General features: G+C 69.0%; 203 protein-coding genes, 3 tRNA genes and 1 pseudogene (1 of these 207 running past the window's edge). 86 read left to right on the forward strand and 121 right to left on the reverse strand.

All coding sequences use genetic code 11. The features are described 5' to 3' along the window. The 5 genes in view from AC07PU_RS09515 to AC07PU_RS09535 are tightly spaced (at most 11 nt apart) and all read left to right on the forward strand, a layout consistent with a single transcriptional unit that may run on beyond the window. A protein-coding gene (locus AC07PU_RS09515) for an ABC transporter permease (protein ID WP_093349229.1) crosses the window boundary here: on the forward strand, positions 1-132 show its end. It extends 684 nt beyond the left edge of the window; only the last 132 of its 816 coding nucleotides appear in the window; its start codon lies beyond the left edge, outside the window; its stop codon occupies positions 130-132. After that, entirely contained in the window at positions 129-1,181 is a 1,053-nt protein-coding gene (locus AC07PU_RS09520) for an NAD-dependent epimerase/dehydratase family protein (protein ID WP_495316973.1), read from the forward strand. The genes AC07PU_RS09515 and AC07PU_RS09520 overlap by 4 nt, the downstream gene beginning before the upstream one ends. Before the next feature lie 11 nt (positions 1,182-1,192). Next, entirely contained in the window at positions 1,193-2,062 is an 870-nt protein-coding gene (locus AC07PU_RS09525) for a GNAT family N-acetyltransferase (protein WP_495316975.1), read from the forward strand. A gap of 11 nt (positions 2,063-2,073) precedes the next feature. Beyond that, complete coding sequence (locus AC07PU_RS09530) at positions 2,074-3,141, forward strand: dihydrodipicolinate synthase family protein (protein WP_495316977.1); 1,068 nt, start codon at positions 2,074-2,076, stop codon at positions 3,139-3,141. Then, complete coding sequence (locus AC07PU_RS09535) at positions 3,138-3,938, forward strand: ABC transporter ATP-binding protein (protein WP_495316979.1); 801 nt, start codon at positions 3,138-3,140, stop codon at positions 3,936-3,938. The genes AC07PU_RS09530 and AC07PU_RS09535 overlap by 4 nt, the downstream gene beginning before the upstream one ends. Positions 3,939-3,949: 11 nt before the next feature. Here the strand turns inward: AC07PU_RS09535 and AC07PU_RS09540 are convergent, their stop codons facing one another. The 7 genes from AC07PU_RS09540 to AC07PU_RS09570 form a co-directional block, all read right to left on the reverse strand. Then, positions 3,950-4,966: an XdhC family protein gene (locus AC07PU_RS09540; RefSeq protein ID WP_395348299.1), complete on the reverse strand. Its 1,017-nt coding sequence runs from the start codon at positions 4,964-4,966 to the stop codon at positions 3,950-3,952. A 39-nt stretch (positions 4,967-5,005) separates the two neighbouring features. Further along, positions 5,006-5,674 (reverse strand): SRPBCC family protein, encoded by a 669-nt coding sequence (locus AC07PU_RS09545; RefSeq protein ID WP_495316982.1) that lies wholly within the window; start codon positions 5,672-5,674, stop codon positions 5,006-5,008. A 48-nt stretch (positions 5,675-5,722) separates the two neighbouring features. Next, positions 5,723-6,925: a vWA domain-containing protein gene (locus AC07PU_RS09550; protein WP_495316984.1), complete on the reverse strand. Its 1,203-nt coding sequence runs from the start codon at positions 6,923-6,925 to the stop codon at positions 5,723-5,725. Between the two features lie 12 nt (positions 6,926-6,937). Further along, on the reverse strand, positions 6,938-7,843 hold the full coding sequence (locus AC07PU_RS09555; protein ID WP_495316986.1) for an AAA family ATPase: 906 nt from the start codon (positions 7,841-7,843) through the stop codon (positions 6,938-6,940). A 111-nt stretch (positions 7,844-7,954) separates the two neighbouring features. Next, the gene (locus AC07PU_RS09560; RefSeq protein ID WP_495316988.1) at positions 7,955-8,746 is read right to left on the reverse strand and encodes an FAD binding domain-containing protein; all 792 of its coding nucleotides are present in this window, start codon (positions 8,744-8,746) and stop codon (positions 7,955-7,957) included. A 35-nt stretch (positions 8,747-8,781) separates the two neighbouring features. Then, a complete protein-coding gene (locus AC07PU_RS09565; protein ID WP_495316990.1) occupies positions 8,782-11,232 on the reverse strand; it encodes a xanthine dehydrogenase family protein molybdopterin-binding subunit in 2,451 nt (816 codons plus the stop codon). 10 nt (positions 11,233-11,242) lie between these two features. Next, positions 11,243-11,746, reverse strand: a complete 504-nt coding sequence (locus tag AC07PU_RS09570) for a (2Fe-2S)-binding protein (protein WP_093349201.1) — start codon at positions 11,744-11,746, stop codon at positions 11,243-11,245. Between the two features lie 208 nt (positions 11,747-11,954). Between AC07PU_RS09570 and AC07PU_RS09575 the strand changes: the two genes are divergently transcribed. Next, the gene (locus tag AC07PU_RS09575) at positions 11,955-13,100 is read left to right on the forward strand and encodes a helix-turn-helix domain-containing protein (RefSeq protein ID WP_495316992.1); all 1,146 of its coding nucleotides are present in this window, start codon (positions 11,955-11,957) and stop codon (positions 13,098-13,100) included. 1 nt (position 13,101) lies between these two features. Here AC07PU_RS09575 and AC07PU_RS09580 read toward each other — a convergent pair whose 3' ends face one another. From AC07PU_RS09580 to AC07PU_RS09620, 9 genes are all read right to left on the reverse strand, one after another. Then, positions 13,102-13,479, reverse strand: a complete 378-nt coding sequence (locus tag AC07PU_RS09580; RefSeq protein ID WP_093349196.1) for a nuclear transport factor 2 family protein — start codon at positions 13,477-13,479, stop codon at positions 13,102-13,104. 100 nt (positions 13,480-13,579) lie between these two features. Then, a complete protein-coding gene (locus AC07PU_RS09585) occupies positions 13,580-15,055 on the reverse strand; it encodes a M81 family metallopeptidase (RefSeq protein ID WP_495316995.1) in 1,476 nt (491 codons plus the stop codon). Continuing rightward, complete coding sequence (locus AC07PU_RS09590) at positions 15,052-16,185, reverse strand: ABC transporter substrate-binding protein (protein ID WP_495316997.1); 1,134 nt, start codon at positions 16,183-16,185, stop codon at positions 15,052-15,054. Before AC07PU_RS09590 ends, AC07PU_RS09585 begins: the two co-directional genes overlap by 4 nt. Next, positions 16,182-17,462 (reverse strand): Zn-dependent hydrolase, encoded by a 1,281-nt coding sequence (locus tag AC07PU_RS09595; RefSeq protein WP_495316999.1) that lies wholly within the window; start codon positions 17,460-17,462, stop codon positions 16,182-16,184. The genes AC07PU_RS09590 and AC07PU_RS09595 overlap by 4 nt, the downstream gene beginning before the upstream one ends. A 34-nt stretch (positions 17,463-17,496) precedes the next feature. Then, a complete protein-coding gene (locus tag AC07PU_RS09600; RefSeq protein WP_495317001.1) occupies positions 17,497-18,210 on the reverse strand; it encodes an ABC transporter ATP-binding protein in 714 nt (237 codons plus the stop codon). Continuing rightward, entirely contained in the window at positions 18,207-18,974 is a 768-nt protein-coding gene (locus AC07PU_RS09605) for an ABC transporter ATP-binding protein (protein WP_398500432.1), read from the reverse strand. Before AC07PU_RS09605 ends, AC07PU_RS09600 begins: the two co-directional genes overlap by 4 nt. After that, the gene (locus tag AC07PU_RS09610) at positions 18,971-19,930 is read right to left on the reverse strand and encodes a branched-chain amino acid ABC transporter permease (RefSeq protein ID WP_495317004.1); all 960 of its coding nucleotides are present in this window, start codon (positions 19,928-19,930) and stop codon (positions 18,971-18,973) included. The genes AC07PU_RS09605 and AC07PU_RS09610 overlap by 4 nt, the downstream gene beginning before the upstream one ends. Positions 19,931-19,935: 5 nt before the next feature. After that, complete coding sequence (locus tag AC07PU_RS09615) at positions 19,936-20,796, reverse strand: branched-chain amino acid ABC transporter permease (protein ID WP_057589571.1); 861 nt, start codon at positions 20,794-20,796, stop codon at positions 19,936-19,938. A gap of 85 nt (positions 20,797-20,881) precedes the next feature. Continuing rightward, positions 20,882-22,087 carry an ABC transporter substrate-binding protein gene (locus AC07PU_RS09620; protein WP_495317007.1) on the reverse strand — a complete coding sequence of 402 codons (1,206 nt, stop codon included), beginning with the start codon at positions 22,085-22,087 and terminating at the stop codon, positions 20,882-20,884. Between the two features lie 243 nt (positions 22,088-22,330). Between AC07PU_RS09620 and AC07PU_RS09625 the strand changes: the two genes are divergently transcribed. Then, the gene (locus tag AC07PU_RS09625) at positions 22,331-23,095 is read left to right on the forward strand and encodes a FadR/GntR family transcriptional regulator (RefSeq protein ID WP_296781662.1); all 765 of its coding nucleotides are present in this window, start codon (positions 22,331-22,333) and stop codon (positions 23,093-23,095) included. A gap of 9 nt (positions 23,096-23,104) precedes the next feature. Here the strand turns inward: AC07PU_RS09625 and AC07PU_RS09630 are convergent, their stop codons facing one another. After that, positions 23,105-24,055, reverse strand: a complete 951-nt coding sequence (locus AC07PU_RS09630; protein WP_208512027.1) for a LysR family transcriptional regulator — start codon at positions 24,053-24,055, stop codon at positions 23,105-23,107. A 97-nt stretch (positions 24,056-24,152) separates the two neighbouring features. Between AC07PU_RS09630 and aptA the strand changes: the two genes are divergently transcribed. After that, a complete protein-coding gene (aptA, locus tag AC07PU_RS09635; protein ID WP_208512026.1) occupies positions 24,153-25,505 on the forward strand; it encodes an omega-aminotransferase AptA in 1,353 nt (450 codons plus the stop codon). Between the two features lie 15 nt (positions 25,506-25,520). On the opposite strand, the gene AC07PU_RS09640 is transcribed toward aptA, so the two are convergent. From AC07PU_RS09640 to AC07PU_RS09665, 6 genes are read right to left on the reverse strand one after another with little or no spacing between them, the layout of a single operon-like run. Further along, positions 25,521-26,909, reverse strand: coding sequence for an FAD-dependent oxidoreductase (locus AC07PU_RS09640; RefSeq protein WP_495317010.1), 1,389 nt, complete (start codon positions 26,907-26,909; stop codon positions 25,521-25,523). A 17-nt stretch (positions 26,910-26,926) separates the two neighbouring features. Next, positions 26,927-27,376, reverse strand: coding sequence for a GNAT family N-acetyltransferase (locus tag AC07PU_RS09645; protein WP_495317012.1), 450 nt, complete (start codon positions 27,374-27,376; stop codon positions 26,927-26,929). Continuing rightward, entirely contained in the window at positions 27,373-27,936 is a 564-nt protein-coding gene (locus AC07PU_RS09650) for a phosphonate degradation HD-domain oxygenase (RefSeq protein WP_495317014.1), read from the reverse strand. Before AC07PU_RS09650 ends, AC07PU_RS09645 begins: the two co-directional genes overlap by 4 nt. A 2-nt stretch (positions 27,937-27,938) precedes the next feature. Then, positions 27,939-29,387, reverse strand: coding sequence for a phosphonoacetaldehyde dehydrogenase (gene phnY / locus AC07PU_RS09655; RefSeq protein WP_495317017.1), 1,449 nt, complete (start codon positions 29,385-29,387; stop codon positions 27,939-27,941). 18 nt (positions 29,388-29,405) lie between these two features. Then, on the reverse strand, positions 29,406-30,632 hold the full coding sequence (gene phnA, locus AC07PU_RS09660; protein ID WP_495317019.1) for a phosphonoacetate hydrolase: 1,227 nt from the start codon (positions 30,630-30,632) through the stop codon (positions 29,406-29,408). Position 30,633: 1 nt separating this feature from the next. After that, positions 30,634-31,359 carry a phosphonate utilization associated transcriptional regulator gene (locus AC07PU_RS09665; RefSeq protein WP_490875781.1) on the reverse strand — a complete coding sequence of 242 codons (726 nt, stop codon included), beginning with the start codon at positions 31,357-31,359 and terminating at the stop codon, positions 30,634-30,636. Positions 31,360-31,517: 158 nt separating this feature from the next. Between AC07PU_RS09665 and AC07PU_RS09670 the strand changes: the two genes are divergently transcribed. The 6 genes from AC07PU_RS09670 (at position 31,518) to AC07PU_RS09695 (ending at position 40,909) form a co-directional block, all read left to right on the forward strand. Next, positions 31,518-32,558, forward strand: coding sequence for a putative 2-aminoethylphosphonate ABC transporter substrate-binding protein (locus AC07PU_RS09670; RefSeq protein ID WP_495317022.1), 1,041 nt, complete (start codon positions 31,518-31,520; stop codon positions 32,556-32,558). Between the two features lie 187 nt (positions 32,559-32,745). Further along, positions 32,746-33,885, forward strand: coding sequence for a putative 2-aminoethylphosphonate ABC transporter ATP-binding protein (locus tag AC07PU_RS09675; RefSeq protein ID WP_495317024.1), 1,140 nt, complete (start codon positions 32,746-32,748; stop codon positions 33,883-33,885). After that, on the forward strand, positions 33,882-35,615 hold the full coding sequence (locus tag AC07PU_RS09680; protein ID WP_203205031.1) for a putative 2-aminoethylphosphonate ABC transporter permease subunit: 1,734 nt from the start codon (positions 33,882-33,884) through the stop codon (positions 35,613-35,615). Before AC07PU_RS09675 ends, AC07PU_RS09680 begins: the two co-directional genes overlap by 4 nt. 46 nt (positions 35,616-35,661) lie before the next feature. Continuing rightward, a complete protein-coding gene (locus AC07PU_RS09685; protein ID WP_495317027.1) occupies positions 35,662-36,792 on the forward strand; it encodes a 2-aminoethylphosphonate--pyruvate transaminase in 1,131 nt (376 codons plus the stop codon). A gap of 79 nt (positions 36,793-36,871) precedes the next feature. Next, positions 36,872-38,311, forward strand: a complete 1,440-nt coding sequence (locus tag AC07PU_RS09690) for an MFS transporter (RefSeq protein WP_495317029.1) — start codon at positions 36,872-36,874, stop codon at positions 38,309-38,311. A gap of 240 nt (positions 38,312-38,551) precedes the next feature. Beyond that, complete coding sequence (locus tag AC07PU_RS09695; protein ID WP_495317031.1) at positions 38,552-40,909, forward strand: alpha/beta hydrolase; 2,358 nt, start codon at positions 38,552-38,554, stop codon at positions 40,907-40,909. Positions 40,910-40,921: 12 nt separating this feature from the next. Here the strand turns inward: AC07PU_RS09695 and AC07PU_RS09700 are convergent, their stop codons facing one another. Continuing rightward, positions 40,922-42,226 carry an SUMF1/EgtB/PvdO family nonheme iron enzyme gene (locus AC07PU_RS09700; RefSeq protein ID WP_495317033.1) on the reverse strand — a complete coding sequence of 435 codons (1,305 nt, stop codon included), beginning with the start codon at positions 42,224-42,226 and terminating at the stop codon, positions 40,922-40,924. 177 nt (positions 42,227-42,403) lie between these two features. Between AC07PU_RS09700 and AC07PU_RS09705 the strand changes: the two genes are divergently transcribed. The 4 genes from AC07PU_RS09705 to AC07PU_RS09720 all read left to right on the forward strand — a co-directional run bounded on the left by AC07PU_RS09705 (position 42,404) and on the right by AC07PU_RS09720 (position 46,117). After that, positions 42,404-42,943, forward strand: coding sequence for a TRAP transporter small permease subunit (locus tag AC07PU_RS09705; protein ID WP_296798901.1), 540 nt, complete (start codon positions 42,404-42,406; stop codon positions 42,941-42,943). A 65-nt stretch (positions 42,944-43,008) separates the two neighbouring features. Then, complete coding sequence (locus AC07PU_RS09710) at positions 43,009-44,550, forward strand: TRAP transporter large permease (RefSeq protein ID WP_495317035.1); 1,542 nt, start codon at positions 43,009-43,011, stop codon at positions 44,548-44,550. Further along, positions 44,547-45,029 (forward strand): hypothetical protein, encoded by a 483-nt coding sequence (locus AC07PU_RS09715; RefSeq protein ID WP_495317038.1) that lies wholly within the window; start codon positions 44,547-44,549, stop codon positions 45,027-45,029. Before AC07PU_RS09710 ends, AC07PU_RS09715 begins: the two co-directional genes overlap by 4 nt. A gap of 38 nt (positions 45,030-45,067) precedes the next feature. Then, entirely contained in the window at positions 45,068-46,117 is a 1,050-nt protein-coding gene (locus tag AC07PU_RS09720) for a hypothetical protein (RefSeq protein ID WP_495317040.1), read from the forward strand. A gap of 55 nt (positions 46,118-46,172) precedes the next feature. Here AC07PU_RS09720 and AC07PU_RS09725 read toward each other — a convergent pair whose 3' ends face one another. Beyond that, positions 46,173-47,252 carry a TRAP transporter substrate-binding protein gene (locus tag AC07PU_RS09725; RefSeq protein WP_208508799.1) on the reverse strand — a complete coding sequence of 360 codons (1,080 nt, stop codon included), beginning with the start codon at positions 47,250-47,252 and terminating at the stop codon, positions 46,173-46,175. Between the two features lie 270 nt (positions 47,253-47,522). On the opposite strand from AC07PU_RS09725, the gene AC07PU_RS09730 reads away from it, so the two are divergent. The 5 genes from AC07PU_RS09730 to AC07PU_RS09750 all read left to right on the forward strand — a co-directional run bounded on the left by AC07PU_RS09730 (position 47,523) and on the right by AC07PU_RS09750 (position 52,098). Next, positions 47,523-48,677 (forward strand): ABC transporter substrate-binding protein, encoded by a 1,155-nt coding sequence (locus tag AC07PU_RS09730; RefSeq protein WP_203205021.1) that lies wholly within the window; start codon positions 47,523-47,525, stop codon positions 48,675-48,677. 148 nt (positions 48,678-48,825) lie between these two features. After that, positions 48,826-49,707 carry a branched-chain amino acid ABC transporter permease gene (locus AC07PU_RS09735; RefSeq protein ID WP_208508800.1) on the forward strand — a complete coding sequence of 294 codons (882 nt, stop codon included), beginning with the start codon at positions 48,826-48,828 and terminating at the stop codon, positions 49,705-49,707. A gap of 2 nt (positions 49,708-49,709) precedes the next feature. Beyond that, positions 49,710-50,573 (forward strand): branched-chain amino acid ABC transporter permease, encoded by an 864-nt coding sequence (locus AC07PU_RS09740; protein ID WP_398501285.1) that lies wholly within the window; start codon positions 49,710-49,712, stop codon positions 50,571-50,573. Then, positions 50,570-51,370 (forward strand): ABC transporter ATP-binding protein, encoded by an 801-nt coding sequence (locus AC07PU_RS09745; protein ID WP_495317043.1) that lies wholly within the window; start codon positions 50,570-50,572, stop codon positions 51,368-51,370. The genes AC07PU_RS09740 and AC07PU_RS09745 overlap by 4 nt, the downstream gene beginning before the upstream one ends. Continuing rightward, positions 51,367-52,098, forward strand: a complete 732-nt coding sequence (locus AC07PU_RS09750) for an ABC transporter ATP-binding protein (protein ID WP_495317045.1) — start codon at positions 51,367-51,369, stop codon at positions 52,096-52,098. The genes AC07PU_RS09745 and AC07PU_RS09750 overlap by 4 nt, the downstream gene beginning before the upstream one ends. Before the next feature lie 142 nt (positions 52,099-52,240). Here the strand turns inward: AC07PU_RS09750 and dxs are convergent, their stop codons facing one another. From dxs to xseB, 3 genes are read right to left on the reverse strand one after another with little or no spacing between them, the layout of a single operon-like run. Then, complete coding sequence (dxs, locus tag AC07PU_RS09755; protein ID WP_495317047.1) at positions 52,241-54,097, reverse strand: 1-deoxy-D-xylulose-5-phosphate synthase; 1,857 nt, start codon at positions 54,095-54,097, stop codon at positions 52,241-52,243. 22 nt (positions 54,098-54,119) lie between these two features. Beyond that, a complete protein-coding gene (locus tag AC07PU_RS09760; RefSeq protein WP_495317050.1) occupies positions 54,120-55,040 on the reverse strand; it encodes a polyprenyl synthetase family protein in 921 nt (306 codons plus the stop codon). Beyond that, a complete protein-coding gene (xseB, locus tag AC07PU_RS09765; protein ID WP_093349123.1) occupies positions 55,037-55,303 on the reverse strand; it encodes an exodeoxyribonuclease VII small subunit in 267 nt (88 codons plus the stop codon). Before xseB ends, AC07PU_RS09760 begins: the two co-directional genes overlap by 4 nt. 280 nt (positions 55,304-55,583) lie before the next feature. Between xseB and AC07PU_RS09770 the strand changes: the two genes are divergently transcribed. The 9 genes from AC07PU_RS09770 (at position 55,584) to AC07PU_RS09810 (ending at position 64,873) form a co-directional block, all read left to right on the forward strand. Next, positions 55,584-56,714 (forward strand): aromatic ring-hydroxylating oxygenase subunit alpha, encoded by a 1,131-nt coding sequence (locus AC07PU_RS09770; protein WP_057589543.1) that lies wholly within the window; start codon positions 55,584-55,586, stop codon positions 56,712-56,714. 108 nt (positions 56,715-56,822) lie between these two features. Continuing rightward, positions 56,823-57,746: a DMT family transporter gene (locus tag AC07PU_RS09775; RefSeq protein WP_177239455.1), complete on the forward strand. Its 924-nt coding sequence runs from the start codon at positions 56,823-56,825 to the stop codon at positions 57,744-57,746. Positions 57,747-57,816: 70 nt separating this feature from the next. Next, positions 57,817-58,728 (forward strand): sulfurtransferase, encoded by a 912-nt coding sequence (locus tag AC07PU_RS09780; protein ID WP_296781646.1) that lies wholly within the window; start codon positions 57,817-57,819, stop codon positions 58,726-58,728. Beyond that, on the forward strand, positions 58,725-59,321 hold the full coding sequence (locus AC07PU_RS09785; protein ID WP_208508805.1) for a DUF2796 domain-containing protein: 597 nt from the start codon (positions 58,725-58,727) through the stop codon (positions 59,319-59,321). The genes AC07PU_RS09780 and AC07PU_RS09785 overlap by 4 nt, the downstream gene beginning before the upstream one ends. A 4-nt stretch (positions 59,322-59,325) precedes the next feature. Continuing rightward, a complete protein-coding gene (locus AC07PU_RS09790) occupies positions 59,326-60,072 on the forward strand; it encodes an ABC transporter ATP-binding protein (protein WP_208508806.1) in 747 nt (248 codons plus the stop codon). Further along, the gene (locus tag AC07PU_RS09795; RefSeq protein WP_490875883.1) at positions 60,069-61,331 is read left to right on the forward strand and encodes an ABC transporter permease; all 1,263 of its coding nucleotides are present in this window, start codon (positions 60,069-60,071) and stop codon (positions 61,329-61,331) included. Before AC07PU_RS09790 ends, AC07PU_RS09795 begins: the two co-directional genes overlap by 4 nt. Positions 61,332-61,335: 4 nt before the next feature. Continuing rightward, positions 61,336-61,977: a DUF3299 domain-containing protein gene (locus AC07PU_RS09800; protein ID WP_495317055.1), complete on the forward strand. Its 642-nt coding sequence runs from the start codon at positions 61,336-61,338 to the stop codon at positions 61,975-61,977. Positions 61,978-62,196: 219 nt separating this feature from the next. Then, positions 62,197-64,395, forward strand: a complete 2,199-nt coding sequence (locus AC07PU_RS09805; RefSeq protein ID WP_495317057.1) for a DUF3300 domain-containing protein — start codon at positions 62,197-62,199, stop codon at positions 64,393-64,395. A 268-nt stretch (positions 64,396-64,663) separates the two neighbouring features. After that, entirely contained in the window at positions 64,664-64,873 is a 210-nt protein-coding gene (locus AC07PU_RS09810) for a hypothetical protein (protein ID WP_495317059.1), read from the forward strand. Between the two features lie 151 nt (positions 64,874-65,024). On the opposite strand, the gene AC07PU_RS09815 is transcribed toward AC07PU_RS09810, so the two are convergent. Continuing rightward, entirely contained in the window at positions 65,025-66,299 is a 1,275-nt protein-coding gene (locus tag AC07PU_RS09815) for a M20/M25/M40 family metallo-hydrolase (RefSeq protein ID WP_495317062.1), read from the reverse strand. 395 nt (positions 66,300-66,694) lie between these two features. Between AC07PU_RS09815 and AC07PU_RS09820 the strand changes: the two genes are divergently transcribed. The 5 genes from AC07PU_RS09820 (at position 66,695) to AC07PU_RS09840 (ending at position 72,751) form a co-directional block, all read left to right on the forward strand. Continuing rightward, positions 66,695-67,075 (forward strand): hypothetical protein, encoded by a 381-nt coding sequence (locus AC07PU_RS09820; protein WP_495317065.1) that lies wholly within the window; start codon positions 66,695-66,697, stop codon positions 67,073-67,075. A 394-nt stretch (positions 67,076-67,469) separates the two neighbouring features. Then, entirely contained in the window at positions 67,470-68,807 is a 1,338-nt protein-coding gene (locus AC07PU_RS09825; protein WP_495317068.1) for a DNA adenine methylase, read from the forward strand. Positions 68,808-68,810: 3 nt separating this feature from the next. Beyond that, positions 68,811-69,788 (forward strand): phosphoribosyltransferase-like protein, encoded by a 978-nt coding sequence (locus AC07PU_RS09830; protein WP_495317069.1) that lies wholly within the window; start codon positions 68,811-68,813, stop codon positions 69,786-69,788. 1 nt (position 69,789) lies between these two features. Continuing rightward, a complete protein-coding gene (locus tag AC07PU_RS09835; protein WP_495317071.1) occupies positions 69,790-71,784 on the forward strand; it encodes an ORC-CDC6 family AAA ATPase in 1,995 nt (664 codons plus the stop codon). Between the two features lies 1 nt (position 71,785). Beyond that, complete coding sequence (locus AC07PU_RS09840; protein WP_495317073.1) at positions 71,786-72,751, forward strand: hypothetical protein; 966 nt, start codon at positions 71,786-71,788, stop codon at positions 72,749-72,751. Between the two features lie 11 nt (positions 72,752-72,762). On the opposite strand, the gene AC07PU_RS09845 is transcribed toward AC07PU_RS09840, so the two are convergent. The 3 genes from AC07PU_RS09845 to AC07PU_RS09855 are packed head-to-tail and all read right to left on the reverse strand — an operon-like array spanning position 72,763 to position 76,855. After that, entirely contained in the window at positions 72,763-75,057 is a 2,295-nt protein-coding gene (locus AC07PU_RS09845) for a xanthine dehydrogenase family protein molybdopterin-binding subunit (protein ID WP_495317075.1), read from the reverse strand. After that, positions 75,054-75,539 carry a (2Fe-2S)-binding protein gene (locus AC07PU_RS09850; protein ID WP_208508813.1) on the reverse strand — a complete coding sequence of 162 codons (486 nt, stop codon included), beginning with the start codon at positions 75,537-75,539 and terminating at the stop codon, positions 75,054-75,056. Before AC07PU_RS09850 ends, AC07PU_RS09845 begins: the two co-directional genes overlap by 4 nt. Beyond that, positions 75,536-76,855 (reverse strand): c-type cytochrome, encoded by a 1,320-nt coding sequence (locus AC07PU_RS09855; protein ID WP_495317077.1) that lies wholly within the window; start codon positions 76,853-76,855, stop codon positions 75,536-75,538. Before AC07PU_RS09855 ends, AC07PU_RS09850 begins: the two co-directional genes overlap by 4 nt. Positions 76,856-77,139: 284 nt before the next feature. On the opposite strand from AC07PU_RS09855, the gene AC07PU_RS09860 reads away from it, so the two are divergent. Continuing rightward, complete coding sequence (locus tag AC07PU_RS09860; RefSeq protein ID WP_495317079.1) at positions 77,140-77,622, forward strand: hypothetical protein; 483 nt, start codon at positions 77,140-77,142, stop codon at positions 77,620-77,622. A gap of 57 nt (positions 77,623-77,679) precedes the next feature. Here the strand turns inward: AC07PU_RS09860 and AC07PU_RS09865 are convergent, their stop codons facing one another. Further along, complete coding sequence (locus tag AC07PU_RS09865) at positions 77,680-78,381, reverse strand: helix-turn-helix domain-containing protein (RefSeq protein ID WP_495317081.1); 702 nt, start codon at positions 78,379-78,381, stop codon at positions 77,680-77,682. Positions 78,382-78,628: 247 nt separating this feature from the next. Here AC07PU_RS09865 and AC07PU_RS09870 point away from each other — a divergent pair, with 247 nt between their 5' ends. From AC07PU_RS09870 to AC07PU_RS09935, 14 genes are all read left to right on the forward strand, one after another. Next, positions 78,629-79,795: an NAD(P)/FAD-dependent oxidoreductase gene (locus AC07PU_RS09870; RefSeq protein ID WP_495317083.1), complete on the forward strand. Its 1,167-nt coding sequence runs from the start codon at positions 78,629-78,631 to the stop codon at positions 79,793-79,795. Positions 79,796-79,852: 57 nt separating this feature from the next. Further along, positions 79,853-81,304: a M81 family metallopeptidase gene (locus AC07PU_RS09875; RefSeq protein ID WP_203204995.1), complete on the forward strand. Its 1,452-nt coding sequence runs from the start codon at positions 79,853-79,855 to the stop codon at positions 81,302-81,304. A 62-nt stretch (positions 81,305-81,366) separates the two neighbouring features. Further along, positions 81,367-82,953: an ABC transporter substrate-binding protein gene (locus AC07PU_RS09880; protein ID WP_093349074.1), complete on the forward strand. Its 1,587-nt coding sequence runs from the start codon at positions 81,367-81,369 to the stop codon at positions 82,951-82,953. A 33-nt stretch (positions 82,954-82,986) separates the two neighbouring features. Further along, complete coding sequence (locus tag AC07PU_RS09885; protein WP_296730357.1) at positions 82,987-83,922, forward strand: ABC transporter permease; 936 nt, start codon at positions 82,987-82,989, stop codon at positions 83,920-83,922. Between the two features lie 26 nt (positions 83,923-83,948). Beyond that, positions 83,949-84,854 carry an ABC transporter permease gene (locus AC07PU_RS09890; protein WP_495317267.1) on the forward strand — a complete coding sequence of 302 codons (906 nt, stop codon included), beginning with the start codon at positions 83,949-83,951 and terminating at the stop codon, positions 84,852-84,854. 13 nt (positions 84,855-84,867) lie between these two features. Then, positions 84,868-85,926 carry an ABC transporter ATP-binding protein gene (locus AC07PU_RS09895; RefSeq protein WP_495317087.1) on the forward strand — a complete coding sequence of 353 codons (1,059 nt, stop codon included), beginning with the start codon at positions 84,868-84,870 and terminating at the stop codon, positions 85,924-85,926. Beyond that, entirely contained in the window at positions 85,923-86,909 is a 987-nt protein-coding gene (locus tag AC07PU_RS09900; protein ID WP_495317089.1) for an ABC transporter ATP-binding protein, read from the forward strand. Before AC07PU_RS09895 ends, AC07PU_RS09900 begins: the two co-directional genes overlap by 4 nt. A 34-nt stretch (positions 86,910-86,943) precedes the next feature. After that, positions 86,944-88,398: an N-acyl-D-amino-acid deacylase family protein gene (locus tag AC07PU_RS09905; protein ID WP_296781629.1), complete on the forward strand. Its 1,455-nt coding sequence runs from the start codon at positions 86,944-86,946 to the stop codon at positions 88,396-88,398. 222 nt (positions 88,399-88,620) lie between these two features. Further along, on the forward strand, positions 88,621-89,160 hold the full coding sequence (locus AC07PU_RS09910; protein WP_495317092.1) for a MarR family winged helix-turn-helix transcriptional regulator: 540 nt from the start codon (positions 88,621-88,623) through the stop codon (positions 89,158-89,160). 6 nt (positions 89,161-89,166) lie between these two features. Beyond that, positions 89,167-90,762 (forward strand): ABC transporter substrate-binding protein, encoded by a 1,596-nt coding sequence (locus tag AC07PU_RS09915; RefSeq protein ID WP_296781627.1) that lies wholly within the window; start codon positions 89,167-89,169, stop codon positions 90,760-90,762. A gap of 112 nt (positions 90,763-90,874) precedes the next feature. Next, positions 90,875-91,816, forward strand: coding sequence for an ABC transporter permease (locus tag AC07PU_RS09920; protein ID WP_093349056.1), 942 nt, complete (start codon positions 90,875-90,877; stop codon positions 91,814-91,816). A gap of 32 nt (positions 91,817-91,848) precedes the next feature. After that, positions 91,849-92,796, forward strand: coding sequence for an ABC transporter permease (locus tag AC07PU_RS09925; RefSeq protein ID WP_093349054.1), 948 nt, complete (start codon positions 91,849-91,851; stop codon positions 92,794-92,796). Further along, positions 92,793-94,427, forward strand: a complete 1,635-nt coding sequence (locus AC07PU_RS09930; RefSeq protein ID WP_296781626.1) for a dipeptide ABC transporter ATP-binding protein — start codon at positions 92,793-92,795, stop codon at positions 94,425-94,427. The genes AC07PU_RS09925 and AC07PU_RS09930 overlap by 4 nt, the downstream gene beginning before the upstream one ends. Positions 94,428-94,484: 57 nt before the next feature. Further along, positions 94,485-95,870 carry an amidase gene (locus tag AC07PU_RS09935; protein WP_495317096.1) on the forward strand — a complete coding sequence of 462 codons (1,386 nt, stop codon included), beginning with the start codon at positions 94,485-94,487 and terminating at the stop codon, positions 95,868-95,870. 12 nt (positions 95,871-95,882) lie between these two features. On the opposite strand, the gene AC07PU_RS09940 is transcribed toward AC07PU_RS09935, so the two are convergent. The 5 genes from AC07PU_RS09940 to AC07PU_RS09960 form a co-directional block, all read right to left on the reverse strand. Continuing rightward, positions 95,883-96,116 carry a hypothetical protein gene (locus AC07PU_RS09940; protein WP_203204985.1) on the reverse strand — a complete coding sequence of 78 codons (234 nt, stop codon included), beginning with the start codon at positions 96,114-96,116 and terminating at the stop codon, positions 95,883-95,885. A gap of 117 nt (positions 96,117-96,233) precedes the next feature. Further along, entirely contained in the window at positions 96,234-97,205 is a 972-nt protein-coding gene (locus AC07PU_RS09945) for a ZIP family metal transporter (RefSeq protein WP_495317098.1), read from the reverse strand. Positions 97,206-97,329: 124 nt separating this feature from the next. Beyond that, complete coding sequence (locus tag AC07PU_RS09950; RefSeq protein ID WP_495317100.1) at positions 97,330-98,241, reverse strand: dienelactone hydrolase family protein; 912 nt, start codon at positions 98,239-98,241, stop codon at positions 97,330-97,332. Positions 98,242-98,383: 142 nt separating this feature from the next. Continuing rightward, positions 98,384-99,127, reverse strand: coding sequence for an aspartate/glutamate racemase family protein (locus tag AC07PU_RS09955; RefSeq protein ID WP_495317102.1), 744 nt, complete (start codon positions 99,125-99,127; stop codon positions 98,384-98,386). A 26-nt stretch (positions 99,128-99,153) separates the two neighbouring features. Next, positions 99,154-100,041, reverse strand: coding sequence for a transporter substrate-binding domain-containing protein (locus AC07PU_RS09960; protein WP_093349038.1), 888 nt, complete (start codon positions 100,039-100,041; stop codon positions 99,154-99,156). Positions 100,042-100,299: 258 nt separating this feature from the next. Between AC07PU_RS09960 and AC07PU_RS09965 the strand changes: the two genes are divergently transcribed. Next, a complete protein-coding gene (locus AC07PU_RS09965) occupies positions 100,300-101,511 on the forward strand; it encodes a D-amino acid dehydrogenase (RefSeq protein WP_495317103.1) in 1,212 nt (403 codons plus the stop codon). A 4-nt stretch (positions 101,512-101,515) separates the two neighbouring features. Here the strand turns inward: AC07PU_RS09965 and AC07PU_RS09970 are convergent, their stop codons facing one another. The 4 genes from AC07PU_RS09970 to polA all read right to left on the reverse strand — a co-directional run bounded on the left by AC07PU_RS09970 (position 101,516) and on the right by polA (position 107,722). Further along, positions 101,516-102,421 (reverse strand): LysR family transcriptional regulator, encoded by a 906-nt coding sequence (locus tag AC07PU_RS09970; RefSeq protein WP_208508831.1) that lies wholly within the window; start codon positions 102,419-102,421, stop codon positions 101,516-101,518. Positions 102,422-102,428: 7 nt separating this feature from the next. Continuing rightward, positions 102,429-103,727 (reverse strand): M20/M25/M40 family metallo-hydrolase, encoded by a 1,299-nt coding sequence (locus tag AC07PU_RS09975; RefSeq protein WP_495317105.1) that lies wholly within the window; start codon positions 103,725-103,727, stop codon positions 102,429-102,431. Between the two features lie 72 nt (positions 103,728-103,799). Further along, positions 103,800-104,891, reverse strand: coding sequence for an Lcl C-terminal domain-containing protein (locus AC07PU_RS09980; protein WP_495317270.1), 1,092 nt, complete (start codon positions 104,889-104,891; stop codon positions 103,800-103,802). Between the two features lie 5 nt (positions 104,892-104,896). Then, positions 104,897-107,722, reverse strand: a complete 2,826-nt coding sequence (gene polA, locus AC07PU_RS09985) for a DNA polymerase I (protein WP_495317107.1) — start codon at positions 107,720-107,722, stop codon at positions 104,897-104,899. A gap of 107 nt (positions 107,723-107,829) precedes the next feature. Between polA and AC07PU_RS09990 the strand changes: the two genes are divergently transcribed. The 3 genes from AC07PU_RS09990 to AC07PU_RS10000 are packed head-to-tail and all read left to right on the forward strand — an operon-like array spanning position 107,830 to position 110,153. Further along, positions 107,830-108,201 carry a hypothetical protein gene (locus AC07PU_RS09990; protein ID WP_093349026.1) on the forward strand — a complete coding sequence of 124 codons (372 nt, stop codon included), beginning with the start codon at positions 107,830-107,832 and terminating at the stop codon, positions 108,199-108,201. Positions 108,202-108,256: 55 nt separating this feature from the next. Next, positions 108,257-109,312, forward strand: coding sequence for a homoserine kinase (locus AC07PU_RS09995; RefSeq protein ID WP_398498418.1), 1,056 nt, complete (start codon positions 108,257-108,259; stop codon positions 109,310-109,312). Positions 109,313-109,322: 10 nt separating this feature from the next. After that, positions 109,323-110,153 (forward strand): BPSS1780 family membrane protein, encoded by an 831-nt coding sequence (locus AC07PU_RS10000; RefSeq protein WP_093349021.1) that lies wholly within the window; start codon positions 109,323-109,325, stop codon positions 110,151-110,153. 30 nt (positions 110,154-110,183) lie between these two features. Here the strand turns inward: AC07PU_RS10000 and AC07PU_RS10005 are convergent, their stop codons facing one another. Further along, on the reverse strand, positions 110,184-112,604 hold the full coding sequence (locus AC07PU_RS10005) for a UvrD-helicase domain-containing protein (RefSeq protein WP_495317110.1): 2,421 nt from the start codon (positions 112,602-112,604) through the stop codon (positions 110,184-110,186). Positions 112,605-112,823: 219 nt separating this feature from the next. Here AC07PU_RS10005 and AC07PU_RS10010 point away from each other — a divergent pair, with 219 nt between their 5' ends. Continuing rightward, a complete protein-coding gene (locus tag AC07PU_RS10010; protein ID WP_093349288.1) occupies positions 112,824-113,801 on the forward strand; it encodes a GMP reductase in 978 nt (325 codons plus the stop codon). Between the two features lie 4 nt (positions 113,802-113,805). Here AC07PU_RS10010 and AC07PU_RS10015 read toward each other — a convergent pair whose 3' ends face one another. Further along, positions 113,806-114,675: an alpha/beta hydrolase gene (locus tag AC07PU_RS10015; protein ID WP_495317113.1), complete on the reverse strand. Its 870-nt coding sequence runs from the start codon at positions 114,673-114,675 to the stop codon at positions 113,806-113,808. A 96-nt stretch (positions 114,676-114,771) separates the two neighbouring features. On the opposite strand from AC07PU_RS10015, the gene AC07PU_RS10020 reads away from it, so the two are divergent. After that, a tRNA-Ala gene (locus AC07PU_RS10020) sits at positions 114,772-114,847 on the forward strand. Positions 114,848-114,914: 67 nt separating this feature from the next. On the opposite strand, the gene AC07PU_RS10025 is transcribed toward AC07PU_RS10020, so the two are convergent. After that, complete coding sequence (locus tag AC07PU_RS10025; protein ID WP_208508841.1) at positions 114,915-115,619, reverse strand: SDR family oxidoreductase; 705 nt, start codon at positions 115,617-115,619, stop codon at positions 114,915-114,917. A gap of 155 nt (positions 115,620-115,774) precedes the next feature. Between AC07PU_RS10025 and AC07PU_RS10030 the strand changes: the two genes are divergently transcribed. Further along, positions 115,775-115,850, forward strand: a tRNA-Lys gene (locus tag AC07PU_RS10030). Positions 115,851-115,977: 127 nt separating this feature from the next. Here the strand turns inward: AC07PU_RS10030 and AC07PU_RS10035 are convergent. Both AC07PU_RS10035 and AC07PU_RS10040 read right to left on the reverse strand, forming a co-directional pair. Next, on the reverse strand, positions 115,978-116,838 hold the full coding sequence (locus AC07PU_RS10035; RefSeq protein ID WP_495317116.1) for a hypothetical protein: 861 nt from the start codon (positions 116,836-116,838) through the stop codon (positions 115,978-115,980). Positions 116,839-117,055: 217 nt separating this feature from the next. Further along, entirely contained in the window at positions 117,056-117,469 is a 414-nt protein-coding gene (locus AC07PU_RS10040; protein ID WP_495317118.1) for a hypothetical protein, read from the reverse strand. Positions 117,470-117,734: 265 nt separating this feature from the next. On the opposite strand from AC07PU_RS10040, the gene AC07PU_RS10045 reads away from it, so the two are divergent. After that, positions 117,735-117,911 carry a hypothetical protein gene (locus AC07PU_RS10045; RefSeq protein WP_296781609.1) on the forward strand — a complete coding sequence of 59 codons (177 nt, stop codon included), beginning with the start codon at positions 117,735-117,737 and terminating at the stop codon, positions 117,909-117,911. Positions 117,912-117,973: 62 nt separating this feature from the next. Here the strand turns inward: AC07PU_RS10045 and AC07PU_RS10050 are convergent, their stop codons facing one another. From AC07PU_RS10050 to AC07PU_RS10060, 3 genes are all read right to left on the reverse strand, one after another. Further along, complete coding sequence (locus AC07PU_RS10050) at positions 117,974-118,537, reverse strand: HNH endonuclease (RefSeq protein ID WP_495317120.1); 564 nt, start codon at positions 118,535-118,537, stop codon at positions 117,974-117,976. A gap of 45 nt (positions 118,538-118,582) precedes the next feature. Further along, positions 118,583-118,656, reverse strand: a tRNA-His gene (locus AC07PU_RS10055). Between the two features lie 29 nt (positions 118,657-118,685). Then, positions 118,686-118,883 carry a hypothetical protein gene (locus AC07PU_RS10060; protein ID WP_057590604.1) on the reverse strand — a complete coding sequence of 66 codons (198 nt, stop codon included), beginning with the start codon at positions 118,881-118,883 and terminating at the stop codon, positions 118,686-118,688. A gap of 1,118 nt (positions 118,884-120,001) precedes the next feature. On the opposite strand from AC07PU_RS10060, the gene AC07PU_RS10065 reads away from it, so the two are divergent. Further along, positions 120,002-120,400 (forward strand): hypothetical protein, encoded by a 399-nt coding sequence (locus AC07PU_RS10065; protein WP_093349002.1) that lies wholly within the window; start codon positions 120,002-120,004, stop codon positions 120,398-120,400. Positions 120,401-120,410: 10 nt separating this feature from the next. Here the strand turns inward: AC07PU_RS10065 and AC07PU_RS10070 are convergent, their stop codons facing one another. The 26 genes from AC07PU_RS10070 to AC07PU_RS10195 form a co-directional block, all read right to left on the reverse strand. Beyond that, positions 120,411-121,148: a hypothetical protein gene (locus AC07PU_RS10070; RefSeq protein ID WP_296781606.1), complete on the reverse strand. Its 738-nt coding sequence runs from the start codon at positions 121,146-121,148 to the stop codon at positions 120,411-120,413. Between the two features lie 132 nt (positions 121,149-121,280). Beyond that, entirely contained in the window at positions 121,281-127,367 is a 6,087-nt protein-coding gene (locus AC07PU_RS10075; protein WP_495317123.1) for an FAD-dependent oxidoreductase, read from the reverse strand. A gap of 63 nt (positions 127,368-127,430) precedes the next feature. Next, the gene (locus AC07PU_RS10080) at positions 127,431-129,188 is read right to left on the reverse strand and encodes an ATP-binding response regulator (protein WP_093348994.1); all 1,758 of its coding nucleotides are present in this window, start codon (positions 129,186-129,188) and stop codon (positions 127,431-127,433) included. Next, entirely contained in the window at positions 129,185-129,829 is a 645-nt protein-coding gene (locus AC07PU_RS10085; protein ID WP_064262281.1) for a response regulator, read from the reverse strand. Before AC07PU_RS10085 ends, AC07PU_RS10080 begins: the two co-directional genes overlap by 4 nt. A gap of 116 nt (positions 129,830-129,945) precedes the next feature. Continuing rightward, positions 129,946-130,389, reverse strand: coding sequence for an acyl-CoA thioesterase (locus AC07PU_RS10090; protein ID WP_490878973.1), 444 nt, complete (start codon positions 130,387-130,389; stop codon positions 129,946-129,948). Positions 130,390-130,392: 3 nt separating this feature from the next. Further along, positions 130,393-130,923, reverse strand: coding sequence for a MarR family winged helix-turn-helix transcriptional regulator (locus AC07PU_RS10095; RefSeq protein ID WP_093348989.1), 531 nt, complete (start codon positions 130,921-130,923; stop codon positions 130,393-130,395). Then, positions 130,920-131,699: an SDR family NAD(P)-dependent oxidoreductase gene (locus AC07PU_RS10100; RefSeq protein WP_057590612.1), complete on the reverse strand. Its 780-nt coding sequence runs from the start codon at positions 131,697-131,699 to the stop codon at positions 130,920-130,922. The genes AC07PU_RS10095 and AC07PU_RS10100 overlap by 4 nt, the downstream gene beginning before the upstream one ends. Before the next feature lie 62 nt (positions 131,700-131,761). Next, positions 131,762-133,342 carry an ATP-dependent acyl-CoA ligase gene (locus AC07PU_RS10105; protein ID WP_495317127.1) on the reverse strand — a complete coding sequence of 527 codons (1,581 nt, stop codon included), beginning with the start codon at positions 133,340-133,342 and terminating at the stop codon, positions 131,762-131,764. Next, positions 133,332-134,072: an ABC transporter ATP-binding protein gene (locus AC07PU_RS10110; protein ID WP_296781600.1), complete on the reverse strand. Its 741-nt coding sequence runs from the start codon at positions 134,070-134,072 to the stop codon at positions 133,332-133,334. Before AC07PU_RS10110 ends, AC07PU_RS10105 begins: the two co-directional genes overlap by 11 nt. Next, positions 134,069-135,853 carry a branched-chain amino acid ABC transporter ATP-binding protein/permease gene (locus AC07PU_RS10115; protein WP_495317129.1) on the reverse strand — a complete coding sequence of 595 codons (1,785 nt, stop codon included), beginning with the start codon at positions 135,851-135,853 and terminating at the stop codon, positions 134,069-134,071. The genes AC07PU_RS10110 and AC07PU_RS10115 overlap by 4 nt, the downstream gene beginning before the upstream one ends. Further along, on the reverse strand, positions 135,850-136,905 hold the full coding sequence (locus tag AC07PU_RS10120; RefSeq protein WP_057590616.1) for a branched-chain amino acid ABC transporter permease: 1,056 nt from the start codon (positions 136,903-136,905) through the stop codon (positions 135,850-135,852). Before AC07PU_RS10120 ends, AC07PU_RS10115 begins: the two co-directional genes overlap by 4 nt. A 75-nt stretch (positions 136,906-136,980) precedes the next feature. Beyond that, entirely contained in the window at positions 136,981-138,141 is a 1,161-nt protein-coding gene (locus AC07PU_RS10125; RefSeq protein ID WP_398497455.1) for an ABC transporter substrate-binding protein, read from the reverse strand. A 46-nt stretch (positions 138,142-138,187) separates the two neighbouring features. Further along, positions 138,188-138,652, reverse strand: a complete 465-nt coding sequence (locus AC07PU_RS10130) for an aromatic-ring-hydroxylating dioxygenase subunit beta (protein WP_495317132.1) — start codon at positions 138,650-138,652, stop codon at positions 138,188-138,190. Further along, positions 138,649-139,980, reverse strand: a complete 1,332-nt coding sequence (locus tag AC07PU_RS10135; protein ID WP_495317134.1) for an aromatic ring-hydroxylating dioxygenase subunit alpha — start codon at positions 139,978-139,980, stop codon at positions 138,649-138,651. Before AC07PU_RS10135 ends, AC07PU_RS10130 begins: the two co-directional genes overlap by 4 nt. Positions 139,981-140,002: 22 nt before the next feature. Next, a complete protein-coding gene (locus AC07PU_RS10140) occupies positions 140,003-141,142 on the reverse strand; it encodes an ABC transporter substrate-binding protein (RefSeq protein WP_209541225.1) in 1,140 nt (379 codons plus the stop codon). Between the two features lie 54 nt (positions 141,143-141,196). Beyond that, a complete protein-coding gene (locus tag AC07PU_RS10145) occupies positions 141,197-142,363 on the reverse strand; it encodes an ABC transporter substrate-binding protein (protein WP_093348963.1) in 1,167 nt (388 codons plus the stop codon). A gap of 54 nt (positions 142,364-142,417) precedes the next feature. Beyond that, entirely contained in the window at positions 142,418-143,149 is a 732-nt protein-coding gene (locus AC07PU_RS10150; protein ID WP_495317137.1) for an SDR family NAD(P)-dependent oxidoreductase, read from the reverse strand. Further along, the gene (locus tag AC07PU_RS10155) at positions 143,146-143,958 is read right to left on the reverse strand and encodes a cyclase family protein (protein ID WP_093348958.1); all 813 of its coding nucleotides are present in this window, start codon (positions 143,956-143,958) and stop codon (positions 143,146-143,148) included. The genes AC07PU_RS10150 and AC07PU_RS10155 overlap by 4 nt, the downstream gene beginning before the upstream one ends. A 28-nt stretch (positions 143,959-143,986) precedes the next feature. Continuing rightward, on the reverse strand, positions 143,987-145,243 hold the full coding sequence (locus tag AC07PU_RS10160) for an SDR family NAD(P)-dependent oxidoreductase (protein ID WP_495317140.1): 1,257 nt from the start codon (positions 145,241-145,243) through the stop codon (positions 143,987-143,989). Next, positions 145,240-146,409: a thiolase family protein gene (locus AC07PU_RS10165; protein WP_093348952.1), complete on the reverse strand. Its 1,170-nt coding sequence runs from the start codon at positions 146,407-146,409 to the stop codon at positions 145,240-145,242. The genes AC07PU_RS10160 and AC07PU_RS10165 overlap by 4 nt, the downstream gene beginning before the upstream one ends. A 301-nt stretch (positions 146,410-146,710) precedes the next feature. Next, positions 146,711-148,339 carry an AMP-binding protein gene (locus tag AC07PU_RS10170; protein ID WP_495317143.1) on the reverse strand — a complete coding sequence of 543 codons (1,629 nt, stop codon included), beginning with the start codon at positions 148,337-148,339 and terminating at the stop codon, positions 146,711-146,713. Between the two features lie 13 nt (positions 148,340-148,352). Further along, on the reverse strand, positions 148,353-148,838 hold the full coding sequence (locus AC07PU_RS10175; protein WP_093348946.1) for an aromatic-ring-hydroxylating dioxygenase subunit beta: 486 nt from the start codon (positions 148,836-148,838) through the stop codon (positions 148,353-148,355). Then, entirely contained in the window at positions 148,838-150,154 is a 1,317-nt protein-coding gene (locus tag AC07PU_RS10180; RefSeq protein ID WP_057590628.1) for an aromatic ring-hydroxylating dioxygenase subunit alpha, read from the reverse strand. The genes AC07PU_RS10175 and AC07PU_RS10180 overlap by 1 nt, the downstream gene beginning before the upstream one ends. Before the next feature lie 17 nt (positions 150,155-150,171). Beyond that, entirely contained in the window at positions 150,172-151,158 is a 987-nt protein-coding gene (locus AC07PU_RS10185) for a PDR/VanB family oxidoreductase (protein ID WP_495317146.1), read from the reverse strand. 22 nt (positions 151,159-151,180) lie between these two features. Further along, positions 151,181-152,674, reverse strand: a complete 1,494-nt coding sequence (locus AC07PU_RS10190; RefSeq protein WP_495317148.1) for an indolepyruvate oxidoreductase subunit beta family protein — start codon at positions 152,672-152,674, stop codon at positions 151,181-151,183. A gap of 8 nt (positions 152,675-152,682) precedes the next feature. Further along, positions 152,683-154,854: a thiamine pyrophosphate-dependent enzyme gene (locus AC07PU_RS10195; RefSeq protein WP_495317150.1), complete on the reverse strand. Its 2,172-nt coding sequence runs from the start codon at positions 154,852-154,854 to the stop codon at positions 152,683-152,685. 198 nt (positions 154,855-155,052) lie between these two features. On the opposite strand from AC07PU_RS10195, the gene AC07PU_RS10200 reads away from it, so the two are divergent. After that, the gene (locus tag AC07PU_RS10200) at positions 155,053-155,538 is read left to right on the forward strand and encodes a MarR family winged helix-turn-helix transcriptional regulator (protein ID WP_203204941.1); all 486 of its coding nucleotides are present in this window, start codon (positions 155,053-155,055) and stop codon (positions 155,536-155,538) included. A gap of 9 nt (positions 155,539-155,547) precedes the next feature. Here AC07PU_RS10200 and AC07PU_RS10205 read toward each other — a convergent pair whose 3' ends face one another. The 6 genes from AC07PU_RS10205 to orn form a co-directional block, all read right to left on the reverse strand. Next, a complete protein-coding gene (locus AC07PU_RS10205) occupies positions 155,548-156,483 on the reverse strand; it encodes a quinone oxidoreductase family protein (protein ID WP_495317153.1) in 936 nt (311 codons plus the stop codon). Further along, on the reverse strand, positions 156,480-157,295 hold the full coding sequence (locus AC07PU_RS10210) for an alpha/beta fold hydrolase (RefSeq protein ID WP_495317155.1): 816 nt from the start codon (positions 157,293-157,295) through the stop codon (positions 156,480-156,482). Before AC07PU_RS10210 ends, AC07PU_RS10205 begins: the two co-directional genes overlap by 4 nt. Beyond that, positions 157,292-158,290 (reverse strand): 3-hydroxybutyryl-CoA dehydrogenase, encoded by a 999-nt coding sequence (locus tag AC07PU_RS10215; RefSeq protein ID WP_495317157.1) that lies wholly within the window; start codon positions 158,288-158,290, stop codon positions 157,292-157,294. The genes AC07PU_RS10210 and AC07PU_RS10215 overlap by 4 nt, the downstream gene beginning before the upstream one ends. Beyond that, on the reverse strand, positions 158,280-159,353 hold the full coding sequence (locus tag AC07PU_RS10220) for an NAD/NADP-dependent octopine/nopaline dehydrogenase family protein (protein WP_261208543.1): 1,074 nt from the start codon (positions 159,351-159,353) through the stop codon (positions 158,280-158,282). The genes AC07PU_RS10215 and AC07PU_RS10220 overlap by 11 nt, the downstream gene beginning before the upstream one ends. 200 nt (positions 159,354-159,553) lie before the next feature. Further along, on the reverse strand, positions 159,554-161,494 hold the full coding sequence (locus tag AC07PU_RS10225) for a DEAD/DEAH box helicase (protein ID WP_495317160.1): 1,941 nt from the start codon (positions 161,492-161,494) through the stop codon (positions 159,554-159,556). Between the two features lie 330 nt (positions 161,495-161,824). Continuing rightward, positions 161,825-162,421 carry an oligoribonuclease gene (gene orn, locus AC07PU_RS10230; RefSeq protein WP_093348918.1) on the reverse strand — a complete coding sequence of 199 codons (597 nt, stop codon included), beginning with the start codon at positions 162,419-162,421 and terminating at the stop codon, positions 161,825-161,827. A gap of 59 nt (positions 162,422-162,480) precedes the next feature. On the opposite strand from orn, the gene AC07PU_RS10235 reads away from it, so the two are divergent. The 3 genes from AC07PU_RS10235 to rsgA are packed head-to-tail and all read left to right on the forward strand — an operon-like array spanning position 162,481 to position 165,122. Next, on the forward strand, positions 162,481-163,749 hold the full coding sequence (locus AC07PU_RS10235; RefSeq protein WP_490878351.1) for a M48 family metallopeptidase: 1,269 nt from the start codon (positions 162,481-162,483) through the stop codon (positions 163,747-163,749). Positions 163,750-163,796: 47 nt separating this feature from the next. Continuing rightward, complete coding sequence (locus AC07PU_RS10240; RefSeq protein WP_281081184.1) at positions 163,797-164,153, forward strand: 4a-hydroxytetrahydrobiopterin dehydratase; 357 nt, start codon at positions 163,797-163,799, stop codon at positions 164,151-164,153. A 15-nt stretch (positions 164,154-164,168) separates the two neighbouring features. Then, on the forward strand, positions 164,169-165,122 hold the full coding sequence (gene rsgA / locus AC07PU_RS10245; protein WP_495317163.1) for a ribosome small subunit-dependent GTPase A: 954 nt from the start codon (positions 164,169-164,171) through the stop codon (positions 165,120-165,122). Here the strand turns inward: rsgA and hisC are convergent. The 7 genes from hisC to rpsP form a co-directional block, all read right to left on the reverse strand. Further along, positions 165,116-166,225 (reverse strand): histidinol-phosphate transaminase, encoded by a 1,110-nt coding sequence (gene hisC, locus AC07PU_RS10250; protein WP_495317165.1) that lies wholly within the window; start codon positions 166,223-166,225, stop codon positions 165,116-165,118. The two genes, rsgA and hisC, sit on opposite strands and share 7 nt — an antisense overlap. 4 nt (positions 166,226-166,229) lie before the next feature. Next, positions 166,230-167,231, reverse strand: a complete 1,002-nt coding sequence (locus AC07PU_RS10255) for a CobD/CbiB family protein (RefSeq protein WP_398499612.1) — start codon at positions 167,229-167,231, stop codon at positions 166,230-166,232. A gap of 83 nt (positions 167,232-167,314) precedes the next feature. Next, positions 167,315-168,040 carry a CoA pyrophosphatase gene (locus AC07PU_RS10260; RefSeq protein ID WP_261208588.1) on the reverse strand — a complete coding sequence of 242 codons (726 nt, stop codon included), beginning with the start codon at positions 168,038-168,040 and terminating at the stop codon, positions 167,315-167,317. Positions 168,041-168,176: 136 nt separating this feature from the next. Continuing rightward, positions 168,177-168,560 (reverse strand): 50S ribosomal protein L19, encoded by a 384-nt coding sequence (gene rplS / locus AC07PU_RS10265; protein WP_495317168.1) that lies wholly within the window; start codon positions 168,558-168,560, stop codon positions 168,177-168,179. A gap of 122 nt (positions 168,561-168,682) precedes the next feature. Then, positions 168,683-169,429: a tRNA (guanosine(37)-N1)-methyltransferase TrmD gene (trmD, locus tag AC07PU_RS10270; RefSeq protein ID WP_495317170.1), complete on the reverse strand. Its 747-nt coding sequence runs from the start codon at positions 169,427-169,429 to the stop codon at positions 168,683-168,685. A 29-nt stretch (positions 169,430-169,458) separates the two neighbouring features. Then, a complete protein-coding gene (gene rimM, locus AC07PU_RS10275; RefSeq protein WP_495317172.1) occupies positions 169,459-170,013 on the reverse strand; it encodes a ribosome maturation factor RimM in 555 nt (184 codons plus the stop codon). 18 nt (positions 170,014-170,031) lie between these two features. Continuing rightward, on the reverse strand, positions 170,032-170,295 hold the full coding sequence (rpsP, locus tag AC07PU_RS10280) for a 30S ribosomal protein S16 (RefSeq protein ID WP_057590647.1): 264 nt from the start codon (positions 170,293-170,295) through the stop codon (positions 170,032-170,034). Positions 170,296-170,501: 206 nt separating this feature from the next. On the opposite strand from rpsP, the gene AC07PU_RS10285 reads away from it, so the two are divergent. The 3 genes from AC07PU_RS10285 to AC07PU_RS10295 all read left to right on the forward strand — a co-directional run bounded on the left by AC07PU_RS10285 (position 170,502) and on the right by AC07PU_RS10295 (position 172,723). Next, positions 170,502-171,023, forward strand: a complete 522-nt coding sequence (locus tag AC07PU_RS10285; protein ID WP_296781572.1) for a GNAT family N-acetyltransferase — start codon at positions 170,502-170,504, stop codon at positions 171,021-171,023. Between the two features lie 31 nt (positions 171,024-171,054). Then, a complete protein-coding gene (locus AC07PU_RS10290) occupies positions 171,055-171,501 on the forward strand; it encodes a TM2 domain-containing protein (protein WP_093348893.1) in 447 nt (148 codons plus the stop codon). A gap of 130 nt (positions 171,502-171,631) precedes the next feature. Continuing rightward, the gene (locus tag AC07PU_RS10295; RefSeq protein WP_495317175.1) at positions 171,632-172,723 is read left to right on the forward strand and encodes a helix-turn-helix transcriptional regulator; all 1,092 of its coding nucleotides are present in this window, start codon (positions 171,632-171,634) and stop codon (positions 172,721-172,723) included. A 209-nt stretch (positions 172,724-172,932) separates the two neighbouring features. Here AC07PU_RS10295 and AC07PU_RS10300 read toward each other — a convergent pair whose 3' ends face one another. Then, complete coding sequence (locus tag AC07PU_RS10300) at positions 172,933-174,225, reverse strand: porin (protein WP_093348891.1); 1,293 nt, start codon at positions 174,223-174,225, stop codon at positions 172,933-172,935. A gap of 295 nt (positions 174,226-174,520) precedes the next feature. Here AC07PU_RS10300 and AC07PU_RS10305 point away from each other — a divergent pair, with 295 nt between their 5' ends. Further along, entirely contained in the window at positions 174,521-174,997 is a 477-nt protein-coding gene (locus tag AC07PU_RS10305) for a hypothetical protein (RefSeq protein ID WP_495317177.1), read from the forward strand. A gap of 6 nt (positions 174,998-175,003) precedes the next feature. Here the strand turns inward: AC07PU_RS10305 and AC07PU_RS10310 are convergent, their stop codons facing one another. From AC07PU_RS10310 to hda, 6 genes are all read right to left on the reverse strand, one after another. Next, positions 175,004-176,014, reverse strand: coding sequence for an inorganic phosphate transporter (locus AC07PU_RS10310; protein WP_490878655.1), 1,011 nt, complete (start codon positions 176,012-176,014; stop codon positions 175,004-175,006). Between the two features lie 13 nt (positions 176,015-176,027). Further along, positions 176,028-176,672: a DUF47 domain-containing protein gene (locus tag AC07PU_RS10315; protein ID WP_057590652.1), complete on the reverse strand. Its 645-nt coding sequence runs from the start codon at positions 176,670-176,672 to the stop codon at positions 176,028-176,030. 165 nt (positions 176,673-176,837) lie between these two features. After that, entirely contained in the window at positions 176,838-177,446 is a 609-nt protein-coding gene (locus AC07PU_RS10320) for a trimeric intracellular cation channel family protein (protein WP_093348886.1), read from the reverse strand. Between the two features lie 29 nt (positions 177,447-177,475). Continuing rightward, the gene (folK, locus tag AC07PU_RS10325) at positions 177,476-178,204 is read right to left on the reverse strand and encodes a 2-amino-4-hydroxy-6-hydroxymethyldihydropteridine diphosphokinase (protein WP_495317180.1); all 729 of its coding nucleotides are present in this window, start codon (positions 178,202-178,204) and stop codon (positions 177,476-177,478) included. After that, positions 178,201-179,817 carry a polynucleotide adenylyltransferase PcnB gene (pcnB, locus tag AC07PU_RS10330; protein WP_495317182.1) on the reverse strand — a complete coding sequence of 539 codons (1,617 nt, stop codon included), beginning with the start codon at positions 179,815-179,817 and terminating at the stop codon, positions 178,201-178,203. Before pcnB ends, folK begins: the two co-directional genes overlap by 4 nt. A gap of 19 nt (positions 179,818-179,836) precedes the next feature. Beyond that, the gene (gene hda / locus AC07PU_RS10335; protein ID WP_281077707.1) at positions 179,837-180,523 is read right to left on the reverse strand and encodes a DnaA regulatory inactivator Hda; all 687 of its coding nucleotides are present in this window, start codon (positions 180,521-180,523) and stop codon (positions 179,837-179,839) included. A 143-nt stretch (positions 180,524-180,666) separates the two neighbouring features. On the opposite strand from hda, the gene purM reads away from it, so the two are divergent. From purM to AC07PU_RS10360, 5 genes are all read left to right on the forward strand, one after another. Then, the gene (gene purM, locus AC07PU_RS10340) at positions 180,667-181,707 is read left to right on the forward strand and encodes a phosphoribosylformylglycinamidine cyclo-ligase (protein ID WP_495317184.1); all 1,041 of its coding nucleotides are present in this window, start codon (positions 180,667-180,669) and stop codon (positions 181,705-181,707) included. 35 nt (positions 181,708-181,742) lie between these two features. Then, a complete protein-coding gene (locus tag AC07PU_RS10345) occupies positions 181,743-182,813 on the forward strand; it encodes an AI-2E family transporter (protein WP_203204922.1) in 1,071 nt (356 codons plus the stop codon). A 128-nt stretch (positions 182,814-182,941) separates the two neighbouring features. Next, a complete protein-coding gene (locus AC07PU_RS10350) occupies positions 182,942-183,499 on the forward strand; it encodes an isochorismatase family protein (RefSeq protein ID WP_495317186.1) in 558 nt (185 codons plus the stop codon). Beyond that, entirely contained in the window at positions 183,496-184,128 is a 633-nt protein-coding gene (locus tag AC07PU_RS10355; protein WP_495317188.1) for a DJ-1/PfpI family protein, read from the forward strand. Before AC07PU_RS10350 ends, AC07PU_RS10355 begins: the two co-directional genes overlap by 4 nt. Further along, the gene (locus AC07PU_RS10360) at positions 184,107-185,117 is read left to right on the forward strand and encodes a GlxA family transcriptional regulator (RefSeq protein WP_495317190.1); all 1,011 of its coding nucleotides are present in this window, start codon (positions 184,107-184,109) and stop codon (positions 185,115-185,117) included. Before AC07PU_RS10355 ends, AC07PU_RS10360 begins: the two co-directional genes overlap by 22 nt. Before the next feature lies 1 nt (position 185,118). Here AC07PU_RS10360 and AC07PU_RS10365 read toward each other — a convergent pair whose 3' ends face one another. The 6 genes from AC07PU_RS10365 to murJ form a co-directional block, all read right to left on the reverse strand. Continuing rightward, positions 185,119-186,348, reverse strand: a complete 1,230-nt coding sequence (locus tag AC07PU_RS10365; protein WP_495317273.1) for an RNA polymerase sigma factor — start codon at positions 186,346-186,348, stop codon at positions 185,119-185,121. Between the two features lie 61 nt (positions 186,349-186,409). After that, entirely contained in the window at positions 186,410-186,838 is a 429-nt protein-coding gene (locus tag AC07PU_RS10370) for a YciI family protein (protein WP_057590661.1), read from the reverse strand. A 31-nt stretch (positions 186,839-186,869) separates the two neighbouring features. Next, positions 186,870-187,301: a YciI family protein gene (locus AC07PU_RS10375; protein ID WP_495317193.1), complete on the reverse strand. Its 432-nt coding sequence runs from the start codon at positions 187,299-187,301 to the stop codon at positions 186,870-186,872. A 156-nt stretch (positions 187,302-187,457) separates the two neighbouring features. After that, a complete protein-coding gene (locus tag AC07PU_RS10380; RefSeq protein ID WP_057590663.1) occupies positions 187,458-187,883 on the reverse strand; it encodes a bleomycin resistance protein in 426 nt (141 codons plus the stop codon). Beyond that, the gene (locus AC07PU_RS10385) at positions 187,883-188,737 is read right to left on the reverse strand and encodes a SirB1 family protein (RefSeq protein WP_057590664.1); all 855 of its coding nucleotides are present in this window, start codon (positions 188,735-188,737) and stop codon (positions 187,883-187,885) included. The genes AC07PU_RS10380 and AC07PU_RS10385 overlap by 1 nt, the downstream gene beginning before the upstream one ends. 88 nt (positions 188,738-188,825) lie before the next feature. Continuing rightward, positions 188,826-190,379: a murein biosynthesis integral membrane protein MurJ gene (gene murJ / locus AC07PU_RS10390; RefSeq protein ID WP_490877905.1), complete on the reverse strand. Its 1,554-nt coding sequence runs from the start codon at positions 190,377-190,379 to the stop codon at positions 188,826-188,828. Positions 190,380-190,495: 116 nt separating this feature from the next. Between murJ and rpsT the strand changes: the two genes are divergently transcribed. Next, positions 190,496-190,810: a 30S ribosomal protein S20 gene (gene rpsT, locus AC07PU_RS10395; RefSeq protein WP_057590666.1), complete on the forward strand. Its 315-nt coding sequence runs from the start codon at positions 190,496-190,498 to the stop codon at positions 190,808-190,810. A gap of 156 nt (positions 190,811-190,966) precedes the next feature. On the opposite strand, the gene AC07PU_RS10400 is transcribed toward rpsT, so the two are convergent. Both AC07PU_RS10400 and AC07PU_RS10405 read right to left on the reverse strand, forming a co-directional pair. Further along, positions 190,967-192,922, reverse strand: coding sequence for a YaaW family protein (locus AC07PU_RS10400; protein WP_495317196.1), 1,956 nt, complete (start codon positions 192,920-192,922; stop codon positions 190,967-190,969). Positions 192,923-193,033: 111 nt separating this feature from the next. After that, the gene (locus AC07PU_RS10405) at positions 193,034-193,399 is read right to left on the reverse strand and encodes a DUF3579 domain-containing protein (protein WP_057590667.1); all 366 of its coding nucleotides are present in this window, start codon (positions 193,397-193,399) and stop codon (positions 193,034-193,036) included. Positions 193,400-193,569: 170 nt separating this feature from the next. Here AC07PU_RS10405 and AC07PU_RS10410 point away from each other — a divergent pair, with 170 nt between their 5' ends. From AC07PU_RS10410 to AC07PU_RS10420, 3 genes are read left to right on the forward strand one after another with little or no spacing between them, the layout of a single operon-like run. Further along, positions 193,570-194,778, forward strand: coding sequence for an aspartate aminotransferase family protein (locus tag AC07PU_RS10410; RefSeq protein ID WP_495317198.1), 1,209 nt, complete (start codon positions 193,570-193,572; stop codon positions 194,776-194,778). Further along, positions 194,775-195,710, forward strand: a complete 936-nt coding sequence (gene argF, locus AC07PU_RS10415) for an ornithine carbamoyltransferase (RefSeq protein ID WP_208510212.1) — start codon at positions 194,775-194,777, stop codon at positions 195,708-195,710. Before AC07PU_RS10410 ends, argF begins: the two co-directional genes overlap by 4 nt. A 37-nt stretch (positions 195,711-195,747) precedes the next feature. Beyond that, complete coding sequence (locus AC07PU_RS10420) at positions 195,748-196,065, forward strand: YkgJ family cysteine cluster protein (RefSeq protein WP_495317201.1); 318 nt, start codon at positions 195,748-195,750, stop codon at positions 196,063-196,065. On the opposite strand, the gene AC07PU_RS10425 is transcribed toward AC07PU_RS10420, so the two are convergent. Beyond that, positions 196,066-196,542 carry an Lrp/AsnC family transcriptional regulator gene (locus tag AC07PU_RS10425; protein ID WP_208510211.1) on the reverse strand — a complete coding sequence of 159 codons (477 nt, stop codon included), beginning with the start codon at positions 196,540-196,542 and terminating at the stop codon, positions 196,066-196,068. A 211-nt stretch (positions 196,543-196,753) separates the two neighbouring features. On the opposite strand from AC07PU_RS10425, the gene kynB reads away from it, so the two are divergent. The 5 genes from kynB to AC07PU_RS10450 all read left to right on the forward strand — a co-directional run bounded on the left by kynB (position 196,754) and on the right by AC07PU_RS10450 (position 202,526). Next, positions 196,754-197,392, forward strand: coding sequence for an arylformamidase (gene kynB / locus AC07PU_RS10430; protein ID WP_093348842.1), 639 nt, complete (start codon positions 196,754-196,756; stop codon positions 197,390-197,392). A gap of 13 nt (positions 197,393-197,405) precedes the next feature. Beyond that, positions 197,406-198,686 (forward strand): kynureninase, encoded by a 1,281-nt coding sequence (gene kynU / locus AC07PU_RS10435; protein WP_495317204.1) that lies wholly within the window; start codon positions 197,406-197,408, stop codon positions 198,684-198,686. A 61-nt stretch (positions 198,687-198,747) separates the two neighbouring features. Next, the gene (kynA, locus tag AC07PU_RS10440; RefSeq protein ID WP_296798607.1) at positions 198,748-199,596 is read left to right on the forward strand and encodes a tryptophan 2,3-dioxygenase; all 849 of its coding nucleotides are present in this window, start codon (positions 198,748-198,750) and stop codon (positions 199,594-199,596) included. A 228-nt stretch (positions 199,597-199,824) separates the two neighbouring features. After that, positions 199,825-201,210 carry a reverse transcriptase family protein gene (locus AC07PU_RS10445; protein WP_495317207.1) on the forward strand — a complete coding sequence of 462 codons (1,386 nt, stop codon included), beginning with the start codon at positions 199,825-199,827 and terminating at the stop codon, positions 201,208-201,210. A 65-nt stretch (positions 201,211-201,275) separates the two neighbouring features. Then, entirely contained in the window at positions 201,276-202,526 is a 1,251-nt protein-coding gene (locus AC07PU_RS10450) for an SMI1/KNR4 family protein (RefSeq protein ID WP_093348832.1), read from the forward strand. 15 nt (positions 202,527-202,541) lie between these two features. Here the strand turns inward: AC07PU_RS10450 and AC07PU_RS10455 are convergent, their stop codons facing one another. The 11 genes from AC07PU_RS10455 to AC07PU_RS10505 all read right to left on the reverse strand — a co-directional run bounded on the left by AC07PU_RS10455 (position 202,542) and on the right by AC07PU_RS10505 (position 214,785). Next, a complete protein-coding gene (locus AC07PU_RS10455; protein WP_495317209.1) occupies positions 202,542-203,726 on the reverse strand; it encodes an FAD-dependent monooxygenase in 1,185 nt (394 codons plus the stop codon). A gap of 5 nt (positions 203,727-203,731) precedes the next feature. Continuing rightward, a complete protein-coding gene (locus AC07PU_RS10460) occupies positions 203,732-204,016 on the reverse strand; it encodes a DUF6587 family protein (protein ID WP_296780230.1) in 285 nt (94 codons plus the stop codon). Between the two features lie 25 nt (positions 204,017-204,041). Then, the gene (gene feoB, locus AC07PU_RS10465) at positions 204,042-205,937 is read right to left on the reverse strand and encodes a ferrous iron transporter B (RefSeq protein ID WP_093349278.1); all 1,896 of its coding nucleotides are present in this window, start codon (positions 205,935-205,937) and stop codon (positions 204,042-204,044) included. Further along, positions 205,930-206,244, reverse strand: coding sequence for a FeoA family protein (locus AC07PU_RS10470; protein WP_431511971.1), 315 nt, complete (start codon positions 206,242-206,244; stop codon positions 205,930-205,932). Before AC07PU_RS10470 ends, feoB begins: the two co-directional genes overlap by 8 nt. Positions 206,245-206,397: 153 nt before the next feature. Beyond that, positions 206,398-207,234: an iron uptake system protein EfeO gene (gene efeO / locus AC07PU_RS10475; RefSeq protein ID WP_093348822.1), complete on the reverse strand. Its 837-nt coding sequence runs from the start codon at positions 207,232-207,234 to the stop codon at positions 206,398-206,400. 51 nt (positions 207,235-207,285) lie between these two features. After that, positions 207,286-208,602 (reverse strand): iron uptake transporter deferrochelatase/peroxidase subunit, encoded by a 1,317-nt coding sequence (efeB, locus tag AC07PU_RS10480; RefSeq protein ID WP_495317213.1) that lies wholly within the window; start codon positions 208,600-208,602, stop codon positions 207,286-207,288. Between the two features lie 22 nt (positions 208,603-208,624). Further along, complete coding sequence (gene efeO, locus AC07PU_RS10485; RefSeq protein ID WP_495317215.1) at positions 208,625-209,815, reverse strand: iron uptake system protein EfeO; 1,191 nt, start codon at positions 209,813-209,815, stop codon at positions 208,625-208,627. Positions 209,816-209,824: 9 nt separating this feature from the next. Then, a complete protein-coding gene (gene efeU / locus AC07PU_RS10490) occupies positions 209,825-210,658 on the reverse strand; it encodes an iron uptake transporter permease EfeU (RefSeq protein WP_495317217.1) in 834 nt (277 codons plus the stop codon). Between the two features lie 167 nt (positions 210,659-210,825). Continuing rightward, on the reverse strand, positions 210,826-211,287 hold the full coding sequence (locus AC07PU_RS10495; protein ID WP_296798627.1) for a metallophosphoesterase family protein: 462 nt from the start codon (positions 211,285-211,287) through the stop codon (positions 210,826-210,828). A 4-nt stretch (positions 211,288-211,291) separates the two neighbouring features. Next, entirely contained in the window at positions 211,292-214,168 is a 2,877-nt protein-coding gene (locus AC07PU_RS10500; protein ID WP_495317220.1) for an aconitate hydratase, read from the reverse strand. 191 nt (positions 214,169-214,359) lie between these two features. Further along, a complete protein-coding gene (locus AC07PU_RS10505; protein WP_208507755.1) occupies positions 214,360-214,785 on the reverse strand; it encodes a hypothetical protein in 426 nt (141 codons plus the stop codon). Positions 214,786-214,924: 139 nt separating this feature from the next. Between AC07PU_RS10505 and AC07PU_RS10510 the strand changes: the two genes are divergently transcribed. Next, complete coding sequence (locus tag AC07PU_RS10510; RefSeq protein WP_209541271.1) at positions 214,925-215,788, forward strand: helix-turn-helix domain-containing protein; 864 nt, start codon at positions 214,925-214,927, stop codon at positions 215,786-215,788. Here AC07PU_RS10510 and AC07PU_RS10515 read toward each other — a convergent pair. Beyond that, a complete protein-coding gene (locus AC07PU_RS10515; RefSeq protein ID WP_495317223.1) occupies positions 215,676-217,961 on the reverse strand; it encodes an acyl-CoA dehydrogenase in 2,286 nt (761 codons plus the stop codon). The genes AC07PU_RS10510 and AC07PU_RS10515 overlap by 113 nt on opposite strands. A gap of 169 nt (positions 217,962-218,130) precedes the next feature. Between AC07PU_RS10515 and AC07PU_RS10520 the strand changes: the two genes are divergently transcribed. Then, complete coding sequence (locus AC07PU_RS10520) at positions 218,131-219,078, forward strand: MerR family transcriptional regulator (protein ID WP_495317225.1); 948 nt, start codon at positions 218,131-218,133, stop codon at positions 219,076-219,078. A 16-nt stretch (positions 219,079-219,094) separates the two neighbouring features. On the opposite strand, the gene AC07PU_RS10525 is transcribed toward AC07PU_RS10520, so the two are convergent. From AC07PU_RS10525 to AC07PU_RS10540, 4 genes and pseudogenes are all read right to left on the reverse strand, one after another. Continuing rightward, entirely contained in the window at positions 219,095-219,730 is a 636-nt protein-coding gene (locus AC07PU_RS10525) for a hypothetical protein (protein ID WP_495317227.1), read from the reverse strand. A gap of 29 nt (positions 219,731-219,759) precedes the next feature. Further along, positions 219,760-220,890 carry a DUF2827 domain-containing protein gene (locus AC07PU_RS10530; RefSeq protein ID WP_495317229.1) on the reverse strand — a complete coding sequence of 377 codons (1,131 nt, stop codon included), beginning with the start codon at positions 220,888-220,890 and terminating at the stop codon, positions 219,760-219,762. Beyond that, a complete protein-coding gene (locus AC07PU_RS10535; RefSeq protein ID WP_495317231.1) occupies positions 220,887-222,032 on the reverse strand; it encodes a DUF2827 domain-containing protein in 1,146 nt (381 codons plus the stop codon). Before AC07PU_RS10535 ends, AC07PU_RS10530 begins: the two co-directional genes overlap by 4 nt. 83 nt (positions 222,033-222,115) lie before the next feature. Beyond that, positions 222,116-224,881: pseudogene (locus AC07PU_RS10540) on the reverse strand (YadA family autotransporter adhesin); the annotation flags it as partial. A gap of 166 nt (positions 224,882-225,047) precedes the next feature. Between AC07PU_RS10540 and AC07PU_RS10545 the strand changes: the two are divergent. After that, on the forward strand, positions 225,048-225,763 hold a 716-nt coding region (locus tag AC07PU_RS10545; RefSeq protein WP_495317233.1), incomplete at its 3' end, for a hypothetical protein.

The following is a 225,763-nucleotide window of genomic DNA, read 5'->3' on the forward strand; positions in this document are numbered from 1 at the left end:
GTGCAGGCCTCGCTCGACACCCCCGCGGTCTTCATGGCCGTGCTCCTCATCACCGGCCTAGGCGTGCTGCTCTACCTGCTGGTGCTGCTGCTGGAGCGCCTCTTCATCACCCAGGACGCCCGAATCCAATGAACAACACCACGCCCGTGCTCGACGACCTCCCCTTCCCCGAACGCTTCGACACCGAGGCCGCGCTCGAGGACTACCTCGCCACGCCCTCGCGCGACCTGCTGCGCGACATGGCGCGCATCGACGGCGACCTGATGGTGCTCGGCGTCGGCGGCAAGATGGGCCCGACGCTCGCGCGGCTGGCGAAGAACGCGATGCCGGGCCGGCGCGTGATCGCGGTGGCACGCTTCAGCGAGGCCGGCGTGCGCGAGGCGCTCGAGGCGCACGGCATCGAGACCCTGGCCTGCGACCTGCTCGACGCCGAGGCGATCGCGAAGCTGCCGCGCACGCCCAACGTGGTCTTCATGGCCGGGCGCAAGTTCGGCGCCGATGCCGACAACCCGCTGACCTGGGCCATGAACGCGCACGTGCCGGCGCTCGTGGCGCAGCACTTCCGCGGCTCGCGCATCGTGGCCTTCTCCACCGCCTGCGTCTATCCCTTCGTGCCGGTGATCGGCCAGGGCGCGCACGAGCGCGAGGCGCCCAATCCGCCCGGCGAATACGCCAACTCCTGCGTGGGCCGCGAGCGCATGTTCGAGTACTTCTCGCAGCGCCACGGCACGCCGGGCCGGCTGTTCCGCCTAAGCTACGCCATCGACCTGCGCTACGGCGTGCTGGCCGACGTGGCCGGCAAGGTCTGGCGCGGCGAGCCGGTGGACGTGACCATGGGCCACGTCAACGTGATCTGGCAGGGCGACGCCAACGCGCAGGCGCTGCGCTGCCTCGCGGCCGCGACGGTGCCGACCTCGCCGCTCAACGTGAGCGGCCCCGAGACCACCTCGATCCGCTGGCTGGCCGAGGAGTTCGGCCGCCGCTTCGGCAAGCCGGTGCAGATCGCGGGCAGCGAGGCGCCCACCGCCTGGCTCATGAACACCGGCGAGGCCGAGCGCCTGTTCGGCTATCCGCGCGTGCCGCTGTCGCAGCTCGTGGGCTGGGTCGCCGACTGGATCGCGCGCGAGCAGCGCCAGTACGGCAAGCCGACCAAGTTCGAATCGCGCGACGGCAAGTACTGAAGGAAGACACCGTGCCCGCCACCACCCTCGTCGAAACGCTGGACGCGCTCTCGCCGCGCGACCTGCCGCAGCTGGACGCGCTGGTCGCGGCCAGCGGCTGGAACCAGCTCGCGGCGGACTGGCGGCTGTTCGAGCGGCTCGGCAGCGTGCACGCGATACGCGACGGTGAAGGAGCGATCGTCGCGAGCGGCGCGGTGCTGCCGCTCGAGCGCGCGGCCGACGCGCCGCGCGGCCAGCCCGGTGCCGCCTGGATCAGCATGATCCTCGTGACCCCCGCCGCGCGCGGACAGGGCCTGGGCCGCGCGGTGTTCGCGCACTGCCTCGAGCGCGTGCGCGCGCAGGGCCTCGTCGCGATGCTCGATGCCACGCCGCAGGGCGAACCGCTCTATGCGAGCTTCGGTTTCGCGCCGCTGTGGCGGCTCACGCGCTGGCGCCGCGAGGCGCTCGCGCATGCGGCCGATCCCGCGCCGGTCGACCGGCCCGATGCCGCACCGCTTGCCGCGCTCGACACCGAGGCCCTGGGCCTCGCCCGCCCCCAGGTGCTCGCCGACCTGCTCGCGCGCCCGGGCAGCCGCTGCGTGCGCGATGGCCTGGCCTTCGCCGTCGTGCGCGAGGGCCGCGTCGCCCATCACATCGGCCCGCTGCTCGCGGCCGACGAAGCCCATGCCCGCGCGCTGCTGCCGCGCGCGCTCGCCGGTATCGCCGGCCCGGTGCTGATCGACGTGCCCGACGGCCGCGCACAGCTCGCGCAGGCACTGCGCGCGGCCGGCTTCGAACCCCAGCGCGGCTTCGCGCGCATGGCGCTGCCGCCCGCGGGCGTGGCGGCGCCAGCCGGTCATCCCTCGTTCATCCACGCCATTGCCGGCCCCGAGTTCGGCTGAGGACTTCGCACATGCCACTGAACCGCTCCGACCTGCCCGCCGACGTGCTCGCGCTGCTCGCCAAGGGCACCGTGATCCCTGCCCATCCGCTCGCGCTCGACGCCGAACGCCGCTTCGACCGCCGGCGCCAGCGCGCGCTCACGCGCTACTACGTCGATGCCGGCGCGGGCGGGCTCGCGGTCGGCGTGCACACCACGCAGTTCGCGATCCGCGAGCGCGGCCTCTATGCCGAGGTGCTCGAGGCCGCAATGACCGACCGCCTGGCCTGGAGCGACCGGCCGATGGCGATGATCGCCGGCCTCTGCGGCCCGACCGCGCAAGCGAGCGCCGAGGCCCGCACCGCCGTCTCGCTCGGCTACCACGCGGGCCTGCTGAGCCTGGCCGCGCTGGCCGGCGCCTCGGAAGACGCGCTGATCGCCCACTGCGAGGCGGTCGCGCAAGAGATCCCGCTGATCGGCTTCTACCTGCAGACCGTGGTCGGCGGCCCGGTGCTGTCGAGCGACTTCTGGCGCCGCTTCGCCTCGATCCCGAACGTGCTCGCGATCAAGGTCGCGCCCTTCAACCGCTACCGCACCATCGACGTGGTGCGCGGCGTGGTCGAGGCGCGCGCCGAGGAGCGCGTGTTCCTCTACACCGGCAACGACGACCACATCGTGCTCGACCTCGCCCTGCCCTTCGCGGCCATGCGCGACGGCGCGCCGGTGCAGGTGCGCTTTCGCGGCGGGCTGCTGGGCCACTGGTCGGTGTGGACCGCGGGCGCGGTGCAGCTGCTCGCGCGCATCCAGGCCGAGCTGGCGGCCGGCCACGGCACGCTGGGCCCCGAGCTGCTCGCGCTCGATGCGCGCGTGACCGACTGCAACGCCGCCTTCTTCGACGTGGCGAACAATTTCCACGGCTGCATCGCGGGCTGCCACGAGGTGCTGCGGCGCCAGGGCCTGCTCGAGGGCATCTGGTGCCTCGACCCGGCCGAGGGCCTGGGCGCGGGCCAGTCGGCCGAGATCGACCGCGTGTACGCCGCGCACGGCGACCTCGCCGACGATGCCTTCGTGCGCGACAACCTCGCACGGTGGCTCGCATGACCCAGGCCCCCGTTCGCGCGCAGGCCCGCACTGAGGCAGAGCTGCCGCTGATCCGCATGCGCGGCCTGCGCAAGGTCTATCGCCGCCGCGACCAGGAATTCCTCGCGGTCTCCGACGTCACGATGGACATCCATGCGGGCGACATGGTGTCGCTGGTCGGCCCCTCGGGCTGCGGCAAGTCGACGCTGCTGAAGATCCTCGCGGGCCTGCACGGCCACGACGGCGGCACGCTGGAGATCGGCGGCGGCCAGGCCTTCGAGCCGGGCCGCGACGTGGGCATGGTGTTCCAGCAGCCGCTGCTGCTGAAGTGGCGCACCATCCTCGAGAACGTGCTGCTGCCGGCCGACATCCTCGGCCTCGACCGCAAGGCCGCCACGCAACGCGCGCACGAGCTGCTCGAGATGGTCGGCCTCGCGGGCTTCGCCGACAAGCGGCCCTACGAACTCTCGGGCGGCATGCAGCAGCGCGCCGCGATCGCGCGCGCGCTGATCCACGAACCCAAGCTGGTGCTGATGGACGAGCCCTTCGGCGCGCTCGATGCGCTCACGCGCGAGAAGATGAACCTCGAGATGCTGCGGATCTGGGAGCGCAGCCGCACCACCTTCGTGGTGGTCACGCACAGCATCCAGGAGGCGGTGTTCCTCGGCTCGCACTGCGCGGTGCTCACCGCGGGGCCGGCGCGCATGGCCGACTTCTTTCCGATCGAGCTGCCCGCGCCGCGCACGCTGCACATCAAGACCAGCGCCGAGTTCGGCCTCTACGTGCGGCGCATCTACGACCTGCTCGGCGTCGAATAGACCCCTGCGGCTCAGGCCGGCAGCAGCCGTTCCTTGGCGCGCGCCACTTCCATTTCGCGCGGCAGCGGCACGGCGTTCTTCACCGCGAGAATTTCCGCCATCACGCTGACCGCGATCTCGGGCGGCGTCTTGCTGCCGATGTAGATGCCGATCGGCCCGCGCAGCCGCGCCAGCGATTCGGTGGTCTGGTCGAAGTGCTCGATCATGCGGTCGCGCCGCGCGTCGGCATTGCGGCGCGAACCGATGGCGCCGACGTAGAAGGCGTCGCTCTGCAGCGCCTCGAGCAGCGCGAGGTCGTCGAGCTTGGGGTCGTGCGTGAGCGCCACCACGCAGCTGCGGCGGTCGGGCCGGAAGGCCAGCACCGCGTCGTCGGGCATCTCGGTGGTGATCTGCACGCCCGGCAGCGACCAGGCGGTGCGGTACTCGGCGCGCGGATCGCACAGCGTGACCGCGAAGCCGCTGAACTTGGCCATGGTCGCGAGGTATTCGGCGAGCTGGCCGGCGCCGATCAGCAGCATGCGGTACTCGGGGCCGAAGGTGTTGGCGAGCTCGGTGTCGTTCACCGTGAGTTCGTCGGGCGCCTTGGCCTCCTCGAGCCGCACCACGCCCGTGGCCAGCTCGACGGTGCGCCGCATCAGCCGGCCCTGCTCGAGCTGCGACACCAGCGTGTCGAGCGCCCCCGCGTCGGGCGCGTACTCGAGCAGCAGCTCGAGCGTGCCGCCGCAGGGCAGGCCGAAGCGGTGCGCCTCGTCGGCCGTGATGCCGTACTTCACCAGCGCGGGCGGCGCGCCCAGCGGCACCTCCTCGGCTTGGCCGTGGGCGTGGCTGTAGCGCGCGATCAGGTCGTCCTCGATGCAGCCGCCCGAGACCGAGCCGACCACCGCGCCGTCCTCGGCCAGCGCCATGATCGAGCCCACGGGCCGCGGCGACGAGCCCCAGGTGCGCACCACCGTGGTCAGCAGCGCGCGCTTGCCGGCGCGCCGCCAGTCGCGCAGCGTGCGCAGCACCATCACGTCGAGGTTTTCCATCGCGTCTTCTTTCGTGGGAGCCGGAGCCTGGCGGCGGTCTCAGCCGCCGCTGGAGTCGCCGCCCGTGCCGGGCTCGGCGTCCTTGTCCGATTTCTTGCCGAGGCCGATCTTCTTCATGAAGCCGGCCACCGCGCCGGTCTTCTCGGCCGGCGCTTCCGCATTCTCGGACGCGGCGGCCGGCGGCGGGCCGTAGCGGCTTTGCATTTCGGCTTCGAAGCGCTTGAAGAAATCGTCGGCCGTGGACTTGGCCGCGCCGTCGATCAGGCGCTGGCCGAGCTGGGCGATCTTGCCGCCGACCTGGGCCTGCACGGTGTAGTCGAGCTCGCAGCCGACCGGGGCGGCGGCGGGCGCGCTTTCCGCGCCCTCGGCCACGGGGGCGTCCACGGGCGCCGCCGCCGGCGCGGCATCGGCCAGCGGCCGCAAGGTCACGCTCGACGCGCCCTTGGCGAAGCCGGCCACGCCGCCCTGCCCTTCGAAGGTGAGCTTGTAGCCGTCGGGCGCGACGATGTCCGAGAGCATCACCTTGCCGCTGAACTTGGCCGACACCGGGCCGATCTTGACCGCGAGGCCCACGCTGTAGGTGTTCTCGCCGGTCAGCTCGAACTTGTCGCAGCCGGGAATGCACTTCTTGAGCGTTTCCGGGTCGTTGAGCGCCTCCCAGGCCTGCTGCTGGGTGATGGCGAGCCGGCGGTTACCGAGCATTTCCATGGTGGTCTTTCCTTCTTGTGATCCTGTCCCGTCGCGGCCGGGAGAACGCTAGCGTCCCGACCGCATCAGCGCCGCGAGACTCGCGGCCAGCTGTTCGAGTGCGCTGAGATTGTGAACCGCGAGCATCGCGTCCGCATGGCGGTGCAGGACGCCGGCCCCACGCGCCAAAGGGGCGTAGCCCTCGAAGCGCAGCAGCGGGTTGAGCCACAGCAGCCGGCGCGAATGGCGTTTCAGCCACTGCAACTCCTGCGCGAGCTGGGCCGGCTCGCCGGTGTCGAGCCCGTCGCTGATCACCAGCACCAGCGTGCGGCGGCCGGTCAGCCGGCGCGCGTGGCGCTGGCGCAGCTCGGCCAGCGAGCTGCCGAGCCGCGTGCCACCCGCGAAATCGTCGATCGCGAGGCTGGCCGCGCCAAGCATGTCGTCGGTGTCGGCCAGCCGGAAGGCCGGCGTGAGGTCGGTCAGCCCGGTACCGAAGGCGAACACGTCGCGCCGACCCGCGCGCCGCGTGGCCGCGTGCAGGAAGGCCAGCAGCAGCCGCGCATAGCGCTCCATCGAGCCCGAGACGTCGACCAGCACCAAGAGCGGCAGCGGCTGTTCGCGCCGCGCCAGCCGCGGCAGCCGCAGCATCTCGCCGCCGGTGCGCGCCGCCTCGTGCAGCACGCCGGGCCAGTGCATGCGCGCATGGCGGCCGCTCTCGCCGGCCGGGCGCAGGCGCCGCGTCGGCAGCCGCGGCACCGGCAGCGAGATGTCGCGCGCGAGCCGCTCGACCAGCCGGTACTCGGCCGCGCCCAGCGCGTTGAAGTCGGCATGGTGCAGCCGCTGGCGATCGCTCGCGGTCATGGCGGCGTCGAACTCGACCTCCTTGTCGGGCAGCGCGGCCAACGCCGGCTTGTGCGGATCGCGCGGCGCGGCCAGCGCCTCGCGCACGCGCGGCCGGCGCTTCGACGGCTCGGCCTTGCCCTCGGCGCTCGGCAGCATCTGCGCGAGCAGCTTGTTGGCGAGCTCGGGGTCGCGGAACCAGGCGTCGAACAGCTCGCGGAACACCAGCCGGTCCTGCTCGCGGCTGACCATCACGGCCTCGAGCGCGGCGCTCAGGTCGAGCCTGCGCTCCACGCCGACCAGCGTGGCGGCCTCCTCGGCCAGCGCGATGCGCGCGGCGTCGGTGCGCACGCCCGCGCGGCGCAGCGCCCGGCCGAAGGCGGCGATGTTGCCGGCCAGCTTGCCGGTGCGGGCGTCGCCTAGTTGCTGCATCGCGCCCTCATCTCACGCGCCGGCCTGCTCCGGTTCCGGCTTCAGCAGCTCGCTCGCCAGCTCGCGCGTCAGCGCCGCCACGTCGTCGCGCTGCTTGAACAGGATGCCGGCGGTGTCGGAGACCACCTCGGGATCGAGCTCGATCGTGTCGAGCGCGATCAGCGCGCGCGCCCACTCCACGCTCTCGGCAATGCCGGGCGCGCGCTGGAAGGCGTTGACGAAGGGCGCGCTGCGCAGGCGGGCCGCGAAGTTGGCCACCTGCGCCGACAGCTTCTCGCCCACGCCCGGCACCTGGGCACGCACGATGGCCAGTTCGCGTTCGCGCTCGGGATAGTCGAGCCAGTGGTAGAGGCAGCGCCGCTTCACGGCGTCGTTGAGTTCGCGCGTGCGGTTGCTCGTGAGGATGGTGACCGGTGCCACCTCGGCGCGGATGGTGCCGAGCTCGGGAATGCTGACCTGGTACTCGCCGAGGTACTCGAGCAGGAAGGCCTCGAAGGGCTCGTCGGCGCGATCGACCTCGTCGATCAGCAGCACCGCGCCCGGGGCCGGCGCCTGCAGCGCCTGCAGCAGCGGGCGACGGATCAGGTAGTGCGGCTGGTAGACCTCGGCCTCGACGTCGCGCACCGCGCCCGAGGCCTCGACCGCGCGCATGTGCAGCAGCTGCGCCGCGTAGTTCCACTCGTAGAGCGCCTCGCGCTGCTCGAGGCCGTCGTAGCACTGCAGCCGCAGCAGCTCGCGCTGCAGCGCCTTGGCCAGCGCCTTCGCGAGCTCGGTCTTGCCCACGCCGGGCTCGCCCTCGAGCAGCAGCGGGCGCTGCAGCTTCAGCGCGAGGAACACGGCGGTCGCGAGCCGGCGGTCGGCGTAGTAGCCGGCGCGCAGCAGGCCGTCGGTGAGGGAGTCGATGGTCTCGAAGGTCATGGCCTAGGGTAATGCACGGCCGGCGCCGCGGACATCGCAACGCAAGAAGGACGCGAAAGCCGCGCGAAGGCGTGCTTCGCGCCGCTCTCGCGATCGGTCAACCCGTCCGCGTCAGCCCAGCGCCTTCGTCACCGCGCGCTGCGTCAGCACGTTGATCAGGTTGGCGCGGTAGGCCGCCGTGGCGTGCAGGTCGGTGTTGAGCTCGCTGGCGTCGATCTTCACGCCGGCCGCGGCGGCGGCGGTGAAGCTCTTGTTGAGCGCATCCTCGAGCCCCGCGTGCCGGAACACGCCGTTGCCCGCGCCGGTGATGGCCACGCGCACGCCGCTGTCGTACTGCGCGAGGAACACGCCGACCAGCGGGAAATGCGAGGCCTTCTGGCGCAGCTTCTCGTAGACCGCGCGCTTCGGGATCGGGAAGCGGATCGCGGTGATCAGCTCTCCGTCCTCGAGCGCGGTGGTGAACAGGCCCTGGAAGAAGTCGTCGGCCGCGATCTCGCGCTTCGTGGTGACCACGGTCGCGCCCGTTGCCAGCACCGCGCTCGGATAGCAGGCGGCCGGATCGTTGTTGGCCACCGAGCCGCCGATGGTGCCCATCGCCCGCACCTGCCGGTCGCCGATGCGCGAGGCCAGGTCGGCCAGCGCCGGGAAAGCGGCCTTCACCTCGGCGTTGTTGGCCACGTCGAGGTGGCGCGACATGGCACCGATGACGATGGCATCGCCATCCTTCCTGATGCCGGTGAGTTCCTTGATGCCGCCGAGGTCGACGAGCTGTTCGGGCGCCGACAGGCGCAGCTTCATCGAGGCCAGCAGGGTCTGGCCGCCCGCCAGGGGCTTGCCGCCGGCTTCTGCCAGCTTGACGGCGTCGGCCAGGGCCGCGGGCCGTTCGAACGTGAAGGCGTACATGGGGTGGTTCCTTCTTTATTTGTATGTGGGGTTGGTCAAACGGCCGGACGGCCCTGCGTGCTGGCGGCCAGCGCGGGCTGCTGCGCCACCGGGTCGCTGGCGGCGCTGCCGCTGCCCTTCTGCATCGCTTCCCAGACGCGGCTCGACGAGGCCGGCATGTCGAAGTCCTTCACGCCCAGCGGCGCCAGCGCATCGAGCACGGCGTTGATGACCGCCGGCGGCGAGCCGATCGCGCCCGCCTCGCCGCAGCCCTTGGTGCCCAGCGGGTTGTGGGTGCAGGGCGTGCAGACGGTGTCGAGCTTGAACTGCGGGAACTCGGCGGCGCGCGGCATGGCGTAGTCCATGAAGCTGCCGGTGAGCAGCTGGCCGGTCTCGTTGTCGTAGACGCAGTTCTCGAGCAGCGCCTGGCCGATGCCCTGCACCAGCCCGCCGTGCACCTGGCCCTCGACGATCATCGGATTGATGATGGTGCCGAAGTCGTCGACCGCGGTGAAGCGGTCCACGCGCACCTCGCCGGTCTGCCGGTCGATCTCGACCTCGCAGATGTAGGTGCCGCCCGGGAAGGTGAAGTTGGTCGGGTCGTAGAAGGCGGTTTCGTTGAGACCCGGCTCGAGCTTGTCGAGCGGATAGTTGTGCGGCACGTAGGCCGTCAGCGCCACCTGGCCGAACGGGATCTTCTTGTCGGTGCCCTTGACCGTGAACTCGCCGTTGGCGAACTCGATGTCGGCGTCGCTCGCCTCCATCAGGTGGGCCGCGATCTTCTTGGCCTTGGCCTCGATCTTGTCGAGTGCCTTCATGATGGCCGCGCCGCCGACCGAGATCGAGCGCGAGCCGTAGGTGCCCATGCCGAAGGGCACGCGGCCGGTGTCGCCGTGCACCACGTCGACCGCCTCGACCGCGATGCCCAGGCGCGCCGCCACCACCTGCGCGAAGGTGGTCTCGTGGCCCTGGCCATGGCTGTGCGAGCCGGTGAACACGGTCACGCTGCCGGTCGGATGGACGCGGATCTCGCCGCACTCGAACAGGCCCGCGCGCGCGCCGAGCGCGCCCGCGATGTTCGACGGCGCGATGCCGCAGGCCTCGATGTAGCTCGAGTAGCCGATGCCGCGCAGCTTGCCGGCCGCCTCGCTGGCCGACTTGCGCTGGGCATAGCCCTCGACCTCGGCCAGCTTGCGCGCCTTGTCCATGCAGGCATGGAAGTCGCCGGTGTCGTACTGCAGCGCCACCGGCGTCTGGTACGGGAAGGCGGTGATGAAGTTGCGCTGGCGGATCTCGTCCTGACCCAGGTTCATCTCCCAGGCGCAACGCGAGACCAGCCGCTCGAGCAGGTAGGTGGCCTCGGGCCGGCCGGCACCGCGGTAGGCGTCGACCGGTGCCGTGTTGGTGAACCAGGCATCGACCTCGACGTAGATCTGCGGCGTGGTGTACTGGCCCGCGAGCAAGGTGGCGTAGAGGATGGTCGGCACCGCGGTCGAGAAGGTCGACAGGTAGGCGCCGAGGTTGGCGTCGGTGTGCACGCGCATCGCGAGGAACTTGCCTTGACTGTCCATCGCCATCTCGGCATGGCTCACGTGGTCGCGGCCGTGCGCGTCCGACAGGAAGCATTCCGAGCGCTCGGCAGTCCACTTGATGTTGCGGTTGAGCTGCTTGGCGGCCCAGGTCAGGCACACGTCCTCGGCGTAGAGGAAGATCTTCGAGCCGAAGCCGCCGCCCACGTCGGGCGCGATCACGCGCACCTTGTGCTCGGGCAGGCCCAGCACGAAGGCCGTCATCAGCAGCCGCTCGACGTGCGGGTTCTGGTTCGAGACGTAGAGCGTGTAGTCGTCGGTGCCGCGGCTGTAGCTGCCGATGGCCACGCGCGGCTCGATCGGGTTGGGGATCAGCCGGTTGTTGACCAGGTCGAGCTTGGTGACGTGCGCGGCGCCCGCGAAGGCGGCATCGACCGCCGCCTTGTCGCCCAGCGCCCACTTGTAGCACTGGTTGTCGGGCGCCTCGTCGTGGATCGTGACGCCGCCGGCCTTCTTCGCCGCGTCGGCCACGCCGACCAGCGCGGGCAGCACCTCGTACTCGACCACCACGGCCTCGGCGGCGTTCTTCGCCTGCTCGACCGTCTCGGCCACCACCATCGCGACGTGGTCGCCGACATAGCGCACCTTGTTGATCGCGAGGATCGGGTGCATCGGCTCCTTCATCGGCGTGCCGTCGGGGTTGTTGATCAGCCAGCCGCAGGGCAGCCCGCCCATCTTGCCCTCGATGTCCTTGCCGCTGAAGATGCCGACCACGCCGGGCATCGTGAGCGCGTCGGCGATGTCGACCGAGACGACACGCGCATGCGCGTGCGGAGAACGGACGAACACCGCGTGCGACTGGTTGGCCAGCGTGATGTCGTCGGTGTAGTTGCCCGCACCGGTCAGGAACCGGTAGTCTTCCTTGCGCCGGAGCGCGTCGCCGATGTGCGGCAGATTCGCGAAGTCGGAGGCACCCATGTCGTGCTCCTCAGGCCGCGGCCGTGGCCTGGACCGGAACCGGGTTGCCCGAGGCCATGGCCTCGCCGCCCATCACCACGGCCTTGACGATGTTCTGGTAGCCGGTGCAGCGGCACAGGTTGCCGTCGAGCAGCTCGCGGATCTCGGATTCGCTCGACTTCGGGTGGTGGGTGCAAAGGTCGATGGCACTCATGACCATCCCCGGCGTACAGAAGCCGCATTGCAGGCCGTGGCATTCCTTGAACGCGGCCTGCATCGGGTGCATGGTGCCGTCGGGCTGGGCCACGCCTTCGATGGTGGTGATTTCGGCGCCGGCCACCTGGGCCGCCAGGATGTTGCACGACTTGACGGCCCGGCCGTCGACGTGGACGGTGCAGGCGCCGCACTGGGCGGTGTCGCAGCCGACGTGGGTGCCGGTGAGGTGGAGGTGCTCGCGGATCGCGTGCACGAGGAGGGTGTTGGGTGGCGCGTCGACGGTGACCGAGCGGCCGTTGACCTTGAGGGCTACCTGCATGTGGCTGTCTCCGTGAAGGGTGATGGCTGACAGGCCCGCACCTCGCAGCGGCATGGGCGGGCCCCGAGGGCATCTTGGATGCCGACCCCCTGCACTATCCTAGGCAAAACCCTCGACGCTTGCGCCGGGGGCCTGAAATTCTCAAAATGAAACAGCTTGCCGTTCGGCAGGTCCACAAAACGGGCGCCCCACGCGCCCCCGCAAACAGATGCTCGCTTCCAACGCCCTGCCGACACCCGAGCGCTCGCTGGCCATCGCCCAGGCCCGGCAGGCCCTGATCCATGGCGATGCCGTCGATCTGCGCGCCCCGCCCGGCAGCCGCATCGAACCCTGGATCGCCCGCTCCTGGCAGCGCTGCATCGAGGCCGGCCAGCAGCCGCAGCAGCGCGTGAGCTTCGAGCCGGTGGGCCGCAGCGCCCAGCGCGCGGTGGCGGAACGCAACCGCGCCCTGGTGTCGGCCGCGCGTCCGGTGATCGAACGCTTGTCGCGCGCCATCGCCGACACCCGCTATTTCGCCGTGCTGACCGATGCCGAGGGCATCGTGGTCGACGTGGGCCTGCTGCCCGACGGCACCGACGACGCCAGCCGCTATGCGCGCAACATCGCGCGCATCGGCGTCGACCTGTCGGAACGCGCGATCGGCACCAGCGCGATCGGCACCGCGCTGGCCGAGCAGGAATCGGTCTGGCTGCACGGCGGCGAGCATTTCTTCGACGACACCAGCGTCTACAGCTGCGCCGGCGCGCCGCTGTTCGGTCCCCAGGGCGACTGCATCGGCATGCTCGACCTGACCGGCGTGCAGGTGGCCGAGCGGCCCGAGCTGCGCCACCTCGCGACCCTGTCGGCGCGCAGCATCGAGAACGCGCTGGTGCTGCGCTCGCCCTGCGAGATGCTGCTGCGCCTGGCCTGGCCCGGCTGCCCCACCAGCGAGGCGGCCGAGGGCCTGCTGTGCATCGACGGCGGCGGCAACGTCACGGGCGCCAATGCTGCGGCGCGGCAAATGCTGCACCAGCCGCTGGCGCGCAGCCAGGGCAGCCTGCATTGCAACGACCTGTTCGCGCTGCCGCTCGACATGCTGTTCGATGCCGCGCGGCGCGGCGATGCGGTGCTCGAGGTGCCGCTGTGGTCGGGCCTGCGGGTGCAGGTGCGGCCCCAGCGCGGCGACGGCAGCCGTGCCAGTGCCGCCGCGCCCGAGGCCCGCCCGCGGCTGCGCGACGTGGAAACCGCGCTGATCCGCAAGGCCGTGGCCGATGCCCGCGGCAACGTGGCCGAGGCGGCACGCGCGCTGGGCATCAGCCGCGCCACGGTCTACCGCAAGCTCTGGCGCGGCCGCGGCACCGGCACCACGGACTGACTCAGGCGCCGACCGGCACCTTGTCGAGAAAGCCGGTCACCGAGCGCAGCTTGCCCGCGTCCAGCCGCACGAAGTCGGTACCCTGGATCAGGTCCTCGGCGCCGCTCGGCCCGAGCGTCCAAGAGAAGCGCACGTGGTCGCCGTGCGCGTCGGCCTTGCCCAGCAGGTTGAAGCGGAAGCCCGGGTAGCGCTGGTGCACGGCGCCGACCAGCGCGCTGATCTGCGCATGGCCGCTGCCCTGCATGATCGGGTCGACGTACTGCGCGTCGGCCGACCAGCCGGCTTCGAGCAGCGCGGCGCGGCGCGCGGGATCGGTCTCGTTCCAGACGGCGATATAGCCTTGGGCGATGGCAACGGGGTCGTGGGCGGCGGTGTTCATGGTGACGATTCCTTCGGTGGATGCCCGCGACGTTGCGGGGTGAAGGAATGGTCGTTTCAGCGGCGCTTCGGGTCCATGACGCGGGAGGTCATGAAAGCCTTCAGATCGGGTCGAGCGGAAACACCGGCCGCCGCACCTTGCCGAACGGGAACAGCCCGTAGTCCGAACTGGTCACGCCACGGCTGTCGCACTCCACCAGCGCGGCCGCGAGCGGCTCGAACACCGGCCGGCAGTACATGCGCGACTTCAGCAGCAGGAAGCGCTCCTGGCGCGGATCGAGTCCCGTGCATGCGAACACGCCGATGTCCCACGGCTCCTGCGTGCGCTCGGTGACCACGATGCGCGCGGCGCCGATGTCGAACAGCACGGTGCGGCCCATGCTGGCGCGCTGGCCGGTGTAGGTCGGGCCGGTGATGACGTACTCGCCATCGCAGATGCTGCGCACCGTGCCCGTGAGCCGCACCGGAGCGTTCTCGCGGCCGATGCCGGCCAGCGAGACCTTGTTGCCCAGCGCCACCGTCACGCGCGCGCCCTCGCCCGCCGCGATCAGTTCGGCCACCGCCTCGGGATCGCACAGCGGCCCGACGCCGATGCCCTCGAGCCCCTGGGCCAACGCTTCCTGCAGCACGTCCATGGTGTCGCAGCTGCCGCCCGACATGCAGTTGTCGCCGTGGTCGAGCAGCAGCACCGGCCGTTCGGCGCCTGCGGCCAGCTGCTTCGCGCGCGCGATCGAGTCGGCCAGCGGCTCGCTGTCGTAGACGAAGGCCTCGCGCTCGCGCCACATCTGCGCCGCGATGCGATCGGCCGTGGCCTGCGCGCGCTCGCCCGACTGCGCGTCGACCACGATCACGCTCATGCACGGCGCCTCGATGTCCGACAGCGAGAAGCCCGCGAGGATCGACACCGCGAGCGACTCGCCCGAGGCCTCGGCCGCGCGCGCGGCATCGATCGCGCGCTGCATCGCGCCGGTGTAGGAGGCGCTGCGCAGCGTGTGGGCCATCAGCGGCAGCGAATGCCAGCGCATCGCGGGCCGCCCGCGCCCCGCGAGCAGGTCGAACAGCAGCCGGCCCGCGTGTTCGCCGGTCTCGTACATGTCGACGTGCGGATAGGTCTTGAAGCCCACGATCACGTCGGCGTTCTCCACCATCGCGGGCGTGACGTTGGCATGCAGGTCGAGCGCCACGCCGATCGGCACGCCGGGTGCGGCCGCGCGCAGCCGCAGCAGCAGGTCGCCCTCGCCGTCCGCGCTGTTGTGGGCCACCATCGCGCCATGCAGGTCGAGCAGGATCGCGTCGCAGCCCGGCGCCGCGTCGACGATGCGTTGCGTGAGCGCGTCGTAGGCGCTCGCATCGACCGGCCCGCTCGGGTTGGCCGAGGCCGACACCGGCGTGACCAGCTCCGCGCCGGCCGCCTCGGCCAGGTCGATGAAGGCCGACATCGCGGTGCGCATGCCCTTGTTGTCGCGGTACGCCTGCGCGCCGAAGGTCGGGCCGTCGGGCCCGAAGGCCGCGAGCGGCGTGGGCACGGGCGAGAAGGTGTTGGTCTCGTGGTTGAGACGTGCGATCAGTACTTTCATTGGGCAAACTTTCCGGCGCTTCCCAGCATCGTGATGTCGCCGAAGCTGGAGCCGTTGCGGTTGTCGGGCCGGAACGCGAGCTGGAAGCCGTTCAGGTTCATGGGCAGCGAGTTCTCGATGCTGCGTCGCAGCGATTCGGTGGTGATCGGCCCCTTCACGCGCTGCAGCGCTTCGGCAAAGGCCTTGGCCGTGATGTAGCCCTCCAGCCCGAGGTAGGAGCCCTCGCCTTCGCTGCTGGCGGCCTTGCGCGCGCGCTGGTACTCGTCGACGATGGGGAAGCGCGTCTTCCAGAACGGCGGCACCACTTGCGACAGCACGATGCCGCGGCTCTTCTCGCCCAGCTCCTTGTAGAGGAGGAACGAGCTCGCCACCGAGTTCGTGTAGATCTGCGGATGAACGGGCGCCGCCACCAGCGAGCGGATGATGTTGATCGCCGGCATGCCGGCCGCGATGACGTACACCGCCTGCGCCCCGCTCGCGATCACCTGCTGCGCGATGGCGGGATGGTCCTTTTCCTTCGGGTCGAAACGCAACGACAGCAAGGCCGGCAGCTTGTTCTTCTCGAGCGCGGCCAGCGCGTCTTTCTCGATGCCCTTGCCATAGGCGTCGTCGCTGGAGACGATCGCGATGCGCGTCACGCCGATGGTGTTCAGGTGGTTCATCACGCGCGCGACTTCGTCGGCATACGACTCCCGCACGTGATAGATCGGCACCTTCGGCCCGCGCAGCACCGCCGCGCCGGTCAATCCGCCGAAGATGAAGCTGTCGTACTTCGCGGCCACTGGAACCATGGCCGCACCGATGCCCGTGCCCATGGTGCCGAACAGGCAGACGACGCGTTCGGTGCCGAGCAGTTTCTCGGCATTGGCCGCGGCCTTCTCGCCGATGTAGGCGTCGTCGTAGGTGATCATCCTGACGGGCCGGCCACCGATGCCGCCCGCCTTGTTCAACTGGTCGAAGAACAGCGTCTGCCCCTCCATGAACGCGAGGCTGTTGGGCGTGAACGGGCCGGTGAGCACGGCGGATTGGCCGACCAGGATCGGCTCCCCGGCCGCCAGGGCGGCCGTCGATGCCGCGACCATGCCCATCGCGACGACGCGCAGGCCGATGCGGCGCAAGAGCGCATTCACGCCGCCACTCCCGCGCTCTGCACCATCGCCTGCAGCAGCACGTTGCAGCCGGCTTCGAGGTGCTCGGGTTCGGCGTCCTCGATCTCGTTGTGGCTGATGCCGTCGAGGCACGGCACGAAGATCATCGCCGTGGGGCACACGCGGGCGAGGTACACCGCATCGTGGCCCGCGCCGCTGATCACGTTCATCCACGTCAGGCCCTGCGCCTGCGCGGCGTCGCGCACCGCGGACACGAGCCCGGGCGTGAAAGGCTGGGGCGGGAAGTACACGACCTGCTCCACCGTCGCCTCCACCTTGCCGGCGGAGGCGAGGCGCAGCACGGCGTCCTTCAGTGCCGCGTCCATGGCCGACAGCACCGTGTCGTCCGCCGCGCGCAGATCCACGCTGAGCTTGACCCGGCCCGGAATCACGTTGCGCGAGTTCGGGTAGTTGTCGATCCAGCCGACCGTGCCGCGCGCATGCGGTGCGTGCGCGAGCGCGATGCGGTTGACCTCGATCACGAGTTCGGCGGCGGCGAGCAGCGCGTCCTTGCGCAGTTCCATCGGGGTGGGGCCGGCATGCGCTTCCATGCCCTGCACCACGACGTCGTACCAGCGCTGGCCGAGGGCACCTTCGACCACGCCGATCACGCGCGCATTGGCCTCGAGCACCGGGCCCTGCTCGATATGCGCTTCGAAGTACGCGCCCACGGGCGATGCGGCCGCCGAGGCGGGCACCGTGCCCGCATAGCCGATCGCATCGAGCGCCTGCGCCACGCTCACGCCCTCGGTGTCGCGCTGCGCGAGCGCGTGTTCCAGCGTGAAGGCATCGACGAACACACCCGAGCCCATCATCACCGGCACGAAGCGCGAGCCTTCTTCATTGGTCCACACCGCCACTTCGAGCGGCGCTTCGGTCAGCACCTTCGCGTCGTTGAGCGCGCGGATCACCTCCAGCCCCGCGAGCACGCCGTAGTTGCCGTCGAACTTGCCGCCCGTGGGCTGCGTGTCGATGTGGCTGCCGGTGGTGACGGGCGGCAGCGCGTTGTTGCGGCCGGCACGGCGCGCAAAGATGTTGCCGATGGCATCCACCCGCACCTCGCAGCCCGCCTCGCGCGCCCAGCGCACGAACAGGTCGCGGCCCTGGCGATCGAGGTCGGTCAGGGCGAGGCGGCACACGCCGCCCTTCTCGGTGGCGCCGACCTGGGCCAGCTGCATCAGCGAATCCCAGAGGCGCTGGCCGTCGATGCGGAGGGCGCGCACATCGGGTGCGGAAGAAGTTTCGATGGTTGTCGTCATGGTTCTGCGAATGAGGTCTGGAAGACGGGAGGCTTCAGGCGAGGCCGACGCCGAGGTAGCGGTCCTTCACGTCGTGGTCGGCCATGAAGGCGGCGTTGCCGGCCTCATGCACGATCACGCCCTGCTCCACAATGTAGTGGCGATCCGCGAGCTGCACGCACACCTCGAGGTTCTGCTCGACCAGCAGGATGGCGACACCCGCGGCCTTGATGGTTTTCAGCTGCGCGACGATCTCCTCCACGATCACCGGCGCCAGGCCTTCGACGGGCTCGTCGAGGATCAGCAGGCGCGGGTGGTTCATCAGCGCGCGGCCGATCGCCAGCATCTGCTGCTCGCCGCCCGAGAGCTGGCCGCCGCCATTGCGGCGCCGCTCCTTCAGGCGCGGAAAGATGCGGTAGATGTCGTCGAGCTGCCACGGCGACTCGCGCCGCTGACCGAGCAGCAGGTTCTCCTCGACCGTCAGCAGCTTGAAGATGCCGCGATGTTCGGGCACCAGGCAGACGCCGCGCGCGGCGATGCGGTGCGCGGGCTGGCCCGCGATGTCGGCGCCCTGGAAGCGCACGCGCCCGGCCGTGGGCGTGACCGCGCCCGCGATGCTCTTGAGCGTGGTCGACTTGCCCGCGCCGTTGCGGCCCAGCAGCGTCACCAGCTCGGCCTCGCCCACGCGCAGCGACACGCCCTGCAGCACGTGGCTCTTGCCGTAGTGCGCATGCAGGCCCTCGACCTCGAGGATGTTCCCGCCGCTCATGCCTTGCCTCCCGTGATCATGTTGCCGAGGTAGGCGCTGCGCACGCGCGCATCGGCACGGATGTCGCCCGGCAGCCCCTCGGCCAGCACACGGCCCAGCTGCATCACGGTCACGGTGTCGGAGATGTCCATCACGATGTTCATGTTGTGTTCGATCAGCACCACGGTGTGCTCCTCGCGCAGTCCGCGGATCAGCTGCTTCATGTCGTCGAGGTCGTCGATGCCCATGCCCGAGGTCGGCTCGTCGAGGAAGATCGCCTTCGGCCGCGCGGCCAGCGCCATGCCGACCTCGAGCCGCCGCTGCTGGCCGTGCGAGAGCTCGGCCGCCGGCACGTTGGCGAAACGCTCGAGGCCCACGCGCTGCAGCACCTCGTCCACGATCGCCTTGCAGGCCAGCTCGCCGACCGGCGCGCGCCAGCAGTTCATGGCCTGGCGCGGCGCGATGCCCTGCGCCGCCACGCGCAGGTTCTCGCGCACCGCGAGGCTGCCGAACAGGCTCGTGACCTGGAACGAGCGCGCCATGCCGCGCTGCACGCGGCGGTGGTCGGGCTCGCGCGTCACGTCGTGGCCGTCGAACAGGATGCGCCCGCCGGTGGTGGTGCCGGTGCCCGTGAGCATGTGGAACAGCGTGGTCTTGCCCGCGCCGTTCGGACCGATCACCGAGTGCACGGTGTTGCGGCGGATTCGGAGGTCGACGCCGCCGAGCGCGGCGAACTTGCCGTAGTGCTTGGTGACGCCGACGGCTTCGATGAGGACGTCGCTCATGCTTTTTCTCCCTGCGCGGCGGAGGCGCCGGCGCCTTGCGCGCCCTTCCCGAAGATGCGTCGCCAGGCGCTCTCGCCCAGCCCCCAGAGGCCGCGCTGCATGCCGATGCTCACGCCGATCAGCAGCAGCCCCAGCAGCAGCAGCCAGCGCGGCCACAGCGTGGAGAGCCAGTCGGCCAGCAGCACGTAGAAGGCCGAACCGAGCACCGAGGCGAACAGGTTGCCGGTGCCGCCGATCACGGTGATGACCAGGATCATCTCGCTCGTGTGGTACTCGGCGTTCGACAGCGGCGCGATGCCGGTCATCATGGCGTGCAGCCCGCCCGCGAGGCCGGTGACGGCGCCCGAGATCACGAAGGCCAGCAGCTTGAAGCGCCGCAGGTCGTAGCCCACCGCGGCGGCGCGGTCGCCGTTGTCGCGGATCGCCAGCAGCGTGCGGCCGAACACCGAGTCGGTCACGCGCAGCAGCAGGCCGAAGGCGATCAGGAACATCACGGCCACGAAGGCGTAGTACTTCCACGGCGTGTCCATGAAGCCCGGGCGCGGCACGTCGAGCAGGCCGTTGTCGCCACCGGTCAGGCCCGAGGCCGTGTAGGCCACGAAATAGAACATCTGCGCGAAGGCCAGCGTGAGCATCACGAAGTAGGTGCCGCGCTGGCGGATCGCGACCCAGCCGACCAGCGCAGCGCCGAGCGCGCCCATGCCGATGGCCGCGAGCAGGGCCAGCGGCATCGGCAGCGCGAGCCGCGTGAGCAGGATCGCGATGGTGTAGCTGCCGAGGCCGAAGAAGATGCCCTGGCCGAAGGACAGCAGGCCCGTGTAGCCCAAGAGCAGGTTGCAGCCGAGCGCGGCGAGCGCGTAGATCAGCACCTCGCTCGCGAGCGAACCCGAGCGCATGAAGAGCGGCAGCGCCAGCGTGACGGCCAGGGCCAGCAGGAAAGTGATTTTTCTGGGCATGGCGTTCATCCTCTGCGGCCGAGCAGGCCATGCGGGCGCAGCAGCAGCACGGCCGCCATCGCGATGTAGATCATCAGGCTCGCACCGGGCGGCCACAGGGTGCTCATCAGGCTCTGCACGATGCCGATCAGCAGGCCGCCGACCAGCGCGCCGCCGAAGCTGCCGAGCCCGCCGATCACCACCACCACGAAGGCCACGCCGAGCGCCTCCACGCCCATGAAGGGCTCGGCGCCGCGGATCGGCGCGGCCAGCACGCCGGCCAGCGCCGCCGTGGCCGCGCCGAGCGCAAACACCAGGCTGAAGACGCGGAACACGTTGATGCCGAGCAGCGAGACCATCTCGGTCGACTCGCTGCCCGCGCGCACCGCGCTGCCCAGGCGCGTGCCCTCGAGCACCCACCACAGCAGCACCGCGAGCACGGCGGTGAAGCCGATCACGAACAGCCGGTACTTCGGATAGATGAAGCTGCCCCACATCACCACGCCCTGCAGCAGGTCGGGCGTGGGCACGCTGTTGCCCAGCGGGCCCCAGAAGACGATCACGATCTCCTGCACCGCGAGCGCCAGGCCCACGGTGACGAGGATGTGGAATTCATGCGCCTTCGCGTACACGCGGCGCAGCAGCAGCTTCTCAGCCAGCCAGCCGAGCGCGCCGACGGCCAGCGGCACCAGCACCAGCGCGGCCCAGAAGTTCAGGCCCCACTGCAGCGCCTGGAAGCACAGGTAGGCGCCCAGCAGGTAGAAGGCGCCATGCGCGAAGTTCACGAAGCGCAGCAGGCCGAACACGATCGACAGGCCGACGGCCAGCAGGAAATACAGCATGCCGATGCCGATGCCGTTGATGGTCTGGAGCAGGTAGACGGACATGGGTGTGGGGAATGGAGCGTGCGGGCGGACCGCGCCCCGCCGCGCCACCGCGGTGGCGCGGACGAGATCGCGGAACCGGCGTGACTCAGGCCAGCTTGCAGCCCGTCTTGTCGACCGGCAGGAAGGACTTGCCGGCGCTTACGACGTCGACGTAGTCGGCCGCGTCCTTCATCTTCGACTTGGCCTTGCCCTTGAGCAGGTAGTAGTCCTTCACCACCTGGTGGTCGGCCTTGCGGATCTCCTCGCCGCCCGTGAGGCCGTCGAACTTCATGCCCTCGAGCGCGGCGATCACGGCCTTCTGGTCGACCGTGCCGGCCTTCACGATGCCGTCGATCAGGATCTTGGTGCAGATGTACGAGCCCGCGAGGCTGTAGTTGGGCACGATCTTGAGCTTGTCGGCGGTGCGCTTGACCAGCTCCTTGTTGAGCGGCGCATCCACCGTGTGCCAGTACTGCGCACCGAAGTACACGCCATCGCAGAGGTCGGCGCCGAGCTCGTCGAACTGTTCGAGCCCCGAGGCCCAGGCCATCAGGATCGTCATGTTCTTGTGCATGCCGAAGCTCACCGCCTGGCGCAGCGCGGCCGAGGACTGCGCGCCGAAGTTCAGCAGCAGCAGCACGTCGGGCTTGGCGGCCATCGCATTGGTGAGGTAGCCGCTGAACTCCTTCTCGTTGAGCGAGTGGTAGCTGTTGCCCACGTGCTCGATGCCCTTCTCCTGGAAGATGGTCTTGGCCGCGCTCAAGAGGCCGTCGCCGAACACGTACTGCGGCGTGATCGTGTACCAGCGCTTGGCCTTGGGCATCTGCGCGACCAGCGGGCGCACCGTCTGCTCGATGGCGCCGAAGGTGGGCACCGACCAGCGGAAGGTGGCGGGGTTACAGTCCTTGCCGGTGATCTCGTCGGCGCCCGCGGTGGTGATGAACAGGCCGCCGGCCTTCTCGGCCTCCTTGCCCATGGCCAGCGCTTCCGACGACAGGATGCCGCCCGCGAAGAACTTCGCGCCCTGCTGCTGCGAGGCTTCCTGCACCTTGCGCACCGCGGTCGCGGGCTTGCCCTCGGTGTCGAGCACCGTGTAGGCCAGCGGGCGCTTGAGCACGCTGCCGTACTGCTCGGTCGCCAGCTTCATGCCGAGGTCGGCGAACTTGCCGTTGGCCGCGAAGGCGCCCGACATCGGCACCGGGCAGCCGAAGCGGATCGCCTCGGCCGATTGCGCAAAGGCCGAGCGGCCGGCCAGCAGGGAAGCGGGAGCGGCCGACAGGGCGGCCAGTTGGAGAAGGTGTCTGCGTTGCAAGAGGAACTCCGTCGTGGTGAGGGTGTAGAGGGATGGGCGTCCGCGGTCGCGGCGAATTTAAGCGGATAAATAGGATTAATATGCTGGTAAAAACCCGCTAGCAATCCCCGTGCCCAAAAACCACCGACTTCGCGGCCCCCTCGCCCCGCCCGCGCGCACCACGCCGATGCATCCAGTACCGCTGGGTAAGATCGCGCGCTGTTGCGCATTCCGCGCATCTCCCGAGGGATATCGAGCGTGGGCATGACAGTGGGGCAACACCGCCCGAAGCGACAAAAGCTCTCGGACGTCATCGTCGAGGACGTGAAGCGCTGGATCGTGGCCGAGCGCAAGCAGCCCGGCGACCGGCTGCCGAACGAGAAGGAACTGATCGAGCTGTTCGGCTATTCGAAGAGCACGGTGCGCGAGGCGCTCAAGGCGCTCGAGGTCAGCGGCCTGATCTCGATCCGCACCGGGCCCGGCGGCGGCGCCTACCTGCAGCAGGTGTCGGTCGAGCATGCGTCGGAGCCGCTGCGCAACTTCCTGCACTTCCACCACCTCGACGGCCACCACATCTACCAGCTGCGCAAGGCGCTCGAGCCCGAGCTCGCGGTCAGCGTGGTGGGGCGGCTCACGCCCGAGATGTTCGAGCGGCTCGAGGAGAACGTGCGCCTGTGCACGAAGGAGCCGACCTCCGAGGACGAGCAGCGCATCCAGCGCGAGGCCGAGCTGGCCTTCCACACCATCCTGGCCGAGGCCTGCCCCAACCCGGTGCTGTCCTTCATGTGCCGCTTCCTCAACGACCTGCTGCGCGACCTCGTGGTCTACAAGAAGGCGCTCGACCACCATCACTTCGGCGAGGCCAACGTCGACTACCACACGCAGCTGCTGGCGGCCTACCGCAAGGAGGACGCCGCGACGGTGCAGCGGCTGATGAGCGAGCACATGGTCGACGCCGAGCAGCACATGCACGAGATGGAGGCGCACATCGGCGCCAAGCATCTGCTGGTGCCCAACGCCCAGCGCTGAGCGCGTCTCCTATTTGCCGCGGTGCGCCGCCGTGAGGCAGGCCTGAAACGCCAGCACCGCGCGCGAAGGCTTCGGCGAACGCCGCAGCAAACTCACGAAGCGGCATTCGTAATGGAAGCGCTCGGGCAGCACCGGGCGCATCAGCCCGCGCTGCTCGAACACCTGCGCATAGTGGTCGGGCAGGAAGCCCAGGAAGCGCCCTGAAAGGATCAGCGTGGCGATCGCCTCCTGGTCGAAGCCCGTGGCCTTGCGCGAAAGCTGCGCGCGGTGGCTGAGCTCCATGTTGGGCGAGTGGTAGCCCAGGCCCGCGAAATGGTGCTCGCGCAGCTTGGGCCAGGTGAGCTTCGCATGGCTGGCCTCGAACAGCGGATGGCCGCGGCCGCAATACAGCAGCATGGTCTCGCCGAACAGCTCCTCGTAGACCAGGCTCTTCGAGCTGCGGTGCGCCGGGATGATGCCGATCTGGAAGTGGCCCTCGAGCACGCCCTGCTCGATCGCGTTGATCGAACCCACGTGCACCGCCAGACTGACCTCGGGCGCCACCTCGGCAAAACGCGCGATCGCCTCGCCGATGCGCGCCTGCGGATTGGTCGCGGTCTTGTCGAACAGCGCCACCTCGAGCTGGCCGCCCATGCGGTTGTGGATGTCGTCGATGCTGCCGCGGAAGGCATCGACCGAGGCGAGCAGCCGCAGCGTCTCGTCGTAGACGCGCTGGCCCTCGGCCGTGAGCGCGAAGCCGGCCCGGCCGCGCCGGCACAGCACCAGGCCGAGCCGGGTCTCGAGGTCCTTCACGTGGCGGCTCACGGTCGAGGTGCCGATGTTGAGCTCGAGCTCGGCCGCCGCCATGCCGCCGCAATCGACCACGCTCTTGAACACCTTGAGCAGGCGCAGGTCCATGTCGCTGAGCTGGCCCAGGACGGCACGGCTGCGGGCCGTGGAAGCGCCTTCTTTTACTTGCATGGATCGTCAAGTGAACATTGATATTGCGCCATTCTCCACACTGAACGGCTTGCCAACAATAGTCGCGTCACCTTTCCCACCCCACCTGGACGCACCCATGACCCTCGCCACGCCCGATCTCGCCAACCCGGCCCCGCGCACCGATGCCGCCTGGCTCGAGGCGCACTGGATGCCCTACACCGCCAACCGCCAGTTCAAGGCCGACCCGCGCCTGATCGTCGAGGCCAAGGGCGCCTACTTCACCGACCACGAAGGCCGCAAGATCTTCGACGGCCTCTCGGGCCTGTGGTGCTCGGGCCTGGGCCACGGCCGCCCCGAGATCACCGAGGCGGTGAGCCGCCAGATCGCCAGGCTCGACTATTCGCCGGCCTTCCAGTTCGGCCATCCGCTGTCCTTCGAGCTCGCCAACAAGCTCAAGGAACTGACGCCCGCGGGCCTCGACTACGTCTTCTTCACCGGCTCGGGCTCCGAGGCCGCCGACACTTCGCTCAAGATGGCGCGCGCCTACTGGCGCGCCAAGGGCCAAGCGAGCAAGACCCGGCTGATCGGCCGCGAGAAGGGCTACCACGGCGTCAACTTCGGCGGCATCTCGGTCGGCGGCATCGGCGCCAACCGCAAGCTGTTCGGCCAGGGCGTCGAGGCCGACCACCTGCCCCACACCCAGCTCGCGGCCAATGCCTTCACGCGCGGCATGCCCGAGAACGGTGCCGAGCTGGCCGACCGCCTGCTCGACCTGATCGCGCTGCACGACGCCTCGAACATCGCGGCCGTCATCGTCGAGCCTTTCGCCGGTTCGGCCGGCGTGGTGATCCCGCCGCAGGGCTACCTCAAGCGCCTGCGCGACATCTGCACCGCGCACAACATCCTGCTGATCTTCGACGAGGTCATCACCGGCTTCGGCCGCTGCGGCACGCTCACCGGCGCCGATGCCTTCGGCGTGGTGCCCGACATCATGAACGCCGCCAAGCAGATCACCAACGGTGCACAGCCGCTGGGCGCCGTGATCGCCAGCAAGGAGATCTACGACACCTTCATGGCCGCGGGCGGCCCCGACTACATGCTCGAGTTCCCGCACGGCTACACCTACTCGGCCCACCCGGTGGCCTGCGCCGCCGGCATCGCCGCGCTCGACGTGCTGCAGAAGGAAGACATGCCCGCGCGCGTGAAGGCGCTGGCGCCGCATTTCGAGAACGCCGTGCACAGCCTCAAGGGCAGCAAGCACGTCACCGACATCCGCAACTTCGGCCTCGCGGCCGGCCTCACGATCGCCGCACTGCCGGGCGAACCGGCGCGCCGTCCCTACGAGATCGCGATGAACTGCTGGAAGAAGGGCTTCTACGTGCGCTACGGCGGCGACACCATCCAGCTCGCGCCGCCGTTCATCTCGGAGAAGGCCGAGATCGATCGCATGATCAATGCGCTGGGCGACGCGCTGGCCGAGACGGCCTGAACGACGGAACGCGGGTCAGGCCTTGTCGGCCTTGCCCGCGGCATTCGCGAGCTTGCTGAGCATGCGGTCCACCAGCCACGGCTGCCGGTTCTCGTCCTCGGCGAGCTCCTTGCGGCGGATCGCATTGCGCACCACGATCGATCCCACGTAGCGCACCGGCTCGGGCGGGAAGTAGCCCAGCGGCCCCTTCGTGATCGGGCTGCGCGTCCAGGCGTTGTCCTGGTCGAGCACCAGCGACGACAGGATCTGCCCGCCCATGTAGGTCGGCCCGACGCCGTTGCCCGAGTAGCCGAAGCCGTAGTAGATGTGCGGCGCGCCATCGAGCCGGCCGAAGAACGGGAAGCCCGTGACCGAGCGGTCGGACGGGCCGTTCCAGCTCGCGGTGATCGGCGTTTCGCTCAGGGCCGGGAAGAAGGAACGCAGCGCCTGCGTGAGCTCGGCCTCGTAGGGCGAGCGCTCGTCGAACACCTTGGCCATGCGCCCGCCCCAGGCGAAGGTGTTGCCGCCCTTGCCCAGCATGAGGCGGCCATCGGCGGTGCTGCGGTAGTAGTAGACGAAGGTGCGCGAATCGAGCACCGACACGCCGTCGACCAGGCCGCTGCGCGCGAGCAGCTCGGGGCAGCGCTCGGTGATCACCATGTCGCTCGACACGATGGCGATGGTGCGCTCGAACTGCGCGAAGCGGCTGGCCATCCAGGCATTCATCGCGAGCACCAGCTTGTTCGCGCGCACGCTGCCGGCTGGCGTGCGCACCACGACCGGATGACCGGTGGAGAAATCGAGCATCGGCGTGCGCTCGTGGATGCGGATGCCCATCGCCAGCGCCACGCGCCGCAGCCCGCGCACCAGCTTGCCCGGATGCACGGTGGCCGCGATCGGCGAATACACGCCCGCGAGGTTGCGCGCCGAGCCCGAGCGCCGCGCCACTTCCTCGGGCGGCAGCGTGCGATAGGAATGGATGTCGCGTGCCTCGAGCGCGCGCATCATCGGATCGAGCGTGCCGACCTGGGCCGGCGAGGTGGCGGTGTAGAGCGTGCCGTCCTGGCGCAGCTCGGCGTCGATGCCGTGGGCGGCGCAGAAGTCGGCGATGTGCTGCACCGCCGCCTCCGAGGCCTTGACCAGGCGCACCGCCTCGTCCTCGCCGAACAGCCGGCGCAGGGTCAGGAACTTGGCCGACCAGGTGAGCAGGCAGCCGCCGTTGCGGCCGCTCGCGCCGGCGCCGCAGAGGTCGCTCTCGAGGATGACGATGTCGAGCGTGGGCGCCTGCTGCTTGGCCTGGATCGCGGTCCACAGGCCGGTGAAGCCGCCACCGACGATGCAGAGGTCGGCCTCGCATTCGCCCTGCAGCGCGGGTGCGAGGTCGCCATCGTTGAAGAGAGCCTGTTCGATCCAGAAGGGGCGCATGGCGGCTCCGTAGGTGGTCAGGGCTTGCGCCGCGTCTCGTAGGAAAACTCGGACTCGCGCTCGACGACGAAGCCGAAGCGCGCATAGAGCGCGCGGGCCGGATTCGCCTTGAGCACGCTGAGCGTGAGGTCCACGCCGGCGCGCCCGGCCTCGGCGACGACTTCGGCCAGCAGCCGGGTGCCGATGCCGCCGCCCTGATAGCCGGGCGCGAGCTGGATCTGGATCAGCACCCACTCGTGCGGATCGCGCGACACCTTGAGCAGGCCGACCGGCTCGCCCTCGTGCAGCAGCACCTCGGCGCATTCGAAGCGGTGCATCAGCCGCGCCATGTGGTGTGCATCGCTGACCTCGGCGCCCGAGGCCACCACGTGGCCGTTCATCGTGCGCTGCCGCAGCGCGAGCAGGAAGGGCACGTCTTCCTGCGTGGCCGGGCGGCGCGCCAGCACGACCGGTGGCGCGGCGCTCATATCGCGATGGCAGCGGGCTTCAACGCGGCCTCCAGGTGCCGCACGTAATGCGCGAGGTCCGGCGTCTTCGCGTCGGCGCACTTGGCCGTGTCGTCCCAGCGCCGCAGCCGCACCGCGTCCTTCGCGTAGGGCAGCGCCTCGAAGGCACTGGCCTGCGCCGAGTCGAACACGCCGCCCTGCAGCTGCAGGCTGCGCTGCGAATCGGGCGACAGTGCCTCGAAGTAACCGGGCTCGCGCGCGCACAGGAAGCGCTTGGCATCGACGTGCAGCCGGATCGGCTCCAGCGTGGCCGGGCCGAACAGCGCGCGCAGGAACGGCAGGCAGCGGTACTGGTGCAGGTCGTCGAGCCCCTGCTGCGTCGGTGTGCCGCCGAAGTCGTGCAGCAGGTGGCCCAGGTCGTGCAGCAGCGAGGCGGCGATCAGCGCGCTGTCCGCCCCCTCCTGCTCGGCCAGGTGCGCGGATTGCAGCGCATGCTCGAGCTGGGTGACGGGCTCGCCGTCGTACTGGGCATGGCCCTTGGTTTCGAACAGGCCGACGATGTCGGGAAGGCTCAGGCTCATGGTTACCAGGGCAGCGAGTAGGTCTTGGTGTTGGTGAAGCTCTTCATCGCCTCGAGCACGCCTTCCTTGTAGCCCAGGCCGGAGTCCTTGATGCCGCCGAAGGGCGTGAGTTCGAGCCGGTAGCCCGGCACCTCGCGCACGTTGACGCTGCCGACGTTGAGCTCGCGGATGAAGCGCGTGATGTGGTCGAGCCGGTTGGTGCAGATCGACGACGACAGGCCGTAGGCCGTGCCGTTCGAGATGCGGATCGCCTCATCGATGGTCTTGAAGCGGATCACCGGCGACACGGGTCCGAAGGTCTCGTGCTTGGCCACCGTCATCCCGGGATCGACGCGGTCGAGCACCGTCGGCGAATACAGCGCGCCGCGGCGCTCGTTGCCGTACAGCAGCTTCGCGCCGGCCGCGATGGCCTCGTTGACCACGCCCTCGAACTGCTTCGCGGCGGCCTCGTCGATCACCGTGCCCATGTCGGTGTCGGGATCCATCGGATCGCCGTACTTCAACGCACGGGTCTTGGCCACCAGCAGCTCGACGAACTGGTCGGCCACCGATTCGTGCACCAGCATGCGCTTGATCGCGGTGCAGCGCTGGCCCGAGTTCTTGTACGAGCCGCTGGCCGCGAGCGTGGCCGCCTCCTCGATGTCGGCATCGTCCATCACGATGATCGGGTCGTTGCCGCCGAGCTCGAGGATCTGGCGCTTGTAGACCGCCTTGGCCGCGATGTACTTGCCGATCGGCACGCCGCCGGTGAAGGTGACGAGGTCGACATCGGCGTTGGTCAGCAGCTCGTCGGCGATCTCGCGCGGGTCGCCCGTGAGCACCGACAGCATCGGCGGCGGCAGGCCGGCCTCGTAGAGGATGTCGGCCAGCAGGAAGGCCGCCAGCGGCGTCTTCTCGCTGGGCTTGAGCACGATGCGGTTGTTGGTGGCGATGGCCGGCGCCACCTTGTGGATCACCTGGTTGAGCGGATGGTTGAACGGCGTGATGGCCGTGATCGCGCCCTGCAGCGGCTCGCGCAGCGTGTAGACCTTGCGGCTCTTGCCGTGGTGCGTGAGGTCGCACGAGAACACCTGGCCGTCGTCGACCAACGCCTGGTTGGCGGCGAACAGCAGCACGTCGGAGGCGCGGCCCACCTCGTAGAGCGAGTCCTTGCGCGACAGGCCCGATTCGAGCGTGATGGTGCGCGAGATCTCGTCGAGGCGCGAGGCGATGATCTCGCCCGCGCGCATCAGGATCTTGTAGCGCTCGTAGCGCGTGAGCGTGGGCTTGTAGTGGCGCGCGATGCGCAGCGCGTTGCGCACGTCGTCGAGCGTGGCCTTGGGCACGGTGGCGATCACCTCGCCGGTGTAGGGATAGGTGACCTCGATCGTGCGGTCGCGGTAGACGCGCTCGCCGGCGATGCGCAGGGCTTCGCGGTGGATGGTGCCTGGCTTCAGCGTGGCTTGGCTCATGGGTGCTCCGGCGGTCGGTTACTGGGCGTGGTTCAGCGCGATGTCGAGCGCATCGAAGTTGCGCAGGCGGCGGCCGGCGGCGATGCCCGCCACCGGGCGGTTGCAGATCAGCGGCACGCGCTGCTCCGACACGCCGCCGTGCGAGCGCAGCGGCACCTCGAGCGCCGACAGGTCGTGGCGGCTGGCCGCGGTGCCGATCACGGTGTTCTTCTCGCTCACGACCACGATGTCGCCGATGCGGTCGGGCGGCAGCTCGAAGCGCTGCGCCGCCTCCTTGCGCGACAGCACCGACTCCATGCCCGGCACCTGGCGGATGCGCTCGATCCAGCCCGGCACGCTGGCCTCGTCGGGCGCGTAGACGGTGGCGAAGGAGCCGAGCGCGCCGTGGTGCACCACGTAGGGATCGGTGATCGGCAGGATCACGCGCGCGATGCCGGCGCCGTACCAGCCGTCGAGCACGTCCTGCAGGTAGATGACGTTGGGCGAGCCGTCGGCGCCGTGCTTGTCGTTCATGCCGTGGTCGGCGGTTAGCACGATGGTGGCGCCGAGCGCATCGAGCTGCGCGAGGTAGCGGTCCATCATCGCGTAGAAGGCATTGGCCTGTTCGCTGCCGGGCGCGGCCTTGTGCTGCACGTAGTCGGTGGTCGACAGGTACATGAGGTCGGGGCGGCGCGACTCCATGAGCTTCACGCCGGCCGCGAACACGAACTCGGAGAGCTCGGCGCTGTAGACCGAGGGCACCGGCATGCCGACCATGCCGAGCACGTCGTCGATGCCGTTCTCCTCCATCGTCACCTGGTCCGACTTCTCGGACGAGAAGCAGATGCCCTTCATGCGGTGGCCCAGCAGCTTGCGCAGCTTGTCCTTGGCCGTGACCACGGCCAGCTTGGCGCCCGCGTCGGCGAAGGCGGCCAGCACGGTGCCCGCGCGCAGGTACTTGGGGTCGTTCATCATCACTTCCTGGCCCAGCTCGCGGTCGAAGAAGTAGTTGCCGCAGATGCCGTGCACCGCGGGCGGCGCGCCGGTCACGATCGACAGGTTGTTCGGATTGGTGAAGGACGGCACGACGCAGTCGGCCAGCAGGTCGGCGCCCTCCTTGCGCATGCGGCCGAGGTACGGCGCCACGCCGGCGGCGATGGCCGCGTCGAGATAGGCCGGCTCGCAGCCGTCCACGCACACGACCACGATCGGGCGCGCCATCCAGCGATAGCTCCTGGCATTGACTTCGAGGGTCTCCGGTGTCATTTCAGACTTCCTTTTGGGGTGGGTTGTTCGTGGTGGCGGCTTCGGCATCGGCGCGGCCGAAGGCCTTGTGCATGCGGGCGCGGCTGCCCGCGACATGCTGGCGCAGCGCGCGGCCCGCGACGTCGGGGTCGCCGCTGGCGATGGCCTCGACGATGTCGCGGTGCTCGTCGGCCGAGACCCGCAGGCCGCCGCCGCTGTCGAGCGCGCGCATGCGGAACAGGTGCAGCTCCTTCACGAGGCGCTTGTAGGTCTCGGTCAGCTTCTTGCTGCCCGCGGTGTCGAGCAGGATCTCGTGGAACTGCAGGTTGAGTTGCGCGTACTGCTCCACGTCCTGCGCCTGGGCCGCCGAGCGCATGGCATCGAGCATGGCGCGCAGCCGCTCGACGGCATCGGGCTTGATCGCCAGCGCCACGCGGCGGCCGATGATTTCCTCCAGCGCCTCGCGCAGTTCGTAGATCTCGTCGGCCTCCTCGAACGCGATCTCGCGCACGAAGACGCCACGGTTCTTCTCGTTGCGCACCAGGCCCGCCTCCTCCAGCGCGCGCAGCGCCTCGCGGATCGGGCCGCGGCTGGTGTTGAAGCGCTGCGAGAGCTCGCTCTCGTTGATGCGGCTGCCCACCGGGAGCTCGCCCGTCATGATCAATCGCTCGATCTCCTCCTGCATCAGCATCGGCAGCGAACTGGACTGGAGGAATGCGAGGGCGGAGGAGGGATTGCTGGTGACCATGGAACGCATTCTCCAACCTCAGATTGAAAACTGTCAACAATTTTTTATTGACAGTCTTCAGTCTGCAATCTACATTGCCTCCACCGGATCCGGCCGACCAGGCCCCGGACGCCCGCCACTCACCCTTTCGTGACAGCAAGCCCTCTCAGGAGAAACAGATGACGATGAAACCAAGCTCGCGCCGTCTCGCGGCCGTCCTGTGCGCCGCGGCGCTCGGCCTCGCGGCCAGCGGCGCCGCCTGGGCGCAGAAGACCTCGCTCCTGGTCTACACCGCGCTCGAGACCGATGCCATGAAGCTCTACAAGGACGCCTTCGAGAAGGCCAATCCCGACATCGAGGTGAAGTGGGTGCGCGACTCCACCGGCATCGTCACCGCCAAGCTGCTGGCCGAGAAAGCCAATCCGCAGGCCGACGTGGTGGCCGGCCTGGCCGCCAGCAGCCTTGCGCTTCTGCAGCAGGAAGGCATGCTGCTGCCCTACGAGCCCAAGGGCTTCAAGGAACTGAACCCCGCCTATTCGGATGCCGCGCGCCCGCCGGCCTGGGTCGGCATGGACGTCTGGGCCGCCACCATCTGCTTCAACCGGGTCGAGGCCCAGAAGCTGGGCCTGCCCAAGCCCGAGAGCTGGAAGGACCTGGCCAAGCCGGTCTACAAGGGGGCCATCTCGATGCCGCACCCGGCCTCCAGCGGCACCGGCTACCTCGACGTCTCCTCATGGCTGCAGATGTGGGGCGATGCCGAGGGCTGGAAGTACATGGACGCGCTGCACCAGAACATCGCGCAGTACGTGCACTCGGGCTCCAAGCCCTGCAAGCAGGCCGGCGCGGGCGAGTTCCCGATCGGCATCTCGTTCGAGTTCCGCGCCCACCAGGTCAAGAAGTCGGGCGCGCCGGTCGACCTGATCTTCCCGAAGGAAGGCCTGGGCTGGGACATCGAGGCCACCAGCCTCATGAAGACCAGCACCAAGATCGAGCAGGCCAAGCGCTTCGCCGACTGGATGGCGAGCAAGGAGGCCAACCAGATCAGCGCGCGCTGGTGGGCCGTGGTGGCCTACCCCGGCGTGGTCTCGAAGCTCGAGGGCATTCCCGACAACTACGAAAAGCTGCTCGCGAAGAACGACCTGAACTGGGCCGCCAAGAATCGCGAACGCATCCTGGCCGAGTGGAGCAAGCGCTACGAAGGCAAGGCCGAAGCTAAATAGGCTCGCCCCCAGGCTGCGCGCACTTCGTGTCGCTTCGCCAACCCCCTGCCGGGGGCGACACCGGCGGCCCGGCGGAGCCGGTTCCGCGGTATCCCGCGAACAAGTCCGATCCGGCCGCTGTCCTTCCCTGTCCTTCTTCAACCCGCGGAGGCGCGTCCCGCGCGTCCGCCAACGACGAGTGCGAACAATGGATACGACCGACACCCCGTTCATGGCCGGCCGGCGGCCCGCGAGCGGCGCCGCGGCGCTCGAGGTCATCGGGGTCCGCAAGGACTTCGAGACCTTCAGCGCGCTGCGCGACGTGCACCTGCGCGTCAACCCCGGCGAGATGCTGTGCTTCCTCGGCCCCTCGGGCTGCGGCAAGACCACGCTGCTGCGCATCATCGCGGGGCTGGAGACGCAGACCTCCGGCCAGATCCTGCAGAACGGCAAGGACGTCTCGTGGCTGCCGCCCGACCGGCGCGACTACGGCATCGTGTTCCAGTCCTATGCCCTGTTCCCCAACCTCACGATCGCCGAGAACATCGGCTACGGCCTGGTCAACGGCCGGGCCCGGCGCGCCGAGGTCAAGGCGCGCGTCGACGAGCTGCTGGCCCTGGTCGGCCTGCCGACCTCGGGCGCCAAGTACCCGAGCCAGCTCTCGGGCGGCCAGCAGCAGCGCGTGGCGCTGGCGCGCGCGCTTGCCACCCGGCCTGGGCTGCTGCTGCTCGACGAGCCGCTGTCGGCGCTCGACGCGCTCGAGCGCATCCGCCTGCGCGGCGAGATCCGCCGGCTGCAGAAGCAGGTCGGCATCACCACCATCATGGTCACGCACGACCAGGAGGAGGCGCTGTCGATGGCCGACCGCATCGTGGTCATGAACCACGGCGTGATCGAGCAGGTCGGCACGCCGATGGAGGTCTACGAGCAGCCGGCCACGCCCTTCGTGGCGGACTTCGTCGGCAAGGTCAACGTGCTGCGCTCGGTGGCGCTGGGCAACCACCGCTTCCAGGTCGGCGACATGGAGCTGCAGTGCGACGCCTGCGACGGCGCCTTCGAGCCCGGCGAGGCGGTCAACCTCTACCTGCGGCCCGAGGACCGCGCGGTCGAGCACCTGCGCGAGGACACGGCCAACCGGCTGCAGGCCATGGTCACCAAGGTCGAGTTCCTCGGCGGCCTGTGCATCGCCGAGGTGACGGCCGACGCGCTGCACGGCCAGACGCTCGGCCTGCACTTCTCGCTCAACCAGCTGCACGACCTCGGCATCCGCGAGGGCCACACGGTCGACATCGCGCTGCGCGCCAACCGCATCCGCGCCTTCTCCGCCGCGCGCGCCCCGCAATCATGAACACGCTGGCCCACCCGCTCGCCGCCAAGCCGGCCATCAGCACGCGGCCCGCCCTGCGCTGGAGCCGCGACGAGACCATCGCGCGCGCGGTGCTGTGCGTCGTGATGGCGATGCTGTTCGTGTTCCTGGTCGCGCCGCTGCTCACCATCCTCGCGCACGCGGTGCAGGACAAGGACGGCCGCTTCGTCGGCCTGGCCCACTTCATCACCTACTTCCAGACGCCGAGCCTGCTGCGCGCCGCCTGGAACTCGGTCTGGGTCGCGGCCGCGGTGGTGGCGATCTCGGTGCCCACGGCCTTCGTGTTCGCCTATGCGCTCACGCGCAGCCGCATGCCGGCGCCGCTCAAGGCCGTGTTCCGGCTCATCGCGCTGATCCCGCTGCTCGCGCCCTCGCTGCTGTCGGCGATCTCCTTCGTGCAGTGGTTCGGCAACCAGGGCGCGCTCAAGTTCCTGCTCGGCGGCACCTCGATCTACGGCGCGCCCGGGATCATCCTGGCCGAGGTCTACAACACCTTCCCGCATGCGCTGATGATTCTGGTCACTGCCCTGTCGCTGGCCGATGGCCGGCTCTACGAAGCCGCCACCGCGCTGCGCACGCGGCCGCTGCGGCAGTTCATGACCATCACCCTGCCCTCGTGCAAGTACGGCCTGATCAGCGCGGCCACGGTGGTCTTCACCTACGTGGTCAGCGACTTCGGCGCGCCCAAGGTGATCGGCGGCAACTTCAACGTGCTGTCGGTCGACGTCTTCAAGCAGGTGGTCGGGCAGCACAACTTCTCGATCGGCGCGGTGGTCGGCATGCTGCTGCTGCTGCCGTCGATCGTCTCCTTCGTCATCGACTACGTGGTGCGGCGCAAGCTCAAGGCGCAGCTCACGGCACGCTCGGTGCCCTACAGCCCGAAGCGCCGGCGCGTGGCCGACACGCTGCTCACGCTGTTCTGCACCGTGGTCTGCGCCTTCCTGCTGGCCACCATCGGCATGGCGGTCTACACCTCGCTGATCGCGCTGTGGCCCTACGACCAGTCCTTCACGCTCAAGCACTACCACTTCGTGCTGGTCGAGAGCGACATGGCCGCGGCCTACGGCAACAGCCTGCTGGTGGCCATGGCCACCGCGGTGGCGGGTTCGCTGATCGTGTTCACGGGCGCCTACCTGATCGAGAAGACGCGCGGCCTCGGCCTGATGCGCAAGGGCATGCACCTGATGGCCGTGCTGTCGATGGCGGTGCCGGGCCTGGTGCTGGGCCTGGGCTACGTGATGTTCTTCAACCATCCGGCCAACCCGCTGAACTTCCTCTACCAGACGATGGCGATCCTGATCGTGTCGATGGTGGTGCACTACTACACCTCGAGCCACCTCACGGCCGTCACCGCGCTCAAGCAGATCGACAACGAGTTCGAGGCCGTCTCGGCCTCGCTCAAGGTGCCGTTCTTCAAGACCTTCCTGCGCGTCACGGTGCCGGTGTGTCTGCCGGCCATCCTCGACATCGGGCGCTACTTCTTCGTGGTGTCGATGGCCAGCCTGTCGTGCGCCATCTTCCTCTACACGCCCGAGACCATCCTCGCCTCGGTCGCGATCATGCACATGGACGACGCCGGCGACATCGGCCCGGCCGCCGCGCTGGCCAGCCTGATCGTGGTCACCTCGACGCTGGTGTGCATCGCCTATGCGCTGCTCACGCGCGTGCTGCTCGCGCGCACGCAGGCCTGGCGCAACCTGGGCCGCGGCTGAGAACCTGCTCCGCCTTCCTCATTCCCCTTCCCTGCCTGGAGACACCATGAGTCAAGCCCCGCATCCGATCCTGCTCACCCCCGGCCCCCTGACCACCTCCGAGCGCACGCGCCAGGCGATGCTGCGCGACTGGGGTTCATGGGACGGCGACTTCAACCAGATCACCGCGCGCATCCGCCGCCAGGTGCTGGAGATCGTGCACGGCACGGGCACGCACGAATGCGTGCCGCTGCAGGGCAGCGGCACCTTCTCGGTCGAGGCCGCCATCGGTACCGTGGTGCCGCGCGACGGCCACGTGCTGGTGCCGAGCAACGGCGCCTACTGCCAGCGCCTCGCGAAGATCTGCAAGGTGCTGGGCCGCAAGCTGACCACCATCGACTACACGGAAGAGAAGCAGATCTCGCCCGCCGACGTGGACCGCGCGCTCGCGGCCGATCCCGGCATCACCCATGTCGCGGTGGTGCACTGCGAGACCGGGGCCGGCGTGCTCAACCCGCTGCACGAGATCGCATTGGTCGTTGCCAGGCACGGGCGCGGCCTGATCGTCGATGCCATGAGCTCCTTCGGCGCGCTCGAGATCGACGCGCGCAAGACGCCGTTCGATGCCGTGGTCGCGGCCTCGGGCAAGTGCCTCGAGGGCGTGCCGGGCATGGGCTTCGTGATCGTCAGGCGCAGCACGCTCGAGCAATGCGAAGGCCACAGCCCCTCGCTGAGCCTGGACCTGTACGACCAATGGGTCTACATGGAGAAGACCACGCAATGGCGCTTCACGCCACCCACCCACGTGGTGGCCGCGCTCGACACCGCGATCGCGCAGTACGTGGAGGAAGGCGGCCTGGCCGCGCGCGGCGGCCGCTATGCGCGCAACTGCAAGGCGCTGGTGAGCGGGCTGGCCGCGCTGGGCCTGCGCGCCTTCCTCGACCCTGCCATCCAGGCACCGATCATCGTCACCTTCCATGCGCCCGACGATCCGCGCTACGACTTCAAGACCTTCTACAACGAGGTCAAGAAGCGCGGCTACATCCTCTACCCCGGCAAGCTCACGCAGGTGGAGACCTTCCGCGTGGGCTGCATGGGGCACTTCGGCGACGCGGGCATCCCGGGCGCGGTCGCCGCCATCGCCGAGACGCTCGAGGCCATGGGCATCCGGCAGGCATCGGCCGCCGTCGCGGCCTGAACAGGCAACCGATGGCACCGGCGCATTGCAGCGCCGGTCCTACAACGCGGGGCACGGCGCGCTTCCCATAATCGTGCGCATGACGGTGCTGCGCAGCGACATCCCCGCCCGCCTCGACCGCCTGCCCTGGTCGCGCTGGCACTGGCGCGTGGTGATCGCCCTCGGCGTGGCCTGGGTGCTCGACGGCCTCGAGGTCACCCTGGTGGGCTCGATCGGCGCCGTGCTCGAGCGGCCCGACACGCTCGGGCTCACGGCCGGCGAGATCGGCCTCTCGGGCTCGATCTACGTGGCCGGCGCCGTGCTCGGCGCGCTGCTGTTCGGCCGGCTCACCGACCGGCTCGGGCGCAAGAAGCTGTTCCTGGTCACGCTGGTGGTCTACACGCTGGGCACGCTGGCCACGGCCTTCTCGCCCGACTTCGCCTTCTTCGCGCTGTGCCGCTTCGTCACCGGGCTGGGCATCGGCGGCGAGTACGCGGCCATCAACTCGGCCATCGACGAGCTGATCCCCGCGCGCGTGCGCGGCCGCGTCAACCTCGCGATCAACGGCAGCTTCTGGATCGGCGCCGCGCTCGGCGCCGGGCTGAGCCTGGTGCTGCTCGACGCGCGCGTGATCGGCCCGGTGTGGGGCTGGCGCGCCGGCTTCGGCCTGGGCGCGGTGCTCGCGGTGGCGATCCTGCTGGTGCGGCGCCATGTGCCCGAGAGCCCGCGCTGGCTGATCGCGCACGGCCGCGCCGACGAAGCCAAACGCATCGTCGACGAGATCGAGGCCGAGGTCTCGGCGCAGCACGGCCCGCTGCCCGCGCCGCGCAGTTACGTCGACTACACGGCCGCGCGCCGCGAAAGCCCGCCGATGCGGCAGGTGGCGCGCGTGCTGCTCCAGCACTACCGACAACGCAGCGTGGTCGCGCTCGCGCTGATGATCGCGCAGGCCTTCTTCTACAACGCGATCTTCTTCACCTATGCGCTGGTGCTGACGCGCTTCTACGCCGTGCCCGAGGCCAGCGTGGCGCTCTACATCTTCCCGTTCGCGCTCGGCAACGTGCTGGGGCCGCTGCTGCTGGGCCCGCTGTTCGACAGCGTGGGCCGGCGCCGCATGATCGCGCTGACCTATGTGCTCGCGGGCGTGGGCCTGGCCTTCACCGGCTGGGCCTTCATGCAAGGCTGGCTCGATGCGCGCAGCCAGGCGCTGTGCTGGTCCGCCGTGTTCTTCCTGGCCTCGGCCGCCGCGAGCTCGGCCTATCTCACGGTCAGTGAGGTGTTCCCGCTCGAGATGCGCGCGATGGCGATCGCGATCTTCTATGCCATCGGCATGGGCGCGGGCGGCTTCGCGGCGCCGGTGCTGTTCGGCCTGCTGATCGAGACCGGCAGCCGCGGCGCGGTGATGGTGGGCTACTGCTTCGCCGCGGTGCTGGTGGTGGTGGCCGGGCTGCTGGCCTTGCGCTACGCGGCCGACGCCGAACGCAAGCCGCTCGAGGAAGTGGCGCCGCCGCTGGCCTCCGGGCACGGCGGCGAACGCTGAGGCGCGCCAACCGCAGCGCCACACGGTTGCACTAGGAAGGTGCCACGCGGGGGCACGTGAATTGCTTGCGCCCCACGGTCCGCAGCGCGAGACGCAGGACTCTCACAAACGTCGACACCCCGTCTTCGATTCATTGGCTATCGCGATGCCGACATCGCCAGAGGCGAGTTGCGGCCCCGCCGCCCATCGCCTCGATCCTTAAGAAATCTTGGGAGAAAGCAAATGAAAAGAAGGCGTTCCATGCGCATGGCGGCAGCCTGCGCGATCGTTCTTGCACTCGCGCTCGCGAGCGGATGCGGAGGCGGCGACGGCGGCGGCAGCGCGCTGTCGCTCACGGCCCCGCCCACTACACCCACCGCGACCGCCGACCCCGCGCCGACGATTCCCGTGACCACCCCACCCGATCCGCAGGACCCGACGGCGATCACGCGCTTCACGGCGACGGTGCCGTTCGGCGAGAAGGGCGACTACCAGTCCTCGGCGCAGGTGGTCTATGGCTTCGGCATCACGGCGGTGGCCGATGCGCAATACAAGGACGTGATCTACACGGTGCCGCTGCAGGGCACGGTGCGCTATCCGGCGGGGCCCGCCGGCACGCCGGGCCGTTCCAAGGTCCAGCCCTCGGCCAGCGGCGGCCATCCGGTGGTGGTGTTCCTGCATGGCATGCACGACTCCTCCGATCTCAACAATGCCAAGGGCTACGACTACCTGCAGAAGGACCTGGCCGAGCACGGCTATGTCGCCTTCTCCATCGACGCCGGAAAGATCAACGGGCTCAGCAGCTGGAACGCCTCGGACGCCGGAGCGTTCGCGCGCGGCCAGTTGCTCATGACGACGCTCGACCTGCTGCGCGCGGGCAATGCAACGGGCCTCTTCAACGGTGTCGCGATGCCCGAGCTCAAGGGCAAGCTGGACCTCGAGCGCGTGGGCATCGTCGGCCACTCGCGCGGCGCGGAAGCGGTCGCCTACGCGGTGGAACTGAACAAGCAGCGCATCGGCATCAGCTACCAGGACGTCGAGACGGCACGCCGCAGCCGCGAGCTCGTTGCGCTGGCCAAGGCCGAGCAGGAGAAAGCCGAGAAGCGGGTCGATGAAGCCACTGCCGCCGCCACCGACATCACCGTGAAGCTGTTCATGGCCCAGGCGGCGCTGCTGGCCGCGCGAATCCAGTCGCCGCCCGCCTCGCCCGAAAAGATCGACGCTCTGACGCAGGCCCTGCAGCAGTTGCAGCAGCAGGCGGCGCAGGCGAAGGAACGGGTCGCCGCCGAGCAGGCCGCGCTCGAGGAAGTCAACGCCAGGTTCCGGGATGTGAGCACGTTCTCGTACGCGATCAACGCGGACAGCGAGAAGTGGCTCGCGCAGATGACCTCGCTCGAGGCCCTGCTGCAATCGGGCGTCGTCTTGCCTTCGGCCACCGAGCCGCCGCACCGCGTCCGCGCCGTGTTCTCGCTGGCGCCGATCAATGCCAGGCAGCTGTCGCGCGTGACCCAGGTGCCGTTCGCCACCCTGCTGCCCACTTGCGACGGCGATGTCTACACGCTCAACGGCGCGCAGATCTTCGACGACAGCCGCAACACGGCGAGCGACGAGAGCGCGCCCAAGTACCAGGTGGTCGTCAGGGGCGCCAACCACAACTTCTACAACGACCATTGGTCCGAGGACGACGATGCCGAGAAGTTCGCCCCGCTCTATTGCCAATCGGGAAAGATCGACACGCTGCGCCTGAGCCCCGACGACCAGCGCCGCAACGGCGCGTTCCTGATGGCCTCGTTCCTGCGCTACTTCGTCGGCGACGAGTTCCAGTTCGCGCCCTACTGGAAAGGCCAGGCCCCGATTCCATCGGCCGGCTGCCCGGCCGGTGAAAGCAGTTGCGACGAACGCGTCGTGCTGACGGTCCATCAGCCCGCCGCCCAGCGCAAGCTGCTGCAGGACTTCCGCAACGCGGATGCCAGTGCGAAGAACGCAAGCGGGCTGTCGACCACCTACGAGCGCTTCAAGACCACCGTTCAATGCCGCTTCCTGGCCATCATCGCCCAGCCGAACGATCGAAAGGCGTCCTGCACCGACCCCGTGAGCCAGCTTCCGGCCGAAGCCCTGTTCAAGGAAGGCGAGCTCTACAACCCCTCCTCGTACGACAAGAAGACCCTGCTGCTCTGGTCGATCACCGACCAGGCCCAACTGCAGTGGGACACGGCCGGCCCCGTGGTGGCGATCGACACCGGCGATCTGTCGGCCCAGGGCTTCGACACGCTGAGCGTGCGCGTCGCCGTGCTGGCGCCGATCGGCCAGGAGGTCGAGATCGCGCTGACCGACACGCAGGGCCGCAAGGCGGCGCTCAAGGGCAGCGACTTCAGCGATGCGCTCTATGGCATCGCGCGCAAGCCCGACGGCGCGATCCCGCTGGTCGACGCGCCCGGGGACGCGATCTATGCCGACACCGGCACCACGCGGCCGCTGCTGAACATGGTGGCGGTTCCGCTGAAGGCCTTCGCGCTGCATGGCGTGGACCTCGCGCACATCCGGCAGGTCACGCTGCGCTTTCCGAAGGCCTCGGGCAGCGTGGCCGTCACCGACGTGCAGCTGCAGCGGATGAACTGAACGCCGCGCCGGCTACAGCGCGCAGGTCCTGAACCCCAGGAAGCCGTCGTCGCGCTGCGGCAGCGCGAAGCCGCGCCGCCGCATCGAACGCAACCGCGCGCGCGTGGCGAAAGAGGCCCCACGCAGCACGCGCGCGCGGCCGAAGCCCGCGGCGGGATCGAATTCGCCGCCGCCGCTCCACGGATCGGCGCGGTAGCCGGGCCAGGGCTGCAGCGTGCCCGCGGTCCATTCGTGCACGTCGCCCCAGCGGAAGCCGCGGCGCGCCGCGGTGTGGGCCGCGATCTCCCACTCGACCTCGGTCGCGATGCGGCGGCCGGCCCAGCGGGCCCAGGCATCGGCCTCCCACCAGCTCAGGTGCACCGCGCTGTGGTGGCCGGCGGCGCGCACGGTGGCACCGAAGCGCTGCTGCAGCACCGAGCCGCCGGTGGCGCTGCGCGCCGCGCCGATCTGCTCCACATGGCGCGGCCCGCGCCGGCCCTCGGCCTGCGCGGCCAGCCAGCGCCAGCCCTCGCCGTGCCACAGCTCCTCGCGGTCGTAGCCGCCGTCGTCGACGAATTCGGTGAACTGGTTCCAGGTGACCGGCTGGGCATCGATCTCGAACTCGGGCACGTCGACGCGGTGCGCACCGCGCTCCTGCGCGAAGGCGAAGCCGGCCTCGTCGCGGCCCAGGCTCCAGCGCGTGGCCGGCAGCGCCAGCGGCTCGCGCACCACGCTCACGGGCGCCTGCTCGATGCCCAGCGGCAGCCCGAGGGTCTGCGCCATCACCACGAACTGCTCGCCGCGCAAGTCCTCGTGGAACAGCGCGAGGCGGTAGAAGTACAGGCCGGCATCGGTCTCGGCCGCATGCTCGAGCAGCTCGAGCGTGCTCTCGAGCGTCTCGAGCAGGTAGGCCTTGGTCTGGGCCAGGTCCGGCAGCTCGGGCGACCAGCGGCGCTCGGGCGCGACCTGGGCCGGGTTCCACCAGTCGTCGGCGCCGGGGTCGATGGCCGCGAGCCGCGTCGGCCGCACCGGGCAGTCGACGCCGAAGGCACGCTGCGTGTTGCGCCCGATCCACCATTCGGCGAACCAGCCGATATGGCCGGCCAGCCAGACCGGCGGCTGCATGCCCTCCTGCGCCTGCAGCTCGCGCGGCACCGGCAACGCGGCCGAGCCGAGCGCCTGCTCGTAGAGCGCCAGCAGGTGCAGCGTGTGGTTGCGCGCATCGATCAGCGCCAGCGACAGCAGTTCGCGGCCGGCACGGTGCATGTCGGGCGAGTCGATCGAATGCGGCAGGCCCAGGGCGCCTGAGGGAGTCGAGGGCTGCGGGCTGGAAGACATCGGGCGATTATGGGCACCCGCCGGCGGGCGTCGTGGGCGCCGACTCCCGGGTAAACCCGGGCGTCGCGGCCTGGGTGGACGGGGCAATACAAAGGTACACCGCGTTACCATTGCGGGCTTTGCGTCGACCCCACCAGGGCCGGTCGCTATCACCCTGGGCTTTGTGGGAGACACCCCTTGTCTGCATTCCTCAAATTCGCGGCCGGCATGGACTGGATCAGCGAAAAGTTCGGCAAGTTCGCCGGCTACACCGTCCTGGCGGCCTCGCTCATTTCCGCCGCCAACGCACTGGTGCGCTACGGCCTCGACTTCAGCAGCAACGCCTTCCTCGAGATCCAGTGGTACCTGTTCGCGGCCACCGTGATGCTCGGCGCGCCCGTGGTGCTGCGCTTCAACGAGCACGTGCGCGTGGACATCATCTACGGCAAGCTCAAGGGCAACGGCCCGGTCTACGTCGACCTGTTCGGCCTGATCTTCTTCCTGCTGCCGGTGATGGGCATGTTCACCTACCTCACCTGGCCCTACTTCTGGAACACCTGGGTCACGGGCGAGATGTCGGGCAACATCGGCGGCCTGGTTCGCTGGCCCGCCGCGCTGCTGATGCCGGTGGGTTTCGCCGCCATGTTCCTGCAGGGCGTGGCGGAAATCATCAAGCGCATTGCCTACCTGCGTGGGCTCATCGAGATGAACACGCACTACGAGAAGCCGGTGCAGTGAGCGCGCAGCGCCCTCGCCCCGCCACCGTCTCCCTTCTCTGTGTCCCAACGGCAGGATAAGTAGAAATGCACATGGAAAACTTCGCCCCGATCATGTTCGCGGGGCTCGTCGTGATCATGCTGATCGGGTTCCCGGTCGCGTTCTCGCTCTCGGCACTCGGCCTGATCTGCGGCTTCTTCGCGATCGAGATGGGCTGGTTCCCGGCCGGCTTCATGGCCAACCTGCCGCTCAACGTCTTCGGCATCCTGTCGAACGAGACGCTGCTGGCGATCCCCTTCTTCACGCTGATGGGAGCGGTACTGGAGAAATGCGGGCTGGCCGAGGACATGCTCGACTCCATGGGCCAGCTGTTCGGCCCGGTGCGCGGCGGCCTCGGCTACTCGGTGATCATCGTGGGCTTCATCCTCGGCGCCATCACCGGCACGGTGGCGGGCCAGGTGATCGCGATGGCGATGATCTCGCTGCCGGTGATGATGCGCTACGGCTACAACATGCGCTACTCGACCGGCGTGCTCGCCGCCTCGGGGACCATCACGCAGCTGGTGCCGCCCTCGCTGGTGCTGATCGTCATGGCCGACCAGCTCGGCACCGACGTCGGCCAGATGTACAAGGGCGCCTGGGGTCCGTCGATCCTGCAGGTGATCATCTTCGCGATCTACACCTTCCTGATCGGGCGCATCTACCCGAGCTACGTGCCGGGCCTGCCGGCCAGCGCGCGCACGCTGCACGGCTGGGCGCTGTGGGGCAAGTGCCTGCGCGGCATCATTCCCTCGGCGATCCTGATCTTCGCGGTGCTGGGCTCGATGGGCGGCCTGCCGTTCATGGACAAGGCCATCGCCACCCCGACCGAAGCCGGCGCCATGGGCGCGGTCGGCGCGCTGATCCTCGCGCTGATCCACCGCCGCCTGAACTGGGAACTGCTCAAGGGCGCGATGGAAGGCACGATGCGCCTGACGGCCATGGTGGTGTTCATCCTGATCGGCTCGCGCGTGTTCTCGCTGGTGTTCCAGGGCGTGGACGGCGCCAAGTGGATCGAGCACATGCTCTCGGGCCTGCCGGGCGGCCAGGTCGGCTTCCTGATCGCGGTCAACATCTTCGTCTTCTTCCTCGCGTTCTTCCTCGACTTCTTCGAGATCGCGTTCATCATCCTGCCGCTTTTGGGCCCCGTGGCCCACAAGCTCGGCATCGACATGGTGTGGTTCGGCGTGCTGCTGTGCGTGAACATGCAGACCTCGTTCATGCATCCGCCGTTCGGCTTCGCGCTGTTCTACTTGCGAGGGATCGCCGACACCCTGTTCAAGAACGGGGCGCTGCCCAAGAAGGTGGAGTCGCGCGACATCTACCTGGGCGCCGTGCCCTGGGTCATCATGCAGCTGCTGCTGGTGGCCATCGTGATCTTCTTCCCGCAGACGGTGACCGTGTTCCTCGACAAGGAGAAGGTGGTCGACATCGACAAGGTGATCCTCGAGATGCCGGTGGACGAGCAGTCGAACGCACCCGACGCCAACGGCGTGAACATGGAAGACCCGTTCGGCAACGAGAAGAAGGACGAGCCGGCCCCGGCGGCCGAGCCCGCGCCGGCGCCCGCCGACGGCGCCAAGCAGTGACGCAGGCCGGCGCCGACGAAGGCGCTGCGCTCGAGAGCGCCGCCTTCCCGCCGCTGCTGCGCACGCTCGCGGTCGTGATCGTCGTCGACCTCTTCGCCATCGCGCTCTGGAGCCTGCCCTCGCTGCGCGAGACCAGCTGGTCGACCTCGAGCCTGGTGGTCTTCGGCCTCGCGGGCCTGTGCGTGGTGTGGGTCGGCTACTGGATCGTCTACAGCCGCACCCGGCTCGAAGGCGACGAGCTGGTCCAGACCTGGCTGTGGACCAAGCGCGTGCGCGCGCAGGACGCCTCGCAGCTCAAGCTGGTCCATATCCGCATGCTCGAGCGCGTCATCGCGCCACGCCTGCTGGTGCGCCGTCGCAATGGCGGCATCACCTGGTTCCATGCCTACGACCCGAAGGTGCTGGTCGCCTTCGGCGAGCAGGTGGCGCTGCGCGCGGTGCCGGCGCGGCCCCCGGCTTCCGACGACAACGGCGCCTGAGTCAGCCTCGCGGCACCCGATGCGGCGAAGATAGCCGCATGCATCCCAGATCCCTTCTCCTGTCGAACGGTGCGCGTGCCTTCGTGGCGGCCCTGTGCCTCGCCGCATCGGCGACCGGCGCCGCGGCCGCCACCGCCGCCGACTGCACGGCATCGGCCGCGCCCGACTGCTACCGCGCCTTCGAGCCCCCGCAAGCGGGCGGCTCGCTGCACTACTACGCCTCACTCGCCCCCGGCGCGGGCCCCACGCAGGCGCTCATCGCCATGCACGGCCATCCGCGCGATGCCGGCAAGACCTTCGACGCGGCCCTGCGCACCGTGCGCCAGGCCGGCGCGCTCGAGCGCACGCTGGTGGTCGCGCCGCTGTTCCAGGTCGCGGCCGACAAGGCCGGCAAATGCAGCAGCGCGGGCGTGCCGGCCGCGCAGGACGGCGACCTGCTGTGGACCTGCGCCTCCTGGCTCGAAGGCGGCCGCGCGGAGAACGGCAATGGCCTGTCCTCGTTCACGGCCATGGACGCGCTCGTGGCCGAGCTGCACCGGCGCTGGCCGAGCCTGCGCACGGTCACCCTCGCGGGCTTCTCGGCCGGCGCGCAGATGGTGCAGCACTACATCGGCTTCGCGGCCGATCCGCCCGCGGCCTCGCTCGCGCTGCGCTACGTGGTGGCCGACCCCGGCACCTGGCTCTACTTCGACGCGTACCGCCCGTTTCCTCCGGGCGACGCCGCCGCCTGCCCCGCGCTCAACCGCTGGAAGTACGGCACCGAGGGCCTGCCCGCGCACCTGGGCCGCGACGCCGCGCAGGCCCGCGCGCGCTATGCGGCCGCCGACATCCACTACCTGCAGGGCGAGCTCGACACCGGCGAGGGCAAGGGCACGGCCTACCGGGTGCTCGACAAGTCCTGCGCGGCCACCGCGCAAGGCCCCTACCGGCTGCAGCGCGGCCTGGCCTACGCGCAGTACGACCGCACGCTGCTCGCGCCGGCCAAGCGCCGCGAGGTCACGGTGGTGCCGGGCTGCGCGCACGACGTGGCCTGCGTGTTCCCGTCCGAGGCCGCGCGCGCCGCGCTGCTCGGCACGCCCTCCAAATGAAAAAAGCCCCGCCGCTGCCGGCGGGGCTTCTGCATGGGCGCGAAGGTGTCGCCGCTTACAGCTTCTGCTGCTGCATGAAGCGGTCGAAGGTGCCTTCGGTGTAGCGGAACCAGGCGTTCTGGTCGGCCAGGAATTTGGACCAGTCGCCGTAGATCTTCTTCCACTCGGGGTTGGAGTTGTTGAGGTCCGAGTAGACCTGCTGGGCCGACTTGAAGGCCGCGTTCATCACGTCCTGCGAGAACGGGCGCAGCTTGGTGCCCGAGCCCACGAGCTGCTTGAGCGCGATCGGGTTCTTGGCGTCGTACTTGGCCGTCATCGTGATGTTGGCGTGCGCGGCGGCCGCCTCGACGATCGCCTTGTAGTCGGCCGACAGGCCTTCCCAGGCCTTGGTGTTGATGTAGAAGTCGAGCTCGGGGCCGCCTTCCCACCAGCCGGGGTAGTAGTAGAACGGGGCGATCTTGTTGAAGCCCAGCTTCTGGTCGTCGTACGGGCCGACCCATTCGAGGCCGTCCAGCGTGCCCTTTTCGAGCGCGGGGTACAGGTCGGCGCCGGGGATCGATTGCGGGATCACGCCGAAGGGCTCGAGCACCTTGCCCGCGAACGGGTTGGTGCGGAACTTCAGGCCCTTGAGGTCGGCGACCGACTTGATTTCCTTGCGGAACCAGCCGCCCATCTGCGCGCCGGTGTTGCCGCCGGGCAGGTTGATGATGTTGTACTTGGCGTAGAAGGCGCGCATCAGCTTCAGGCCGTTGCCTTCGTACATCCAGGCGTTCTGCTGGCGGGTGTTCATGCCGAAGGGCACCGAGCAGCCGAGGCAGAAGGTCGGGTCCTTGCCGTAGAAGTAGTACGGCGCCGTGTGGGCCATTTCGACCGAGGCGTTCTGCACGCCGTCGACCACGCCGAACGCGGGCATCAGCTCGCCGCCGGCATGCACCGAGATCTGGAACTTGCCGCCCGTCATGTCGCTGACGCTCTTCGCGAACACCTCGGCGGTGCCGAAGATGGTGTCCAGCGACTTGGGAAAGCTCGACGCCAGGCGCCAGCGGACGGTGGCCTGCGCATGAACGGCAGGCGCGATGCCGGCAGCCAGGACGCCAGCGATGCCGGCGTTTTTGATGAGGGAACGACGATCCATGGATAGCTCTCCGAATACTTGGAAAAAACGACGCACGGCTTGTGACCGCTGGGGACTCTTGTAGAAGCCCGGGCGATTGTAAAAACGCGCTTACAGCGACCGGCGGGGGTTTACCCTGCGCTGCAGCAATACGGCGGATGCGCGCCACGCCATCGCCACGGCCCGCGAGCAGGCCTGCGACGAGCCCGGCAAGCCCCCCGGCAAGCCCGAATTCGGACGAGGCATAAAATGTTAATCCGCCTTACACACACCTCCGATACGGCATCCGACATGAGACTCTCCCATTCCTTCAAGCCCGCGCTGCTCGCCTTCGCCGCAGCCACCGCCTTCGGCGCCCAAGCCGCCGACATCAAGATCGGCGTCGCCGCCGCGCTGTCCGGCGGTGCCGCCCAGTACGGCGCCGCGATCCGCAACGGCTTCCAGCTCGCGGCCGACGAGATCAATGCCGCCGGCGGCATCAACGGCGACAAGATCGTCCTCGCCATCGAGGACGAGCAAGGCAAGAAGGAAGACGCCATCAACGTCTTCAAGAAATTGATCTTCCAGGACAAGGTCCTGATGACCTTCGGCCCCACGCTGTCGAACTCGGCCCAGGCCGCCGACCCGATCGCCCAGGCCGCCAAGACCGTGGCCTTCGGCACCTCGAACACCGCCGACGGCATCACCTCGATCGGCGACTACGTGTTCCGCAACTCGGTGACCGAGGCCGACGTGCTGCCCGAGACCCTGCGCGTGGCGATCAAGCACGCCAACGTCAAGAAGGTCGCCGTGCTCTACGGCAACGACGACGTGTTCACCAAGAGCGGCTACGACAACTTCAAGAAGGCCCTCGAGGACCTGAAGCTGCCCGTGACCACCACCGAGACCTTCGCCAAGGGCGACGTGGACTTCAAGGCCCAGCTGACCAAGATCAAGGCCAGCAACCCCGACGCCATCGTGCTGTCGGCCCTGCTGGCCGAGGGCGCGCCGATCATGGTGCAGGCCCGCCAGCTCGGCCTGAACGTGCCGGTCATCGGCGGCAACGGCATGAACTCGACCAAGATCTTCGACCTGGCCAAGGGCAGCTCGGACAACCTCTACGTCGGCAGCCCCTGGTCGGCCAGCAACGCCACGCCCGAGAACACCAAGTTCCAGAAGGCCTACAACGACAAGTTCAAGGTCGCGCCCGACCAGTTCGCCGCCCAGGCCTACGACGGGCTGTACGTGGTGGCGCAGGCGCTCAAGGGCGTGAAGCTGTCGGGCAACCTGCCGGCCGACCGCACCGCCCTGCGCGACGCGCTGCCCAACGTGAAGTGGACCGGCGCCACCGGCGCCTTCACCTTCGCGCGCGCCAAGGACAAGGCCGGCAAGCCCGCCGGCTACGACGCGCAACAGACGGCCATCGTGAGCGTGACGCGCGGCACGCAGTTCGTGATCGAGAAGTAAGCAAGGGGCGGCACCCTCGCCGCTCGCGGCGGGCCGCGCGGCCCGCCTTGCCTTTTGCACCCGGCGCAGGACGACCCACTGCGCCCTTCGTTCTTCCTGTTTTGATTCGCCGCGACGCCCTTCGGCCGCGGCCCGACGAAAGCCCATCGTGCTCGATCAGCAGCTTGTCAACGCCCTGTCGCTGGGGTGCGTCTACGCACTCTTCGCGCTGGGCTTCACACTCATCTTCGGCGTGCTCGGCGTCATCAACCTCTCGCACGGCGCGGTGTTCATGGTGGGCGCCTACGCGGCCGCCGAGTTCATGCGCCTGACCAACCTGCCCCTGTGGGCCGGCCTGCCCTTCGCGTTCGTGCTGTGCGGCGTGCTGGGCCTGCTGATCGACGTGCTGGTGCTCAAGCCGCTGCGCAAGCGCGACGCGCCCCACCTGATCCCGATGATCGCCACCATCGGCGTGGCCATCATCCTGAACAACGGCGTGCAGGGCATCTTCGGCGCGGAGAACCTGCGCTTCCCGTCCGGCACCATCCCCGACGACGCGCTGGTGCTCGCGGGCATCCACGTCACGGCGCTCGAGCTCGGCATCATCATCGCGTCCTTCGCGCTGATGGCCGTGCTGCTGCTGTCGCTGCAGCGCACGCAGCTCGGCCGCGCGCTGCGCGCCATCGCCGAATCGCCCAAGGCCGCCTACCTCGTGGGCGTGAACGTCGAGGGCCTGTTCTACCTGACCTCCTTCGTGGCGGCGGGCCTGGGCGGCGTGGCCGGCGTGCTGATCGGCCTGTACTCGAACGCGCTGTTCCCGCTGATGGGCCAGCCGATGCTCGAGAAGGGCATCGCCGTGATCATCCTCGGCGGCATGGGCGACATCCGCGGCGCGCTGCTCGGCGGCCTGTTCCTCGGCTTCGCCGAGGTGCTGTCGGTGGCCTACGTGGGCTCCACCATGCGCGACGCGGTGGCCTTCGGCCTTCTGTTCCTGGTGCTGCTGGTGCGTCCCAAGGGCCTGTTCGGCTCGCTCAAGGAGCGCAAGGTCTGACCATGGAAGCGCTCGACAACTTCTGGTCGGTCTACAGCAACCTGGTGCTCTCGCTGGGCATCAACGGCCTGCTGGCGCTCTCGATCTGGCTCACCCTGGCCTGCGGCATGCTGGCCCTGGCCAACGCGGCCTTCATGGGCATCGGCGCCTACGCGGCCTCGATCCTCACGCTCAACTACGGCGTGCCGTTCCCGGTCGCCATCGCGGCCGGCATGGCCGCGCCCGCGCTGGTGGCCTTCGCCATCGGCAAGCCCACGCTGCGCCTGTCGGGCGTGTACCTGGCGATGGCCACGCTGGCCTTCGGCGAGGTGGTGCGCATCGCCGTGCTCAACGCCGAGTCGCTCACGGGCGGCGCGCTGGGCCTCAATGGCATCCCGCAGTCGACCGAGTGGTGGCACGTCGCGCTCGCGCTGGTGCTGGTGCTGCTGGTGCTGTGGCGCATCCGCCGCTCGAAGGTGGGCCGCGCCTTCGAGGCCATCAAGGAGGACGAGACCGCCGCCGGCCTGATGGGCATCGACGTGGCGGGCCACAAGATGCTGGCCTTCGTGCTCGGCGGCGCGATCGCCGGCCTGGCCGGCACGCTGAACGCGCACCTGACCTTCTTCATCGGCCCGTCCGAGTACGGCTTCAACCGCGCGGTCGACATCCTCACGATGGCGATCCTCGGCGGCATCGGCGGCCTCACCGGCCCGGTGCTCGGCGGCACCATCCTCACGCTGCTGCCCGAGATGCTGCGCGGCCTGGGCGCCTTCCGCCTCGTGGTCAACGGCTTCATCCTGGTGCTGATCGTGCTGTTCCTGCCCAAGGGCATCTGGGACCCGGCGCGCATCCGCCAGTGGTTCGGCCGCAAGGGGAGCGCCGCATGAGCCAGACCCTGCTGACATTGAAGAACGTGTCGCGCCATTTCGGCGGACTCAAGGTGCTGCAGGACGTGAACCTCGAGATTCCGCAAGGCGGCATCTTCGGGCTCATCGGACCGAACGGCGCCGGCAAGACCACGGTGTTCAACCTGATCACCGGCCTCTTGCCGACCACCAGCGGCAGCATCCATTTCGAGGGCCGCGACCTCGCGGGCCGCAAGCCCTTCCAGATCACGCGCGGCGGCATCGCGCGCACCTTCCAGAACATCCGCGTCTTCAAGGAGATGTCGCTGCTGGAGAACGTGATCGTGGGCATGGATTCGAAGCTGCGCTACGGCCCGCTGGGCCTGCTCGCGAGCTCGGGCCTGTTCCGCGGCGAGGAGAAGCGCGCCCGCGAGCGCGCGCACGAGCTGCTGGGCTGGGTGCGCCTGGACCACAAGGCGCACGACATCGCCGACAACCTCTCGTACGGCGAGCAGCGCAAGCTGGAGCTCGCGCGCGCGCTGGCCACCGAGCCCAAGCTGCTGCTGCTCGACGAACCGGTCGCCGGCATGAACAGCACCGAGAAGAGCGAGCTGATGGTCGAGATCGAGAACATCGCGGCGCGCGGTTTCACGGTCTTCATGATCGAGCACGACATGCGCTTCGTGATGGGCCTGTGCCAGCAGATCGCGGTGCTGAACTTCGGCCGCATCATCGCGCGCGGAGGCCCCGAGCAGATCCGCAACGACCCGCAGGTGATCGAGGCCTACCTCGGCCGCGAGGACGACGAAGCCACCAACGAACCGGAGGCCGCGGCATGAGCGCAGGCACCAAGCAACCCTTGCTGCAGGTCCAGGGCCTGAAGGTTTCCTTCGGCCATGTGCAGGCCGTCAAGGGCATCGACTTCGAACTGCACGAAGGACAGATCACCACGCTGGTCGGCGCCAACGGCGCCGGCAAGTCGACCACGCTGCTGGCGCTGTCGGGCCTGGTGAAGAAGACCGCCGGGCGCGTCGTGTTCGCGGGCCAGGACATCTCCGCCCTCGCGCCGCACAGGATCGTGGCCGGCGGCGTGGTGCAGGTGGCCGAGGGCCGCGCCACGCTGACCACGCTGACGGTGCGCGAGAACCTCGAGCTCGGCGCCTACACGCGGCGCGACGGCGCGGCCGCGCGCACGGCCGACCTGGAGCGCATCTACGCCCTGTTCCCGGTGCTCAAGGACCGCGCCGACGGCCTGGCCGGCAACCTCTCGGGCGGCGAGCAGCAGATGCTGGCGATCGGCCGCGCCCTGATGGCGAAGCCGCGCGTGCTGCTGCTGGACGAGCCCTCGATGGGCCTGGCGCCGATCATCGTGCAGGACATCTTCCGCACGCTGCGCGAGATCAACCGCCAGGGCCTGACGATCTTCCTGGTGGAGCAGAACGTGCGCCAGGCGCTGAAGATCGCGGACCGGGCCTACGTGATCGAGACCGGCAGCATCGTGCTGTCGGGCAGCGGGCGCGACCTGCTCGGCGATCCGAAGGTGCAGGAAGCGTACCTGGGCAGCTGATCGTTTCGGCTGTTCCTCCCTCCCCCGCTGGGGGAGGGTCGGGGTGGGGGCACGCGGCCTTGCGCAAGACCGCGGCGCTTTTCGAGGCCGCATGCCCCCATCCCGGCCTTCCCCCAGAGGGGGAAGGAGCAAGACAGAAGATTCAGCCTTCGCGGCCGAAGCGCTGCGCGATCGACTGCTCGATGCCCGCGGCATCGAGCCCGATCGAGGCCAGCAGCTTGGCCGGGTCGCCGTGCTCGATGAAGCGGTCGGGCAGGCCCAGCTGCAGCACCGGCACCTGCACGCCCGCGGCCTGCAGCGCCTCAAGCACCGCGCTGCCCGCGCCGCCCATCAACGCGCCTTCCTCGAGCGTGACCAGCGCCTCGTGCGAACGCGCCACCTCGAGCAGCAGTTCCACGTCGAGCGGCTTGGCCCAGCGCATGTTGGCCACCGTGGCATCGAGCGCCTCGGCGGCCGTGAGCGCTGGATACAGCAGCGTGCCGAAGGCCAGGATGGCGATGCGCTTGCCCTGCCGGCGCAGCTCGCCCTTGCCGAAGGGCAGGCCGTCGAGCGCGAGGTGCGGCTCGACGCCGGCACCCGCGCCGCGCGGATAGCGCACGGCCACCGGGTGGTCCTGCTCGTAGGCCGTGGTCAGCAGTTGCCGCGTCTCGCGCTCGTCGGCGGGACAGGCGATGCTCATGTTCGGGATGCAGCGCAGGAACGGGATGTCGTAGGCACCTGCGTGCGTGGCGCCGTCGGCGCCCACCAGGCCCGCGCGGTCGAGCGCGAACACCACCGGCAGGTTCTGGATCGCGACGTCGTGCACCAATTGGTCGTAGCCGCGCTGCAGGAAGGTCGAGTAGATCGCCACCACCGGCTTCAGGCCCTCGCAGGCCAGGCCCGCGGCGAAGGTCACGGCATGCTGCTCGGCGATGCCGACGTCGTAGTAGCGGTCGGGAAAGCGCTGCTCGAACTCGACCAGCCCCGAGCCTTCGCGCATCGCGGGCGTGATGCCGACCAGCCGACCGTCCTTGGCCGCGGTGTCGCACAGCCACTGGCCGAAGATCTGGGTGAAGGTCTTCTTGGGCGCCGACGCGGGCTTGACCAGGCCGACCTGCGGATCGAACTTGCCGGGGCCGTGGTAGGCCACGGGATCGGCCTCGGCCAGCTTGTAGCCCTGGCCCTTCTTGGTCACCACGTGCAGGAACTGCGGGCCCTCGAGGTGCTTGAGGTTCTCGAGCGTGGGCACCAGCGAATCGATGTCGTGGCCGTCGATCGGGCCCACGTAGTTGAAGCCGAACTGCTCGAACAGCGTGGCCGGCACCACCATGCCCTTGGCATGCTGCTCGAAGCGCTTGGCCAGTTCGAACAGCGGCGGCGCGGCGCGCAGCACGCTCTTGCCCACGTTCTTGGCGGCGGCGTAGAAGTTGCCGCTCATCAGCTGCGCCAGGTAGCGGTTGAGCGCGCCCACCGGCGGGCTGATCGACATGTCGTTGTCGTTGAGGATCACGATCAGCCGGCAGTCGCACACGCCCGCGTTGTTGAGCGCCTCGAAGGCCATGCCGGCCGTGAGCGCGCCGTCGCCGATGATGGCCACGGTGAAGCGGTCCTCGCCCTTCTGCTTGGCGGCCATGGCCATGCCGAGCGCGGCCGAGATGCTGGTCGACGAGTGCGCGGTGCCGAAGGTGTCGTATTCGCTCTCGCTGCGCTGCGGGAAGCCCGAGATGCCGCCGAGCTGGCGCAGGGTGGGCATGCGCTCGCGCCGGCCCGTGAGGATCTTGTGCGGATAGGTCTGGTGGCCCACGTCCCACACCAGCCGGTCGTGCGGCGTGTTGAACACGTGGTGCAGCGCGACCGTGAGCTCCACCGTGCCGAGGTTCGAGCTCAGGTGGCCGCCGGTGCGCGAGACGTTGTCGAGCACGCAGGCGCGCACCTCGTCGGACAGCTGCTTGAGCTGGGCCCGGTCGTACTGGCGGATGGGGGACGGATCGTGGAGCGTGGGGAGCAGCGGAGCGGCCATGGATCGTGGTGTTCGTTCTTGTCTAGCGGTCGCGGTCTACGACCATGTGGGCCAGCGCGCGCAGCGCTGCAGTGTCCTGCAGGCCGCTCGCATCGAGCGCGGCGAGCGCGTCGTCGAGCAGTTGCGAGGCCTGGGCCCGGGCGCCCTCGAGCCCCAGCAGCGACACATAGGTGGGCTTGTCGGCCGCGGCATCCTTGCCCGCGGTCTTGCCCAGGGTCTGCGAATCGGCCGTGACGTCGAGGATGTCGTCGACCACCTGGAAAGCCAGGCCGATCGCCGCGCCGTAGCCGCGCAGCGCGGTCAGCGCCGCCGCCGAAACGCCGGTGCCGCAGGCCGCGCCCATCTCGACGCTGCCCTGCAGCAGCGCGCCGGTCTTCAGCCGGTGCATCTCGCGCAACTGCGCTTCGTTCAAGGCCACGCCCACGCTCGCGAGGTCGATCGCCTGGCCGCCGGCCATGCCCTGGCTGCCGGCGGCGCGCGCCAGCATGCGGCACAGCGTGGCCTGCATCGCGGGCGGCACCTCGTCGCCATCGGGCGTGAGCAGTTCGAAGGCCAGCGCCTGCAGCGCGTCGCCCGCGAGCAGCGCGTCGGCCTCGCCGAACTTCACGTGCACCGTGGGCTTGCCCCGGCGCAGCACGTCGTTGTCCATGCACGGCAGGTCGTCGTGCACCAGCGAATAGGCGTGGATCAGTTCGGTGGCGCAGGCCGCGCGCAGCGCCGCGGCCGCATTGCCGCCGACCGCCTCGCTGGCCGCGAGCACCAGCAGCGGCCGCAGCCGCTTGCCGCCGTCGAGCACCGCATAGCGCATGGCCTCGCCGAGCAGCACCGGCGAATCGACGCCGACCCAGCCCGACAGCGCCTGTTCGACGCGCTCGAGGTGCGGACGGCTCCAGAGCGCAAGGCGGGCCTGGTCCCAGGTGGGGGACGTGGTGGCCGCGGTCATTCGGCGGCCCAGGGCTTGAGGCTGCCCGCGTCGAGCACCTTGATCTGGTCTTCCACCGCCTGCAGCCGGTCGCGGCAGAAGGCCAGCAGCGCGGCGCCGCGCTGGTAGCTGCCCAGCAGCTGGTCGAGCGGCAACTGGCCCGATTCGAGTTCCGCGACCAGTTGCTCCAGTTCCTGGAGTCCCGCTTCGTAGCTGACGGGCATCGGGCCCGTGTCGGGCGTGGGCGCCGGACTGGACGCGGGAGAGGAAGGCACCTTGGGCATGCGGGGGCAACGAGGATGAAACCGCGCATTTTAGGTCGCGGCCGATGGCACATCGGCGGCTTGCGCGACACTGCGACGCACCGTCGTGCACGGCCGGACAGGGCGCCGGCCCGACCAGGGTGAAAGCCCCAGGGGCCACAAGGAAGGCCCCCCGGGTACAATCCCCCTCCCCCAGCCGGTCACGCCGGCGCAACTCTCGGGCCGACACGCCTCTCCTGTCGTCGGTACCTTCCGTTTCAATTTTGTTTTCCTCCCTGTGGGGAGCTTGGTCAGGTCCTCCATGTCTGATTTAAGTCTTCAACTGCAGCAGGCCACGAGCCAACTTCCGGTTTCCGCGTATTTCGACGAGGCGCTCTTCGCCCGCGAGATGGAAACGCTCTTTGCCCGTGGCCCACGCTATGTCGGCCACCGCCTTGCCGTGCCGGAGGCCGGCAACTTCCACACGCTGCCCCACGAGCACCAGGGCCGCGCGCTGGTCCACACGCCCAAGGGCGTGGAACTGATCTCCAACGTCTGCCGCCACCGCCAGGCCGTGATCCTGCAGGGCCGCGGCGAACTCGACGCGCGCACCGGCGGCAACATCGTCTGCCCGCTGCACCGCTGGACCTATGCCGCGGCCGACGCGCGCACCACCGGCACGCTGATCGGCGCCCCGCATTTCGCGCAGGACCCCTGCCTGAACCTGCACAACTACCCGCTCACCGAATGGAACGGCCTGCTGTTCGAGGCCAACGGCCGCGACATCGCGGCCGACATGGCCGGCCTGGGCCCGCGCGCCGACCTCTCGTTCGAGGGCTTCGCGCTCGACCACGTCGAACTGCACGAGTGCAACTACAACTGGAAGACCTTCATCGAGGTCTACCTCGAGGACTACCACGTCGGCCCGTTCCACCCGGGCCTGGGCAGCTTCGTCACCTGCGACGACCTGCGCTGGGAGTTCAACCGCAACTACTCGGTGCAGACCGTGGGCGTGGCCAACCGCCTGGGCCGCGCGGGCAGCCCGGTCTACCAGAAATGGCAGGAACAGCTGCTGCAGTACCGCGAGGGCAAGCCGCCCAAGTACGGCGCGATCTGGCTCACCTACTACCCGCACGTGATGATCGAGTGGTATCCGCACGTGCTCACGGTCTCGACCCTGCACCCGGTCAGCCCCACCAAGACGCTCAACATGGTGGAGTTCTTCTACCCCGAGGAAATCGTCGCCTTCGAGCGCGAGTTCGTCGAGGCCCAGCGTGCCGCCTACATGGAGACCTGCGTGGAAGACGACGAGATCGCCGAGCGCATGGACGCCGGCCGCCGCGCGCTGATGCTGCGCGGCGACAACGAGACCGGTCCCTACCAGAGCCCGATGGAAGACGGCATGCAGCAGTTCCACGAGTGGTACCGGCGCGAGCTGCAGGCCGCCGGCTGAGGCGCCGAAGCCGCTGCTTCGGTTCCGTTTCCTGCTATTCTCTTGATAGCTGAATGCGCCCGGTTGGCGGGCGTTTCAGCTATTTTTCTTTTGTAAGAAGTCAAGACGATGCAAGCGCTCTGGATGGTGCTCGGCGCCTTTTTGTTCGCCTCCATGGGCGTGGCCGTGAAGATCGCCTCGGCCTGGTTCACCAGCGGCGAGATGGTGCTCTGGCGCGGCGTCATCGGCATCGTCTTCCTGTGGCTGCTCGCGCGCAGCCGCGGCGTCTCGCTCGCCACCCAATACCCCGGCATGCATGCCTGGCGCAGCCTGATCGGCGTGGTCTCGCTGGGCGCGTGGTTCTATGCCATCGCCCACATGCCGCTGGCCACGGCCGTCACCCTCAACTACATGAGCAGCGTCTGGATCGCCGCCTTCCTGGTCGGCGGCGCGCTGTTGGCCTGGATGCCGGTGCCGGGCCGCGACGGCCGCGTCTCGCGTCCGCCGCTGCAGGCGCCGCTGGTGCTGACCGTGCTCACCGGCTTCGCCGGCGTGGTGCTGATGCTCAAGCCCAGCGTGGATTCGAGCCAGGGCTTCGCCGGCCTGCTGGGCCTGCTGTCGGGCCTGACCGCCGCCTTCGCCTACATGCAGGTGGTGGCGCTCTCGCGCATCGGCGAGCCCGAGATGCGCACGGTGTTCTATTTCGCGCTCGGCTCGGCCGTGGCCGGGGCGCTGGCCACGGCCTTCACGGGCTTTTCGGAATGGAACTGGCGCCACGGCCTGTGGCTGCTGCCGATCGGCCTGCTGGCGGCCCTCGGACAGCTTTGCATGACCCGCGCCTACGCCACCGCCAAGACCGAGAGCGGCACCCTGGTGGTGGCCAACCTGCAGTACTCGGGCATCATCTTCGCGGCCTTCTACAGCGTGGTGCTGTTCGACGACCGCATCGACGCCGCCGGCTGGACCGGCATGGCGCTCATCATCGCGAGCGGCGTTGCCGCAACCGTGTTGCGTCAGCGTACAGTGCCACAGGCGCCGGCCGAGGAACATTGAGGCCGGCTCGCAGTCCCCTTCACATCCGCCGCAACTATTGCGCGGCCCATGCGTCCAGGAGTTCTTCGCCATGACCTTCACCACCCTCGTTTCCGCCGATGAGCTGCGCGCCCTGCAGGCCGCCGGCACGCCGCTCATGGTGTTCGACTGCAGCTTCGACCTCATGAAGCCCGAGTCGGGCGCCCAGCAGTACGCGGCCTCGCACATCCCGGGCGCGCTGCATGCCGACCTCGACACCGACCTCAGCGCCAAGCATGGCGTGCCCGGCGCGCATGGCGAGGTGGTGGTGGCGCAGGAAGACGGCGTGCCGGCCTCGGGCGGGCGCCATCCGCTGCCCAGCCGCGAGCGCTTCGCGGCCTGGCTCAGCGGCATCGGCTTCTCGAACGACATGCAGGCCGTGGTCTACGACCGCAACGGCGCCAACTACTGCGGGCGCCTGTGGTGGATGCTCAAGTGGATGGGCCACGACGCCGTGGCCGTGCTCGACGGCGGCCTGCAGGGCTGGCAGGCCACGGGCGGCGAGGTCACCGACCGCGAGGAGCCCGCGCGCTTCCAGTCGAACTTCGTCATGGGCGAACCGCTGGTGCGCCTCGTCACCACCGACACCGTGGTGCGCCGGCTGGGCCAGCCTGACCAGAACCTGATCGACGCGCGGGCCGGTGCACGCTATCGCGGCGAGGTGGAACCTCTGGACCCGATCGCCGGTCACATCCCCGGGGCACTCAACCGCCCCTTCGCCGAGAACCTCGGTCCCGACGGCAAGTTCAAGCCCGCCGCGCAACTGCGCGCCGAGTTCGAAACGCTGCTCGAAGGCCGCGATCCGGCGACGGTCGTCCACCAGTGCGGCAGCGGCGTGAGCGCCGTTCCCAATCTGCTCGCGATGCGCATCGCGGGGCTCGGAACGGCCGCGCTCTATGCCGGCAGCTGGAGCGAATGGAGCAACACCCCGGGGCTGCCGACCCGGCAAGGCGCCCAACCATGACCCTGACCCGATCCAGCACCGACCGACGCGCTCTCCGACGCATCCTCGCTTCCGCCGCCCTCGCGCTGCTTGCCTCGGCCCCGTTCGCCGCCGCGCAGGCCCAGCAGCAGCACGCCCACGTGCACGGCCAGATCAAGCTCGACGTCGCCATCGACGGCCCCACGGTCGTGATCGATATGGAGTCGCCGCTCGACAACATCGTCGGCTTCGAGCGCGCACCCAAGACCGATGCCGAGAAGAAGACCGTCGAGGATGCCGTGGCCCAGCTGCGCGCGGCCGACAAGCTGTTCGCCATCGATCCCGCCGCAAGCTGCAAGCTCGGCCCGGTCGACCTGCGCTCCAGCGCGCTCGGCCTCGGCAAGCCCGATGCCAGCGAGCCCGAGGGCCATGCCGACCTCGACGCCACCTTCTCGTTCAACTGCGCCAACGCGGCCGCCGCCAAGTACATCGACATCGGCCTGTTCGCCGCCTTCAAGGGCACGCGTCAGATCGATGCGCAGATCGCTTCCGCGCAAGGCCAGTTCAAGCGCCAGCTCAAACGCCCCGCCGGAGCGCAAGCCGCGCAGCCGGCCCGCCTGACCTGGGGCAAGTGAGGTCGTGAGCCTTCCTTCGCAGGCCGAATCCACGCCGCTGCGCGTGGTGCTCTCGGCCGAATCGCTGCGCTTCTCCTGGCCCGGCAGCGCCACGCCCTGCATCGACATCGAGGCCTTCCGCATCACGGCCGGCGAATCGGTGTTCCTGCATGGCCCCAGCGGCTGCGGCAAGAGCACCCTGCTGTCGCTGCTGGCCGGCGTGCTGGTGGCCGACGAGGGCCGCGTGTGCCTGCTGGGCCACGACTGGTCCAAGCTCTCGGGCGCCGCGCGCGACCGCTGCCGCGTGGCGCACGTGGGCTACATCTTCCAGCAGTTCAACCTGCTGCCCTATCTGAGCGTGGTCGACAACGTGCTGCTGCCCTGCCGCTTCTCGGCACGGCGCCGCGAGCAGGCCTCGCGCCAGCGCGGCGCGCGCGAGGAAGCCGAGCACCTGCTCGACCAGATGGGCCTGGACCGCAAGCTCTGGCAGCGCCAGGCCATGCAGCTCTCGGTGGGCCAGCAGCAGCGCGTGGCAGCGGCGCGCGCGCTCATCGGCCAGCCCGAGGTGGTGATCGCCGACGAGCCCACCTCCGCGCTCGACGAAGACCGGCGCGAAGCCTTCCTCGACGTGCTGCTCACCGCCTGCGCCGAGAACGACAGCGCGCTGGTGTTCGTGAGCCATGACCAGCGCATCGCGCAGCGCTTCGCGCGCCATGTGCTGCTGCCCGAGATCAACCGCGCCTCGAGCGCGACGATGGCGACCGACGCATGAAGGCCCTGTTCTCCATCGCCTGGCGCAGCGCCTGGAACCGCCGCTTCACGCTCGCGCTCACCGTGTTCTCGATCGCGCTGTCGACCTTCCTCCTGCTGGGCGTCGAGCGCATCCGCACCGAGCTGCGCGAAAACTTCGCGTCCTCGGTCTCGGGCACCGACCTGATCGTGGGCGCGCGCACCGGCTCCACGCAACTGCTGCTGTACTCCGTGTTCCGCATCGGCGCGGCCACCAACAACATTGCGTGGAAGAGCGTGCAGGCGCTGCAGGCGCACCCCGGCGTCGACTGGGTGGTGCCACTGTCGCTCGGCGATTCGCACCGCGGCTTCGCCGTGCTCGCGACCTCGCCCGAGTACTTCACGCGCTTTCGCTACGGCGACCGCCAGTCGCTCGCGCTGCGCGAGGGCAAGCCCTTCAGCGAGCTGTTCGACGCCGTGGTCGGCGCCGAGGTGGCCGACAAGCTCGGCTACCACGTGGGCCAGAAGATCACGCTGGCGCACGGCAGCGGCGAGCTCAACGTGGCCGAGCATGCCGACAAGCCCTTCACCGTGGTGGGCGTGCTCGCGCGCACCGGCACGCCGGTCGACCGCACGGTGCACATCGGTCTCGCGGCCATGGAGGCGATCCACCTCGAATGGGTGGGCGGCGCGCCCATGCCCGGCGTGAAGATCCCGGCCGACCAGGTGCGCAAGTTCGACCTCACGCCCAAGAACGTGACGGCCGCGCTCGTGGGCCTGAAGAACCGCGCCGCCGTGTTCTCGGTGCAGCGCTGGATCTCCACCTACACCGGCGAGCCGCTGATGGCGATCCTGCCCGGCGTGGCGCTCGACGAACTCTGGAGCGTGATCGGCGTGGGCGAGAACGCGCTGCTGCTGATGTCGGGCCTGGTCGCGCTCGTGAGCCTCGCGGGCCTGGTGTCGGTGGTGATGGCCGGCCTCAACGAAAGGCGGCGCGAACTCGCCGTGCTGCGCGCCGTGGGCGCGGGCCTGCGCCACGTGCTGGCGCTGCTCGCGCTCGAGGGCGCGCTGGTCACCGTGCTCGGCGTGGTCGTGGGCGTGCTGATGGCGGTGCTGGGCATCGCCGGGCTCGCGCCCTGGCTGCAGTCGCAGTTCGGGCTGACATTGCGGCTTTCCGAACCTACACTGAACGAATGGCTGCTGCTCGCGAGCCTGCTGGCCGCCGGCTGGCTGGCGAGCCTGCTGCCCGGCATTCGCGCCTACCGGCTCTCGCTCGCCGACGGGCTTTCACCGAGGATCTGATCCCATGCGCCACGCAAAGACTCCCCATTCCGCCGTCCAGGCCTCGAAGCGCTTCGCCCTGCTGATGGCCGGCGCCAGCCTCGCGGCCGCCGCCTGGGCCGCCGAGCCCGCGCCCAAGGACACCACCGCCACCAACCCGCTCGGCGGCAAGGCCGCGCCCGCGGCCACCGCCAAGGCCCCGGCCGGCCAGCCGCGCCAGATCACCTGGGAAGAACTCGTGCCCAAGGACTGGGACCCGTCGAAGGAGTTCAAGGGCATGGACCTGAGCGCCCTCGACGATGGCGACCCGCGCGCCAACGAGCTGCTGATGAAGATGCAGGAGGTGTCGAACAACGCGCCGACCAATCCCGCGATGAACGGCGTGGAGGTGAAGATCCCCGGCTTCATCGTGCCGCTCGAGGAAGCCAAGGGCGAGGTCACCGAGTTCCTGCTCGTGCCCTACTTCGGCGCCTGCATCCACACCCCGCCGCCGCCGGCCAACCAGATCCTGCACGTGGTGCCGCAGAAGGGCGCCAAGTTCCGCGCCATGGACACCGTGTGGGTCACGGGCAAGCTGCAGACCCTGCGCAACGATTCGATGATGGGCGTGAGCGGCTACCACGTGAGCGCGAGCAGCGTCACCAAGTACACCGGCGGCGCGAAGTAGCCGACAGCCGCACGCCGCGGCACTGACCGCGAGCTGACTGGGAGCAAGGGGCCGGTATTCACCGGCCCTTCACCTTTCTTGACAGGCCTGTTCCTACCCGGCCAGCGCCCGGCAGACGACACAGCCCGTTGCATCCTCGGGCCATGCTTCGTCATCGCTCGAGTTGCGGCACCCGTTCTGTACGAGCGGGTGCTCCAACAGCGCCCCAGGAAGGCCAGGATGATCCCCTCCAATCACACCCCCCTCGCGCGTGCACTCACGCTGTCGCTGTGCACCGCAGCATTGGTGCTCGCGGGCTGCGACAAGTCCGAGACCCCCGCCGCGCAGAACGCCGCCGCACCCGCGCCCCAGGCAGCGGCCTCCGTGCCCGCCGCCGCAGCACCGGCACCCGCGGCCCCTATGCCGGTGGCCTACGTGCCACCCGCGGCCGAGGAGCTCTACCAGATGGTCGCCCCCATCGCGCTGTACCCCGACAAGCTCGTGGCGCAGGTGCTGGCCGGTGCCACTTATCCCGAGCAGATCACCGCCGCGCAGGACTGGCTCAAGCAGAACCCCACGCTCAAGGCCGGCGCCCTCGCCGATGCCGTCAACCAGCAGCCCTGGGACCCGAGCGTCAAGTCGCTGACCGCCTTCCGCAACGTGATGGACCAGATGGCCGGCAACCTGCCCTGGACCGAGGCACTGGGCAAGGCCTACTACAACGACCCGGCCGACGTGATGAACGCCATCCAGGTCATGCGTCAGCGCGCCTCCAAGGCCGGCCGGCTCAAGAACAACGACAAGCTCAAGGTCGCCACCGCCGCGGCGCCGGCCAACTACACGCCCGCGCCCGATCCGCAGGGCGCCTATGCGGGCCCGCTCATCGTCGAACCGCCGCAGCAGCTCATCACCATCCAGCAGGCGCAGCCCGACGTGGTCTACGTGCCCAGCTACAACCCGCAGCAGATCTACGGCGAGCCCGTGGCCGCCTACCCCGGCTATGCCTACACGCCCCCGCCGCAGCCCGTGTACGTCGACCGCGGCTACAGCGGTGCCCAGGTCGCCACGGCCGGCGTGCTGGCCTTCGGTGCCGGCGTGGTCGTGGCCTCGGCGCTCGAGCGCCATGGCTGGGGTTGGAACTCCTGGAACGTGAACTGGGGCCGTCCGCGCGACCGCGACTATCAGCGCGCCGCGCCGCCGCCGCCGGCCTATCGCCCGGCCGTGGTCTACAACAACAACACCTACGTCTCGCGCTCGACCACCGTCGTCAACAACGTCTACAACAACAACGGTGGCGGCCGCGACCGTGACCGCCCGCGCGGCGACGCGGGCGTGGCAGCCTGGCAGGCCGCGCATCCGGGGCAGTCGCCCAACTTCGCGATGCAGCAGCAGCAGGCCCAGCAACAGCAGGCCGCCGCGCTGCTCGCGCAGCAGCAACAGGCGCGTCAGCTGCAGATGCAGCAACAGCAGCAGCAACACGCGCAGCAGTTGCAGAGCCAGCAACAGGCGCAGCAACAAGCCCAGCAGCAGGCCCTGGCGCGCCAGCAGCAGATGCAGCAGCAGGCGCATCAACAACAGGCGCAACAACAGGCTCAGCAGGACCAGGCGCGGCGCCAGCAGTTGATGACGCAACAGCAGACGCGCGAGCAGCAAGCCCAGCAGGCCCAGGCCGCGCGCCAGCAGGCGCAGCAGCAGCAAGCGCAGCAGGAGCAGGCTCGTCGCCAGCAGCAGCTGGCCCAGAACCAGGCCGGCCAGCAGCAGGCGCAGCAGGAACAGGCGCGACGCCAACAACAACAACAGCAACAACAGGCGCAGGAACAGGCGCGACGCCAGCAACAGCAGGCTCAGCAAGACCAGGGCCGCAGGCAGCAGCAGCAACAGCAGGCGCAGCAGGAACAGGTCCGTCGCCAGCAGGAGCAGCAACAGCAAGCCCAGCAGAACCAGGCCCGCCAACAGCAGCAGGTCGCGCAGAACCAGGCACGGCAGCAACAGCAGCAGGCCGCCCAGCAGACCCAGCAGCAGGAACAGGCGCGGCGCCAGCAGATGCAGCAACAACAGCAGCAGCAACAACAGGCCGCGCAACGCCAGCAACAGCAGGCCCAGCAGCAACAGGAGCAGATCCGTCGCCAGCAGCAGCAAGCGCAACAGGCCCAGCAACAAGCCCAGCAGCAGGCCATGCAGCGGCAACAGCAGCAGGCTCAACAGGCGCAGCAGCAAGCCATGCAACGCCAGCAGCAACAGGCCCAGCAAGCCCAGCAGCAGGCGATGCAGCGCCAACAACAGCAGGCCCAACAGGCTCAGCAGCAGGCCGCGCAGCGCCAGCAGCAACAGGCCCAGCAGATGCAGCAACGGCAGGCGCAGGCTCAAGCGCAGGCCCAGGCACAAGCCCAGGCCGCCGCGCACCGCAACCGCCCGCCGGGCGACCAGCGACAGCAGTAAGGACCCGGCCGGACGACGCTGTGGGCGAGTGAGCGTTAGGCATCACGGCGAGAAGCCGCTACCGCATCGTTGGCAACGTCGGCCAGAATAGCGAGCCCAACCTGGGCTTCGCAATGCTGTCGACGCGCATCGCCAACTTCCTCAATGCCGGTGACCAAGTTGCCGCGCGGCTGCCGACAACGGATACCGGCGAAACATGCTTCGTTCGTATCCGGCCCATCCCGAAACCGGGCGTGCCGCGTGAGGAGCGGCGCTACCTGAACTCGACATGGTCGATGTGGGAATACTGGACTTCGAGTTCCGCCGTTTCGTCCTCCGAGACGGCTGGCAATACGATGAGTGGAACTACGACCGATACATCGTCCAAGACGACCGCAAGACGACGCATGACCCGACGGCTTTCGAAGACGTGCTCAGAGCCTGGGTGCCAGCCGCCGACACCCTGCAGCACATGACCGATTCCTCTTGCCCCGAGTGACTTGACAGCCACTGCCGGGCCGCCACGTCGATGTCGATCCATCGGCCCCAGGCCGCCGACCAGGCGCGACCTTCAACACAATGAAAAAAAGCGCATGCGAAGAGAACCCTTCGCATGCGCCTTCAGTTTTCGGCGCGACCAGTGCGCTCGCTCAGGTGCCCTTGCCGATCTCCGTCAGCAACCGCGTCACGAGGTACAGCCGCGGCACGATCGAGTCGACCTCGATGTACTCGTCGCGCGCGTGGTAGCCGAAGCCCGCGAGGCCGAAGCTCTCGACCACCGTCGCCTTGCCCGAGCGCCCCGCGTAGCCTGCGTCGGTGCCGCCGCCGGTCATCGGCGTGAGCGCGAGTTCGCGGTCGATCTCCTTGTAGATCGCCTGCGCCTTCTCGGCCAGCGCGCGGCCCTTCTCTCCCGCCACGAAGGCCGGGCGGCCCACCTCCACCTTCACTGTGGTCTCGGTGTCGGGAATCAGCTTGCCGCTCGCGATCTTCGCCTGCAGTGCCGCGTCGAGCTTCTTCTCCGCGCCCGGCTCGGTGATGCGCACGTCGCCGAGCGCCTGCGCCTTCTCGGTAATCTGGTTGATCGGGCCCACCGCGCGCGCCACCGTCCAGTTGAGCGTCACGCCCGGGATGTCCTTCGCGAGATCCTTGGTCTGCAGCATCTGGTACGAGAGTTCGTACAACGCATTGCGGCCCAGTTCGGGCGCCGCGCCCGCGTGCGAGGCGCGGCCCTTCACCTCGAGCGTGGCCTGCGCGATGCCGGCCGCGCCGAGCAGCAGCGATTCGCCCTTCACCACCGACTTCGCCGCCGTCGGCTCGAACGACAGCACCGTGTCGTGCAGGTCGGCCGTGGTCGCGATCAGCTCGCCCGAACCCACCGAGCCCACTTCCTCGTCGGGATTCATCAGCACCGTGAGCGTGTCGTAGTCGCGCCAGCCCGCGTCGGCCAGGATCTTGAGCGAGGCCATCATCACCGCCAGCCCGCCCTTGTCGTCCGCGATGCCGGGCCCGTAGATGCGGTTGCCGTCGACCTTGTAGGGCTGCGAGTTCAGGATGCCGGGCTGGTAGACCGTGTCCATGTGGCCCTGCAGCATGATCTTGCGCTTGCCGTTGCCCTTCATCGTGCCGATCACGATGTCGGCCCCCGCCCCGGCCGTCGCCTTGCGCCGCTCGACCTTGAAGCCGGCCGCCTTGAGCCGGCCTTCCACCACGTCGGCCATCTTCATCAGCCCGTCGACATTGAGGCTGCCCGACTCGATCAGCACCATCTCCTTGAGGTTCTCGATCACCGCCGGCTGCGCCTTCTCGGCCGCGGCGAGCAGCTTGGCGTCGGGCGCGGCATGGGCGGCGGTCGCGGCGCCGAGGGCGAAGGTGCAGGCCAGCGCGATGGAGCGCAGCGAGAAGATGAGTGAGGAAGGTTGATTCATGAGGGTCCCCTTTTCTTGAAGTGAATGGCGAGCGGAAGGATAGCGAGGCGGGGTGGGATGAGGAGCAAATGGGTGACAGGGTGCCGCGTCGATGCAGACACCCTTGCGGCATCGGATGGAAGGCTTGACTGCCTTTGTCATGAGCGCGTACATTGCCCTCGCCTCGTGATGAGCGGGGCCGGGATTGGCGTCCCGAAGACATCCTGCGACGAAAGCCGCAGCTACCGCACTGGTCTGCGGCTTTCTCGTTCGCGCCCCTTTAGGCGGCTCGGACGGGAGGGCTCGCGCCCTGCCGGTTTCCGCAAGGATGTCCCGGTACGCCAACCCGTTCGAGCTGCCGCCCTCGATTGGCGTCGAGCGCGTCGGTTGTTGCAAATCGACATCCTTGGAGGCTTATGGCCGACGACTCCAACACGACCGGCGACGGTCGCATTCCCTATCGCTCTCACACACAGTTCAAGCCCTTTGAATGGATTCCATGCGAAGGGCTCGAACTATCCCTGCACCACCGCGCTGCCTTTTTGAATGATGCGCGCGATGTGGTGCACGGTGCGCAGTTGCTGGTTCAACTACTGCAATGGGATGAGGAACGGCATGATGCTTCGTCCTCCGACACGAGCCCCGCCCCCGTGCTCAACGCATGTCAGCGCAGCTCATTGCAGCGGTTCGTTGCGGTATCCCTAGGACTGCTGCATGCACGGGTCGAGGAGCAGTGCGAAGTCGTACGGAATATTGTTGGTAGGCCGACCCCTTCGAATATCCAGGCGTTCGAGTGACTGCCCCGTCCACCATGCCCATGGTCCGGTCACAAACTTCCCTGGATGTGGACGCCACGTTCCACGTTGGAACAACCCATGCGGGAGAACACTTTCCCCTTCGAAGACCTCGCTGGAATCGGCGTGACACCGGAAGCTATCGTTTGACGCGCTCAAGAGCTTGAGCGTTAAAAAAATTCGCGCCTGCCATGAAAGCTAAAGATCGTTCGATATCACTCTAGTGGCCCTATATGATGCGATTGAAAATTTTCCTCACCACAACGCCCGAGAGGGAAGGTAAGGCTATGGCGGGAGAAATTCTGGCATCTGGCCCTACTTAGAGGCCACCTGTAAAAACATGCTTTCGCCAGTCAAACAACGACCAATCTACGTTCCTGAGCGCCACGCCGGGACCTTGATAGACACCACAGCCGCATATGAGCAGCTTGTCGAAAACTATCAGCGTACTGGCACCGCGGTAGAGGTGGACTTCCGTGCGATGGTCAGTTGGCTACGCATGGGCGATCAACTCACCCATCATCTTCACCCGTACCCAGCTAAGCTCCTCCCCCATATCGCGCATTTCTTTCTGCGAGCCAGCACAATAAAGCAAGATGGAGCATCAGTTCTCGATCCATTCTGTGGTTCCGGCACTGTGGCGCTAGAAGGCTCGGTTGCTGGATATCGATCGTTAGTCGCTGATGCGAATCCACTAAGTATCGCACTTACCCGCGTTAAAACTGAGCCGTATTTAATCAAGACTCTCGTTGAGGCCATTGACCGAACTGTGGCTCGGGCACGGAAATTTCGAAGCGCTCCAGAGATCGATATAGTTAACAGTCACCTTTGGTACTCCAGCTCAACCAAGAAGGTTTTGGAGCGAATACTTCGTGCGATCCGAGAGGAGTCAGATCAAATCGTAGTAGATTTTTTGGAGGTGTGTTTTTCGGCCATCGCACGAAAACTAAGCTACGCCGACCCTGCGGTTAGCGTTCCGGTGAGACTGCGCCCTAAAGAACGTCTCAGCGCTGCTGCAAATAAAAAAATCCTTGTTCGACTTGACTGGCTCTCCAATGCCAATCCCATTGAGGAGTTTTTTCGACATGCATTGCAGTGCGTTCAAAGAATAGACGAAACAAACAAAAGTCACCCGAATCGCACGAGCGCGCGTATCGTCGGCCACGACGCTCGCGACTTAAGACTCAACGGAAAGCGCTTACGATCCGCATCGGTCCCGCTGATAATCACTTCACCTCCATACGGAAGCGCACAAAAATACATTCGAGCGACCAGTTTATCGCTAAATTGGCTGCAACTAGCAGGACCCAAAGAACTAGCTGGGTTAGAGAGTCGATCGATTGGGCGGGAGCACGTAGCAGTTTTCCGCGAAAATCAAAATATATTGCTGCCCCTCCCCGAGGAATACTCAAAGATTATCGAAATGGTGCGCAAGAAAAATAAAATTCGCGCCGAGATAACCGCTCGCTACCTTATCGAAATGACTGAGGCCGTTACAGAAATGTCCCGAGTTTTAAAACCTAAAGGACGGGCCGTTATTGTTATTGGAAACAATCAAGTAGCCGGCCATACGCTTCGGAACGACGAATTTCTTGTGCAGGCTTTCGCAAGAAATGGCATTCAACTCGAGGCATCTCTAGTCGATCACATCAAGTCGCGGGGGCTTATGACAAAAAGAAATAGAACTGCTTCGGTCATATCTCGAGAATCCGTGCTCGTATTTCGTAAGGAGTGAGGGATGGATCGGGAGGAGATTGAGCGCAGACTTAGGATACTAATTCGCCAAGCATGGGACAATGAAATCGACTGGGACACAGTCGGAAGCTGGTTGCAAAATTTCGATGGTCAAGTCTTCGACAAGGAAAAGGAAGAGTTGCTCACATTATTTTCGTTGACTCGTTTCATGTATTTCAGCAAACGAATGATGCGAGAAATGCTTCGCTCACTTTATAGGGATCAATTTCGCGCGCCCCTGATTCAACGCATTCGAAGAAACTATGGAAACACACGAAACGAATCCATTTTGCAAAGCTTGTTCAATCATGAATTAGCAGCCACTCGCTTTATCGGCGTTGGGAACCCCTCCGAAAGTGGCGCTCATCTACTTTATTATTTTCGCCAAGTGAATAGGCTTGGCAAAAATCTTTTTATCGACATAGCGGATGCCATGACGCCGTCTATAGTCCACGACCGGGCGGGCAAAGCTTCGATTAAATATGTTACGAAGTCAGTTGGTGTAAGTCGGCTCGTTTTCTTCGACGATTTGGTGGGATCTGGAGATCAAGCTTCGGGCTATCTAGCGGACAGAGTCAAAGCCTTTCGAAAGGACTGTCCCTCAATTGAGCTTCGATACCTTTGTCTCTTTGGAACCAAAAAGGGAATGAATCGCCTAAATGGTCAAAAGCTTTTCAATGGCAATGCCGCTTGCATGTTTGAAATGGATGAGACCTACAAGGCTTTTCATGATGAATCTCGCATGCTCGCAAGCGCTCCTCAATGGTTTTCGCGAGGAGACTTTGAAAGGATGGCTAGAGAATATGGACGCAAGCTTCAACCGGAAAACGAGCTAGGCTACTCCGATGGCCAATTGATGATTGGCTTTTCCCACAATACTCCGGATAACGCACTTCCGATTTTTTGGGATGAAGGCATCAAATCACCTTGGCGACCAATATTTATAAGATTCGATAAACAGTACAGCGGCTACGGATACTAAAATGACCGAGGCACTAAGCTCGAATCCTTTTTCATTGGTTAAATCTTCTGACTATACCGATGACCAAATAAATTCTCTCTGGGTCGACTTGGGAGACAAAATTGTCACCAAAATTATTGAGCCGGACTCCGAGATGTCCAAATACATCCTTGGGGGGAAAGGTGCCGGCAAAACCCATCTACTGCGTTATCACTCTTATCCTGTTGTGAGAAAGAGGACGCCAGAGAAGAAAACTGGCCTCTCGATCATTGGGACGACTAAATATCTTGCAGTATTTTTACGGGCCTCGACCCTTGACTCTTCAAGATTTGAGGCAGTTACCGGCACCCCATCCGCTTGGCAACAACTATTTGGCGTATACCTTGAAGTACAACTTTCAATTGCGGTTCTTGAGGCGTTGTGCAATGTCGCAGAAACCTCTCCAAGGGAAAAGCTAGGTGAAACACAATTTGTCGCAGAGCTAGGCCGTCAAGTGCGAGATCCTGCTCTTCGAGCAGTATCTAACCTTCGAGGCGTTTTGCATTGGCTTGTTGGCGTACGCGAAGATATTGACGACGCCATTGCAGCGTCTGCATTTTCTGGCGATCTTCAATGGACTACCCCAATATTTATCGGGCAACTCGCCTTACCACTAAAGCGCGCAATTGATAAGCTGCATCCCATTCTTGCAGAGGCATCCCTCATTTACATGCTGGATGAGATTGAAAATTTTACGCCACTGCAACAGGAAGTGGTAAATACACTACTTCGTTTCGGAGAAGGAAAAGCCTCATTTCGAATTTCCGGACGACTGTATGCAGTAAAGACTTATTCAGTTATCGGAGGTGCAGAAGAAAATAGAGAAGGCCAAGAGTATCACGTGGAAAACTTGGATCGCACTCTTCGAGAGAACCAGCGATATCCAATCTTCGCCCGGGAATTTATTCTCCGTCGCCTTGGAATTCAAATCAAGGGTGGAGCGGACTCAATAAAACTACCTGCACTCTTTGAAGAAGTTAAGACAGACGATTTTTATCATTTGGCTCTCGCGCAGGTGGGCGTGCAAGATAAAGATAACGGCTTCGTGGACTCTTTCACCGAAATTCTTCGCACGGCCACAACCAAACGAGATTTAGTTGAGCAACCAACTCTCGTCGCCCATACGCTTACCAGCGATCTTCCATTAATTCTTCAAAAGCTAAATATCCTACTCTTTTGCAAGAAATACAAAAAAAATGCATTCGCCCCTTCTTTAGCGGCAAAAATTCGAGAGGAATGCATCAGCTTTATTGAAACTGCGGCGAGAGGATCTTACGCGACGGCCTTTGGGCACTACAAAATAGATCTCTTCGCACAACTATGCCGTGAAGCTAGACGCCCTATCCCTTACGCGGGATTCGATCTCTTTGTCGATATGTCTTGCGGAAACCCACGAAGCTTAATAATTCTTTTAGGGCAAGTATTCGAAATTGCTTCGTTTAAAGGCTTAGGATTCTTAGATGGGCCGCCGATTCCCATGCAAATTCAAACTACCGCCACCAAAGAAGCAGCAGACTTCATGTATGAGAATGACTGCAACTACGGAATCTCATCTGACAACGCCCGAATTTCCATTGATCGATTGGCGACGGTTCTTCGCACAGCGCGCTATGCGCTAAAAATCCCAGAAGTCTCTCCTTTAGCGGTTAGCTTTGACGAAGACAGTCTTACATCTTCTGCAAGAGAATGCTTAACTTCGGCCCTCAGCTATTCGCTGGTATTTCGGGCAGAAGGACGCCAAGATAGAAATAGCCATCGCCTTCTTACCAAAATTCAACTCAATCCTATGCTCTCCCCTCGTTGGGGGCTTCCTACGGGATTGCGCGGAGATATAAGCTTAAACTCTGATTTGGCAAATGCGATTTTTGATGTTGAGGCAAAGACAAAATTTCCTCGACTACTGAAGGCGCTTCAAGCTCGATGGAACAACCCATTCAACTCGACCTCTGTCGAATCAATTCAGCAAAAGTTATTCTGAAATGGACTACTCGCTGTTCTATCGGCGTGATATTGATGTTTCGCGCATAACCGTTGAGTTACCAAAGCACGATATTCTTATATCAGCATATAACACGAGCGACAGAGTCAGAGAGGTATTTTCCGCCGTTCCGGCCAAGCGCAAGCTTTGGCTAATGCACCCAGAGTACCATTTCGATCGTGCCGACGTAGGATTAATGGAAGAAACCGTTTGGCCTGATTCTCGCAATGAAATCAAGCAGGTCGATTCGCTACTCGCCGCCACGGGGCCGCTCGATGGGCTTTCGGTTTGCATTGACATAACTGGCTTCATGCGCCATGTATTGATATTTTTGTTAGCCAAGCTTGAGCACATCGGCGTCCGCGAATTCACCGCCTTATATTCCGAGCCTCTAACCTATAAAAAACGAGAAGATACAGCGTTTTCAACCACCACTAGCGAGCGAGTAGGGCCCGTTGCGGGACATCGTGGCCGAAATCGATCTAGCTCGGCGGATCAACTAACCGATCACTTGATAATTTCCGTTGGCTACGATCACAAACTTATCGCTCAAGTTGCTGATTATAAAAATTACACCCGGGTCTATCCTGTATTTGGTTTTCCCTCGCTCGCAGCTGATATGTATCAGCAAAGCGCAGTTAGCTCCTTTGGAAGTGGGGCAGTTTCGAAAGGCCCAGACTGGTACGCGAACCGCCGATTCGCCCCGGCCAATGATCCATTTGCAACGGCCGACGTGTTGAGCAAGTTGATACACGAAATTGATCGATCTAATGGACCAGGAAATATTTACCTGGCCCCTCTTGCAACCAAAGTCCAAGCGCTCGGTTTTTCGATTTATTGGCTATACGAGGGTCGAAATCGAAAGTCTGGCGGAGTTAGCGTTATCCTTCCCGAATGCCTCACTTATTCACGGGAGACTAGCGAAGGATTAAAACGACTATGGGCATATACAGTTGAGCTAATTTAGATTCCTCAACCTCAGGTCCGGCTGTATTCCCTAAGCCTCCGCCCCGCCGCCAACGGCAACCCCCGCAACCTCCGCCCCGTAGCATCCGCAATCGCATTCCCCAACGCCGCAGGCGCCGGCCCCTGCGAAGCTTCGCCGGTCCCCAGAAACGGCGCCCCGGGCCGATCGATGATGTGCACCTCCACCTTCCGCGGCACGTCCGAGAAACGCATGATCGGATAGCGGCTCCAGTCGTAGCTGCGGATGCGCTGGGCGTCGTATTGCACCTGCTCGTACAGGGTCCAGCTGGCCGACTGCAGGATGCCGCCCTCGACCTGGTTGCGCACGCCGTCGGGGTTGACGACCTGGCCGCAGTCGATGGCCGCGATGGCGCGCTCGATGCGGATCTCGCCGGTCTCCGGCACGATCGACACCTCGACCGCCAGCGCCAGATAGCTCATCAGGTTCTTGTACTGGGCGAATGAGAAGCCCACGCCACGGTTCGGCACGCGCTTGCGCTTGGGGTCCCAGCCGAACTTCTTCGCCGCGAGCTGCACCACGTCGCGCCCGCGCGGGTCGTCGAGATGGCGCAGCCGGAACTCGACCGGATCGGCGCCCGCGGCGGCGGCCAGCTCGTCCATGAAGCTCTCGATGGTGAAGACGTTCATGTACGCGCCGAGTCCGCGCATGGCCGATACGCGCACCGGCATGTCGGGCAGGAAGTGGTGCTCGACGTTGTAGTTGGCGAAGTTGTACAGCGGCAGGCTGTTTCGGTCGCCACCGCCCTCGGGCATGGGAATGGGCTTGGGCGGCGCCGGCGTGAAGGGCTTCGCGAGGTACTGCGCGGAGATGAAGCGTCCCGCGTTGTCCAGGCGCTGGTTGTGCGAGTTGCTCCAGATCTCGTACTGCCAGTCGACCACGCGGCCGCTGGCGTCGAGCGAGGCCTTCACGTCGGTGACCATCGCGGGCCCGAAGGGCTCCCAGGTGAACTCGTGTTCGCGCATCCATTGCAGCCGCACCGGCCGACCCGGCACGGCGCGCGCGATCAGCGCGGCCTCGGCGCCTGCATCGTCGGCGGCGTTGTGGCCGTAGCAGCCCGAGCCCTCCACATGCACGCAGCGGATGTCCTCGGGCTTCATAGCGAGCAGCTCCGACAGCGCGCCGCGCATCGGGAACACGCCCTGCGAATGGGTCCACACGGTGAGCTTGCCCTGCGCGTCGAACTGCGCGACCGCGCACGAGGGGCCGATCGACGCATGCGCGAGGTAGGGCTTGGTGAAGCGCGCATGCAAGGTCTTTGCCGCGGGCACGGTCTCGCCATGGCGGTCGCCGACATGGATCTCCTGCCGGGGCAGCTTCATCAGCGTGTCGTAAATGGTGGCCGGCGTGGGCAGCGAGGCGTTCTCCTGCCAGCGCGCGGCCTCGGCGAGCGCGCGCATGGCCTGGATGGCCTGCCACTCGTCCTGCGCCACCACGGCCAGGAAACTGCCGTCGCGCACCACCTTGACGACGCCCGGCATCTTCTCGACGGCCGCGCTGTCGACGCCGGTCAGCACGGCGCCGTACGACGGCGGCCGCACCATGCGCGCGTGCACCATGCCCGGCAGGCGCATGTCCTGCACGTAGCTCGCGCCGCCGGTGACCTTGCCCGGGATGTCGAGCCGCCGGCGCGACTGGCCGATGACGCGGTGCTGCTTCGGATCGACCAGCTCGGAGCGCGGCTCGGCGCGCCGGTGCAGGTCGAGGCCGCTCACGGCCTGGCCGTAGCTCAGGGTGCGGCCGTCGGGGGCGGAGATGACACCGTCGCGCAGCTTGAGGGTGTCGGCCGCCACGCCGAGCTTGCCGGCGGCCGAGCCCACCAGCAGCACGCGCACCTGCGCCGCCGCGTTGAGGATGGCGGTGCCGCTGTCGGCGGTGGAATGGCTGCCGGCCGTGTAGCCCTCGTTGGGCGTGACGGCGGTGTCGGCCGTCACGAGGTGCACCGCCTCGAAGGGCACGCTCAGCTCCTCGGCGGCGATCTGCGTGAAGGCGGTGCGGATGCCGGTGCCGAGCTCGGCCTTGCCGGTCCACACGGTGATGCGGCCCTGCTCGTCGATGCGGATCCAGGCGTCGAGCATGGGCGTGCCGGTGAGGTCGCCCGGCAGCTTGGAGGTGCCGGCATCGAGCGCGCTGGGCGCGCCCGCCTCGGTGGCCTGCTTGCCCTGCTGGGCGAGCGCGGCGGTGCCGGGCCAGAGCGAGAAGCTCACGGTCAGCGAACCCGCGGCCAGGAAGTGGCGCCGGCTCGGGTTGCGCAGCGCGGCATCGTGCCGCTGTGCGGGGCGGCTCATCGCGATGCTCCTTGCCGCGCGGTGCCGGCCAGTGTCTTCGACGCCTCGACGATCGCGGCCACGATGCGCATGTGGGTGCCGCAGCGGCAGAGGTTGGGCTGCATGTGCTGGCGGATCTCTTCCTCGTCGGCGCCCGGGCGCTCGTCGAGCAGCGCCTGCGCGCGCATCACCATGCCGGCGATGCAGTAGCCGCACTGGGCCGACTGCTGCTCGATGAAGGCCTGCTGGATCGGCGCCGGCTTGTCGGCGCTGCCCAGGCCCTCGATGGTGCGCACCGCGCGCTTGCCCACCGCCGACACCGGCATCAGGCACGAGAACACGGGGCGCTTGTCGACGATCACGGTGCAGGCGCCGCACTGGCCGAGGCCGCAGCCGTACTTGGCGCCGTTGAGCTTGAGGTGGTTGCGCAGTGCGTACAGCAGCGGCATGGAGGGGTCGATGTCGAGCGCGTGGTCGACGCCGTTGACGGTGAGCGTGATCATTTCGGCAGTGCCTCCTTCTCCTTGCGAACCTTCGCAACCTCGTTCTGCAGATCGGGCCAGGCCGGACGCTGCGTGGCGCTGGACCGCACATAGCGCAGCACCTCGGCAATCTGCTCGTCGCTCAGCACATCGGCGAACGGCGGCATGTAGTGCGCCGATGCCGAGCCGCCCCACGGGTTGCCGCCCAGCACCAGCTGGATGGCGTTGCGCGCGCTGTCGGCATTGACCGCCGTGCTCAGGCCGAGCGCGGGCCGGTCGCCGATGGTGCGCATGGGCGCCGCGCCGCCGTGGCAGCCGGCGCACGAGCCGTTGAACAGCGCGGCACCGGCATCGACGCGCTGGCCCGCGGGCGCTGCCGCGGCGACAACCGAGGCGGATGCCGTCGCCTTGGCCGGCTCGGCCTGCGCCGCGGCGGGGGCCGCGGGCTGCATGCCCATGATGTAGGTCGCGATCGCGCGCACGTCCGACTCGGGCACGTCGGCCAGGTGCTGCGTCACCGGCAGCATCGGCCCCGCGGCCGCGCCGTGTTCGCTCGCCAGGCCGGTGCGGAGGTAAGACACGAGCTGCTCCTTCGTCCACGGCCTGGGCGCGCTGGCCAGCGCATTCAGCGGCGGCGCCTCCCAGCCGTCGATCAGGTTGCCCGCGAAGGGCTGGCTGCTCTTCTCGGCGCCGAGCAGGTTCATCGGCGTGTGGCAGGCCGCGCAGTGCGCCGCCCCTTCCACCAGATAGCGGCCGCGCAGCCATTCGTCGGACTGCGCCGTGCCGGGCGCGGGCAGCGGGCCCTTCTGCAGGAACAGCAGGTTCCAGCCCGCGACCAGCGGCCGGAAGCCGAGCGGGAACGTGAGCTGGTTGGCCCTGGCCGGCGCATGCACCGGCGTGCGCGCCATCAGGTACGCATAGAGCGCGCCGATGTCCTCGTCCGACATGCGCGTGAAATGCGGATAGGGAAAGGCCGGGTACAGCAGGTGCCCGTCGCGCGACACGCCGGCACGCATGGCGCGCGTGAAGGCCTCGAGCGACCAGGTGCCGATGCCGGTCTCGGCATCGGGCGTGATGTTGGTGCTGTAGATCGTGCCGAAGGGCGTGTTGAGCGGCAGGCCGCCCGCGAAGGGTTTGCCGTTAGCGGCCGTGTGGCACACCATGCAGTCGCCCGTGCTGGCCACGTGCGAACCTCGCACCAGCAGCGCCTGGTCGCCGCCGGGCGGCGGTGGCGCGGGCAAGGCCGCGATGGCCGGCTCCCACGCATAGGCAAAGGCCGCGCCAACGGCAGCAGCCGCGACGACCAGCAGCGTCGCGATCTTGTTTCTCGTGTTCATTCGTCCATCCTGCCCGGCCGGGTTTGCGTACGGCGCATCGCTTCATCGTGGGCGGCGCGGATGCTACGCGGCAAGAATTAGATGGGAGTTCGACTGCGGAGATACCCGAGTCGAATGCTGGTCGGCGCAAAGGCGTGCGGGGCGCCAATGCGCGGGAGGCTGTAGACCGGCCGTTTCGGCGACTCGTGGCCGATGAATCCCGTCACCATGCAGAATCCGGTCCACAGCCGACGCCATGGCTTCATGGCGTCGATCCCGACCGCAACGAACCCTCCTCAGCACCCATGCCGAACTATTCGTTGAACGAAGTCAAGGTCTTTCAACCCGCCGGTATCGGGTGCAGGTTCTACTTGGTCGATGCCACCCAGGCACCTCGCCGCACGATCCTGGTCGCTGCTTTCCATGGCGAGTATCCGGACGGATCGATGGGAAACGCGCACGGTGCGTACATCGCCACGAAGGCGCTGCATGGCGTCCATTCATTCGATGCCGACTGCCTCATCCTCGACTTTCGGGATCTCACCTATCGCTGGGGAAACACGCTGCTGCAAGTCTTCCAGGACGTCTCGCAGTTCAAGGATTCGGACGCCGAGCCCGACGAGCCGGCGTATCCCATCGTCGCCGTGACCTCCGACAAATGCACAGCGGCTTTCCTGTCTCTGGTCACGCCAACCGGGAGGCCTGCTCCCGAGTGGCACTTCCAGGATCTGGATCGAGCGATCGACTACGGCATCAAGAAGGTCGACGAGTGGTTTGCCTATGGCTGAGGCAGTGCCCGTGACAGCATCGGCGCACCGTTGCGGAAGTTCGAGGTAGTGCCACCCTCAAGCCTTGCCTGCGCGCCCAATCCTCTTCTTCGCCACCGCCTCCACCTCCGGCGCCTCCCGCGCCGACTTCATGTGCCCGCTCTCCCCGATCGTCATCCCCACGATCTTCGCCAGCTGCCGGCTCACGCTGATGTACGCATGCCCGAGCCGGCTGTCGAAATAGAGCGAATCCCCCCGCCCCAGCCGCACCACCTCGCCGTTGTCGAAGTGCACCTCGATCTCGCCCGAGAGCACATAGGCGAACTCCTCGCCCGAGTGCCGCACGAAGTCCTCGGGGCCGTGGATGCGCCGCGCGTGCACCACGCCGACGATGGGGCTCATCTGCTTGCCGGCGGCAGTGGTGCCGAGGAACTCGTAGGCGATCGATAGGCCGCGGTACACCACGCCCTTGCCGGCGCGCGTGACGACGGGGCCGTCGAACTGCGCGGGCTTGACGCCGGCGCCCGCGAACATGGCGTTCATGTCCATGTCGAGCGCGCGGCCCAGGGCGGTGAAGTTCTCGTAGCCCAGCGCGAGCTGGCCGCGCTCGGCGCGCGAGATGGTGGTGATCGACACGCCCGAACGCTCGGCCAGTTGCGCCAGCGTCCAGCCGAAACGCTTGCGCGCGGTGCGCAGGCGATAACCGAAAGTGGTGCGGTCCAGCGTGGGCGCGGCCTCCTTCGGCTTCGCCGCCTGCTTGGTCCCTGTATGTGGATTCACGCTTGGCTCTCTCTTGTGATGCGCAGGATTCTGCCAGTCCATCCGCCGCCCCTCCACCGCCGGGCCGCCGCGGCCGGGCCCGGAATTTGCGTATGCGCAAATTGCAAGTACGCAAATTTCACCGCCATGGTGCAACGAACGTCCTGGGCCCCTCGCCGCGTCCTCACTCTGCACGAGACGACGTCAAAGGAACTCAGGGCTTTCGATAATTTGCGGATACGCAAATTTGTTCCTACACTCCGCCGCGATGACAACGACCGAACACACCACCGCCACCGCCGACTTCCTCGTGATCGGCGGCGGCATCGCCGGCGCCTCGGTGGCGCACTGGCTCGCGCCGCATGCCCGCGTGATCCTGCTCGAACGCGAGAACCAGCCCGGCTACCACTCCACGGGCCGCTCGGCGGCGCTGTTCATGGAGAGCTACGGCACGCCGCAGGTGCGCGCGCTCACGATGGCCAGTCGGGCCTTTCTCGAGAACCCGCCGCCGGGCTTCGCCGAGCATCCGTTGCTGACGCCGCGCGGCGCGATGATGATCGCGGGCCCAGGCCAGGAGGCGCAGCTCGAAGAACACTGGCAGGTGCTGCAGGGCATGCCCGGCGATCCGCGCCGGCTCAGTGCCGACGAAGCGCGCGCGATGGTGTCGGCGCTGCGGCCCGAGCAGGTGATCGGCGCGGTCTACGAACCCGATGCGGCGGACATGGACGTGCATGCGATCCACCAGGGCTATCTGCGCGGCATGCGGCGCGCGGGCGGGCAGCTGGTGTGCGATGCGGGCGTGACGGCCATCGAGCGCGTGGGCGACGTCTGGCGCGTGCAGGCCGGCGGGCGCAGCTACGAGGCCCCGGTGCTGCTCAACGCGGCGGGCGCCTGGGTCGATACCGTGGCTCGACTCGCGGGCGTGCCGCCCATCGGCATCGAGCCGCGCCGGCGCTCGGCCTTCATCTTCGCGCCGCCCGAGGGCGAGGCCGCGACGGCCGCGCGCTGGCCCATGGTGTTCGGCGCCGACGAGGACTGGTACATCAAGCCCGACGCCGGCATGCTGCTCGGTTCGCCGGCCAATGCCGATCCGGTGGAGCCGCAGGACATCCAGCCCGAGGAGCTCGACATCGCGATCGCGATCGACCGCATCGAGCAGGTGACCACGCTTTCGATCCGCCGCCCCACGCGCACCTGGGCCGGCCTGCGTTCCTTCGTGGCCGACGGCGACCTGGTCGGCGGCTTCGATCCCGAGGCGCCGGGCTTCTTCTGGGTCGCGGCGCAGGGCGGCTACGGCATCCAGACCTCGGCCGCGATGGGCGAGGCCTGCGCGGCGCTGGCACGCGGGCTGCCGCTGCCCGAGCGCATCGCGGGCTTCGGGCTCACGGCCGAGATGCTCGGGCCGCAGCGGCTGCGCAGCAAGGTCGCGGCCTGAGGCGCGGCGCCCCTTTTCCTTCCTTCTTCCCTCCACCCCGAGAACAAGAGAAACCCCATGCGTGTCTTCAGTGCCTCCCTCGCCACCGAAACCAACACCTTCGCGCCCATGCCCACGGGCCTGGCCTCGTTCAAGGACCGCGGCTACTTCCCCGCCGGCAAGCATCCCGAAGCGATGACGCTGTTCTCGGGCCCGCTGTGGGCCGCGCGCATCCGCGGCAAGGAGCGCGGCTGGACGCTGTTCGAAGGCATGGTGGCCGGCGCGCAGCCCAGCGGCACGACCACGCGCCACGCCTACGAGACGCTGCGCGACGAGCTGCTGGCCGACCTGCGCGCGGTGCTGCCGGTCGACATGGTGCTGCTGGGCCTGCACGGCGCGATGGTGGCCGACGGCTACGACGACTGCGAGGGCGACCTGCTGAAGCGGGTGCGCGAGATCGTGGGCCCGAAGGTGGTGATCGGCGCCGAGCTCGATCCGCACAACCACCTCACGCCCGAGATGGTGGCCAACGCCGACCTGATGATCTCGTTCAAGGAGTACCCGCACACCGACGTGCTCGAACGCGGCATGGAGCTGGTCGACATCTGTGCGGCGCAGGTCGAGGGCAAGGTGAAGCCGGTGGCCGCGATGGTCGACTGCGACATGATCGTGACGGTCCACACCTCGCGCCAGCCGGCGCGCGGCTTCGTCGAGCGCATGCAGTCGCTCGAGGGCAAGGACGGCGTGCTCTCGGTCTCGCTCACGCACGGCTTCTCGTGGGGCGACGTGCCCGAGATGGGCACCAAGCTGCTGGTCTACACCGACGGCGATGCGGCCAAGGCACAGGCCCTGGCGCGCCAGCTGGCCGACGAGGTGATCGCGATGCGCGACGCGCTCACGGTCCCCTACCCCGGCATCGACGCCTCGCTCGACGCGGCACTGGCCTTCGACGGCGGCCCGGTGGTGCTGGCCGATGGCGCCGACAACCCCGGCGGCGGCGCGGCCAGCGATTCGACCTTCATCCTGCGCCGCATGGTCGAGCGCGGCATCACCAACGCGGCGCTCGGCCCGATGTGGGACCCGATCGCGGTGCGCATCGCCTTCGACGCGGGCGTGGGCGCCAAGCTCACGATGCGCATCGGCGGCAAGATCAGCCCGCTCTCGGGCGACCCGATCGACCTCGAGTGCACGGTGAAGGCGCTGCAGCGCGACCTGGTGATGACCGGCCTGGCGGGCACGCCGGTGCTGATGGGCGACAGCGCGCTGGTGGAAGCCAACGGCATCGAGATCGTGCTGATCACGCTGCGCAACCAGGCGATGGGCACCGACCTCTTCACGCAACTGGGCTGCGACCTGGCGGCCAAGAAGATCGTGGTGGTGAAGTCCTCGCAGCACTTCTATGCCTCGTACTCGAAGGTCGCCAAGCACGTGATCTATGCGGGTGCGCCGGGCGCGGTCACGCTCGACCTCAGCACCCTGCCCTACCGCAAGGCGCGGCTGCCCAAGTGGCCGATCGGCGCCACGGCCTGACGCCTCGTTTTTTCTTTCTCCCTCGTTCCCTTCCCTTTTTCCTCAGCCCACGGAGTTCCGCGATGACTTCACCACGCCGCCTTCTCGCCGCCTGTCTCGGCGGACTCGCCCTCGCCACGGCGAGCCTGCACGCGCCGGCCCAGCAGCAGCCCAAGACGCTGCGCGTGGTCGCGCATGCCGACCTGAAGATCCTCGACCCGACCTTCACCACGGCCTACATCTCGCGCAACTTCGGCTACATGGTCTACGACACGCTGTTCGCGCAGGACGCGAACGGCAAGCCGCAGCCGCAGATGGTCGAGAAGTACAGCACCTCGAAGGACGGCAAGCAGTGGAGCTTCACGCTGCGCCCGGGCCTGAAGTTCTCGGACGGCAGCGCCGTGACCTCGGCCGACGCCATCGCCTCGCTGCAGCGCTGGGCCGCGCGCGACAGCCTGGGCCGCGCGATGGTGGCCAGTGGCGCGGAGTGGAAGGCGGTCGATGCCCATAGCTTCACGCTCACGCTGACCGAGCCCTTCGGCATGGTGCTCGACGGGCTGGCCAAGCCCTCGGGCTTTCCGCCGGTGATCCTGCCCGAGCGCATCGCGAAGATGCCGGCCACCGCGCCTTTGACCGAGGTCGTGGGCTCGGGCCCGTTCGTCTTCAAGCGCGACGAATGGGTGCCGGGCAACAAGGCGGTGTTCGTGCGCAACACCAACTACGTGGCGCGCAGCGAGCCGCCGAGCGGCCTCTCGGGCAGCAAGAAGACCAGCTTCGACCGCGTGGAGTGGCTCTACCTGCCCGACGCCAACAGCGCGGTCGCGGCGCTCAAGCGCGGCGAGGTCGACCTGGTCGAGCAGCTGCCGCCCGACTACATCGCGCCGCTGCGCACCGACAGCAACGTGAAGATCGGCTCGGGCGGCGCCTACCAGGCCTTCCTGGTGATGAACCAGCTGCACGCGCCCTTCAACGACCCGAAGGTGCGCCAGGCGCTGCTGCAGGCGGTGAGCCAGGAGCGCTTCGTCGCGGCCATGGGCTATCCGCTCGACATGCGCATGAGCTACTGCGCCACCTACTTCATCTGCGGCAGCCCGAACGAGACCGCGGCCGGCGCCGAGCCCTTCCGCAAGGCCGACGTGGCCAAGGCCAAGAAGATGCTGGCCGACGCCGGCTACAAGGGCGAGAAGGTGGTGCTGCTGGTGCCCAGCGACGTGCCCTACCTCAACGCCGAGGCGCTGATGGCCGCGCAGACCATGCGCAGCATCGGCCTGAACGTCGACGCGCAGACGATGGACTGGGCCTCGATCGGCGCGCGCCGCGCCAAGCGCGATGCGCCCGAGGCCGGCGGGTGGAACATGTACGTGACGGTGGCCGGCGAGTTCGACGCCAACTCGCCGATCGCCAACGCCTACCTGAGCGCGGCCTGCGGCAACAGCCTGCCGGGCTGGCCCTGCGACAAGAAGCTCGACGAGCTGCGCACGGCCTGGCTCAAGGAGACGGTGCCGGCCAAGCGCAAGGAACTGCTCGACGCCTTCCAGTCGCGCGCCTACGAGGCCGTGCCCTACATCAACGCGGGCCAGTACTCGGCCGCGTTCGCCGCGCGCTCCAGCCTCAAGGGCGTGGACAAGCTCTGGGCCGGCATGCCGACGGTCTGGATGCTCGACAAGTAAGCCCTCCTCCCCAGCCACGAGAACCTCGAAGCCATGGGCTACATCCTCCGTCGGTTCCTCTCGACGCTCCCGGTCATGGCGGTGGTCGCCGTGGTGGTGTTCCTGCTGATCCACCTCTCGCCCGGCGACCCGGCCGCGCTGATCGCGGGCGACCTCGCCACCGGCGAGGACATCGAGAAGCTGCGCGCCGCGCTCGGCCTCAACCTGCCGCTGTGGCAGCAGTTCGCGCTGTGGCTCGGCCGGCTCGCCACCGGCGACCTCGGCACCTCGATCTTCACGCAGGTGCCGGTGTCGCAACTGCTCGGGCAGCGGCTCGAGCCCACGGTGTCGATCGCGCTGCTCACCATGGCGATCACGCTGGTGGTGGCGGTGCCGCTGGGCACGCTCGCGGCCTACCGCGCCGGCACCTGGATCGACCGGCTGGTGATGCTGTTCGCGGTGCTGGCCTTCTCGGTGCCGGTGTTCCTGGTCGGCTACCTGCTGATCTACGCCTTCGCGATCCAGCTGCCGTGGTTCCCGGTGCAGGGCTATGTGCGCTTCGGCCAGAGTCCGACCGACTGGCTGCTCGGGCTGGTGCTGCCGTGCGTGAACCTGGCGCTGGTCTACATCGCGCTGGTGACGCGCATGACGCGCGCCACCGTGCTCGAGGTGCTGCACGAGGACTACATCCGCACCGCGCGCGCCAAGGGCCTGGGCGTGCTGCCGGTGCTGGGCCATGCGCTGCGCAACGCTGCCATTCCGATCGCCACCACGGTGGGCGTGGGCATCGCGCTGCTGATCGGCGGCGTGGTGGTCACCGAGACCGTGTTCGCGATCCCCGGCGTGGGCCGGCTGGTCATCGATTCGGTGCAGCGCCACGACTATCCCGTGATCCAGAGCGTGCTGCTGCTGTCGGCCGGCGTGTACGTGCTGATCAACCTGCTGATCGACCTGAGCTACCGCTTCTTCGATCCGCGCATCCAGTACTGAACCGCGCCATGTCCACCGTACTCCCCATGAGCGACAGCGACACGCACCCAACTTCGGCCAGCACCCCGGCCAGCACCGAGGCCGACATCGTGCCCTTCGTCCCGCCGCGCTTCCGCTGGCTGCGCAAGCACCCGACGCTGATCGTCGGCCTGCTGCTGCTGCTGGCGGTGGCCGCGCTGTCGATCGCCGCGCCCTGGATCGCCACCCACGACCCGCAGGACATCGACCCGCTGGCGCGCATGCAGACGCCCTCGGCCGAGCACTGGTTCGGCACCGACGCGCTGGGCCGCGACGTGTTCAGCCGCGCGGTGTGGGGCGGCCAGGTGTCGATGATCGTCGGCGCCTCGGTCGCCGTGCTGGCCACCGTCTTCGGCATCGTGCTGGGGCTGCTGGCGGGCTTCGTGCGCCGCATCGACGGCTTCGTGATGCGCGTGATGGACGGGCTGATGGCGATCCCCGGCATCCTGCTGGCGATCGCGCTGATGGCGGTCACGCGCGCCAGCCTCACGACCGTGATCGTGGCCATCACCATTCCCGAGATACCGCGCGTGGTGCGGCTGGTGCGCTCGCTGGCGCTCACCTTGCGCGAGCAGCTGTTCGTGGAAGCCGCGCATGCGGTGGGCACGCGGCTGCCGACCATCCTGTGGCGCCACGTGCTGCCCAACATGGTGGCGCCGCTGATCGTGCAGTCGACCTTCGTCGCGGCGGCCGCGGTGCTGACCGAGGCGGCGCTGTCCTTCCTCGGCGTGGGCGTGCCCGCGCAGACGCCGAGCTGGGGCAACATGATGGCCGAGGGGCGCAACTTCGTCGCCGTGGCCTTCCACATCATCCTGTACCCGGGCCTGCTGCTCGCGGCCACGGTGCTCGCGATCAACCTCGTGGGCGACGGGCTGCGCGACGCGCTCGATCCGCGCCTGGCGCGCCAACTCTGAGGGACGACGCCCCATGACCACTCCCCTGTCCCGCGTCGCGCTCGCGACCGGCGAGCCGCTGCTCGAGGTCGACGCGCTGCGCACCCACTTCCACACGCTGGCCGGCGTGGTGCGCTCGGTCGACGGCGTGTCGTACACCGTGCGCGCCGGCCGCACGCTCGGCGTGGTCGGCGAATCGGGCTGCGGCAAGAGCGTGACCGCGCTGTCGATCCTGCGGCTGGTGCCCACGCCACCGGGCCATCACGCGGGCGCGGTGCGGCTGCGCGGCACCGACCTGATGCAGCTGAGCGAGCGCGAGATGCGCCAGATCCGCGGCAACCGCATCTCGATGATCTTCCAGGAGCCGATGACCTCGCTGAACCCGGTGCTGACCGTGGGCCGGCAGATCGCCGAGACGGTGCAGCTGCACCAGAAGGCCAGCCGCGCCGAGGCGCTGCAGCGCGCGGTCGAGATGCTGCGGCTGGTGCAGATCCCCGAGCCCGAGCGGCGCGTGAACGAGTACCCGCACCAGCTCTCGGGCGGCATGCGCCAGCGCGTGATGATCGCGCTGGCCCTGGCCTGCAACCCCGAGGTGCTGATCGCCGACGAACCCACGACGGCGCTCGACGTGACGATCCAGGCGCAGATCCTCGACCTCATCAAGCGGCTGCAGAAGGAGCTGGGCATGGGCGTGGTGATGATCACGCACGACCTGGGCGTGGTGGCCGAGAGCTGCGACCGCGTGGTCGTGATGTACGCGGGCAGGAAGGTCGAGGAGGCCGAGGTGGTCGAGCTGTTCGACCGGCCGCTGCATCCCTACACGCGCGCACTGATGGCCTCGATGCCCGCGATGAACACCGCGAGCGCGCGGCTCACCGAGATCCCGGGGCTGGTGCCGGCCGCGCACGAACTGGGCCGCGGCTGCGCCTTCGCGGCGCGCTGCGCCTCGGCGCGCGAACGCTGCCGGCACGAGACGCCGCGGCTCACGCGCCAGGGCGATGCGAACGACGCCGACGGCGGCCACGTGGTGGCCTGCTTCGCGGTGCAGGAAGGCTGGGCCACGGCTTCGGTCGAACAGGAGGTGGAGGCATGAGCACGACGACGACCGAGGCCACGCCGCTGCTGCGCGTGCACGAGCTGCGCAAGCACTATGTTTCGCCCAAGCGCTGGCTGCGGCCGGCGCGCCCGCCGATCCAGGCGGTCGATGGCGTGTCGTTCTCGGTGGCGCGCGGCGAGACGCTCGCGCTGGTCGGCGAATCGGGCTGCGGCAAGACGACCACCGCGAAGTCGGTGCTGCGTCTGGTGGAGCCGAGCGCGGGCTCGGTGCAGCTCGACGGCGAAGAGCTGGTGGGACTGTCGCCCTCGCAGATGCGCCAGCGCCGGCGCGACCTGCAGATCATCTTCCAGGACCCCTACGCCTCGCTCAATCCGCGCCTGACCGCGGGCGAGATCGTGGCCGAGCCGCTGCGCAACTTCGGCGGGGCCGACGCGGCCGCGCGCGAGGAGCGCGTGCGCTGGCTGTTCTCGCGCGTGGGCCTGCGGCCCGAGGCGGCGAAGAAGTACCCGCACGAGTTTTCGGGCGGGCAGCGCCAGCGGCTGGGCATCGCGCGCGCCCTGGCCTTGCAGCCCAAGCTGATCGTCTGCGACGAGCCGGTGTCGGCGCTCGACGTGTCGGTGCAGGCGCAGGTGGTGAACCTGCTGATGGACCTGCAGGCCGAATTCGGCATCGCCTACCTGTTCGTCGCGCACGACCTCGCGGTGGTGCGCCACATCAGCCACCGCGTGGCCGTGATGTACCTGGGCCACATCGTCGAGATCGCGGACCGCGACACGCTGTTCTCGGCGCCGCGCCATCCGTACACCGAGATCCTGCTGTCGGCGGTGCCGGTGCCCAACCCGCGCACGCCCGCCAGGCGCATGCTGCTGCAGGGCGATCCGCCGAGCCCCGCGAACCCGCCCTCGGGCTGCCGCTTCCACACCCGCTGCCCGATGGCGCAGGCGGTGTGCAAGGAGCAGCAGCCCGCGCTCACGCCGCGCGAGGCCGAGGGCCATCTGGTGGCCTGCCATTTCCGCTGAACACGCACTCACAACAGACAAAGGAAAGAACGCGATGTCGAACCCCACCCACCACGACCTGCTGATCCGCGGCGGCACCGTGATCGACGGCACCAAGGCGCCGCGCTTCGAGGCCGACGTGGCCATCTCGGGCGGACGCATCGCCGCCATCGGCAAGCTCGAGGGCCATACGGCCGACCAGGTGCTCGACGCCACGGGCCGCATCGTGGCGCCGGGCTTCATCGACTCGCACACGCACGACGACCAGGCGGTGCTGTCGCAGGCGCAGATGCCGTTCAAGGTGTCCCAAGGCGTGACCACGGTGATCGCGGGCAACTGCGGCATCAGCGCCGCGCCGCTGCGCGAGGACATGGACCTGCCGATGCCGCTGAGCCTGCTCGACTCGCCGGTCGAGGGCCGCTTCACCACCTTCGCCGCCTACCTCGACGCGCTGCGCGCCACGCCCTCCTCGGTCAACGTGGCGGCGATGGTGGGCCATTCGACGCTGCGCGCCGTGACCATGGCCGACCTCGACCGCCCCGCCACCGCGAGCGAGATCGCGGCCATGCAGGCGCTGGTCGAGGAAGCGATGCAGGCCGGTGCCATCGGCCTGTCGACCGGCACCTTCTACCCGCCCGCGGTGAAGGCCACGACCGAGGAGATCATCGAGGTGGGTCGCCCGCTCACGTCGCGCAAGGCGCTCTACGTGACCCACATGCGCGACGAGGCCGACCGCGTGATGGAATCGCTCGAGGAGACCTTCGCCATCGGCCGCGCGCTCGACATCCCGGTGGTGGTGTCGCACCACAAGGTGCAGAACGTGCAGAACCACGGCAAGACCAAGGTCACGCTGCCCTTCATCCAGGAGGCGATGAAGCACCAGTGCATCGGCCTCGACTGCTATCCCTACACGGCCGGCTCGACCATGATCCGCACCGACCGCGGCATGATGGACGGCCGCGTGCTGATCGCATCGAGCGTGCCGCATCCCGAATGCGCGGGCCGCGACCTCAAGGACATCGCGGCCGACTGGGGCGTGTCGGGCGAGGAGGCCGCCAGGCGGCTGCAGCCCGGCAGCGCGATCTATTTCATGATGGACGAGGACGACGTGCAGCGCATCCTCGCCTTCGACGAAACCATGATCGGCTCCGACGGCATTCCACTCGGCGAGAAGCCGCATCCGCGGCTGTGGGGCACCTTCCCGCGCGTGCTGGGCCACTACAGCCGCGACGTCGGCCTGTTCCCGCTCGAGACCGCGGTGTGGAAGATGACCGGCCTCACGGCGCGCAACTTCGGCCTGCACGAGCGCGGCACGCTCAAGCCCGGCCACCACGCGGACGTGGTGGTGTTCGATGCGAAGACCGTGCGCGACACCGCGAACTACCAGGAGCCGACGCAGGCGGCCGAAGGCATCGAGGCGGTGATCGTGAATGGCGCGCTGACCTGGCGCGATGGCGCGCACAGCGGGGCGCGAAATGGGCAGGTGATCGTGCGGCGCGACGCGGCCTGATCCGATACGCCTGCGGGTGCACCGGGCGCTGCGCCGGTGCGTCCGGCGCACCGGATCGGTGATGCCCGGGCGCGGGCGCGACGGTCCGCCGCCTCCCTTTTCCACGGATTTCCCTCGGAAGTCCCCGTCCTAGGGGATTTCCCTCGCCATCTGGCCCGGAGCTTGCGTAGGTCGCCTAGATAGTTGAACATTTCAACTATTGAAGATTTCTCCTACAAGCTCATGCACGCCCCGCTGCAACTCAAGACCGACTACCTCAACGTCCTGATGGACATCGCCTCGGAGCGCACGCGCGACCGCGGCTCACGGGTCTACGAGGTCGAGCTCGGGATCTCGATCCGCGACGTGCGCCTGCTGCGCATGATCGGCGGCGCGCCCGGCATCACCATCGGCCAGCTGGTGCAGACCTGCGGCATCGAGAAAACGCTGGTCTCCAAGCTGGTGAGCTCGCTGGTGCAGCGCCAACTGGTGGAGCGCCACGTCGGCACCGAGGACGCGCGCCAGATCTGCCTGTGCCTGAGCGAGACCGGCCTCGACATGGTGCTGCGTGCCGAGCCCCTCGGCCACGAGATGGAGTTGCGCTTCCTCGACACGCTGAGCGCCGCGGAGGTCGACAGCCTGCACCGCATCCTGCGCAAGCTCATCGACTCCGAGGAGCGCACGCGCGACATCTTCGAATTCCTGCTGCAGCAACTGCGCGAGAGCAAGGAATCGTTGCCCGCCCCCGTTCCTCCGTCCTCCGCTCCCTCCCGAAAGAAGTAAGGCTCCATGGCACTCCATCTCTCGCCGCGCCACGCCGCGGCAGCCGCCCTGTCGGCACTGGCCCTGACCTTCGGCGCCGGCGCCGGCGCCGAGACGGTGCTTCGCACCGTGCCCTCGTCCGACCTCAAGATCCTCGACCCGATCTGGACCACGGCGAACATCACGCGCAACCACGGCCTGATGATCTACGACACCCTGTTCGCGATGGACGAGAAGGGTGCGATCAAGCCGCAGATGGTCGACAAGTACAGCGCGAGCGCCGACAACAAGGTCTGGACCTTCACGCTGCGCCCGGGCCTGAAGTTCCACGATGGCGCGCCGGTCACCTCGCAGGACGTGATCGCCTCGCTCGCGCGCTGGGCCAAGCGCGACACGCTGGGCCAGAAGATGTACGAGGCCATGGACAGCATCGCGGCCGAGGGCCCGAACGGCTTTCGCATGAGCTTCAAGCAGCCCTTCGGCGTGGTGCTCGACGCGCTCGGCAAGCCCAATCCGCTGGTGCCCTTCATCATGCCCAAGCGCGTGGCCGAGACGCCGGCCGACCGGCAGATCGAGGAGATGATCGGCTCGGGCCCCTTCACGCTCGCCAAGGAGGACTTCCGCCCCGGCGACCGCATCGTCTACCGCAAGAACACGGCCTACGTGCCGCGCAAGGAACCGGCCTCGGGCCTGGCCGGCGGCAAGGTGGTGCACGTGGACCGCGTCGAATGGGTGCTGCTGCGCGATCCGCAGACGCAGGCCAACGCGCTGCTCAACGGCGAGGTCGACATGCTCGAGACCGTGCCCAGCTCGGGCTATGCCGGCATGCGCACCAACGAGAAGATCGAGCTGGTCGACGTGATGCCCGCGGGCCCCTACACGGTGGTCTACAACCACAAGGTGCCGCCCTTCGACAACCCGAAGGCGCTGCGCGCCGCGATGCTCGCCATCAACCAGGAGGCACTGCTGCGCGCCCAGGCCACCTTCCGCGACTTCTACAAGCCCTGCATCTCGATCTACCTCTGCGGCTCGACCTATGCGAGCGACAAGACCGGCTTCTACACCGGCAAGCCGCAGTTCGAGGAAGCGCGCAAGCTGCTCAAGGAATCGGGCTACGACGGCAAGCCCGTGGTCATCCTGCTGCCGGGCGACTCGCCCGCGCTGAACAAGCTGCCGGCGGTGTATGGCCAGCTGCTCAAGCAGGTCGGCTTCAACGTCGACGTGCAGACCACCGACTGGGCCACGCTGGTGACCCGGCGCACCAAGAAGGACCTGCCCGAGAACGGCGGCTGGAACGCCTTCATCACCTTCTGGGGCGGCGTGGATGCAAGCAGCCCGATCGGCTACAGCCCGCTGACCGGCAACGGCGACCAGGGCTACTTCGGCTGGCCCACGGTGCCCGAGCTCGAGACGCTGAAGTCGAAGTTCATCGCCACCACCGACCTCGCGCAGCGCAAGGAGATCGCGACGCGGATCCAGCAGCTGGTGCTCGACAACGGCGTGCTCGCGCCGCTGGGCGAAGTCAGGGCGCCCACGGCCGTGCGCCGCGGCGTGATCACCGGCCTGCTGCCCTCGCCGGGGGTGCTGTACTGGAACGTGCAGAAGAAGCAGCCGCCGCAGTAAGCGCCGCCTCCCCGTCCCTTCGTCGCTCCTGACCGGCTGCGCCCCCGCGGCAGCCGGGCGGGCCCTGTCACGCCAGCGCCGGGTGCCCGGCGCTCATTCACCGGAGCTCTCCATGCTCAACTTCCTGCTGCGCCGCGGACTGGCCACTGCGCCCGTGCTCCTGATCGTGGCCGTCATCGTCTTCCTGCTGCTGCGCATGACGCCCGGCGACCCGGCCGCCGCCATCGCGGGCGACGCGGCCAGCGCGCAGGACATCGCGCGCATCCGCATGCAGCTCGGGCTCGACGAATCGATCCTGGTCCAGTTCGCCCGCTGGCTCGGCCAGGTGCTGCGCGGCGACCTCGGCCATTCCTTCTTCTACCGCATGAGCGTGACCGACCTGATCGGCCAGCGGCTCGAACCCACGCTGTCGATCGCGGCCGTGACGGTGGTGCTCACCGTGCTGATCGCGCTGCCGCTCGGCGTGCTGGCCGCATCGCGGCGCGGCGGCCGGCTCGACCGCTTCATCATGGGCGCATCGGTGCTCGGCTTCTCGGTGCCGGTGTTCGTGGCCGGCTACGCGATGATCTGGCTGTTCTCGATGCAGCTCGGCTGGCTGCCCTCGCAGGGCTACAGCCGCATCGCCGATGGCGTCGGCCCCTGGCTGCGCAACCTGGTGCTGCCCTGCATCACGCTGGCCGTGATGTATGCGGCGCTGATCGCGCGGGTCACGCGTGCCTCGGTGTCGGAAGCGCTGACCGAGGACTATGTGCGCACCGCGCGCGCCAAGGGCATTGCCGAATGGCGCATGCTGCTGCGCCACGCACTCGCCAACGCGGCGGTGCCGATCGCCACCGTCATCGGCCTGAGCGTGGCCGGCCTGATCGGCGGCGTGGTTGTCACCGAGACCATCTACGCGATTCCCGGCCTGGGCCAGCTCACGGTCGACGCCGTGCTCTCGCGCGACTACCCGCTGATCCAGGGCATCACCCTGTTCTTCTCGCTGGTCTACGTGGTGGTGAACCTGCTGGTGGACCTGAGCTACCTGCTGCTCGATCCGCGCATCCGCTACTGACGACCTCCCGCCCTCTCATCGAAAGCCTCGCCATGACTTCGATCTCCCTGCCCGACGACGCCATCGGGCCCGACACCGCCGCGCCCCCACCGCGCCCGCGCTCCGCATCGCGCCGCCTGCTCGCCAACGGCGCGGTGCGCATCGGCGGCGCGCTGCTGCTCGCGATGCTGCTGCTGGCCGTGGCCGCGCCCTGGCTGCACACCATCGATCCCAATGCGATGGACCCCGCGAGCTCGCACCTGCCGCCGGGCGCGCGCGCCGAGTTCGTGACGCTCGCGGGCGACAGCTTCGTGCGCTTCTTCCCGCTGGGCACCGACAGCATGGGCCGCGACCTCTGGAGCCGCACGGCCTACGGCGCGCGGATCTCGCTGTCGGTGGGCGTGGCGGTGGCGCTGGGCTCGGTCGCGCTCGGCCTGGTGGTCGGCATGGTCGCGGGCTACTTCCGCCGGCTCGACGGTTTCATCATGCGCGTGATGGACGGGATGATGGCCATCCCCGGCATCCTGTTCGCGATCGTGCTGGTGGCCGTGTGGCGGCCCAGCCTGCTGACCGTGATCCTGGCCATCGTGGTGCCCGAGACGCCGCGCGTGGCACGGCTGGTGCGCTCGGTGGTGCTGTCGGTGCGCGAGGAGCCCTATGTCGAGGCCGCGGTCGCGCTCGACACGCCGACCTGGAAGCTGATGCTGCGCCACATCCTGCCGAACACGGTGGCACCGCTGATCGTGCAGGGCACCTTCATCTGCGCGGCCGCGATGCTGGTGGAGGCCGTGATGTCCTTCCTCGGCATCGGCCTGCCTTCGGACGTGCCGACCTGGGGCAACATCATGTCCGAGGGCCGCACGCACTTCACCTCGCATCCCTCGACCGTGCTGCTGCCGGGCGCCTTCCTCGCGCTCACGGTGCTGGCCGTGAACATGCTCGGCGACGGCCTGCGCGACGCGCTCGATCCCAAGTTCAACCAGCGCGGAGGCCGGGCATGACATCCAGCGTCGCTCCCTCTTCCGTCGCGCCCTGCCTCTCGGTGCGCGACCTCGCCATCGACCTGCCGGCCGGTGCCGACCGCGCGCATGCGGTGCACGGCATCTCCTTCGACGTGATGCCGGGCCAGGTCGTGTGCCTGCTCGGCGAATCGGGTTCCGGCAAGTCGGTGATCGCGCAGGCCGCGATGGGCCTGCTGCCGGCCTCGCTGCGGCCCTCGGCCGGCTGCATCGAGGTGCAGGGCGAGAACGTGCTGGCGGCCGACGCGAAGCGGCTGCGCGCACTGCGCGGCGCGCGCATGGCGATGGTGTTCCAGGAGCCGATGACCGCGCTCAACCCGGTGATGCGCTGCGGCGCGCAGGTCGACGAGATCCTGGCCGAGCACACGGCACTGAAGGCCGCCGAGCGGCGTCGGCGTGTGCTCGAGATCTTCGAGCGCGTGCGGCTGCCCGAGCCGCAGCGCATCTATGACGCCTATCCGCACCAGCTCTCGGGCGGGCAGCGCCAGCGCATCGTGATCGCCATCGCGCTGATCCTGCGCCCGGCGCTGCTGATCTGCGACGAACCCACTACCGCGCTCGACGTGACCACGCAGGCCGAGATCCTCGCGCTGATTCGCGAGATGCAGCAGGAGAACGGCACCGCGGTGCTGTTCATCACGCACGACTTCGGCGTGGTGGCGGACATCGCCGACCGCGTGGTGGTGCTGCAGCTCGGCCGGCAGGTCGAGAGCGGGCCGAAGGACGAGGTGCTGCGGCGCCCGAAGGAGGCCTACACGCGCATGCTGCTCGCGGCGGTGCCGCAGCTCGCGCCGGTGCAGCGCCCGCCGGTCGACCGGCAGGCGCCGCTGCTCGATGCGCGCGGCGTCGGCAAGGTCTACCGCAGCGGCTCGTGGCCCGGCAAGCGCCGCGCGGTGCATGCGGCGGCCGACGTGTCGCTGCGGCTGCATGCGGGCGAGACCGTGGGCATCGTGGGCGAATCGGGCTCGGGCAAGTCGACCGTGGCGCGCTGCATCGCGCGCCTGATCGAACCCACCGACGGCGACATCCGCGTGCCCGGCATCGCGCAGCACGGCGGCCGTGCGGAGCGCTCGGCCTTCCGCCGCCTGGTGCAGGTGGTGTTCCAGGATCCGAACCGCTCGCTCAATCCGCGCCGCACCGTGGGCCAGTCGATCGTCGAGGGGCCGGTGAATTTCGGCGTGCCGCACGACCAGGCCTGGCAGCGCGCCGAGGCGCTGATGGCGCTGGTGCGGCTCAGGCCCGAGGTACTGCATCGGTACCCGAGCGAGTTCTCGGGCGGCCAGCGCCAGCGCCTGTGCATCGCGCGCGCGCTGGCCTGCGAGCCGCGCGTGCTGATCGCCGACGAGGCCGTGTCGGCGCTCGACGTGTCGGTGCAGGACCAGATCCTCAAGCTGCTGGCCGAGATCCAGCAGCGGCTGTCGATCGGCATCCTGTTCATCACCCACGACCTGCGCGTGGCCAGCCAGATCTGCGACCGCCTGATCGTGATGCACAAGGGCCGCATCGTCGAACAGGGCACGGCGCGGGAGGTGCTGCTGTCGCCGCAGGAAGCCTACACACGCACGCTGCTGGCCGCCGCGCCGGGCCAGGGCTACGCCTTCGGGCGCGGCTGAGCGCCGTCACGCATGACCACCCCGCCCCACTCATCCATCCACAAGGAGACCGAAGACATGACCACACCGCTGCACGAGATGAGCGCCCTCCAGTTGCTTGAGCACTACCGCGACCGCGTGCTGTCGCCCGTCGAGGTGACGCAGGCCGTGCTCGCACGCATCGAGCGCTGGGAGCCGAGCATCCGCGCCACCTACGCGCTCGACGCCGAGGCCGCGCTCGCGGCGGCCCGCGCTTCCGAGGCGCGCTGGGCCCAGGGCCGGCCGCAGGGCGCGCTCGACGGCGTGCCGATCACGCTGAAGGAGAACATCGGCACGCGCGGCACGCCCAAGCCGGTGGGCAGCGCCGCGACCGTGCTCGCGCCCGAGTCCTCGGACGCCCCCGCGGCCGCGCGCGTACGCGAAGCGGGCGCGGTCATCGTCACCAAGACCACGATGCCCGACTTTGGCTTCCTGGGCGCGGCGCCCTCGAGCTTCCATCCGCTCACGCGCAATCCGTGGAACCTGGCGCACAACACGGGCGGTTCGAGCTCGGGCGCCGGTGCCGCGGCGGCCGCCGGCTACGGCCCGCTGCACCTGGGCACCGACATCGGCGGCTCGGTGCGCATCCCCGCGAGCTTCTGCGGCGTGTTCGGCCTCAAGCCCAGCCATGGCCGCATTCCCGTCGACCTGCCCGCGGCCGCGCGCGTGATCGGCCCGATGACGCGCACCGTGGCCGATGCCGCGCTGCTGATGCAGGTGGTGTCGCAGCCCGACGCGCGCGACTACATGAGCCTGCCGCCGAACGACATCGCGTGGCACCAGCTCGAGCGCAGCGTGAAGGGCCTGCGCATCGGCCTGTGGACCGAGACCATGGGCGGCTGGCCGATCGATGCGGAAGTGAAGGCGGCCGTGCTGGCGGCCGCGCGCCTGTTCGAGCAGGCCGGTGCCATCGTCGAGCCGCTGGTCGACTGGACCACGCCCGAGCTGCGCCTGGGCATGGCGCATTTCTTCACCATGCGCTGCCGCGTCGACCTGGCCGCGATGGCGCCCGAGCGCGCGAAGCTGGCGGCCAACTACATCCACCATGCCGCCGAGTTCGCGGCCTCGCTCACGCCCGAGGACGTGTTCCTGTCCTTCACGCGCATGCAGGCGCTGCACGCGGCCACCGTGGCGGCCACGCAGCCTTTCGATTTCGTGCTGTCGCCGGTGTCGCCAGGGCTGCCGTTCGCGGCCGAGGCCATCAACAGCGGCTCGCAGAACCTGCTCAAGGATTCGCACTTCACGTCGGTGTTCAACCAGTCGGAACAACCGGCCGCATCGATCAACTGCGGCCATTCGAAGAGCGGCCTGCCGATCGGCCTGCAGATCGCGGGGCGGCGCTTCGACGATCTGGGGGTGCTGCAGATGGCGCGGTTCTACGAGTCGGTGCGCCCGCAGCAGGCGGCCTGGCCGGAGCCGGCCTGACCGGGGCCCGGTTCAGTCGGGCGCGTTCATCACCCGGTCGAACTCCTCGTCGGCCGGCACGTTGTCGGCATCGAGCTCGCTGGCATCGGTGAGGTCGATGCCGGTTTCCTCGGACAGGGAATCGGCGGCCTCCGCGTCGACGGCATCGAAGTCGTCCTCGGGCAGGCCGTCGGCATCGAGGTCCTCGTCGACTTCCTCGGGGATCGGCGCGGGGCGCGCGCTGGTGACGGCGGCTCGGGTGGTCATGGTCTTTTCCTCACGGATGGCTGGGCGAAGCAGGCCCCTATGTTGCGCCGATTTCGCGTCATCCGGAAGACGGTGCGGGTGACGGGACGTATCGCCCGCCCGCACCTGTTCAAACAATCAGTTCTTGTTCGCCTCGGGCTTGGCCTCGCCTTCGTGCGCATGGTCGTGGTCATGCCCTTCCTCGTGCGCATGCGCCGCGTGGTTGTGCCCGTGATCATGGCCATGCTCGCCGCTGTGCGCGAGCCGGCTCACGCCGGTGACCAGCACGATGCCCGCGATCAGCCAGGCGATCTGCCCCAGGGTCTGGCGCATCGGCAGGCGCTTCTGCAGTTGCGGGATCAGGTCGGCCAGCGCGACGTAGACGAAGCTGCTGCCGGCCAGCACGAGGAAGTACGGCAGCCAGCCATGCAGCTGGTCGACCAGCCACCAGCCGGCGATGCCGCCGAGCATGGTCATGGTGCCGGCCAGCGACACCTTCACGAGCGCGGCGCGCTGGTTGGCCGAGCTCTGGCGCAGCACCACGAGGTCGCCGATGTGGTGCGGCACCTCGTGCGCGAGCACGGCGAGGGCGGCGACCAGGCCCAGGCGCAGGTCGGCGATGAAGGCCGAGGCGATCAGGATGCCGTCGCCGAAGCAGTGCACGCTGTCGCCGGTGAGCACGGCCCAGCCGCCGGCGCGCGGGCCGTGGTCATGGCCGTGGTGCGCATGGCCATGGCCGTGCGCGTGGTCGTGGTGGCCGTGGTTGTCGTAGATCGGGCCGAGCTGCGCCGGCTGCCCGGCGGTGTCGCCGCCATGATGGTGCTCGTGCCCGTGGTGCCACAGTTCGGCCTTGTCGAGCAGGAAGAAGAACACCACGCCGAACAGCAGCACCGCGAACAGCAGCGCGGGCTCGATGCGGCTTTCGAAGGCCTCGGGCAACAGGTGCATGAAGGCGGTGGCGAGCAGTGCGCCCGCCGCCAGGCTCAGCAGGTGCTGCGGATTCACGCCGCCCGAGCCGCTGCGCACGCCCACGCGCAGCAGCAGCGCCGCGAGCCACACGCTGCCGATGCCGGCGACCAGGGTCGCCAAGATGATCACTATCAAGTTCATAGCTGCTTACGCAATAAGGACGCCCGATGCGCCCAGTTCCATTCATTAAAAGCAAAAAGGCCGCCCCTTGCGGGGACGGCCTTCGGCGGAAGCTGGCTCTGGGGTCGTCCTGGGCGCTGATCGCTCAGGCGACGCCGTTGGCTTTGAACCAGGCGGTGGCTCGCTGCCATCCGTCGTCGGCCGCGCTCTTGACGTAGCTGGGACGGTAGTCGGCATGGAACGCATGGCCTGCTTCGGGATACACGACGAAGCTCGACGCCTTGGCAGCCGGAGAGCCATTTGCCAGGGCCGATTTCATCTTATCAACGGTGTCAAGGGGGATGCCCTGGTCTTTTCCGCCGTAAAGGCCGAGCACCGGCGCCTGCAGGTTGGCGGCGATGTCGACCGGGTGCTTCGGGTTCAGCTCGCTGGCCTGGCCGACCAGCCGGCCGTACCAGGCGACGCCGGCCTTGACCTTGCCGGTGGCGGCGTAGAGCCAGGTGATGCGGCCGCCCCAGCAGAAGCCGGTGATGCCGGCCTTGGAGGTGTCGCCGCCGTTGGCCGCGGCGTACTGCAGCGCGCCGTCGAGGTCGGCCAGCACCTGCGCGTCGGGCACCTTGCTCACGATGTCGGCCTGCAGCTTGGGAATGTCGGTGTAGCCGCGCGGATCGCCCTGGCGCGCATAGAGCTCGGGCGCGATGGCGAGGTAGCCGAGCTTGGCGAAGCGGCGGCAGGTGTCGGCGATGTATTCGTGCACGCCGAAGATCTCCTGCACCACCAGGATCACCGGCAGGCCGGTCTTGTTGGCCGGCGCCGCGGCATAGGCCGGCACCTCGAAGCCGTTGACCGTGTACTTGATCGGGCCGGCCTTCAGGCCGTCGGCCGGGGTGCTGATGGCGGTCTGCGCCATCACCGGCATCACGGCGGCGGCATAGCCCACGCCGATGGCGGCCTTGAGCGCGGTGCGCCGCGTCGCGCCCTGGTCGGTGCTTTCGCCGGGGCGCAGCGAATCGAAGTCGGATTGCAGGTCGGAACGGCGGTCGTCGAATTGGGGCATGAAGAGGGCTCCAGGTGAGGGATCGTCGGACAAGGGGCAGTGCGGGGCAGATGCGAAAAAACGCACGCCGCAATGTAGGCGATAACGGCCCGTCCTCCCTGTTCGCGGGGTTGATGACCCCGCGCGGAGGCCCTTTTGCCGCTCAGCGCGGTTCGTAGGCCCGGCGCGCCAGCGCCGCCGCCAGCACCTGCGCCGGATCGACCAGCCGCAGCCCCGCCACCGCCGGCGAGCCCGCGAGCCCCAGCGGCACCTCGGTGCAGCCCATGATGATCGTGACCGGGCCGTGGCGCTCGGCCAGCCGCAGCGCGACCTCGGAGAAGCAGCGCTCGGCCAGCGCCATGTCGCCGGCCTTCACGCCCTCGAAGATGCCGCGCGCGATGGTGCGGCGCTCGTCCTCGCTCGGCACGTGGCAGCCGAGGCCGGCCTCGGCCAGCGCCTGCTCGTAGAGGCCGATGCGGTAGGTGCCCTCGGTGGCCATCAGCGCCACCTCGCCCGCGCCCTGCGTCGCCAGGTGCTGCGCGGTCTCGCGCGCCATGTGCAGCAGCTCGACCTGCGGAAAGCGTTCCTGCAGCCGCGCATGCCAGGCATGGGCGGTGTTGCAGGCGATCGCCACCGTGCGGCTGCCGAGCGCCGCCAGCCGGCCCAGCGCCTGCAGCATCGGCTCGAGCGGCTGGTGCGCGCCGTTCTCGGCGCTCGACAGCAGCGCGCCGGTGCGGTCGGGCACCGGCACCTGCGCGAGCCAGTGCTCGGGAAAGGACTGGTCGCGCACCGGCTCGCCGCGCGCGCGCATCTGCTGCGCGCAGGCCTGCACGAACAGGCGCACGAAGTCGGCGCCCGCGGCCGGGCCCATGCCGCCCAGGATGCCTACGACCTGCGTGGAGACCATGTCCTTGTGTCCGATCGCGGGCGTGCTCAGGTCGCCGGCTTGTCGCTGAATTCCTTGAGGTTGTCCTTGAGCTGCGGGCTCATCGGCAGGTTCAGCGGCAGGTTCTTCGGCGGGATCGGCGACATGAACCACTTGGTGTAGAGCTTCTCGAACTCGCCGCTCTTCATCATGCCGATGAAGGTGTCGTCGACCAGCTTCTTGAAGGCCGGGTCGTCCTTGGGCAGCATGCAGGCATAGGGCTCGACCTGCAGCGACTCGCCCACCACCTCGTAGTCGGCCGGGCTCTTCGAGTTGGCGATCAGGCCGAACAGCAGGATGTCGTCCATCGCGAAGGCGACGGCGCGGTCGCTCTCCACCAGCAGGAAGGCGTCGGCGTGGTCCTTGCCGAGCACGATGTTCATGTCGAGGTTCTTCTCGGTGTTGTACTTGCGCATGACCAGCGCGTTGGTGGTGCCGGTGGTGCTGGCCACGGTCTTCTTCGCGAGGTCGGCGTAGTCCTTGATCTTCGAGGACTTCTTCACCAGCAGGCGCGTGCCCGTGTAGAAGTGGTTGACCGCGAAGGACACGTCCTTGCCGCGCGCGGTGTTGTTGGTGGTGGAACCGCACTCGAGGTCGATGGTGCCGTTGGTGATCAGCGGGATGCGGTTCTGCGAGGTCACGGCCATCAGCTGCACCTGCAGGTTCGGCTTGTTGAGCTTCTTCTTCACCGCCTCGACCACCGCGTTCGACATCTCGACCGCGAAGCCGATCGGCTTGTTGGGGCCGTCGAGGTAGCTGAACGGCACCGACGACTCGCGGTAGGCCAGCGTGATCTTGCCGGACTCGGCGATCTTGGCCAGCGTGTCGGCGGCCTGGGCGCCGGTGGCAGCGAGCAGGACCGTGGCGGTGGCGGCCATCAATGCGGAGAGTTTCATGCGTGCCTTCTTCGAGGGAGGTTGAACAGGAGGACCAGTGTAAGAAAGAGTGACTCAGGACGGCAATTCCAATAGCGGGCTGAGCCATACCCAAAGGTTATGGGCAGGGAAAACCCGGGCGGCACCCGATTCCGAAGCGCCGCGGCGGGCATGCCCTTTGGCTATGGGCCACGCCTCTTTTTGCATTTCCGCGCCGGCGGCGGCGCGCCTACAGTCGAGGCTCACCCCTTCCCTTTTTGTTCCCGAAAGTTGCCTCTCATGCATGTGTGCGTGCTCGGCGCCGGCATCGTGGGCCTGGCCACCGCCTGGCAACTCGAACGCCAGGGCCACCAGGTCAGCGTCGTCGATCGCGCCGCCCCCGGCGCGGGCGCGAGCGGCGGCAACGGCGCGCAGCTCAGCTACTCGTACGTGCAGCCGCTGGCCGATCCCTCGATCTGGCGGCAGTTGCCGAAGCTGCTGCTCGCGCCGAATTCGCCGCTCAAGCTGCGCCCGCAACTCGATCCGCTGCAGTGGCGCTGGGGCCTGGCCTTCCTCGCGGCCTGCAATGCGCGCACCTCGCGCGACACCACCGAGAAGCTGCTGGCACTCGCCGCCGAGAGCCGCGCCGGCTTCGAGGCCATGCAGGCCGACGCCGCGCCCGACTGCGACTTCTCGGCCACCGGCAAGCTGGTGCTGTATGCGAGCGAAGCCGCGCTGGCCGGCGCGCGCGCCCAGCTCGAACTGCAGCGCACCATGGGCAGCGAGCAGCGCATCGTGCGCCCCGACGAGTGCGCGGCGATCGAGCCCGCGCTCGCCGACTACGCGAGCGGCATCGCGGGCGCGGTCTACACGCCCAGCGAATGCGCGGCCGACTGCCTCAAGGTCTGCGCCGAGCTGATGCGGGTGCTGCGCGCGCGCGGCGTGCGCTTCGTGCTCGGCACCGAGGCGCGCGGCTTCGCGCAGAGCGGCGGGCGCATCGCCGCGGTGCGCACGGCCGCGGGCGACATCGAGGCCGATGCCTTCGTGATGGCACTCGGCACCGCCTCGCACAAGCTGGGTCGCGCGCTCGGCGCCTACCTGCCGGTCTATCCGCTCAAGGGCTACAGCATCACGCTCGACGTCGACCCGGCGCCGGGCGCGGCACCGACCGTGAACGTGACCGACAGCGCGCGCAAGGTGGTGTTCGCGCGCATCGGCTCGCGCCTGCGCGTGGCGGGCATGGCGGAACTGGTGGGGCACGATGCGAGCATTCCCGCGACGCGCATCCAGACCCTGGCCGAGGCCGCGCGCGCCGTGTTCCCGCACGCGAGCCGGCTGGCCGAGCTGCATCCCTGGACTGGCATGCGCCCGGCCACGCCCACCGGCCTGCCGATCGTCGGGCGGCTCGAGGGCGCGCCTTCGAACATGCTGTTCAACACCGGCCACGGCGCGCTGGGTTTCACGCTGGCCTTCGGGTCGGCGCGGCGCGTCGCGGCCGCGCTGGCCGCCTGAAACGCTAGACCCCCGCCTCCACGATCGCCTGCTGCATGCAGCGCGTGATGCCGCGCACCGCGACCGAATCGGGCCGGCCCGTGAAGCGCAGCGCGCGGATCGGCACCGGGATGTGCGGTTCGAGCGTGAGCACGTCGACCTTGGAGGTATCGGCCGAGCGCGCGGTGCAGCCGTCGACCAGCGCCACGCCCAGGCCGTGGTGCGCCATCGCCAGCGCCGCGTGGTAGGTCTGCACCGTGACCACCGCCTGGTGGAAGCCCACGCCGGCCTGGCGGCAGGCCTGGCTCAGGCTGGTGCCCACCGGGTCGCGACTGTCGAGGCCGATCACCGGCCGCTCGGCCAGGTCGTGCAGCGCCACCGAGCCGTTGCGCACCAGCAGGCGCGGCAGCATGCCCTTGGGCGCGATGCAGACCATGCGGCTGTCGGCCAGCGTCTCCTGCGTGAGCGAGGGATGCACGGCCGGGCTGAACACGAAGCCGACGTCGGCCTCCTGCAGCAGCAGCGCCGACATGATCTGCGGCGAATGCAGCGACTCCACGCTGATCGCGTAGCCCGGATGCTTCTCGCGGAAGGCCTTGAGGGCGCGCGGCAGGATCTCGTAGCTCAGCGCCAGCACGCTGAGGATGCGCAGCTCGCCGGTGTCGGCGCCCGCGCGCAGGTTGGCCGCGAGCCGCTGCACCTCGTCGAGCTGCGCGAACAGCCGCTCGATGTGCGGGTACAGCGTGAGCGCCTCGGTGGTCGGCGTGAGCCGCCCCTTGGCGCGCTGGAACAGCGGAAAGCCCAGCTGCAGCTCGGCATGCTGCAGCGTGCGGCTGACGGCCGGCTGCGTGATGTTGATGAGCCGCGCCGCCGCGCTCACGCTGCCCGTGAGCATGATGGCGTTGAAGACCTCGATGTGGCGCAGCCGCATGGCGGGGTCAGCGCACGTTGGTCTTGCCGCGCGCGATGTCCATCACCATGCGCGTGGCCAGGTACAGCCGCGGCTCGATGGAATCGATCAGCACGTACTCGGCATCGGCCGAGTGCGCGCCGAAGCCCTGCAGGCCGAAGCGCTCGATCACCGGCGCCTGGGTCTTGAGCGAGGCGAAGGCCGCGTCGGTGCCGCCGCCGGCGGCCTTGTCGTCGGCGCCCAGCGGGCGGCCGAGCTCGTCCTTGTAGATCGACTGCGCATGCTGGGCGAGCGCGCGCGAGGCATCGGTGGCCTCGAGCGGCGGACGGCGGCGCTCGAACTTGAGCTCGACCTTGGCCTCGGGGATCAGCTGCTTCTTCACGCGCTCGTTGACCTGCTGCTCGATGCGGTCGTAGTCGGCGACCTTGAGCACGCGCACGTCGGCGCCCGCGGTGGCCGAGGCCGGGATCACGTTGCGGTTGCTGCCCGACTTCGAGATGGTCCAGTTCATCTTGAGGCCGGTGGCCGGGTCGGACAGGTCGCGCATCTGCAGGATCTGGTGCGACAGCTCGTAGAGCGCGTTCACGCCGAGCTCGGGCGCCGAACCGGCGTGCGAGGCCTTGCCGCTCACGTTGAGCGTGACCGAGGCGATGCCGGCGGTGGCCAGCGAGAGCTTGTCGTCCTTGACCGAGGCGCCCTCGAAGGACAGCACCGCGTCGTGCTCGCCGCCCAGGCGCGTGAGCAGCGCGCGCGAGCCGGGCGAGCTGATCTCCTCGTCGCCGTTGATCAGCACCGTGAGCGTGCCGTATTCGTTGAACTTGAGCGCCTGCAGCATCGCCACCGCATGGAGGATGACGGCCACGCCCTGCTTGTCGTCGGCGATGCCCAGGCCGTAGGCCTTGTCGCCCTCGACGCGGAACGGCTGCCTGTTGAGCATGCCGATGGTGTAGACCGTGTCCATGTGGGCGATCAGCATGATCTTCTTCGTGCCCGTGCCCTTGAAGGTGGCGCGCACCACGCGGCCGATCTTCTCGGGCGTGTCCTCCATGCGATAGGCCTCGGCGCTCGGGTCGATCAGCTCGACCTCGCCGCCGAGCGCCTTGAGCTTCGACGCGATCAGGTCGGAGATCTTTTCCAGGCCCTCGAGGTCGCGGCTGCCGGACTCGATGGCCACCAGTTGCGAGAGCGAATCGAGCAGCGGCTGCTTCTGCGCGGCGGCGAGCTCGGCGATGCGCGCGTCGGGCGCGGCGGCGGCCGTGGCGGCCGCACCGGCCAGCAGCATCGGCAGCAGTGCGCGCGCGAAGATGCGGGAGGGGTGGAAGTGCATGTTCTGGTCTCCTGACGATGATGACGGTCGAATGGCGGATTCAAGCACGGGCGCGGTCGCGACGCGACCCTCTCATTCGCGCACGAGCCGGACGCCGAGATGCATGATGCGTGCCTCGCAATAGATGGCGCCCTCGCGGCTCAGCACCCAGGCGCTGATCGATGCGCGGGCCGTCGATGTCTCCGGGCTGGAGTTGCAGACAGTGGAAGACCACTGGCCCGCGCGCAACGCCTCCTTGCCCTGTGCCGGGAAGTCCGACGGGGGCATCTCGAAGCGATCGGTCTCTCGCCGCGCGAGGCTGTTGACTTCCTTGATGGTGGGCAGGCGCCAGCCGGCCTGCTCGCTGGCGCGCTGCAGGGCCTGCACGTAGTCGTAGCGCTTCGCGCTCCAGGTGCAGCGCTTGCCGTTCCAGGTCTGCGGTTCCTCGCAGCGGCGCCACACCAGGCCGGTGTGGCGATCCTCGACCGCGCCGCCGGCCACGCCGCGCTCGTCGGGCAGTTCGCGCCAGCGTCCGGCCTTCGGCGCCTCGGAGCCACGCACCAGGCGCACGAAGAGCGGCGGCTCGCGCGACATGTCGGGGTCGCAGTCGTAGACGAAGCCGTTCGCGAAGTTCACGCACCACGGGCTCGTGGGATCGCGCATGTCGGACGTCAGGTAGATGGCCGGCACGGTGTTCGGAAACCAGCGCGCATCGATGACCGACTGCTCGGCCAGCGGCCGGTCGGTGCGCACCTCGGGCACGCGTTCCTTGCCCAGGTCGACCAGGCCATGCAGCTCGGCCACGGTGGGCAGGCGCCAGTCGGCGTAGCCGCACAGCCGGCTCGCATTGACCTGCGCCACGTAGGCCACGGCATCGGCGGGCCGACCGTTGTCGCGTTTGCCCTCCCAGACCAGGCCCGACACGCGGTCGCGCACGCAGGCTGTTCTCGGTTGGCCCGGCACGGCCTCGTAGGCCAGCGGACCCGCGCCCTGCCGGCCGTCCTGCTTGGGAACCAGGGCCAGCGGCCCGGCGTCGGTGCAGGCCTGGGGCGTGGGCCAGCCCTCCTTCGTCAAGCCCAGGCACACGCGCACGCCGGTGGGCGGCACCTTGGACGGCACGGGCTGCGCGGCCGCGGGCGACGCGATGCACGCGATGAGAACGGCCGCCGCGATGAAGGCCCGCACCAGGCTCAATGCGCCTTGTCCCAGTTCGGCCCCACGCCGATCTCGGCCAGCAGCGGCACCTTGAGATCGGCCACGCTGGCCATGATGCGCGGGATCTCGGTGCGCACCCATTCGATCTCGGCCTCGGGCACCTCGAACACCAGTTCGTCGTGCACCTGCATGATCATCTTCGTGCCGCGCTTCTCGGCATCGAGCACGTCCTGCACCTTGACCATGCTGAGCTTGATCAGGTCGGCCGCCGTGCCCTGCATCGGCGCGTTGATGGCCGCGCGCTCGGCGCCGCCGCGGCGCGGGCCGTTGGGCGAGTTGATCTCGGGCAGGTACAGGCGCCGGCCGAACACGGTCTCGACATAGCCCTGCTCCTTGGCCGAGGCCTTGGTCTCGTCCATGTAGGCCTTCACGCCCGGGTAGCGCGCGAAGTAGCGCTCGATGTAGGAGGCCGCGGCCTTGGTCTCGATGCCGAGGTTTTTCGCGAGGCCGAAGCTGCTCATGCCGTAGATCAGGCCGAAGTTGATGACCTTGGCATAGCGGCGCTGCTCGCTCGACACCTGGTCGGGCGTGGAGCCGAAGACCTCGGCCGCGGTGGCGCGGTGCACGTCGATGCCCTCGGTGAAGGCGCGCAGCAGCGATGCGTCGCCGCTGATGTGGGCCATGATGCGCAGCTCGATCTGCGAGTAGTCGGCGCTCGCGATCACGCTGCCCGCGGGCGCCACGAAGGCCTCGCGCACGCGCCGGCCTTCGGGCGTGCGGATCGGGATGTTCTGCAGATTGGGGTCGTTGCTCGACAGGCGCCCGGTGACGGCCACGGCCTGCGCATAGTGGGTGTGCACGCGGCCGGTGCGCGGATTGGCGAGCTGGCCGAGCTTGTCGGTGTAGGTGCCCTTGAGCTTCGACAGCCCGCGGTGCTCGAGGATCTTGGCGGGCAGCGGATAGTCCTCGGCCAGCTTCTCGAGCACTTCCTCGTCGGTGCTGGGCGCGCCGCTCGGCGTCTTCTTGACCACCGGCAGGCCGAGCTTGGTGAAGAAGATCTCGCCGATCTGCTTGGGCGAACCGAGATTGAAGGGCTGGCCTGCGATGTCGTAGGCCTCCTGCTCGAGCGCCATGATGCGCGTGCCGAGTTCGTGGCTCTGCGCGGCCAGCGTGGCGCTGTCGATCAGCACGCCGTTGCGCTCGATGCGGTAGAGCGCCTCGCTCGAATCCATCTCGAGCTGATAGATGAAGCGCAGCTTCTCGTTCGTTTCGAGCTGCGGCCACAGCGTGGCGTGCACGTCGAGCGTCTGGTCGCTGTCCTCGCACGAATACTCTGCCGCCTTGGCGATGTCGACCTGGCTGAACGAAATCTGGTGCACGCCCTTGCCGCAGAGGTCCTCGTACGAAATGCCGCTGCGGCCCAGGTGGCGCTCGGCCAGGCTGGCCAGGCCGTGCGGCCGGTGCACCTCGAGCACGTAGCTCTGCAGCATGGTGTCGTGCGCGTAGCCCTGCACCTCGATGCCGTGGTTGGCGAAGACGTGGCGGTCGTACTTGATGTGCTGGCCGAGCTTCTTCTTCGCGCCGTTCTCGAGCCAGGGCTTGAGTCTGGCGAGCACCTCGTCGATCGGCAATTGCGCGGGCGCGTCGGGATAGTTGTGCGTGAGCGGGATATAGGCCGCCTCGCCGGGCTTCACGCTGAAGCTGATGCCGACGATCTGCGCCACCATCTCGTCGAGCGAGGTGGTCTCGGTGTCGATGGCCGCGAGCTCGGCGGCCTCGAGGCGCGCGAGCCAGCTGTCGAACTGCTCCCAGGTGAAGATGGTGTCGTATTGCAGGTTGCTCGCGGGCGCGGCGGCTTCCATCGCGGCGCCTTCCTCGGACGGCTCGTCGAACAGGCCGCTCTGGTCGTCGTTGGCCTTGGCCGCCTTCGAGGCCTTCTTCTTGATGTTCTCCTCGATCAGCTCGGGCGGCACTTCCTGCGCCTCGAGCGACTTCACCAGGCTCTTGAAGCCGAACTTCTCGTAGAAGGGCTTGAGCTCGCCGGTCTGCGGCGCACCCACGGGCAGGCCTTCGAGCGAGGGCAGGCCATCGACGTGGCCGGCCAGGTCGCAGTCGGTGCGGATCGTGACGAGCCTGCGGCTCAGCGGCAGCTGGTCGAGCGCCTTGCGCAGGTTCTCGCCGGCCGCGCCCTTGACCTCGGCCGCGCGCTCGACCAGCGCGTCGAGCGAGCCGTATTCGAGCAGCCACTTGGCAGCCGTCTTGGGGCCGACCTTCTCGACGCCGGGCACGTTGTCGACCGAATCGCCCACCAGCGTCTGGTAGTCGACCATGAGGTTCGGCGGCACGCCGAACTCGGCCGTGACGCCGGCCACGTCGCGCTTCTTGCCGTTCATCGTGTCGATGATGGTGATGTGCTCGTCGACCAGCTGGCTCAGGTCCTTGTCGCCGCTGGAGACGATCACCTCGATGCCCTGCGCGGCCGCCACCTTGGCGAGGGTGCCGATCACGTCGTCGGCCTCCACGTCGGGCACGCTGAGCACCGGCCAGCCCAGCAGCTTGACCACCTCGTGGATGGGGTCGATCTGGCTGCGCAGGTCGTCGGGCATCGGCGAGCGGTTGGCCTTGTACTCGGGATACCAGTCGTCGCGGAAGGTCTTGCCGGGGGCGTCGAAGATGCAGGCCGCGTAGTCGGCGCGCACCTCGCGCCGCAGCGCCGTCATCATGTTGATCATTCCCCGGATCGCGCCCGTGGCCGGGCTCTTCGGATCGCCGGGCACGGCCCGCAGGTCGGGCATGGCGTGGAAGGCGCGATAAAGGTAGCTCGATCCATCGACGAGCAGCAGCGTTTTCTTGTCGGTCATCGGGGCATTTTGCCTGCCTCCACGACCGCCCGAATTTCCTTGCGGACCACGCCGCCACGGGCCCTGCGACGACAACCCCGATACGGCGCGCCGCCTACAATCCGTGCATGCCCGACTCCACACTCCTGGTTGCCCGCCGCCTCCTGCTGGCGCTGGCCCTCGCCACCCCCTTCGCCGCCGTGCAAGCGCAGAACGCGCCCGCGGCGGCACCGGCTGCAGCGGATCCTTCGCTACAGAATCAGGAGCAGCAGGCCGACGGTCGGCGCAACCAGAAGATCGAGCACCTGCACACCGAGGACAGCGGCGCCTCGGTCGACGAGGTCCGCTACGGCGGCCGCACGCAGAGCATCAACGTGACGCCCAAGGCCAACATGCCCGGCTACCAGGTGCTGCCGAACGATCCGTCCGGCGCGCGTCCCAACGCGGCCGACGGCCCCGCGGGCACCTCGCCCCGGGTCTGGAACGTCATGAAGTTCTGACCGTGCGACGCATCGCAGCGGCAGCCGCATCCCAACCGCGCTGAGGGCGCTTTCCATGGCAGTCTTTACCGAAGTCGAATTCGGCGAGGCCGACGCGCTCGTGCAGCGCCTCGGCCTGGGCCCCCTGCGCGAGCTGCGCGGCATCGAGGGCGGCATCGAGAACACCAACTACTTCGCCACCACCGAGTCGGGCGAGTACGTTCTCACGCTGTTCGAGCGCCTGAGCGCCGAGCAGCTCCCCTACTACCTTTGCCTGATGAAGCACCTGGCCGCGCGCGGCCTGCCGGTGCCCGAGCCGGTGGCCGACCCGGCCGTGCAGGCGATCGACGCCCAGAACACGCATCCGTTGTCGGTGCCGGCCAACGCGCCCTGCGAGCTGCTGCTCAAGGTGGCGGGCAAGCCGGCCGCGGTGGTGCGCAAGCTGGCGGGCCGCAGCGAGCTCGCGCCGGGCGCCGCGCACTGCGCCGAACTCGGCGCGCTGCTGGCGCGCATGCACCTGGCGGGACGCGACTTTCCGCGCATCCAGCCCAACCTGCGCGGCCTGCCGTGGTGGAACGACACGGTGCCGGTGGTGCTGCCCCACATCGACGAGGCCCAGTCCGCCCTGCTGCGCGGCGAGCTCGCCTACCAGAACCACGTGGCCGAGTCCTCGGCCTATGCCGCCCTGCCGCGCGGGCCGGTGCATGCCGACCTGTTCCGCGACAACGCGATGTTCGAGACCGGCCACGAAGAAGGCGCCGCTCCGCGCCTGACCGGCGTGTTCGACTTCTACTTCGCCGGCACCGACACCTGGCTGTTCGACCTCGCCGTGTGCCTCAACGACTGGGCCATCGACCTGCCAACCGGCCGCCACGACGAGGAACGCGCCGAGGCACTGCTCGCCGCCTACGAGGGCGTGCGCCCGCTCAACGCCTCGGAACGCGCCCTGCTGCCCGCGATGCTGCGCGCCGCGGCGCTGCGCTTCTGGATCTCCCGCCTCTGGGACTTCCACCTGCCGCGCGAGGCCAGCATGCTCAAGCCCCACGATCCGACGCACTTCGAGCGCGTGCTGCGCGAGCGCGTGCGGCACCCGCATGTCATGGCCCGCGCCCTCGAGCCCGTGGCCGCCTGACCCTTACCCCATGAAACTCCACCTCGTGCCGGCCAAGACCGGCGCCCAATGGGTCCGCCTCGGACTCAAGACCTTCTGGCGGCAGCCGCTGGCCTTCGTGTCGCTGTTCTTCCTGCTGATGGCGCTGATCTCGACGCTGTCGGTGGTGCCGCTGCTGGGCAGCGTGCTGGCGCCGGTGCTGCTGCCGTTCATGACGCTGGGGCTGATGGTCGCCACCTCGGTGGCCTATGCCGACGAGCAGGCCGGCGGCAACGGGCAGGCCGGTGCGCGCCGTCCCACGGGCTCGGCGATGTTCGTCGAGGTCTTCGCCGCGCTGCGCGCCGAATGGCGCCCGCTGGTGGTGCTGGGCCTGATCTCGGCCGTGTACTTCGTGCTCGCGGTGCTGGCCACCGCGCTGGTCGATGGCGGCCAGCTCGCGCGCGCCTACCTGCTCGACGAGGCGCTCTCGCCCGAGGTGCTGGCCAGCAGCGAGTTCCAGGTCGCGCGCATGGTCCACCTGTGCCTGAACCTGCCGCTGTCGCTCGCGATGTGGCATGCGCCCGCGCTGGTGCACTGGCACCGCGTGGAGCCGGTGAAGAGCATCTTCTTCAGCATCGTGGCGCTGTTCCGCAACTTCGGCGCCTATGCGCTGTTCGGCATCGCCTGGTTCGGCGTGTTCCTGCTGGCCGGCATCGCGGTCGGCCTGATCGCCACCGTGCTGGTGGGCGTCGGCGCCGTGGGCGCGGGCTCGGGCGCCACCGCGATCGGCACCGTGCTGATCGTGGGCACGGCGCTGGTGCTGGCGGCGATGTCGCTGGCCTCGACCTGGTTCACCTTCCGCGACAGCTTCGACCCGAACTGAGCCGGGCGGCCCCGCGGGCCGCGCCCCGGTTCAAACGGGCGTGAGCTTGGCCACCGACAGCGCCAGCCACTTCACGCCGTGGCGCGTGAACTTGACCTGCGCGCGCGCATCGTCGCCCGTGCCCTCGAGCGCGGTCACCGTGCCTTCGCCGAACTTGTTGTGGAACACCTGCATGCCCGAGCGCAGGCCATGCGAGGGCGCGCTCTTCTGCGGCGGCACCGGCGGGCTCGCGAAGGTTTCCTTGGCGGCGCCGCCACCATAGGCCTTGCCGCCGCCGTAGCCACCGCCACCCGCGCCACGCGTGCTGCCGTAGCCGTTGCCATAACCGAAGGCCGAGTTGCCGAAGGCCTGGTTCTTGGGCGTGAGCCACTTGAGCGCGCCCTCGGGCAGCTCGTCGAAGAAGCGGCTCTTGACGTTGTAGCGGGTCTGGCCGTGTAGCATGCGGGTCTGCGAGTGGCTCAGGTACAGCCGCTTGCGCGCGCGCGTGATCGCGACGTACATCAGGCGGCGCTCCTCCTCGAGGCTCTCGTAGTCGCTCATCGAGTTCTCGTGCGGGAACAGGCCCTCTTCCATGCCGGTGATGAACACGCAGTCGAACTCGAGGCCCTTGGCGGCGTGGACCGTCATCAGCTGCACCGCGTCCTGGCCGGCCTGGGCCTGGTTGTCGCCCGATTCGAGCGCCGCGTGCGTGAGGAAGGCCGCGAGCGGGCTCAGCGTTTCGCCGGTTTCGGCATCGGGTGCCAGCGGCTCGTCGAGCAGCGGACGGCCCGGGTCGATGCCCTGGCTTGCGGGCGACTGGCGCAGCTCGTCGACCGGCAGCGCCACCGCGTCGCGGCCGAAGCCTTCCTGCGTGACGAAGCTCTCGGCCGCATTCACCAGTTCTTCCAGATTCTCGATGCGGTCGGCGCCTTCGCGGTCGGCGCGGTAGTGCTCGACCAGGCCGCTGTGGTCGAGCACCAGCTCGATGATCTCGCGCAGGCTCACGCCCTGCGTTTGTTCGCGCAGCACATCGATCTTGGCGACGAAGGCCGTGAGGTTGGAGCCGGCCTTGCCGCCGACCGCGTGCACCGCGTCGTGCAGCGAGCGGCCCGCGGCACGCGCGGCGTCCTGCAGCTGCTCGAGCGTGCGCGCGCCGATGCCGCGCGGCGGGAAGTTGACGACGCGCAGGAAGCTGGTGTCGTCGTCCTTGTTCTCGAGCAGGCGCAGGTAGGCCAGCGCATGCTTGATTTCGGCGCGCTCGAAGAAGCGCAGGCCGCCGTACACGCGGTACGGCACCGAGGCATTGAACAGCGCGGTTTCGATCACCCGGCTCTGCGCGTTGCTGCGGTAGAGCACGGCCATCTCCTTGCGGTCTATGCCGTCGCGCACCAGCTGGCGCATCTCCTCGACCATCCACTGCGCCTCGGCGAGGTCGCTCGAGGACTCGTAGACGCGCACCGGCTCGCCCGGCCCTTGATCGGTGCGCAGGTTCTTGCCCAGGCGCTTCTTGTTGTGGCTGATGAGCTCGTTGGCCGAGTCGAGGATGTTGCTGTAGCTGCGGTAGTTCTGCTCGAGCTTGATCTGGTGCGTGACATCGAACTCGCGCACGAAGTCGGCCATGTTGCCCACGCGCGCACCGCGGAAGGCATAGATGCTCTGGTCGTCGTCGCCCACGGCCACGACGCTGTTCTCGCCCGGCACGAACTGGCCCGCGACGGTGTTGCCCGAGAGCATCTTGATCCAGGCGTACTGCAGCCGGTTGGTGTCCTGGAACTCGTCGATCAGGATGTGGCGGAAGCGCCGCTGGTAGTGCTCGCGCACCGGTTCGTTGTCGCGCAGCAGCTCGTAGCTGCGCAGCATCAGCTCGCCGAAGTCGACCACGCCCTCGCGCTGGCACTGCTCCTCGTAGAGGCGGTAGAGCTCGACCTTCTTGCGGTCGTCCTCGCTGCGGATCTCGACCGCGTCGGGACGCAGGCCGTCCTCCTTGGCGCCGGCGATGAACCACTGCGTCTGCTTGGCCGGGAAGCGCTCGTCGTCGACGTTGAACTGCTTCATCAGCCGCTTGATGGCCGAGAGCTGGTCCTGCGTGTCGAGGATCTGGAAGGTCGACGGCAGGTTCGCCAGCTTCCAGTGCGCGCGCAGGAAGCGGTTGCACAGGCCATGGAAGGTGCCGATCCACATGCCGCGCACATTGACCGGCAGCATCGCCGTGAGCCGCGTCATCATCTCCTTGGCGGCCTTGTTGGTGAAGGTCACGGCCAGGATGCCGCCGGCGGACACCTGGCGCGTCTGCAGCAGCCAGGCGATGCGGGTGGTGAGCACGCGGGTCTTGCCCGAGCCGGCGCCCGCGAGGATCAGCGCGTTGCCGGCCGGCAGCGTGACGGCTGCGAGCTGCTCGGCGTTGAGGTTGTGCAGCAGCGGCAGGTCGACCGGCGGCGGGGTGCGGTCATCGGCCGCGAATTCTTCAAACATCCGTCGATTGTAGAAACCACGGCGTATGCGGGTTATATGAAGTTCCGGAAGACCTCCCCACGGGAGGCTGCGTAGAATCAATCACCGGGCCCAAGTTTTTGTGCCCGGTTTTTTGTGCGCGTCGCCCGCCCCCGCAGGGGCTTTCGCAGCGACGCCGCCGAAGCCGGCCAGACCAAGCGCTCACTCGTTTTCAACGACTTCCTCCAGGAGCTTGGTTTCATGCAAATCTTCGATTACGACAACATCCTGCTGCTGCCGCGCAAGTGCCGCGTGGAGAGCCGCTCCGAGTGCGACACCAGCGTCACGCTCGGCGGCCGCAGCTTCCGACTGCCGGTGGTACCCGCCAACATGAAGACGGTGGTGGACGAGTCCATCTGCCTGTGGCTGGCGCAGAACGGCTACTTCTACGTCATGCACCGCTTCGACCTCGACAACGTCGCGCTCGTCAAGCGCATGCAGGGCCATGGCGTGTTCGCCTCGATCTCGCTGGGCGTGAAGAAGGCCGACTACGACACGGTCGACCAGCTCGTCGCGCAGGGCCTGGTGCCCGAGTACGTGACGATCGACATCGCGCACGGCCATGCCGACAGCGTGAAGAACATGATCGGCTACCTCAAGCAGAAGCTGCCCGCGACCTTCGTGATCGCCGGCAACGTCGGCACGCCCGAGGCCGTGATCGATCTCGAGAACTGGGGCGCGGACGCGACCAAGGTCGGCATCGGCCCGGGCAAGGTCTGCATCACCAAGCTCAAGACCGGCTTCGGCACCGGCGGCTGGCAGCTCAGCGCGCTCAAGTGGTGCTCGCGCGTGGCGACCAAGCCGATCATTGCCGACGGCGGCATCCGCGACCACGGCGACATCGCCAAGAGCGTGCGCTTCGGCGCCTCGATGGTGATGATCGGCTCGCTGTTCGCGGGCCACGAGGAATCGCCGGGCCAGACGGTCGAGGTCGACGGCGCGCTGTTCAAGGAGTACTACGGCTCGGCCAGCGACTTCAACAAGGGCGAGTACAAGCACGTCGAAGGCAAGCGCATCCTCGAGCCCATCAAGGGCAAGCTGGCCGACACGCTGGTCGAGATGGAGCAGGACGTGCAGAGCTCGATCAGCTACGCGGGCGGCCGCACGCTGATGGACATCCGCAAGGTCAACTACGTGACGCTGGGCGGCGACAACGCAGGCGAACACCTGCTGATGTAAGGCTTCAGGCTTCCAGCAGTTGCACCGCGAGCCGGTGCAACCGGTGCGAGGAATCTGCCAGCGCGTCGACCACGCCGAAGTGGTCGAGGCCAGGCAGCACCTCGCACACCGGCACCGCCCGCGAGCCCCAGGCCTCGCGGATCATCGCGTTGTGGCGGATGAATTCCTCGCTCTCGTTGCCGCCCGCCACCGCGTAGAGCAGTCCGCGCTTCGGCGCGGGCCAGTGCGCGGGGCTCGCGCGGCGTACATCCTCGTCGCTGAGCCGCAGCACCTGCTCGAGGAAGGGCGTGCGCTGCAGCGGTGCGAGGTCGTACAGGCCCGATATCGACAGCGCATTGCGCACCAGGTGGTCGGGCAGGTCCGGCGCCACGGCCTTCCAGTCGCAGGCCAGCAACGCCGCCGCCATGTGGCCGCCGGCCGAATGCCCCGCCACCGTGATCCGCGTGGGATCGCCGCCATGCGCCGCCACGTTGCGCCAGGTCCATGCGAGCGCACGAACCATCTGCAGCAGGATGCCCGGCACCGTCACCGGTTGCTCGGGCGTGCCCGGGCACAGCGCGTAGTTGGGCTGCACCACGCAGATGCCGCGGTCGTTGAAGGCGGGCGCGATGAAGGAATGGTCCTTCTTGTCCATCGCGCGCCAGTAGCCGCCGTGGATGAAGACCAGCACGGGCGCGTCGGGCACGGGCGCCGGGAACACGTCGAGCGTCTCGTTGACGCCCTCGCCGTAGCGCAGGTCGATCCGGCTCGGCAGCGTGTCGCGCGCCGCGGCGGATTCGCGCGCCCAGCGCGCGAAGTACGCCGGGTGTTCCTTCACCCGCGCGAGGTTGTTGTACATGCCTTCGAGCCAGGCGGGATCGCGTGTGGGGGCCATGGTGGTGCCGGGAGCCGGTGCTGTTCCTGAAAGGCGCGCATCTTGGCATGCGGCGAGCACGCCATCGCGGGTTCCGGCTAAAATTCGCGTCGCGTTGGGGGGGTAGCTCAGCTGGGAGAGCGCCGCGTTCGCAATGCGGAGGTCGTGAGTTCGATCCTCATCCTCTCCACCAACCGACAAAAAAGGGCCTTGGCATCCGCCAAGGCCCTTTTGCTTGGGGCGCTCTGCCTCGCTGTGCGTCAGTCGAGCGCCAGGTGCTGGCCATGCAGCGCCGCCGCGCCGGGCGACGCGAGAAAGCCGATGGTCTGCGCGGCGACCGCGGTCGACACCCATTCGGCCGGGTTCGCGTCGGGCATCGCCTGCCGGTTGGCCGGCGTGTCGAGCACGCTGGGTGCCACGCTGTTGATATTGACGCCATGCGGCGCCGCCTCGGCCGCCATCGCCTCCACCAGCCGCTGCAGCGCGCTCTTCGACGCGATGTACGACGCCATGGCGGGCAGGCCGCGCGCCGCGACCTTCGCCGTCACCGCGACGATGCGGCCGGCGCGGCGCTCGATCATCGAGGGCAGCAATGCCTGCGTCACGGCCACGAAGGACCATGCGTTGAGGTTCATCATCCGGTCCCAGCTCTCGCGTGTGAGCGCGTGCGTCGCCTCGCCCATCTCGAAGCCGCCGGCGATGTGCACCAGCGCGTCGACGCGGCCGAAGGCCTTGAGGATCTGTTCGGACAGGCCGGCCATGGACGAGGCCGAGGTCACGTCGCCGGCCAGCAGCAGGTGCTGCGAGTTGTCGAGGCCCGGGAACACCTCGGCCAGGCGCCCGGCGTGGTGGTCGATCAGCGCGGCGCGCGCGCCCTGCGCGAGGAAGTGTTGTGCAACGGCGCGTCCGAGTGCGCCCGCGGCGCCCGTGATCACGACATGCGGCGCGGTGTTTGCATCGCTCATGGAAGTTCTCCTGAATGGGAAAGAGAGGGGGCGAACCCCTTCGTCGGTGCCGAATGCTAATCCGCCACACACGTTCCACTCAAAAATTTTGAGAAACCTGAATTTCTACGCTATACTCGCAGACTTGCCTGAAAACGAATATGTTTTCAACGCAAGGGCTCTTAGCTCAGTTGGTAGAGCAGCGGACTCTTAATCCGTAGGTCGAGTGTTCGAGTCACTCAGGGCCCACCACCAACACTGAAAACGGTCGAAATCCTTCTGGGTTTCGGCCGTTTTTCTTTGTGCGTCCGTACTGCTTGCCTTGGCGCGGGTGGCAGGCCCGCCGGACCTGCCACGATCGATGCTCAATCCACCGGCGTTACTTGGGCGAGTAGGTCATCTTCGTCGCGACCATCGGCGACTTCGGATCAACACCCTTGAGCAACTGGCCGCGATAAGGTCCTTCGGCGGCCAGCCAGAACTCCTTCGTGGCCGATGGGCCAACCAGCGAACCCAGCGTCAGCTTCAGCGTGAACTTGCAGGTGCTGAACGTGCCCAGCGGCGTCTCCAGCTTTTCGCGACCGCTGTAGCTGAGCTCGCCCTTCGCGGGCAGCGTCCGCGTCGAGACCACGCTGCCATTGGAAGTCTCGGTCTTGGTCACGGAGGACTCCTTGCTCACGACCTGCCCGGGCTTCATGTCGATCGGGAACGAGAACGGGGGTTCGAACACCTGCGATGCGTAGCCTCTGTACTCCCGGGGCACGATGGCGGGAAGCTTCATGTCGTCGGCGAACTTGTCATCGATCTTGCTGTGGTACGAGGTCGACTTTCCATAGAGGAAGAGATGGCCACCGACCAGGTCCTTGTATTCCTTCTTGACGATGCGCTGCTCGAAGGCTGGAGAGGAACTGACCTCCGTGCCGACGTTGAAGGCCACCGGCGTGGCACCGGCGAAGGCCTCGCGCCCTTCGGTCACGCTCTTCCGGCGGAAGGAGTCGGTCGAGGGGTCCTTGCCGGGCGCGACCGCCTCGAACTCGAGCAGCGTGCCTTCGCGGAAATCGGCTTCGTTGAAGCAAGGCGCGGAGCTCTCGGCCTGCGGGTCCGGTGCGGGCGCTGGTGCCGGCGCGGGCGCCGACGCGATGGGCAGCAACGGAAAGCCTCCGCCCCCTCCCCCGCCGCCCCCACAGGCCGACATTGCCGCAGCCGCGGCTGCGATGGAAAGCAGGCGCGCACCCGACATCCTGCTGAAATCTGCGCTTCTCATGACTTCTCCCTTGTGTGACAACAACCGACAAAGAAACTTGCAGTTGTCACGGAAGAATACGTTTGACCCTCGCGGGCGCACACCTCCTTACGGAGGAATAAGTCACGTGGCCCGAATCAAGGTGCTGAACGATCGTGAACCACGTCGCAGCGATTCGGCGTCGTCGCACAGCACGCGCATTCGCGCGAAGGCCTCAACCCGCAGACCGCCGCGCCAGCCAGTCGGAGGCATAGGCCGCCAGCAATGCCTGCCGGTCGACCACCTCCGCCTCGAGGTACTGCCGCGCATGCGCCTGCGCGACCTCGCTCGCGAGGAACCAGCGCCCGCGCTCGCCGCTGCCCAGCGGCGGCGGCGTACCCCACGTGGCGCCGTCCTCGCCGCGGAAGGCTTCGGTGATGGGAAGCCGGCCGCCCGTCATGCCGATCTCCGACAACATGCTGCGTGGACCATCGAGCTCGATGCGCACCCGCAGGTCGTCGCCGTCGACCTCGATGACCGCACCGAGTCCACCCACCTGATGCACCCGCCACAGCTGCGCCGGCGAGGCACTGCGGATCCAGTTCTGCAGCGCGGCCTTCAGCGCCTTGAGGATGATTTCCTTGTTCATTTCCGCACTATTTCACATTTTTGGATGACAGCTGCATCGCCGATCCTGCCCCTGCAGTGGCGGCTCCCGTGCCGCATGGCATCTTGCTGTTGCTGTCACACAGCGCCCTACAACAATGACCACAGGGACCAGAAACCGAAGCCAGAAAGCTCGTTGCCACACCCGCCTCGGCGGGTATTTTTTTGTCCGCGCGCGAGCCGGCAGAACGCCGTCCGATGAGCCGCCACCCGAGCGGCTTTTCGGGCCTACGCTATATTTCCGCCCCATGGAAAAGGCTCCCGACATCGGCAAACCCACCGTGCCCATCGACCTGATCGGGCCGGAGCACTGGCAGCGCTCCAGGCGCAGCAACGGGCGCACCGCCAAGGTCCTCTTCGCGATCGTCGGCGGCCTCGCGGCAGCCGGTGCGATCGCCTACCGCTACTTCGGACTCGGCCGCTGAACGGCGCGCATGAAAAAGGCCCGCTGTCCGCGAGGACAGCGGGCCTTTGCATTGGCGCCGGTTCATTGCAGCCGCGACCCCTTCGGCAGCCGCCTGGCCAGCCATTCGTGCACGTCGGCGCGGATGTGGCGGCCCTCGAGCAGGAAGTTCTCGAAACGGCTCGGCACGTACGGCAGGTACACGAGCGGCATGCCGGCTTCCTCGGGCGTGCGCGCGGCCTTGCGGCCGTTGCACGCGGCACAGGCTGTCACGAGATTGGTCCAGCTCCAGGCACCGCCGCGCGATGCCGGCAGCACGTGCTCGCACTGCAACACCTGCTCCGGGAACACGCCCGCGCAGTAGGCGCAGGTATGGCGGTCGCGGCGCAGCAGCTTGCGCTTGGTGAGGCCGGGCACGACGTCGAAGAGGTTGATCTTCGAGGCGCCGCGCAGCGCGATGATCGGCGCCACCTCGATGCGCGACTGCACGCCGCGCGCCACGTTGAAGCCGCCGCGCATGGTGGCCAGCGGCGCGTCGCCGTCTTCCCAGGCCACGTCGTCGCAGGTGTAGTGCAGCACCGCCTGCTCCAGCGAGATCCAGGCTTGCGGCGTGCCCTGGATGTCGAGTTGCAGGACGTGTGAATGCATGGCTCGCCTCCTTTCGCGGCGATGTCGAACGATGGTCGAAAAGTCTGGGGTACACGAACGGAATCGAACCGCCGTCAGCGGGATCACAACCCGCGGCTCTGCCATTGAGCTACGCGCACCATGGAAAAACGAAAGAAAGAAAGGTCCGCTACCACTCACCGACTTCGCGCACGCGCTGGTCGAGGTCGAGCTGATCGAGCCGGAGCTCGCGCAGTGAGCCCGACTCGCGCAGGACATCGGTCTTGCGACCGAAGCCCAGGCGCCGCGCCAGCGCGGACACGAAGGGCTTGCGCGCCGGCGCGGGATGCACGGCGATCATGCGGATGGGGCTGTTGCGCTTGCGCATGCGATGACTCCTTGTTGTATGGGTTGAGCGATGTGGTGACAGCATTGGCGTTCCGCAGGGGAGTCGAACCCCTGGCTTCCTCTTGGGGCCTGTTGACACTATGCAAGGGGTCGCGAAGCTCGCCAGAGCCCGCCCATCAAGGCGCGCGACGACGCGTGTGCGTCCGCACACGCTAGGAGCGCAACGCCGAGGGGCGGGCTCTGGCGAGCTTCCCTTCGGGTTGCCCCGCAAAGGGGCCGTCTGCGGCGTTGCCCGCGCTTGCAAGGCATCAGCCTTGCTGCGCGCGGGCGCCTTGCATCCAGCCCCTTTGCGGGGCAACGCGACCCCTTGCATAGTGTCAACAGGCCCCAGACAGGGAGGCACTCTGGCCGCTGAGTCAGCGGAACGTGATCGAGGAAAAGGCGCTTTCCATTTCGGTTGTGTCCTCACGCGACAGGCCCCGCGCTCTCGCTCGAGGCCCCGTGCGACATCGCTGCACAGGAGTGGTCCACGCTCCTGCACATCCCGCCAGACCGTCCACGCGGCTGATCCTGGCGGTGTGGTGAAGGCACACCCGAAATGGCGAAGCTGCGCGCCGATCCAGTGACGGCTGCGCCTCGCGGCAAGTTGTGGAAGAACATCGACGGCATCCGGAGACACCACCGCCACGGCACGATCGCCGCGAACGCGAGCCGCATCGGGATGCGGCGACGAAAAACAAAAAGGCCCGGAACCTTTCGGTGTCCGGGCCTCTGGTAAGAGAGCTGGGGAGGGCAAGCGCCTAAGCGCAACCTCCACCCGGTGGCAGTCGATCCTCGAATGCATCAACGCGCGCTTTCGCGTGGTTGGGCGAATGCATGGCGTACGAGCGACCCATGTTCGTGGCGGGCGACGGCAGGTCGAATCCTTTGCTGAAACCCGCGCGCACGAGCGCCCGGCCCGAGACGGGTCGAATGCTGGAGAGTTGGCGTGCGGTGTTCACGATGGGACCTTGGTTGAAGCTGTCGCGCTTTGAAGAAGGGTGAAGGGATCGGGCCTCTCGCGGCCTGGGCCTGCGATTGCCTTGCACTGTAAATAGTCTTTACGAGGGCGTCAACAACCGGGACAATCTTTTTTTGTCTTGTTGTTGTTTTTGAACAGTGCCCAATCTCACCGTCGCACGCCGCCGCAATGTGCTCGCGCTGCATCGCCGCTTTCTCGAAGCGTCCGTGGCCGCCGGCCTGCCCGCCAAGGGGCTCGACCAGGCCTTCGCCCGGAAGATCGAGGTGTCGCCGAGCATGTGGAGCCAGATCAAGAGCGCGCGGCCGATCGGCGACAACCTCGCGCGGCAGATCGAGCGGCACTGCGAGGTCGAGGCCGGCTGGCTCGACCGGGAAGACCGCCCTTCGGAAGTGCCCGACGAGGCCGAGGAGCGCTTCGTCGCGCTGGCGCGCGAGGCCTGGCGCGCCGCCAATGCCAAGGGCAAGCGCGAACTCGCGGGCTGGCTCAAGAAGAAGATCGCCGAAGCTGCTGCACCCGTCGCTGCGGACAAGAAGTAACCCCGGAAGCTCAGGCCGCAAGCGCCGTCTCCATCGACTCCGCGTCGCCGTACTCCGCGGGGTACATCCCCCGCAACCACCACTCGACGCCGCTCAGCTGAGCCTCGAGCGACAGGCCATCGAGGGCCAGGGCCCGCAGCGCCCGCATCGAGCGGAAGCCGATCAGGCCATCGATGCCGCCGATGTCGTGCCCCAGGCGGATCAGGCCGCTCTGCAGGCGCGCCTCGTCGGCGTTGTGGATGAACAGGTCGTGCGGCAGGCCGGCCGCGAGGGTCGCGCTGGCGGCCATCGCGAGGTACGGCGTCCTGAACAGGCCCGCGGGCTTCGACGCATGCTGGTCGTACACGCGCTGATGGCTGCCGCGGCATTCGAAATGCCAGGCCTCGCTGAGCGCCGGGTCGGGCGTGCGGTGGATCGGCACCACGCCGAAGCCGCGCGCCAGCGCCCAGAACTCGGCCAGCGGCAGGCGCAGCGCGCCAAGGTCGACATCGAAGGCGCGGCCGGCCTCGTGCATGCCGTCGCCCGTGCAGGCACCGAAGGACGATGGCCGGCCGGACTCGGCGGTCCGGTCATGGAACAGGTCGGACAGCAGCAGGCGACCGCCGCGGCGCTCGACCTCCTTGCGGATGCCGGCGAGCGCGCGCCGCGTGTCGGGCGTGCACCAGGCCATCGGCCGCGGCAGCGCGAGCCACTGGCCTGCCACCTTGTAGATCGAGGGCACATCGATCGAAACCAACCGTCCCGGCATGAGCGCTTTCTTTTTGGAAGACTGCAACGCGCCGCACGCGGGCCCCACGGGCCCTGCTGAACGGCATGCGGGAATTGGAGTTCATCGCCGTGCCGCGCGCATGCCCCAATTGGGGGAGAACGCCGCGCGGCGCTACCGGAGGTCGACGCTCGGCCAGTCGAAGCGCTGCCGGGTCGTGCCCTCCTCGAGCACCAGCAGGTCGGTCGACAGCGCGGCCGTCCATCCCCCGGCGTGCCGCTCGAAGCGCAGCAGGCCATAGCCCGATCCGCGCTGCGGCAGTTCGCCATCGATCGCCTCGAGGCGCAGCGTGCGGCCGCCCGGCAATGGCAGGGCCTCGTCGAGCCAAAGATCGCCGGGCGAGCAGTTGGCATAGGGCAAGGGCGCGTAGAAAGCCGGCGCGAGCATCACCGCGCCGACGCGCTTGCCATCCACCGTGACCGCGCCCGAGAAGCTCAGGTGGTAGTCGCCCGAGATGCAGGCGAAGCGCCCCGGCACCGCATCGGCCAGTTGACCCAGCAGCTCGGCGCGTTCGGCCGGCGCGGCCTGCATCGAGTCGGGCGGGCCGGGGTTCGCGGGATCGCAGCCCGGCACCAGCCCGGGCAGCAGCACGCTGCCCGTGAGCAGGCAATGGAAGGCGTCGCTGTGACGGCCCTCCTCCACCCAGGCATGGAAGGCCGCGCGCGCTTCGTCCGACACCGTGCGCGCCGCGACCGGCTTGCCCGGCTCGCTGTGCTCCGCCGCCTTGCGCCAGCGCCGCGTGTCGGCCACGAAGAAGCGCACGCCGCCGCGCTCGTAGCGCGCGAAACCGAAGCGACGCATGCTCTCGGTGCCGTGCATCAGCTGGTAGGCGGTCAGCGCGCTCTTCGCGGCCCGCAGTGCATGTTCCTCGCGCAACTGGCTGTAGCCGCAACGCGAGAGATGCGGCTTGAACAGCGAGCGGGCCAGCGGGTAGTTGTCGGTGAACTCGTGGTCGTCCACCGTGCACACCGACGGCACCCGCGCCAGCAGCTTCTGCAGCGCGGGCCGCGCGAAGGCCCGCTGGTGGCGGTCGGTGTAGCGCTCGACCGGGTTGGTCGAATCGATGATGCCGCCGGTCGCATCGGCATAGATCTGGTCGCCCAGCATGAACAGCATCTCGGGGCCGCCCGGCCCCAGCCTGCGCACCGTCTTCAACAGCCGCTCGAACGAGGCCGAGGCCGGCTCGCTGTCGAAGGAGAAGCCCGGGTAGCTGCAGCTCCCGATGGCGATGCAGAGCGCGCCGTCGCGCTCGGCCAGCATGCGTTGCCTGAGGCGGATCCAGCGATGCTCCGCCAGCGGCGCATTGCGGCGCTGGTGCGACAGCGAGGCGGGAAAGGGCCCGCGCCCCACCTCGCGCTCGCGCAGCGCCGCTTCGGCCGCGAAGCGGATCGAGCCCTGCAGCGCCATCAGCTCGGCCGCCTCCGCGGCGGCCGAGAACGCCACCGGCGGCCCCTCCGCGACCTCGTCGGGCAATCGCTGCAGCGGCCGGCTGGCGGTCCGTGCATCGAGCGCGGGCGCGTGCGAGACGCACTCGATGCGCGCTCGCTCCCACGCCCCGCCCTCGGGCAGCGGAATGCTGCCGCAGGCGACGCGGATCGCGCTGCTGCCGTCGGTGCGGCCCTGGGCGCTGCCGAGCACCCAGGGGCGCCGCGACGGCGGCAGCAGGAAGCCGTCGCGCGCCACCATCGGCGCGGGAAAGTCGACGATCTCCAGCGGCACCCGATAGACGCGCTGCGCCAGATGCACGATGGCGCTGGCCGCCAGCCCGCGGCTCAGCAGTGCATCGGCGGCGGTGTCGTCGACCACGAAGGCCACGCGCACGCTGCGCGCCGGGCCCGGCGGCATGGCGCAGTACAGGGCGAGCTGCGGATCGACCTCCATCGGCTCGATCGGCCCGACCCAGGGGCCGGCGCGCGGAAAGCGCACCTCGTGGTTCGGATGCGGGCTCGCCGGCGGGAGCGCCTCATCGCTCTCCGACGGAGAGAGGGCCGGGCCGTGCGCCTGCGCCTCCCAGGCCTGGTTCAGCAAGGCGGCCAGCCGCTCGTAGGGACTGGCCTCGCCGCCGACGCGATCCATCGCCGTCTGGCCGATCAGCGGATCGAGGTGGCCATAGCCCACGAGCAGGTCGCACATGTGCGGCGGCTGCCCATCGGCCGCCTTGCCGAACAGCGGCACCCATTCGGGATGGATCTGCGCGAACTGCAGCGACGAACGCAGCGCCCCTTCCTTGTCGAACAGCTCGTTCTCGCAGCCGTGCACGAAGCGCACCGGCAGCGCCATGTGGCGCGCGATCGCGCTGTCGTTGGCGTAGACGTTGAAGCCGTCCTCGCTGACCAGCCGCTCGTACTCCACGAAGCGCGCCGCATGCGCGAACACGCGCACCGAGGCATTGCCGAACAGCTTGGGCAGTTCGCGGTGGGTTTGGGCGTTGAGGTTGCGGTGCTTGAACAGCTCGGCATCGAGGAAGCGCACGCGCCTGCAGGTCGCGCAATCGTCGTCGTGCGGCCGGCCCAGCGTGCCTTCGCCCGGGCAGTGCTCGCCGGGCGGCACCGGCAACGCCGCGAACAGGCGATCGACCAGCGATTCGACCAGCGACTCCACCGGCCCGCGCACCGCCAGCGGCACCGTGGTGCGGCCCGCCAGGTTGCGGATGAAGGCCGGCAGCCAGGTCTTGCCCTGTGAGGAGCGCGAGCCCACCGTGAACAGGTGCGTCTGCGCGCTCACCAGGCCTGCGAGCTTCGGCAGCAGCGGGCGCACGCCCGTGGCCGACACGTAGCCGGCGTTCTCGATCGGATAGGACAGCCGCCCCGCCAGCAGCGCCATCTGGAAGGCCGCCGCACCGAGGCACTGGCCGAAGGCATGGAGCTGCAGCGGCAGCCCGGCCTCGGGACCGACGACCCGGTCGCGCTCGCTGCGCAGCAGGTCGAGCACGAAATCGACCGCCTGCGGAATGTCGATCATCGCGACCTGGTCCGCGGTACCCGGTTCCTGCGAGGCCCGCGAGCGCGGGCTCAGCCGGGTGTCGAGCACCCAGACCTCCCAGCCCAGGCTGTAGAGATACTCGGCGAAGTTCTGCGTCGTGCCCTTGAAGGTGAAGGTGTGGCCCGACATGCCGAAGGCATGGGTCAGCAGCACCGAGCGCGCGCGCCGCACGGGCACGCCGCACCACGTTCCGCCCACGAATTCCGGCAACCCGTCGGCGTCCGGCCGCCGGTAGCGCCACAGCCGGAGCTGCACGTTCTCCACCGCCTCGGTGCCGTCGTCGCTCGACGAGCGGCCGCGCCGCACCCACAACGAATGCGCCTGCGGATGGACGTCGCCCTGCGTGCTGCCGCAGGCCTCGCCGCGCAGCTTCAGGTCCTCGGGGCTGGCCATGTCGACCAGCGGGCTGTCGCTGTAGTCGGGCAGCCGGAAATCGAGCATGCGCGTCTGCAGCGCGAAGCGCGCGAGCAGCGCCGGATAGGCCACCAGCGTGCCCATCGCCGAGCTGGCGTCGGCGCCGCCGAGCAGCTCGATCGGCGTGTCGCGCACCGCGCGCGCCACGTCGAAGGCGAAGTGCGCTTTCGCAGCGCGGTTGCGCCACGGCGACCACCAGGGCGCGGGCCGGTCGTCGGCATCGAGCGTGATGACCGGGCAGGTGAGCTGGGTGAACAGGTCGGGCCGCAGGTCGGCCGGTGTGACCTTGCCCGGCCGGTCGGCCGCCCACCCCCACTGCCACAGCCGCTGCGCGCCATGCACCACGAGCTGCGGCCAGCTCGCGGCATAGACGACCTCCTTGGTGCCGCGCAGCCGCAGGCGCCGGACCGGATCGGGCCGGGGCATGCCGCCCGGGCGCAGCGTCAGCCTGAGGTCGTATTCCACGTGCCGGATCTCGGTGGCGGCCCACCAGGCCCAGAACATGTTGCGGCTGCGCTCGAGGGTGATCTCGGTGTCGCCGCGCCGCCAGTCGAGGTAACCGCGCAAGGTGAACCAGGTCAGCACCGTGCGCGGCAGGCTGGCGATGCGCCGCAGGGTCGCGAACGGACCGCCAGGCTCCACCGCGAGGATGGAGACCGCGCCGCCGCGGATCTTGTAGTTGACGAAGCGCTCGCTGGCCGGCCTGGCATCGGGCGCCGCGCCCTCGACCAGGGGTTCGAAGCGCAGCAGCCCGCGCACGCCCGTGAAGCGATGTCGCGCATCGTTCCACAGCTGCTGCCAGTCGAAGGTGTGCATGCTGACCACCATGTCGCAGTCCGCCGTCGGCGTGCCCAGCATGCGACGCAGCGGCCCCTGCAGCGGCAGCGCGCGGCACTCCAGCCGCTCGCGCGCGCGGGCCTCGACCCGCATCGGTCCGGACCGCGACCAGCCCGCGGTGGAGCGCGGCAGGCCGCGCTGCGGCACGGGCGTCGGTGTGGCGGTCGGGCCGGCCACGCGCAGTCCGGGGGCCAGGTGCGCCATCGCGCGCTCCGCCAGCGCGGTGATGGTCCACAGCGGATTGCAGCCCAGCGAGGTCGGAACGATCGAGCCGTCGAGCACGTGGAGGCCGTGCCAGAGCTCGTTGTCGCCGCGCCAGACCCGCCCCAGGTGGTCGACCACGCCCGAGTCGTGGTTGTCGCCCATCGGGCAGCCGCCGAGCGGGTGCACCGTCATCGCGAACGGGTCGGGCTTCGGCCCCGACAGCAAGGTGGCGGCACCCGGCGGCAGCGCCTGCCAGGTCGGCAGGTGCATGTGCACGCCATCGCACTTCGTGCCCGCGTCGAAGAAACGCTGTTGCGCGGCGTAGGTGCGCGCCTCCTGCGGCCGCGGCCAGTAGGGCGCGATGCCGTCCATCTCGGGCACCCAGACCGCCCGCCCCTGCGAGCTGTCGTGGCCCATCGCCAGCAGCAGCTGGCTGTGGGCGGCGAGCTCGGGCGAGGCGGCCAGCGGATCGATGCCGCGGCCATGCGCGCGCGGCGCCGGTGCCCGCGCGCCGATGTGGCGCAGGGTCCAGGCGATGGCCAGCATCTCCTCGTACAGGCGCGACAGCGGGCCGGGCACCGCGCCGTCCTGCAGCATCACGCGGTCCTGCAGCGGCGGCCGGTCGTCGCCGCTGCCGCGCAGGTCGAGCAGCGTGGTGATCGTCGGCCCCACGGGTGGCCCGGCCTTGGCCTCGGGGATCGCGCCGCGGCCCACGTTGTTCACCGGCGTCTCGAGGTCGGCGATCACGCTCACGCTGTCGCCGTTCGCGCTCACGCGCGTGCCCAGCGTGGGCGACAGCGTGAAATGCTCGTGCACCTTCTGCGAACGCATCAGCAGCTCGGTGCTGCCGAAGGTGCCGGCCGCGACCACCACCAGCGCGGCCTCGAAGGTGCGGCCGTGCTGCTCCACCAGGTCGGCCATGTTGCGCAGGTCGCGGCTGCGTTCGGTCTCCACCGCGGTGAAGCGCCAGCGGCCGGTGTTGCGCTGCGGCTCGAGTGCGTAGACCGTGCAGCGGCTGACGAACTGCACGCCCCGCTCGCCCGCCTGCTTCAGGTAGGTGGTGGGCAGGGTGTGCTTGGCGCCGGGCGTGTTGCAGCCGGTGAAGCAGTCGCCGCAGTGGCTGCAGCGTGCCGGATCGATGGTCAGCTCCGCCGTGTGCACCCGTGGCGCGTGCTTGCGCAGCGTCTTGTCGCGCTGCAGCGTCTCGCAGAGCTTCACCAGGGCCTGCGACTTGGGCAGCGGCTCGGCCTCGGCGCCGTTCGCGCTGCGGATCGAGAAGCGCGTGCCCTGCAGCTGTTCCTTGGCGCGCACGAAGGCCGACGGCAGGCGCAGGCCGGGCTTGTCGTCGTCGAGCGCATGGCGGATCTGGGCCGGCCACGCGGGCTGGGCGAAGACGTCGTCGTCGGGCTGCACCAGCACGCCGGCATTGATCAAGCTGCCGCCGCCGAAGCCGTTGGCCACCAGCGAGACCATGCCCGGTCCGGCGCGCCATTCGAACAGGCCGCAGGGGCTGCCCATCGGCCCCTGCGGGCCCTGGAAGCGCAGGTACTTGGGCAGCTGGCCCACGTCGTTGGCGAATTCGCCCGGCAGGAACTCCGAGCCGCGCTCGAGCAGCACCACGCGCCGCCCGGCCTGCGCGAGCCGCAGCGCGGCCACGCTGCCGCCATAGCCCGAGCCGATCACGACGGCATCGAGCTGCAGCGGCTCGGGGGGCTTCCATTCGTCGAAGGGAATGGACAGCGGCTGCGCGGTGGGCGAGAACATGGGACGGCGGGAGCGAGAGAAAGGAAATCGTGGCCCGCCGACGGTGAGCCTGGGCGGTCGGGCTCAGAGCAAGGCGCGCACCTGTCTGGCCAGCTGGAGTTCGTCCACCGGTTTGTGCATCAGTGGCCGGCCGGTGCGGGTCGCCTGCTCGATGCGCCCGGGGGCCGTGTCGCCCGTGATGAAGACGATCGGCAGGTCGGGCGCGTCGCGGCTGAGCCGCGCCGCCGTGGAGATGCCGTCCTCGCCGCCGCGCAGGCGCAGGTCGCACAGGCACAGCTGCCAGTTGCCGGGCGGCCCGAGGGCGAGCGCGGCATGCAGGCCGTCGGCGGTGTCGACGTCGGCACCCCAGGTCTGGAGCAGCGCGCTCAGGCTGTTGCTCACCATCTGTTCGTCGTCGATCACCAGCACGCGCCGGCCGCGCAGGTCGGGCATCGGAACCGAGGGGCGCGGCCGCAGGTCGGACTCGTCGGGCGCGCGCGTGAACAGCGCGGGAATGGTCAGCGTGAACTTCGAGCCCTTGCCGGCCGCCGATTCCACCTTCACCTCGCCGCCGAGCATGTGGATCAGCCGGCGCACGATCGACAACCCCAGGCCGAGGCCGCGGGCCCGGTCGCGCTCCTTGTTGTCGACCTGGAAGAACTCCTCGAAGATCAGCGTCTGGTGCTCGCTCGCGATGCCCTGGCCGGTGTCCTCGACCTCGAAGCGGATCACCGGGCCGACGATGTGGGCGCGGATGGCGATCAGTCCCGAGGCGGTGAACTTCACCGCGTTGCCGACGATGTTGCGCAGCGCGCGTTCGAGCAGCACCGGGTCGGTCTGGGCCACGAAGGCGCCGCCCTCCACTTCCACCCGCACGTTGCGCCCGGCCAGCATGGCGCGTGCCTCGGTGCCCTGGCGCGCCAGCATCTGGCCGATGTCGACCGCCTGCGCGCGCGGCTGCACCGCGCCGGCGTCGAGGCGCGACATGTCGAGCAGGTTGTCGAGCAGGTCGCCCAGCACGCGGCTGGCCTCGGCGATGCTGCGCGCGATCTGGCGCTGCTCGTCGGTCTCGGCGTTGTGCGTCAGCACCGCCGTGTAGAGCGCGAGCGCCTGGGCCGGCTGGCGCAGGTCGTGGCTGGCATTGGCCAGGAAGCGCGACTTCGACAGGCTCGCCTCCTCGGCCGCGTGACGCGCTTCCACCGCCTTGCCGCGCTCCTCCTCGGCGATCACGCGCATCCGCTCGGCCTGCTCGCGCTGCGCGTCGGCCTCGAAGCGGATCAGCACCGAGCGCTCGAACACGCTCGCGAGGTAGGTCGAGAAGCGCGCCATCACCACCGCGTACATCAGCAGCGACAGCACCACCGCCCAGGCGCGCGGGCCGCCGTGCAGCCCCCAGCCCAGCGCCACCAGCGGCACCCCGACCAGCAGGAAGCACAGGTAGCCGCGCGCGAACGAGGCATAGGTGGCGGCGCCGCCGGCCGCCGCGAGCAGCACGATCACGGTCAGCGCGAGCCGCGACTCGTCGGGCAGCACGCCGAAGAACATCACGGGCAGCAGGCCGATCCAGATGCCGTTGATCAGCGCGATGTAGAAGAACTTGCGCAGCGCCGCGGCGTCACGCGGCTCGCGGTCGCTCAGCAGGCGCGCGCCCAGCCGCATGCGGTAGGCGTTGGCGCCGATGAACAGCGCCAGCCAGGCGCCGATCAGCACCCACGAGACGTGCCGCGCCAGGATCGCGGAAACGAAGGAGCAGCCGACCAGCAGCCCGAGGACGGCGTTGCGCGACTGGGTCGCGAGCAACCCGACCTGCTCGGCGACCAGCGCCGCGGCCCGGTTCCTCATCCGGCTTCCATCGCGCGCCAGCCGAGGCGGGAGAGCTCGTACATGGCCTGGGTGCGGCTGTGGACGTCGAGGATCTCGAACACCACCTTCAGGTGCGACTTCACGGTGGTGTCGGAGATGTTGAGCTCGCGCGCGATCGCCTTGTTCGACTTGCCGTGGGCCAGGCGCAGCAGCACTTCCTCCTGGCGCGGCGACAGCCGCAGGCTCGCGAGCCGGTCGGCCGGCGAGGGCTCGTCGGTGCGCGGCGGCTCGAGGCAGACCGGCGGCACGTAGATGCCGTCGTCGAGCACCACGCGCAGCGCCTGCATCATGGTCGCCGGGTCGAGCGACTTCTTGACGTAGCCCATGGCGCCGTCGTCGATCGCGCGGCGCACCGTGTTGGGGTCTTCGTTGGCCGACAGCACGACCACCGCCTGCTCGGGGAACTGGCCGCGGAACAGGTGCAGCGAGTCGAGCTCGCGCATGCCGGGCATCTCGAGGTCGAGCAGCACGATGTCGAACGGGCCGTGCGTGCGCATGGCCGCAATCGCATCGTGGATGTCGGCGGTCTGGTGCACGCCGATCTTGGGATCGAGCGAGCGCAAAAGAAGTGCCACGCCCTCGCGCACGAGGCCGTGATCGTCAACCAGCAGAATTCTCATCAACCGTTCCCATTCAACTCCGCCTTATTTTCCCAGGCCCGGAATTGTGGGAGCAGTACGCTGGTAGTACAAGCAGGGGGAACTCCTCCTTTAGAGGGATCGACATTCCCCGGGGCTTAAGAAGGCACCGCTCCCCGCAGGATCGCCGCGCGCAGGTCGGGCGGAATCTCGATCGCCCTGTGGGTTTCCAGCGAAGTGGTCACCAGCACCTGGCTGACCTGCATACGCACTTCGCCCGACACCGGCTCGAAGCAGCGCAGCCGCAGCGTCAGCGAGCGCGAACCGAGCCGCTCGACCGACAGCCCCAGCGCCACCCGGTCGCCCATGCGGCTCACGGCGCGGAAATCGGCCTCGAGCTTGACGGTCGGCAGCCCGACGCGGCGGCCGGTGACCAGCGCGTCGTAGCCGATGCCCAGTTCCTCGTTGACCCAGTCCTCGACCAGCCCGTTGAGCATCACGAAGTACTGCGGGTAGAAGACGATGCCGGCCGGATCGCAGTCCGAGAAGCGGATCAGCCGCGGCCGGCTGAACTCGGCGAAGCGCATGGGCGTCTCGGCCATGGCTCAGCCCTCCTCGCCCGCGGGCTCGCTGCGCATCACGTGCACGCGCAGCTCGCCGAGCTGGGCATGCATCTGCTTGATGGTCTTCATGTCCAGGCCCGAGAACATCTCGAGGATCCACTGCTCGTGCTCGCTGGCCATCGCCTCGAAGCTGGTCCGTCCCTTGGGCGTGAGGCTCACGATCCAGGCCCGGCGGTCCTCGGGGCTGGGCGCGCGCGCCACCACGCCCTCGCGCTCCAGCTCGTCGGTGAGGCCGGTGACGTTGCCGCCAGTCACCATCAGGTAGCGCGAGAGCACGCGCATCTTCAGCCCTTCCTTGTGGCGGTAGAGCTGCGCCATGTAGTCGAAGCGCGCCAGCGAGATGCCGAAGCGCTCGCGCAGCCGGCGCCGGATCTCGGCCTCGATCTGGGTGGTGCTGGCCAGCATGCGCAGCCACAGCTTGAGGGCCGCATGGTCCTCGGTGCGCGCGCGCGCCTCGTGGCCCAGTTCCTCGGCGTCGCTCAGCGCGGCATGCGAGGCATCGTTGTGCTTCATGTGACCTCCCCGCCCGAGACCGAGATCGACTGCCCGTTGACCGAGGCCGCGCCCTCGCCGCACAGCCAGCGCACCGCGTCGGCCACCTCCGAGGGCTGCACGATGCGGCGCTGCGGATTCACGCTCGAGAACTCCGCCAGCGCATCGGCCTCGCTGCGGCCGGTCTTGCCGACCACGTTGGCGACGCTGTTGCGCAGGATGTCGGTGTCGGTATAGCCCGGGCAGACCGCGTTCACCGTCACGCCCTTGCGCGCCACCTCGAGCGCCAGCGAGCGCGTCAGCCCGATCACGCCGTGCTTGGCCGCGGTGTAGGCCGCGACGTAGGCATAGCCCTTCTGCCCCGCGGTGCTGGCGATGTTGACGATGCGGCCCCAGCCGGCCTCGAGCATGTCGGGCAGCGCCGCCTGGGTGCACAGGAAGCTGCCCGTGAGGTTGACCGACAGCATGCGCTGCCAGAGCTCGACCGAGGTCTTGAGGAAGGGCGCGCTCTCGGCCGCACCGGCGTTGTTGACCAGGATCGCGAGCGGCCCGAGCGCAGCGCGCGCCTGCGCGAAGGCCTGCTGCACCGCCGCCGGGTCGGCCACGTCGGCCGCCACCACGCGGTGCGAGGCGGCGGCGGGCAGCGTGTCGGCCACGCGCTGCAGCGCCTCGCGGTCGCGCCCCAGCAGCGTGAGCACCGCGCCCTCGGCCGCGAGGGTGCGTGCGATCTCGGCGCCGATGCCGCGCGCGGCACCGGTGACCAGGGCATGGCGGCCGGAAAGAGAATTTGCTTGCATGGCAATAATATTTAGTCCTAAACCATTCTAGCGTTTTGCGGCCCTGGACACCGGCCGCCGGCCTAGTTGCGCCGCGCCGGCTGCCGATCCCAGGTGCCGGGCGTCACGCCGCGCTCGCGCAGCTTGTACTTCTGGACCTTGCCGTTCTCGGTGCGCGGCAGGTCCTCGAGGATGTCGATGTAGCGCGGCACCGCGAAGTACGGCAGCCGCGCCTCGCAGAAAGCCGCGAGCTCGGCGGGTTCCACCGCCGTGCCGGGGCGCGCGATCAACGCCGCCATCACCTCGTCCTCGGCCAGCTCCGAGCGCACCGGGTAGACCGCCACCGCCGCCACGCCCGGGTGGCTCAGCAGCACCTGTTCGACCTCGAAGGAGGAGATGTTCTCGCCGCGCCGGCGGATCGCGTCCTTGAGCCGGTCGACGAAGCGGAAGGCGCCGTCGGCATCGCGCACCACGCGGTCGCCGGTGTGGAACCACAGGTTGCGCCAGGCCTCGACGGTCTTGGCCGGCATGTTGAAGTAGCCGCTCGCGAAGGCATGGGGCTCGCTCGCGCGCAGCAGCAGTTCGCCGGCCTCGCCGTCGGGCAGCTCGACGTCGTGCGCGTCGGCCACGCGCGCCTCGAAGCCCGGGCGCACCCAGCCCATCACGCCGCCGCGCGCGGAATCGGGCGCGGTGCTGATGACGAAGTTGGTCTCGGTCGAGCCGTAGCCCTCGAGCAGCCGGACGCCCGTGCGCTCCAGAAAGCTCTGCATCGCATGCGCCGGCACGCCCGGGCCCAGGCCCACGCGCACACGGTGCCCACGCTCGCCCGGCCCCTCGGGCTGGGCCAGCAAGATCGGCACCATCGCGCCCAGCAGGTAGACCACCGTGGCCTCGTGCGCGCGCATCGACTCCCAGAAGCCCGAGGCCGAGAAGCGCGCCTCGAACACCACGCGGCAGCCGGTGATCGCGGCCTGCGCGAAGGTGTTGAGCGCATTGATATGGAACAGCGGCAAGGTGGTGCACAGCACGTCGTCGGCGCCCACGCCGAGCACGGCCGCGCTGTTCACGCCCCACCAGTAGTACTGCGCATGCGGGCAGGTCACGCCCTTGGCCGGGCCGGTGGTGCCCGAGGTGTAGAGGATCGCGAGCGTGTCGCCCGGCTGCACCTCGGCCGCGGCGATCGCCTCGCCCTCCGCCGGCCAGGCCTTCACCTCAACGCCCTCGAGCGCGATCTCGCCCTCGCCGATCACCCACACCGTGCGCAGCGCGGTGCGCGCGAGGTCGACGCCGGCCAGCCGGTCGAGGAAGGCGCTCTCGATCACCAGCAGCCGCGCCGCGCTGTCGGCCAGGAAGTACTCGATCTGAGGCGCCATCGAGGCGGTGTTGATCGGCACCATCGCAGCACCCAGCCAGCCGCAGCCGCCGAGCGTCTCGAGCACCTCGAGCCGGTTGCCGCTCATCAGCGCGACGCGGTCGCCACGTTCCACGCCCGCCGCGGCCAGCGCGCCGGCGCGCGATGCGGCGGCCGCGCGCGCATCGGCGTGCACCCATTGCCGCCCCGCGATCGCGAGCAGCGGCCTGTCGCCGAACAGCGCCGCCTGCCGCTCGAGCATCGCCGGCAAGGTGCGGCGCGCGGGCGGCAGCGCGGGCGGCTCAGTCCTCATCGTGCGTGCCCCCGCCGAGGTAGGTGGCCTGCACGCGCGGATCGCAGGCCAGGTCCTGCGAGGCGCCATCGAGCGCGATCTCGCCGGTTTCCAGCACGTAGCCGTGGTCGGAGGATTCGAGCGCGGCGCGCGCGTTCTGCTCCACCAGCAGGATCGACACCCCGTCCTCGCGCAGCTTGCGCACGATCGCGAGGATGTCGCGCACGATCAGCGGCGCCAGCCCGAGACTGGGCTCGTCGAGCATCAGCAGGCGCGGCGAGGACATCAGCGCGCGCCCCACGGCCAGCATCTGGCGCTCGCCGCCCGAGAGCGTGTCGGCGCGCTGCGCGCGGCGCTCGGCCAGCCGCGGGAAGCGGTCGTACACGCCCTGCAGCCGGCTCTTGAGCACGCTGCCGCGCAGCCGGCGCGAGAAGGCACCGAGCTGCAGGTTGTCGAGCACCGAGAGTTCGCCGAACAGCTCGCGCTTCTCGGGCACCAGGCACAGGCCGCGCTCCACGCGCGCCTCCACGTCGAGGCCGTGCAGGTCCTCGCCCTCGAAGCGCAGCACGCCCTTCGAGGGCAGCAAGCCCATCGCGGCCGCGAGCAGCGTGGTCTTGCCGGCGCCGTTGGGGCCGATCACCGAGACGATCTGGCCCGGCCGCATCGCGAGCGACACGCCGCGCACCGCGTCGACCTGCCCGTACGAGACATGCAGGTCGCCGATCTCCAGCATCGGGGTCGTCGTGCTCATGCCACGCTCCCCAGGTAGGCCGCCTGCACCCGCTCGTCGGCACGCACCGCGGCCGGCGCGCCCTCCACCAGCTTGGCGCCGAAGTTCATCACCACCAGGCGGTCCACGAGTTTCATCACGAAGTCCATGTCGTGTTCGACGATCAGAATGGTCACGCCCTCGTCGCGCAGCTTGCGCAGCAGCTCGCCCAGGGCCATCTTCTCCTTGCGGCGCAGGCCGGCCGCGGGCTCGTCGAGCACCAGCAGCACCGGGTCGGCCGCGAGCGCGCGCGCGATCTCGAGGATGCGCTGCGTGCCCAACGGCAGGCTGCCCGCGAGCTCGTGCGCGCGGTCGCCCAGGCCGATGCGCTCGAGCTGGCGCTGCGCCTCCTGCAAGATCTGCCGCTCCTCCGCGCGATCGAGCCGCAGCCCCGCGCGCAGCACGCCCGAGCGCGTGCGCGAATGCGCGCCCAGCGCCACGTTGTCGAGCAGGCTCATCTGCGGGCGCAGCTTCACGTGCTGGAAGGTGCGCGCCAGCCCGAGCCGCGCCACCTCGCGCTGCGGCATGCCGGCGATGTCCTGGCCCAGGAAGCGCACGCTGCCCGAGGTCATCGGCAGGGTGCAGGTCAGCAGGTTGAACATGGTCGACTTGCCGGCGCCGTTGGGCCCGATCAGGCCCACGATCTCGCCGGCCGCCACATCGAAGCTCACGTCGTTGACCGCCACCAGCCCGCCGAAGCGCTTGACCGCGCCTTGCACCGAGAGGATCGGCGTGCCGCGTGCCGGCAGCACGCGGTGCGGCAGCGGTTCGACCGCCGCCAGCGGCGCAGCGGGTGGGCGCGCCGCGCCCGGGCCCTTGCGCCCGCGCAGCCGCCGCACGAAGCCCATCAACCCGCCGCGCGCGAAGTGCAGCAGCGCGATGAACAGCACCGCGAAGGCCACCGCCTCGAGCTGGCCGGCGCGCTGGGTGATCAGCGGCAGCACGTCCTGCAGCCCGTTCTTGAGCACCAGCACCAGGCCCGCGCCCACCAGCGCGCCGACCAGGCTGCCGAGCCCGCCGGCCACCGCCATCAGCAGGTACTCGATGCTCGCGCGCACGTCGAAGGGCGAAGGGCTCACGAAGCGGTTCATGTGCGCATAGAGCCAGCCCGCGAGCCCGGCGAACAGCGCCGCCGTGACGAACAGCGACAGCCGCACGCGGTAGGCATCGGCGCCCACGCTCGCCAGCAGGGTCGCGCCGCCGCGCAGGCTGCGGATCGCGCGGCCCGGGCGCGAGCGCAGCAGGTTGTGGCTGAACAGGAAGGCCAGCCCGACGATCGCCCAGATCAGGTAGTACATGGCGCGCGGATCGGCCAGCGACCAGCCGCCGATGAACAGCGGCGGGATGTTCGACAGCCCGGTGTGACGGCCCAGCGCATCGACGTTGCCGAACAGCATCGCGATCGACAGCCCCCAGGCGATGGTCGACAGCGGCAGGAAATGCCCGCCCAGGCGCAGCGTGAGCAGCCCGATGGCCAGCGCCGAGAGGCCGGTCAGCAGCAGCGCGAACAGGAGGCCGATCCAGGGCGAGTAGCCCTGGGTGGTGCTGAGCCAGGCCGTGGCGTAGGCCGCGATGCCGACGAAGGCCGCCTGCCCGAAGGAGGTGGCGCCGCCCACGCCCGTGAGCAGCACCAGCCCCAGCGCGACCAGCGCGCCGATGCCGATGTCGTTGAGCAGCGAGACCGTGAAGCTGCCGAACAGCGCCGGCACCACGGCCAGCGCGGCGATCACCACGGCGCAGAGGATCAGGGGACGGCGGTTCATTGGTCCACCTCCTCTTCTTCCTCTTCCACGTGCCGCGCCATGAACGAGCGCAGCATCAGCACCGGGATCAGCAGGCTGAACACGATCACGTCCTTGAGCGCGCCGCTCCAGAACGAGGCGAAGCTCTCGACCACGCCGACGGCCAGCGCGCCGATGGCGGTCATCGGGTAGCTCACGAGGCCGCCGATGATCGCGGCCACGAAGGCCTTGAGGCCGATGATGAAGCCCGAGTCGTAGTACATGGTGGTCACCGGCGCGATCAGCACGCCGATCAGCCCCGCCAGCAGCGAGGCGCAGCCGTAGGCCAAGAGCGCGGTGCGCGCGGGCCGGATGCCGACCAGCCGCGCGCCGACGCGATTGACCGCGGTGGCGCGCAGCGCCTTGCCCATCACGGTGCGTTCGAACACCAGGAAGAACAGGCCGCTGAGCACGATCGCCGAGCCCACCATCAGGATCACCTGGCCGCTGACGGTGAAGCCGTCGCCCAGCGTGAGCGTGCCCGAGGCCAGCGGGCTGGTGCGCGAGCCTTCCGGCCCGAAGAACAGCAGGCCCAGGCCCGACAGCAGGAAGTGCAGCGCCAGCGAGACGATCAGCAGCACCAGCACCGAGGCATCGGCGATCGGCTGGAACACCACGCGCGCCAGCAGCGGCGCCACCGGCACCACCAGCAGCACCGACACCGCGAGCTGCACCGGCGCCGGCACGCCGGCACTCGCCGCGGCCCAGGCGATGGCGCAGGGCACCAGCGGCAGCACGCCCCAGGCCAGCACGGCCTTCGGAATGCGCCGCGCCTCGCCGCGCCGCACCAGGCTGCCGACCTCGGTCAGCACGGCCAGCGCCGCGAGCACGGCCACCAGGCCGATGGTCGGCGGCAGCTTGCCGGTCTCGAAGGCCGCCAGCGTCAGCGCGGCGAAGGCCGCGATGTCGCCGAAGGGCACGAAGACCACCCGGGTCACCGAGAAGATCAACACCAGGCCGAGCCCGGCCAGCAGGTAGATGGCCCCGTTGGCCAGCCCGTCGATGCCCAGGATGAGGGCCACGTCCCAGGTCATTGCACAGTCCTTCGCTTCGTCATCGCTCTCGCTTCTCGCTTGCTTTGGGTGGATGGAGGATGGAGGACGCCGCGCTCAAGGCGCCAGCTTCCATTGACCCTTGTCGAGCTTCACGATCACGCGCGCGCGCTGGTCCACGCCGTAGAGATCGCCGGGCTTGAAGTTGTAGACGCCGTGCGTGCCCACGACCTCCTTGGTGCTGAAGATCGCGTCGCGCAGCGCGACCCTGAACTCGGGCGTGCCGGCCTCGGCCTTCGTGAGCGCGCGCGCGGCCGCATCGGCGAACACCAGGTAGCCGTCGAAGGAATAGGCCGAGAAGGCGTCGCTGGTGGGCGCGTTGTTGACCTTCTGGAAGATGCTGCGGAACTCGAGGCCGATCTTGCGCGTGGGATGGTCGGCCGGCAGCTGCTCGGCGACGATGATCGGGCCCGTGGGCATCAGCGCGTCCTGGCCGGCGGCGCCGACCACGCGCACGAAGTCGGGGTTGATCAGCCCGTGCTGGCCGTACACCTTGCCCTTGAAGCCGCGCTCCTGCAGCGCGAGGAAAGGCAGCGCGCCCGGCGTGCCGGCGCCGCCGGTCATCACGGCCTCGGGCTTCATCGCGAGCAGCTTCAGCACCTGGCCCGTGACCGAGGCGTCGGCGCGCGCATAGCGCTCGTTGCCCAGCACCTGGATGCCGGCGGCCGGCGCGGCCTTCATCAGCGCGGTGTAGACCAGGTCGCCCCAGGCGTCGGAGAAGCCGATGTAGCCGACCGACTTCACGCCGTCCTTCTTCATGCGCTCGACCACCGCGTCGATCATCAGTTGCGTGGGCTGCGCCACCGTCATCACCCAGCCGTTCTCGGCCGGGTCGAGCAGGATCGGCGTGAGCCCGATCATCGGCACCTTGGCATCGCGCCCGACCTGCGCCATCGCGATCGCGGCCGGCACGCCCGAGGTGCCCATCAGCACGTCGACCTTTTCCTCGTCCACCAGCTTGCGCGCATTGCGGCCCGCGGTGGTGGGGTCGGAGCCGTCGTCGAGCACGATCAACTGCACCTTGCGGCCGTTGATCTCGCCCTTGTAGGCCAGCGCGGCCTGCATGCCCTTGGCATAGGGCACGCCCAGCGAGGAGTTCGGACCCGACAGCGACACGCTCAGGCCGACCTTGAGGTCGGCCGCGAAGGCGGCGGCGCCGAGGCCGGCGGCCAGCGCGAGCACGGCGGCGTGGCGAAGGGACTGCATCAAGCGGGTCATGTCGAAGCTCCTGGAGGAAAGGTGGGGAGTGGAACGAGGGAGGGAACTAGATGAAAAGCTGGATGGCCGGCAATGCCTGGCCCGGGTTGAGCAGGTCGACGCGCTTCTCGCGGATGCGCCAGCCGTCTTCGATGCGCACCAGCCGATGGCGGTAGCTGCCGGTGAGCAGCACTTGCGACTCGCCGCGCGCCTCGATGTAGATGAAAGGGGTGCGCAACACGACCTCATCGCCTTCGTCGACCTCCGGCACCGAACGCTGCAGCACATGCTGGCAATGGCTCGCGGGATGCTGCGAATGCGCGCGCGGGTTCTTCAGCCGGTCGACGCGCAACTGCAGCAGCAGCCGGTCCTCGCAGGCGATCGCGTTGTGGCTGCGCGCATCGGCCTGCGCCGCGCCGAGCAGCGGCACCCAGTAGAGGCATTTGGCGTCGTAGAGCGCGAGCCAGTCGTCGAAGCGGCGCGCGTCGAGCAGCGCCGCCTCCTGCACCACCAGGTCGATGGCATCGTTCATGCGCCCTCCCCCTGCTCGCCCATGAACTTCGCCCAGGCGCGGAACTGGTTGCGCATCAGCAGCTCGTTGGTGCCGTTGGTCTCGGCCGTTCCCTGCGCGAGTTCGGCCGGGTCGAAGTCGCGGTGCAGGCTCACCCACTCGTTGCCCTCGCCGCGCAGGCCCTTCTGCATGCTCTCGAACAGGTGCACGTCGTCGTGCGCCACCACCGACATCGGCGAGAACACGAGCCGGTTGTAGTTCATCGAGCGCTCCAGCAGCAGCTCCGGCGCGCCCTCGGCGCGGAAGCTCCACGCCTCGATCAGCGTGCGGTCGACCGCGAGCGGGCGGATCACGCGGATCGCCTGCGGCGAGCCCTTGACCGAAAGGCTCGGGAACAGCACCGAGTTCTGCGGCGAGCGCTGCAGGATCTCGGTGGCGCGCTCCTCGCCGTGCGCGGCGCGCATCGCGGCCTCGTAGCCCGGCAGCTGCGCGTAGTTCGAGTGGATGCTGAAATGGATGCCCAGCACGCTGTGGCCGTTGGGATAGACGCGCCCGCCCATGCGGTCGAAGAAGTCGTAGCCCGCGCCGAAGGGCAGGATCTGCTCCATCGCCATCGGCTTGGCCGCCTCGGGCTCGGCCGCCGTGATGCCGGCCCACAGCCCCTCGGCCGCGGCGGTGGCCGACTCGTGCGTCGACATCGGATGCACCGTGTCGTTGATGTTCTCGAGATACATCTTCCAGTTGCAGTGGACGATGTTGCGCAGCACGCCGCCGGCCACCGTGAGCCGGCCCTCTGGCGAGCGGTCAACCATGTTGTCGATGGCATGCAGCACGCCGCCGAAATAGTCCTCGAAGCTCGGGCCCTGCGGCGACAGGCGCACGAACACGAAGTCGCGGTGGACCGCAAGGCCCGCCACGGGCGACAGCCCGCGTCCCGACTCGCATTGCGCCAGGCCGGTGTTCTCGTAGCCCGACTTCAGCGGCAGCGCGAGCGGCGCGCCGTCGAGCTTGTAGGTCCAGGCGTGGTAGGGGCAGCGGAAGAACTTGCCGGCGTTGCCGCGCTCGTCGCTCACGAGCTGGCTGCCCTTGTGGGCGCAGCGGTTGTAGAACACCCGCAGCGCGCCATCGGCCTGCCGCACCATCACCAGCGGCCGGCCCGCGAGCTCGAGCGTGCGGTAGTCGCCGGCCCGCGGCACCTCGCTCGCATGGCCCGCGAACAGCCAGGTGCGCGCGAAGAAGCGCTCCTGCTCGAGCGCGAACAGCTCCTCGCTCAGGTAGACGTCGCGGTGCACGCGCCGGTCCTCGACCAGCGCGCGGATCGCCTCGGGGTGTTCGCGGTAGCGGCTCATGGCGTGCGTCAGGTGCGGGCGCTCAGGGCACCAGCTTCCACTGGCCCTTTTCCATGCGCACGATCACCACCGCGCGCTCGTCCGAGCCGTAGCGGTTGTCGGGCTTGAAGTTGTAGATGCCGTGCGTGCCGACCAGCTCCTTGGTGCTGTTGATGGCATCGCGCAGCGAAGTGCGATAGGCCGGCGTGCCCGGCTCGCCCTTGGCGCGCGCCGCGGCGTTGGCCAGCAGCAGGTAGGCGTCGTAGGTGTACGACGAGAAGGCATCGACCGGCGCCGCGCCGTGCGCCTTCTGGTAGGCCGCGCGGAAGTCCATCGACACCTTGCGGATCGGGTTCGCCGCATCGAGCTGCTCGGCCACCAGCACCGGGCCGCTGGGCACCTGCAGGCCCTCGATGGACTTGCCGCCCACGCGCACGAAGTCGGCGTTGATCAGGCCGTGCGTGCCGTAGATCTGGCCCTTGTAGCCGCGCTCGGCCAGCGCCAGGTAGGGCAGCGCGCCGGGCGTGCCCGAGTTGCCCGCGAACACCGCGTCGGGCCTGGCCGCCACGATCTTCAGGACCTGCCCGGCCACCGAGGAATCGCTGCGCGCATAGCGCTCGTTCGCCACCACCTTGATGCCGGCCGCGGCCGCGCTCTTCATCAGCGAGTCGTAGGCGAGGTCGCCGAGCGCGTCGGAAAAGCCGATGAAGGCCACCGACTTCACGCCGGCCTGCTGCATGCGCTTGACCACCGCCGCCACCATCAGCTCGAAGGGCTGCGAGACCGAGACGGTCCAGACGTTCTCCGGCCCCGGCAGCGACACCGGCGTGGGCGAGATCAGCGGCGTGCCGAGCTCGCGCGCCACCGCCGCGATCGCCATCGCGCCGGGCACGCCCGAGGTGCCGATCAGCACGTCGACCTTGTCCTCGGTCACCAGCTTGCGCGCGTTGCGCCCGGCGGTGGTGGGATCGGAGGCGTCGTCGAGCACGATCAGCTCGACCTTGTGGCCGGCGATGGTCGGCTGCTGCGCGAGCGCGGCGCGGATGCCCTTCTCGTAGGGAATGCCGAGCGCCGAGACCGGGCCCGAGAGCGAGCTGATGACGCCGACCTTGAGGTCGGCGGCGAAGGCCTGGGCCGCGGCGAGCGAGACGGCCGCGAGCGCGGCGATGCGAGCGAGTTTCATGGGGGGTGGTGTCTTTGGGAGAAAGGAAGGGATGCGCCGCGCGAAGGGCCGTGCTCAGGGCACCAGCTTCCACTGGCCCTTGTCGAGCCGCACCACCACGCGCGAGCGGTCGTCGGAGCCGTAGCGGTTGTCGGGCTTGAAGTTGTAGACCGAGTGCGTGCCCACCAGCTCCTTGGTGCTCACGATGGCGTCGCGCAGCGCGAGGCGGAACTGCGGCGTGCCGGGCTCGGCCTTGGTGGCGAGCGCGCGCTGCGCGGCGTCGAGGTAGATCAGCCAGGCATCGAAGCTGTAGGCCGAGAAGGTGTCGGTCGGCGGCGCGCCGTTGGCCTTCTGGAAGGCGGCGCGGAAATCGAGCGCGATCTTCTTCATCGGGTTGGTGTCGGGCAGCTGCTCGGCCACCACCACCGGGCCCGTGGGCGCGAGCAGGCCATCGACCGAGGGGCCGCCGACGCGGATGAAGTCGGGGTTGATCAGCGAGTGCATGCCGTAGATCTTTCCCTTGTAGCCGCGCTCGGTCAGCGCGAGGTAGGGCAGCGCGCCGGGCGTGCCCGAGGCGCCGGTGATGACGGCATCGGGCCGCAGCGCGACGATCTTCAGCACCTGGCCGGCGACCGATGAGTCGCTGCGCGCATAGCGCTCGTTGCTCACCACCTTGATGCCGGCCGCGGGCGCGGCCTTGTTGAGCGCGTCGTAGACCAGGTCGCCCCAGGCGTCGGAGTAGCCGATGTAGGCCACGCTCTTCACGCCCGCCTGCTTCATCTTCTCGACCATCGCGCCCATCATCAGCGGCGCGGGCTGCGGCAGCGTCACCATCCACGCGCCCTCCTCGCCCGGCAGGTCGGCGTTGGCGATCGAGATCAGCGGGGTCCTGGTCTCGCGCGCCACGCCGGCGATGGCCAGCGAGCCCGGCGCGCCGGCGGTGCCGATGATGACGTCGACCTTGTCCTCCTCGATCAGCTTGCGCGCGTTGCGCGCGGCGGTCGAGGGATCGGAGGCGTCGTCGAGCGCGATCAGCTGCACCTTGCGCCCGCCGACTTCGGACTTGTAGGCCTGCGCGGCCTTGATGCCCTTGTCGTAGGGAATGCCGAGCGAGGACACCGGCCCCGACAGCGAGGTGATGAAACCGACCTTGAGGTCTGCCGCCCAGGCGTTCGATACCGCGAGCGCACCCGCGGCCACGGCGAGGCCCGCGAGGGCACGGATTCGGGTCATGACTGTCATGCTTCTTCTCCTGGGAGTGAGGGGGGTGGGTGACGGGAACTCGGTGGTGGGGATTCAGAGCGCCAGGCTGCCGACGCTGGTGCCGCCGCAGACGTAGAGCACCTGGCCGGTGACGAAGCTGTTGGCGGGGTCGGCGAAGAAGCGCACGGCGCGCGCCACGTCGGCCGATTCGCCGAGGCGGCGCACCGGCACGCTGGCGGCCAGCGCGCGTTCCTTCTCGCTGCCGGCCTCGACGACGTCGTAGAACATGTCGGTGCGGATCGGCCCGGGCGCGACCACGTTGACGGTGATGCCCTCGGGCGCGAGCTCGAGCGCCCAGGTACGCGCCATGCCCAGCATGCCGGCCTTGGTGGCCGAATAGCTGGTGCGCGTGGCCAGGCCCAGCGCGGCGCGCGACGACAGCAGCACCACGCGGCCGAAGCGGCGCGCGCGCATCGCGGGCAGCGCGGCCTGCACGAGCTGGATCGCGCAGCCCAGGTGCAGGTCGACCAGCGCGTCGAGGTCGGACAGCTGGACTTCGGGCAGCAGCGCGGCGCGGATCACGCCGGCGTTGTGGACCACGGTGGTCACCTCGAAGCGCGACACGAGTTCCTTCGCGGCCTCGGCCGTGGCCGCGCGGTCGGCCAGGTCGACCTCGATGCTGTGCAGCTTCGGATGGTCGATCTCGGCCTTGCGGCGCGCGAGCGAGACGACCTCGTAGCCCTGCTCGAGCAGGTCGAGGCAGATGGCCTTGCCGATGCCGGCGCTGCCGCCGGTGACGACGGCGGTCTTCGGTGCGTCGCTCATGCAGGTGCTCCCACCAGTGCGAGCACGCGCAGCGGGCTGCCGCTGCCCTTCTCGATCTTCAGCGGCGGGCAGATCAGCATCGCGCCCGCGGGCGGCAGCAGGTCGAGGTTGCTCAGGCACTGCAGGCCGTAGCGACCCGCGCCGTGCATGTAGTAGTGGCAGGGGTACGGCGGGCGCAGGTGGTAGCCCTGGCCGGCATCGGTGCCGATGGCCTCGGAGCCGAAGCCCAGCACGTCGCGCTGCTCGACCAGGAAGCGCACGGCCTCGGTGCTCGGGCCCGGGGTGTGCTGGCCGGTCTCGTCGAAGTTCTGGTAGGCCTCGGGGTCGTGGCGCTTTGACCAGTCGGTGCGCATCAGCACCCAGGCGCCGGCCGGGATGCGGCCGTGCTTCGCCTCGTAGTCCTCGATGTCCGCGGGCGTGAGCAGGTAGTCCGGATCGTCCTTGACCTGGGGCGAGCAGTCGATGACGCAGGCCGGCGCCACGAAGTGCTGCACGGGGATGGTGTCGACGGAGTTGTTCGGCAGGTCGCGACCCGAGATCCAGTGGATCGGCGCATCGAAGTGGGTGCCGGTGTGTTCGCCGCAGGAGAAGTTGTTCCAGTACCAGCCCGGGCCGCGTTCGTCGTACTTCGAGACTTCCTCGATGCGGAAAGGCCAGCACTGGCCCATCTCGGGCGGCAGCGCGATCTGCGGGAACTCGGGCGTCAGGGTCTGGGTGAGGTCGATCACGCGGATGCCGCCGCCGGCCAGGGCGCCGGCCAGGCCCGCGAGGATCTGCGCCGGGGTGAGCGTGGGGTTGCTGGTGGTCATCGGGGAGCGCTCCTGTCTCTTTCTGTCTTCAGCTGCCGCCGGCCGCGAGTTCGCGTTCCAGCACCTTGGGGTTGTCGCGCCAGCGCTCGAGCCACTCCTGCGCCACGTCGCCGGGGTAGACGTCTTCCACGCCGTCGCGCAGCGCCTTCACGATCGCGCTCGCGAGCGCCGGGGCGCCGAGCTTGGGCGGCGGCATGTGCTGGTTCCACTCGTCGTCGATCGGGCCCGGGAACACGTTGACGACCCGGATGCCGGCCGGCCGCATCTCGGCGCGCAGGCACTGGGCGAGCGAATAGGCGGCGGCCTTCGAGGCGCTGAAGGTGCCGTGCGCCGGGTAGTTGCTCAGCGCGTAGATCGACAGCAGGTTGACCCAGGCGGTGGCACCGGTGGCGCCATCGGCCGAGCGGCCCTTGAGCGCGGGGCCGAACTCCTGCGCCAGCCGCAGCGCGCCGAAGTAGTTGATGTCCATCTCGGCCTTGGCCACGTCGGTGCCGCGCCGCGAGGCGATGCCGAAGGTGCGGTGCACTTCGGCGTTGTTGATGACGATGTCGACCTTGCCGCCGATGGAGCCCGCGAGCTCGGTCACCTGCCGGCCGTTGGTGAGGTCGAGCGGCACCAGCGTGACCTGCGGCAGCGCGCCGATGTCGTCGAGGCCGTCGCCGAGCTTCTTCCAGGGTTCGGCATGGCCGACCCAGACGATGTCGGCGCCGGCCTTCACGAGGGCGCGCACGATCGCCTGCCCGACCTCGGTCTTGCCGTCGGTCACCAGCACCTTGCGGAACTTGGGGTCGCTGGTCATTTCTCTGAGCATCTTGTCGTCGGCCATGTGTGCACTTCCTTGGTTCGGGAATCCGATCAGTACCGCCTGTCCCGCGCGGTCGAGCCGCGCGCCCACCTTGACGCGCGAGGGCGCCTCGCCGACCTCGCCGTGCAGGTGCACCATCAGCGTCGGGCCGGCATCGAGGTGCACCAGGCCCAGCCGCCAGGGCAGCCGTTCGCGGAAGAACAGGTCGTTGCTGTGATGCAGCGTGGTGCTGCTCAGCAGCTCGCCCTCGCCGTCCTGCTCGCGCCAGGCGAGGTGCGGCGACAGGCACTTGTGGCAGGCCGCGCGCGGCGGGTACTGCACGGTGCCGCAGTCCTCGCAGGTCTGCAGCTCGAAGCGGCCCTCGGCCGCGGCGGCGGTGATGCCCAGCGCGATGCGGCCGCGCTGCCAGGGCGGCAGGTTCATCTGCCGCGTGCGCAGCACGGGGTTCTTGCGCGGGGGGCGCATGAGGGGCATGGTCATTGGCTTCTCCCCAGGAGGACGGCGCCGGTGCACAGGCAGCGGTCGTAGGTGACCATGCCGAAGCCGGCCACGAGGCCCAGCTTGGCGTCGGGCACGCGGCGCGCGCCCGCGGTGTCGGTGAGCTGGCGGATGGTCTCGGTCATGCCGAGGAAGCCGCCCGCGGCACCGGCCTGACCCGCGGACAACTGGCCGCCGCTGGTGTTGTTGGGAAAGCTGCCTTCGCAGGTCATGGTGTGCGAGCGCACGAAGGCCGGGCCCTCGCCCTTCTCGCAGAAGCCCAGGTCCTCGAACTGCATCATGGCGATCACGGGATAGTCGTCGTAGGTCTGGATGAAGTCGACCTGCGCGGGCGCGGCGCCGGCCTGGGCATAGAGGTCGTCGCGGTCGCGGCGCCAGCCGCCCTGCACCATCACCGGGTCTTCCGAATAGGCGTTGTGGCGCTCGATGGCGCCACGGATCGCGACGTGCGCAAGGCCGAGGTCGCGCGCACGCTCCTCGCTCATCACGAGGAAGGCCTCGGCCCCCGCGCAGGGCATGACGCAGTCGAACAGGTGCAAGGGCTCGGCGATGGGCCGCGCGTCCATGTATTCGTCGAGCGTGAGCGGCTTCTTGAACATGGCGTTGGGATTGCGCAGCGCATTGGCGCGCTGGTCCACCGCGATGCGCCCGAAGTCCTCGCGCTTCGCGCCGAAGCGCCGCATGTAGTGCGCGGTGATCATCGCGAAGATCGAATTGGGCCCGCCCGATCCGTAGGGATAGGTGGCATCGCGCGCGAAGTTGCTGAAGCTGCCGAGGGTCTGGCGGAAGGAGTCGACATGGTTGGTGTCGGCCGCCACGCAGGCCACGACATCGGCATCGCCACTCTGCACCGCGCGCGCGGCACGGCGCAGGCACATCACGCCCGAGGCACCGCCCGTCGGTACGTGGTCGAGCCAGCGTGGTGAGAGGCCCAGGTGCTGGGTGACGCCTACTGCGGTGTCTGGGGCGAGCGAGAAGCTGCTGATGCAGAGGCCGTCTATTGCGTCTTTGTCTACTCCGCTGTCCTTGACGAGAGCCTCGATGGCCTGGCCGAGAAACCAATGGGCGGTGAGCGTGGAGTAACGCTGGTAGGGCACCGTGACGGGGACCGCTACGGCTACGCCTTCGTAGGATTGGCGGTGGGTCATTGTGTTGGTTCCACTTTGTTCGGGCTGGGGCGCGTGCACAGGACAGCGGGTACTTCCCTCCGCGAATGTCCCCCGCCTTCGGCTCCTCCTTTATTTCGCTGCGGGAAGCACCCACTGCCCTGTGCACGTGGGCGCAGTCGTTGTGCGGGCCGGTTCAACCGCCCTGCCCCAAGCTCACGCCGATGGGGTACTCCCCGCAGCGAAATCAAGGAGGAGCCCGAAGGGCGGGGGACATTCGCGGAGGGGAGTACCCCGTCGGCGTGAGCCCGCCCCGAACGAACAACGCAGAGGATTTCCATAGTCACCCCTGCCTCTTCTTCAACCCACGCGTATCGATGCAATGCACCTGCCCAGGCAACCCCTGGGCCAGCACACGCAACTCCCCGCGCTGGATCTTTTGAGAAGCCGTGAGCGGCAGTGCATCGACAAACGCCACATAGCCAGGCGCCTTGTAGTAGGCGAGTTGGTCGAGCGCATGCGCCACGATGCTCAGCGCCATGGCGGAACGGGCATCCACGCCCACCGCCTCGTGCAGCACGATGCAGGCCAGCACCTCGTCGCCGCGCACCGCATCGGGCGTCGCGGCCACGGCCGAACTCTTCACTGCCGGGTGCTGGTTCAGCACGCTCTCGACCTCCACCGCCGAGATGTTCTCGCCGCTGCGGCGGATCACGTTCTTCTTGCGGTCGACGAAGCACAGGCCGCCGTCGGATTCGCGGCGCACCATGTCGCCCGTGTGGAACCAGCCATCGGCCCAGGCCTCCTGGGTCGCAGCTTCGTCCTTGAGATAGCCCGAGAAGAAATAGCGGCGCGGATCGGGACCCGCGCTGCGCACCAGCAGTTCGCCCGGCGTGCCCACCGGCACGTCCGCGCCGGCCTCGTCGACCAGCCGCAGCTCGACGAAATCCTCGGGCCGGCCGAAGCAGCTCGTGCCGATGTGGCGCGGCTCGTGGTTCGCCATCACGCAGGCGGCAGCGCCCGTCTCCGTCATGGCCCAGGCCTCGACCAAGGGGAAGCCGAAGCGTTCCTCGAACACGCCATGGTTGCGCCGGTCCACGCCGGCACCGAAGGCCCAGCGCACCGCGTGCTCGCGGTCGGAGGGCGACGCGGGCGCGGCCAGCAGCATCGCAGGCATCACGCCGAGGTAATGGACGATGGTCGCGCCGGTCTCGCGCACGCTGTGCAGCCAGCTCTTCGGATGGAAGCGGTCGAGCTGGATCAGGCAGCCGCCGGCCACCAGGATCACCATGGTCGAGAAGGCCATCGCGTTCACGTGGTTGAGCGGCAGCGGCGTGATGATCCGCTCGCGGTCGCGGCGCACCTCGCACACACCGTCGAGCCCCGCATACCACTCGCCCGCGCGGATGAAGTATTCATTGCCCAGCATGCAGCCCTTGGGGCGCCCGGTGGTGCCCGAGGTGTAGAGCAGCGCGCATTCGGTGTTCGGGCCGACGGGTTCGTGCGCGCGCGGTGCGCGGCTGCGGGCCGGCGGCACTTCGGGGTCCGAGGCCTGCATCACGTCGAGCGTGGCCCCTTCGCGCTGCGCCGCCGCGCGCAGGTCGTCGGCGCGCTGCGGCAGGCTCACCGCGAGTTCGATCCCGCTGTGGCCGATCAGGTAGGCCAGCTCGGCCGCGCGCATCTCGGCATTGATCGGCACCACGCTCACGCCGAGCGCATTGAGCGCGAACCAGTGGTACAGGAAGGCCGGCCGGTTCTCGAGCAGCAGCCCGACGCGGTGGCCATGGCCGTAGCCCGCGCGTGCATAGGCCTCGCGCAGCCGGTCGACCTCGGCCGCGGCCTCGCGCCAGCGGATGCTGCCGGCCTCGATGCCATAGCTCGCGGCCGTGACCGGCTCGACGCACAGGAACTCGGCCTCGGGCGTGCGCGCCGCCGAGGCGGCGAAGGCGGCATGGACGGTGGGATGCGTCATCACGGTCGTCCGTTCAGATGAAGAGCTGCACCGCGGGCAATGCCGCGTCGCAGTTCAGCAGGTTCACGCGCTTGAGCGTCATGCGCAACGCGCCGTCCTGCCACAGCAGGTGATGGAAGAAGGTGCCGACGTAGAACTGCAGCTCGTCGCCCTGGCACTCGGTGTAGTGGAACTCCGTGCGCACCACGTAGCGATTGGCGGCCTCGTCGAACTCCTCGACCGTGGGCGCCTGCAGCAGGTGGTGGCAGCGGCTCGGCGGCTGCTGCGAGAAGGCGCGCGGGCTCTTCAGGCGCTCGATGCGCAGCTCGCGCAGCAGCTTGTCCTCGTACATGTGCGAGGTGTGGTTGATGCCGTCCTCCTGGTCGGGAATCAGCGGCACCCAGTAGAAGGCCTCGTCGGTGAAGAGCGCATTCCATTCCTCGTAGCGCTTGGCGTCGAGCAGGCGGCACTCGCGCACCACGAAGTCGACCAATTGCTGGTGCGTGACGGCGGCGCTCATCACATCGTCTCCGTCATGTAGCGGGCCCAGCTGCGGTACTGGTTGCGCATCGGCAGTTCGCTGGTGCCGACGGTGGTGGCCTCGCCGCTGCGCTCGGCCTCGCCGTCCTCGAAGTTGCGGTGCAGGCTTACCCACTCGTTGCCGCTGGCATGCAGGCCGGCCTGGATGCCGCGGTAGGCCTGCAGGTCGTCGTGCCCCACCACCGAGAACGGCGAGTTGATGAGCCGGCTGTACATGGTGGTGCGCTGCAGCAGCTCGGGCGGCGCGCCCTTGAGGCGGAAGGTCCAGCTCTCGACGATCGACATCCCGGCCGAGACCGGCTTGACCACGCGGATCGCCTGGATCGCGCCCTTGATCGTGAGGTTCGGGTAATAGACCGTGTTGTGACGCGCCATGCCGAGGATCTGCGCCGTGCGCTCCTCGCCGTAGCGGGCCTTCATCGCGTCGTCGTACGCGGGGATCGCCTTGTACTTGCTGTGGATGCTGAAGTTGACGCCCGTGAAGCTGTGGCCGTTGTCGTAGGTGCGAACGCCCATGTCCTCGAAGAACTTGTAGTCCGACATGAAGGGCACGAACTGCTCGATCGCCATCGGCTTGGGCTCGTCGGCGGGCTTGCCGGCCCACATGGTCTTGGCGGTGCCGGCCGAGGACTCGTGCGCCACCATCGGGTGCATGGTGTCGTTGAGGTTCTCGACGAACATCTTCCAGTTGCACTGGTGCGTGAAGCGCAGGCAGCCGCCGGCGATCTCGAGCTCGCCCTCGGGCGAGCGGTCGGCCATGTTGTCGATCGAGCTCAGCGAGTCGCCGAAGTACTCCTCGAACGAGGGTCCGACATCGTTGATCTTCACGAAGACGAAGCCGCGGTAGCTGCGCACGCCGGCCACCGGCACCAGGCCCTTGGAAGCCTCGCAGTCGTGCAGCTGCGTGCCCTCGTAGCCGTTCTTCAGCGGGATCGACAGCAGCGAGCCGTCGGTCTTGAAGGTCCAGGCGTGATACGGGCAGCGGAAGAACTTGCCGGTGTTGCCGCAGGGCGCGCTCACCAGCCGCGAACCCTTGTGGGCGCAGCGGTTCATCAGCACGCGCACGCTGCCGTCGGCATGGCGCACCACGATCAGCGGTCGGCCCGCGATCTCGTTGGTGATGTAGTCACCGGGCTTGGGCAGCTGGCTCTCGTGGCCGACGTAGTTCCAGGTGTTGGCGAAGAAGTGCTCCTGCTCGAGCGCGAAGATCTCCTCGCTGATGTAGAGATCGCGGTGCACGCGGTCGGGCCGCACCAGCGCGCGGACCGCGTCGGGATTGCCTCGGTAGCTGGTCATGCGTGGACTCCTTGGGTTCAGAGGTCGAGCACCAGCCGCTGGCCCTTGGCGCGGGAGATGCAGATCTGGATCACGTTGCCCGCGGCCTTCTCGCGCGCCGTGAGCACGTAGTCGCGGTGGTCGATTTCGCCGTCGATCACGGGCACGGCGCACACGCCGCATTCGCCGCGCTTGCAGTCGAACATCGGGTCGCAGCCGTGCTCGACCAGGCAGTCGAGGATGCTCTGGTCGGCCGGCACGGTGAAGCGCTGGCCCGACATCGCGAGCTCGACCTCGAAGGCATGGTCGCCCTCCTCCACCACGGGCGCGGTGAAGAGTTCGAAGTGCACGCGGTCGCTGTTCCAGCCGCGCGCCTGGGTCTGGGCCAGCACCGCGTCGAGCATGGGCTTGGGGCCGCAGACATAGAGCTGGTCGGCCGGATCGCAGCGCGCGAGCAGCGCGCCCACGTCGAAAGGCGCGCCCTTCGATTCGTCGTCGTGCAGCAGCAGGTCGGTGCCCAGCAGCTCGCCCAGTTCGGGCAGGAAGGCCATCAGCGCGCGGCTGCGGCCCGCATAGTGCAGTTCCACCGGCAGGCCCCGCGCGCGGCGGTGCGCGGCCATGCTCGCGAGCGGCGTGATGCCGATGCCGCCGGCCAGCAGCACCGCGCGGCCCGCACCGCCGTGCAGCGGAAAGTCGTTCTTCGGCGGCTCGGCCTCGATGGCGTCGCCCTCGCGCAGCCGCTCGTGCATGAAGCGCGAACCGCCGCGGCCCGCGGCCTCCTTGCGCACCGCGATCAGGTACTCGGCCGGCGCCTGCTGGCCGCCGGCGGCGAAGTCGATCAGCGAGTAGTGGCGCCAGTCCGACTGACCGTTGCCAAGGTCGACGCGCACGCGGATGTGGGCGCCGGCCTCGAAGCCCGGCAGCGCGGCGCCATCGTCGGCGCGCAGGCGGAACAGCCGGGCCAGCGGATTGAGTTCGCGCGCCTCGGCGACGCGCAGGCGAAGGGTCGTGGGATCGGAGGCCATGGTGTCGTCTCTTCTTCGTCGTTCAGGCCAGTGCGTGGCGTACCAGCGCCGCCTGCAGCTGGTGGCCGTGCTCGTCGGCCAGCGCGGCATTGCGCAGCTCGCGCAAGGTGGCAGGCGCGAGCGCATCGCCGGCGCGGCGCAGGGCCGCCATCACGGTGTCGTAGTTGCGCAGGCCGCGTTCGTGCGTGTCGCTGTAGCCCTTGACCAGCCGCTGGCACTGCGCCACTTCGATCGCGAGCTCGGTGTTGCGCGCGGCGGTGGCGGCGATCTCGGCCAGCCAGGCCTCGATGCGCCGGTTCTCGTCCGCGTAGCGCAGCGTGGAACGGCGCCAGCGGCCCATGCCGGCCACGGTGGACAGCAGCAGGTAGCCGTGCAGCGAACTGGTCTGCACCACGCGGCCCTTGCGCGTGAAGCGCTCGACCAGGCCGCGCGCCCAGCCAGTGCGCATCAACCAGCGGCCCAGGCCCGCGGGCAGGGTCTCGCAGATCTCCTGCAGCCGCGGATGCATGTACTCGTGGATCGCGAGCAGCTGGTCGGCCTGCACGCGCGACTCGTCGCGCACGCGGTCGAAGCGGGTCGCGCGGATCTTGAGCGATGCGACGCGCGCCGTGTCTTCGTAGGACATCCACAGCGCCAGGTGGCGCGCCGCGACCTCGAGCAGCGCCGGGCTGGCCAGCGACTGCAGCGCGGCGGCGCGGTCGAGGTAGAGGCCCGCATAGGCCGGGTCCTGGTAGTCGATGAGGCGGCGCACGCCCTCGAGCAGCAGCGCCTGCTGCGCCGGCGCGAAATCCTTCTGCACGCGCTCGACCAGCGCGCGCACCGCGGGATGGCGCGGCTGCGGCGGCGCGGCCGGCGGCAGGGCCGGCGCGGGCGCCTCGCCCTCCTCGGCCTGGGCGCGCGCGAAGGCGGCACCGAAGGCGCGCAGGCTGGGCTTCACGCCGACGCCGCCGCGCTCGATGGTGGCCTCGAACTGGGCGCGGCCGAAGGGCAGCACGCCCGAACCCGCGAGCGCGCCGAACAGCACGGCGCTGATCACGCTGCCCGCGTCTTCCGCGGCCTGCGCCATGTCGAAGCGGATGAAGCGGTGCGCGGCGCGCCCTGCATGCGCGAGCAGTTCGCGGCTGTCGACGCGGCCGTCACCCATCGCGCTCTTCTCGGCGATCGAATAGACGCGGTGCGTGGAGGCGATCAGCGTGGTGCGATCGGGCGTGACCAGCCCGCGCTGCACCGCGCGGCCGGCTTCCATCAGCTCGGAGGCGAGCACCAGGTCGACGTCGCCCGGCAGTGGCATCAGCGCCAGCACCGGCTGGCCGCCATCGGCGCGCGCGGCGGCCTCGGGGAACAGCTCCACGTAGTAGATGGTGGCGCCGGTGCGCTGCGCCACGCCGGGCACGGAGGTGGTCTGGGCGACCCAGCCGTTGGCCTCGCCCATGTCGACGATCCAGTCGGCGAGCACGCCGCCGCCCTCGCCGCCCATGGCGAGGATTGCGATCTTGATCGGTTGTGGGGTGGTCATCGGCGCGCTCAGAACGAATAGGCCTCGCGCCGGCGCGCCGCGCCGCGCTGCAGCCAGCCGATGACGGCGCCGCGCACGCGCTCGCGCAGGCGGTCCCAGCCGGTGGGATTGCTGACGATGCGCGCCTTGTAGAACGAGGGGCAGAGCACGGCCGCGTGCGAGACGTCGCCGCAGTTGCCGCAGCCCACGCAGCTCTCGAGCACGGTGGCGACCGGGTCGGTACGCAGCGGATCGGGGTTGGTCTTGATCGACAGCGAGGGGCAGCCCGAGAGCCGGATGCAGGAGTGGTCGCCGGTGCAGGTGTCGGCATCGACGCCGAACTTCTCGCGCACCATGCGCTTGCCGTCGGCGATGGCCTTGCGCACCAGCGGCTTCTCGCGCCGCTGCTTGTTGAGCATGCACTCGGACTGCGCGATCAGGACCTTCGGGCCCTTCTCCTTGGTGGTCAGCGCCTCCTTGAGCGCATCGCGCATGCCGGCCACGTCGTAGGTGCGGCGGATGGTGCGCACCCAGTTCACGCCCACGCCGCGCACCGCGCGCTCGATCGCGTGGCCGGTGCTGCGGGTGGCGTTGACGGCCTTCGACGACAGGATGTCCTGCCCGCCGGTGGCCGAGGTGTAGTTGTTGTCGACGACGATCGTGAGGTTGTCGCTCTGGTTGAACACCGCGTTGGCGACGCCGCTCGTGAGGCCGTTGTGCCAGAAGCCGCCGTCGCCCATCATGGCAATCGCGCGCTTGCCGCGCGGCGCGCCCATGGCGGCCGCGCCCGCGCCGCCGAGGCCGTAGCCCATGGTGGTGTTGCCGATGTGGAACGGCGGCAGGATCGAGAACAGGTGGCAGCCGATGTCGGCGCTCACGTGGTGCGGGCCGAGTTCGCGCTCGACCAGCTTCATCGCGCTGAAGATCGGGCGCTCGGGGCAGCCGGTGCAGAAGCCCGGCGGGCGCGCGTGCACGCTGTCGGCCAGCGGCGCGGCCGGCTCGCTCGGCAGCTCGATCAGCGGGATCACCTTGCGCACCGGGGCCGGCACGGGCGCGGCCGGTTGCGGCGCGAGGCGACCGTAGCGCTCGCAGAAGACGCGCGCGCCCTGCAGCAGTTCGGCGGCCGTGTACTCGCCGGCCACCGGCAGCATGTCCTTGCCGTGCAGCGCGGTGGTCACGCCGCGCTGGCGCAGGATGGTCGCGATGTTCTGCTCGATGAAGTTGGGCTGGCCCTCCTCCACCATCAGCACCGCGCGCTTGCCTTCGCAGAAGCGCACCACCTCGCTGTCGATCACCGGGTAGGCGACGTTCATCACGTACAGCGGGATGCGGCTGTTGCCATAGACGTCGGCCAGGCCCAGGCGTTCGAGCGCGCGCACCAGCGTGTTGTAGCTGCCGCCCTGCACCACGATGCCGATGTCGTCGACGCCGTCGGCGAAGAACTCGTTGAGGCCGCGCTCCTCGATGAAGCGCACGGCCGCGGGCCAGCGCTCTTTCACCTTTTCCTGCTCGTGCACGAAGCTCGCGGGCGGCAGCACGATGCGGCTCACGTCGCGCCGCGGGTTCTCGGCCGCCTCCTGCACCGAGTAGGCGGCGCGGCGGTTGTCGGCGGCGACGAACTGGCCGTGCACGTGGCAGGCGCGGATGCGCAACTGCAGCATCACGGGCGTGTGGCTGGCCTCGGAGAGCTCGAAGCCCTGCTTCACGGCTTCGACGATGCTCGGCAGGTTGGGCCGCGGATCGAGCAGCCAGATCTGCGACTTCATCGCGAAGGCGTGGCTGCGCTCCTGCATGATCGAGGAGCCTTCGCCGTAGTCCTCGCCCACGATCACCAGCGCGCCGCCGGTCACGCCGCCCGAGGCGAGGTTGGCCAGCGCATCGGATGCGACGTTGGTGCCGACCGTGGCCTTGAAGGTCACGGCACCGCGCAGCGGATAGTTGACCGAGGCCGCGAGCGTGGCGGCGGCCGTGGCCTCGCTCGCGCTGTTCTCGAAGCGGATGCCCTGGTCGGCGAGGATGTCCTGCGCATCGGCCAGCACGTCCATCAGGTGCGAGATCGGCGCGCCCTGGTAGCCCGCGACGTAGGACACGCCCGATTCGAGCAGTGCCTTGGTGACGGCGAGGATGCCTTCGCCGCGGAACACTTCACCGGCGGACAGCCGCAGTTTCTTCACTTCTTCGACAAACGAACGCTCGGCCATGGCTTGCTCTTTTCCTCGATCGACGTCACCGTGTGGGCGGTGGCCCGTTCATGCATCACCTGCAGAAAAGCGATGAGTGCTTGTACGGGCCTTGGTACGTATACTGTTTAGAAATGAATCTATCCACAATCATGAATAACCCTAGACACGCAAGCCGCGTGCCACTTTCGGGTCGTTCGATGGGCATCGGGAGAACGCATGGGAAGCACTGAAAAGAAGCCGCAGCGCTTCGTCGACAACTACCTGCCCGCGCTGCTCGCGCAGGCGAGCCAGCTGATCTCCTCGGAGTTCCACGAGGTGGCGCGGCAGGAGGGTTTCTCGGTGTCGGAGTGGCGCGTGATGGCCTCGCTCGCGGGCGGCGATGCGGTGAGCATCGGGCGGCTCGCGCAGATCACCGTGACCAAGCAGCCGACCGTGACGCGGCTGCTCGACCGCATGGAGACGCAGGGCCAGGTCGAGCGCATTCCCCATGAGAGCGATCGCCGCATCACGCTGGTGCGCATCACCCGCAAGGGTGCGGCCAAGGTGGAGCATCTGATGCAGCTCGCGAGCGAACACGAGCGCCGCGTGCTCGAGCCCTTCGGTCTCACGCGCGCGGAGGAACTCAAGAACACGCTGCGGCTGATGATCCAGCTGCATGCGCATGCGCCGTCCGACGCAGCGCAGGAAGAGGACGACGCGTAGCGCTGAAGCTCAGTCCGCGACGAGCACCGCGCGGCCTCGATGGCCGCGCTGCGCGATCCACGCCAGCGCCTGTGCCGCTTCGTCGAACGCGAAGCGCCGCACCGCGAGACGCAGCCGCCCGTCGCTCAATCGCTCGAGCAATCGAGGCACCGCCGCGCGGCCCTGTGCTTCGCGCCGGAACATGTTGAGCGGCAGCAGGCTCACATCGCGCTGCATGAAGGCCGGCAGCGAGAGCGACAGGGTCTCGCCCGCCGTGTAGCCGATCAGCACCGCGCGGCCACCGGGCAACACGTGGCCCAGCAGCGTGGCGAGCACGTCGCCGCCGACGGTGTCGATCAGCACCTCGGCCTCTTGCGATGGCGCTTCGATGCCGGATCGCCACTCGACGACGTCGACACCCGAAGGCAAGCCATGGTCGGCGGACGCATCGGCCACCACCGCGCAGACCTTCGCACCGATCTCGAGCGCGAGCTGCACCGCGAGCGAGCCGACCGCACCGCTCGCGCCCGTGACCATCACGCGCTCGCCTGCGCGCACGCGCGCCACTTCATGCAAGGCGACCCAGGCCGAGGTGCAGGGCGAGAAGAAGGCCGAGCCCAGTGCCATGTCGAGGCCCTCGGGCAGTTCGCCGAGCGCGGCATCGGGCGCGTCGGCGATCTCGCACCAGGTGCCGTCGAATTGCGTGCCGAGGCCGCTGCCGCGCAGCCACACGCGCTGGCCCGGCGCGAAGCGTTCGCTGTGGATCACGATGCCCGCGCCCTCGACACCGGGTGTGTAGGGCAAGGGCGGCGGCCGCAGGAAGCCACCGCGCCACACGGTGCGGTCGATGTGGCCGACGGTCGCGGCCTGCATGCGCACCAGGCTGCGGCCCGGCGCGGGCACGGGGTCGGGCCGCTCCTCGATGCGCGGCGGCGCGCCCCATTGCGCGATGCGCACGGCCTTCATGCGAGGCCCGCGAGGAAGTCGCCCACGCAGCGCGCGAAGGCCTCGGGCAACTGGTCGGGCAACGGCACCATGCCGCCTTCGAGGTCGGCGATGCGCACGCTGGCCGCATGGCGCAGATGCTGCGCGAGTTCCTCCGCATGCGGCGAGGCGAAGGGATCCTGCGGCGCGCGCACGATCAGCACGGGCTGCGTCACGCGATCGATGCGCTCTTCCATGCGGTACGAGGCCACGGCGCGATGGCCTTCCTCGAGCCGCCGGCCGACCTTGAGCGCATCGAGCACGAAAGCCTCGAGCAGCTCGGGCCGGTTCGGCGGATAGAAGCCCTGCCGCTTGCCCCACAGTTCCGCGAGGTGGCTGCCGTCTTCGCTGGGCTCGACCTCGTCGATCGGCGGACGCTCGGCACGCGCGCGGCGAAACACTTCGTCGGTATAGGGCGTCGAGGACAGCACCAGCGCGCGCACGCGCTCGCCGAGCGCGGCCGCGAGTTCGATCGCGATCACGCCGCCCGTGTGGTGGCCGACCACGGCGACGCGTTCGATGCGCAGCGCATCGAGCAGCTCGGCCGCGACACGGGCCCAGTGCGCGATCGAGGCGGGCTCGCTGCCCGCGGCCGAATCGCCGAAGCCCACGGTGTCCATCGCGATCGCACGATGCCGCGCGCCGAGCAGCGGCAGCACCGCCTCGTACTCGCGCCAGCTGCGCGGCGACTGGTGCAGCAGCAGCACCGGCGGCGCATCGATGTCGCCGCAGCTCGCGCAGTGCACCTGCCCGACCGACAGATCGGCGAAGGCGCGGCGGATGGTCGGCGTCATGGCAGCGTGCGTTCGGCCGCGGGCCGCCAGAGGCCCGCATGGCGCAGCATGCCGAGCGTGCGCGAGAGTACGTCGCGGCGATAGGCGGCGGTGTCGGTGCCTTCGTAGGCATAGAAGCCGCTGCCGCTCTTGAGGCCGAGGCGCCCTTCCTCCACCATACGGTCGACGATGGCCGGCGCGGTGTAGCGCCCCTTGTCGATCGAGGCCGACATCTCGCGGCTCGCGTGGTGCAGGATGTCGCAGCCGCCGAAGTCGATGAACTCGACCACGCCGAGCGCCGCGAAGCGCAGGCCGAGGCCGTGGCGCGTGGCCTTGTCGATCTCCTCGGCGGTGGCGGCGCCCTCCTCGATCATGCGCGCGGCCTCATTCATGATCAGCGCCTGCAGCCGCGGCACGATGTAGCCGGGCGTGGGCCCGCACACCACGGGCAGCTTGCCGATCGCTTCCATGATCTCGCGCGTGCGCGCCAGCACGGCGGGGTCGGTGCCCGGATGGCAGCTCAGTTCGACCACCGGGATCACGTAGGCCGGGTTGAGCCAGTGCATGTTGAGGAAGCGCTCGGGCTTGCGCACCAGCGCCGCGAGCTGCGTGACCAGGATGCTGCTGGTGGTCGAGGTCAGGATCGCGTCGTCGCGGCAATGGGCGTTGATCTGTTCGAAGGCCTCGCGCTTGGCCTCGAGCGTTTCGGGCACGCCCTCGAACACCAGCTCGGCCTGCGCGAGCGCCGCCGGTGCCTGTGCCGCGCGCACGTACTGCACGCGCGCCGCGATGGCCTCGGCCTGCGCCGCATCGATCACGCCGAGTTGCGCCAGGCCCGCGAGGCTGGCCGCGATCTCCTGCCGTGCCTCGTCGTGCAACTTGTTCCAGGCCTCCTCGCCGCGCACGCGCAAATCGACCAGCGCGATGCGATGGCCCGCGTAGGCGAAGGCGATCGCGATGCCGCGGCCCATGCGTCCCGCGCCGACCGCGGCGAAGCGGACCGGCTCATTCGCCATCGTGCAGCCTCTGGCGCAGCGCGTCGGCCGACAGGTCCGCGAGGCCCAGGGCCTCGAAGCTGCGCGGCCCCTGGCGCAGGTCGCGGCCGAGGAAGCCGCCGACGATGGCGAGCAGGCCGTGGGCGATAGGCGCGTCCACGCCCGCATGCCTTGCGGCCGAGGCGAGGAAGGCAAGGCCGAGCTCTGTGTCTTCGGTGATGTAGCGGTGGCCGTGCAGGTCGATGTTCTCGCGCCAGTCGCCCGACTTCACGAGCTGCTTGTGGGCATCGCCGTACATCCAGCGGTCGTTGTCGTAGTGGTCGGCCAGCGGATAGTGCGGGCCGCCATGGCCGAAGGCCTCGCGCACCGCGATGCGCTCGCGGTCGAGCCGGTCGGTCACGGCGCGCACCGCGGGCTGCGTGCCTTCGTTGTGGATGTCCCAGCGCTCGAAGTGCTGCAGCGGCGCGGCATTCATCACCATCAGCGGCGGATGGATGACGGGGCCGGCATTCATCAGCGCGCCCGAGAGCGCGTCGCCGCAGCCGTGCACGCTCGGGTAGGCCACGCGGATGGTGTCGATCGCCTGCGCGGCCTTGCGCGCCGGATAGACGCCGGTGGGCAGGCGGATCGCGCGGATGGTGACGTTGACCTCGCGCTCGCCGTGCTTGCGCGCGAGGTAGGGCAAGGTGCCGGTCTCGGCCCAGGCCACGTCGGCGCGGTTGCCGGCCTCGCGCACGGTGCGCGCCATCACGTAGCTGCCGAAGGTGCCGGGCGGCAGGAACACCACCTGGCCGTCGACCAGGTGCGGCGCCATGGCGCGCGCGATGAAGTCCTGCGCGATGGCGGGGGTCGGCAGCACGATGAGTTCGGCATCGCGCAGCGCCGCGCCTATGTCGGCGGTGGGCAGCGCGATCGGCACCTCGCGCACGCCGCGCGCATCCTTGAGCACGATGCTGCCGCTGTCGATGACCGGCTGCAGCGCGGCCGCGTCGCGGCGCCACAGCCGCACTTCATGCCCGGCTTCGGACAGATCGGCGGCGGCCGCATAGGCCCCATGGCCGCCACCCAGGATCGCGATTTTCATGGTCGAAGGGTCGAAAAGCTGAGGTTGATGAACCGGCCACCGACGATGCGGAACCGGAATGCAGGACTGCGCGCGTCCAATACATTACTTTTCATCAATTCAGACGTCAACCAAAATCGGCGCCTTCGACTGCTCGCAAACCCCCAATGCAAAAAGCCCGCGTTCCGGAGAACGCGGGCTTTGCGAAGGGAAGGAAGCGATCAGCGGCTGGGCTTGAACGCGCGCTTCTGCGCGTCGCGCGGCACGAACACCTTGCCGGGGCCACCGGCGTGGCCCGGGCCCTTGCGGGGCGCGAAGCCGTCGTTGCGCGGCGCGAAGCCGCCTTCGTTGCGCGGACCGCCGCTGCGGGCGCCGAAGCCTTCGTTGCGGCTGCCGCCGGCATTGCCGCGCGGTGCGCTGTCGCCCCAGCCCGGCTTGCGGCCGAAGCCGGCCGACTCGTCACGGTCGCGGCCGCCGCCGAAACCGGCGTTCTGGCCACCGCCATGGAAGCTGCCACCGCGCGGAGCGCCGGCACCCGGGCCGGGACCGCGTGCACCGCGGTCGTTGAAGCCGCTGGCATTGGCGTAGCCGTTGCCACCGCCATTGCCGCCGCGGTAGCCACCGCCGCCGTTGCCCTGGCGACGATCGCCGCCACGGCCACGGCCGCCGAAGTCGCCCTGCGGGCGCGATTGCGGCATGCGCTGCTGCGGTTCCATGCCGGGGATCACCTCGGCCTTGAACTGCTGGCGGCTGTACTGCTCGATGTCCATGATGCGGCGGCGGTCGCGGAACTCGGCGAAGGTGATCGCCAGGCCGTCGCGGCCGGCACGGCCAGTGCGGCCGATGCGGTGGGTGTAGTCCTCGGCCTTCATCGGCAGGCCGAAGTTGAAGACGTGGGTGATGGTCGGCACGTCGATGCCGCGCGCGGCCACGTCGGTCGCCACCAGGATCTGCACCTGGCCCTGGCGCAGCGCCATCAGGCGGCGGTTGCGCAGGCCCTGGCTCAGCGCGCCGTGCAGCGCCACGGCGCTGAAGCCGTCCTGCTGCAGGTCGTTGGCGAGGCCGTCGCACTCGACCTGGGTGCTGGCGAACACGATCGCCTGGTTGATGCTGGTGTCGCGCAGCCAGTGGTCGAGCAGCTTGCGCTTGTGGGCGGCGTTGTCGGCCCAGAACAGCGATTGCTTGATGTTGGCGTGCTTTTCCTGCGGGCTGTCGATGGTCACGCGCTGCGGCTCGCGCATCACGCGCTGGGCCAGTTGCTGGATGCGCGGCGCGAAGGTGGCGCTGAACATCATGGTCTGCTGGCGCTCGATGGTGAGCTGGTTGACTTCGGCCAGGTCGTCGGCGAAGCCCAGGTCGAGCATGCGGTCGGCCTCGTCGACCACCAGGAACTTGACCTTGTCGAGCTTGATCTGCATCGAGCGCTGCAGGTCGAGCAGGCGGCCCGGCGTGGCGACCACGAGGTCGGCGTTCTGCAGGCGAGCGATCTGCAGCTGGTAGGGCATGCCGCCCACCACGTTGGCGATGCGCAGGCCGCGGCAGTGGCGCACCAGCTCGATGGCGTCGTGCGCGACCTGCTGCGCGAGTTCGCGCGTCGGGCACAGCACCAGGGCGCCGGGGGTGGCGGCCTTGAAGTTGCGGTTGCTGGTCGGGTTGACGCGCTTGGGCCGCTTGGGCGGCGCTTCGCCGCGTTCGGCGGCTTCGGCCGCGAGGCGGTCGAATTCGGCGCGCTCGGCGGCGGCGGCTTCGGCCTGGCGGCGGATCAGCGTGTGCAGCACGGGCAGCAGGAAGGCCGCGGTCTTGCCGCTGCCGGTCTGGCTCGAGACCATCAGGTCGACGAAACGGGCCGATTCGTCGCCGCGGGCCAGCGGGATCACCTTTTCCTGCACGGTCGTGGGCTGGTGGAAGCCCAGGTCCACGACGGCAGCGATCAGTTCGGGTGCGAGGCCCAGCGGAATGAATCCGTTGGGGCCGCGCGGTGCCTCGGGTACGTCGGACGTCTGCGCGTCCTGATCGGCAACCTCGAGGACTTCGTTGGCCTCGGTGCTGGCGGCGTCGAGCGCCTCGAGCACAGGCACTTCGGAGGTGACAGCGGAAAATTCGTTGTTGTGAATCGATTGCACAGGCGCGAGCTCGCCCTGCGCTTCAAAAGCGTCGGTCATGAATGTCAAATTTCAAACGCGAGCGCAGCCGTGGGCGGCGCCCCGTTGGTGGTTAAAAACATCAACCATCCAACGACATTCAGCTTCCGGTTCTGAAACCCGAGGCTGCGGCCCTTTTTGATCGATCCATGCGATCGGGCGCGGTGTGCAAGATAGGGAGATGCGGGATATGCCGGCGGGGAACCGATTCTGCTCATGCACGCGCCATCCTTTTTGAAGAATGGCCGGGCACCCCGGTCAGCGAAGCCCACGATTATGACATGCATCGGGGTTTTTACCTAATCCCCGCATGCAATGGGATTTTTGGCCGTTGTTCCGGCCCACCAGGCCTCAGTCGGTCAGGCGCAGGAAAGTCTCGCGGTAGTGCGCCAGTTCCTCGATCGATTCGTGCACGTCGGCCAGCGCCGTGTGGGCCTGCTGCTTCTTGAAGGCGTTGTAGGCCGCGGGCTTCCAGCGCTTGGCGAGCTCCTTGAGCGTGCTGACGTCGAGGTTGCGGTAGTGGAAGTAGGCCTCGAGCTTGGGCATGTACTTGACCAGGAAGCGCCGGTCCTGGCCGATGGTGTTGCCGCACATCGGCGAGCCGCTCCTGGGCACGTAGCGCGCGATGAACTCGATCAGCTGCTGCTCGGCCGTGGCTTCGTCGACGGTGGAGGCCTTGACCTTGTCGATCAGGCCGCTGCGGCCGTGCGTGCCCTTGTTCCAGGCATCCATGCCGTCGAGCACGGCGTCGCTCTGGTGGATGACCAGCACCGGGCCGTCGATGCGCGGCGTGAGGTCGGGGCCGGTGATGACCACGGCGATCTCGAGCAGGCGCTCCTTCTCGGGATCGAGCCCGCTCATCTCGCAATCGAGCCAGACCAGGTTCTGGTCGCTTTTCTTCAGGGTGGGGACCGCTGCGGCGGCCGTGGAGGCGGAGGATTCGGGCATCGCGGGATTGTCGCCGATGGCCCTGGGGCCTTGGATGCGAGGACTAAACTCCGCCCCCTATGTCCTATTCGCTTCTCTTCACCATCGCCTTTGCCGCCGCGCTGGTGGCCGGCCTGCTCGTGAAGTTCTGGCTGGCCTCGCGGCAGGTCCGGCACGTGGCGCGGCATCGCGGCGAGGTGCCCGAGGCCTTCGCGCAGACGATCAGCCTCTCGGCGCACCAGAAGGCGGCCGACTACACGGTGGCGAAGGCCCGCTTCGGACTGATCGAGATGGCCTGGAGCACGGCGCTGCTGCTGGGCTGGACCTTGCTCGGCGGCCTCGACCTGCTCAACAAGGTGCTGCTGGCCTGGCTCGGCGGCGGCATGGTGCAGCAACTGGTGCTGCTGGCGGCCTTCGCGGCCATCGGCGGCCTGCTCGAGCTCCCGTTCACGCTGTGGCAGACCTTCAGGCTCGAGGAGCGCTTCGGCTTCAACAAGATGACCTGGGGCCTCTGGCTGCGCGACACGGTCGTCTCGACGCTGGTCGGCGCGGCCATCGGGCTGCCGATCGCGGCACTGATCCTGTGGATCATGGGCGCGACGGGCACGCTGTGGTGGCTCTGGGCCTGGGCCGCGTGGATGGGCTTCAACCTGCTGCTGATGCTGGTCTATCCGATGTTCATCGCACCGATCTTCAACAAGTTCCAGCCACTGGACGACCCGACGCTCAAGGCCCGCGTCACCGCGCTCATGAGCCGCTGCGGCTTCCGCGCCAAGGGCCTGTTCGTGATGGACGGCAGCCGCCGCAGCGCGCATGCCAACGCCTACTTCACCGGCTTCGGCGCCAGCAAGCGCGTGGTGTTCTACGACACCCTGCTGCGCCAGCTCAATGCCGGCGAGGTCGAGGCGGTGCTCGCGCACGAGCTCGGCCACTTCAAGCACCGCCACATCGTCAAGCGGCTGGTCGCGATGTTCGCGCTGAGCCTCGCGGGCTTCGCGTTGCTGGGCTGGGTTTCGACCCAGGCCTGGTTCTACACCGGCCTGGGCGTGCAACCCAACATGTCGATGACGGCGCCCAACAGCGCGCTGGCGCTGCTGCTGTTCATGCTCGCGGTGCCGGTGTTCGGCTTCTTCGTCGCGCCGCTGTCGGCGCGGCTGTCGCGCAGGCACGAGTTCGAGGCCGACGCCTACGCCATCGCCCAGACCAGCGGCGCCGACCTTTCGGCCGCGCTGCTCAAGCTCTACCAGGACAACGCCTCGACCCTCACCCCCGACCCGGTGTTCGTCAAGTTCTACTACTCCCACCCGCCCGCCTCCGAGCGCCTCGCGCGCATGCTGGCGACCGCCTGAGCGCCATCTCTTTTCCATCTCCCTCGCCCCCTTTCGAAAGCAGCGCCATGAGCACCGCCAGCATGTTGAAGATCAAGGACTGGAAGTCCATCCCCCGCAAGGCGCTGAGCGCGACCGAGATCGTCTCGGCGCTCGCGCGGCTCGAAGGCTGGAAGCTCAGCGGCGACGGCGCGAACGTCGCGATCGAGAAGACCTACAGCTTCACGAACTACTTCGAGACCATCGCCTTCGTGAATGCACTGGCGATGGTGGCCCACACGCAGGACCACCACCCCGACCTGTCGGTGCACTACAACCGCTGCGTGGTGCGCTTCAACACGCACGACGTCGGTGGCATCTCGGTCACCGACTTCGACTGCGCACGCCAGGCCGATGCGCTGCTGGCGGCCGCGCCCGCCGCATGACCGGAGCGATCGCCTTTGGCTAAGCCGGGCCGCGAGCGCCAGCAGGGCCGAGCCTCGGCCGATGCGCTGCACGACGGCCTCGTGGTGGCCAGCCACGGCCGCCACTGCCTGGTCGAGACGCCCGAAGGCGAACGGCGCATCTGCCATCCGCGCGGCAAGAAGAGCCAGGCCGTGGTCGGCGACCGCGTGCGCTGGCAGGCCAGCGAGGACGAAGGCACGATCGAGCAGGTGGTGCCGCGGCGCAACCTGTTCTACCGCCAGGACGACATCCGCACCAAGTCCTTCGCGGCCAATCTCGACCACGTGCTGATCCTGATCGCGGCCGAGCCCGAGTTCTCCGAACACCAGCTCGCACGCGCCCTGATCGCGGCCGAGGCCGAGCGCATCACGCCGATCATCGCGCTCAACAAGAGCGACCTGGTCGAACCCTTCGAGCGCGCCTGGCGCAAGCTCGCGCCCTACCGGCGCATGCACCACGGCGTGCTGCCGCTGTCGCTCAAGGCCTCGGGCGAGGTCGACCACGCCTCGCTCACGCAGCGCCTCGCGGGCAAGACCACGCTGGTGCTCGGCCCCTCGGGCGCGGGCAAGAGCACGCTGATCAACCTGCTGGTGCCGGGCGCCACCGCGCTCACCGGCGAGATCTCGCAGGCGCTCAATTCGGGCAAGCACACCACCACCAGCACCACCTGGTACTGGGTCGACGCGGCGCGCAGCACCGCGCTGATCGACTCGCCGGGCTTCCAGGAATTCGGCCTGCACCACATCGCGCCGATGCAGCTCGCGGGCCTCATGCCCGACATCGCCGAGCATGCGGGCGAGTGCAAGTTCTACAACTGCACCCACCTGCACGAGCCGGGCTGCGGCGTGATCGCGCACGTGGAGTCGGCGGCCAACGACGGGCCGATCAGCGCCTCGCGCTACAGGATCTACGGCGATCTGTTCGCGGAGCTCAGCGAGACGCGCTACTGAGCCTGCAGGATCTCGCGCAGCCGCTCCACCAGCACGCTGCACTGCGCGCGCGTGCCGATGCTGATGCGCAGGTACTGCGCGATGCGCGGCTGGCGGAAGTGCCGCACCAGCACCGCGCGCTCGCGCAATGCGGCGGCCAGTTCGGCGGCGTCGCGCGACGGATGCCGCGCGAACACGAAATTGGTCTGCGAGGGCAGCACCTCGAAGCCAAGGTCCTCGAGTTGCAGCACCAGCCCCTCGCGGGTGTCGACCACGTCGTCGCGCGTCTTGCGGAACCAGTCCTCGTCCTCGAGCGCTGCCACGGCGCCGGCGCTCGCGAGCCGGTCGAGCGGGTAGGAGTTGAAGCTGTCCTTCACGCGCACCAGCGCATCGATCAGGTGCGCCTGGCCGCAGGCGAAGCCCACGCGCAGGCCGGCCAGCGAACGCGACTTCGAGAGCGTTTGCACCACCAGCAGGTTGGGATGGTGCGGGATCAGCGGGAGCGCGCTCTCGGCGCCGAAATCGACATAGGCCTCGTCCACCAGCACCACGCGCTCGGGACAGGCGCGCAGCAGTTCCTCGATGCGCGCCAGCGGCAGGCCGATGCCGGTGGGGGCATTCGGGTTGGCAACGACGACGCCCGCACAGCCTTCGCACGCGCGATCGGCCATGGCATCGACGTCGATGCGCAGGTCCTCGTCGACCGGCAACTGCTCGCAGGCGATGCCGTAGAGCTGCGCATAGACGCGGTAGAAGCTGTAGCTGATGTCGGGCATCAGCAGCGGCTCGCGCTGCTGGAAGAAGGCGAAGAAGGCGTGGGCCAGCACCTCGTCGGAACCGTTGCCCGCGAAGACCTGCTCGACCGCGAGCCCGTGGCGGCGCGCGACGGCTTCACGCAATGCGAGCGAGGTGGGGTCGGGGTAGAGCTCGAGGCCGTTCTCGGCCGCTTCGCGGATCGCCTGGATGGCGCGCGGCGATGGCGGGTACGGGTTCTCGTTGGTGTTGAGCTTCACGAGGTCCCGAATGCGCGGCTGCTCGCCGGGCACGTAAGGCTCGAGGCCCGCGATGCGCGGGCTCCAGAACGAAGGCGCGCGCCTGGCCGCCGGATCGATCGAGTCGGCCATGGGCTCAGCCCAGCAGCCGCGCGAGCGTCAGCAGCGCGAGCAGCACCATCCACATCACGACCGAGCGCCAGACCAGGCCCACCACGCTGCGCAGGTGGCCGGGCTCGGGCTCGCGGCCCGGCGTGCTGCCGCTGTCGGTGCGACGGGTGTCGGCGAAGGATTCGCCGGCCTGCGCGCGCGGCAGCGGATCGACGCTCGGAATCGGCCGCAACCGGCCGCCGCCCAGGCGCACGTTGACCGCGCCCGAGGTGGCCGCGAGGATCACGCCGTCGTTCTCGCTCGGAAAGCGGCGCGCGTCGTTGCGCCAGCAGTCGATGGCTTCCTCGAAGCTGCCCACCACCGCGAAGCCCAGCGCCGTGATGCGCGCGGGCAGCCAGTCGATCGCATGCCAGGCGCCGTCGGCGGCCTGTTGCACCGATTCGCTCGAGGGCTGCACGGCGGCGCCGTTCTTGTGCAGCCAGTAGCGCGCGACGAATTCGCTCATGCGGTAGAAGACCGCGCCGGCCGGTCCCAGGCCGACCGCGGCGAGCACCGAGAACCAGGCCAGCACGCCGAACACGTGGCGATGCGCGGCGATCACCGAATGCTCGATCACGTGGCGCACGATCTCGCTGCGCGGCAGCTCGGCGGCGTCCACGCCCTGCCAGTGCGCGAGCAGCGAGCGCGCCAGCGGTTCGTCGCCTTCGTCGAGCGCGTCGCGGATGTCGGTGAAGTGATGGCTGAACTGGCGAAAGCCCAGCGTGACGTAGAGCACCGCGATACTCCAGAGCACCGCGAACGGCAGCCCCAGCGTGAGCACCAGCAGCCAGTGGATGCCGAGCGCGAGCAGCGTCGGCACGAAGACGGCGAGGCCCCAGGCGATCCATCCATGGTGCGGCTTGCCCGCGTCGAAGTTGCGGCTGGTCCAGCGCGTCCATGCGAGCACGCCGCCATACACGGGGTTGTGCGGGGCCAGCGGCCGCACCTGCTCGATCAGCAACGCACACAGGATGGCGAAGAAGCTCATCCAGAGATGATAGCGAGACAGCCCCGTCGTTCGGGGCTTGCGGACCTATGAGGCCGACAGAACTCGCCGTTTCTTCAGGCGGCTCAGGCGCTCAGGAAGCGGTAGAGATTGCGCAGCATGCCGGCCGTGGCGCCCCAGACGAAGCGCTCCTCGCTGCCGTCCTGGTAGGGCATCGAGTACCAGTGGCGCTGCGTGCCGTCGCCCGCGGGCACGGCATGGCGGCGATGGTTGGCCGGGTCCATGAGCCAGCCCAGCGGGACCTCGAAGGCCTGCGCGACCTCGTAGGGATTGATCGTGAGCTCGAAGCCGGGCTCGACCAGCGACACCACCGGCGTAACGATGAACGAGGTCACCGTGGTGTAGGTCGGCAGGCTGCCGAGCACCTCGATGTAGCTGGCCGACAGGCCGACCTCTTCCCAGGCCTCGCGCAGCGCGGCGGCCGCGATGTTGGCGTCCTCGGGATCGACGCGGCCGCCCGGGAACGCGACCTGGCCCGAATGGGTCGACAGGTTCGCGGTGCGCTCGGTGAGCAGCACGGTCGGGCCCTGCGGGCGCTGCACGATCGGCACCAGCACGGCAGCCTGCGCGGGCTCGCGGCCGGTCATGCGCGGCTCGCGGCGCAGCTCGGGCGCCCATGCCGGCGGCGAGGCGAACCGCGCGCGCAGGGCCTGCGCCGTCAGCTGTTCCAGCGCCACCGCCGGCAGCCCGTCGGCCGTGCCGCCGCCCACCACCGGGACCTTGCGCGGGTCGAATGGCGGCAGCATCGTGGGCACGACGGCATTGACGGGTTCGGAGGTGGCGGAGGACATGGACGGGGCGGCGCTGGAGGCGGTCAAGTGATCGATCGTGAGGCGAAGGGTGGATGGACGGAAGGAAAACGGAGGCAAGAACGCAAAAAGCCGCCAGAGCGGCGGCTTTTTCGCAACAGGCAAGCCTGCGGGCAGCTTACGCGGCCGCGGCGCCCGACGACGACTTGCCGGGCAGCTTTTCCTTGATGCGAGCCGAACGGCCGCTGCGGTCGCGCAGGTAGTACAGCTTGGCGCGGCGCACGTCGCCGCGGCGCTTGACTTCGATGTTGGCGATCAGCGGGCTGTAGGTCTGGAAGGTACGTTCCACGCCTTCGCCGCTGGAGATCTTGCGCACGGTGAAGCCGCTGTTGAGGCCACGGTTGCGCTTGGCGATCACGACGCCTTCGTAGGCCTGCACGCGCTTGCGGGTGCCTTCGACGACGTTCACGCTGACGATGACCGTGTCACCGGGCATGAAATCGGGGATGGTCTTGCCGAGACGGGAAATTTCTTCCTGCTCGAGGGTCTGGATGAGGTTCATGATTTCCTGAAATCGATCGTGTCCGCGCTGCACAAAAGGCGTCGTTGGCAGGGGTCTGGGGCTCTGTGAAGAGTAGACGCCTGCACCGGACGCGGCCGGCCAGAGGATCGGGGAGCCCGCGATTATAGCTTTTTTTTGAGCACCGCCTCATCGGCAGCGTTCAGGCGGCCGGCAGAGCGGGCCGCGTCTATCAACTCGGGGCGTTCCCGGGCGGTGATCGCCAGCCGCTGGTCGCGGCGCCAGCGCTCGATCTGCGCGTGGTGGCCCGACATCAGCGGCGCCGGCACGCCCTGCCCGTTCCACTGCTCGGGCCGCGTGTAGTGCGGGCAGTCGAGCAGGCCGTCGAGCGCGGGATTGAAGCTGTCCTGCACATGGCTGGCCTCGTCGCCGAGCACGCCCGGCTGCAGCCGCGCCACCGCGTCGAGCAGCGCCATCGCGGGGATCTCGCCGCCCGACAGCACGAAGTCGCCGAGGCTGACCTGGTGCGTGACATGGGCGTCGATGAAACGCTGGTCGATGCCCTCGTAGCGGCCGCAGACCAGCACCGCGCCCTCGCTGGCCGACCAGCGCTCGACCGCTTCGTGGCGCAGCGCCTCGCCGATCGGCGAGAACAGCACCACCGGGGCCGGCGTGTCGCGCGCGGCCTGCGCCGCGGCCAGGCAGGCCGACAGCGGCTCGGCCATCATCACCATGCCGGGGCCGCCACCGAACGGGCGGTCGTCCACGCGCTTGTAGTTGCCGGGCGCGTAGTCGCGCGGATTCCACAGCACCACCTCGACCTGCTTCGATTCGTAGGCACGGCGCGTCACGCCGCTGGCCATGAAGGGCGCGAACAGTTCGGGAAACAGCGTGAGGATGTCGAAGCGCATGCGCGCGGACCGCGGCGGCGGGGCCGAGGTCAGTAGTCGGGCTGCCAGTCGACCGTGATGCGCCGGCCCGCGAGGTCGACGCCGTCGACGAAGGCGGAGACGAAGGGCACCATGCGCTCGATGGCTTTGCCGTCCTGCTCGGCCGCGATCACCAGCGTGGTCTGCGGACCGGAGGCGAGCAGCTCGCGCACCGTGCCGAGCACGATGCCCTCGCGATTGACGACCTCGAGGCCGATCAGGTCGACCCAGTAGTACTCGTCGTCGCCAGTGCTCGGGAAGCTCGAGCGCGGCACGAACACCCGCGCGCCACGCAGCGCCTCGGCCGCATTGCGGTCGGGCACGTCACGCGACGAGGCGACGATGCAGTCGGAGTGTTCCTTGGCTTCGCTGATCGCGAGCCGGAAAGCGGCGGTCGCCGAGGCCCCGGGGGGCTGCAGGAACCAGCGCTTGGAAGAAAAAAGCGCCTCGGGTTGGGCGCTGTGGGGCAGGACCTTGAACCAGCCCTTGATGCCCCAGGCATCGGCGATGCCTCCTACTTCGATCGCATCCGCCGGCAATTCGGCGGCTTCGAGCGCGGGCAGCATCGCCGGTGGCCGCGCTGCTTAGGCAGCAGCCTTGGGAGCGGCAGCAGCGGCTTGACGGATCAGGCGCGCGACGGTGGGCGACGGCTGGGCGCCGACGCTCTTCCAGTAGGTCAGGCGGTCCTGAGCGATGCGGATGCTTTCTTCGTTTTCCTTGGCGGTCGGGTTGTAGAAACCCAGGCGCTCGATGAAGCGACCATCGCGGCGAACGCGCTTGTCCGACACGACGATGTTGAAGAACGGACGGCCTTTGGCACCGCCACGGGAGAGTCGAATGACGACCATGATTTATCCTTGGGTGGGTCGCAGGCCTTCGTGTTTGAAGATGAAAACCTGCTCACGATGTTCTTCCAGCGTCGAGACACGCGACATGGCCACCCGGCCAGCGACACGCTGAAAAGCCTGCGATTATAGCCCGCGCCGCGTTCCGGCCGAGAATTCCTGCCTGCACTGGCCCATTTCCGGCCATTCCGCCTCCCCAATTTCCCCTCATGACAACGATCCGCCCCAGCCGCGAAGACGACATTCCGGCGATCGCCGCCATCTACGCGCACCACGTGCTGCACGGCACCGGCACCTTCGAGACCGAGCCGCCCTCGCCCACCGAGATGGCCAGCCGGCGTGCCGACGTGCTGGGCAAGGGGCTGCCCTACCTGGTCGCCGAGCGCGACGGCGAGCTGCTCGGCTTCGCCTACTGCAACTGGTTCAAGCCGCGGCCGGCCTACCGCTACTCGGCCGAGGACTCGATCTACCTGGCCGAGGCCGCGCGCGGCCAGGGCCTGGGCGCTCGGCTGCTGGCCGCCCTGTCCGAGGCGGCCGAGGCCGCCGGCGTGCGCAAGCTGATCGCGGTGATCGGCGACTCGGCCAATGCCGGCTCGATCGGCGTGCACCGCGGCCAGGGCTTCACCCAGGTCGGCGTGCTCAAGGACTGCGGCTGGAAGTTCGGCCAGTGGCGCGACGTCGTGCTGATGGAAAAGACCATCGGCGAAGGCAGCAGCACCCATCCCGAATGAACGAAGCAACGAAACAAGGATCGAGCACCGCATGAAAAGCAAGACGACCACGGCCTGGCTGGCCTTCCTCGGCGGCCCGCTGGGCCTGCACCGCTTCTACCTGCGCGGACTCGGCGACTGGCTCGGCTGGCTGCTGCCGATCCCGACCGCGCTCGGCCTCTACGGCGTCGAGCGCGTGCGCATGTACGGCGTGGACGACGGGTGGAGCTGGGTGCTGATCCCCTTCCTCGGCTTCACCATCGCCGGCTGCGCGCTCACGGCCATCGTCTACGGCCTGATGACGCCCGAGAAGTGGAACGCACGCTACAACGCCGGCGCCGCGCTCGACGCCGAACCCGGCCGCACGAGCTGGGCCACCATCGGCGCGGTGGTGCTCGCGCTGTTCTTCGGCAGCACCATCCTCATGGCCAGCATCGTGTTCAGCTTCCAGCGCTATTTCGAGCACCAGGTCGAAGAGGGCCGGAAGATCTCGCAATAGCCCGCACACCCCGGCCGGCCGATGCGCCCCCCGCGGAGAGCAGGCGCAACCACCGGTTTCCATGATTGACGGCCGCTCGCTCCCGGTTATGGTGTGCCCATAAATCACGACGGGCCGAGGGAGCATTGCCATGCTGGAGGACCCCGTGCTGCGTCGCGCGCTCGACGCGGTACATCATCTGACCGACCCCGAGCCACCCTGGCTCGGCGTGCTCGAAGGCGCGTGCGGCCTGATCGGCGGCGAGAGCGCGACCTTCATCATGGTCGATGCCGGCGGGCAGCTGCTGTCGGCCCAGCAATGGAACGTCGACCCAGAGGCGGAGCGCGTCTACCGCGAGCACTACGTCCAGCAGGACATCATCACGCCGAAGGCCCTCGGCGCGGCGCCCGGCACCTGGCTCGACACGGCGGAATTCTTCAACGCGGGCGACCTGTCGGGCAATGCCTACTACGCCGACTACATGCTGCGCTACGGCATGCGCCAGATGCTCAGCTACCAGATCGAGGACGGCCCGCATCGCCGCGGCGGCCTGACCCTGCAGCGCAGCCGGCCGCTGCAGCGCACGCGCAGCCATCTCGATTCCGAGCGGGTGCGCCATTTCACCCACGCGCTGCAGTCGGCGCTCGCGCGTCGCCGCGAATACGCCGAAGGCTGGCTCGCCACGGCCGAATCGGCCTTCGAGGCCTTCGGCGAGGCCATGCTGCTGGTCAATGCCACGGGCACGGTGCAGCACGTGTCGGCCCACGCGGCCGAGTTGCTGTCGCACCGCAGCGCGCTGCGCGTGCACCAGGGCCGGCTCTGGCATCCCGCCGCGCGGGCACGCGATGCGCTGGCGGCGACCCTCGCGCGCGCCTCGGCGCCCGGCGGCGCGCCCACGCGGCTGCTGATGCCCGCCGACCGCGACAGCCTGGCCTGCGGCCTGCAGTTCACGAAGGCACAGGCGCATCTGCGCGTGGCGAACGAGCCGTTGCTGCTCGTGCGCCTGCATCTGCCCGATCGGGTGCAGCCGCTCGATGCGGAGTTGCTGCGCGGCGCCTTCGGCCTCACGCCGGCCGAGGCGCGGGTGCTGGTCGCGCTGGTCGAGGGACAGACGCTCAAGCAGCATGCGGCGGCGCAGGCGGTCTCCATCAACACGGTGCGCACACAGCTCGCGGCGCTGATGGACAAGATGGGTTGCCAGCGGCAGATCGACCTGGTGCGCATGGCACTGTCGGTGGCGTAGCGTCCGGCGGCGAACGCCCATGCGGCGGCGCGGCGCGAGGCCGTCCACTGCGAAAGAAAAAGGAAATCAGGCGGGAAGGACCCGGCGCCCCGAGGGCTCGCGCATCCGGTGGGCCTGCGCGGTCGGTCGTGCCGACACCGGGTACCAACCAAAAAAACCACCCGACCAGAGCCGGGTGGCAAACCTTGGAGACAAAAAAGACGCGGAAATCAGAAGCTGTGACGCAGACCGAAGTCGTAGCCCGTCGACGAGCGCGGTGCCCAGCCGGCGGTGGCCAGGTAGGCCGGGGCGCCACCGGTGGTCACGCGACCGAAGACGGTCGGGTTGTTCTGACCGTCCTTGATGCGCACGCGAGCGAGCGTGGCATACAGCGCGGTGCGCTTCGACAGGTTGTGCACGTAGCCGATCGCGAACTGGTTGGCCTTGGTCGACAGCTCGGGGTTGCCGAACAGCGCGAGGGCCGGGTTCACGACGGGGTTCTGACCAGCCTTGTACTTCAGGTAGCCGTACGAAGCCTTGATCTGGCCCGGGCCCACCGGCACGCTGACGCCGAGCAGGAAACCGTCGTACTTGTCGGTCACGCTGTTGACGTAGTTCAGAGCACCCAGGGTGGTGACGTTGTCGAACTTGTTGCGGGCCGACGAGTACTCGCCGAACAGCTTCGCAGCGCCGAGGTCGTAGCTCGCACCGAGGTTGAAGGTGTTGATGCGGTTCTTGAACGCTTGCGAAGCCAGCGCCGGGGTCAGGACCGTGGTCGCGGTCAGCGGCGTGGAGTCCTTGTTGTCCTGGCCGTAGGAAACAGCCACGTCGAGCGGGCCGTTGGCATAGCCGACGCGACCGCCGAAGTACGAACCGCGCTTGGACGGCGACTCGATCACGTTCTCGTCGAACTTCACGTTCTCGTGCAGCGCGTACTGGAACTGGCCGTAGAAACCACCGAGGTTCGGCGGCAGGAAGTAGCCGATGCTGTTGCTGGCGCGCGCGTAGTTGTCGCTGGCCGAAGCGCCGTTGGGAGCGGTGCCGCCCTTGCGCGACAGCGAGTCGCCGACGCGGCTGATCAGGCTCGTGCCCACGCCACGCAGACCGAAGGGATCGAACACGTTGTCGTTCCAGTAGGTGGGCGTGTAGTCGCGGCCGAGGCGGATTTCGCCGAAGCCACCCGACAGGCTCACGGTGGAGCGACGGTCGAACGCGGCCACGCCGGTCTTGCCGTCATCGTTGGTGATGCCCGATTCGAGCCAGAAGCTCGCTGCCAGGCCACCGCCCAGATCTTCCGTGCCGCGGAAGCCGAGGCGGCTGGAGCTGCTGCTGCCGTTCGCCAGGGCCGTTTGGCTCTGCTTGCGCGAAGCGCCGATCAGCAGCGGGTTCGTGCCACGGTACTCGCTCTTGGTCGAGTAGTTGCTCACGCTCGCATCGACCACGCCGAACAGCGTCACCGACGATTGAGCAGCCGCTCCGCCGGCCGCCAGCACGGCGGCCAATGCCACCAGGGATTTTTTCATTTCAGCTTCCTCTTTCTTAAGCACAACAAGCGTCCTGGGCGGTCCTTCGAGGAACCACCCCGGAACGGGGGGGACACCGGGGATTCCGCGGCGGCTCGCCGCGGTTTCTCGTGCGCATCGGATCGCGTTTCTTTCGGCACCGGCGTGGGACCGGCTCCGAGCGACGCTGCACACGATGCATCAGCAATCGGGTGCAGTGATGGTCTCGTGTGCGAGTGAAGAGTCCGTGACAACCCTTAGAGCCCATCGATGGAATCGGGACTCTTTGGCGCGATAACAACAGGCTCAGAAAGTTGTGCTGAAACGCACTGCGCTGCACGCATCGACGACGGGCTCGCGCTACAACGACGGCTTGTTCGTCCACTGTCGATCGCAGCACGTCGATCCAGGCCCCAAGGAGTTGCGCATGATCGAATGGCCCGAGAGAAACCGCCCCGGCTTCGTCGCGTTCCACCATGACTACCGCGAAAACGGGTGGGGCCTCGGGAAGCCGGCGGACGAGTCCTACTTCGACTTCGAGCAGATCAGGGAGTACATGCGCGGCGTACTCGTCCACCCCGGGAATTTCTTCGGCCTCATCGACCAGTTCGGCGAGACGCTTCAGTTCTATGTGAACGACGACCGCACGGTCCAGATCGATTTCATCGTCGAGGCACGGCGAGGCTCGATGGTGAAGATGGCGCCCTTGAGCGAATGCATCGCGCTGGTCGAGAGCGCGGGGCCGTCGCTGGCGGCGCTCGTCGTTCCGGGCGCGGTGTTTCAGGCGTGGTAGCCGCGCTCAGAAAATCTGCCAGCTCACCCAGTAAGCAATCGCCGCCACGAACGCCGACGCGGGAATCGTGAATATCCACGCCCACACGATATTGCCCGCCACGCCCCAGCGCACCGCGCTCGCGCGCTGCGCCGAGCCCACGCCGACGATGGCGCCGGTGATGGTGTGGGTGGTCGACACGGGAATGCCCAGCGCGGTGGCCAGGAACAGCGTGAGCGCGCCGCCGGTCTCGGCGCAGAAGCCGCCCACGGGCTTGAGCTTGGTGATCTTCTGGCCCATGGTCTTGACGATGCGCCAGCCACCGAACATGGTGCCCAGCGCGATCGCGGCATAGCAGCTCACGATGACCCAGGTCGGCGGTTCGGCCGCGCCGGCCGAGGCGTAGCCGGTGGCGATCAAGAGCATCCAGATGATGCCGATGGTCTTCTGCGCGTCGTTGCCGCCGTGGCCCAGGCTGTAAGCGCCGGCGGAGACCAGCTGCAGCCGCCGGAACCAGCGGTCGATGCGCGAAGGCGTGGCGCGGCGGAAGGTCCAGGCCACGATCACCATCATCAGCGAGCCGAGCAGGAAGCCCAGCACCGGCGAGACGAAGATGAAGGCCACGGTCTTCCAGATGCCCGAGGCGACGAGGCCGCTGGTGCCGGTCTTCGCGATCACGGCGCCGACGATGCCGCCGATGAGCGCATGCGAGGAACTGCTGGGGATGCCGTAGTACCAGGTGACGAGGTTCCAGCTGATGGCGCCGATCAGCGCGCCGAACACCACGTGCACGTCGACCACGCCGGGCTGGGCGATGCCCTTGCCCACGGTGGCCGCCACGCTCAGGTGGAAGACGAAGATCGCGATCAGGTTGAAGAAGGCGGCGAACACCACGGCCTGGCCGGGCCGCAGCACGCCCGTGGACACCACGGTCGCGATCGAGTTGGCGGCATCGTGGAAGCCGTTCATGAAGTCGAACAGGATCGCGAGCGCGACCAGCACCATCACCACCCAGAGGGCGACCTGCACCGTTGCCATCGGTCGTGCCCGCTCAGGAGTTCTCGAGGACGATGCCCTCGATCACGTTGGCCACGTCCTCGCACTTGTCGGTGATCGTCTCGAGCAGTTCGTAGATCGCCTTGAGCTTGATGACCTCGCGCACGTCGGGCTCCTCGCGGAACAGCTTGCTCATGGCGCTGCGCATCACGCGGTCGGCGTCGGACTCGAGGCGGTCGATCTCCTCGCAGGTCTTCAGGGTGGCCTCGGCCACGGCCGGGTCGGCGATCTTGCCGAGGTACTTCACGGCGTCCTTGAGGCGGTCGCAGCACTTCACGCTCAGCGTGGTGAGGCGCACGATCTCGTCGGTCATGTGGCGCACGTCGTACAGCGCCATGGTCTCGGCCGAGTCCTGGATCAGGTCGGCCACGTCGTCCATGGTGTTGATGAGCTTGTGGATCTGCTCGCGGTCGATCGGCGTGATGAAGGTTTTGTGGATCAGCCGGTTGACGTCGTGCGTGACGCGGTCGGCCGCGCGCTCGGCGTTGTCGACGTCGCGGTTGTACTGCTCGCGCAGATGCACGTCGTTGTAGTTGGTGACGAGTTGCTCGAAGGCCCGGGCCGCCTCGACGATGCGCTCGGCGTGCTGGTTGAACATCTCGAAGAAATTGCCCTCGCGGGGCAGCAGCTTGCCGAACATGGCGACTCCTGGAGGACGTCAATCACAATTTGATGACGCCTTGATGAAAAAACCCGCGAAGTTTAAACGGGCGGATCGTGCGATCCGGACCTTGGGGGGTTGATCTTTTCGTTGTATATGCGCGAGGCACGGCGGCCACGGCCGCATTCCGGCCCGAAAAGAAACTCAGGCCGCGAGCTTCAGCACGGGCAGCTGCCATCCGCCGTAGATGCCGCCGAGCCGCAGCGCCACGACCAGCGCGATGCCGGCATGGAAGGCCCAGCGCCGCGGCAGGCCCGCCGCCTGCAGCAGCAGGTAGGCGACGATGCCCGCGATGGCGGCCGAGCCGTAGAAGCCGCCGCTCAGCAGCAGCGGCACGTGGCCCGTGAGCACGTCGCGCAGCAGGCCGCCGGCGGCGCCGGTCATGGTGCCGGTCAGCACCACGATCAGCGCGCCGCGGCGCTGCTCCTCGGCCACCTGCGCGCCCATGACGGCGAACAGCCCGAGGCCCAGCGCATCGGCCACCGCGAGCGCGTGCTGCGGCACCGGCAACGCGTGCAGCCAGGCGATGGCCAGCGCCGAGACGGCGAGGATCACCCAGGCATAGCGGGTGTCGCGGATCCAGAACACGGGATGGCGGTCGAGCAGCAGGTCGCGCAGGGTGCCGCCGCCGACCGCGGTGACCGAGGCGATCACGACCACGCCGAGCCAGTCGAGCCCCGCATGGGCCGCGGCCAGCACGCCGCTGACGGCGAACACCGCGACGCCGGCGAGATCGAGGACGTACAGCAGCATGGCGCCCGCCCTCTTCCCGAAACCTTCGCTCAGGCCTTGGCGTCGGTGTCGCGCAGCCGCTCGATGACCTGCTTCGACACCCGCGCCAGCGCGGCGCGCGGCACCTTGTCCGGAGCGATCTCGGCCAGCGGCTTGAGCACGAAGGCGCGTTCGCGCATGCGCGGATGCGGCAGCGTGAGCGCGGGCGTGTCCTTGACCGTGTTGCCGTGCGTCAGCAGGTCGAGGTCGAGGGTGCGCGGCGCGTTCGGGAACGGCCGCTCGCGCCCGGCTTCGAGCTCGAGCAGCTGCAGGTCGGCCAGCAGCGCCTCGGCCGTGAGACCGGTGCGTACCGCGACCACGGCGTTGATGAAATCGGGGCCGGTGGCATCGACCGGCGCGCTGCGGTAGAGCGAGGAACTGGCCGTCACGGTGGTGCGCTCGATCGCGCCGATGGCGAGGATCGCGGCGCGCACCGCCGCGGCGGCATCGCCAAGGTTGGCGCCGATCGCGATGAAGGCCTGGACGGTGGGGTACTCGTCGCGGGACCGGCTCGGGGGACGAGCCGGACCGGAGCCGCCCGAGCGACCGGCCGGCTTCCGCGCCGGCGCCGCGCCCTTGCGGGCCGGACCGGCGGAACTGGCGCCGCGGCCGGGCGCACGGCCCGGCTTCGCATCGCCATCGCGAGCATCGCGCGGTGTCTGGCGGCGGTCCTCGCCGCCCCCCGCGGGCTTGCGCCCCGGCGCAGCCTTGCCGCCCGGCGGTCGCTTGGCGGTACTCATTCGGATGCGGCTGGCGCGCCGCCCTCACCACCGGTGCGCGGCTTGCGGCGGCGCCGGCGCTTGCGCGGCGCGGCCGGCTCGCCATCGGGCGGCACGGCGCCGCCCTCGCCTTCGGTCGTCTCGTCGTCCTCGCGCTCGTCGCTGCGCGCAGCGGCGCTCCTGGGAGCTGCGCCCCCGGGCGCGGCCGCCGCGGGCGCGGTGTTGCGCACCCGCACGCGCTGGCGCGTCTTCTGTTCGTCGCGCACCTGGTCCAGCAGGTCCTGGCGCCGCGTGTCGTCCGACGTGCTGAACTCCTGCCACCACTCGGCGATGGCCTCGCTGACCTCGCCGACGTCGGCGCGCAGGCGCATGAAGTCGAAGGCGGCACGGAAGCGCGCCTGCTCGACCAGGCTGTAGGGCGTGGAGCCGGTGCGCTTGTCGAAGCGCGGCTGCATCATCCAGATCTCGCGCATGTCGGCGGCCAGCTTGCCGCGGCCCGAGACGTCGCCGATGCGCGCATTGAACACGTCGTCGATCGCGTCCTGCAGCGCCGGGAACGGCGGCTGCGCGCGCTGGCCGTTGCGGCCTTCCTGGCGCTGGGCCCAGCCGTCGCGCACGTCGGCCCACAGCACGCAGGCCAGCAGGAAGCTCGGCGCCACCGGCTTGCCCTCGCCGACGCGGCGGTCGGTGTCCTGCAGCGCGGCCTTCACGAACGGCAGGTCGGCACGCTCCACCACCACGTCGAGCAGCGGATAGATGCCCTTGGCGAGCCCCAGCTTGCGCAGCTGCTCGACGGTGGCGATCGCGTGGCCGGTCTGCAGCAGCTTGAGCATCTCGTCGAACAGGCGGCTCTGCGGCACGTCGGCCAGCAGCTTGCTCGACTCGACCAGCGGCGCGCCGGTCTTGGGCTCGAGCTTGAAGCCCAGGGCCGCGAGCTTGGCCGAGAAGCGGATGGCGCGGATGATGCGCACCGGGTCCTCGCGGTAGCGCACGGCCGGGTCGCCGATCATGCGCAGCACCAGCTTCTGGGCATCGCGGATGCCGTGGTGGTAGTCGATCACCACCTGCCGCGCCGGGTCGTAGTACATCGCGTTGACGGTGAAGTCACGGCGCGCGGCGTCTTCCTCCTGCGGGCCCCAGACGTTGTCGCGCAGCACGCGGCCGCTGGCGTCCACGGCATGGGTCATGCCCGCGAGCTCGCCCTTGCTGGTGCGCTCGTTGCCGCTGACCTGGCCGGCCGCGGCCGCATCCATGTAGGCGCGGAAGGTCGAGACCTCGATCACCTCGTGCTCGCGCCCGCGCCCGTACACCACGTGCACGATGCGGAAGCGCCGCCCGATGATGAAGGCGCGGCGGAACAGCCCCTTGACCTGCTCGGGCGTGGCATTGGTCGCCACGTCGAAGTCCTTGGGCCGCAGGCCCAGCAGCAGGTCGCGCACCGCGCCGCCCACCACGTAGGCCTCGAAGCCGGCCTGCTGCAGGGTGGTGACCACGTTCTTCGCGCGTTCGTCGACCAGGGCCGGATCGATCCGGTGAACCTCCGCCGGCACTTCCTCTCGCTTGCCGAAGCGGCTCTTTCCCTGTGCGCCGCCGGCGGATTTGCCGAGCAGCTTGTCGATGAATTTCTTGATCATTGGTTGAGAAGGGTTCTTCTTATTCGTTTTCGAGCATGGAGCGGATCAACGGAATGGTGATCGCGCGTTGCGTCTGCAGCGCATAGCCGTCGAGCTGCGTGAGCAGCTCCATCAGGCTGCCGAGGTCGCGGCTGAAGCGGTGCAGCATGTAGTCGAGGACATCGTCGGACAGCATCACGCCGCGCGCATCGGCGGCCTGGCGCAGCACGGCGCGTCGTTCGCTCTCGCCGAGCACCTGCAGGTGGAACACGTGGCCCCAGCCGAGGCGGGTGCGCAGGTCCTCGCGCAGCGGCAGGTCGGCCGGCGGCAGCGCGCCCGCGGCCACCACGCCACGCTGCAGGCTCTGCGCGTTGACGAACCAGTTGAAGGCCGCGTGCTGCTGCACGGCGGTGTAGAGGTGCACGTCGTCGAGCAGCACGGCGACCCAGCGCTCGTCGAACTCGGGCGGCTCCAGCAGGCCGGCGTGCAGCCAGCCCACGCTGGCGCCCTGCTCGCGCAGCGCCACGCGCACCGATTCGAGCAGGTGGGTCTTGCCGCTGCCGCTTTCGCCCCACAGGTAGGTCGGCACGGGCGAGTGGAGCGCCGGACTGCCGGCGCCGCCCACCCACAGTTGCAGGTGCCGCAGCGCCGCCTCGTTCGGGCCGGCAAAGAAGGCGTCGAAGCTGGGGCCCGTCGCGATGCCGATATCGAGCGCGAGCTGTTTCATCCCGGGAAGGTTCATGGAGGGGGCGGTCAACGCCCGTAAAATCGTCCGGAATTCTATCGGCCCGGCCGTTTCGCCCTTTGACCCTCCCCCCGGGGTGCCATCGCGGCCGGTGCGCTTTCCATTCCTCTCGCTCCCAACCAGCCATGACCTCCCCTCTGCCCACTCCGCTCAGCTACAAGGACGCCGGCGTCGACATCGATGCCGGCGACGCGCTGGTCGACCGCATCAAGCCGCTCGCGAAGAAAACCATGCGCGAAGGCGTGCTGGCCGGCATCGGCGGTTTCGGCGCGCTGTTCGAGGTGCCCAAGCGCTACAAGGAGCCGGTGCTGGTGAGCGGCACCGACGGCGTGGGCACCAAGCTCAAGCTGGCCTTCGAGTGGAACATGCACGACACGGTCGGCATCGACCTGGTGGCCATGAGCGTCAACGACGTGCTGGTGCAGGGTGCCGAGCCGCTGTTCTTCCTCGACTACTTCGCCTGCGGCAAGCTCGACGTCGACACCGCCGCGGCGGTGGTGGGCGGCATCGCGCGCGGCTGCGAGCTCTCCGGCTGCGCGCTGATCGGCGGCGAAACCGCCGAAATGCCCGGCATGTACCCGGCCGGCGAGTACGACCTGGCGGGCTTCGCGGTCGGCGCGGTCGAGAAATCGAAGATCCTGACCGGCCAGAACGTCAAGCCCGGCGACGTGGTGCTGGGCCTGGCCTCGGCCGGCGTGCATTCCAACGGTTTCAGCCTGGTGCGCAAGGTGATCGAGCGCGCTGGCGCAGACCTGCCCGCCACGCTCGACGGCAAGCCCTTCCGCGAGGCCGTGATGGAGCCCACCCACCTCTACGTGAAGCCGGTGCTCGAGGCGCTCGGCAAGCACCCGATCAAGGCGCTGGCCCACATCACCGGCGGCGGCCTGCTCGAGAACATCCCGCGCGTGCTGCCCGAAGGCACGGCGGCCCACCTGAAGAAGGGCAGCTGGCCGCAGACCGAGCTGTTCGCCTGGCTGCAGAAGGTGGCCGGCATCGACGACATCGAGATGAACCGCACCTTCAACAACGGCATCGGCATGGTGGTGGTGATCGACGCGGCCGAGGCCGCCGCCTGCGCCGCCACGCTGCGCGCCGCCGGCGAGACGGTGCACGAGATCGGCGTCATCGCCGAGCGCGGCGAGGGCGCGGCCGTGGTCGTCGCCTGAACGAACCGGGTTTCGACGCGCGAGCGCCCTCCCGGATGACCAAGCCCCTGCCCACCGCCCCCATCGCTCCCGTGCCGCCACGCAGCGCCCCGCGCAACGTGGTGATCGCCAGCTACCTGCTGATGCTCGCGGGCCTGATGCTCGTGATGTGGCAGCACCTGCTGCCGGGCCTGCTGTGCGCCTGCATCGGCTTCCTGGCCACGCGCTTCTTCGCGCGGCTGATCGGGCGCGGCCTGGCGCGCGTCGCGCCGCTGCGCGCGCGCGGCGACGGCATCGCGCGCGTGGTGGCGGTCACGCTGGTGCTGCTGGCGCCGATCGCGCTGATCACGCTGGGGCTCTCGCAGGCGCGGGAATACATCATCGACGCGCCCGACCAGTACCGCGAGCTGCTCGACTACACGGCGCGCACGGTGCTCGAGCTGCGGCTGAAGCTGCCGCCCGAGATCGCGGTCTACCTGCCCGAGGGCGCGGCCGAGATCCAGCGCATGGTGGCGAACTACATGCGCGCCCAGGCCGGCATGCTGGCGCTCACCGGCCGGGCCTGGCTGGGGGCGCTGCTGTTCGCCTACGTGGGACTGATCATCGGCGGGCTGGCCGCCGTGGCGCATGCGCGCGGACCGCGCCGGCCGCTGTCGGAGGAACTGCACCAGCGCATCACGATGTTCGGCCAGGCCTTCGGCCAGATCGTCGCGGCGCAGTTCTGGATCGCCGCCTTCAACACGCTGCTGACCGCCATCTTCCTGCTGGTGCTGATGCCGCTGTGGGGCCCGCACCTGCCCTACACGCCCGCGCTGATCACGCTGACCTTCGTGGCCGGGCTGGTGCCGATCGTGGGCAACCTGGTGTGCAACGCGGTGATCACGCTGGTGGCGCTGTCGGTGTCGCCGGTGACCGCGGCAGCCTGCCTGGCCTTCCTGATCCTGATCCACAAGGCCGAGTACGTGATCAACGCCAAGGTGGTGGGCAGCCGCACGCAGATGAGCGTGTGGGAGCTGCTGGCGGTGATGTTCGTGGCCGAGGCGGTGTTCGGCCCGGCCGGGCTGGTGGCGGCGCCGCTGTTCTACGCTTATCTCAAGAAAGAGCTGCAGGCCGGCGGCCTGGTCTGAGGCGGCGGCGCCTTGCGCGCCGGGCGATGTCCTGATCTGATCGATTCTGGTCCGCTCCCGAGCGGCCGGTTCGGCACGATCACTGAAGAATCGGGGGCATCATCCACTTTGCCCCATCGGAATCCGCCATGAAGACCTGTCTGATTGTGATCGACGCCCAGGAATCGTTCCGCCAGCGCCCGTACTGGAACGACGGCGTCGCGGCGCCCTACTTCGCGGTGCAGAACGCGCTGATCGCCGGCGCGGCCGAAGCCGGCCTGCCGATCGTGCGCATCTACCACGTCGACGGCCCGAGCACCGCCGCCAACCCCTTCGCGGTCGAATCGGGCTTCGTCCGCCCGATCGAGGGCGTGGCCGGCTTCGAGGCCGCCGCCACCTTCACCAAGCACCGCCACAGCGCGCTGGTCAACAGCGGGCTCGACATCTGGCTCACCCAGCAGGGCATCGGCCGGCTGATCGTGAGCGGCATCCGCACCGAGCAGTGCTGCGAGACCACCACGCGCCACGCCTCGGACCTGGGCTGGGAGGTCGACTACGTGACCGACGCCACGCTGACCTTCGACATGGTGCAGCCCGACGGCACGCCGCTCTCGGCCGCCGACATCAAGGCCCGCACCGCGACCGTGCTGGCGGGGCGCTTCGCGACCATCTGCGGCGTGGCGCAGGCGCTGGAACGCGCGGCATGAGTTCTTCACCGGGTGCCGCGCTGCGCGTGCTGATCCTAGCCTTCGACGGCATCGAGGCCCTGGACTTCGCGGGCCCGTTCGAGGTGTTCACCACCGCGAGCCGCGTGCACCGGCGGCTGCGGCCGGACGAACCGGCGCCCTTCGAGGTCGCGGCCGTGGCCGAGGGCGCGCCCGCGCGGCCGGTGCAGGCGCGCGCCGGGCTGCAGCTGCTGGCCGCGCACGACCTGGCCGACGCGCCGCAGGCCGACCTGCTGCTCGTGCCCGGCGGCGTGGTCGACGCGCCGCTCGCAAGCGCCGCCACGCTGCAGTGGATCGCGCGGCAGGCCGCGGGTGCGCGGCTGGTGGCCTCGGTCTGCACCGGCGTCTTCCTGCTCGCGGCCAGCGGCGTGGTCACCGACCAGGCCGTCACCACGCACTGGGAGGACCTGGCCGATCTGCGCGAACGCTTCCCGGCGCTCGAGGTGCGCGAAGGCGTGCGCTGGGTCGACGGCGGCCGGATTCTGAGCTCGGCCGGCATCAGCGCCGGCATCGACATGAGCCTGCATCTGGTCGAGCGCCTGGCCGGCCGCGAACTGGCCGAGCGCACCGCGCGCCAGATGGACTACGCATGGACGCACAACCCACGCTGATCCGCGTCGTCTTCGTGCTGCTGCCCGGCAGCCTGGTGCTCGACTGGGCCGGGCCGGCCGAGGCGCTGCGCATCGCCAACCAGCGGCTGCGCGCCACCGGGGCGCCGCCGCGCTTCGCGATCGAGTTCGCGAGCCCGCGGCCCGACACGGTCGGCTCGGTCGGCATCGCGCTGACCGGGCTGGCGCCGCTGCCGGACCTGCCCGCCGCCGATGGTGCCGACAGCGCCGCCTGGGTGGTGCTGGTCGGCATGCCGGGCGACACGATCCCGATCGACACGCCCGAGACGCAGGACCTGCTGCACTGGCTGCGCGGCCTGCGGCTGGAGGCGGGCCGGCTCGAGCTGCTGACCATCTGCGCCGGCAGCCTGCTGGCCGCGCATGCCGGCGCGCTGGCCGGGCGGCGTGCCACCACGCACCACCATCACCTCGACGAGCTGCGCGCCGTGGAGCCGCGCTGCGAGGTGGTGGGCAACCGGGTGTTCGTGCTCGACCCGCCGGTCTACAGCAGTGCCGGCGTCACCACCGGCATCGACCTGCTGCTGCACCGCATCGCCGACACCTGCGGCGAGGCGCTGGCGGCGCAGGTCGCGCAGACCATGGTGGTGGCGCTGCGGCGCGGCCCGCACGACCCCGAGCTCTCGCCCTTCCTGGCCTACCGCAACCATCTGCATGCGGCGCTGCACCGGGTGCAGGACGCGGTCAGCGAACGGCCGCAGGCCGACTGGAACGTGCCGCGCATGGCCGAGGTGGCCCACACCTCGGCGCGGCATCTCACGCGGCTGTTCGTCGAGCATGCGGGCGTGGCGCCGCTGGCCTACCTGCGCCGGCTGCGGCTGGCGGCCGCGCAACTGGCGCTGGCCTCGGGCGCCAGCGTGACGCGGGCCGCCGAGCTGTCGGGCTTCGGTTCCGACACCCAGTTGCGCCGCGCCTGGCACCAGTTCGGGCTGCCGGGTTCGCCGTCGGACGCGGGCGGGCTGGCGCGCGGCTGAGTCAGCCCAGGCAAGCGCGTGCGCGCGCCGCCAGCAACGCCTTCTCGCGGCCATTGCGCGTCAGGCCGGCCGCGCGCTCGAACTCGCGCCGCGCCTCGTCGAGCCGGCCCAGCTTGAACAGCAGGTCGCCGCGCACCGTCGGCAGCAGGTGGTAGCCCTGCAGCGCAGGCTCGGCCAGCAGCGCGTCGGCCACCTCGAGCCCCGCGGCCGGGCCGAAGGCCATCGACAGCGCGACCGCGCGGTTGAGCTCGACGATCGGCGAAGGCGCGAGCTGGGCCAGCGCGTCGTAGAGCGCGGCGATGCGGCCCCAGTCGGTCTGCTCGGCCGTGCGCGCCCGGGCATGGCAGGCGGCAATGGCGGCCTGCAGCGCATAGGGGCCGAGCGCGCCGCCGAGCGCCTCGGCACGCGCCAGCGCGGTCAGGCCGCGGCGGATCAGCACGTGGTCCCAGCGCGCGCGGTTCTGCTCGAGCAGCAGCACCGGCTCGCCCGAGGGCCCGACGCGCGCGGCGGTGCGCGAGGCCTGGATCTCCATCAGCGCGACCAGCCCGTGCACCTCCGACGCCGCGGGCATCAGCTCGGCCACGATGCGGCCCAGGCGCAGCGCCTCCTCGCACAACGCGGGACGCATCCAGTCGTCGCCCGCGGTGGCGGCATAGCCCTCGTTGAAGATCAGGTAGAGCACCTCGAGCACCGAGGCCAAGCGGGGCTCGAACTCGGCGCGGCGCGGCACCTCGAAGGGCACGCGCGCCTCGGCCAGGGTGCGCTTGGCGCGCACGATGCGCTGCGCGACGGTGGGCTCCGTGACCAGGAAAGCGCGCGCGATCTCGTCGGTGGCGAGGCCGCCGAGCAGGCGCAGCGTGAGCGCCACGCGCGCCTCGGTCGACAGCACCGGATGGCAGGCGGTGAAGACCAGCCGCAGCAGGTCGTCGCCGATGTCGTCGTCGAGCGCGGTGTCGACCGCCTCGGCGAAATCGGCCTGCGCGATCTCGTGCCGCGCATCGAGCTCGCGGCCGATCTCGCCGGCCTTGTGCTCGGCCAGCTGCAGGTGGCGCAGGCGGTCGAGCGCTCGGCGCTTGGCCACGGCGGTGAGCCAGGCCGCAGGGTTGTCGGGCACGCCCGATTCGCTCCACTGCTCGAGCGCCGAGACCAGCGCGTCCTGGGCCAGCTCCTCGGCCAGGCCCACGTCGCGCACCATGCGCGCGACGGTGGCGATGATCTTGGCCGACTCCATGCGCCACACCGCCTCGACGGTGCGGTGGATCGCGGCGGTGCCCGGGTTCTGGCTCACCGGCTCAGTTGGCGGGCTTCTTGAGGGTCTGCATCGAGGGGAAGGCCTCGGCGGTCAGCGCCTGCACCTCGGCCGGATAGTCCTCGACCTCCTGGATCTGGCGCACCTCGATGACCTCGTTCTCGCCGCCGGGGCAGCGCGTGGCCCATTCGATGGCGGCGGCGCGCGAGGGCACGTCGATGATCCAGAAGCCGCCGAGCACTTCCTTGGCCTCGGCGAAGGGACCGTCGACCACCGTGGGCTTGCGGCCCGGGAAGCTCACGCGCGCGCCCATCGAGGGCGGGTGCAGGCCGTCGCAACTGATCAGGATGCCGGCCTCCTGCATCGAGGCGTTGTAGGCCATCATGGCCGACACCGCGTCGACGTCGTCGGGGATGGTGCCGGGCGCGGCGTTCTCGTAGCCGTGGGGGATCATCAGCAGCATGAATCGCATGGCGGTTCTCCTGGCGGTTTGCGCGCGGGGCTCAGCGGCCGCCCTGGATGCGGGCCTCGGTCTCGGCGCGCAGGCGGTCTTCCTGCGCGAGCAACTCGGGCGTCATCGAATCGCCGAAGTCGGCGGCCTCGAAGACCTGGCGGATCTCGATCTCGCCTTCCTGGAACGGGCTGCGCTTGATCCACTCGATGGCCTCCTCCTTCGACTTCACCTGGAACAGCCAGAAGCCGGCCAGCAGCTCCTTGGTTTCGGCGAAGGGGCCGTCGATGACGGTGCGCTTGGTCGGGCCCTCGCAGCGCACGCGCACGCCCTTCGAACTGGGATGCAGGCCCTCGCCGGCCAGCAGCACGCCGGCCTTCACCAGTTCCTCGTTGTACTTGCCCATCGCGGTGAGGATCTCGGTGCTGGGCATCACGCCGGCTTCGGAATCCGCATTGGCCTTGACCAGAATCATGAATCGCATGTCGTTGCTCCTAAAGGGGTTGGAAGTAAATCGGGAACGGCGTCGAAGTCTCGAATCTGCCTGCTCCTGTTGACACGTCGAGCGACGGCCGGCCGGATCGACAGGAATCGGCCGGCTCAGTTGTAAAAAAGCGTTTCAATTTCGGCGCGCCGGCCGCTACGGGCGGCCGCAGAAGCGCAGCACATGCCCGTCGGGCTCGCGGATCGCGAACTCGCGCGTGCCCCAGGGCTGCGACACCGGCGCCTCGATGACCGTGACGCCGCGCTTCAGGTAGGCGGCATGCAGGCCGTCGATGTCGTGGCCGACCTGGATCACGAACTCGCCGCGCCAGGGACGCGGCTCGCGCGCGCCGGTCTGCCACAGGCGCAGGTAGATCGGCTGGCCGGCACCGGCCGGCAGCTGCCTGACGCGGCCGTAGCTCGGCGGCTCGCCCGCGATGAAGTCGAGTTCGAAGCCCAGCACCTCGCAGAACCAGCGCGCGGCGCGGCCGACGTCGGCCACCGGCAGCACGGGCTCCATGCCGTGGAAGCCGTGCACGGCGCCGAGGGCGGGCGCGCCGGTGGGGCCCGCCCGGGTGGCCATCAGCTGGCCGCGCGCCGCAGCGCGGCCACGCGCTCCGCGATGGCGTCGATGTCGAGTGCGTCCTCGGCGTGGGCCAGGTAGGCCTCGAGGTCGCGCACCGCGGCGGCCGTGCTGCCCTGCTCGGCATGGGCGATGCCGCGGTCGCGGTACTCGCCCCAGGCCTCGGGCAGCAGCGCGATGATGCGGTCGAGCACGGCGATCAGCCGCTGCCAGTCCTCCTGCGCGCGATGCACTTCCTTCAGGTTGCGCAGCATGCGGCCGATGATCTCGCGCGAGCTCGCGGGCTGCAGGTACAGGCCCAGCGGCACGTCGAATTCGCCGACCAGGCCGTTGCCGCGCTTGTAGGGCTCGAGCCGCTCGCTGAGCTCCTCGCGCGAGAGCGACTTGCCGGTGAACGGGTCGATCACCACCTGCCCCTTGGGCAGCGTCACCTTGAGCATGAAGTGCCCCGGGAAACCGATGCCGCGCGCCTGCAGCCCCAGGCCCTGCGCCAGCTCCATCCACAGCACCGCGAGCGAGATCGGGATGCCGCGGCGCGTGCGCAGCACCGCGTTGAGATAGCTGTTGTCGGGGTCGTAGTAGTCGTTGACGTTGCCGCCGAAGTTCAGGTCGTTGAAGAAGAACTGGTTGAGCGCGCGCAGCCGCGCGAGCGGCGCGGCGTCGGACGGCAGGCGGCGCTTGAGGCGGGCCAGCAGCTGGTCGACGTCGCCGAGCACCTGCTGGACGTCGAGGTCGGGGTATTCGTCCTGCGCGATGCTGGCGGCGGCTTCGAGCAGCGGGAACTGGTCGTCGCTCTGCACGAGCGACTCGAAATACTCGAGTGCGGTGGGGACCTGGAAGCTGAACGTCGTCATGTGGCTTTGTAGAGGAGCGGGGCCGGCAGCGTCAAGGCGGGGGACATGCGGATTGCCAAGGCGGCTCGCACTGCCGATCGTCGAGGGCTCAGCGCCGCATGAAGCTGCGCAGCCGCACGCCGGCGGCGGCCAGCACCGCGAAATAGAGCAGCGCGGCGCCGGTCACCAGCATCGCGAGCAGGCCGATGCGCCAGAAGCGCTGCTCGCGCAGGCCGATCCAGTCGAAATGGCCCGAGGCCCAGGCCAGCAGCGCGGCCAGCACCAGCGAGCCCGCGAGCACCTGCAGCGCGAAGCGGCCCCAGCCGGGCTCGGGCTTGTAGCTGCCGCGGCGGATCAGACCCGCCAGCAGCCAGCTCGCGTTGACCAGCGCGCCGATGCCGATGGTCAGGGTCAGCGCCGCATGCTGCAGCACCGGCACCAGGAACAGGTTGAGCACCTGGGTCAGGATCAGCACGCCGACCGCGATCAGCATCGGCGTGCGCGTGTCGTGCTTGGCGTAGTAGCCGGGCGCGAGCACCTTGATGGCCACGATGCCGACCAGGCCGACGCCGTAGCCCATCAGCGCGACGGTGGTGCGGCGCACGTCCTCGCCGCCATAGGCGCCGTTGTGGAACAGCACCGCCACCAGCGGCTGCGAGAACAGCAGCAACGCCACCGCGCACGGCGCCGCGAGCAGCAGCACCAGGCGCAGGCCCCAGTCGAGCAGCGACGAATAGCGCGCGTCGTCCTTGGCCGCGCGCGCGCCGGCCAGCTGCGGCATCAGCACCACGCCCAGCGCCACGCCGAGCATGGCGGTCGGGAACTCCATCAGCCGGTCGGCATTGGTGACCCAGGTCACGCTGCCGGTGGCCAGGTGCGAGGCGATCTGCGTATTGATCAGCAGCGAGATCTGCGCCACGCTCACGCCGAGCAGCGCGGGCAGCATGAGGCGCGCGATCTTGCGCGTGTCGGGATCCGACCACGCCGTGCGCAGCGCCTTGAAGCTCGCGCCGATGCGCGGCAGCAGCCCCAGCTTGCGCAGCGCGGGCAGTTGCAGCGCCAGCTGCAGCACGCCGCCCACCATCACGCCCACGCACTGGGCATAGATCGGCTCGATGCCCCAGCGCCGGAACAGCGGCGCCCCGAACAGGATCGACAGGATCAGCGCGATGTTGAGCAGCACCGGCGAGGCCGCCGGCACCGCGAACTTGCGCCAGGTGTTGAGGATGCCGCCCGCCAGCGCCACCAGCGACATGAAGCCGATGTAGGGGAACATCCAGCGCGTCATGACCACCGCGGCATCGAAGCCAGCGAGGCCGCTGGCCATGGCCCAGACCAGCCACGGCGCGCCGACCACGCCGGCCACGCACACCAGCACCAGCATCCAGGTCAGCAGCGTGGCGACATGGTCGACCAGTTCCTTGGCGCCGGCATCGCCGCGCTCGGTGCGGGTGGCCGCCAGCACCGGCACGAAGGCCTGGCTGAACGCGCCCTCGCCGAAAACCCGGCGGAACAGGTTCGGAATGCGGAAGGCGACGTTGAAGGCGTCGGTCAGCGCGCTGACGCCGAACACCGAGGCGAACAGCACGTCGCGCACGAGGCCGGTGATGCGCGAGGCGAGGGTCAGCAGGGAGACGGTGGAGGCGGATTTGAGCAGCGACACGGGGGGAGTGTAGGCCCCGCAAAGCCCGTGAAATGGCGGTTCTGGCCAGATTTCCGCACCCAGCCTATAATGGAGGGCTTTGCTGCATCATCCTCAGACACTGAGAGAACACTACCATGGCATCTACCAAGCCCAAGAAGAAGAACCCGCGCCTGGCGTCGGGCCGCAAGCGCGTCCGCCAGGACACCAAGCTGAACGCAGCGAACACCTCGCTGCGCTCGAAGTACCGCACGGCCGTCAAGAACGTCGAAAAGGCTGTTCTGGCCGGCGACAAGACCAAGGCGACCGAGCTGTTCGCCAAGGCCCAGAGCATCGTCGACACGGTCGCCGACAAGGGCATCTTCCACAAGAACAAGGCTGCTCGCGACAAGAGCCGCCTGTCGGCCAAGGTCAAGGCCCTGGCCCTCGCGCCTGAAAAGGCCGCCGCCTGACACCTGTCAGGCAAGCCCGGACCGGTTCGCGCCGGTCCGCCGTTTGATCGGGGTGCGCTGCAGCAAAGTGAAAAACCGCCTTCGGGCGGTTTTTTCATGGGCGAACGATCTTCATCGCCATGCCTGGACTAAAGACAAAGGCTGGCAGGACTGCGCTCACGCGCATTCTTCTGATGCTCCGTCATCGAGGTGGTAAGCCTCAAGGCGGTCCTGCGACCCCATGCGCAACGCAAGGACGACTTCGGGCTGCTCCTGAAAGGAGAGCAGAACGTCTGCTCCTGACACTTCTTGGCGCGCACGCTGGAGCACTGGCTGGAGAGAACTGGTCTCCCAGCGCTCGAGGGATAACTGCCTTGCGTAAGTTTCGGATTTCGACTCGATGATCGAACTCATTTCCTGGGTTCTGGCTCTCATGGCGGTCCTGACTTGCTCGACAACACCTGCCTCCGCGAGGAATGCAGCCGCGCATTCCGCGAGAACTCGTTGCCGAACTTGAACCAATGCTTCTTCACCAGGGAAGGCCGATACGAGTTGACAGGCCGCCATACGCGCGGCGTGACACAACTTCCATTGATCAATCAATTCCAGGAGCTTCGGCTGCAGGGATTGGAGAGCGGCCGCCATTCCGCTCGTTCCGAGCTTGCCCGGGTCTTTCATCGTCTGGATACCATCGCGGAGTTCACGGAGATCGGACTCCAGATGGTGCTGAATGCTGGTCAATGAGGCCTCAAAATCCTCCAACTTCTGTCGAATCGAAGGCGTCTGCCCTCCCGTCATGACTGTCCCCGCGACCTGCCTCAGATAGGCGATGGCGCCATTGACTTCCGCGAGTCGGGCGTCCTTGAGAAAGCTGTGAATCGCGGCGACACCCTTCTCAATCGCTTCCAAGCGTTCACCGATGTCGGCCAGATGCTTCTGCGCAACAACGGCAGATGCGATGTTGAAGAGTGCGGCGGAATTGACAAGATTCTGGAGCTTGGGATCTTCATAGAAGCGCGCCTGATCGGTAATGCGCTTTCCATCATGAACCCAGCCGCGTAGGCCGTTGCCGTCCGCCGCCGCCGCAAGAGGACCGTTTACGACCACACGCACGTACTCGGCTCCATTCTGTTCAAGTGCCGCACTCAAGCCCGGCACGGCCTGGAGAATTGGAGCCAGGCGATCTATGCCAGCAGCCTGGCCTCTCCCTACCGCTCGCGCTTTCGCCTTCCAGACTGAGCCAGGCAGAATCGACGCCGAAACTATCGGACGATCGACTGTCGTGCCGATGTGCCAACCAGGGCCCACGTCGTCCACAGCAAAGCCAGCATTTGGAGAACTCCGTATCAGGGACTGCGTAGAGTCTGCGACCTTCTCCCGCATCGATTCCTTTTGCCGGATCGATGCGATGCGGACGACGCATGGAAGCGTGATTCGGTATGCCTCGCCCGCCAGTTGCTGCGCGCCCCATCCGGCCGTCGCCGCGGCAGCAGTGAGAGGAAGGGCTCGCGAAGCGACTGCGGCCAGCAACCCCATCGACGGCTTTCGAACAGAGCTTGTCACTTGCCTGGAAACCGAATCCACCACTCGGCGTAGCGAAAGCTTCTCGAATCCATCCGCAAGCGACGCCGCACCTACAGCTGCAGCGCCACCTTGACGCACCGCTTCCAGCAACTGCTCCAAGTCGGACGCCATCTCGAAACCGAGCGACTCCACGATCCTTTGCTTGCCGCTGAGATCAGCTTCAGACCATAGGCGAGACACGATCGCTGCCAAGACTCTCAATTCGACCTGCGCTGCAGACTCATCTTTCGGGGCCACCTCCCCGGAGACATGGCTCAGCACATCTTCCACTATCTGCTTGTAGGCGACGCCGCCGCCGCGAGCCACGTTGCGCAGCGAGTTGCCACCGAACAACTGAAGCTCCCGCACGAGCAGACGCAATTCTCCGTCCAAGAATGCCTGCTCATCCTTGGCCTTGAGCAGCACTTCGCGGACAACTGCGGCGAGCGTTAACCGGCCGGCTCCATCGTCCGTGACGAAAACCACCAATGCTGCGAGATCGGAGTGGTCCGCTCGGCGCAAGAGTTCCAAGAGTGCTTCATCGGCGGGAAGGACAGGGGTAGTGCTCATCCGGCAAATGTATCAAGCAGCAACCAATGCGTCGAAATTACCCGAGGCATTTGTGCCAGGGCATGTCGACCGTTGTGCTTGTCGGAAACGTCCCGCGCAGGAAGCGAACGCTCAGGGCTTCTTGACCGGCGTCGGCGGGGTCCGCTGGAGCCCGTCCTTGTGCTGGTGGTCCGGATCGGGCACCAGGCAGGCCTCGGCCACCTGCAGGTCGTTGTCGCGCGCGAAGTTCACGCAGAAGTCCCAGGCCATGGGTTCGGCCTCGCGCAGCGCGCTGTTCACCACCACGCACTTCACGCCGTTGATGGTGGTCGGCACGCACCACGGCGAATAGCTCAGGTGGCTGCCCGGATAGGCCCCGCCGGGCCGGAAGGAGCACATCACGCCGGCCAGCCGCTCGGCCCAGTCGCTCGGGCGAAAGGTGCGGCCGTCGTGCGTGATGCCTTGGATGAAGATCTCGGTGGCGGTGGGGGAAATCATCGTTTGGGAAGAGGCGACCGCACGCCGTAGCGAGCTGTTGCGGTGCAGCAAGGATTCTATCCGCGCCCTCCCGCCTTCCACCCGCCGCAGGGCATTGCTGTGATGCGGAATCCTCAACGCCAGCGTCAAACTCGCCGCCTAGAATCCGCCTTCCCTTACTGGAGAACCGAATGAGCGCTACCGTCGAGCCCACCTCGCCCCACGTCATGAACACCTACGGCCGCCTTCCGATCGCGCTGTCGCACGGTCAGGGTTGCCGAGTCTGGGACACGAACGGCCGCGCCTACCTCGACGGCCTCGGCGGCATCGCCGTCAACACGCTGGGCCACAACCATCCCGAACTGGTGCCCGCGCTGCAGGACCAGGTCAGCAAGCTGATCCACAGCTCCAACTACTACCACGTGACCGGCCAGGAGAAGCTCGCCACCAAGCTGACCGAGATCTCGGGCCTGACCAACGCCTTCTTCTGCTGCACCGGCCTCGAAGCCAACGAAGCCGCCCTGAAGCTGGCGCGCAAGTTCGGCCACGACAAGGGCATCGAGCGCCCCGAGATCGTGGTCTACGAAGCCGCCTTCCACGGCCGCAGCATCGCCACCCTGTCGGCCACCGGCAATCCCAAGGTGCAGAAGGGCTTCGGCCCGCTGGTCGAGGGCTTCATCCGCGTGCCGCTCAACGACATCGAGGCCCTGAAGAAGGCCACCGAGGGCAACCCCAACGTGGTCGCCGTGTTCTTCGAGACCATCCAGGGCGAAGGCGGCATCCACCCGATGCGCATCGAGTACCTGAAGCAGGTGCGCGCGCTGTGCGACGAGCGCGACTGGCTGATGATGATCGACGAGGTGCAGTGCGGCATGGGCCGCACCGGCAAGTGGTTCGCCCACCAGTGGGCCGGGATCAAGCCCGACGTCATGCCGCTGGCCAAGGGCCTGGGCTCGGGCGTGCCGATCGGCGCCGTGGTGGCCGGCCCCAAGGCCGCCAACATCTTCGGCCCCGGCAACCACGGCACCACCTTCGGCGGCAACCCGCTCGCCATGCGCGCCGGCATCGAGACCATCCGCATCATGGAAGAGCAGAAGCTGCTCGAGAACGCCGCCAACGTCGGCGCCCACCTGAAGGCCGCGCTCGAGCGCGAACTCGGCGGCCTGCCCGGCGTGAAGGAAGTGCGCGGCCAGGGCCTGATGCTGGGCATCGAGCTCGACCGTCCCTGCGGCGCGATCCTCAACCGCGCCTGCGACGCCGGCCTGCTGCTGAGCGTGACCGCCGACAGCGTGATCCGCCTGGTGCCGCCGCTGATCCTGAGCATCGCCGAGGCCGACGAGATCGTCGCCATCCTCGCGCCGATCGTGAAGACCTTCCTCTCGGAGCCCGCCCCCAAATGACGAGTGCCAGCGCGACGCCAGCCATCCGCCACTACCTGCAGTTCTCGGACTTCTCGGCCGACGAGTACACCTACCTGTTCGACCGCATGGCGGTCATCAAGAAGAAGTTCAAGACCTACGAGAAGCACCAGCCGCTGACCGACCGCACGCTGGCCATGATCTTCGAGAAGGCCAGCACGCGCACCCGCGTGAGCTTCGAGGCCGGCATGTACCAGCTCGGCGGCAGCGTGGTGCACCTGACCACGGGCGACAGCCAGCTCGGCCGCGCCGAGCCGATCGAGGACAGCGCCAAGGTCATCAGCCGCATGGTCGACCTGGTGATGATCCGCACCTACGAGCAGACCAAGATCGATGCCTTCGCCGCGCATTCGCGCGTGCCGGTCATCAACGGCCTGACCAACGAGTTCCACCCCTGTCAGATCCTCGCGGACATCTTCACCTACATCGAGCACCGCGGCTCGATCCAGGGCAAGACGGTGGCCTGGGTGGGCGACGGCAACAACATGGCCAACACCTGGCTGCAGGCCGCCGAGATCCTCGGCTTCACCGTGCACGTGAGCACGCCCAGCGGCTACGAGGTCGACCAGTCGATCGCCGGCATCCGCTCGGGCGACAGCTACAAGGTCTACAAGGACCCGATGGAAGCCTGCCGCGGCGCCGACCTCGTGACCACCGACGTCTGGACCAGCATGGGCTACGAGGCCGAGAACGAGGCGCGCCGCAAGGCCTTCGCCGACTGGTGCGTGGACGAGGAGATGATGCGCGTGGCCCAGCCCGACGCGCTGTTCATGCACTGCCTGCCCGCGCACCGCGGCGAGGAAGTGCAGGCCGAGGTCATCGACGGCCCGCAGTCGGTGGTCTGGGACGAGGCCGAGAACCGCCTGCATGCGCAGAAGGCGCTGATGGAGTTCCTGCTGCTCGGCAGGCTCTGAGCGCCCTCTTCTTCCGCTTCCGCAGCACCGGCCCGCCATGAACGCCTGCCAGCAATGCGGCGCCTGCTGCGCCAGCTACCGCGTCGACTTCAGCGTGCACGAACTCGACGACAACGGCGGCCGGGTGCCCTCGGGCCTGGCCGTCGAGGTCAACGACACGCTGTGCCGCATGCGCGGCACCGACCACACGCCCGCGCGCTGCGCGGCCCTCACCGGCAAGATCGGCCAGTCGGTGGCCTGCGGCATCTACGAGTGGCGGCCCAATCCCTGCCACGAGCTGCAGGCCGGCAGCGACGCCTGCCAGCGCGCGCGGCTGCGGCACGGCCTCGGTGTGCTGCCCGACACCCTGCACTGATCAGGTCGCCGGCACCGGCAGGCCGCCCACGCGGCCCTTGAATTCCTGCAGCGAGAAATAGGTCTGCACGTGGCGCACGCCCGGCAGGCGGTGCAGCTTGCGCTGCAGCAGCTCCGAATAGGCGTCGAGGTCCTTCGCCACTACCACCAGCATGAAGTCCTCGGGCCCCGAGATGCCGTGGAACATCACGACCTCGGGAATGGCGCAGACCGCGTCCTCGAAGGCGCGCGACGAAATCTCGGTCTGGTGGTCGATGCCCACCATCACGAAGGCCATCACGCCGAAGCCCAGCGCGCGCCGGTTCAGGCCCGCGTGATAGCCGCCGATCACGCCGTCGTCCTCGAGCTTCTTCACGCGCCGCCAGCACGGCGACTGCGACAGGTGCGCCATCTGCGCGAGCTCGCCCGAGGTCAGGCGGGCGTTGTCCTGCAGCGCGCGCAGCAGCTGGAGGTCGGTGCGATCGAGGTCGGCTTGCATGATTTTTTCCAGAATCGGTCGTTTGAGAATGGATTATCCAATTTCATTCGAACCTATGGATAACTTCTCGACTTCAAGCAACTCTTGCGAATAGCATCCGGCTGCACGCAACGGCTTGTGGCAAGCCGGCATCCGGCCCACACTGGCTGCCTCGGCCCACCGGCATTGTTGCCACCCGAACCCCACCCTTCGTGACACCGATTCAGCCACCATGACCGCACCACGCCGACTCTGGGACATCTCCGCCCCCGTGCACGCGGGCAGCCCGGTGTTTCCGGGCGACACGCCCTATACGCAACAGTGGTGCGCCACCATCGGGCCCGGCTGCCCGGTCAACGTGAGCGCGATCACGATGTCGCCGCACGTGGGCTCGCACGCCGACGCGCCGCTGCACTACGACCCCGAGGGCGCGACCATCGGCGACGTCTCGCTCGACGCCTTCATCGGCCCCTGCCGCGTGATCCACGCCATCGGCCGCGGCCCGCTGGTCGAGTGGGCGCACATCGCCCACGCGGTCACGAGCCAGCTGCCGCCGCGGGTGCTGGTGCGCACCTATGCCGCCATGCCGGTCGATCGCTGGGACGGCCAGCTCGCCGCCTATGCGCCGTCCACGGTCGAGCGCCTCGCGGCCATGGGCGTGAAGCTCATCGGCATCGACACCGCGAGCATCGACCCGGCCGACAGCAAGACGCTCGACAGCCACCAGGCGATCCGCCGCCGCGGCCTGCGCGTGCTCGAGAACCTCGTGCTCGACGAGGTGCCCGAGGGCGACTACGAACTCATCGCGCTGCCGCTCAGGCTGGTGAGCGCCGATGCCTCCCCCGTTCGCGCCGTGCTGCGCGAGCTTTGATCCGCCAAGACCCATGACGACCACCCTCGAAGACTGCCGCGCGCTCGACGCGCAAGACCCGCTGCGCGCCCTGCGCGAACAGTTCACGCTGCCCGACGGCGTGATCTACCTCGACGGCAACTCGCTCGGCGTGCTGCCCAAGGCCGCGCCCGCGCGCATCGCCGAAGTGGTGGCCAGGGAATGGGGCGAAGGCCTGATCCGCTCCTGGAACACCGCGAGTTGGTTCGACCTGCCGCAGCGCCTGGGCGACAAGGTCGCGCGCCTCGTCGGCGCCGCGCCCGGCGAGGTGGTGTGCACCGACAGCACCTCGGTCAACCTCTACAAGGTGCTGTTCGCCGCGCTCTCGCAGCAGAAGGACAGCGGCCGCAAGCTGGTGGTGAGCGAGCGCAGCAACTTCCCGACCGACCTCTACATCGCCGAGTCGCTGTGCCGCGAGCGCGGCTTCACGCTCAAGCTGATCGAGGCCGACGAGCTGCCCGGCGCGCTGACCGACGAGGTCGCGGTGCTGATGCTCACGCACGTCAACTACCGCACCGGCGCCATGCACGACATGAAGGCCATCACCGCCGCCGCGCACGAGGCCGGCGCGCTCGCGGTCTGGGACCTGGCCCACAGCGCGGGCGCGGTGCCGGTGGCGCTCAACGAAGCCGAGGCCGACTACGCCATCGGCTGCGGCTACAAGTACCTCAACGGCGGCCCCGGCGCGCCGGCCTTCGCCTGGGTGCACACGCGCCATGCCGGGCGCTTCGAGCAGCCGCTGTCGGGCTGGTGGGGCCATGCGGCGCCGTTCGAGTTCACGCCGCACTACCGGCCCGCACCCGGCGTGGCGCGCTACCTCTGCGGCACGCAGCCGATCGTCTCGCTGTCGGCGCTCGAATGCGGCCTCGACACCGTGCTCGCGGCCGAGCCCTTCGACGGCGAGCGCGGCGGCATGGGCGCGCTGCGCGCCAAGTCGCTCGCACTGACCGACCTGTTCATCGCGCTGGTCGAGGAGCGCTGCGCGGGCCACGGCCTGTCGCTGGTCACGCCGCGCGAGCATGCGCGCCGCGGCTCGCAGGTGTGCCTGAGCCGCGACGAAGGCGCCTATGCGATCGTGCAGGCGCTGATCGCGCGCAACGTGATCGGCGACTTCCGCGCCGGCGACGCGCAGATGCCCGACATCCTGCGCTTCGGCTTCACGCCGCTGTACCTCGGCTTCGAGGACGTCTGGAACTCCGTCGAACAGCTGGTGCAGGTGCTCGAGACCGGCGAGTGGCGGCGCCCCGAATTCAACCGCAAGAACGCAGTCACATGAGCGCCGCGCCGGGCCGCCCCAAGCAAGCTCGCACCGCAGTGCGAAGCACGAAGGTATTTCAATGAGCACCGAGAAGCTTCCCGAAGACATCGTTCGCGAAGAGAAGGCGCAGCTGGATTTCAGCGCGTCGATGAGCTACGGCGACTACCTGCATCTCGACGAGATCCTCAACGCCCAGCATCCGCTCTCGCCCGCGCACGACGAGATGCTGTTCATCGTGCAGCACCAGACCAGCGAGCTCTGGATGAAGCTGATGCTGCACGAGCTGCGCGCCGCCACCGCCTGCATCGCGAGCGAGCAGTTGCCCGATGCCTTCAAGATGCTCGCGCGCGTAAGCCGCATCATGGAACAGCTGGTCGGTGCCTGGACCGTGCTGTCGACCATGACGCCGCCCGAATACACCGCGATGCGCCCCTACCTCGCGAGCTCGAGCGGCTTCCAGAGCGCGCAGTACCGCTGCATCGAGTTCGCGCTCGGCAACAAGAACCCCGCCATGCTCAAGCCGCATGCGCACCGCCCCGACCTGCTGGCCCAGGTCGAAGCCGCCTGGCGCTCGCCCTCGCTCTACGACGAGTCGCTGCGCCTGCTCGCGCGCCACGGCCTGGACGTGCCCGCCGACCGCCTCGAGCGCGACTGGACCCAGCCCTACGAGGCCAGCGATGGCGTCGAGGCCGCCTGGCTGCAGGTCTACCGCGAGCCGCACCGGCACTGGGACCTCTACCAGCTCGGCGAGAAGCTCACCGACATCGAGGATGCCTTCCGCCTCTGGCGCTTCCGCCACGTCACCACCGTCGAACGCGTGATCGGCTTCAAGCGCGGCACCGGCGGTACCGGCGGCGTGAGCTACCTGCGCAAGATGCTCGACGTGGTGCTGTTCCCCGAGATCTGGCGGCTGCGCACCGATCTCTGAATCGGCCCTCCTACAATCCGCGCGGCACCGACGCTTCAAGACACGACGAGGCCCTGCGATCCGTCGCCTTGCCTCGTGCTGCGGGGTACCCCCGCGGTGGATGGATGGTTGCCCATTCCGGCGCGCAAGCGGGACTGCGCTCACGCGCAGGACAGCTGGCGCTTCACCGGCTGGTTGAAGCGCCGTGGCCACCCTCTTCAACGGCTTCGCGGCCTTCATTCATGACGCGTGAACCGAGCTGAACCGAGTTACAGGGAGTGGATCGCGCGCAGCCTCGCCCGCGCGCTGCTCGCCGACGCGAGGCAGCCCGGCGGCACCGCGCCGGGCGCCCTGCGCGCGCGAGCCGCGGCCACGCTGGGCAGCGATGCGCCCTGGCTCGCGCCGCTCATCGAAGCATTGGGCAGGCGCTCATCGGCCACGTGGCGGCGCACCGACCTGCCCGCGCTGGCACAGGCGATCCACGACCTGCCCGAATTCGACGCCGCCTTCGAGCAGGACGAGCCGCCGCGCGTGCGGCGCATCATCCTGCGGCCCGCGCAGATGTTCCCGCGCCCGCTCGGGCTCGACCACCTCGCGCTGCCCGCGCTGCCGACGCATACCGAGCTCGCGCGCTGGCTGGACCTCGATCCGCAGCGCCTCGAATGGCTGGCGTCGCCCGCGCAGGCCTTTCGCGCGCCGCAGGGCACGAGCCCCGGTCCCGCCCGCCACTACCGCTACCAGCTGCAGCCCAAGCGCCTCGGTGGCCTGCGGCTGCTCGAGATCCCGCGGCCCGAGCTGAAGCGCGCGCAGCGCCGCATCCTCGACGAGCTGCTCGCGCGCGTGCCCGTGCACGAAGCGGCGCATGGCTTCGTGCCGGGCCGCTCGGTCGCGAGCCATGCCGCCGCGCATGCCGGCAAGGCGGTGGTGATCGGCTTCGACCTGCGCGACTTCTTCGCCGGCGTGCGCGCCTCGCGCGTGCATGCCACCTGGCGCACGCTGGGCTATCCCGACGGCGTGGCGCGCACGCTCACCGCGCTGTGCACGCACCGCACCGACGCCGCCGTCATCGAGCGCCTGCGCGACGATGGCGGGCTCGATGTCATGGGCGGCAAGCGGCTGGCCGAGGCGCACCTGCCGCAGGGCTCGCCCTGCTCGCCCGCGCTGGCCAACCTCTGCGCCTTCCGGCTCGACCTTCGGCTCGAGGGCCTGGCCTGGGTCTTCGGCGCCACCTACACGCGCTATGCCGACGACCTGGTGTTCTCGGGCGACGAGTCGCTGCGCCTGCGCTTCGATGCGTTGCGGGCCTGGGTCGGCGGCATCGCGGCCGACGAGGGCTTCGAGCTCCATCCGCGCAAGCTGCGCTGCATGCCGCGGCACCGCCAGCAGCGCGTGACCGGCGTGGTCGTCAACGACCGTCCCAATGCGCCGCGCGCCGACTTCGACCGCCTGCGCGCGCTGCTGCATCAATGCACGCTGCACGGCCCCGCGAGCCAGAACGCCGCCGGGCTCGCCGACTTCCGCGGCCACCTGCTGGGGCGCATCGCCTGGTTCGGCCAGTTCAGCCCGACGCGCCAGGCCCGGCTGCGACGCCTGTTCGATCGCATCGAGTGGCCGGCCGGCGCCGCGCCCGCCTGAACCGAGGGTGGCACCCATTGCCCCCGCGGCCCAGCGCGCTACATTTTGGGAACAACGGAGGCGCCATGAACGACATCCAGTTTTCGGCCGATGAACTCGACACCCTGCGCGAACACGGCGTGGCGCTGTTCGCGGATCGGGTGATCTTCGATGCGCAGCCGCCGATGCCGGCGCACCGCATCTCGGCGATCCAGGCGATGTGCGCGGGCCCGCTGCCCGAACCGCTGCTCGCGCTGTGGCGGCTCACGGCGGGCGGACGCCTCGACTACGACCTCGCGCTCGAGATGAACGGCAACATCGAGAACATCAGCTGGTCGGAGCTGTTCTGGGACGGCAGCGACGGCTACCGCGACCTGCAGGGCTGGATCGAGCACGAGCAGGAACTGGCCGAGGAAGGCGCGCAGACCCACGGCCTGCGCTGGCGCGGCAAGCTCACGCACCTGCCCTTCGGCGGTTTCGAATACTGCGACCGCATCTACACGGTGGTCGAGCCCGGCGCCGAGCACGGGCAGGTCGTGGCCTGGAAGCAGGGCCTGCCGCCGGCCTGGACCCATGCGCTGCACGAGGACGGCCTGAGCGTGGTCGCGAACGACCTGTTCGGCGCCTTCGCCGCGCTGCACCTCGACGAGGACCCGCTCGCGCCCACGGGCGACTGCTACTCGGGCCACGCGCTGCTGGCCTACATCGATGACCGCCACCAGACGCACGGGCTGGACATCGACCTGATGGACAAGCTGGTCACCTTCTACTGCCGCGCCGTGGTCGACTGGCGCACGCCGCTGGCCGACGGCAGCCTGCGCCGCCAGCCCGCGGTGGCGCGCACCGCGCTGCGCCATGCGATCGCGGTCGACGACGCGGCGCTGGTGGTCGATCTCGCGGCCGCGGGCGTTCGCTTCGAAGGGCCGCTGCAGGGCAGCGCGCTGGCCACCGACATGGCGGTGAGCCGCAGCGCCTACGCGGCCGCCGCCGCGCTGGTGCGTGCGGGCGCGCCGGTCTCGGCCGAGGTGCTGGCGAACATCGATGGGCAGATCTCGCCCGAACTCACGACCGCGCTGCTGGCCAATGGCGCGGAGCCGAACATGACGGCCGTGGTCGCCTGCGTGGCATGCGGCGCACCCGCGAGCGCGCGGCTGATCGCCGAGGCCTGCGCGCGCGCGGGCATCGACGTGCCGGCCGCCTTCATCGTCGACCGCGACGCGCTGCTGGCCGAACTCGAGGGCACGCTGATCCAGGTGCGCAGCGGCTCGATGGGGCACTACCTCGGGCCCGAAGGGCTGGCCGAGCGCATCGAACACCTGCAGTCGTTCAGGCTCTAGAGAACCTTCGCAGCGCTAGCCGCCGTACAGCCAGGGCTGGTCGAGCAGCCGCTCGCCGAGCGCGCGCATCGCGAGGTCGCGGCCCAGCCGCACCGGCCCGCTGGCATGGAAGATCTGCCCGTTGCGCAGCGCCTTCGCCTGCACCTGCGCATTGCGCTGCCAGCGCGCGGCCGCGTAGCGCGCGAAGGCCGCGGGCACGGCATCGCTGCCGCCATCGCCCAAGGCCTCCGACAGCGCCACCGCATCCTCGATCGCCATGCCCGCGCCCTGCGCGAGGTACGGCACCATCGGATGCGCGGCATCGCCCACCAGCGCCAGCCGCTCGTGCGCCATCTCGGCGGCCGAGGCCAGCGGCGGGCGATCGCTCAGGGTCCAGGCGCGCCAGCCGGGCATCGCCTCGAGCAGCGCCTGCAACGAGACGCCCGTGCGGCCCGTGGCGGCCTGCAGCGCCGCGAGGCCGCTGGCCTGGTCCCAGTCATGCGCATTGCCGGCCGGCGCCGACTCGGCGATGACCACCACGTTGAGCCATTCGCCGGCACGCACCGGATAGGCCACCGCATGCAGTTGCGGCCCGAGCCACACATCGACCCCGCCGCGGCGCAGCGCGGGCGGCAGCGCGTCCTGCCGCGCGAGCGCGCGCCACGCGGTGTGGCCGGTGATGCGCGGCGGCCGGTCGGCCGTGGCCGTGTCGAGGCGCCGTCGCACCACGCTCCAGAGGCCGTCGGCACCGACCACCGCCTCGCCCTCCCAGGCGCGCGCGTCGCTGCTCGACACGCACACGAGCTCGTCGCTGAGCTCCACGCGTTCGATCTGCGCGGCGGTCACGAGCGCGCCGGTGCCGCGCGCGCGCACGGCCTCGAGCAGCAGCCCATGCAGGTCGGCGCGGTGGATGCAGAGGTAGGGGGCGCCGTAGCGTTCACGCATGGCGGCGCCGAGCGCGAGCCGGCCGATCTCGGCGCCGCTGCCGGCGCTGCGCACTACCAGCGCTTCGGGCTTCGCGGCGACCTGGGCGAGCGAGCTTTCGAGGCCCAGCTGCGCGAGCCGCCGCGTGACGTTGGGGCCGAGCTGCACGCCGGCGCCGATGTCGCCGAAGGCGGCGGTCTGCTCGAACACGTCGACGCGATGGCCGCCGCCGGCCAGCGCCAATGCGGTGGCCAGCCCCCCGATGCCGCCGCCGGCGACGAGGATGTGCGCGGGCATCGGCCTCAGCGCGCGGAGGACGAAGAGGCGGAGGAGGAAGCCGGGGTCGCCGGGTTCTGAGGGGATTTGGGACCGCAGCTGTTGCAGCTGTCGCACGAGCCGCAGCCCGAGGTCTTGGCGAGCGAGGCCGCCAGTTGCTCGGCGCGCTCGGCATCGACGAGGCCGGCGCGCTGCGTGCCGGTGGCGACCTTGCGCGCGGCGCTGCGCCGCCAGCCCGCGGGCATCCAGCGCCAGACCGCGTAGAACGCGGCGCTCGCGACGATCAATCCGACGATCAGTTCTTGTGCCATGGAAGCTAGCCTTTCAGGGACGGTTTTAACCTGCCCCGAGAGCCACCGCAACGTGGTAGGTGATGAAGCACGCGATGTAGGCCAGCGCGAACAGGTAGCCCGCCATGATCCACACGTACTTCCACTGGCCGGTCTCGCGCTTGACCGTGGCCAGGGTCGAGATGCATTGCGGCGCGAACACGTACCAGACCAGCAGCGACAGCGCGGTCGCCAGCGACCAGCTGCCGGCGATCAGCGGCTCGAGCGCGCCGGCCACGTCGTCGCCGGTGGCCGAGAGCGCGTAGACCGTGCCCAGCGCGCCCACCGCGACTTCGCGCGCGGCCATGCCCGGCACCAGCGCGATCGAGATCTGCCAGTTGAAGCCGATGGGCGCGAAGATGTGCTCGAGGCCGCGGCCGATCATGCCGGCCAGGCTGTACTGGATCGCCGGACCGGTCGCGCCTTCGGGCGGCGACGGGAAGGTCGAGAGGAACCACAGCAGGATGGTCAGCGTGAGGATGATCGTGCCCACGCGCTGGATGAAGATCCATGCGCGCTCGTACAGGCCCAGCAGCAGGTTGCGCGGATTGGGCCAGCGGTAGGCCGGCAGTTCCATCATCAGCGACGAGCGCTGCGTGTTGTCGCGGAAGCGCTTCATGACCCAGGCCACCAGCATCGCCGAAACGATGCCGAAGACGTAGAGCGCGAACAGCACCACGCCCTGCAGGTTGAACACGCCGGCCACGGTGCGCGCCGGGATGAAGGCCGCGATCAGCAGCGCATAGACCGGCAACCGCGCCGAGCAGGTCATCAGCGGCGCGATCATGATGGTGGTGATGCGGTCGCGCCAGTTGCTGATGGTGCGCGTGGCCATCACGCCCGGGATGGCGCAGGCGAAGCTCGACAGCAGCGGGATGAACGAGCGGCCCGACAGTCCCACGGTGCCCATCACGCGGTCGAGCAGGAAGGCCGCGCGCGGCAGGTAGCCGGAATCCTCGAGCGCCAGGATGAACAGGAACAGGATCAGGATCTGCGGCAGGAAGACGATCACGCCGCCCACGCCCGCGATCACGCCGTCGACCAGCAGGCTCTGCAGCATGCCCTCGGGCATGTGGGCCTTGAGCAGCTCGCCCAGGCCCTCGGTGGCGGCCTTGATGGCGTCCATCGGCACGTTGGCCCAGCTGAACACGGCCTGGAACATCAGGAACATGGTGACCGCGAGCACCAGCATGCCCCAGACCGGATGCATCACGATGCGGTCGATGCGGTCGCTGGTGACCAGGCTGCTCGCGGGCTCCTTCACCGCCAGGCCGAGGATGCGGCGCACCTCGCGCTGGGTGGCGAGCACGTCGTCGAGGCCGGGCGCATGCCAGGGCTGGGGCGTGGCCGCGGCCACGGGGGTGTCGAGCACGGCCAGCAATTCCTTCGCGCCACCGGACTGCACGCCGACGGTCTCGATCACCGGCAGGCCGAGTTCGCGCGACAGCACGGCCGTGTCGACCGCGATGCCCTGCTTGCGCGCCATGTCGGTCATGTTGAGCGCGACCACCATCGGCAGGCCGAGCTTCTTGGCGTCGAGCACCAGGCGCAGGTTCAGGCGCAGGTTGGTGGCGTCGGTCACGCAGACCAGCAGGTCGGGCAGCGCCTCCTGGCTCTGGCCGGTGACGACGTCGCGCGTGACGGCCTCGTCGGCCGACAGCGCGTTGAGGCTGTAGGCACCGGGCAGGTCGAGCACGAACACGCGCCGGCCCGCGGGCGTGCGCAAGCTGCCTTCCTTGCGCTCGACGGTCACGCCCGCGTAGTTGGCGACCTTCTGGCGGCTGCCGGTCAGCAGGTTGAACAGCGCGGTCTTGCCGCAGTTGGGATTGCCCAGCAGCGCGATGCGGTTGGGCTGGCCGGTGGCGGCGAAACCGCCCGGGCCCTGGATCACGGCCTCAACCATGGCGCGCACCTCCGGCCACCTCGGCGCCCGGCGCCACGTGGATCAGCGCGGCCTCGTGGCGGCGCAGCGCGAAGGTGGTGTGGCCCAGCCGCACCGCGATCGGCTCGCGGCCCGGCATGCCGCTGGCGACGATGCGCACCGACTCGCCCGGCACGAAGCCGATCTCGGTCAGGCGCAGCACCAGCTCACGGTCCTCCGCGCCCTCGGGGCGGGCGACGTCGAGCACGGTGGCCCACTGGTGGTCGGGCAGCTGGTCGAGACGCAGGCCTGCGGAGGCCGGCTCGGCGGCGATGTTGTTGGTTTGCACGGTGGGAGTGCGCTCGGAACCCCGGGAGCGCCAGTTAGCAAAACCAGGATGCTATCAATTCTCAATCGCGTAAACCTGACCAAGACCCCACAAATCCGACGATCGCGCCCCGCGCCGGTGCGTTTCGACCCCGGCAGGACCGGGGATCGAGGGTCAGTTCAGGCCGAGCATGCCGCGCAGCTTCGACAGGTCCTCGGCCAGCGTGTTGACCCGGCCGGCCAGCAGCTTGCGGTCGCGCTCGCTGAGCTTCGAATAGGTCTCGAAGCCGCCGTCGGGCGTACGGTACTTCGCGAGCGTGTCGAACACCACCTTGAAGTTGGCGTCGGTCTTGTCCGAGAAGGCCTTGTTCTCCTTCACCACCAGCGGGCGCAGCAGCTCGACGATCTTGAAGGCGCCCTCGAAGTTCGACTGGAAGTCCCACAGGTCGGTGTGGCTGTAGCGGTTCTCCTCGCCCGAGATCTTGGTGGCCGCGACCTCCTCCATCAGCACGGCGGCGCCGCCCACCACCTTCTCGGGCGGGAAGGTCAGCGCGCCCAGGCGCTTCTGCAGCTCGAGCACGTCGGCCAGCAGCTTGTCGGCCACGGGATTCAGTTCCTTCGTGCTCTTCTGCACCCACAGGCCGTACTCGATGCGGTGGAAGCCGCCGAAGGCCGGGTCCTTCTCGGCCTTCTCGTGGTCGTCGGCGCGCGAGTCGATCGACTTGTCGAGGTCGTTGAACAGTTCGGCCACCGGCTCGATGCGCTCGTAGCTCGTGCGCGTCGGCGCGTACAGCTTCTTCGCCTTCTCGATGTCGCCGGCCTTCACCGCGGCGGTGAAGGCACGGGTGTCCGCGGCCAGCTTGCGCACGTTCTCGGCGACGTAGATCTTGTAGTCGGAGATCGGGCCGACCAGCTCGAGCGGCGACACGGCGGCCTGCGCGCCGGCGGCGTAGAGGCCGGCGATGCCTGCGAGGAAGGTGGCGAGGAAGCGACGGCGGAACTGCACGGTCATGGATCTCCTTGGTTCTGAGGGTGGTGAAAAAACTGGTGGCGCGCGGCGCGCTCAGGCCGCCATCAGGCTGCGGCCGAGCCAGTCGGACTCGTCGCGCACGCCCGGCAGCGTGAAGAAGAAGCCGCCGCCGATGGGCCGGATGTATTCCTCGAGCGGCTCGCCGTCGAGGCGCGTCTGCACCGCGATGAAACCGTCCTCGAGGTTGGCCTGGTAGCAGATGAACAAGAGGCCCATCTCGAGCTGGCCCGACTTGGTGACGCCATTCGAATAGTTGAAGGGCCGACGCAGCATGAGGTTCTTGTCCGAAGCCCTGGTGCGCGGGTTGGCCAGCCGGATGTGCGCGTCAAGCGGCGTGGTCTTGCCCTCGGGGTCCTTCGCGTAGTCGGGCACGTCGTGCTCGGTCCTGCCGCCGTCCATCGGCGCGCCCGTGGGCTTGAGCCGGCCCATGATGGCCTCCTGCTCCTGCAGCGGCGTGCGGTCCCAGCGCTCGACGAAGTTGCGGATGATGCGCACCGCCTGGTAGCTGCCGCCCACGGCCCAGGCCGGCTCGTCGCCGCCGGCCGGCACCCAGACGATGCGGTCCATCAGCGTGTCGTCGGCCGAGTCGGGATTGGCCGAGCCGTCGCGAAAACCGAGGAAGTTGCGCGCGCTCTCGGCCGGCTTGCCGGGCACGGCCGGAATCGGCGGCACCGTGCCCTCCTGCTTCCAGTGCAGCACCAGCAGGTCGGGCGTGTTCTTGATGATGTCGCGCAGCGCGTGGATGTTGGTGTCGGGCGTGTTGGCGCAGAACTGGATCGACAGGTCGCCATGGCACAGCGCGGCATCGAGCGCGTCGTTCGGATGGCGCTGCATCTGGTTCAGCCGCCTGGGCTTCTTCGACGCGAGGCCGAAGCGCTCGTCGAACAGCGAGGTGCCGACCGAGACGGTGACGGTGAGCCCGTCGGGCTGCACCACCGGCCCGAGGATGCCCGAGCCCGCGGGCGGCAGCTTGGGATCGGGATCGGTCTGCGGGCCGCCCTGCGTGAGGAAGGCGATGCGCTCGGTCAGCGTGCGGAACAGGCGCTCGAGGTCGGCGCGGTTCTCGGCCAGCACGAAGAACGAGGCGATCATGCCGGCCGTCGGCCGCGGCGTGACGATGCCGGCCTGGTGCTTGCCACGAAAGGGCACGCGGTCCTGCGTGTGGGTGCTCTGCGGCGCGTCGGTGACCTGGGCGCCGGCATCGGGCCCGTTGGGCGGGCCCGAGGGCGCGGCGGCATGCGCGGCCGCGGCCAGTCCGGCGAAGGCGGCACCGGCCGCGCCGAGCATGCGGCGGCGGTGCGGGGAGGCGGGTGGCCCGTCGGTGGGGAGGGATTCGTTCTTCGTGGTCATGAGAGGTCGGTCGGCAATAGCCTCATTCCAGGCCGAGCGCGGCATTCACCTTGGCCAGTTCCTCGGCCAACGCGCGCACGGGCTCGGCCAGGGCCTTGCGCTGCGCCTCGTCGAGCGGCGCGGGCTTGAAGCCCTCGCCTTCGCGGTACGGCGCGAGCGCGGCGTCGAAGGCGGCGAAGCGTTCGTCCAGGCTCTTCTGCAGCGCAGGCGCGGCCTTCACCAGCAGCGGCTGCAGCAGGTCGGCGATCTTCTTCGTGCCTTCGTAACTGCCCTGCAGGTTCGCGAGTTCGGCATGGCCGTAGCGGTCCTCGCCGCCCGCGGGCAGGTTGTCGGCCACGCGGCGCAGCAGCTTCGAGGCCGAGCTCGCGAGCCGCTCGGGCGGCATGTTCAGGCCGCGCAGCCGCTCCTTGAGCACGCCGATGTCGGCGATCAGTTGCGCCACCACGGGCGCGAGCGGCTTCAGGTCGTTCTGGCCATACAGCGCGTACTCGATGCGGTGGAAGCCCGTGAAGCCGGCATCGGCCTCGCGCTTCTCGAAGTAGTCGGCGCGCGCGTTGATGCGCATGTCGAGGTCGGCGAACAGCTCGGCCATCGGCTCGATGCGCTTGTAGGCCTGGTGGGCGGGCGCATAGAGCGCCCTCGCCTGCTGCAGATCGCCGGCCTGGACCGCGTCGGCCAGCGCGCGCACCGCGTCCTCGAGCGTGCCGGCCTCCAGGCGCAGGAAGGTCTGGTACTCGGCCAGCGCGCCCACGTAGTTGACCAGCGAAGGCCGCGCTGCCTCGGCCTCGGAGGCGGCCGAGGGCGTCACGCGCAGCTTGCCGCGCGGGTTGCTCAGCAGGCCGCAGGTGATCGCGAACTCGCCCGGCTGCAGCTTCACCGTCATGGTCTGCGAGAAGCCCGGCGCGATGTTCTCGCGCTCTTCCACCACCATCACGCCGTCGAGGATCTCCCACTCGAGCGCACGGTTCGACTGGTTGACGATGGTGAAGGTGGTGCGCCCGGCCGGCACCGTGATCTCGTTGGGCTCGCAGACATTGCCGCGGATCGTGACGGTGACCGCGTTGTCGGCGGCCTTCGGCGGCGCCTGGCGCGCGTGGTTGGAGGCATACCAGAAGGCCGCGAGGCCGGCGAGCGCCAGCAGGGCCGACGCGGCGACCGCCGCGCGCATCAGGTGGGAAGAAGCGGCCTTGGGTTCGGGAGAGGAAGAGGACATCGAGGGGTTTCAGCGGGCCGCAGCCGCGCGCGGCGCCGGCACGGCCGGACGCAGGAAGAAGAACAGGGCGACGGCCAGGAAGGCCAGGTAGACGACGACCTCGCCCACCACGGGCGCGGCCTGGTAGCCGAGCAGGCCCGACAGCACAGCGCCCAGCGGGCTGTCCATCGGCAGGGTTTCGCTCATGTCGAAGACCACCTTCTGCAGGTGGTTCCAGACGCCGCCCTCGTGCAGCTTGCGCAGCACGCCGGCCAGCAGGCCCGCGGCCACCAGCAGGATGAACAGGCCGGTGAAGCGGAAGAAGCGCCGCAGGTCGAGCCGCACGCCGCCCGAGTAGAGGCCGTAGCCGACCACCACCGACACCGCGATGCCGGCGAGCGCGCCCACGGGCGCTTCCCAGCCGCTGCTCTGCTGGAAGATCGCGAGCAGGAAGAACACCGACTCCAGGCCCTCGCGCGCGACCGCGAGGAACACCATGCCGATCAGCGCCCAGCCCTGGCCGTCCGAGCCCTTGGCGAGCGCCTGGTCGATCGAGGCCTGCAGCTCGCCCTTGATCGAGCGCGCGGCCTTGCGCATCCAGAACACCATCGAGGTCAGCATCACCACCGCGATCAGCCCGACCACGCCCTCGAACAGCTCCTGCTGCTTCTGCGGGAATTCGGCCGCGAGCAGTTGCAGCCCGGCGCCCGCGAACAGCGACAGCGCGGTGGCCAGCAGCACGCCGACCCACACCGCGGGCATCAGCGCGCCGCGCCCGCTCTGCTTGAGGTAACTGGCGACGATGCCGACGATCAGCGCGGCTTCGATGCCTTCGCGCAGCATGATGAGAAAGGGGATGAGCATCGGCTTCGGAAATCAGGGCGAGAGGAGCCCTCCGGAACCGGCGCGATCAGCGGCGCTGCATGTCGGCTCCCCGGAGGAGCGGACGAGGATAACCCATCAAACAAGAACCATTCTCATCTGATGGCTTTTCTTACCGAATGGTAATGAAAGCCCTGTGACAGGCGGGGTCAGACCGCCAGTTCGACGATGCGCGCGTCGACCGCGCCGCCCTCGATCCGCAGCTCGGCAACGGCGATCGGCAGGCTGAAGCGCCTCGGCCCCGCGCTGCCCGGGTTCACGTAGAGCACGCCGCCGCGTTCCTCGATCCTGGGCTTGTGCGAATGGCCCGAGACCACCACGCGCACGCCGGCCGCGGCCGGGTCGATGGCCAGTTGCGCGAGATCGTGAATGGCATAGAGATGCACGCCGCCGAAGGCCACGCGCTCGGTCTCGGCAATGCCCTCGGCCCAGGCCTCGCGGTCGTTGTTGCCGCGCACCACGGTCAGCGGCGCGATCGCGCGCAGGGCTTCGAGGATGGCGGGACTGCCGATGTCGCCGCCGTGCACGATGAAGTCGCAGCCCTGCAAGGCGGCCACGGCCTGCGGGCGCAGCAGGCCGTGGGTGTCGGAGATCAGTCCGACCCGCGTCACCGAATCAGGCGGCCAGCAGCTGCCGCAGCACGAACGGCAGGATGCCGCCGTGCTTGTAGTAGTCGACCTCGATCGGCGTGTCGATGCGCAGGCGCACCGTCACCTCCTGGTGCGTGCCGTCGGGGCGGTGCACGACCAGCTTCACGTCCATCTGCGGCTTGAGCTCGCCGCCGATCACCACGTCGATCTGCTCGTCGCCCGTGAGGCCCAGCGTCTGCCAGGAATCGGCGCCGCGGAACTGCAGCGGCAGCACGCCCATGCCGACCAGGTTGGCGCGGTGGATGCGCTCGAAGCTGCGTGCCACCACGGCCTTGATGCCCAGCAGCTGCGTGCCCTTGGCGGCCCAGTCGCGCGACGAGCCGGTGCCGTACTCCTCGCCGCCGAACACCACCGTGGGCGTGCCCTGGGCGATGTACTTCATGGCCGCGTCGTAGATGAACATCTTCTCGTTGCCGGGCTGGAACAGCGTGACGCCGCCCTCCTCCTGCGTGCCGTTGGCGTCCGGCGGAATCATCAGGTTCTTGATGCGCACGTTGGCGAAGGTGCCGCGCATCATCACGTCGTGGTTGCCGCGGCGCGAGCCGTAGCTGTTGAAGTCGGCCTTGGGCACGCCGTGCGCCTTGAGCCAGATGCCCGCGGGCGAGCTTTCCTTGATCGAGCCGGCCGGCGAGATGTGGTCGGTGGTGATCGAGTCGCCGAACAGCGCCATGATGCGCGCGCCCTTGAAGCCCGCGTCCGAGGCATGCGGCTTCATCTTGAAGCCCTCGAAGAACGGCGGCTCGGCGATGTAGGTCGAGGTGGGCCAGTCGTAGACCTGGCCCGTGGTGCCCTTGATGCTGCTCCAGAACTTGCCCGGGTCGGTCTTGACCTTGTCGTAGTTGGCGCGGAACGACTTGGCGTTCATCGCGAAGCGCAGGTTCTGGTCGATCTCCTTCGGCGTGGGCCAGATGTCGCCGAGGTAGACGTCCTTGCCGCCCTTGCCCTTGCCTACCGGCTGGGTCATCAGGTCGACCATCACGTTGCCCGCGATCGCGAAGGCCACCACCAGCGGCGGCGAGGCCAGGAAGTTGGCCTTGAGGTTCGGATGGATGCGCGCCTCGAAGTTGCGGTTGCCCGAGAGCACGGCCGCGCCGATCAGGTCGTTCTTGGTGATGATCTCGTTGATCTCGGGCGTGAGGTCGCCCGCGTTGCCGATGCAGGTGGTGCAGCCGTAGCCCGCGAGGTAGAAGCCCAGCTTCTCGAGGTAGGGCAGCAGGCCCGCCTTCTCGAGGTACTCGGTCACGATGCGCGAGCCGGGCGCCAGCGAGGTCTTGACGTGCGGCTTGACCGAGAGGCCGGCTTCCACCGCCTTCTTGGCCAGCAGGCCCGCGGCCAGCATCACGCTCGGGTTCGAGGTGTTGGTGCACGAGGTGATGGCGGCGATCAGCACGTCGCCGTTGCCGATGGTCACCTCGCCCTTGGACTTGGACGGCGCCGCCGGCGCGGTGGCGCTCACGTGCGCGGCCGCCTTGGTCGTGCGGTTGGCCACCATCTCGACCAGGTCGCGCGGCGCGCCCGGCGCGGGCGCGGCGGTCTCCTCGTCGTTGCCGGCGCCGGCCGGCGCGAGCGGGTAGCGCAGCTTGAGCTTGTCGGCCGGCTGGTTGAAGCCGTTGGCGTCGTTGGGCTTGCTGTAGAGCTCGGAGAACTTGGTCGACAGGTGGCCCAGGTCGATGCGGTCCTGCGGCCGCTTCGGGCCGGCCAGGCTCGGCGAGACGGTGCCGAGGTCGAGGCGCACGACCTTGGTGTAGTCGATGTCGCCGGGGTTGGGCATGCCGAACAGGCCCTGCGCCTTGTAGTAGGCCTCGAAGCGCTCGACCTCCTCCTTGGTGCGGCCCGTGCCCTCGAAGTAGGCGACGGTCATCTCGTCGACCGGGAAGAAGCCCATGGTGGCGCCGTACTCGGGCGCCATGTTGCCGATGGTGGCGCGGTCGGGCACGGCGATCGAGGCGGCGCCCGGACCGAAGAACTCGACGAACTTGCCCACCACCTTCTCGGCGCGCAGGATCGCGGTGACGAACAGCACCAGGTCGGTGGCGGTCACGCCCTCGCGCAGCTTGCCGGTGAGCTCGAAGCCCACCACGTCGGGCGTGAGCATGTAGACCGGCTGGCCCAGCATCGCGGCCTCGGCCTCGATGCCGCCCACGCCCCAGCCGACCACGCCCACGCCGTTGATCATGGTGGTGTGGCTGTCGGTGCCGACCAGCGAGTCGGGGTAGTAGACCGGGACGTCGCCCTTGTCGTTCGGGTTCGAATAGACGCCGCGCGCGAAGTACTCGAGGTTGACCTGGTGCACGATGCCGAAGCCCGGCGGCACGACGCGGAAGGTGTCGAAGGCCTGCATGCCCCACTTCATGAACTGGTAGCGCTCGTTGTTGCGCTGGAACTCGAGCTTCATGTTGAGGTCGAGCGCCTTGGGCGTGCCGTAGTAGTCGACCATCACCGAGTGGTCGACCACCAGGTCGACCGGCACCAGCGGCTCGATGGTCTTGGGAGACTTGCCGAGCTTGGCGGCCACGCTGCGCATGGCGGCCAGGTCGGCCAGCAGCGGCACGCCGGTGAAGTCCTGCAGCACCACGCGGGTCACGACGAAGGGGATCTCGTCGGTGCGCTCGGCGTTCGGGGCCCAGTGAGCCAGTTCCTCGACGTGCTTGGCCGACACCTTCTGGCCGTCGCAATTGCGCAGCACCGACTCGAGCACGATGCGGATCGACACCGGCAGCCGATCGACGCTCGGATGCTGCTTGGCCAGCTCCTTGAGGGACCAGTACTTGCCGGCCTTGCCCGATGCGGTCTTGAAGGTCTTGAGGGTGGACGCAAAGGCGTGAGCCGGTGCTTTGGCCATGTGTGGGACTCCTTGGGAATGTGTTCGTGAAGCGCCTCAAAGGTTAGCAGGGATGAATGTCAATTGCTGTAGTCAGGCATCGCATCGGCGGGGGCAAAAGGCCATGGCGGCCATTGACAAAAAGGCCTCCCGCGTGGCCACGAAAAAGGCGCCCTCACGGGGCGCCTCGGCAGTCTGTGGACGGAAGGCGTTCAGGCCAGCGCCATCCGCGCCACGGGCCGGCTCGCGCGCAGCCCGCTCCATTGCAGCTCGGCCAGCACCAGCACGCACACCGCCTGCGCCAGCACCCAGGCCACGCCCAGCGCGGTCACCGGGAACAGGCCACCGGCCAGCAAGGCGGCGCAGGCCACGGCCCAGCCCAGGTTGCCGAGCATGACCACGCCGATCAGCGTGCGCGGCGGGGTGGCGCGGCTGGCCATGAAGGCGGCCGCGGCGGCATAGGCCAGCAGGAACACGCCGGTGCCCAGCAGCAGCGCGGCCGGCAGGCCGGTGAGGCGGGCCAGGGTGTCGGTGAAAGCGACCTGCAGCGCGCCGGTGCCGGCGCAAGAGGCGGCGTCGGCCCACATCACGCGGGGCAGGAAACGCGGCGAGGCGAAGAGCGTGGAACGTGCGGTCATGAGGTTTCTCCTTCGGTTCGGGTGGTACGCCGCAAGACTGTCCTGCTGCGTTGGGGTCGATGATTCCGGGACCGGCGCACAGCGTCCATGACCTGCCAGGTCATGGCGATGCGCGGCCCGCGCGCCAGAATGCGGCCCCATGAACACCCCCCGCCCCCACCCCACGAAGCCCGGCCAGCCGGGCGCGCGCGACCCCTTCGGCGTGCACCTGCGGCACTGGCGCACGCACCGCCGCCTGAGCCAGCTCGACCTGGCACAGGAGGCCGAGGTCTCGACCCGGCACCTGAGCTACGTGGAAACCGGCCGCGCCGCCCCCAGCCGCGAGATGGTGCTGCGGCTGGCCGAGCGGCTGGACGTGCCGCTGCGCGAACGCAACGCGCTGCTGGTGGCCGCGGGCTTCGCGCCCATGTACCGCCAGCGCTCGCTCGACGACCCGGCCATGGCCTCGGCGCGCCGCGCGGTCGACCTGGTGCTCAAGGGCCACGAGCCGTTTCCGGCGCTGGCGGTGGACCGCCACTGGAACCTGGTGGCCTACAACGCGCTGGTGCCGCTGTTGATGGAAGGCGCGTCAGCCGAGCTGGTGACGCCGCCGGTCAACGTGCTGCGCCTGAGCCTGCGGCCCGACGGGCTGGCCTCGCGCATCGCCAACCTCGCGCAATGGCGCGCCCACCTGCTCGAACGGCTGCAGCAGCAGATCGCGGCCACCGGCGACCGCGTGCTGGTCGAACTGCACGACGAGCTCGCGGCCTACCCCGTGCCCCACGTCGGCCACGACACCCCGCCCGCGGGCGGCGAGCTGTCGGGCGTGGTGGTGCCGTTCCAGCTCGTGACGCCGAACGGCGTGCTGAGCTTCATCAGCACCACCACCATCTTCGGCACGCCGGTGGACATCACGTTGCAGGAACTCGCGGTGGAGTCGTTCTTTCCGGCCGATGCACAGACGGCGGCGGCCCTGCCGGCCCTGGTTGCGCAGGCGAAGGCGCTGGCTGGCGCGGCGGGCTGAGCGCGCCCTCCCCCGCCTCTTCCTCGTCGCGCGCCTTCGGCCCCGGCACGTCGTCGACCTGGATCACCTTGTCGGCCGCGCGCAGATAGGCCAGCGCGAGTGCCGGATCGGCCGCCGTGCGGGCCGCGGCCTCGAGCGAGTTCGTGCGCCGCAGCACCTTGTTGAGCGCGGCGGTTTCCTCGCCGAGCCGGTCGCCGAGCTCCAGCGCGCTCATCAGGTCGCGCAGGCCGCCGGCCGCGGGTTCGCTGAGATCGGGTACCAGCCGGGCGACCACGTCGGGCCGGGTGCGCAGCGTCTCGGCCAGCGCCAGCAGCTGCACGTCGCGCAGCGGCGCCAGGTGCGCGGTGCGCCGCAGCACCAGCGCGCCGATGAAGCGCCGGCCCGGCGTGGGCAGGTTGGCATAGAGGTCGTGCAGGATCGCCGCCGCCTGGTCGAGCTGCACGCGGATCGCGGCCTGCGCGAAAGGCAGCATCTCGGGCGCCGCCTCCACGCCATAGCGCCAGACGCAGGCGCTCGCCAGGTACAGGTGGGCCAGCACGTCGCCGAGCCGCGCCGACAGCAGTTCCATGCGCTTGAGCTTGCCGCCGAGCATGCCCATGGCCAGGTCGGCGGTGAGCGCGTACTTGGCGCTCATGCGCGCGATCAGCCGGGCCTCGGACGCCAAGGCCTCGGGCGGGCGGCCCAGCACCGGCGCACCGAACAGGCTGTGCCAGAGGTTGCGCGCCACGTGCCCGCCATGCGCCATCAGCGCCTTGCCGAGCGCGGTCTCGTCGTTCGCCTGCACCGCGGCCATCTCGTCGAGCACGTGCGGATGGCAGCGCACCGCACCCTGGCCGAACACGATCAGCGCGCGCGTGAGGATGTTGGCGCCTTCCACCGTGATCGCGATCGGCGCCTGCCGGTAGGCCACGCCCAGCAGGTTCGAGGGGCCTGAAATGATGCCCTTGCCGCCGAGGATGTCCATGCCGTGGTTGACCGCGCGCCGGCCGGCCTCGGTCAGTTGCACCTTGAGGATCGCGCTCGCCACGCTGGGCCGTTCGCCGGCATCGAGCGCGCAGGCCGTGAAGCGGCGCGCGGCATCGCTCGCATAGAGCTCGGCCGCCATCTGGGCCACCAGCCCCGCCACCGCGTGGAACTTGCCCACCGGCAGGCCGAACTGCTCGCGGATGCGGCCATAGCCGTTGCTCACGAACAGCGCGGTCTGCTGCATCGCCGAGCCGAGCGCGGGCAGCGAGATGGCGCGGCCCGCGGCCAGGCACTCCATCAGCATGCGCCAGCCCTGGCCGACCTGCGACTCGCCGCCGATCACCCAGTCCATCGGCACGAAGACCTGGCGGCCGTGGATGGGGCCGTTCATGAAGGCGCTGTCCATCGGGCGATGGCGCCGGCCGATCTCCATGCCCGCGTGCGGCACCGGGATCAGCGCGCAGGTGATGCCGAGATCGCGCTGGCCCTCGGGCCGGCTCTCGTCGACCGCGTGGAAGGCCAGGCCGACCACGGTGGCCACGGGCGCCAGCGTGATGTAGCGCTTGTCGAAATCGACCAGGAAGCCGCGCGTGCGCCGGCCCTCGAACTCGCGCTCCACCAGCACGCCGCGGTCGGGGATCGAGGCGGCGTCGGAGCCCGCGTAGGGCGAGGTCAGGCCGAAGCACGGCAACTCGCGGCCATCGGCCAGGCGCGGCAGGTAGTGCAGCTTCTGGCGGTCGGTGCCGTAGCGCAGCAGCAGCTCGGCCGGGCCGAGCGAATTGGGCACCATCACCGTGACCGCGGTCGCGACGTTGACGGTGGCGATGCGCGCCACCACCGTCGCGTGCGCATGGTGGCCGAAGCCGAGGCCGCCGAATTGCTCGGGAATGATCATCCCGAAGAAGCGCTGCTCGCGCAGGTAGCGCCACACCTCGGGCGACAGGTCCTTCGCTTCGTCGATCGCATGGTCGTCGAGCATCGCGCACAGCGTGCGCACCTCGCGGTCGATGAAGGCCTGTTCGCGCTCGGTCAGGCGGTTGGGCCCGAAGGCGGCGAGCGCATCGAAATCGGGGCGGCCGGCGAACAGTTGGCCTTCGAAACCGACGGTGCCGGCTTCGAGCGCGGCGCGTTCGGTGTCGCCCAGTGGCGGCAGTGCCTTCGAGAAAGGCTTCATGGCCCAGCGGCCGATCAACGAGGCCAGCGGCATGCGTGTCTCCTTCGCCGCGAGGCAGGCGCGCGGCGCTCGACCATGGTGCGACCGGGGCGGCCCGAGGCCGGCCGGCCGAGGGCGACCGCGCGTGTCGGAGACGGGCTCGCATTCCCCGGCGCTCCGCAACGCTTGACCCTCCACCCGGTGGAGACGCTACAACCCGCCCATGAACGTCAAACGACTGCTTTCCATCGGCGAGATCGCCAAGCTCAGCGGCGTGTCGGTGCGGCGCATCCGGTTCTATTCGGACGCGGGCCTGCTGCCGCCCGCGGCGCGCAGCGAGGCCAACTACCGCGGCTACACCCACGACGACGTGGCGCGGCTGGACCTGATCCGTTCGCTGCGCGACGCGGGCATCGGGCTCGAGACCATCGGGCGGACGCTGTCGGAAGGCCTGTCGCTCACCGACGTTCTGACGATCCGCCTCCAGGCCCTGGAAGCGGAAATCGCTTCCCGCCGCCGCATCGCCGCCGTGCTGCGCGCGACGCTGGCCGACGAGAAGCAGCCCACCGAAACCTCGCTACGGAGACTCTGGACCGTGACCACCCTTTCGAACACCCGCCTTCGCCAGACCATCGAGAACTTCTACGACCAGGTGGCCGCCGGCGCCCGCATGGGCGACGACTGGAAGCGCCAGATGGTCGATGCCGCCACGCCCGAGCTGCCGGCCGAACCCACGCCCGCGCAGATCGACGCCTGGACCGAACTGGCCGCCATGCTCGGCGACCAGGCCTTCATCGCGAGCATGCGCGCCGAGGCGGCCGGCATGTGGAATGGCGAATTCGATCCCGCCGCCTATGCGCAAGCGGCCAACGCCACGCTGGCCCGCGTGCGTGACGCGATCGCCGCGCGCACCGAGCCCGCGTCGGAAGCCGGCCGGGCCATCGCGCAGGACTGGCTCGCGGCCTCGGCGAAGGCCATGCGCCGCGCGCCCGACGCGGAATTTCTCGCCTGGCAGCTGGGGCAATACCGCAAGCACCACGCGCGCTCGGCGCGCTATCAGGAACTGATGGCCGTGCTGCGCGGCGAGGATGCCGGCACGGCCGCCGCGCAGGGCACCGAGTGGCGCTGGATCCACGAGGCGATGACGCCGCTGCTCGGCGCCGCGGCCTGAGCGGCAAGCGCGCGGCTCAGCGCCGCTTCGGCGCCTGCTGCCCGGCCGGTGCCGCCGGTGCGGGCGCCGCTGCCGGCGCGGCCGCCGCAGCCGCCGGATCGCGCCAGCCGTATTCGACATAGCGCCGGATCACCAGGCAGCCCGGCGGCGAATCGATCAGCGACACCGACGAGGTCGGCTCCTTGTCGTCGGTGTAGACCGTGTAGACCGGCAGCAGCTTGGTCGCGCGGTAGTTCGGCAGCTCCTGCTGGGCGATGCTCGCGCAGGTGAAGGGCGCCACCGAGATGCGCTCGGCCGCCACGGTGCAGCTGCCGCCGTCGTCGGGGATCGCGGTGATCGAGCCCGCCACGCCGGCATTCGGGAACTCGATGCCGATCAGCGAGAACACCGGGCCGCTGTCGGGGCGCTTGCGGTCCCAGTCGAGCAGCACGTCGTGGCTGCGGCTGCCCTGCACGGTCAGCGACGACAGCCGCGTGATCGCCGGCAGGCAGCGCTTGACGCCCACGCTGGCGGCCGCGCGCGTGAGCGTGTCCTGCGGCGGCGCGGGCGGTGCCTGGGGCACGAGCACGCCCTGCGCGAAGGCGGTGGCCGTCAGGGTGCAGGCCGCGGCGCACAGCAGCAGGCGGCGGATCGGAAGCGAGGTCGGGGTCATGGCCATACGGTTCGTTCGGGAGTTCGCGCTCAGGCGTAGAGCGCCTCGATCGCGGCGGTGTAGATGCGCACGTTCTCCTCGCCTTCGGGGTCCAGCCGCTCGAGCAGCGCCCGCGCGCGCTCGCGGTAGTTGGGCAGGTCGGCGTCGTGCTCGGCGAAGGCGCGCCGCAGCGCCCGGCCGCCGTCCTCGCAGTCGAAGCCCTGGTAGCGGTAGCCGCAGTCGCCGATCAGGTGCGAGTTGTGCACCAGCGGATAGCCGCCGTACAGCGCCTCGTAGTAGAGGTAGTTCTGGCCGTTCTCCCAGTGGTGCGCGAACACGCAGTCGACATTGGGCGGCACCACCTGGTAGACCGGGAAGCGCCCCTCGAACGAGGCCAGCCCGTGCTGCACCAGGTCCAGGCTCTGGGCGAAGCCGACGAACAGCGGCTTCTCGCGCAGGTGGAAGCTGTTGTAGACCCACAGGCGCTCGATCAGGTCGGGCTGCGCGCGGTGCGCCGCCTCGCAGCCCAGCATCGGGATGAAGCTGGTCTTCACCATGCAGATGTTGGGCTCGAAGATCGCCACGCGCCAGTGCCTGCGCCCGGGCTCATAGGCGAAGGGCTTGCCGCCGCCGCTGCGCGCCATGGCGCGCTCGAGCACCATCGGGCTCCACAGGTGCGGCATCAGGCGCACCGGCGTGCGGAACGCGGCCTCGAAATAGGGTTTGCAGGTGGCCTCGTACTCGGGCAGCGTCCAGACCTCGTTGTAGGGCGCGAGCGTCAGCAGCAGGCCATGCGGCTTGTCGAAGATCATGCGCTCGATGTCGATCACGTAGTCGTTGCCCACGCGCATCGACACGATCTTGCCGCCGCGCTCGCGGAAGGCCACGGCCCAGTCGCGCCCGAGCTGGGCGCTCATCTCGATCATCACGTCGAGTTCCTGCGCGGCGGTCGCCATGTCGATGATCGGCACCGGCGAATCGGCCAGGAAGCCGGCCGCATCGGCCGGCGCGCCGTCGCCGCCGCCGGCCACGAGCACCGTGCTGGCCACGCGCGGCGAGCGCAGCAGCAGCATCACGAGGAACAGGCAGTTCTGGTAGACGCCGTTCTCCCACAGGCTTTGCTCGCCCTTGCGGATGAAGATCGAGACGCCGACGCGCAGCTTGTCGGGCACGGCGTTCATCGCGCGGCACCTCCGGCGCGGAAGTTCGCATCGCCGCCCACCAGCTGCAGCAGCCGCTGCGCATAGCCCTCGACGTTGGCGCTCGCCAGCGGATCGAGCGCGTCGAACACGCGCTGCGAGCGGGCTCTGTAGTCGCCGAGTTGCGCGTCGTGATGGCGCGCCGCGTTCAGCAGTTGTTCGACGCCGGCGCCGACCTCGAAGCCCGGGTAGTAGTAGCCCGCGTCGCGCAGCCACGGCGAGTTGTGCACCAGCGGGTAGTTGCCGTAGAGCGCGTCGAGGTAGCTGTAGTTCTGGTCGTTCTGCCACTGGTGCGACACCACCGCGTCGGCGTACTGCACCATGAAGCCCGCGAAGTCGTGCCGGCCATGGAAGATCGCCTTGTGCTCGCGCACGATGTCGAGCGAGTTCGCCAGGTAGAGCATGGTCGGGTGGTCCTTCATGTGCAGCGTGTTGAGCGCATGCATCCAGTTCACCGCCTTCGGGTCGGCGCGGTAGGCGCCGTCGCAGATCAGCATCGGCAAGGTGCCGGCCTTCACCACCGAGATGTTGGGCTCGAAGATCGCCACCCGGAAGCCCGGCTGCTCGGCCGTGCGCGGCACGTAGCCGAAGCGGAAGCCCGCCGCCTCGACCTCGGCCACGCGCTGCGCGAGGAACTCGGGGGACCAGAGGTAGGGCACCACGTGCACCGGGCAGCGGTTGTACACGCGCATCATCGGCGCGAAGGTCTGGTCCTTGGGCAGCAGCCAGACCTCGTCGCAGCGGTCGGGCCGGCTGAAGTGGCCCTTGTCGGAGAAGAGGATCGGCTCGGCCAGCGACACGAAGGGCTGGCCCACGCAATGGAACACCACGCGCCCGCCGCGGGCCCGGAAATACGACAGCCACGAGACCTCGAGCGCACCCGCCATCTCGAACACCACGTCGAGCGCATCGGTGAGCTCGCGCGCCCGGCCGATCGCGAGCCCGCGCGCCGCGAGGTCGACCTGCGGCGGCATCGCCGACTGGTCGCCCGCGTCGATCAGCGTGACCGACTCCACGAACGGGATCTGCTGCAGCAGCCGGGCCAGGAACAGCACGTTCTGCCCCATGCCGTTCTCCCAGATGTTCTGGCCGGCGTGGGTGAGGACTGAAATACCGATGCGCATGGGCAGCGAGTGTCCCTCAAAAAAGGAAGGCCCCCGCGCCTGGGACGCGGGAGCCTTCGAGGGGGCTTTTCTCTCCCTGTGACTTACTTCCACTTCCAGCCGATGCCGGCGTTGATGCCCCACTCCTTGCCCGTGGTCGAGAGGCCCGCGCCCCAGGACATCTTGCCGTCGTCCGACAGGGCCTTGAAGGTCAGCGCCACCGCGCTGTAGCCCTTGTAGCTGCCGAAGCCCACGCCCACGGTCTTCTCGCCGGGGTAGAGCGTCGGCAGGTAGGTGCCCGACATCGCGAACGCCATCGCCGTGCCCGAGTAGGCGACGCGCGCCACGTCGCCGATCTGGTTGCGCACGTCGGTCAGCTGCTGCACGTTGACCGCGTCGCCCGGCAGGATGCCCGGTGCCACGTTGCTGATGCGCGTGCCGCCCGCCGCCTGGCCGGCGCCCAGCGTGATCTGGTTGTAGTTGACCGACCCGTCGGGGTTGGTCTCGTACTGCACGCTGCTGGCCTTCGAAGCCGCCGAGGCCGCCTTCAGCTGCGCCACGTTGGTGGCGTCGCTGTCGGCCGAGCCCGCGGCCACGCCGGTGATCTGGCGGAACTGGCCGTTGGCCGCATCGCCGACCGACACCGCGCCCTGCGTGCTGGTGGTGGCCTTGATCGCCGCCTCCTGCGCCGCGGTGGCGCTGCCTGGCACGTAGCCGGCCACGCCCGCGCCCCTGGAAGCCACCGAGCCCGAGCCCAGGGCCACGCCGCCGGTCTGCTGGACCACCGCGTTGAAGCCGACGGCCGTGCCGTTCGAGACGTTCGACGCCGCGCTCCTCGAGGTGCCGCCCGCATCCGCGCCGTCACCGATCGCGACGCCCTTGCCGCCCGCGCTGGCGCCCGCGCCGATCGCCTGCGAGCCGGTGGCCAGTGCTCCGGTACCGATCGCGATCGCGTTGGTGCCCGTGGCCTGCGCCCCGAAGCCCACCGCCACCGCGCCGTCGGCCGTCGCCTTCGCGCCGTTGCCCGCGGCGAAGGAGTTCGCGCCGCTGGCCACCGATTGCGGTCCGATCGCCACCGACTCCTGGCCGATGGCCTGCGAGTCGCCTGCCGTCGAGTTGGCGTGGAAGTACTTCGTGCCGTTGTTGTAGATGTTGGTGACGGTGCTGTTGGTGGTGCTCAGCCCCGTCGACAGGCTGCCGATGCCGCTGACCGACCCGCTGATGCTCGTCGACAGGCTGCTGAGGTTGCTGTTCGTCGTGCTCAGCCCGCTCGACAGGCTGCCGATGCCGCTGGTGACGGTGCTCAGACCGGTCGAGGTCGAGGTCGACAGGCTGGAGACGTTGCTGTTCGTCGTGCTCAGGCCCGACGACAGGCTGCCGATGTTGCTGGTCGCGGTGCTCAGGCCGGTCGACAGGCTGCTGATGCTGCTCGTGGCCGTGCTCAGACCGGTCGAGGTGGAGGTCGACAGGCTGTTGATGCTGCTGGTCGCCGTGCTCAGCCCGCTCGAGGTGGACGTCGACAGGCTGTTGATGCTGCTCGTCGCCGTGCTCAGGCCGCTCGACGTGGACGTCGACAGGCTGTTGATGCTGCTCGTTGCCGTGCTCAGGCCGCTCGAGGTGGACGTCGACAGGCTGCCGATGGTGCTCGTCGCCGTGCTCAGGCCGCTCGACGTGGACGTCGACAGGCTGCTCACGGTGCTGTTCGTCGTGCTCAGGCCGATCGACAGGCTGCCGATGCCGCTGCTCACGGTGCTCAGGCCCACCGACAGGCTGCCGATGGAGCTGGTCGCCGTGCTCAGGCCGGTCGAGGTCGAGGTCGAGAGGCTGTCGATGTTGCTCGTGGCGGTGCTCAGACCCGTGGAGGTCGAGGTCGACAGGCTGTCGATGCTGCTCGTGGCGGTGCTGAGGCCGGTCGACGTGGAGGTCGAGAGGCTGCCGATCGAACTCGTTGCGGTGCTGAGGCCAGTCGACGTCGAGGTCGAGAGGCTGCTGACGCCGCTGGTGGCGGTGCTCAGGCCGGTGGACAGGCTGTCGATGCTGCTGGTGGCGGTGCTGAGGCCGGTCGACGTGGACGTGGACAGGCTGCCGATGGAGCTCGTTGCCGTGCTGAGGCCAGTCGACGTCGAAGTGGACAGACTGCCGATGGAGCTCGTCGCGGTGCTCAGGCCGGTGGACAGGCTGCCGATGCTGCTGGTCGCCGTGCTCAGGCCCGTGGAGGTCGAGGTCGACAAGCTGCCGATGGAGCTCGTGGCCGTGCTCAAACCGGTCGACGTGGACGTGGACAGGCTGCCGATGGAACTCGTCGCCGTGCTCAGACCCGTGGACGTCGAAGTCGACAGGCTACCGATAGCGCTGGTGGCAGTGCTCAGACCGGTCGAGGTCGAAGTGGACAGGCTGTCGATGGAGCTCGTCGCCGTGCTCAGGCCGGTCGACAGGCTGCCGATGCTGCTGGTCGCAGTGCTCAGGCCCGTGGAGGTCGAGGTCGACAAGCTGCCGATGGAACTCGTTGCCGTGCTCAAGCCGGTGGACGTCGAGGTCGAAAGGCTGCCGATGCTGCTCGTGGCGGTGCTCAGACCCGTCGAGGTCGAGGTCGACAAGCTACCGATCGAGCTGGTCGCCGTGCTCAAGCCGGTCGACGTGGAGGTCGAAAGGCTGCCGATGCTGCTGGTCGCCGTGCTCAGACCCGTCGAAGTGGACGTGGACAGGCTACCGATCGAGCTCGTCGCCGTGCTCAGACCAGTGGACGTCGAAGTCGAAAGGCTGCCAATGCTGCTGGTCGCAGTGCTCAGCCCAGTCGACGTCGACGTCGACAAGCTACCGATCGAGCTCGTCGCCGTGCTCAGGCCAGTCGATGTCGAAGTCGAGAGGCTATCGATGCTGCTCGTCGCGGTGCTCAGACCGGTCGAGGTCGATGTGGACAGGCTGCCAATCGAACTTGTCGCAGTGCTCAGGCCAGTGGACGTCGACGTCGACAGGCTGCCGATACTGCTAGTCGCGGTACTCAGGCCCGTAGATGTCGAGGTGGACAGGCTACCGATGGAACTCGTGGCCGTGCTCAAGCCCGTCGAGGTCGAGGTCGACAAGCTGCCGATCGAACTCGTTGCCGTGCTGAGACCCGTCGACGTCGAAGTCGAGAGACTGTCGATGCTGCTCGTCGCGGTGCTCAGCCCCGTCGAGGTCGACGTGGATAGGCTGCCGATAGAACTCGTCGCCGTGCTCAAGCCGGTCGACGTAGAAGTCGAGAGACTGCCGATGGAACTCGTCGCAGTGCTCAGACCCGTCGACGCGGACGTCGACAGGCTGCCGATCGAACTCGTTGCCGTGCTCAGTCCAGTCGATGTCGAGGTCGACAAGCTGTCGATGCTGCTCGTCGCAGTGCTCAGGCCCGTGGAGGTCGAGGTGGACAGGCTACCGATGGAACTCGTCGCCGTGCTCAAGCCGGTCGAGGTAGAAGTCGAGAGGCTGCCAATGCTGCTCGTGGCCGTGCTCAGACCGGTCGATGTCGATGTTGACAGGCTGCCAATCGAACTTGTCGCAGTGCTCAGGCCAGTCGACGTCGAGGTCGACAAGCTGCCGATGGAACTCGTCGCCGTGCTCAGCCCCGTCGAGGTCGACGTGGACAAACTTCCAATGGAGCTCGTCGCGGTGCTCAGGCCGGTCGACGTGGAAGTCGACAGGCTATCGATGCTGCTCGTGGCGGTGCTCAGGCCCGTCGAGGTCGAGGTGGACAAGCTACCGATCGAACTCGTTGC

This window comes from Variovorax sp. GW821-FHT10D07, assembly GCF_059415325.1.

Bases quoted from the DNA above. Each gene is read 5' to 3' on its own strand.
- AC07PU_RS09665 (WP_490875781.1), bottom strand. From the start codon at position 31,359: ATGGTCACCAGCAATCCCTCCTCCGCCCTCGCATTCCTCCAGTCCAGT.
- AC07PU_RS09725 (WP_208508799.1), bottom strand. From the start codon at position 47,252: ATGGATCGTCGTTCCCTCATCAAAAACGCCGGCATCGCTGGCGTCCTG.
- polA (WP_495317107.1), bottom strand. From the start codon at position 107,722: ATGACCGACAAGAAAACGCTGCTGCTCGTCGATGGATCGAGCTACCTT.
- AC07PU_RS10425 (WP_208510211.1), bottom strand. From the start codon at position 196,542: ATGCAAGCCGACCTCGATCGCACCGACCTCCAGCTGCTGCGCGCGCTG.
- AC07PU_RS09700 (WP_495317033.1), bottom strand. From the start codon at position 42,226: ATGTCTTCCAGCCCGCAGCCCTCGACTCCCTCAGGCGCCCTGGGCCTG.
- AC07PU_RS10035 (WP_495317116.1), bottom strand. From the start codon at position 116,838: ATGTCGGGTGCGCGCCTGCTTTCCATCGCAGCCGCGGCTGCGGCAATG.
- AC07PU_RS10040 (WP_495317118.1), bottom strand. From the start codon at position 117,469: ATGAACAAGGAAATCATCCTCAAGGCGCTGAAGGCCGCGCTGCAGAAC.
- AC07PU_RS09520 (WP_495316973.1), top strand. From the start codon at position 129: ATGAACAACACCACGCCCGTGCTCGACGACCTCCCCTTCCCCGAACGC.
- AC07PU_RS09920 (WP_093349056.1), top strand. From the start codon at position 90,875: ATGCTCAACTTCCTGCTGCGCCGCGGACTGGCCACTGCGCCCGTGCTC.
- AC07PU_RS09995 (WP_398498418.1), top strand. From the start codon at position 108,257: ATGGCAGTCTTTACCGAAGTCGAATTCGGCGAGGCCGACGCGCTCGTG.
- AC07PU_RS09905 (WP_296781629.1), top strand. From the start codon at position 86,944: ATGTCGAACCCCACCCACCACGACCTGCTGATCCGCGGCGGCACCGTG.
- AC07PU_RS09975 (WP_495317105.1), bottom strand. From the start codon at position 103,727: ATGCACTTCCACCCCTCCCGCATCTTCGCGCGCGCACTGCTGCCGATG.
- AC07PU_RS09945 (WP_495317098.1), bottom strand. From the start codon at position 97,205: ATGAACTTGATAGTGATCATCTTGGCGACCCTGGTCGCCGGCATCGGC.
- AC07PU_RS09815 (WP_495317062.1), bottom strand. From the start codon at position 66,299: ATGAATCAACCTTCCTCACTCATCTTCTCGCTGCGCTCCATCGCGCTG.
- AC07PU_RS10100 (WP_057590612.1), bottom strand. From the start codon at position 131,699: ATGCAAGCAAATTCTCTTTCCGGCCGCCATGCCCTGGTCACCGGTGCC.
- AC07PU_RS10060 (WP_057590604.1), bottom strand. From the start codon at position 118,883: ATGCGCAAGCGCAACAGCCCCATCCGCATGATCGCCGTGCATCCCGCG.
- AC07PU_RS10120 (WP_057590616.1), bottom strand. From the start codon at position 136,905: ATGACCTGGGACGTGGCCCTCATCCTGGGCATCGACGGGCTGGCCAAC.
- AC07PU_RS09795 (WP_490875883.1), top strand. From the start codon at position 60,069: ATGAAGGCCCTGTTCTCCATCGCCTGGCGCAGCGCCTGGAACCGCCGC.
- AC07PU_RS10235 (WP_490878351.1), top strand. From the start codon at position 162,481: ATGTCCTATTCGCTTCTCTTCACCATCGCCTTTGCCGCCGCGCTGGTG.
- AC07PU_RS09585 (WP_495316995.1), bottom strand. From the start codon at position 15,055: ATGAAAGTACTGATCGCACGTCTCAACCACGAGACCAACACCTTCTCG.
- rpsP (WP_057590647.1), bottom strand. From the start codon at position 170,295: ATGGTCGTCATTCGACTCTCCCGTGGCGGTGCCAAAGGCCGTCCGTTC.
- AC07PU_RS10320 (WP_093348886.1), bottom strand. From the start codon at position 177,446: ATGCTGCTGTACGTCCTCGATCTCGCCGGCGTCGCGGTGTTCGCCGTC.
- AC07PU_RS09760 (WP_495317050.1), bottom strand. From the start codon at position 55,040: ATGACCGCGGCCACCACGTCCCCCACCTGGGACCAGGCCCGCCTTGCG.
- AC07PU_RS09955 (WP_495317102.1), bottom strand. From the start codon at position 99,127: ATGGTCTCCACGCAGGTCGTAGGCATCCTGGGCGGCATGGGCCCGGCC.
- AC07PU_RS10220 (WP_261208543.1), bottom strand. From the start codon at position 159,353: ATGAAAATCGCGATCCTGGGTGGCGGCCATGGGGCCTATGCGGCCGCC.
- AC07PU_RS10505 (WP_208507755.1), bottom strand. From the start codon at position 214,785: ATGACCGCACGTTCCACGCTCTTCGCCTCGCCGCGTTTCCTGCCCCGC.
- AC07PU_RS10135 (WP_495317134.1), bottom strand. From the start codon at position 139,980: ATGAGCCGCTACCGCGAACACCCCGAGGCGATCCGCGCGCTGGTCGAG.
- AC07PU_RS09645 (WP_495317012.1), bottom strand. From the start codon at position 27,376: ATGAGCGCCGCGCCACCGGTCGTGCTGGCGCGCCGCCCGGCCACGCAG.
- AC07PU_RS10240 (WP_281081184.1), top strand. From the start codon at position 163,797: ATGAGCACCGCCAGCATGTTGAAGATCAAGGACTGGAAGTCCATCCCC.
- AC07PU_RS09625 (WP_296781662.1), top strand. From the start codon at position 22,331: ATGACAGTGGGGCAACACCGCCCGAAGCGACAAAAGCTCTCGGACGTC.
- argF (WP_208510212.1), top strand. From the start codon at position 194,775: ATGACGAGTGCCAGCGCGACGCCAGCCATCCGCCACTACCTGCAGTTC.
- AC07PU_RS10315 (WP_057590652.1), bottom strand. From the start codon at position 176,672: ATGTTCGGCAAGCTGCTGCCCCGCGAGGGCAATTTCTTCGAGATGTTC.
- aptA (WP_208512026.1), top strand. From the start codon at position 24,153: ATGACCCTCGCCACGCCCGATCTCGCCAACCCGGCCCCGCGCACCGAT.
- AC07PU_RS10225 (WP_495317160.1), bottom strand. From the start codon at position 161,494: ATGACCGACGCTTTTGAAGCGCAGGGCGAGCTCGCGCCTGTGCAATCG.
- AC07PU_RS10350 (WP_495317186.1), top strand. From the start codon at position 182,942: ATGAAGACCTGTCTGATTGTGATCGACGCCCAGGAATCGTTCCGCCAG.
- folK (WP_495317180.1), bottom strand. From the start codon at position 178,204: ATGAGTACCGCCAAGCGACCGCCGGGCGGCAAGGCTGCGCCGGGGCGC.
- AC07PU_RS10520 (WP_495317225.1), top strand. From the start codon at position 218,131: ATGAACGTCAAACGACTGCTTTCCATCGGCGAGATCGCCAAGCTCAGC.
- AC07PU_RS09630 (WP_208512027.1), bottom strand. From the start codon at position 24,055: ATGCAAGTAAAAGAAGGCGCTTCCACGGCCCGCAGCCGTGCCGTCCTG.
- AC07PU_RS10190 (WP_495317148.1), bottom strand. From the start codon at position 152,674: ATGACCACCCCACAACCGATCAAGATCGCAATCCTCGCCATGGGCGGC.
- AC07PU_RS09935 (WP_495317096.1), top strand. From the start codon at position 94,485: ATGACCACACCGCTGCACGAGATGAGCGCCCTCCAGTTGCTTGAGCAC.
- AC07PU_RS09960 (WP_093349038.1), bottom strand. From the start codon at position 100,041: ATGAAACTCTCCGCATTGATGGCCGCCACCGCCACGGTCCTGCTCGCT.
- AC07PU_RS09745 (WP_495317043.1), top strand. From the start codon at position 50,570: ATGAGCCAGACCCTGCTGACATTGAAGAACGTGTCGCGCCATTTCGGC.
- AC07PU_RS09940 (WP_203204985.1), bottom strand. From the start codon at position 96,116: ATGACCACCCGAGCCGCCGTCACCAGCGCGCGCCCCGCGCCGATCCCC.
- AC07PU_RS10170 (WP_495317143.1), bottom strand. From the start codon at position 148,339: ATGACGCATCCCACCGTCCATGCCGCCTTCGCCGCCTCGGCGGCGCGC.
- AC07PU_RS09545 (WP_495316982.1), bottom strand. From the start codon at position 5,674: ATGGAAATGCTCGGTAACCGCCGGCTCGCCATCACCCAGCAGCAGGCC.
- AC07PU_RS10455 (WP_495317209.1), bottom strand. From the start codon at position 203,726: ATGCCCGCGCACATCCTCGTCGCCGGCGGCGGCATCGGGGGGCTGGCC.
- efeB (WP_495317213.1), bottom strand. From the start codon at position 208,602: ATGACCACGAAGAACGAATCCCTCCCCACCGACGGGCCACCCGCCTCC.
- AC07PU_RS09830 (WP_495317069.1), top strand. From the start codon at position 68,811: ATGGATCGGGAGGAGATTGAGCGCAGACTTAGGATACTAATTCGCCAA.
- AC07PU_RS10165 (WP_093348952.1), bottom strand. From the start codon at position 146,409: ATGACCCACCGCCAATCCTACGAAGGCGTAGCCGTAGCGGTCCCCGTC.
- AC07PU_RS09610 (WP_495317004.1), bottom strand. From the start codon at position 19,930: ATGCCCAGAAAAATCACTTTCCTGCTGGCCCTGGCCGTCACGCTGGCG.
- AC07PU_RS09550 (WP_495316984.1), bottom strand. From the start codon at position 6,925: ATGCAGCAACTAGGCGACGCCCGCACCGGCAAGCTGGCCGGCAACATC.
- AC07PU_RS09820 (WP_495317065.1), top strand. From the start codon at position 66,695: ATGGCCGACGACTCCAACACGACCGGCGACGGTCGCATTCCCTATCGC.
- AC07PU_RS10185 (WP_495317146.1), bottom strand. From the start codon at position 151,158: ATGGCCTCCGATCCCACGACCCTTCGCCTGCGCGTCGCCGAGGCGCGC.
- xseB (WP_093349123.1), bottom strand. From the start codon at position 55,303: ATGCCCAAGGTGCCTTCCTCTCCCGCGTCCAGTCCGGCGCCCACGCCC.
- AC07PU_RS09535 (WP_495316979.1), top strand. From the start codon at position 3,138: ATGACCCAGGCCCCCGTTCGCGCGCAGGCCCGCACTGAGGCAGAGCTG.
- AC07PU_RS10175 (WP_093348946.1), bottom strand. From the start codon at position 148,838: ATGAGCGCCGCCGTCACGCACCAGCAATTGGTCGACTTCGTGGTGCGC.
- AC07PU_RS09560 (WP_495316988.1), bottom strand. From the start codon at position 8,746: ATGTACGCCTTCACGTTCGAACGGCCCGCGGCCCTGGCCGACGCCGTC.
- kynA (WP_296798607.1), top strand. From the start codon at position 198,748: ATGAGCACCGAGAAGCTTCCCGAAGACATCGTTCGCGAAGAGAAGGCG.
- kynU (WP_495317204.1), top strand. From the start codon at position 197,406: ATGACGACCACCCTCGAAGACTGCCGCGCGCTCGACGCGCAAGACCCG.
- AC07PU_RS10300 (WP_093348891.1), bottom strand. From the start codon at position 174,225: ATGAAAAAATCCCTGGTGGCATTGGCCGCCGTGCTGGCGGCCGGCGGA.
- AC07PU_RS10310 (WP_490878655.1), bottom strand. From the start codon at position 176,014: ATGGCAACGGTGCAGGTCGCCCTCTGGGTGGTGATGGTGCTGGTCGCG.
- orn (WP_093348918.1), bottom strand. From the start codon at position 162,421: ATGCCCGAATCCTCCGCCTCCACGGCCGCCGCAGCGGTCCCCACCCTG.
- AC07PU_RS10500 (WP_495317220.1), bottom strand. From the start codon at position 214,168: ATGGCCAAAGCACCGGCTCACGCCTTTGCGTCCACCCTCAAGACCTTC.
- AC07PU_RS09915 (WP_296781627.1), top strand. From the start codon at position 89,167: ATGGCACTCCATCTCTCGCCGCGCCACGCCGCGGCAGCCGCCCTGTCG.
- AC07PU_RS09990 (WP_093349026.1), top strand. From the start codon at position 107,830: ATGCCCGACTCCACACTCCTGGTTGCCCGCCGCCTCCTGCTGGCGCTG.
- AC07PU_RS09670 (WP_495317022.1), top strand. From the start codon at position 31,518: ATGACGATGAAACCAAGCTCGCGCCGTCTCGCGGCCGTCCTGTGCGCC.
- AC07PU_RS10155 (WP_093348958.1), bottom strand. From the start codon at position 143,958: ATGACCACCAGCAACCCCACGCTCACCCCGGCGCAGATCCTCGCGGGC.
- AC07PU_RS10205 (WP_495317153.1), bottom strand. From the start codon at position 156,483: ATGAAGGCCGTGCGCATCGCGCAATGGGGCGCGCCGCCGCGCATCGAG.
- AC07PU_RS10370 (WP_057590661.1), bottom strand. From the start codon at position 186,838: ATGCGATTCATGCTGCTGATGATCCCCCACGGCTACGAGAACGCCGCG.
- AC07PU_RS09720 (WP_495317040.1), top strand. From the start codon at position 45,068: ATGCATCCCAGATCCCTTCTCCTGTCGAACGGTGCGCGTGCCTTCGTG.
- AC07PU_RS10365 (WP_495317273.1), bottom strand. From the start codon at position 186,348: ATGGAGTCGGCCAAGATCATCGCCACCGTCGCGCGCATGGTGCGCGAC.
- AC07PU_RS10380 (WP_057590663.1), bottom strand. From the start codon at position 187,883: ATGGCCACCCGGGCGGGCCCCACCGGCGCGCCCGCCCTCGGCGCCGTG.
- AC07PU_RS10535 (WP_495317231.1), bottom strand. From the start codon at position 222,032: ATGCGCATCGGTATTTCAGTCCTCACCCACGCCGGCCAGAACATCTGG.
- AC07PU_RS09890 (WP_495317267.1), top strand. From the start codon at position 83,949: ATGAGCGACAGCGACACGCACCCAACTTCGGCCAGCACCCCGGCCAGC.
- AC07PU_RS10140 (WP_209541225.1), bottom strand. From the start codon at position 141,142: ATGAAACTCGCTCGCATCGCCGCGCTCGCGGCCGTCTCGCTCGCCGCG.
- phnY (WP_495317017.1), bottom strand. From the start codon at position 29,387: ATGAGCCAAGCCACGCTGAAGCCAGGCACCATCCACCGCGAAGCCCTG.
- AC07PU_RS10510 (WP_209541271.1), top strand. From the start codon at position 214,925: ATGAACACCCCCCGCCCCCACCCCACGAAGCCCGGCCAGCCGGGCGCG.
- AC07PU_RS10095 (WP_093348989.1), bottom strand. From the start codon at position 130,923: ATGAAGCACAACGATGCCTCGCATGCCGCGCTGAGCGACGCCGAGGAA.
- AC07PU_RS09785 (WP_208508805.1), top strand. From the start codon at position 58,725: ATGACCCTGACCCGATCCAGCACCGACCGACGCGCTCTCCGACGCATC.
- AC07PU_RS09775 (WP_177239455.1), top strand. From the start codon at position 56,823: ATGCAAGCGCTCTGGATGGTGCTCGGCGCCTTTTTGTTCGCCTCCATG.
- AC07PU_RS10260 (WP_261208588.1), bottom strand. From the start codon at position 168,040: ATGTCCTCCGCCACCTCCGAACCCGTCAATGCCGTCGTGCCCACGATG.
- AC07PU_RS09770 (WP_057589543.1), top strand. From the start codon at position 55,584: ATGTCTGATTTAAGTCTTCAACTGCAGCAGGCCACGAGCCAACTTCCG.
- AC07PU_RS10450 (WP_093348832.1), top strand. From the start codon at position 201,276: ATGAACGACATCCAGTTTTCGGCCGATGAACTCGACACCCTGCGCGAA.
- AC07PU_RS09570 (WP_093349201.1), bottom strand. From the start codon at position 11,746: ATGCAGGTAGCCCTCAAGGTCAACGGCCGCTCGGTCACCGTCGACGCG.
- AC07PU_RS10145 (WP_093348963.1), bottom strand. From the start codon at position 142,363: ATGACAGTCATGACCCGAATCCGTGCCCTCGCGGGCCTCGCCGTGGCC.
- AC07PU_RS10345 (WP_203204922.1), top strand. From the start codon at position 181,743: ATGACCAAGCCCCTGCCCACCGCCCCCATCGCTCCCGTGCCGCCACGC.
- AC07PU_RS10285 (WP_296781572.1), top strand. From the start codon at position 170,502: ATGACAACGATCCGCCCCAGCCGCGAAGACGACATTCCGGCGATCGCC.
- AC07PU_RS10105 (WP_495317127.1), bottom strand. From the start codon at position 133,342: ATGAGGACTGAGCCGCCCGCGCTGCCGCCCGCGCGCCGCACCTTGCCG.
- AC07PU_RS10160 (WP_495317140.1), bottom strand. From the start codon at position 145,243: ATGACCATGCCCCTCATGCGCCCCCCGCGCAAGAACCCCGTGCTGCGC.
- AC07PU_RS09675 (WP_495317024.1), top strand. From the start codon at position 32,746: ATGGATACGACCGACACCCCGTTCATGGCCGGCCGGCGGCCCGCGAGC.
- AC07PU_RS09650 (WP_495317014.1), bottom strand. From the start codon at position 27,936: ATGAGCCTGAGCCTTCCCGACATCGTCGGCCTGTTCGAAACCAAGGGC.
- AC07PU_RS10000 (WP_093349021.1), top strand. From the start codon at position 109,323: ATGAAACTCCACCTCGTGCCGGCCAAGACCGGCGCCCAATGGGTCCGC.
- AC07PU_RS10375 (WP_495317193.1), bottom strand. From the start codon at position 187,301: ATGCGATTCATGATTCTGGTCAAGGCCAATGCGGATTCCGAAGCCGGC.
- AC07PU_RS09870 (WP_495317083.1), top strand. From the start codon at position 78,629: ATGACAACGACCGAACACACCACCGCCACCGCCGACTTCCTCGTGATC.
- AC07PU_RS09840 (WP_495317073.1), top strand. From the start codon at position 71,786: ATGGACTACTCGCTGTTCTATCGGCGTGATATTGATGTTTCGCGCATA.
- AC07PU_RS10210 (WP_495317155.1), bottom strand. From the start codon at position 157,295: ATGACGCCGACCATCCGCCGCGCCTTCGCCGATCTGTCGGTCGGGCAG.
- feoB (WP_093349278.1), bottom strand. From the start codon at position 205,937: ATGGTTGAGGCCGTGATCCAGGGCCCGGGCGGTTTCGCCGCCACCGGC.
- rimM (WP_495317172.1), bottom strand. From the start codon at position 170,013: ATGCTGCCCGCGCTCGAAGCCGCCGAATTGCCGGCGGATGCGATCGAA.
- AC07PU_RS10195 (WP_495317150.1), bottom strand. From the start codon at position 154,854: ATGGCCGAGCGTTCGTTTGTCGAAGAAGTGAAGAAACTGCGGCTGTCC.
- AC07PU_RS09740 (WP_398501285.1), top strand. From the start codon at position 49,710: ATGGAAGCGCTCGACAACTTCTGGTCGGTCTACAGCAACCTGGTGCTC.
- AC07PU_RS10130 (WP_495317132.1), bottom strand. From the start codon at position 138,652: ATGAACGATGCCATCGACCTGGTGGTGCAGGAGGCGGCGCTGCTCGAC.
- AC07PU_RS10110 (WP_296781600.1), bottom strand. From the start codon at position 134,072: ATGAGCACGACGACCCCGATGCTGGAGATCGGCGACCTGCATGTCTCG.
- AC07PU_RS09895 (WP_495317087.1), top strand. From the start codon at position 84,868: ATGACCACTCCCCTGTCCCGCGTCGCGCTCGCGACCGGCGAGCCGCTG.
- hisC (WP_495317165.1), bottom strand. From the start codon at position 166,225: ATGGCCGACTCGATCGATCCGGCGGCCAGGCGCGCGCCTTCGTTCTGG.
- AC07PU_RS10015 (WP_495317113.1), bottom strand. From the start codon at position 114,675: ATGGCCCCCACACGCGATCCCGCCTGGCTCGAAGGCATGTACAACAAC.
- AC07PU_RS09810 (WP_495317059.1), top strand. From the start codon at position 64,664: ATGGTCGATGTGGGAATACTGGACTTCGAGTTCCGCCGTTTCGTCCTC.
- AC07PU_RS09875 (WP_203204995.1), top strand. From the start codon at position 79,853: ATGCGTGTCTTCAGTGCCTCCCTCGCCACCGAAACCAACACCTTCGCG.
- AC07PU_RS09555 (WP_495316986.1), bottom strand. From the start codon at position 7,843: ATGACCTTCGAGACCATCGACTCCCTCACCGACGGCCTGCTGCGCGCC.
- AC07PU_RS10045 (WP_296781609.1), top strand. From the start codon at position 117,735: ATGGAAAAGGCTCCCGACATCGGCAAACCCACCGTGCCCATCGACCTG.
- rpsT (WP_057590666.1), top strand. From the start codon at position 190,496: ATGGCATCTACCAAGCCCAAGAAGAAGAACCCGCGCCTGGCGTCGGGC.
- AC07PU_RS10215 (WP_495317157.1), bottom strand. From the start codon at position 158,290: ATGGCGAATGAGCCGGTCCGCTTCGCCGCGGTCGGCGCGGGACGCATG.
- AC07PU_RS10085 (WP_064262281.1), bottom strand. From the start codon at position 129,829: ATGAGAATTCTGCTGGTTGACGATCACGGCCTCGTGCGCGAGGGCGTG.
- AC07PU_RS09850 (WP_208508813.1), bottom strand. From the start codon at position 75,539: ATGATCACGCTCACCGTCAACGGCGTCGACCACGCGCTCGACATCGAC.
- kynB (WP_093348842.1), top strand. From the start codon at position 196,754: ATGACCGCACCACGCCGACTCTGGGACATCTCCGCCCCCGTGCACGCG.
- AC07PU_RS09680 (WP_203205031.1), top strand. From the start codon at position 33,882: ATGAACACGCTGGCCCACCCGCTCGCCGCCAAGCCGGCCATCAGCACG.
- AC07PU_RS10420 (WP_495317201.1), top strand. From the start codon at position 195,748: ATGAACGCCTGCCAGCAATGCGGCGCCTGCTGCGCCAGCTACCGCGTC.
- trmD (WP_495317170.1), bottom strand. From the start codon at position 169,429: ATGCGCTTCGACATCCTCACGCTGTTTCCCGAACTGTTCGCGCCCTTC.
- AC07PU_RS10025 (WP_208508841.1), bottom strand. From the start codon at position 115,619: ATGAGCGATGCAAACACCGCGCCGCATGTCGTGATCACGGGCGCCGCG.
- efeU (WP_495317217.1), bottom strand. From the start codon at position 210,658: ATGCTCATCCCCTTTCTCATCATGCTGCGCGAAGGCATCGAAGCCGCG.
- AC07PU_RS09685 (WP_495317027.1), top strand. From the start codon at position 35,662: ATGAGTCAAGCCCCGCATCCGATCCTGCTCACCCCCGGCCCCCTGACC.
- AC07PU_RS10400 (WP_495317196.1), bottom strand. From the start codon at position 192,922: ATGAGCACTACCCCTGTCCTTCCCGCCGATGAAGCACTCTTGGAACTC.
- AC07PU_RS09805 (WP_495317057.1), top strand. From the start codon at position 62,197: ATGATCCCCTCCAATCACACCCCCCTCGCGCGTGCACTCACGCTGTCG.
- AC07PU_RS09925 (WP_093349054.1), top strand. From the start codon at position 91,849: ATGACTTCGATCTCCCTGCCCGACGACGCCATCGGGCCCGACACCGCC.
- AC07PU_RS10125 (WP_398497455.1), bottom strand. From the start codon at position 138,141: ATGACCCGCTTGATGCAGTCCCTTCGCCACGCCGCCGTGCTCGCGCTG.
- phnA (WP_495317019.1), bottom strand. From the start codon at position 30,632: ATGACACCGGAGACCCTCGAAGTCAATGCCAGGAGCTATCGCTGGATG.
- efeO (WP_495317215.1), bottom strand. From the start codon at position 209,815: ATGTCCTCTTCCTCTCCCGAACCCAAGGCCGCTTCTTCCCACCTGATG.
- AC07PU_RS09600 (WP_495317001.1), bottom strand. From the start codon at position 18,210: ATGAGCGGCGGGAACATCCTCGAGGTCGAGGGCCTGCATGCGCACTAC.
- AC07PU_RS10355 (WP_495317188.1), top strand. From the start codon at position 183,496: ATGAGTTCTTCACCGGGTGCCGCGCTGCGCGTGCTGATCCTAGCCTTC.
- efeO (WP_093348822.1), bottom strand. From the start codon at position 207,234: ATGACCGTGCAGTTCCGCCGTCGCTTCCTCGCCACCTTCCTCGCAGGC.
- AC07PU_RS10070 (WP_296781606.1), bottom strand. From the start codon at position 121,148: ATGCCGGGACGGTTGGTTTCGATCGATGTGCCCTCGATCTACAAGGTG.
- AC07PU_RS10200 (WP_203204941.1), top strand. From the start codon at position 155,053: ATGGGAAGCACTGAAAAGAAGCCGCAGCGCTTCGTCGACAACTACCTG.
- AC07PU_RS10405 (WP_057590667.1), bottom strand. From the start codon at position 193,399: ATGATTTCCCCCACCGCCACCGAGATCTTCATCCAAGGCATCACGCAC.
- pcnB (WP_495317182.1), bottom strand. From the start codon at position 179,817: ATGATCAAGAAATTCATCGACAAGCTGCTCGGCAAATCCGCCGGCGGC.
- hda (WP_281077707.1), bottom strand. From the start codon at position 180,523: ATGAAACAGCTCGCGCTCGATATCGGCATCGCGACGGGCCCCAGCTTC.
- AC07PU_RS09580 (WP_093349196.1), bottom strand. From the start codon at position 13,479: ATGAACACCGCCGCCCACGACCCCGTTGCCATCGCCCAAGGCTATATC.
- AC07PU_RS10150 (WP_495317137.1), bottom strand. From the start codon at position 143,149: ATGAGCGACGCACCGAAGACCGCCGTCGTCACCGGCGGCAGCGCCGGC.
- AC07PU_RS09710 (WP_495317035.1), top strand. From the start codon at position 43,009: ATGCACATGGAAAACTTCGCCCCGATCATGTTCGCGGGGCTCGTCGTG.
- AC07PU_RS10080 (WP_093348994.1), bottom strand. From the start codon at position 129,188: ATGAGGAACCGGGCCGCGGCGCTGGTCGCCGAGCAGGTCGGGTTGCTC.
- AC07PU_RS09730 (WP_203205021.1), top strand. From the start codon at position 47,523: ATGAGACTCTCCCATTCCTTCAAGCCCGCGCTGCTCGCCTTCGCCGCA.
- AC07PU_RS10360 (WP_495317190.1), top strand. From the start codon at position 184,107: ATGGACGCACAACCCACGCTGATCCGCGTCGTCTTCGTGCTGCTGCCC.
- AC07PU_RS10010 (WP_093349288.1), top strand. From the start codon at position 112,824: ATGCAAATCTTCGATTACGACAACATCCTGCTGCTGCCGCGCAAGTGC.
- AC07PU_RS10180 (WP_057590628.1), bottom strand. From the start codon at position 150,154: ATGACCAGCTACCGAGGCAATCCCGACGCGGTCCGCGCGCTGGTGCGG.
- AC07PU_RS09910 (WP_495317092.1), top strand. From the start codon at position 88,621: ATGCACGCCCCGCTGCAACTCAAGACCGACTACCTCAACGTCCTGATG.
- AC07PU_RS09845 (WP_495317075.1), bottom strand. From the start codon at position 75,057: ATGAGCCGCCCCGCACAGCGGCACGATGCCGCGCTGCGCAACCCGAGC.
- AC07PU_RS09855 (WP_495317077.1), bottom strand. From the start codon at position 76,855: ATGAACACGAGAAACAAGATCGCGACGCTGCTGGTCGTCGCGGCTGCT.
- dxs (WP_495317047.1), bottom strand. From the start codon at position 54,097: ATGGCCGCTCCGCTGCTCCCCACGCTCCACGATCCGTCCCCCATCCGC.
- AC07PU_RS09800 (WP_495317055.1), top strand. From the start codon at position 61,336: ATGCGCCACGCAAAGACTCCCCATTCCGCCGTCCAGGCCTCGAAGCGC.
- AC07PU_RS09885 (WP_296730357.1), top strand. From the start codon at position 82,987: ATGGGCTACATCCTCCGTCGGTTCCTCTCGACGCTCCCGGTCATGGCG.
- AC07PU_RS10525 (WP_495317227.1), bottom strand. From the start codon at position 219,730: ATGACCCCGACCTCGCTTCCGATCCGCCGCCTGCTGCTGTGCGCCGCG.
- AC07PU_RS10115 (WP_495317129.1), bottom strand. From the start codon at position 135,853: ATGAACCGCCGTCCCCTGATCCTCTGCGCCGTGGTGATCGCCGCGCTG.
- AC07PU_RS09640 (WP_495317010.1), bottom strand. From the start codon at position 26,909: ATGCGCCCCTTCTGGATCGAACAGGCTCTCTTCAACGATGGCGACCTC.
- AC07PU_RS09565 (WP_495316990.1), bottom strand. From the start codon at position 11,232: ATGGGTGCCTCCGACTTCGCGAATCTGCCGCACATCGGCGACGCGCTC.
- AC07PU_RS09970 (WP_208508831.1), bottom strand. From the start codon at position 102,421: ATGCGGCTGCGCCACATCGAGGTCTTCAACGCCATCATGCTCACGGGC.
- AC07PU_RS10290 (WP_093348893.1), top strand. From the start codon at position 171,055: ATGAAAAGCAAGACGACCACGGCCTGGCTGGCCTTCCTCGGCGGCCCG.
- AC07PU_RS09690 (WP_495317029.1), top strand. From the start codon at position 36,872: ATGACGGTGCTGCGCAGCGACATCCCCGCCCGCCTCGACCGCCTGCCC.
- AC07PU_RS09950 (WP_495317100.1), bottom strand. From the start codon at position 98,241: ATGCCCCAATTCGACGACCGCCGTTCCGACCTGCAATCCGACTTCGAT.
- AC07PU_RS10090 (WP_490878973.1), bottom strand. From the start codon at position 130,389: ATGGCCGAGACGCCCATGCGCTTCGCCGAGTTCAGCCGGCCGCGGCTG.
- AC07PU_RS10295 (WP_495317175.1), top strand. From the start codon at position 171,632: ATGCTGGAGGACCCCGTGCTGCGTCGCGCGCTCGACGCGGTACATCAT.
- AC07PU_RS10075 (WP_495317123.1), bottom strand. From the start codon at position 127,367: ATGTTCTCGCCCACCGCGCAGCCGCTGTCCATTCCCTTCGACGAATGG.
- AC07PU_RS09900 (WP_495317089.1), top strand. From the start codon at position 85,923: ATGAGCACGACGACGACCGAGGCCACGCCGCTGCTGCGCGTGCACGAG.
- AC07PU_RS10530 (WP_495317229.1), bottom strand. From the start codon at position 220,890: ATGAACGCCGTGCCCGACAAGCTGCGCGTCGGCGTCTCGATCTTCATC.
- AC07PU_RS10460 (WP_296780230.1), bottom strand. From the start codon at position 204,016: ATGGCACAAGAACTGATCGTCGGATTGATCGTCGCGAGCGCCGCGTTC.
- AC07PU_RS09780 (WP_296781646.1), top strand. From the start codon at position 57,817: ATGACCTTCACCACCCTCGTTTCCGCCGATGAGCTGCGCGCCCTGCAG.
- purM (WP_495317184.1), top strand. From the start codon at position 180,667: ATGACCTCCCCTCTGCCCACTCCGCTCAGCTACAAGGACGCCGGCGTC.
- AC07PU_RS09965 (WP_495317103.1), top strand. From the start codon at position 100,300: ATGCATGTGTGCGTGCTCGGCGCCGGCATCGTGGGCCTGGCCACCGCC.
- AC07PU_RS10050 (WP_495317120.1), bottom strand. From the start codon at position 118,537: ATGCATTCACACGTCCTGCAACTCGACATCCAGGGCACGCCGCAAGCC.
- AC07PU_RS09880 (WP_093349074.1), top strand. From the start codon at position 81,367: ATGACTTCACCACGCCGCCTTCTCGCCGCCTGTCTCGGCGGACTCGCC.
- AC07PU_RS09860 (WP_495317079.1), top strand. From the start codon at position 77,140: ATGCCGAACTATTCGTTGAACGAAGTCAAGGTCTTTCAACCCGCCGGT.
- AC07PU_RS09595 (WP_495316999.1), bottom strand. From the start codon at position 17,462: ATGACGACAACCATCGAAACTTCTTCCGCACCCGATGTGCGCGCCCTC.
- AC07PU_RS09835 (WP_495317071.1), top strand. From the start codon at position 69,790: ATGACCGAGGCACTAAGCTCGAATCCTTTTTCATTGGTTAAATCTTCT.
- AC07PU_RS09750 (WP_495317045.1), top strand. From the start codon at position 51,367: ATGAGCGCAGGCACCAAGCAACCCTTGCTGCAGGTCCAGGGCCTGAAG.
- AC07PU_RS09615 (WP_057589571.1), bottom strand. From the start codon at position 20,796: ATGTCCGTCTACCTGCTCCAGACCATCAACGGCATCGGCATCGGCATG.
- AC07PU_RS09605 (WP_398500432.1), bottom strand. From the start codon at position 18,974: ATGAGCGACGTCCTCATCGAAGCCGTCGGCGTCACCAAGCACTACGGC.
- AC07PU_RS10005 (WP_495317110.1), bottom strand. From the start codon at position 112,604: ATGTTTGAAGAATTCGCGGCCGATGACCGCACCCCGCCGCCGGTCGAC.
- rplS (WP_495317168.1), bottom strand. From the start codon at position 168,560: ATGAACCTCATCCAGACCCTCGAGCAGGAAGAAATTTCCCGTCTCGGC.
- AC07PU_RS09575 (WP_495316992.1), top strand. From the start codon at position 11,955: ATGCTCGCTTCCAACGCCCTGCCGACACCCGAGCGCTCGCTGGCCATC.
- AC07PU_RS09930 (WP_296781626.1), top strand. From the start codon at position 92,793: ATGACATCCAGCGTCGCTCCCTCTTCCGTCGCGCCCTGCCTCTCGGTG.
- AC07PU_RS10410 (WP_495317198.1), top strand. From the start codon at position 193,570: ATGAGCGCTACCGTCGAGCCCACCTCGCCCCACGTCATGAACACCTAC.
- AC07PU_RS10385 (WP_057590664.1), bottom strand. From the start codon at position 188,737: ATGACGACGTTCAGCTTCCAGGTCCCCACCGCACTCGAGTATTTCGAG.
- AC07PU_RS10515 (WP_495317223.1), bottom strand. From the start codon at position 217,961: ATGCCGCTGGCCTCGTTGATCGGCCGCTGGGCCATGAAGCCTTTCTCG.
- AC07PU_RS09540 (WP_395348299.1), bottom strand. From the start codon at position 4,966: ATGGAAAACCTCGACGTGATGGTGCTGCGCACGCTGCGCGACTGGCGG.
- AC07PU_RS09530 (WP_495316977.1), top strand. From the start codon at position 2,074: ATGCCACTGAACCGCTCCGACCTGCCCGCCGACGTGCTCGCGCTGCTC.
- AC07PU_RS10255 (WP_398499612.1), bottom strand. From the start codon at position 167,231: ATGAGCTTCTTCGCCATCCTGTGTGCGTTGCTGATCGAGCAGGTGCGG.
- AC07PU_RS09695 (WP_495317031.1), top strand. From the start codon at position 38,552: ATGCGCATGGCGGCAGCCTGCGCGATCGTTCTTGCACTCGCGCTCGCG.